This is a genomic window from Vulgatibacter sp., assembly GCF_041687135.1.
Taxonomy (GTDB): domain Bacteria; phylum Myxococcota; class Myxococcia; order Myxococcales; family Vulgatibacteraceae; genus JAWLCN01.
In genome coordinates this window covers 399,999-620,057 of sequence record NZ_JAWLCN010000003.1, presented here as the reverse complement: position 1 = coordinate 620,057, position 220,059 = coordinate 399,999, and the positions used below count along the sequence as shown (strand labels likewise).

Genomic DNA, 220,059 nt, shown 5'->3' with positions numbered 1-220,059 from the left:
CTGCAGCAGCTCGAGCTCGTGGCCCCTGCCCACGAACCGCGTGCGCTCCGGGGGCAGATCAGCTGCGAGGGTGCCGTACGACGGAAACAAGAGAAGGCCTCACCGCGTGCGACCATACCACGGAAGGGGAGGGCGGCTCCGGGTCCCGTGCATCTGCCGCGCAGCCCGCGGCCTTGGGCGGTGCCCGGCGCTGCAGCGAGGGGATGCGAGCAGCAGGCGGAATCAATCCTCGGGCTCGAGGATCCAGGGATGCGCCGCCGAGACGATCCCGCCGCACGGCGGCGGGAACTCCCACGTCCGCATCGCCCCCACGATGCAGCGGCCCACCTCCGGATCCTCGAGCTCCTCCGCCAGCCCCACCCAAACCACCCTGCCGCCGCGGTCGATGACGAAGCGCGCGACGACCCGGCCCCGCAGGTCCGGGCGCTGTTCGAGCTGTCGTTCGTAGCAGAAGCGCACGTCGCTCTCGTAACCGGCGAGCGTCTCCGCCAGCTCCTCCGGCGACAGGCCACCCCGGCCGTCGCAGGTGCCATCGCCCCGGAGCACCTCGGGGGGCCCCTCCGCGCGGAAGCGGAAGGCGAGCCGCGCCGGCCGCTCGCAGCTGGGCCTGGGAAAGCGCAGGCTGCGGACCACGTCGGCCACGCACTTCGCCTCGACCGCCTCGAGCCGCGCGCCCGCAGGTCCCGTCACCCAGTCGACGTAGCCCTCCCGGCTCACGGTGGCGACGACGACAGGCGCTGCCTCCGACGCCTCGAGGCAGCCGTGGAATTGCTGCAGCCTGCCCTCGAGCGCTTCGAGCTGCGCCCGTTCCGAGAGCTCGCCGACGTTCTCGAGGGCGCAGAGCGGTGCCGTCGCATTGCCACGCCCGTCCGGCTCCGCGTGGGTCCACCGCCCCGAGCGGCTGCATCCCGCCGCCACCAACAACGCCCCCACCGCCAGCAGCCGCCGCATCGCCGCCTCCGCACTTCATCCGAACGGTGGGCACGAAGCGCACAGGGGAGCGGGAGCCGACACCCTCGCCGGATAGGCCCGGCGAGGGGCGCCGCCCTGCAGCGCAAGGGCCGAGGCCCCACACCGATGAGTCGGGTGGCGCCGGACCGTCCAAGCCAGGGAACTGCCACACGAGGAGGACAACCATGAAGCTCGAGAATCGGACCGCAGTGATCTACGGCGGCGGCGGCGCGATCGGCGGGGCCGTCGCCAGGGCCTTCGCCCGGGAGGGCGCGCACGTCTTCCTCGCCGGCCGCACGAAGGAGAAGCTCGACAGGGTGGCCGCGGCGATCCGGGCGGAGGGCGGCAGGGCCGATGCGGACACCGTCGATGCCCTCGACGTGCGCGCGGTGGAGCAGCACGCCGACGAGGTGGCGGCGCGAGCGGGCGGCATCGACATCGCCATGAACGCCATCGGCGTCGCCCACGTGCAGGGCGTCCCCCTGGCGGAGCTCTCGCTCGAGGACTACGCCTTCCCGATCACCGTCTATACCTGGGCGAACTTCATCACCGCCCGCGCCGTCGCCCGCCACATGAGCCGGGAGCGTCGGGGCGTGATCCTCGCCCTCACCACGCCGGTCTCGCGCATGCCCGGCCCCGGCTACCTCGGCCACAGCGTCGCCTGCGCCGGCGTCGAGGCCCTCACCCGCCACCTGGCCGGCGAGCTCGGCTCCTTCGGGATCCGCGTGGTCTGCATCCGCTCCCACGCCATCCCCGAGGCGGTCGGCGCCGGATCGCACAGCGCCACGGTCTTCCGCCAGGTCGCGGAGCGCGCCGGCGTGCAGGCGGGCGAGGGGGGCGACATCGTCCAGACATCTCTCGAAGGCGCAGCAGCCGCCACGCTCCTCGGGCGCCTGCCGACCCTGGGGCAGGTTGCCGAGACCGCCGTCTTCCTCGCCTCGGATGGCGCCGGCGCGATGACCGGCGCGATCGCCAACCTCTCCTGCGGCTTCCTGCTCGACTGAGGTGGAAGAAGGCGAAGGCGCCACCGGCGCCGACTCGAGAAGACCGCCGTCACGCTCACCTCGTCCACCGGGCGTTCACCTCTTCCCAGCTCGGTGGCGGCCCGGGCAGCGGCGAACGTTCCCGGGACCGGAGTCCCTCGAGTGCGATGGCGAGGGCCCGCTGCCGCAAGCTGGCGGTGCGCGCCGGGTTGTCGACCCGGATGGCGGCGATCTGCTCGAAGAGGAGCGCGACGTCGGTGGGCTCCACCCCCTCCCGAATCGCGCCGGCCTGCTGCGCCCGCTCGAAGAGCCGAACGCTCAGCTCCCGCGCCCGCTCGGCGTCGGTGAAGAGCGCCGCCGTCGGTTCGAAGGTCCGGCGAGCCGCAGGGTGAGGGAGTGCGTATCCGCCTCGACGATCCGGCGCATGAAGCCCACGTACGCCTGCCACGGGTCACCCTCGTCCGCGTACGCCGCCTCCGCTGCCTCGAGGTAGAGGGCGAGTCCGTTGCCGCAGAGCTTGCGGAGCAGCTCCTCTTTGCTCGCATAGCGCCGGTAGAGGGCGCTGATCCCCACGCAGGCCCGCTCCGCCACCGCGGCGATCGGTGCGGCGGGATCGGCCACGAAGACTGCATGTGCCGCCTCGAGGATCCGGCGGTCGTTCTCGGCGGCCTGGGCGCGCCTTCCGCTATGTGGCGAATTTCCCATCGCTTTCTCTCACTCCTCGCAGGACGGCTTGACACAGCGACAAGCTCGGTCCCAAATATGGAACGGAATCATTCGTTCCGCATCTAGGTCCCCGAGGCGGCGCTCGAGGATCTGCGCGAGCGCCTCGCGAGGACCCGCTGGCCCGACCAGCTCCCCGGGGTGGGGGCGAGCTACGGGGCGCCGCTGCCCTGGGTGCAGGAGCTCGCTGCCTACTGGCGCACCGGCTACGACTGGCGCGCCGCGGAGGCCAGGCTCAACGCCCGCCCGCAATTCACGACCACGATCGACGGCCAGCGCATCCACTTCGTGCACGTGCGCTCGCCGGAGCCGGGGGCGATGCCGCTGCTCCTCACCCACGGCTGGCCCAGCTCCTTCGCCGACTACGAGGGCATGATCGACCGCCTGACCGATCCCCGGCGCCACGGAGGCGATCCCGCCGACGCGTTCCACCTGGTCATCCCCTTGATCCCGGGCTACGGCTTCTCGGGGCCGACCACCGAGCCGGGCTGGGACAGCGCACGCATCGCCAGGGCCTGGCACCAGCTGATGCGCCGGCTCGGCTACGACCGCTACGGCGCCCACGGCCATGACGCCGGCGCGGGGATCACCCGCGAGCTGGGGATCCTCCAGCCCGGGGGCCTCGCCGGTGTCCACATGCTGCAGATCTTCGCCTTCCCGACCGGCGCCCCTGGCGAGATGGAGAAGCTCACGCCCTTCGAGATGGAGGGGATGAAGATCCTCGCCGACTTCGAGAGCCGGGCGGGCTTCCGCGCGATCCAGTCGACCCGGCCCCTGACCCTGGCCTACGCGCTGGTCGATTCGCCTGCGGGCTTGCTCGCCTGGAACAGCGAGCTCTACACCAACTTCGGGACGACGGAGCTCGCGGTGGACCGCGACCTCTTCCTCACCCAGGTGACGCTCTACTGGCTCACCGCGACGAGCGGATCTTCGGCGCGCATCTACTTCGAGGACGCGCGGTCGAACGCCGGCTACCGCGAGGTGCCCAACCCCACGCCGACCGGCGTCGCGGTCTTCCCCCACGACTTCCGCTCCGTGCGCAGCTTCGCCGAGCGGGCGAACAACGTCGTGCATTGGTCCACCTTCGACCGCGGTGGCCACTTCGCCGTGATGGAATGCCCGGACCTGCTGGCGGCGGATCTGCAGACGTTCTTCCGCCGCTTCCGCTGAGCAGGGAGGACGGAAATGTCGAGACGAGACGAAGCGACGCTCTGCCCACGGGCGCTCAACCGCGCCCTGCTCGAGCTCACGATCCGCAACCTCCTGCCGCTGGTGCAGATCCCGCCCCGCGGCCTCTGGCGCACCAGCGGCCAGCCGGTGCTCGCCACCGCGCAGCAATGGCTGGGCAAGCCACTCGCCAGGCGGCCCTCGCTGCAGGCGCTGATCCGCCGCTACCTCGCCGCCTTCGGCCCCGCCACATCCGCACCGGTGCGCCTCGTCGCCCCCTTCGACAACCTGGTGCTCTCCCACGCCGATCGCGGCCGGATCGTGCCCGAGCCCTTGCGCCGCACGATCTTCTCCTCGAAGAACGGCCAGATCCCCGGCACGGTGCTCCTCGACGGCTTCGTCGCCGGTACCTGGCGCCTCGAGCAGCAGCGGCAGCGCGCCGTGCTGCAGCTCGAGCTGCTGCGGCGTCCGTCGCGCCAGGAGCGCACCGCCCTCCGGGACGAGGGCGAGCGGCTCCTCCTCTTCGCCGCGCCGGAGGCCGCCCATCGGGAGCTGCTCTTCTGAAAGGTCAGCTGCGCTCGCGCTCGAGCGCGGGTGCCGGAGGCCGCGGCGTGAGGTTGTAGGCGGTGTTGATCAGGCCGACGTGGGAGAAGGCCTGCGGGAAGTTGCCGAGCTGGTGACCCGCGATCGGATCGTATTGCTCCGCGAGCAGGCCCACGTCGTTGCGCAGGGCGAGCAAGCGCTCGAAGAGGGTCCTCGCCTCGTCGAGCCGACCCTGCATCGCGTAGTTGTCCGCGAGCCAGAAGCTGCAGAGCAGGAAGGTCCCCTCGCCGGGAGGGAGGCCGTCCTGGCACTCGGCGGTCTTGTAGCGGAGCAGCAGCCCCCCGTGCAGCAGCTCCCGCTCGATCGCCGCCACGGTGGAAATCACGCGGGAATCGTGGTGGGGCAGGAAACCCACGAGCGGCATCATCAGCAGCGCGGCGTCGAGCTGGGGGCAATCGTAGGACTGGGTGAACGCCTTCTTCGCGGCGTCCCAGCCCCTGCTGCAGACCTCCCGGTGGATGGTGTCGCGGCTCACCCGCCACCGCTCCACCGGACCCTCGAGGCCGCTGCGCTCCACCGCCTTCACCGCCCGGTCGAAGGCGACCCACGCCATCATCTTCGAGTGGGTGAAGTGCCGGCTCGGACCGCGCACCTCCCAGAGCCCTTCGTCCGGCTCCTTCCACTTCGATTCGAGCAGGTCGAGCAGCTCGCGCTGCAGGCGCCAGGCGTTGGCGCTCGGCGGGATCCCTGCTTTCCGCGCCACGTGGAGCGCGTCCATCACCTCGCCGTAGACGTCGTGCTGCCGCTGCTTGATCGCCGCGTTGCCCACCCGCACCGGCGCCGAGCCGGCGTAGCCGGGGAGCCAGTCGAGGGTGAGCTCCGGCAGCCTTCGCTCGCCGGCGACGCCGTACATCAGGTGGAGCTGTTGGGGTGAGCCGGCCACCGCGCGGAGCAGCCACTCCCGCCACGCACAGGCCTCCTCCCGGTAGCCGCTCGACAGGAGCGCGTAGAGGGTGAAGGTGGCGTCGCGCAGCCAGGTGTAGCGGTAGTCCCAGTTGCGGACGCCGCCGATGTGCTCGGGCAGCGAGGTGGTCGGCGCGGCGACGATTCCACCGGTGGGCGTGTAGGTCAGCGCCTTGAGCGTCAACAGCGAGCGCATCACCGCCTCGCGCCACGGGCCCACGTGCGTGCAGCGCGAGGACCAGCGCTGCCACCAGCTCTCGGAGAGCGCGACGGCCGCCTCCGCGTCGATGGCTGGCGGCGGGGGCTCGTGGGAGGGATGCCAGGTGAGGACGAAGGGGACCCGCTGCCCCTCGTGCACGGTGAAGTCGGCGACGGTGGTGAGGTTCTCGCCGTGGTGCTCGACCGGCGTGCGCAGCTCGAGGGCGTCGGGGCCGCCCACCGCGCTGAGGACACCATCGACCCGCCGCACCCACGGCACGACCCAGCCGTAGTCGAAGCGGATGACCAGCTCCATCCGCATCGGGACCGCGCCCTCGACCCCCTCGACCACGCGGACGAGGTTGGGGATCTCCTCGTCGGGCGGCATGCAGTCGATCACGCGAACGGTACCGTCCGCCGTCTCGAACTCGGTCTCGAGGACGAGGGTCTCGCCGCGGTAGCGGCGCCTGGTGGCGCGCACTTCGCCCGCCGGCCGGAGCAGCCACCGGCCGTTGTGCGGATCGCCGAGGAGCGCGGCGAAGCAGGCGCCGGAATCGAAGCGGGGCAGGCAGAGCCAGTCGATCGATCCGTTCCGGTTCACCAGGGCCGCGGTCCGCGTGTCTCCGATGAGCGCGTAGTCTTCGATGGGCAATGGCGCCTCGCCGGCGATCGTGGACCCACGAGAGCTAAGTCGTCCCGCCGGTTGGTGCAACCGCTGCACCGGCAGCGGGGCGCTGCTGGTCGGCCGCCGCACGCTCCGCCCCGGGGGTGAGAACGAGCAGCTGGACTCTTCCACCTGCCAGAGGGCGGTGGCTCGCGATGCGGAGGCCGGCGCGGGCCGCTTCCTGCCCGAGCGCCCCGTCGAGGATCTGTTGCGTGCCTGCGGGCGCCGGCTCGAGCCGGGCCAGGAGGGCCCTCCAGGCAGCGCCTGCCAACGGTCCGGCGGGCAGGGCCCACTCGAGGACGCCGATGCTGCCACCGGGACCGAGCGCAGCAGCAGCGCGGCGCAGCAGACGGAGCCGTCCTGCGGACTCGGAGCTGTGGAGCACGAAGGAGAGCACCACGCGGTCGAAGTTCGTCCCGATCTCTGCTTCGAACACGTCGCCGCGGACGAAGGTGGCGCCAGGCGCACGTCGACGCGAGGCCGCGAGCATGTCGTCGAGCCTGTCCACGGCGCAAACCTCGGCGCCTGCAGCCAGCAGGCGGGCCGTCACCTGGCCGGTCCCGCAGCCGAGCTCGAGCACACGCTGGCCGGGACGGACGTCGAGCGAATCCACCAGCGCCTGTCGCAGCCTGCCGCTCCCACCCCAGCGGAGGAAGAGGAGCGTATTGATTGCATCGTAGAGCGTGGCGGGGCTCATCTGGCGCCCGCTTCCCGCGTCGCCGCGTAGGACCGATCCCGGCGCTGCAGCAGGCCGGTGAAGAAGGCGGCCCACCAGATGAAGAGGAGCTGGAGCGGGATCCGGAACCAGAGATAGGCGGGACCGTGGCCGCCGTAGCCGACCGAGGCCAGCGCCGAATGGATGTTGGCGGGAAGGACCGCGAGGAAGAAGAGGACGAGGGTCCAGCCCAGGATCGGCGTGGGCCGGGCGACCAGCAGCACGGCGAAGGCGAGCTCCGCGACGCCCGTCGCGTGCACGAGGTGGACCGGCGCCGGGAAGGCCGGCGGGATCATCGCCGCCAGCGCCTCGGTGGAGGTGAAGTGCGCGCTCGCGGTCAGGATCAGCATGGCGGCGAGGGCCAGGCGGCCGGGCAGGGTGCGGTCACGCGGGTGGCGCAGCACGAGGCGCGCCAGGGCATAGGTCAGCAGCAGTGCGATCAGCGGGGCCATCTCTTCCTCCGTGGCAACGACCCCGAATCTGCAGCTCCGAGGGGTCCGTGTGCTTGAACGGACCTGCTGCGATCTGCTGCAGGGCGGCGCAAAGGCGCTAAACTTTGCGGATGGAGCTCCCCGCAGCTGCGCCGCTCACCATCTGGCCCCCGCTCCTCGCCGCTGCGGCGCCGGGTACGGTGAGCGAGCCCCACCGGCACCACAACCTCCACCTCGTGCTCGCCCGGGCAGGCACGCTGCGGGTACAGGTCGGCGGGGAGAGCCGGGCGGCTGCCGGGCTCCTCACCGGTCCGGACGTCGAGCATGCCGTCGATGCGAGCGGCTGCGACGTGCTCCTGCTCTTCGTCGATCCGGAGTCGGTGCCCGGCGCCCGCCTGGCCGCATCGATCGAGGGGGGCGCCTCCTTCCTCGACGATCCAGCCCGCAGCGCGCTCCTCGCCGGCCTGCCGCCTGCGCCGGGGCGGGACGAGCTCTCGGCCTGGGCCGAGCGCGCCATCTCCCGGCTCGCCGGAGGTCCGTGGGAGCTGCCGCGCATGCACCCGCGGGCGCGCGAGGTGGTGCGCGCGATCCGCGACCAGCTCCCCGACCGCGAGGTCTCGCTCGAACGCCTCGCGGAGCGCGTCGGCCTCTCGCCCTCCCGTCTGCTGCACGTCTTCACGGCGTCGGTTGGCATCCCGATCCGCCCCTACGTTCGCTGGGTGCGCTTCCAGCTGGCTGCCACCGCCATCGTCGCGGGGACGCCGCTCTCGGAGGCGGCGGCGGCGGCCGGTTTCGCGGACGCCGCCCACATGACCCGCACCTTCAAGGAGATGTTCGGGCTGACGCCCTCGGCGCTCCAGCGCCGCAGCCGTCGTTAGTCGCGGGCGAGGAGCGGGCTCGCCCTGCCGCTCCAGCCGAGGGCGAGCTGGTGCGTGGCGCGGGTGATCGCAACGTAGAGCGCTCGCCGCGACGCCGGGGTGTCGGGGAAGGAGCGGGCGTCCGTGTCGGCCACGATCACCGTGTCGAATTCGAGGCCCTTGGCTGCGAGCACCGAGACCACGTGGGTCGCGCCGGGACGGAGCTCCTCCGCGCCCACCACGGGCGTCGCCCTGGCGAGCAGCCTGGTGAAGCGCGCGGCGTCGCGCACCACCACGCCGATGGTGATCGCGGGATCCTGCTGCCGCAGGGTGCGGATCTCCTCGACGATCCAGGCGACGACGTGGCTCTCGTGGCCCTGCGGCGCGAAGCGCACCGCCTCCGAGGGGCTGGCTGCGCCGTCGCCTGCGATGGCGTGGGCGAAGTCGGCGATGGGCGGCGGGCAGCGGTAGCCGATCTTCAGCTCCGCCCGCGCCGCCTTCGGCACGCCGAGATCTGCGAGCGTCGCCTCCCAACCGCGGAAGTTGGCGCTGGGATCGACCTGCTGGCCCGCGTCGCCGGCGACGATGAGCGAGCCGCGGTGGGCGCGGCCGATGAGCTCGAGCTCGAAGGGACCGAGCTCCTGCGCCTCGTCGACGAAGAGCAGATCGAAGCGCTTCGGCTCCAGCGCCTTCCTGCCGCCCAGCGCTGCGTGCATCTTGTCGAGGGCGAAGAGAACGGGCGGATCCTCGGGATCCATGGTGCCGGCGTCGGCGAGATCGGTGCCCTCGTCGATCGCCTGGCCGTCCATGGTGGTCAGCGACTCGGCGTCGCTGCCGGCCCACTCCTCCTCGGTGCTGGCGGAGAGCTGCGCGGAGGTGTGGGCGAGGACCTCGTCGATCTGCGCGATCGGCACGACGGGATCGGCGTGGGCCGCCATGAGCTCCAGCAGCGAGCGATCGCTGAAGAGCTCGCCGAGATCGGCGATGCCGATCGAGCCCTTCTTCCCCTTGCGCTCGAGGAGCTTCTTCATCGCCACGCGCAGGGCGGGGTCGCGCTTGATCCGCACCACGCCCGCAGGGGCGTAGCGGCTGTCCCTGGTGGGGAGATCCTGGAAGACCCGGCGGGCCTCGATGGCGGCCCAGCGATCGAAGCTGTAGACCGGCACGCCGCGGACGCCCAGGCGATCGAGCATCGACTCGATCCGGTGGCGCAGCGGCTCGGTGGGCACGATCACGCCCGCCTTCCACTTCGGGTTCTCGGTGAGGAGCTTCTGGATCCGGTGGACGGCGACGGTGGTCTTTCCGGCGCCAGCCTCACCGAGGACGAGGGCCGCGCTGCGGGCGGGCAGGTCGACGATCGCCTGCTGCGCTGCATCGAGCTTCACGGTGCGAGGCCGGCGGTCGCCTTCCCGCGGCCGGAGCACGGGCTCGATCGGCTCGACGACGAGGCCGTCCGCGCCGCGGCGGCAGCGGCCGTTCTCGGTGATCACCTCGACCAGCTCCTCGCCCTCGATCCGGAGCAGGTTGCGCTCGAGGACGCGGCCCTCGAGCAGACGCTCGCCCAGCTCCAGCTCGTACTCGTCTCCCTCGCGGGTCTCGAAGAAGACGTCGGCCAGGGGGGCGCTCGCCCAATCGACGATCGGCGGCCGCGCGGAAGGCGCCCCCGAATCACCGAGCAGGATGTCGCGCGTTCTGCCGTCGTTCTCGATGCGCAGGTGGGCGGCGACGGGACGGGGAGCTGCCTCCGCCAGGGAGCGGAGCGTTTCGAATCGACGATGGAGCTGGGTTGCCACGGCTTCCTCCGGCGGGCGCATAGACCAGAACCCCGCCGAACAAACAAGCTTGCACCCGGATTTCGCCGTGGCGTCGGCGCTGGCGGCCCCAGCGGATCGACGGCAGGCGCGCTATACCTTGCTCGTTCTGGCGGCTCCCTTGCGAACGAAGTAGGCGACGACGGCGAGAGCCGCCGCAAAGAGGAGCAGGTGGATCGCAAACCCCGCCACCTCGGCGAAGAGGACGACCAGGAGCCAGACCACGAAGAGCGCCACAGCAAGCCAGAGCAATGCCATCGGGAATCTCCTTTCACGATCAGGCTAAACACGGCGGGTGCGACGGGGGCAGCCCACGAGCGTGCGTCCCCCGGCGCGGTTCGCGGCCAGGCGTACCAGCCGTTTCAGGCCTCGCGCCGGAAGCGGAGGCGCGAGCGCTCGCGCGCTTTCTCCGCCTCGATTTCGCGGTCGCGCGGCTGGGCGGTCGTCGAGAGCGACGCGAGGAGGACCCGTGCGCTTGCCGCCACCTCCTCGACTGCGCGATCGAAGGCCTGCTGGTTCGCCTGCGAGGGCTTGTTGAAGCCGCTCAGCTTCCGGACGAATTGAAGGGCGGCGGCGCGGATCTCCGCGTCGCTCGCCGGCGGCTCGAAGTTGAAGAGCGTCTTGATGTTGCGGCACATGGCTCACTCCCTGCCGCAACCTATGGAGCGGTCCGCGGCCTCGGCTCCGATGAGAGCAGAGCGAGCGGTTCTCCGGTAGGCGGTGCGTCGGAGCGGCGGGAAAGCCGCTCAGGGGTGGGCGCCTTCGTATGCGCCGGTCGTCGAGCCGCGGCGCAGCTGATCCACCATCGCGTCCTCGATGGCGAGGATGTTGCCCCACGGATCCTTGAACCACGCGCTCTTGAAGCCATCCATCGTGGCGACGCCGTCGACGGTCTTCAGCCCCATCTCCGGCATGTCGTATTCCTCGAAGCGCACGCCCTGCTTGCGAAGCCGAGCCACCGTCTCCTCGACGTTCTCCACGGTGAACGCACACGCCGTGGCGGTGGAGCCGGAGACGCTGGGCCGCTCGTAGACCAGCAGCGGCGATCCGTTGCCGACGCGGAAGAGCGCGGCGTCCTCCTCGCCGGGTGTCTCGATCTCCTCGAAGCCGAGCAGCTGCCCGTAGAAGCGTCGCGCCTCCGCGAGGTCCGTCACCGCGAGCGTCGGTATCGCCATCGTCCTGCCGATCCCCATGGCTCTTCCCCCTTCGGCCGCTCACCCACGAGCGGCAGCCGCGGGACGATGGGGAAGGGGACGCGCCGTCGCAACGCCCCGGCGCGGGCCCATCAGACCGAGGCGAACTCCGGCCGGCGGCGCACCTGGCCTGTCACCTCGCCCAGCCTCACCTCTCCGGGCTCCAGGCGAGGAAGGTGAACTCGAGCAGGAGGATCCCGCCCCAGGGCCGGGAGCGCACCGAGAGGTCGTGCTCGTAGCGCGCGCCGAACCTGCTGCGAATCGGAGGAACGAGCACGGAGACCTCCGGACCCACGCCGAAGGCACGGTCCCGTGCGCCGCGGAGGATGGGCGGGAGATCGGCGCCGCTGTCGTCCTCGACCTGCCAGAGTGCGTAGCCGGCGAGGCCGACGTTCACCGCCGGGTGCACCGGCCCGCCGAAGCCGCCCTGCAACTGGAGGGTGTCGCCCCGGGTGATGTCGACGTCACGCTTCTTCTGGTTGCGCTCGTAGCTCCCGAGGAGCGAGAAGCGCCACGACCTTCGGGTGGCGAGGTAGATGGTTCCGCCGGCGGAGAATTGGTGGGTCCACTGCCCCCTGCCGACGCCACCGGAACCCGGCGCGGACCTGCCGGTGGGCGCGTAGAAGCCGTAGCTCGTGACGAGGTCCGCCCCCGGCAACTGCCAGCCGAGGCCGAGTGGCTGCACGTAGAGGTCCGCGAATCCGAGGTTGTCGACGCTCGCCTCCGGGCGCTCGGTGTTGCTGCGGATCCGGGCCACCGGGACAGCCACCGAGAGGTTCACGAAGGTGTCGATCGGCGCGATCTCGAGGGTGAGCGCGAGCCCGATGGCGTTGGCCACCACGTCGAGATCGAGGCCCACCGGAACCTCCGCTCCTTCCCGGTCGACGAGCTCGTTGGCGTGGTACCAGGCGAAGCGATCGGCGAGGTAGAGGCCCGGCGGACGCTGCGAGCCTGCGTCGATGCCGGCGGTGCCGAGGACCTTGTTGCCGAGCTGCTGCTGCGCGTGGACGAGCCCGGGCAAGGCGAGGGCGGCAGCAGCCGCAAGGGCGAGGCCAACCGAGAGGCACGAGCGGATCGCCTGCTTCATCCGCCGAAGCTAGCGGTGCCGCCCGATCCGAACGCCCGTTGCGGCGGGGGGTGGGCGTTCTGCCTGCGACAGAGGCATCGGGGCGGTGAACGAGGACGGCGAGCGGTAGGCGATCCGTCCCTACCAATTGCTCATCGGCCCCAGGTCGTGGACGTGCTCGTAGCCCGCCGCCTCGAGGATCCCGGCAGCGCGGCTGCTCCGGGCGCCGCTGCGGCAGTAGAGCACCACCGGCTCGTCCTTCTCGATCTCGCCGGCCCGCCGCTCGATCTCGTCCACCGGGATGTTCACGGCGCCGGGCACGTGCCCCTCGGCGAACTCCGCCGGCGTGCGCACGTCGACCAGTTGCGCGCCCTGCTCCACCAGCGCCCGGGCCTCGCTGCCGGTGGTGTCGCCGCTCGCGCGGCCGAAGGCGAACCAGGCCACCAGGGCGATGCCGATGGCGATGACGCCCTTGCGCAGCAGATCGGTCGTTTTGCCGCCCGCGGCTCCGCCGGCAGCCGCCTTCTCCTCCCGGCAGCGGCAGCGATCGTCCTTGGGCACGTTGCCGAGCACCTGCTCCACGTGCGCTCCGCAGCCGGCCCAGGTGGGACGACCGCATTTCGAGCAGGAAACTCTCCGGCACATCGGTCACGCTCCTTCCGGGCGGCAGTGGCCGCCTCGTACCGCGTAGGAGCCACCCGCCTGGCGTAGGATTCACCGGACCACAGGGAGGAAGGGATGGCAACGCGCACCAGCGGCAGGAAGTGGGCCGCCCAGCCGGAGATGAGCGACGAAGCCGTCCGCGCCGCCACCGGAAGGGGCTGGGACGCGTGGTGCGACCTCATCGATGCCTGGCCGGGACGCGGCGCCGGCCACGGCGCCATCGCCGCCTTCCTCCAGGACGAGCAGGGGGTCGAGGGCTGGTGGGCACAGACGGTGACCGTGGGCTACGAGCGGATCACCGGCCTGCGCCTGCCCTGGCAGCGCCCCGACGGCACCTTCGAGGCGAACCTCTCCCGCACCATCACCGTCGATGCCGCCGCCCTGCGCGAGCGGCTCCTCGATCCGACGGCCCGGGCTGCGCTCTTTCCGGACGTGCAGACCGAGCTCCGGTCACGGCCCACGTCGAAGAACGTCCGCCTCGCCATCGGCCCCGGAACCGCCGAGCTTGCGATCCAGCCGGTCGCCGGCGGCAGGGTGAAGGTCACCGTCCAGCACGCGAAGCTGCCGTCAGCGGAGGCGGTGCAGGAGTGGAAGGCGTTCTGGGCTGCGTGGCTCGCCGCACGGGACGAGCGTTCGCCTTCGTAGCGAACGCCCGCCGCGGATCCGATCGTTCGCTGTGCTCAGGAATCCGAGACCACGGCGAAGGCCGCGCCCTGGGGATCGAGACACTGCGCAATCCTGCCGCCACCGGGGATGTCCGCGGGGCCGTGGAGGATCGTGCCGCCCAGCTCGGCGATCCGCTTCGCGCTGGCGTCGGCGCTCTTCACCTGGACGTAGTGGAGCCAGAACGGCGGCAGCTGCGAGACCCGGGCGGCGTCGAACATGCCGCCCAGCCCGTCCTTCGGGTCGGTACCGAAGACGAAGTAGCTCCCCATCGCCGGCCCCATGTCGAAGCAGGAGCTCTCCTGCCAGCCGAAGAGCTCGCCGTAGAAGCCCCGCGCCGCCTTCCAATCGGTGGTCTGGAGCTCGGCCCAGCTGAACTGCCCCGCCTTGGTGCGGTCGGGGACGACCACCTCCTCCGCAGCGGCGGGTGTGTAGATGCCGAAACGCGCGCCCTGCGGGTCCGCGAGGATGGCGAAGCGCCCACCCCCGGGGATCTGCATCGGCGGCTCGATCACCTTGCCGCCCATCTTCTCGGCTCGTCCGATCGCCGCGTCGACGTCCCGGTGGGCGACGAAGCCGATCCAGCGCGGCCCCGTGCCTGCCTGCACGGAGACGCCGCCGAGGGGCACGCCCCCTGCGGTCCACATCTCGTAGTCGGCGCCGGTGAAGGGCGTGGTGCCCCAGCCGGCGATCTCACCGTAGAAGCGCTTCGCCGCTGCGGCGTCGGTGGTAACCAGGTCGAACCAAACGAAACGGCCCTCTGCTGCGCTCATGATTCCCTCACGTGGCTCAGGTCCGTAGCGTTGGACGCCCCGGCGCGCCGGGACTCATCGGTCGGTCTGCGACCTCGGGTCCCGGACGCGCAGGACGAACTTCCCGAGATGGTGGCGCCGCACGGCCTCGTGCGCCCGTGCAGCCTCCTCGAGGGCGAAGGTCCGGCCCACGTGCACCTCGAAGGGGCCGGCCTCGACCAGGCGGTTGAGCCGCCCGAGGATCTCGGAGTCCGGCTCGCCGTTGTAGCGTTGCAGGGAGAGCGCTGGCCTGCCGGCAGGCTCGGGCTGGATGCCATTCGGGTAGGCGACCCGTCCGCCGTCCCGCACGGCGAGCAGCGACCGCTCCGCCCCGTCGCCGCCGGCGGTGAGCAGCGCGGCATCGACGCCGCCGAAGGCCCGCGCCGCTGCGACCACGTCGACCGTGCGCCCGTCCACGGCTGCGTCGGCGCCGAGCCGCCTGGCCAGCGCCACGCCATCCGCGCCGGAGGCGACGGCGAAGACGCGAGCGCCCATCCGCCGGGCGAGCTGCACGGCGACGTGACCCACCCCGCCGGAGGCGCCGAAGACGAGAAGGGTCTCGCCCGCCCGCAGGTGGAGCACGTCGTCGAGTCCGCGCAGCGCGGTCAGGCCGACGCCCGCCAGCGCGGCGGCCTGCTCGCTGGGCATGTCCGCCGGCATCCGTGCGACGAGCTCCGCGTCGACCGCAGCGTATTCCGCGTAGAACCCGCCCTTCGGGTTGAGGAAGCCGGCAGCGTAGACGCGATCGCCCACCTTGCAGGAGCGCACCTCCGCGCCGACGGTGACCACCTCTCCCGCGCCCTCGGAACCGAGCAAGTAGGGAAAGCGCACCGCCATGCCGAGCATCTCGGCATAACCGCCTTCCCGCTCGAAGGGATCCCACTCGCCCACACCTGCCCACTCCACGCGGACGAGCACCTCGCGCGGCCCGACCGCAGGGACGGGTAGGGTGCGCACCGCGAGCACGTCCGGACCGCCGAAGCGATCGAGCGCAATTGCCTTCATCGTCATGCTTCCTGCTCCCCCATCGAGCGCCGAAGGCTGGCATCCCTGCAGCACCCCGACCCCTAAAGGCTTCTAAATCCGGCGGCGCCCCCCACCGCTCTCCTGCCGATCGAGGCTACCCTGCCCGGCGAGAGCCTCGTGCCGCCGGGAGGTGGAGATGAGATCGAAGTCCGAGAAGGCAACGTCCGCGAAGAAGTCGCCGACGGCGACGCAGACCGACCCCGCCGTCGCGGCGCTGCTCGAGTCGCTCGAGCACCCGCTGCGCGCGGAGATCGAGAGCGTCCGCCGGATCCTCCTCGGCGTCGACCCCGCGATCCGGGAGGCAGTCAAGTGGAACGCGCCGAGCTTCCGCACCAGCGACTTCTTCGCCACCTTCAACCTCCGCTCGAAGAATGGCGTGCAGCTCGTCTTCCACACCGGCGCGAAGGTCAAGGCGACGGCGACCACCGGGATCGACGTGGACGATCCCGCGGGCCTGCTCGATTGGCGCGCGAAGGATCGCGCCCTCGTCACGCTCGGCGCAGGCGCGCAGATCGAGGAGAACCGCGCCGCCTTCGAAGCCCTGGTGCGATCGTGGATCCGCTGGCTGTAGCGGAGCGTGGCCTTCACCGGCCCGACCCGACGCACGAGGGTGCGAGCTCCGCGAGCGCGCGCCTGCCGATGGCCACGTAGAGCGGTCGTTCCTCCTGGGCGCCGAAGGCAATGTCGGCCACGGCGCGGCAGGCTGCATAGAACCGGGCCCGCGCCACCGCCGTGTCGTCGACCGGGCCGTAGTGCTCCAGCGCCGCAGCGAGAAGCGCCTCGCCGCCCCAATGCAGCAGGCCCGCGAGATCGCGCGCCGGATCGCCCAGGGCGGCGTCGCTCCAATCGATGACGCCGGTGGGCCTGCCGCTCTCGTCGAGGAGCACGTGCTCGGAGGCGAAGTCGCCATGGATCACCTGCGGCGCCACCTCCGCTGCTGGCGGCGCGGCGAGATAGGCGCCCCAGGCTGCAGCAGCTCCTTCCTCGACGAGTCCCCGCTCCCGCAGCAGCCGCAGCTCCTCGAGCGCCTCCGCCGACCAGGCGGCGAGCGCGGGATCCTCGTCGGGCCGGAGGCCGTGGCGCTGTGCCTCGGCGGTGTCGAGCCCGTGCAGCGCGCGCAGAAGATCGCCGAGGGGAGCGCCAACCTTCGGCGCTCCGTCCCGCTCCAGCCCGGGGGTGCCGGGCAGCTTCTCGTAGCCGCCGAAGGGCAGGGTGTAGGCCGCGCTGGGGGGCGCGAGGTAGCGGTAGCGGGGAAGTGGCAGGGGCAGCCGCGCGGCGAGCCACGTGGAGAAGCGCGCCTCGACGAGCAGCCGGTCCGCAGCCTCGGGCCGCGGGAAGCGGAAGACGAGCCGGCCGCCCACCTCGAACGCCCGGTGGTCGGTGCCCGCGCCGAGCGGTGCGACCTCGAGCCCCGCGAGCTCGGGGAAGAAGGAAGCGATCGCAGCCCGGGCCGCTGTCACATCGGGAAAAGGGCTCATCCTTCACTCCTGCGCGGCACCGCCAACAGCCCCGCGCCGGGCTTCGACCCCACGACGCGCCGCTCGAGCAGGAAGGCGAGGGGGATGCCGGCCAGACCGAAGCCAATCGCGAGGATCCCCACCTGCTCCATGCCCAGCAGCCTGCCGCCGCGCTCGGCGAGCAGGAGCGAGGAGCAGACGGCGCCGAGGGACCCGGCGGCATGCTGCACCGCCGACTGCAGCGACTGGAAGCTCGCCCGCTCCGCAGGGCCCGGCACCTTCGAGGTCAGGGTCTGCTGGCTCACGTTGCGTGCGGCCTGGAAGGCCATGAAGATCACGAAGACCGGCAGGATCGGCAGCAGCGCGCTCTGCCCTACCGCCCACGCCCAGGTGAGGCCGGCGAAGGCGAGCGTGCCCACCGCGGCGACCCGCGCCGAGCCATGCCGGTCGACGAGGCGCCCTGCGTAGCGCATCACGAAGAAGCTGATCGCGCCGCCCACCAGGTAGAGCAGGCCGAGCTCGTCCCGCGGGTAGGCGAAGTTGAGCTGCAGCAGCGCCGAGATGTTGGGGATGAGGAGGAAGGACGAGAACATCGTCGCGAGGACGAGGCCGTAGGCGAGAAGCACCTCCCGCCTGGCGAGGAGCTGCAGGAGGGAGGCGGTGGTCACCCGGGGCCGGGGACCGCCCTGCAGGTGGCCGTCGAGCCGCGGGAGGAGGAGCCGTGCGAGGGCGACGACCACCAGGCCGAGGGCCGTCATCGCGAGGAAGGGCGCGCGCCAATCGACGAGCCGGGCGAGCTCGAGCCCGAGGGGGACGCCGAGCACGCTGGCGGCGGAGAAGGCGCCCATCACCGCGCCCATCGCCCTGCCGCGGCGCTCGGGCGGCACCACGTCGGTGATGATCGAGATCGCCACGCTCGTCGCCGGCCCGCCGAAGAGACCGGCGAGGACGCGGGCTGCCATCAGCGTGGTGAGATCCGTGGCCAGCGCGCAGGCCCCGGTGGAGAGCACCAGCCCCACCATCGCCGTCACGATCACCGTGCGCCGGGGAAAGCGGTCGAGGAAGAACGAGCCCGCGAGGCCGGCGACGCAGGCGGCCGCGGTGTAGCTGCCGCCGATGAGGCCGAGCTGGCTGGTGGGGATGCCGAGGGCCCTGGCGAAGTCCGGGCCCATCGGCATCACGATCATGAACTCCAGGATGTTGACGAATTGGATCGCGCCGACGATCGCGATGATCGCGCGTTCCCCCTTTACACCGCTGCTCATCTTCCCAACTCCATCCGATCCGGAACGCACCGCCGGACGTGACGCTGGTCCGGCTCGTGATGAGACGGCTGGCGGGAGCGAAACTCACCGCACGACCTTCTCGAGATGCGCTTTTCCTACTCCCTCAAGTGAACTTGAGGTCAAGGCGATCTTCGTCGACCACCCTGGAGCTCGGCGTGGGGCGATCGGGGGGCGGGCCCTCTGATGCAATTCGCTCCCGCTCGAGCAGCGCGCGCTTGCGCTCGATGCCCCAGCGATAGCCCGAGAGTCCACCGTCGGTTCGCACCACGCGGTGGCAGGGGATCGCCACCGCGATCGGGTTGGCAGCGCAGGCGCCGGCCACCGCCCGCGTCGCCGAGGGCAGGCCGATCGCGCGGGCGATCGCCGCGTAGCTCGCGGTGCTTCCCGGCGGGATCACCTGCAGCGCCCGCCAGACCCGCTGCTGGAAGGCGGTGCCGCGGATGTCGAGGGGCAGGTCCGCACCGAGCCCCGGGCGTTCCACCAGGCCGACCACCCTGGCCACGAGCGCCTCGAATGCAGCGTCGGCGCCGAGCAGCGCCGCCCGCGGGAAACGCCGCTCCAGGTCGTGGACGAGGGCCTCGGGCTCGTCACCGAGGAGGATCGAGCAGACGCCGCGCGGGGTGGCAGCCACGAGGAGGGAGCCGAGGGAGCATTGGGCCACGGCGAAGCGGATCTCCATGCCCTCCCCTCCGCCGCGGTAGCGCGTCGGCGTCATCCCGAGCAGCTCGTCCGACTTCTCGTAGAAGCGCCCGCTCGAGTTGTAGCCCGCCTCGTAGATCGCTTCCGTCACCGAGGCGGCCCCGTCGAGTGCCGCCCGGACCCGCTTCGCCCGGTGCGCCGACGCGTAGGCTTTGGGCGTCAGCCCGGTAGTCGCCTTGAAGACCCGGTGGAGATGAAAGGCGCTCCAACCCGCGTGGCGCGCCAGCTCCTCGAGGCTCGGCACCTCCTCGCTCGACTCGATCAGGCGGCAGAGCGCCGCGACCTGCGCCGCGTGCCGCTCGGCCAGCGGCGGCTGCTCCGGTCTGCAGCGCCTGCAGGGGCGGAAGCCCGCAGCTTCCGCGTCCTCCCGGCGCTGGTGGAAGGCGACGTTCTCGGCCTTCGCCGGCCGTGATGCGCAGGAGGGGCGGCAGTACACGCCCGTCGTCCGGACCGAGTAGAAGAAGCTTCCGTCCGCAGCGGGATCGCGCGCCTGCACCGCTGCCCAGCGCGGGTCCGCGGTGACGGCTGCTGCACGTGCTTTCGTCTCGTTTCGCGGCTGCATCTTCCCGTCCGTGTGCTTCACCGAAAACACACTAGCCGTGGTCGCAGCCAGAGACACTCCGGCTCTTGCTTTCGTTTCGCCCGCTCCGCGGCAGCCGATTGGAGGGCAAGGAGCGGAGTGAGGACCTGCCGGCGCCGCTCCATCTTCCGCCTCGTTCGGCGCGGCGCCCTCGGGCGGCGCCGGACGTGAACCCAGGGACACGGAGCGGAATCGATGCAGCGGTTGAAAGACAAGGTCGCCATCGTCACGGGCGCCAGCTCGGGGATCGGGCTCGCCACGGCGATGCTCTTTGCACGGGAGGGAGCGAGCGTCGTCGTCGCCGGGCGGCGCCGGCAGGCGCTCGACGGGCTCGTCGACGAGATCGTCGGAAGCGGCGGAAAAGCCGCCGCGCTGGCCGGCGACGTGCGTGACGACGCCTTCGCCAGGGCGCTCGTCGACGAGGCGGTGGGGCGTTTCGGCGGCCTGGACGTCGCCTGCAACAACGCCGGCACCACGGGCATCCTCGCGCCGGTGGCGGAGCTTCCGGTCGAGGGGTGGGAGGAGACCATCGCCACCAATCTCACCGGTGCGTTTTTCGCCGCGCGGCACCAGGTGCCCGCGATGCGCGCCAGGGGCGGCGGCTCGTTGATCTTCACCTCCACCTTCGTCGGCCACTCGGTCGGCATGCCGGCGATGTCCGCCTACGCGGCGAGCAAGGCCGGGCTGATCGGGCTGGCGAAGGCGCTCGCCGCGGAGCTCGGACCGGAAGGGATCCGCGTCAACGCCCTGCTGCCGGGGGCGACGGACACGCCATCCCTCACCGCCAGGACGCCGGAGCAGCGGGCCTGGGTTGCGGGGCTGCACGCGCTGAAGCGGATCGCGACGCCAGACGAGATCGCGCGGGCCGCGCTCTTCCTGGCGTCGGAGGACGCGGCATTCACCACTGGTACCGCCCTCCTCGTCGATGGCGGCGTCTCGATCAACCGCACCTGAGAACGCGAGGAGGTCCGGGCGCAGAAGCCGGGCCCTCCTTCCGTCTCGCGCGCGGATCACGCGGCCGGCGCACGAGAGGCCGTGGGGCGGCTACTCCGGGTCTTTCGTCGCCGATCCCGACGGCCATCCGTGGGAGGTGGCCCACAACCCGGGTTGGACCCTCGCGGCCGACGGCAGCGTCCGGCTCTGAGCCGGAAACGTTCGCGGGGCGCCGGAGGTTGCCCGGACATCCCGTTTCCCGGCGGCGCCCCCGCCCGGAAATCCCTCGCAACCACGGCGTGCCGGCTCGTTTGCGACCGGCTCGTCCTTCCGGTATGAGCGGCCGATGCACGTGGGCTCGCTGACCACCGAGAAATTGGCCGATTGGGCCCGCGCCCGCGGCGGCTCGGCGGCAGGCGCCCGCGAGCTCGCGCGCGCCGTCGCCGGGCGCTTCGCCGGCCGTTCGGTCTGCGCCCAGGCGTCGAGGCGCCTGCTCGATGCGGCGGAGCGCGAGCTCTCCTGGTCCGTCCCCTCGACCACGCCCGTCGAGGATCCCGACGGCACCGTTCGCCACGCGGTCTCCCTCGCCGACGGCACGCTGGTGGAGGCGGTCGCCATCCCGCACCCGCAGCGGAGCACCGTCTGCCTCTCCACCCAGGCCGGCTGTGCCCGTGGCTGCCTCTTCTGCGAGACCGGACGGCTCGGCTTGCAGCGCCAGCTCGCCGCCGAGGAGATCGTCGGCCAGTTCGCCGCCGTGTCGCGGCACCTCGCCTCCCTCGGCCGCCCGGCACCGACCAATGTGGTCTTCATGGGAATGGGCGAGCCCCTCGACAACCTCGAGGCGGTCCTCGCCGCAGCCGACGTGCTCAGCGACAACGCGGGCTTCGCCGTGGCGCCGAAGCGGATCACCGTCTCCACCGTGGGTGTGGTGCCGAGGATGCGCGAGTTCTTCCGCCGCGGGCGCTACCGACTCGCGGTGAGCCTCCACGCAGCGAACGACGAGGAGCGCAAGGCGCTGCTGCCCGTTGCGCGCAGCTGGGACCTCGCCGCGCTGCGCGGGGCCATCGCCGAATCGCCCGATCCGGTCCTCGTCCAGTGGACGCTGATCGCGGGCGTGAACGACTCCGACCGCCACGCCGGCGAGCTCCTCGCCTTCTGCGCAGGGCTCGACGTGCGGGTGAACCTCATCCCGCTCAACCCCGGCCCCGAGGAGAAGCTGCGGGCGCCGTCGATGGAGCGGGTGCGCGCCTTCCAGAAGCTGCTCCGCGACGCGGGGCTCCGGGCGCTGGTGCGCCTGCCCCACGGCCAGGAGGTGGGCGGCGCCTGCGGCCAGCTCGCTGGCGCCCTGCGCGGCAGGGAGAAGCCGCTGCTGCCGGTGATCGGGAAGGCGCCGCAGCGCTGAAGCGGCGCCTCCCGCGCCGAGGCGGGCCCGCTTCGCCTCGGCCACGGGCGAGCACGCGCTCCGCCGCCGAGGCTTGGCACATCACCCCCCTCTCTCCATCGTCGTCGGAGAGGCCGACATGGGAGGGGGAGCGATGACCCGCGAGGAATTGCAGCAGCGTCTCCGTGGCGTGGCGATCGATCCGGGCCACCCCGGCTACGACGCCGCCCGCGCCGTCTACAACGCCGCCATCGACCGCAGGCCGGCGCTCGTCGTCCAGTGCTGCGACGCAGCGGACGTGATGGCGGTGGTTGCCTACGCGCGGGAGGCGGGCCTGCGCCTCGCGGTACGAGGCGGCGGCCACAGCGGGGCAGGGCTCGGCGTCGTCGACGACGGCGTGGTCGCCGATCTCTCGCAGATGCGCAGCGTGCGGATCGATCCGGCTGCGGGGACGGTGCGGGTGGAGGGGGGCTGTCTGTGGCACGACGTGGACCACGCCACCCATCCCTTCGGCCTGGCGGTGCCCGGGGGCGTGGTCTCGACCACCGGGGTCGGCGGGCTCACCCTCGGCGGCGGCCACGGCTACCTCGCGCGCAAATACGGCCTCTCGATCGACCACCTGCTCGAGGCCGACGTCGTCCTCGCCGACGGGCGGCAGGTCGTCGCCAGCGCGAGCCAGAACCCGGATCTCTTCTGGGCGATCCGCGGCGGCGGGGGCAATTTTGGCGTCGCCACCTCCTTCCTCTTCCGCAGCGTGCCGGTCTCGACGGTTCACGGCGGTCCGACGCTCTGGCCGATCGAAGACCTGCGCGACGCGATGCGCTGGTACGACGCGTTCACCGCCGCTGCCTCGGACGACGTCTACGGCTTCTTCGTGATCATGGACGTGCCGCCGGCGCCGGCCTTCCCCACGGCATTGCACGGACGACGGGTCTGCGGCGTGGTCTGGTGCCTCCTCGGATCGCCGGCTGAGGCGGAGGCCGTGCTCGAAGGAGTGCGCGCGTTCCGGACGCCCCTCCTCGAGCACGTCGGCCCCGTACCGCTCCCCGCGCTCAACGCCCTCTTCGACCCGCTCATCCCGCCGGGCCTGCAGTGGTACTGGAAGGGCCACTTCTTCGAGCGGATCACCGACGACGCGATCGACGTCCACGCCTCCTTTGCCGAGCGGTTGCCGACACCGCTCTCGATGATGCACCTCTACCCGGTCGACGGCGCCGCGAGCCGCGTCCCCGCGTCGGAAACGGCCTTCACCTACCGCGATGCCAGATGGTCGATGGTGATCGGCGGCATCGATCCCGACCCTGCCAGGCTGCCGATCCTGCGCACCTGGGCCCGGGACTACTGGCAGGCGCTGCAGCCGCACGCAGCGGGTGGCGGCTACGTCAACTTCATGCAGGAGGAAGGGGAGGACCGGGTCCACGCCACGTACCGCGGCAACTACCCGCGGCTCGCAGCGATCAAGGGCCGCTACGATCCGGCGAACTTCTTCAATGTGAACTGGAACATCAAGGCGGCGACCTGAAGGGCATGCCCACACAAAGGCTTGCCGCGGTACGTGCGCCCGCTTACGAAGAGCCTCCTTCCCGGAGGCTTTTCATGTCGACCAGCAGCCCGCTCTACGAGATCCCCCTGCGCCGCATCGACGGCACGCCGACCACCCTCGCCGACTTCGAGGGCAAGGTGCTGCTCGTCGTGAACGTCGCCTCGGAATGCGGCCTCACGCCGCAGTACGAGGCCCTCGAGAAGCTCTACGAGGCGCATCGCGAGCGCGGCCTCGAGGTGCTCGGCTTTCCCGCCAACGAGTTCGGCGCGCAGGAGCCCGGCAGCAACGAGCAGATCCAGTCGTTCTGCCAGTCGAACTACGGGGTGCAATTCCCCATGTTCGAGAAGATCGTGGTGAAGGGCGCGGGCATCCACCCGCTCTACCAGCAGCTCGTCGCCGCCTGGCCGAGCGCCGAGAACTTCGGCGACGACGGCTTCGCCCGGAAGCTCGCCGGCTACGGCATCCAGCACGAGAGCCCGAGCGACGTGCTCTGGAACTTCGAGAAATTCCTCGTCGACCGCAGCGGCAAGGTGGTCGGCCGCTTCTCGCCGGAGATCAAGCCGGACGATCCGCGCCTGGTGCAGGCGATCGAGGCCGCGCTGGCGGCGCGCTGAAGCCACGGACCGTCTCCGCGCCGCACGGTAGCGGCGCGGAGACGGGTGATCATCGACCGGCAGCACCTGCGGCCAGGGCACCACCGCGCAGCAGCTGCTCGAGCATGTCGTAGCTCGCGGCCGCGCCCTCGCCCATGGGCGCAGCGAGTACCATGTCGCGCGCCTCCCGGGACTCGTAGCGCATCGTGTGGATGGCGGTGGTCACGCCGTTCTCCTCGACCAGCTCGAGCGTGCCCACCGCTTCGCCGGGGTACCAGGTCGGCTCGAATCGCTCCGTCTGGACCAGCAATGCCGGCGCCTGCACCTCGCGGATCACGCCCGTGGTCCCCATCGGGTTGCCGTCGGGGCCGCGCCACTCGTAGCGGTAGCTGCCGCCCGGGCGCAGATCGATCTCGCAGCGGGTGACCTCCCAACCCGGCGGCACGAGCCACTGCTGCAGCAGCTCGGCCTTCGTGAAGCCGTCGAAGACCGCCTCCCGCGGCGCATCGAAACGGCGCGTCATCACCACCTCGCGATCGCCCCGCCCCTCGAAGCGAAGCTTTTCGAACGTCGTCATCCCTTCCTCCCTTCAATCCGTGAGCGCCTGGTAGGCCGAGACCTCGAAGTCCTCGAAGATCTCGGGTGGCAGCATCCGCTGCGTCATCAGCACGCCGGCGAGGCCCTCCTGTGGATCGGAGAACCACGAGGTGCCGTAGCCGCCGTACCAGCCGAAGCGCCCGGGCGTGGCGGCGATGCCGTCCCGCCGCGTGATCACCGAGACACCGAACCCCCACCCGTTCCGATCCCAGAAGCCCGGATCGAAGGGTGAGCGTGCCTTCTGCGCCGGGGTGATCTGGTCGGTGACCATCACCTCCACCGTGCGTCGCGAGAGCAGCTGCCTGCCGTCGTACCGCCCCTTGTCGAGGAGCATCCTGGCGAAGGCGAGGTAGTCGTTCGCGGTGGAGACCAGCCCGTCTCGCCCGGCGGCGAAGGCGGGCGGCCTGCTCCACGGGCTCTCCTCGGCGCCGTCGTGGAGCCGGATCCCGCCGGTACCGTTGGGCTCGTAGGCGGAGGCGAAGCGTCCGAGCTTCTCGTTGGGCACGTGGAATCCGGTGTCGCGCATCCCCAGCGGCTCGAAGATCCGCTCCTGCAGGACGCGCTCGAGCGGTTTGCCGGTCGCCCGCGCCAGCAGCACGCCGAGCACGTCGGAGGCGGTGTTGTACATCCAGCGCGCGCCGGGCTGGTGCATCAGCGGCAGCGTCCCCAGCCGGCGGATCCACTCGTCGGCATCGAGGCGCGTCCGCGGCAGCGGCGGGCCGATGCAGAGCTCGAGCTCCCTGGCGGCCTGCTCGATCGGCCAGTGGCTCGACGGCTCCATGCTCATGCCGAAGCCCATTCGGAAGGTGAGCAGATCCCGCAGCGTGATCGGCCGCACCGCAGGCACCGTCTCGTCGAGCGGCCCGTCGATGCGCCGGAGCACCCGCCGGTCCGCCAGCTCGGGGAGGAAGCGATCCACCGGATCGTCGAGACGCAGGCGGCATTCCTCCACCAGGGCGAGCGCCGCTGCCGCGACGACGGGCTTGGTCATCGAGGTGATCCGGAAGAGCGTGTCGCCGCGCATCGGGACCTTGCTGCCGACGGCCTGCACCCCGACCGCCTCGACCAGGCTCTCGCCCCGCCGGTGCAGCGCCCACACCAGCCCGGGCACCTCGCCGTGCTCGACGTGGCCGGCCATGACCGACCGCACGCGCTCGATCCGCTCGCAGGTAAAGCCTTCTCCTCGCATCCGATCCCTCCGCCGACGTGAAGTCTCCTCCATGGACGGCGTGGCGCGGTGAAAGCCATCGCACCCCCGATGGGCGAAGGCCGGGCATCTTGCGCTCCCGAACGATGTTCGGGTAGATATCCGAACAGTGTTCGGGCCAACGAGACGAGGAGTCACCCGATGGTGCGAAAGAAGAAGGAGCCCGCCAGCCCGCGGGCGAGGATCCTCGAAGCGGCGGAGCGCGAGCTGCTCGAGAAGGGACCGGACGATCTCTCCCTCCGCGGCGTGGCGCGGCGCGCGGGCTACAGCCCCGCCTCGCTCTACGAACATTTCGAGAGCAGGGAGGCGATCCTCCAGGCGCTCGCCGACGCCGCGAACGCGGCGCTGCACGAGCGAATGGCGGCAGCAGCAGCGGCAGCCCCTGCAGGCGAGGAGGCCCTCGTCGCCATCGGCGAGGCCTACGTCCGCTTTGCCCACGAGGAATCGGCGCCCTTCCTCGTGCTCTTCCAGCGGCTGCAGACCCGCCGCATCTCGCCCGAGCAGGCGCCGCTGCCGGGCTCCGCCGCAGGTCTGCTGCGCAGCACGGTGGAGGCCGCCGTCGCTGCGAGGGGGCGGAAGAACCTCGACGTCGACCGCATCGCCTGGGGCCTCTGGGCGCTCTCGCACGGCATCGCGATGCTCACCCTCGGCCACCTCGCCGGCTTCGAGGCGGATCTCCGCGGCACCACCGCCGCGGTCCTCCGCCCTGCGATCCGCGGCTGGCTCGGAGGGGAGCCGTGAGGAAGACCATGTCCATCACCATCCTCTCGCTCCTCTTCGGCTGCGGATCCGCGCGCCTCGAGCGCATCCACGAGGCCCGCGTGCCCGAGCGGCTCGACGCGCTCGCCGCAGCGGGCAGGGCGCCGGGCTTCGCGCTGGCCACCGTCGACACCGGCGGCGCCGTCCACACCTGGGCGAAGGGACGCGCGGACCTCACCCGGGGCACGCCGGCGACCGTGGAGACCACCTGGCTCTGGTTCTCGGCCACCAAGATCGTCACCGCCACCGCGGTGCTCCAGCTCGTCGAGCGGGGCCTCGTCGATCTCGATCAGCCGGTGGTCCGTTACGTCCCGGGCTTCGCCTCGGTGCGCAACCCGCACGGCCGCGCGGTCACCGTCCGCCACCTGCTCTCCCATACCTCGGGCCTGCCCAACCCGATGCCGGTCGCCTGGATCCACGAGGCGCACCTGCCCGGCCCCTCCCTCGACGAGCTCACCGAGCGGCTCCTGCGGGAGAACGATCGGCTCGACTTCGCGCCGGGCGCGCGCTTCGCCTACTCGAACCTCGGCTACCTCGTCCTCGGCCAGCTCATCGAGCGGGTGAGCGGGGAGCGCTACGAGGCATACGTCCAGCACCACATCCTCGACGTGCTCGGCATGCACTCGACCGGCTTCGTCCTCCCCGGCGGCGCCGCCACGGGCTACAGCCGCAAATGGAGCGCGATGGGGATCGCGGGCCGCTTCCTCCTCGACGGGCGCTACTTCGGCGAGACCCGCGACGGCTTCACCGCCCTGAAGGCCTTCGTCGTCGACGGTGCGCCCTACGGCGGGCTCGTCGGCACGCTGCCCGACATGGCCCGCTTCCTCGGCGCCCACCTCGGCGGCGGCGCGTACCAGGGCGCGCGGATCCTGCGGGAAGAGTCGGTGGCGCTGATGCAGCAGCCGGCGCTCGACGCGAAGGGCAAGCCGCTGCCGATGGGGCTCGGCTGGCACCTCGGCACCGTCGACGGCGAGCGCTACGCCGCGCACATCGGCGGAGGCGGCGGCTTCCGCTCGGAGATCCGGCTCTATCCGGCCCTCGGCTACGCCGTCGCGGTGGCAGGCAACGAGACGAGCTTCGATACCGACGCGCCGGTCCGGCTGGTGGTGGAGAGTGAGCGATGAAGGCGGCGATCGTGGAGCGCTTCGGTCCGCCCGAGGTGATCCGCTGGGGCGAGCGGCCCCGTCCAGCGCCGAAGGCCAGCGAGATCCTCGTGGCGGTGGAGGCAGCGGCGCTCAACCCGGTCGACGCCAGGCTCCGCGGCGGCTACCTGTCGTGGCTCACCAGCTGGCGGCTGCCCCGGGGCACCGGCCTCGACTTCGCCGGCGTGGTGGCGGAGGTGGGCGCGAAGGTCGAGGGCTTTCGACCGGGTGACGCCGTCTTCGGATCGCTGCCGCCCCTCGATCCGCAGGGCAGCTGCAGCGAATTCGTCCGCGTCGCGCCGGCGCACCTCGCGCGCAACGAGGCAGGCCTCGCGCCGGAGGTGGCGGCGGCGCTCGGCACCGCGGGCTGCGCCGCCCTCGCCGCGGTGGAGTCCGTCCGCGCGGGCGAGCGATGCCTCGTGATCGGCGCCTCGGGATCGGTCGGTTTTCTGGCAGCGCAGCTCGCCAGGTCGCGGGGGGCCGAGGTCACCGTGGTGACGAGCGGCAGGCACGTCGAGCGCCTCCGGGCTGCGGGCTTCACCCGCCTCATCGACTACGAGCGGGCGCCGCTGCAGAGCCGGCCGGAACGCTTCGACGTGGTGATCGAGGCTGCAGGCGCCTCGGACTTCGCCGCGCTCCGCCACCTGCTCGCGGATCGCGGGACCTTCGTCGCCCTCTCTCCCACGGCCTCGATGGTGCTGCATCACCTCCGCGCCCTCGTCACCCGGGGACCACGGCTGCGCCTCCTCGCCTCCCGGGTGACGCCTGCATGCCTCGCGCACCTCGCCGCGGAGGTGGCGGCGGGGCGCCTGCTCCCGCCGCCGATCGAGACGATGCCGCCGGCGGCGATCGTGGAGGCGCACCGGCGGCTCGAGTCGAAGCACGCCGGCGCGAAGCTGGTGGTGCGCCTCCGATGAGCTACGCCGCGACCGCCGGGTAGTCGATGTAGCCCGACGGTCCCGGCGAGTAGAACGTGGAGCGGTCCGCCTCTGCCAGCGGGGCCCCCAGGCGGAAGCGCGCCGGCAGGTCGGGGTTGGCGATGAAGGCGTTGCCGAAGACGATGCCGTCCGCGCCGCCCGCGGCGAGCAGCGCGGTCGCCCGCTGCTGGTCGAAGCCGCCGCCGGCGAGGTACGCGCCGCCGAACCGCTGCCGGAGGAGCTCGTGCCAGGTCTCCGGCCGGGCCCCTGGCGTCACGTGGAGGTAGGCGAGCCCCAGCGGCGCGATCGACTCCGCCAGCTGCCCGTAGGTCTCGAGCGGCGTCTCGTCCCGCAAGTCGTTGAAGCCGAGCTCCGGAGCGATCTTGATCCCGACCCTGCCGCCGCCGCGTACCGAGACGATCGCCTCGAGCGCCTCGAGGGTGAAGCGCAGCCGGTTCTCGATCGAGCCGCCGTACCGGTCGGTGCGGCGGTTGGTCTCCGAGGAGAGGAATTGCTCGGGTAGGTAGCCCGACGCCGCGTGGAACTCGACGCCGTCGAAGCCCGCCTCGAAGGCCCGCTCCGTCGCCTGCCGGTAGGCGTCGATCACCGCGGGGATCTCCCCCGTCTCGAGGGCCCGTGGCGTGGGTAGCGGCTTCAGGCCCGCGTCGGTATAGGTGCTGCCGTTCGCGGCGATGGCGCTCGGGGCCACCGGCAGCGCGCCACCCGGAAGGAAGGAGGGGTCGGAGATGCGGCCGGTGTGCATCAGCTGGGCGAAAATCCTGCCCCCCGCCTCGTGCACCGCGTCGGTCACCCTTCGCCAGGCCTCCGTCTGTGCCCGGGTCACCAGGCCCGGGGTGCGCACGTAGCCCTTGCCCATGGCGGTGGGGAAGATGCCCTCGCTCAGGATCAGGCCGGCGCCCGCCCGCTGCGCGTAGTAGGTGGCGGTGATCGGACCGACCAGGCCGTCGTCGTCCGCCCGCGACCGGGTCATCGGCGCCATCACGATCCGGTTGGGAATCTGCAGGTCACCGAGATCCAGCGTTTCGAAAAGCTTGCTCATCACGTTCTCCTCTCGTGGGTACGGAGAGTCGGATGAGCCGCCGGTCGTCCGTTTTCATGAACGAGCGGCACATCGCTCGTTCCGCTGGGGAAAGAATCAGCCGGTGGCCGTGGGCAGGGCCCAGCTCGCAGCGGAGAAATGCGCCCGCAGCAGCTGGACGAAATGGCGCACGCGGGGGCTGGTGTGCTTCGAGCGCAGGTAGACCGCGTGGACGTGCACTGGGGGGGCCTCGTGGTCCCGGAGCACCCGCACCAGCCTGCCGTCGGCGAGCTCCTCTGCCACGTAGAACGAAGGCAGCAGGCCGAGACCCGCACTACCGAGCAGCGCGTCACGCAGCAGCAGGCCGCTGTCGACGACGAGCCGGCCCGAGGCACGGACGAGGGCCTCGCCCTCGGGGCCGGTGAATTGCCAGCCGCGCTGGTCGAGGCTGCCGCTGTAGCGAACGCAGTCGTGGTCCGCCACGTCGGCGGCGGTGGAGGGCACGCCGCGCCGGCGCAGGTAGGCGGGGGAGGCGCAGAATACCACCTCCGACGAGGCGAGCCGCTGCGCGACCAGGGAAGCAGAGTCCGGAAGGACCGGGGCGATCCGCACCGCCACGTCGACCCCCTCCGCGACTAGGTCGATGAAGCGATCGGTGAGCGAGATCTCGAGCTCCAGCTGGGGCCAGCGCTCGAGCATCGCCGGCACGAGGGGCGAGAGGTGGAGCGCGCCGAAGGCTGCCGGGCCGTTGACGCGGAGCTTGCCCCGCGGCACCCCCGCGTCTGGCGCCAGCTCCCGCTCCGCCTCCTCCACATCGTCGAGGATCTGTACGCAGCGCGCGTAGTACGCCTCGCCCTCCGGCGTCATGGCGAGGCGCCGGGTGGTGCGGTGGAGCAGCTTGCAGTGGAGCCGCTCCTCCAGCGCCGCGATCTGCTTGCTCACCGCAGCAGGCGTGAGCCGCAGATCGGCGGCTGCCGCGGAGAAACTCTGCAGCTCGACCACCCGGCGGTACGCCAGCATCGCGTGGAAGAGATCCATCCGGCGCGCGGCTAGCCTTCGAGCTCGTACTCGAAGTCGTAGTGGTGCTGGCCCGCCTCGATCCGGATGGCGAGGCTGCCGGAGAGGCCGCGCAGCTCGCCGGTGCCGGAGTCCGGGACCACGGTGACCGAGAGCGAGGAGGCGCCGCGCTCCATCACGCCGTTGTGCTGGAGCACGAAGGTGCCGCGCCTTCCGTCGAGCGTGCCGGTGACCCGCTCGATGGCGACGTATCCCGCCGAACCCGCCACGGGGGTGCGCGCGCTGAGCATGTGCACGACGCTGGTCGCCTCCAGGGGACCGGCGAATTGCTTGTCGAAGCTCGTCCTGGCGAGGGCCACGCCGTCCACCGTGTCGTAGGGCGGCTCGGCCTTCATCTGGATCTCGAACGTTCCCCTGGCGTTCATCGCATCCCCCCTGCTGGTCGAGGGGCCCTCGCGCGAGGGCCCCGCACCAGCGACCTACTGCTCCATCGCCGCCGGGTCCATCCAGAAGATCTCCCAGTGGTGGCCGTCGAGGTCGTAGAAGCTCCTGCCGTACATGAAGCCGTGGTCCACCGGCTCCATCGCCTTCGTCCCGCCCAGCGCGAGCGCCTTCTCGGCGAACTCGTCCACCTCTGCGCGGCTGCCTGCGGAGAGGGCGAAGATCCCCTCGCTCGAGCTGGCCGTGTCGGCGATGCGCTTCTTCGTGAAGTCGCGGAACCGCGGCTCGACGAGGAGCATCACGAAGGCGTCCTCGCCGACGCGCATGCAGGTGGCGGTCGCGTCGGTGAACTGCGGATTGAAGCGGAAGCCGAGCTGGGAGAAGAACTCCACCGTGCGGTCGAGATCGCGGACGGGGAGATTGACGAAGAGCTTGCGGTTGGCGTTGGTGGCCATCTTTTCCTCCGGAAATCGAAACGTCTGCAGGTGAGACGGCCCGGTGCCGCCGGACTCATCGGTCGGCCGACAGTTCCATGGGCAGGCCGAAGCGGGGAAAGAGCGTCTGGGTGTCGAGGAAGTGGTGGAGGGTGCCGATCCGATCGCCGTCCACCTCGAGCACGACGAGGGACCAGGGCTGGTGCGGACCGCCGCCGGGCGCCGGCTTGTACTGCCCGAAGGCGGGCAGGCCGCACGCCGCGGTGGGAACGAGCCGCGAGCCGTTGCAGGCGATGCCCCGGCCCAGCATCCAGTCGCGGATCGACTGCTGGCCCTGGAGCCAGAGGTCGAAGGGCGGCATGCACATGGTGGCGTCCTCGCGGAGCACCGCGGCGAGCGCGTCCATGTCGTAGCGCTCGAAGGCCTCCACGTAGCGCTGGAGCAGCGCCGCCTTGGGCTCGGACAGCGGCGCGTGGAGCCCGTCGAGCTCCTTCGAGCCGATGGTGGCCCGGGCCCGCTGCAGGGCGCTGTTCACCGCGGCGACGCTGGTCTCGAGGCAGGCGGCCACGTCGGCCGCAGGCCAGTCGAGGACCTCGGTGAGGAGCAGCACCGCGCGCTGCTTCGGCGGCAGGTGCTGGAGCGCCGCGATGAACGCCAGCCGGATGCTCTGGCGCATCGCCACCAGCTCGGCGGGGTTGGCGTCGGTGGGGAGCGCCTGCGCGTCGGGAATCGGCTCGATCCACCGATCACCGGGCAGGGCGAGGAGCTCCTCGTCCACGTTGCCCACCGGCCGAAGATCCATCGGCCGGGCGCGCCGCTTGCGCTCGTCGATGGCGTCGAGGCAGACGCGGGTGGCGATGCGGTAGAGCCAGGTGCGCAGCGAGGAGCGTCCCTCGAACTGATCGAGCCGGCGGATCGCGCGCAGCATCGTCTCCTGCACCGCGTCGTCCGCCTCCGTGGCGGAGGCGAGCATGCGGTAGCAGTGGCCGGTGAGGGCGGTGCGGTGCTCCTCGAGCTGCCGCGGGGTGATCGGATTCGAGGTCGGAGGGGCGAGATGTTCCATGCGACGAAGCAAAGCAGCTTCGCGCAGCGTGGCAAAGAGGCTCGCTGTGCGTGAACCCGAAATAGGGATTCGGCTTGCTCGCTCGGTGGGGGGCGCTTCCTGCGGGAGCCGTGGTGCGATCAGCGGTGAGGGCCGGGGTGGTCTGTAAGGGCGGCAGGTGGGGCGCGTCAGCGGTGCCGAGGGTGGTGGACGAACCGGATGCCCGAAATCACTGGAGAAAAACCATGAATGCCAATGCCTGCATCTGCACCGATTGCCACGCCGAGACCTGCGCCTGTTCCGCCCCTGGGAGCGTCGCTGCCACGGATACGCGCTGCTGCTGCAAGAACGACTGCGGCTGCGGAGAGGCCTGCGACTGCCCGCCCGCTTGCGGTTGCTGAGGACGCGGCGGGAGGCGGGAGGCGGGAGGTGGGGCCGGCCCCCGGCGCGGCCCCGCCCCCGGCCCCGGGATCAGTGGCGGCTCTCGGCGCCGCCGCTGGGCATCTGCTGAAGCGCATCCCTGCACGCGCGCTCGCAGCGCTCGCACGACTCCTTGCAGATCCGGCAGTGCTCGTGGCGGTCCTGGTGCTTCGCGCACTCCTCCGCGCAGCTCCGGCACGCCTGCGCACAGGCTTCGAGGGTCGCCCGCCAGAGGGCCGGCTCGGGTCGCGCCTGCCTGGAGATCAGCCGGCCCGTCGCCCCGCAGAGATCCGCGCAGTCGAGGTTGAGCCGGATGCACTCCCGCAGCATGCCGACCTGTTCCTCGGCGAGGCAGGCGTCCGCGCAGGTGACGCAGATCTGCTCGCACTCGAAGCAAGCCTCGATGCACCTGGCGATGGCGTCGAAATGGGTGGTGGGCTTCTGCGGATGGCTCCGCAGCATCTCGGTCAGCGCACTCATGGCATTTCCTCCCGCGCCAAAGGTGGGGGCGGGCAATGCGGTGCGCCAACACAGGCCGGCACACAGCGGCCCGCCCGTGCCGGGAGTCGGCGAGGGGCGGGCCGGGGTGCGGCTTGTATCTTGCCCACTCGGCCCCGCTGGCGCGGGACCAAGCGGGCAAGAGGCGCGCTTCGCGCGCAATTTGCTTTGCGTTGGAGCGCCCCAGTGGGCGCTCAGGCCTTCTTGAGGAAGCAGGTCTTGAGAACGAGGCCCTTCACCTTCTCGGCGTTGCACTCGATCTCCTCCTCGCTGTCGGTGAGGCGGATGTTCTTGATCAGCGTGCCGCGCTTGAGGGTGACCGAGGTGCCCTTCACCTTGAGGTCCTTGGTCACCGTCACCGAGTCGCCGTCCGCGAGGCGGTTTCCGTTGCTGTCCTTGACGACGAGGTCGTTCATGCCTTCTGCCTCCGCTGGAGATCCGGTCGGCTCATAGCCCCTTTGCTCCCGGGAGGAAAGCGACCTCAGCCCCGCGGGCCCGCGGAGTAGACCGCGAAGAAGCCACCCTGCGGATCCATGCACTGCGCGATCCGGTCGCCGCCGGGGACGTCCATCGGCCCGTTGAGCACCTTGCCGCCGAGCTGCTCGACCCGCTTGGCCGCGTCGTCGGCGCTGGGCACGGTGACGTAGTGGAGCCAGTGCGGCGGCGCCTTCATCATCGTGGCCGCGTTGGACATGCCGCCCATCGACTGCTTCGAATCGGTGCCGAACATGTAGTACGCGCCCATCTCCGGGCCCATGTCCATCGAGCTGGTCGGCTGCCAGCCGAAGAGCTGCGAGTAGAAGCGCCACGCCGATTCCCAATCGGTGGTGTTGAGCTCGGCCCAGCTGAACTGGCCCGGCGTCTCGCGGCCGGGCGCCTCGCCCTCGTCCGCCATGGTGCTGGCGTAGAGCGCGAATGCCGCACCCTGGGGATCGGCGAGGACTGCGTAACGACCGACACCGGGGATGTCGTTGGCGGGGTGGAGGACCTTGCCGCCGAGCTGCTGTGCCTTCGCCACCGTGGCGTCGACGTCGGCGACACCCACGTAGCCGATCCAGTGGGGCGGCACGCCGGCGAGCTCCGCCGGGAGTTTCATCAGGCCGCCGATCGGCGCGTCGCCGACCAGCCACATCTCGTAGTCGCCGCCCTCCCACTTCGAGACCTTCCAGCCCGCGATCTCGCCATAGAAACGCTTGGCCCCCTCGACGTCGTTGGTCATGAGGTCGTACCAGACGAAGCGCCCGTTCTGCATGCTCATGCTCTGCTCCTCGGGATCCAGGGTCGCGAAGCTTAGCAGGAGCGCAGCAGCCGAGGACACGGGCCCATCCGGGCAGGGCGGCTGCGGATCCGAAAGTCTCAGGAACTGCAGGAGAGGGCGGAGCAGCCGGGCTTCGAGCGGGCCCACTCCGGCCGCTTGCCCGCGTAGTGCTCGCGCCCCTCCTGCGTCTCGTAGGGGCGCCGCATCACCTCGAGGAGCGCCTCGACCTTCGAGTCGTCGCCGGCATGGGCCGCGTCGATCGCCTCCTGCGCCAACCAGTTGCGCAGCACGTATTTCGGGTTGGCGGCGTCCATCCGTCGGGCGAGCTCCGCTGGAAGCGTCTCCTGCCGCCGCACCCGATGCCACCAGCGCTGCAGCCAGTCGAGGCCGGTCGCTTCGTGGCCCGCGGAGACCGCGCTGTAGAACGCTTCGCGCACCGGCGCCGGCAACGCGGCGGGGGCCTCCGGCTCCAACACCACCTGCGAGAGCGCGCGGAAGAAGATCGTCATGTCGGTCTCCTCCGCCCGCATCCAATCGAAGAGGCGCTGCGCCAGATCGAGATCCGCCTCGCCCTCCAGCACCTCGAGCCCCAGCTTCGCCGCGTAGCGCTCCTGCTGCGCCGCCTCGAAGGTGCGGCGGTAGATCTCCAGCCCCTCCTCGAGGCCCGTCCGCTCCTCGACCAGGGGCAGCAGCGCCGAGCCGAGCCGCGCCAGGTTCCAGAGGCCGATCGAGGGCTGGTTGCCGTAGCGGTAGCGGCGCATCCCCGCGTCGGTGGTGTTGGGTGTCCACTCCGGATCGTAGCCGTCGACCCAGCCGTAGGGTCCGTAGTCGATGGTGAGGCCGAGCACCGACATGTTGTCGGTGTTCATCACCCCGTGCACGAAGCCCACCGCCTGCCACTGCGCGATCAGCTGCGCGGTTCTGCGCGCCACCTCGTGGAAGAGGGCCACGTAGTCGCCGCGCTCGATCGCCGGGAAATACTGCGCGAGGGTGAAATCGGCGAGCTGCCGCAGGAGCTCCAGCTCGCCCCGGCTCGCCGGGAGCTCGAAGTTGCCGAAGCGCAGGAAGCTGGGCGCCACCCTGCAGACGATCGCCCCCGGCTCCACCTCGGGGTTGCCGTCGTAGAACATGTCGCGGACCACGCCGTCGCCGGTCGCCACCAGCGAGAGCGCCCGCGTGGTGGGCACGCCGAGGTGGTGCATCGCCTCGCTGCAGAGGAATTCGCGGATGGACGAGCGGAGCACCGCCCGCCCGTCGCCACGGCGGGAGTAGGCGGTGCGACCCGCCCCCTTGAGCTGCAGCTCGAAGGTCCCTGCGGGCCCCTCCAGCTCGCCCAGGGTGATGGCCCGCCCGTCCCCCAGCTGCCCGGCCCAGTTGCCGAATTGGTGGCCGCCGTAGTTGGCCGCATAGGGGAGCATCCCCTCGAGGAGCCGGTTCCCGCCGAGGGCCTGCACCCACGGCTCCGAGCGCAGCGTCGCCTCGTCGAGGCCGAGGAGCGCCGCTACCTCCGGCGCGAAGGCCACCACCCGCGGGGAGGCGACCGGGGTCGGCGTCACCTTCGACCAGAGCGCGCCGTGGACCTGGCGCGGGCTGGGGGCGGTGAGGGGATCGCCGGGAAGCGAATCGACGAAGAGCGATCGGAAGCGAGCCATGGTGGAACCTATATACGCGACGCCGGCGCGCTGCCTTCGGGAACGAGATCGGCGCTGCGGTCGTCTCCCGTCGCTGGGCCGCACAGTGGACCGGGCCGCATGCACCACCAGGCGCTCACACATCGCCACCTCCCTGCGGCGGCCTGCCGTCGGGGCCAGGCATCCGGGGCACCGCCGGCGCCTTGCCGCGGACCACGTCCCAGCCGTAGGTGGCATAGCCGAGCGCGTCGATGCTGATGCTCCAATCCGCCTGATCGCCGGCGTTGCGCGCGGGAATGGGGAGCGAGATCCCGGGACCCGGGCCGTGCTCCTCCAGCCATGCGAGGAGCGCCGCGCCGGGATCGCCGTCGGAGAGGAGCGGGGGCGCGTTCTCGATCCGTCGTCCGCGCGGGTCGTAGAAGACGAAGCGGCCGTTCTCCGTGGCCATGCTGCAGCCGCCCTCGTGCACGTACCAGTGGTGGCATTTGCAGAGCAGCACCAGGTTCTCGAGGGAGGTCTCGCCACCTGCCGCCCAATGCTTCACGTGGTGGCCGTCGAGCTCGAGGTCCTGGTCGCAGCCGGGAAAAATGCAGTGTTTGTCGCGGTAGCGCAGCGCGTCGCCGATCGCCGTGGTGATCGAGCGGGAGCGGCGCCCGATGTCGAGGACCTTGCCCGTCTCGTCGTGCACCACCTCCACCGCCACGGCGTCGCAGGCGAGGCGACGTGCGGTCTCCGCGCCGATCGGCGTGCCGTCGCGCAACTGCCCCGGCTGCTCGCTTCTGCCGGCGAGGGCCTCGCGCGGTATCTGGACGAAGATCTCGGCGTTCGGCGTGCGCCCGGTGGCGAAGGCGGAGTGCTCGACGAAGGCGCGGAAGATCGCGCAGAGCGCGTCGGCGCGGTTGAAGGTCGAGCGCTGCTGCGCCTCGCTCTCTTCCGGCGGGAGGGGCGCGGGCGCCCGCCATGCGGCCTTCGCAGCACCCGGCGCCGCTGCACCCGCACCGGCTACCGTGGCTCCACTCGCCGCTGCCCCCGCGCCGGCTACCGTGGCACCACTCGCCGCTGCCCCCGCGCCAGCTTCCGGGTCACCACCGCTCGCTGCACCCGCGCCGACCTCCGTGCCACCGCCCGGCGTCGCGTCCCGCGCACCGTCCGCGGCGCCGCCCTCCGCCCCGGGCACCACCGCCCCGAGGGTCCCCCGCCGTGCCCGCAACACTGCGTGATCGAGGCCGAGCGCCAGCAGCCCCGCCTCCTCGGGAAAGAGCACGGCGGTGACCTCGATCATCCCGTCCTCCAGCTTGCGGAACCGGACCCGCCGCTTCTCCATGCGGGCCGCGCGGATCTTCCCCTCGATCTGTTCCAGCGCGACGCCGCGGAACGCCGAGCAGACCCACTCCAGCTCCCGCGCGGTGGCGACCTGCGCGACGTAGAGTAGCTCGATCTCGTTCTCCGGCGTGGCCACCCGGGTCATCGCCCGGGCCTTCGAGAAGCTGATCTTGCCGCTGCGCAGCGCCTCGCTCATCAGCGGCAGCCGCCCGAGTGCCCTCGCCACCCGTACCCGTTCCCTGGCGACGAGCGGATTGAGCCCGATGCGCCAGCTGAGCCAGGCGGCAGGGCTGGCCCTGCCGTAATCGGCCCAGCCCTCGAGCTCATCGAAGGCCCGGATCGCCTCGAGCTGCCGGTGGAGCAGCGCCGCCTCGTACGCAGCGGTGGTGGCGATCTCCGCCTCGAGTCGCTTCAGCTCCGTGTCCCGCTCGGCGATGAGACGCAGCCGCTCCGCTTCGTTCTGCGAGATCGGCGTTTCGCCGGCCTGTGCTGGTGGTCGCGCCTGCGGTGCATCGAGCGTGACAGGCCCCGTGGAAACGCCACCTCCACTTGCGTCCGGTGGTGGCATCGGGGTCCTCCGTCGTGATGCTCCAACCGTAGCAGGGGGGTCTGACATTGGACCGCGGCGGCCCCGGTCCGGCCCGTCGCAGGCGCAGGACGGCGCCGCTGCCGATGAGCAACCAGCCCACGAAGCGGCGCAACGACGCGACCCGACCGGGGGCGTGTTCCCGCAGAAACACGCCGAATTGGGTGCCACAATCGGGCTGCCAGGCTGCGCCCCTACAGCCCGCTCGGGGCTGTTCCCGCGGAAACACCGCCCCCACTGGGGCTGGAAGCGACACCACCCCGCTCTCCCGCCGGACCTGCAATCCGTCCATCCCGCAAAGGCGCTGCTCCCCCATCGCCCTGAAGCAAATGGCTCCCGCCCTAAACGGCCGGCCCGGATGGTCCCCGGCGCCTCGGGCATCCCATTGGTCGGCGGCCCCCTCCGTGCGCAGCTTGGCGACGGTTGGGGGCAGCCCTGCCCCACCTCGCGAGGAGAGGAGCCCGAAGCGTGCGTTCCAGGTTCGGCCTGCGGGGAAGGCCCATCCGGCGCTATCTGCTGGTGTCCGTGGTCCTGCTGGTGGTCGTCGGCGCCCTGATCGCCATCAAGGCCGCGCAGATCGGCTCCCTGATCTCCTTCGGAGAGCAGATGGAGGCGGCAGGGCCACCGCCCGAGGCCGTCGGTACCGCGGTCGCGAAGCAGCAGCCCTGGGAGAGCACCCTCTCCGCCGTGGGAACGGTCACCAGCGTCGAGGCGGTGGCGATCCGCAACGAGGTCGCCGGCAAGGTGACCAAACTCGGCTTCGAGTCCGGTGCCGAGGTGAAGCGCGGCGCGATCCTCGTCGAGCTCGATGCTGGCGTGGAGCGTTCCGAGCTCGCCACCGCCCGCGCCCGCCGCAACATCGCCGCCACCACCCTCGAGCGCACCAGGACCCTGGTGGAGCAGGGCGCCTTCGCCAGGGCCCGACTCGACGACGACGAGGCAGCCCTCCAGGCGGCACAGGGCCAGGTCGACGCCCTCGAGGCCCAGGTCGCCAAGAAGGTGATCCGGGCGCCCTTCGCCGGACGCACCGGCATCCGCTCGGTCAACCTCGGCCAATACCTCGAGCCCGGCACGCGGATCACGGTGCTCAGCGCCAGCGGCGACACCTTCATCGACTTCTCGCTGCCGCAGGAGGAGCTGGCGCAGGTGGAGGAGGGCACGAAGGTCCGGGTGCTCCCGCGGGCGTCGGAGACGGTGCTCGAGGGAACGGTGGCTGCGATCGAACCGACGGTGGATCCCGGGACCCGCAACGCCCAGGTCCGCGCCCTGGTGAAGGACCCCGGGGCGAACCTCGCCCCCGGCATGTTCGTCGACGTGGAGGTGGTACGCCCGGGCGAGGAGCAGGTGGTGGTGGTGCCCGCCACCGCCGTCGTCCACGCCTCCTTCGGCGACTCGGTCTTCGTGATCGAGGCCAAGCAGCCGGACGAGCCGGGGATGCGCGAGGGGCCCGACGGCAGGCCGGTGTGGACCGCCCGCCAGCAATTCGTGCGGCTCGGACAGGAGCGTGGAGATTTCGTGGTGGTGCAGGAGGGGCTGGCGCCCGGGGCGGAGGTGGTCACCGCCGGCGCCTTCAAGCTCCGCAACGGAGCGCCGGTGGTGATCGACAACCGCGATCAGCCCCGGCCCCAGCTCGATCCGAAGCCGGAGAACCGGTGAGATGAGGCGCAGCTTCACCGACGTCTTCATCAAGCGCCCGGTCCTGGCGATCGTGATCAACCTCGTGATCGTGATCGGCGGGCTGCAGGCGATCCGCAGCCTCAACGTGCGCCAATACCCCAGGGTCGAGAGCGCCACGGTGACCGTGCGCACGGTCTACGTCGGCGCGAGCGCCGATCTCGTCCGCGGCTTCATCACCGTTCCGCTGGAGCGCTCCATCGCCGCGGCGGACGGCATCGACTACATCGAGTCGCAGAGCGTCCAGGGCCTCTCGACGATCAACGTGCGCCTCGAGCTCGACTACCCGTCGGAGGCGGCGCTCGCCGACATCTCCGCCCGCGTCAACCAGGTGCGCGCGGACCTGCCGCCCGAGGCCGAGGTCCCCTCGATCGAGATCGAGCCCTCGGACGCTGCTGTGGCGGCGATGTACGTCAGCTTCCGCTCCGACATCCTCGAGAACAACCAGGTCACCGACTACCTGATCCGCGTGGTGCAGCCGCGCCTCTCCGCGATCGAGGGCCTGCAGCGCGCCGAGATCCTCGGCGCCCGCACCTTCGCCCTGCGGGCGTGGCTCAAGCCGGAGCGGATGGCTGCCCTCGGCGTCAGCCCCTCTGAGGTGCGGCAGGCGCTCGCCGCCAACAACGCCCTCACCGCCGTGGGCCAGACCAAGGGCGCGCTGGTGCAGGCGAACATCACCGCGACCACCGACCTGCGCACGCCGGAGGCCTTCAAGCGGCTCATCGTGCGGGAGCAGGACGGGGCGGTGATCCGCCTCGAGGACATCGCCGACGTGGTCCTCGGCGCCGACGACTACGACGCGGACGTGCGCTTCTCCGGCGAGAACGCCGTCTTCATGGGGATCTGGGTGCTGCCGAACGCCAGCACCCTGGACGTGATCGAGCGCGTTCGCGACGAGCTCGGGGCGGTCGAGGAGGAGCTGCCCGCAGGGATGGAGGTGCGGATCGCCTTCGACTCCACCGACTACATCGAGGACGCCATCGACGAGGTGGTGAAGACCCTGCTCGAAACCGTCCTCATCGTGATCTTCGTGATCTTCCTCTTCGTCGGATCGCTGCGCACGGCGCTCGTGCCGGTGATCGCCATCCCGCTCTCGCTCATCGGCGCCGTCTTCCTGATGCAGCTGGTGGGATTCACCCTGAACCTCCTCACCCTGCTGGCGATCGTCCTCTCGGTGGGCCTCGTGGTCGACGACGCCATCGTCGTGGTGGAGAACGTGGAGCGGCACATCCGCGGGGGCGAGCGACCGATCCCCGCGGCGATCCGGGGTGCGCGCGAGCTGGTCCGCCCGATCATCGCGATGACGATCACCCTGGCTGCGGTCTACACGCCCATCGGCCTGCAGGGCGGCCTCACCGGCGCCTTCTTCCGCGAGTTCGCCTTCACCCTGGCAGGTGCGGTGCTGGTCTCCGGTTTCGTGGCCCTCACCCTCTCGCCGATGATGTCGTCGCAGCTGATCAAGCCGGAATCGATGCAGGGCTGGCTGGCGCGCAAGATCGAGAACGGCTTCGATCGGCTTCGCGACAGCTACGGCAGGGCGGTCGACACCACCCTCGGGATGCGGCCGGCGGTCTACGCGGTCTGGCTCACCTTGAGCCTCCTCGTCATCCCGATGTACCTCTTCGCGCCGCAGGAGCTCGCGCCCAACGAGGACCAGGGCGTGGTCTTCACCTCCATCGAGGCGCCGGCGAACGCTTCGCTCGAGCAGGTGAGCAACTACACCGAGCAGATCTACCGGGTCTTCGCCAGCACGCCGGAATTCCAGCACACCTTCCAGGTCACCACGCCGCAGGGCGGTTTCGGCGGCATGCTCCTCGAGCCCTGGACCGAGCGGGACCGGAACGTCTTCGCGATCCAGGCGGAGGTCGGCCCGAAGATGGCGGCGATCACCGGCGTCCGCGCCCCCGCCTTCCTTCCCCCGGCGCTTCCCAGCCCGGGGTTCTTCCCGGTCGAGTTCGTGATCGCCTCCACCGCCGATCACGAGGAGATCGTCCGCTTCGCCGACACCCTGGTCCAGCGCGCGGCGGCGAGCGGGCAATTCGCCTTTCCGCCCATCGTCGACGTGCGCATCGACCAGGCCCGCACCGAGGTGGTGATCGATCGGGACAAGGCGGCAGCCCTGGGCCTCGACATGCAGCAGGTCGGCGCCGATCTCTCCGCGCTGCTCAGCGGCAACTTCGTGGGCCGCTTCAACCTCGAGGGGCGGAGCTACAAGGTGATCCCGCAGATCGAGCGGTCGGAGCGGCTCACCGCCACCCAGCTCGAGAACATCCGGATCACCGGACCGGAGAACCAGCTCCTCCCGCTGCGGGCGATCGCCGAGTTGGAGACGAGCGTCGAGCCCCGCACCCTGAACCGCTTCAACCAGCTCAACGCGGTGAAGCTGTCGGGCGTGGCCACCCGCTCCCTCGACGGCGCGCTGCAGGTCCTCGAAGAGGCGGGGGCGGAGACGCTGCCGCCCGGATACCGGGTGGACTACACGGGCGAGTCACGGCAGCTCCGCGAGGAGTCGGGACGCTTTCTGCCTGCCTTCGTGCTGGCGCTCACGCTGATCTTCCTGGTGCTCGCCGCGCAGTTCAACTCGTTCCGCGATCCCTTCGTCATCCTCGCCGGCTCGGTGCCGCTGGCGATGTTCGGCGCGATGATCTTCGTCTTCCTCCGCTTCGACGGTCCGCCGGGCATGAGCTTTCCCCTCACCGAAGGCTGGACCACCACCCTGAACATCTACTCGCAGGTGGGGCTGGTGACGCTGGTGGGCCTGGTGGCGAAGAACGGCATCCTCATCGTCGAATTCGCCAACGAGCAGCAGGCGGAGGGCAAGAACAAGCTCGAGGCGGTGCGCCAGGCGGCGCGGATCCGCTTCCGCCCGGTGATGATGACCAGCGTGGCCACCGTCGCCGGCCACTTCCCCCTCACCCTCGTCTCCGGCCCGGGTGCGGAGGCGCGCAACTCGATCGGTCTCGTGCTGGTGGGCGGAATGGCGATCGGCACGCTCTTCACCCTCTTCATCGTGCCGTCGCTCTACGTGCTCATCGCCAGGGAGCACCGGACCGATCTCGAGCGCCGGCTCACCGAGGAAGGCGAGCCGGCACCCGTCGGCTGAAGGCCGGCGTGTGTCAGCCCGCCTCTCGCTCGGGCGCCGTGATCGGATCGGCGGGCGCTCGTTCGCGCCGCGCCAGCCAGAGGAAGGGCAGGGCGAGGAGCTGGATCGTCGCGCCAAAGCCGTAGGAGGCCGGGTAGCTCCACACGTCGGCGGCCCTGCCCAGAAGCGGCTGGATCACCACCGCGCCGCTCGATCCCAGGAGCGAGTCGAACGAGAGCACCGTGGCGCGCTGATCCGAGGAAATGAGCCCGTTCAGATAGGCCTGCCGCACCGGCTGGAGGGCGGCGAAGGTGAGCCCCCACGCGACCAGGAGGGCGATCGCGATCCAGAAGCGGGGCAGCAGTCCGATCAGCGCCAGCATCGCCGTGCCGAGGGCGGTGCCGACGAGGAGCACGCTGGTGCGGCGCCGGAAGAGGCGGCGGACGTGCGGCACGAGCAGGCCGCCGACGATCTGCGCGCCGGCGACGATCGCCGCCGCGATCCCCGCCACCGCGTACGCGCTCTCGTCGCCGTAGAGCTCGAGGAGGTAGGGCTGCATCGCGTAGAAGGCGTAGAAGGTCACGCCGTCGGTGAAGGGCGCCGCCAGCATCACCCAGCGGACCGGCGGGTTGGCGAGGCCGTGTTCCCACGACCCGCGCAGGACGCGCTTCACCTCCGCGAGCGGCCGCTTCCCGCGGCTCGGGCTGAAGCCGATGTCGCGCATTGCCACGACGACGACGACCAGCGCGATTCCGAGGACGAAGGCGCGGATCACGTAGGGCACGCCGAGGTTGGTCGCCTGCGCGATCACGCCGCCAGCCACCGAGCCGCAGAGCATCGCCGCACCCTCGACGATCTCCCCCTTCGCCAGGACCGACTCCAGGGCGCCGCCCTGCCGGAAGAAGCCGGTGAAGGTGAGGGCGTCGACGAGCCAGGCCTGCACCGCACCGGAGAAGAAGGTGAAGCCGAGGCCGAGGAAGGCGGAGGCCAGCGCCCACGCCCAGAACGGCGCGGTGAGCCACCACATCAGCAGGTAGACCAGCGTGGAGAGGGCCAGGGTCAGCGTGCCGAGCAGATAGGAGGTGTGCCGGCCCCTGGTGTCTGCGACCACGCCGGTGGGCACCTCGAAGAGCACCAGGCCCGCGGTGAAGAAGGCGTTGGCGCCGAAGGCCTCCACGTTCGAGAGGCCGGCGTCGAGCAGGAAGAGGGTGTTGATCCCCCAGATCAGCGAGGCCGCCAGCGTGTGGAGCAGCACGAGCAGCAGGTAGAGGCGCTGCACCCGTCGCCACTCGTGCCGGGTGCCCCCGGTTCCGGGCGGTGGTCTCATCGGGCGAGCCTATCCGGCCGAGACCCGGTGGGTCAGCCCTGCGACGGCGAGCCGGTCACCGAGGCGACGCGGCCCGGCGCCTGGGTGGTGACCATCCCGCTCTCGCTCTCGACCAGGTAGTCGACCTCGGGGTTCTGGCCGAGCTGGCGGAGCGCGTCCTCGAAGAGGCCGAGGTGCTTGCGCTCCGTCTCGCCTGCATAGGTGAAGGTGCGGGCGGCGTTGGGGAGACCGGCGTTGCGGGCCTGCGCCGCGAAGCTGGGATAGGTCGCCCCCGCCTCCTCCTGCTCGCCCTCGATCGGCACCCGGAGGTTCTCGCGGGTGCTCTTCACCTCGACCTCTTCGAGCTCGATCAGGCCCGGCTTCTCCCCCAGCGAGCGCAGCACCGCCTCGTGGTTCCGGAGGTGGATGCGCTCGGAGAGGGCGGCGGCGCGGAAGAGCCTGGCCACCTGCTGGTACCCCTCGTCTGCGGCGCGCTGGGCGAAGAGATCGTAGCGGTGGGCGGCGTTCGCCTCCCCCTCCGCCGCCTCCCGCAGATTCGAGAGCGTCTCGGTGCGGGCCGCGGGGCCCTGCTGCTGGGAGGTGGTGTCCTGCCCGGCGCCGGGGGGCTGCGCCGCGCCTGCTGCCGGTAGCACGGCAAGTGAGCCCACGAGGAGCGTTCCGACGATGGTTCTGGTCTTCATGGGAATTAGCTGGTGCCGCTGGATTTCGAGGGCAACCGGGACGAGCGCCCGGCACGCGGTGGCGCCGACGGGCCGCCGCCTCGCCACTCGTCCCGGCGCTGGATCCGTGCTTTCTTGGCGGAAATTGCCCCCACCCCAGGACGCATCCGCATGAGCGCACCCTCGAGCCGCCCCCAGCAGACTCCACCCGTGACCGCCCCTGCCGTCGCTCCTGCACCGGCGCTCCCGGAGGATCCCGAGCTCCGCTGGCTGGCGACCACCTACCGCAAGGGCGAGCGGCAGCTCACCGTCCGCGCCGTGGTCACCGGGATGATCCTGGGCGCCGTGATGTGCCTCTCCAACCTCTACGTCGTGCTCAAGACCGGCTGGAGCCTCGGGGTCACCCTCACCGCCTGCATCCTCGCCTTCGCGATCTTCCGCGGCCTCGAGGCGACGAAGGTGGTGAAGAACGAGTTCACCATCCTCGAGAACAACGCGATGGGCTCGGTGGCCTCGGCAGCGGGCTTCATGACCGGCGGCGGCAACATGGCGGCCTTCCCGGCGCTGCTCATGCTCACGGCGGTGCGGCCCAGCGGCATCTCGATGTTCGTCTGGTTCGCGGTGATCGCGCTCCTCGGCGTCTTCGCCGCGATCCCGGTGAAGCGGCAGCTGATCAACCGGGAGCAGCTCGCCTTCCCCACCGGCACCGCCACCGCCGAGACCCTGCGCTCGCTCCACGAGACCGCGCACGCGAAGGCGGGCGCCGGCAACGAGAAGGCCCGCCTCCTCGGCATCGCCGCGGCGATCGGCGCGGCCCTCGCCTGGTTCCGGGACGCGAAGGGCGCCTTCATGCCCTTCAACATCCCCGGCTCGATCCCGCTCCCCTTCGAGATCGCCGGCAGGGCGGCGAAGGATTGGACGCTCACGCTCAAGAGCGAGCTCGTCCTCTTCGGCGCCGGCGCGCTGATGAGCTTCCGCACCGGCTGGTCGCTGCTCCTCGGCGGCCTGCTCACCTACGTCTTCCTCGCGCCCTCGCTGGTTGCGCAGGGGCTCGTCGGCGAGGTGACCTACAAGGCGATCGTCGGCTGGACCCTCTGGCCCGGCGCCGCGCTCCTCGTCGCCTCGGGGCTCACCTCCTTCGCCCTCGACTGGCGCAGCGTGGGCCGCTCCTTTGCCGGCCTCTCGCGGATCTTCCGCAAGAAGAAGCAGGAGGAGCAGAACGATCCGATGGCGGAGGTGGAGTGCCCCGACGCCTGGTTCCCCATCGGTTTCGCGCTCCTCGGTCCCGTCGTCGTGGTGCTGATGTGGTGGCTCTTCGAGATCCCGCTCTGGGCCGGCGCCATCGCCGTGCCGCTGGCGGTGGTCATGGGCTTCGTCGCCGCCCGGGTGACGGGGGAGACCGACGTGACGCCGACCAAGGCCCTGGGCCCGGTGACGCAGCTCGTCTACGGCGTCGCCACCCCGGGCAACCTCGCCGGCAACCTGATGAGCGCCAACGTCACCGGCGGCATCGGCCTCCACGCAGCCGACCTCCTCACCGATCTCAAGAGCGGCTACCTCCTCGGCGCGAATCCCCGGCAGCAGTTCTACGCGCAGCTCTTCGGCTGCATCGCCGGCGCCGCCGTGGTGGTCCCCGCCTTCGCCCTGCTCGTTCCCGACGCCTCGGCGCTGGGCGGCGAGGAGTGGCCCGCTCCCTCGGCGCTGGTCTGGGCCGGCGTCTCCCAGGCCTTCACCAACGGCCTCGACGCGCTGGCCCCGTCGGCACGCAAGGCGGCCTTCGTCGCCGGCCTCCTCGGGATCGCGCTGGCGCTGGCGGAGCGCTTCGCGCCCCGGCGGATCAAGGCCTTCGTGCCCTCCGCGTCGGGTCTCGGCATCGCCATGGTGATCCCGGGCAGCAACGCGATCGCGATGTTCCTCGGCTCCTTCGTGGCGGAGCTGGTGCGGCGCTGGAAGCCGAAGCTCGCCGAGCGGGCGATCGTGCCGGTGAGCTCGGGCTTCATCGCCGGCGAGAGCCTGATGGGCATCGCCATCGCGCTGCTCGTGGTCCTCGGCGTACTCGCCGCGTAGTCCTCGGGATGGCCGCGGCGCCGCCGCCTGTTCGGTCTGGCGGGAGGAACGGAATTGGAAGAGACGAAGAAGGCAGGCGTGCGCGGCTGGCTGGCCACGGTGAACGGCCGCGTGCAGGGGATGGTGAAGGAGTACGGCGCCGTCGCGGTGGTGATGCTGCTCGCTGCCTCTGCCGCCAACATCGCCGGCTTCTACGCCGCCCTCTCGCTGGGCTTCGCCGAGGCGGACGTGGGCGCGGGCACCGGCGGGACCCTCGCCGCAGCCTGGGTCGCCTCGCGGGCCACCAAGCCCCTCGCCAACATCGCCGCCCTGGCGCTCACGCCGCTGGCGGCGCGGGTGTGGCGGCGCGGGCGCTCGTCCTGAAACGCCCGCGCCTCCGGTAGCGCCTACTTCTTCGCGCCGAGGGCCTGCAGCCGCTTCGCCGCCAGGCCGCTGAGGTCGTCGATCGACTTCTCCGCAGGCTCGACGCCGCGGTAGAGCGCCACCGCCGCCTCGCGGAAGCCGAGGGCCTCGGCGATCCGGGCCCGCGCGTAGCGCACCGAACTCCCCGGCCTTGCTTCGTCCTTTCGCATCGTGCCGAGCTGGGTGAGGGCGCGCAGCGCGCGGTCGACCTCGCCCTTTTCCGCGAGGAGCACCGCCAGGGTATCGACTGCCGCGGGCCGATCCGCCCTGGGGCCGATCGCCTGCTCGGCGAGGCGGATCGCCTCGTCGTCCACGCCGAGGTGGAGCGACGCCCACGCGGCGTTGTTGAGCGCCGACTCGCGCTGCACGCCTGCCTCCGCCTGGGCGAGATAGGCGGCGCGCCAACCCTCCACGTCGCCTCGGATCATCGCCGCCTGCGCCTGGAAGACGTAGCCCGCGGTGCTGTTCCGGTCCCGCTCCAGCTCCCTGGCGCCGAGCTCCTCGAGGGGCGCCGCGCGCCTGGCCTTGTAGAGGACCCAGGCGCGGTGGTGCAGCGCCTGCGCCGACTCGTTGTAGACGTTCTGCTCCTCGAGGGCGGCGACCGCAGCGAGGGCGTCGTCGTAGCGCTCGAGCTCGATCAGCGCGTCGACGTAGGCGCTGCCGATGCGGAAGGCCTGCTCGCGGGCCTTGGGCAGCGCGCGGAACGCAGGCGCGAGGGCCTTCTCGACCTCCGCCGCCCGGGCCGTCACGTCGAGGGTCGCCAGGGCCACCGCCGCCGCCACGTCCGCGGGCTCTCCACGAAGCCGCTCCCGGATCACCGCTTCGCGCACCTTCAACGTGGCGTCGTCGCCCATGCGCAGGTGGACGTCGAGCCAGGCAGCGGCACGCCCGGCCTTGCCGTCGGCCAATGCCTTCCACGCAGCAGCGACCCGATCGGCGGGGCTCTGCACCGGGTGGATGCGCAGCCTGCCGCCGCTGCGCTCGAGCAGGTCGTAGGTCTCGCCGGTCATCGGCGTGCGGGAGATGGCGAGGATGCCCACGCCGGGGATCTCCTCCTCCCGCATCTCGGTGATCGAGTGGACCACGTCGACCATCGCCTCCTCGGATCCCGGGAAGCGCTCGAGGACCGAGGCCATCATCCGCGCGAGGCTCTCGCGGGCTTCCTTGCCCAGGCCGATCGCCTCCGGCGTGGTGCGCGCCTGCGCCTCCATCGCGATCGCCGCCGCCTCGACCAGCACGTCGAGGGAGCGATCGAGATCGAGCGGCGACGCCTCGCGCTTACGGGCGCGCTGGAGCAGCGTCTGCATCGCCACGAAGCGGGGGTCGCGGACCTTCGCGGCGAGTTCGCTGGCCACGGGGTATTCGCGGGCCCGGAAGAGCTCCATCGCCGCGCCGGCGAGGAGCTGCTCGCGGGCCCCGCCGCCGCGCGCGTCGAGCCAGGCCAGCGCTGCGGCGGCGCCCTCCTTGCGTGCCTTCGCCGCGAGGAGGAGGTGGTGGGGATCCTTCTTCTCCAGCTCCCGGACGAGCTCCTCGTCGAGCCGCTCGTTCCACAGCAGCGCCCAGTAGAGATCGTCCTCGCTCGCGTCGCCGGTGGTGCGCAGAGCGCGGATCTGCTCGAGCGCCTCCTCGATCTGCGCGCCGGCGCCGGCGATCTTCCCCTGGTCGTTGCGGGCGAGCAGCTCGATGAGCAGCTGCCGTGACCAGGTCCCGTCGGGCTCGAGCTTGCGGGCCTTCTCGATCGCCTCGATGGCGCCCTTGCGATCCATGCCGGCGTGGTAGGGGCGGGCCCACTCGTCGTGGGCGAGGACCAGCGCCAGGGTGCGGAGCACCGGGGCGGAGCCTGGCTGCAGCTTCGCCGCTGCGCGGGCGAGCCGGTGGGCCTCGCTGCCGAGGCCGGAGGCGAGGGCGGTGCGGGCGAGCAGGGCCTGGACCCAGGCGTTCTTCGGCTCGCGCCGCTCGAGCTCCCGCAGCTCCGCAGCTGCCTGGGCAATCTGGCCCTCGCCGAGCATGCGCATCGGGCCGTTGTCGAAGTCGAGCTGGTTGCTCGCCTCGAGGAGCGTCTGCAGCGAGCGCCGCACCTCGGGCAGATCGGCTGCCGCTACCTGGCGCACGTCGATGCGGAGCTGCAGGCGCGCCTCGGCGCCGTCCGCCTTCGGCTCCACCACGTACTTCCAGGTGACGCCGCCGACGCTCGCCTCGCGCTCGATCGGCCCGCCGCGGAGGCGGTAGAGCGGGTGGACGTGGACGCGGTTGACGATCTCCAGCTCCGCCGGCGCGCCGACGAAGACGTCGGTGGCGGGCCCGTCGGTCTCCTCGTGCAGCGCCGCCGGGAGGAGGCCGATGGCCGCCTCGAAGCCGAGCGGCACCACCGCGTCGGCATCCACCGCGATGGCGGCGTTCGAGCCCCGCACCTCGAGGATCTCCTCGAAGGGCGTACGCGCGCTCAAGGGATCGCTGTGCCGGTAGGTGAAGTCGTCGGTGCCGTGTTTGCGCTGCACCTCTGCGCCGACCTCGCGCTGCACCTGATCGGCGGTGCGCCAGGTGGCGCGCTGCCGGGTCCAGGAGAGGGCGGTGCCGGTGAGCGTGCGCACGGTGCGCAGCGTGCCCTTGCCGGTCTCCGGCAGGCTCACGTCGGTGTGGATCACCGCGCGGTTGGCGGCGGCCTCGCCCACCGGCGTGCGGATCGGCCCGGTGGTCGACTCGTCGATGACGAGGGCGAGCCGATTGGTGGCGAGGTCGGCGAGGACGCCGGGGGCCATCCCACGCAGGGTGGGATCGATCCAGAGCTCGAGCCCGGGCACGTAGACGATGGCGTGGTCGAAGCGGGCGAGGCCCGCGTGATCCTCGGGCCCGTCGTACCAGCTCGAGGCGTTGACCAGGGCGATGCGCGCCTCGACACCCGAGGCCTCGAGGAGACTGACGAGGAAGGCCGCGAGGTCCTTGCAGTCGCCGTAGCCGCGCTCGAGGGTCTGCGCCACCGGGTGGGGCACGATGCCGGCGTTGGAGAAGTCGAGGCCGGTGTAGCGCAGGTGGTGGTGCATCCAGTCGAGAGCCGCCGCGACCACGTCCCGCTTGCCGCTCGAAGCGGGCTGCAGCTGCGCGCGCACGGGCTGGAGCGCCGCTGCGTCCATCGCCGGCCTGGCGAGGGCGAGGTAACCGCGGGCCACCTCCTGCCAGGACTTCGCCGTGGAGACGTAGACCTCGGGGTAGCGGCGCGCCTCCGGCGGCTGCGGCGAACCGAAGTCGACCGCAGGCGCGTGGGGCTGGACGAAGGTGAGGCGGACCTTGCCGTCCACCTCCTCGCGGCGGGGCTCGATCGCCGTGCCCGACGCCTGCACCTGCACGTGCAGGCCTGCGGGGTACTCGACCACCACCGTGATCTCCTGGCCGGGGAGGGCGGTGGCGAGGGGCAAGGCGTAGGCCTGGCCGAAGTCGACCACCGGCCGCGTGGTGGTGCGGCTCCAGCTCCGCTGCACGAGGCTGCCGGTGGCGAGGGTCGGCAGCGGCGCCACCAGCCGGCGGCGGTCGCTGTAGTTGACGCCGGTGCTGGTCTCGACCGGCGTCTCGGCGATCGTGGTGGGATCGAGCTCCTTCAGCGTGCCGTCGGGAAGGATGACCCGGGCCTGCAGCACCGGACGCTCGTCCTGGGTGGGATCGAACTCCGCCTCGTGCTGGCTGAACCACTGCGGCGGCGAGGCGCCGAGGACGCGGTACTCCTCCTCGACCGTCTTGCGGACCTTGCCGCCGGGCTCGAGGGAGAGGGTGGTGCGGAGTCGGTAGGCGCCCACCGGCGCCGGCGCCTCGTCTCGGGCCGGGGCCTTCTGCGCGACGGCCGCGGGACCGTAGACGTTGGCGGCGGGCTGCGACGGGGACGGGGACGGGGCGGTGGCGCAGCCCACCAGCAGGATGGCGCAGAGCGCCGAGGTCACGAGGCGATTCACGTTGGGGCTCCTCCCGGGGCCGGGCAGCGTAACGCCCGGGCCGTCGGAGCGGCAAGCGAATGACCTACCTGCGGTGAAGAGGGGCGCCACAACTTGATGGCGTCCCGGGAGGCTTCAGCGCCGGGCTGCGTCGAAGGCGGCGATCACCTCGGGCGGCGCCTGCACCAGCTCGATGAGCACGCCCTCGCCGCAGAGCGGGAACTGGTCGTTGCCCTTCGGGTGGATGAAGCAGACGTCGTAGCCGGCGGCGCCCTTGCGGATGCCGCCGGGGGTGAAGCGCATGCCCTGCTTCTCGAGCTCGGCGACGGCTGCGTGGATGTCGTCCACCCAGAGGCCGACGTGGTTGAGCGGCGGGTCGTCGACCTTCGGCTTCTTCTCGGGATCGATCGGCTGCATCAGATCGACCTCGACGCGGAAGGGGCCGGCGCCGAGGACGGTGATCTCCTCGTCGACGTTCTCGCGCTCGCTCCGGTAGGTCCCGGTCGGCTCGAGTCCGAGCACGTCGACCCACAGGCGCCGGAGCGCGTTCTTGTCCTTGCCACCCACTGCGATCTGCTGGAGCCCCAGCACACGGAACGAACGGTTCATGGCGGCGGAACCTCCCACACGAGCCACGCTGGGGACAAGCGTTAGCGACGGGCGAGCCGGGTCTCGATCGCGGGGAATTCCTGGCCGTCGGGGGTGATGTTCCAGGCCTCGAGGACGAGGCGGCCGTCGTCCATGCGCAGGCCGGTGCGCCAGCCCCAGCGCTCCGGGCCTGCGGCATAGCTGCCGAGGACGGAGACGCTGCCGTCGCCGGAGGCCTTGCCGATCGAGAACATCATCGCCGTGCCGGTGTGGAAGCTGTCGAGCCAGGCGATCTCGTGCTCCTGCGCGTCCTTGTGGAAGCCGACGATCATCTGGCCGGCGTGGAGCTTGCCCAGCACCCGGCCCCGGTAGTCGATGCGGATCCAGCGGCAGCCGAGGAGCGGCTCGACGGTGGCCTCGGTGATCGATTCGTCGGGCGGCGCCGAGGGATCGAGCCAGGTCTTCGTCGGCCCGCGCCACTGGCCCACCATCGCCGCCAGCGCCTCGTGGGCGGCGCTCGGCTGGAAGGGGGCCGTCTCGGACTGCGTCGCGTCGATCCGTTCGCTCATCGGGAGCCTCCTTGGGTTGGTCCGTTCTACGCGCCCCCGAGCATCGCCGTATAGCGGCGCTGCATCTCCTCGGGGGTGACCTCCTCGATCGAATGACCGATGAGCCACTCATGGCCGAAGGGATCGCGGATGGCGCCGGAGCGCTCGCCGTAGAAGTGGTCGGTGGCGGGCCGGAGGAGTGTGGCGCCGAGGTGCACCGCCCGCTCGATCATGGCGTCGGCGTCGTCGACGTGGAGGTGGATCGAGAGGCCGCCGCCCTCGGGGCCCGGGCCGCGGATCCCGAATTCGGGGAATTCGTCGGAGACCAGCAGGGTGGCGCTGCCGAGGAGCAGCTCCACGTGGCCGATGCGGCCGCCGGGCTCGGTGAGGCGGAACTTCTCGGTGGCGCCGAAGGCCTCGGCGTAGAAGCGGATCGCCTCGGCCGCGTTCTTCACGCGCAGGTAGGGGTAGAGCTCGTGGATCGCCATCTTTCGCTCCGTTGCCAAAGGTTCGCGAGCGATCCTGCACCGCCGGCGCTTCAGCCGTCTTGAAAGGAATTGACCCGGGCTGGAAGCGGCACGTGGTTCCGCTGCAGGGGCGCGAGGCGCAGGTAGTCGCCGGGGGTGAGGCCGGCGATGGCGCGGAACTCGCGCTGGAAATGGGGCTGATCGGCGTAGCCACAGGCGAGGGCGGTCTCGATCGCCGGGCGGGTGTGAAGCAGGCCCAGGGCCCGCTGGAAGCGGCGCACCCTGCAGTGGCTCTTCGAGAGGAGGCCCACCGCGTCGCGGAAGAGGTGAAGGAAATGCCGGTGGCTGAGGCCGCTGGCACGGACCACCGAGCCGACGTCGGCGCCGCGCTCGAAGCACGCCAGGGCCATGGCCACCGCAGGGTGGAGGGCGGCACCCTCGCGGAGGCGCGCGGCGAGGAGCATCTCGAAGCGATCGAGACGCTCGGCTGCATCACCCGCCGCTGCGAGCCGTTCCGCGGCGTGGTGTGCCGCCGGACCCCAGAGCCCCTCGAGATCGACGTGCTGCTCGGCGAGCTCGCCGGCGGGCAGGCCGAGGAGGAGCGACGCGGCGCCGGCCTCGAGCAGCGCGCCGACGGAGCGGGTGGCGGCGGCCTCGCGTACGTAGGCCGTGGTCCGCGGGCCGCCGACGACTGCAGGGCCGTAGGCGGTGGGCCGGCCAGACGCATCTGCGAAGACCCGCAGCGGCGGCCCATCGAGCCGGAAGACGAGGTGGATCGCGCCGGTGGGAAGCACGGCCTCGCGGCAGGGCGGCCCATCCGCTGCGGGATCGGCAGCCCAGAGCGTGCGGACGACGCCGCGGAGGCGAGGGTGGCGGGGCGCGCGGGCGAGCATCGGCTACTCGAATTGCCCCGCCCCCTCGTAGATCGTGCCGATCTGCAGCGAGGGCAGGTTGTCCTCTAGGGTCTGGCCGTCGATCGCGGTGAGCCGGATCCGGTAGGGCGGCTCACCCAGGCCCGACTCCGCGACGAAGTAGTTGTACGAGGCGCGCGGGACGTCGACCCACGCCGAGCCGTTCCACCACGCGAGGGTGTCGATGGGGAGCCGGTGATCGAGGACCTGCAGCGCGGTCCACCACTGGCTGCTCCCCTCCTTGAACCGGTAGCGCACGTTCTCCGTCACGGGGCAGGTGACGAAGCGCCAGCGGATGTCGACCCGGCCGTCCACCCGATCGGCGATTCGGTCGAAGGCCTCGGGGTGGAGGTCGAGGTGGCCGGCGAGGCACTCGGGGCATTGGTCGACGATGCGCACGGTGACGTTGCCTTGCGGTCCTTCGATCGCGGCGCAGGCGCCACACCAGCCGGCATCGGCGTATTGGGGCGCGTTGAGGGCGGCCACGTGGATGTCGGGGCCGGCGTCGAAGCTGCAGTTCCCGCTGCCGTCTGCCTCGTAGTAGGTGGCGATGCCGTCCTGGAGGTCGGTGAGCGCCCGGCTCTCGCCGCCGCCGCCCGCGCCACCCGCTCCCCCGGCATCCGCATCCGTGCCACAGGCACCGAGGGTGAGGAGGAACGGCAGCACGAGGCCTGCAAGCAGTCGGTGGGAGCGCATGGACCCCATCCTGCCCAAAGCGGCGGCGGCTGGGCAGCGCCCGGGAGAAAAAAGGCCCGGGAGCGGACCGAAGGTTGCCCGCGCGAGGGCCCGCGGGTAGACGAGAATGGCCGAAGGCGGCAGAAACGTTGTAGAACCGCCCTCCGACCTCGAGCTTTGGGACGATCCGATGGGACGCATTTTCGAGACGCGCAAGGCCACGATGTTCGCCCGCTGGAACAAGATGGCCAAGCTCTTCACCCGGCTGAGCAAGGACATCTCCATCGCCGTCAAGGCGGGCGGTCCGAGCCCCGAATCGAACGCCGCGCTGCGCCGCGTGCTCCAGAACGCCCGCGCCGCCAACATGCCGAAGGACAAGGTCGAGGCAGCGATCAAGCGCGCCAGCGGCCAGGGCGGCGAGAACTACGAAGTGGTGCTCTACGAGGGCTACGGCCCCCACGGCGTGCCCATCCTCGTCGAGACCGCCACCGACAACGTGACCCGCACCGTGGCCAACGTCCGCTCCGCCTTCAACAAGAACGGCGGCAACCTCGGCACCACCGGCAGCGTCGGTTTCATGTTCCGCCGCATGGGCGTCTTCCGCCTCGACCCCGCGGGGCTCGACCTGGACAGCCTCGAGCTCGAGCTCATCGACCACGGCCTCGAGGAGATGGGCGAGGGCACCGGCGAGAAGGGCGAGAAGCAGATCGTCCTGCGCTGCGACTTCAACGACTTCGGCAGGCTGCAGGCAGGCCTCGAGGAGAAGGGGATCCACCCGCTCTCCGCCGAACTCGAGTACATCCCGCAGACGCCGGCGGAGCTCCCCGAGGATCAGGCCAACGAGGTCCTCCAGCTCGTCGACAAGCTCGAGCAGGACGACGACGTGCAGCGCGTCTTCCACAACCTCGCCTGAGCCGCTCGCGAGTCGTGCAGGAAAAGCCCGGTGCACCGAAGCGGTCGCCGGGCTTTTTCGTGCCTGCCTACGAAACGCAGGAGGGCGGATGCACCACCACCGCGTGATCGTCGTCGGCAGCGGCTTCGGCGGGATCTGCACCGGCGCCCGTCTCCGCGAGGCGGGCATCGACGACTTCGTCCTCCTCGAGCGCGCCGACGCGGTCGGCGGCGTCTGGCGGGACAACACCTATCCCGGCTGTGCCTGCGACGTGCAGTCGCACCTCTACTCGCTCTCCTTCGCGCCGAAGCCCGACTGGAGCCGCGCCTACGCGCCGCAGGCGGAGATCCGGCGCTACCTCGAGGGCTGCGTCGATCGCTTCGGCCTGCAGCCCCACCTGCGCCTCGGCCACGAGGTGCACGAGGCCCGCTGGGACGACGAGGCGAAGCGCTGGGAGGTGGAGACGCAGCACGGCCTCTTCACCGGCGACGTGCTCGTCGCTGCGGTGGGCGCCTTGAGCGATCCCGCCATCCCGCAGCTCCCAGGTCTCGAGCGCTTCGCCGGCAAGGCGATGCACTCCGCCCGCTGGGACCACGCCTACGACCTGCGCGGCAAGCGCGTGGCGGTGATCGGCACCGGCGCCTCGGCGAACCAATTCCTCCCGGTGATCCAGCGCGAGGTGCAGCGGCTCCTCCTCTTCCAGCGCACGCCGGCGTGGGTGCTCCCCCGCCACGACCGCACCATCGCGCCTGCGCTGCAGCGGATCTACCGCGCCTTCCCGCCGGCGCAGCGCCTCGTCCGCGGCCTCGTCTACCTCACCCGCGAGGCCCTCGCCGTGGGCTTCCTCCAGCCCTGGATCCTCCGCAGCGCGCAGCGCCTCGCCACGCGGAACATCGCCCGCTCGATCGGCGATCCGGCCCTGCGGGAGAAGCTCACGCCGCGCTACCGCATGGGCTGCAAGCGGATCCTCCTCTCCGACGACTACTACCCGGCGCTGGCGCAGCCGAACGTCGAGGTGGTCACCGATGCGATCCGCGAGATTCACGCCCACTCGATCGTCGACGCCGCCGGCACGGAGCACGAAGTCGACTGCATCGTCTTCGGTACCGGCTTCCACGTGACCGATCTGCCCTTCGCCCGCCAGGTGCGCGGCAGGGAGGGGCGCACGCTCGCGGCGGCCTGGGCCGGCAGCCCGAAGGCCTACCTCGGCACCACCGTCGCCGGCTTCCCCAACCTCTTCCTCCTCCTCGGCCCCAACACCGGCACCGGCCACACCTCGGTGGTGACGATGATCGAGAGCCAGGTCGATCATCTGCTCGGCGCGCTCCGCCACCTCGACACGCAGAACCTCGCAGCGGTGGAGCCACGGGCCGAGGTGCAGGCCGATTTCGTCCGGGAGATGGACCGGCGCAGCGAAGGCACGGTCTGGACCTCCGGCGGGTGCGAGAGCTGGTACCTCGATCGCACCGGCCGCAACTCGACGCTCTGGCCGGGCTTCACCTTCTCCTTCAAGCGGCGGGTGGAGCGCTTCGATCCCGCGGACTACCGCGGGATCCCGGAGCGGCGCCGGTAGACCTGCCTTGCACCGGCCGCCCCTGTCACGAGACAATCGCCTCTCCTACGATCTTACTTCTCGCGCGCTCACCCGAAGGATTCGGCATGCCGGAAGCCTTGCCCGCTGCACCCAACGACCGGCCGGGAAGCTCCCCGCTGGTGGGGCGGCAGGAGGCCCTGGCGAAGCTCACGTCGGCGCTCGCGAACCAGCGTCTGGTGACGCTCCTCGGACCGCCCGGCGTTGGAAAGACGCGCCTCGCCCTCGAAGCGGCGGCGACGGGCCTCTTCTGCGATCTCACCGAGGCCCGGGACGAGGCGGCGCTGCTGCTCCACGTGCTTCACGCCCTCGGCGCCAGCGCGCCGCTCGACGCCTCGGCGGCCGCGCTCTCCGAGCGGATCCGCGCGGCGCTCGGCGAGATGGGGCCGGAAGCCGTCCTCGTCCTCGACAACTTCGAGCAGCTGCCCCCAGCCGCCGACAAGCTCGTCGCCGCCTGGGCCGACGCGGGGCCGCGGATCCTCGTCACCACCCGCCGCCGCCTCGCCACCGACGCGGCCCACGCGCTGGTACTCGCGCCGCTCTCGCTGCAGCGGGCGGAAGCAGGCTGGTCCGACGCCGCGGCGCTCCTCGCAGCCCGCGCCGCCTTCTTCGCCGGCAGGCCCTTCGATACCGCGCCGGAGCGCGAGGCGATCGAGCAGCTCGCCGCAGGCCTCGATGGCCTGCCGCTGGCCCTGGAGCTCGCCGCCGCACGGCTCCGCCTCCTCTCGCCGGCGCAGCTCCTCGACAAGCTCTCCGCCCGCTTCCGCCTCCTCCGGCGCCCCGACGGCAGCCTCGGCCGCAGCGACCTGCACGAGAGCCTCGGCGCCTCCTTCTCCATGCTCGGCGAGGAGGAGCGCGGCGCGCTGGCGGCGCTCTCGGTCTTCCGCGGCGGCTTCACCCTCGAGGCGGCGGAGGCCGTGCTCGGTGACGACGGCGCGGTCTGGCCGCTCGATCACCTCCAGAGCCTGCTCGACCACTCGGTGCTCCTCATCGACGACGATCCCCTGGAGAAGCGCTACCGCCTCCTCGTCTGCGTGCGCGAATACGCCGCGCAGGAGGGCGACGCAGCGCTGCTCGCCGGAGCGGCGCGGCGCCACGCGCAGCACACCGTCGAGGCGGCCGGGAAGCACCTGGCCGCCGATCCCAGGCGCCTGCTGCTCGAGCGCGAGAACCTGGTGGCGGTGGTGGAGCGCGCGGCGGTGGTAGGGGCCGATCACGCCCTGCGCGCCGCGGATCTTCTCACCGCACCGCCGTGCCGGCTCCCCTACGCCACCGTGGAGCGCTACCTCGATCTCGCCCTCGCCGCAGGCGGCGACGAGCGCTTGCGCTGCAGGGCGCTCGTCCGGCGCGGCACGATCCGGCGCTTCCTCGCCCGCCTCGACGAGGCCGACGCCGACCTGCAGGCTGCGGCGGAGATCGCTCGGGCCGTCGGCGACAGGCCGCTCCTCGCCGAGGCACTCGCCGGGCTCGGCCACAACGCCTCGGCCCACGCCGCCTACCCCGAGACCCGGCGCTACCTCGCCGCAGCAGCGGAGGCCGATCCCGATCCGCGCCACGAGGGGCGCGCCCTCGTCATGCTCGCCAACAGCTATTGCAACGAGGACGAGCACGACCACGCCGAGGCGCTCTTCCGGCAGGCGCTCCCCGTCACCCGCCGGGGCGACGAGGATCATTGGCACGCGATGGCGCTGCTCGGGCTCGGTGTGCTCCGCCTCGAGGTCGGCGCGGTGGAGGAGGCCCGCAGCCTCGTCACCGAGGCGCTGCCGATCTTCCGCCGCCTCGCCTCGGAGCATTGGGAGGGGGTGGCGATCGGCTTCCTCGCCCGGTGCAGCCAGGAGCGTGGCGAGCTCGCGCAGGCCCTCGCGCGCTACGCCGAAGGGCTCGTGCCGATCGAGAAGGCCGGCGTGCGCCGGGCGGAAGCGGTGGCGCGGCTGCACTTCGCCTCGGCGCTCCTCGAGGCAGGCATGCCTGCCGACGCCGCGGGCCAGCTCCGCCGGGCGCACGGGCTCACCCGGTCCACCTGCGCCGACCACGAGGGCTTCGTCCTCGCCCTGCTCGCCGCTGCGGCGCGCATGCTGGGGGACGAGGGTGAGGCGGACCGGCTCTTCGCCCGGGCGGGCGAGGCCCTGGGCCGCTACAAGCGCCCGATCTGGCGTGCCGCTCTCGAGGTCCTGCAGGGCGGCACGCCGCCTGCCGATCTCGCTGCGTGCAGCGACGTGCGCCTCGCCTGCCGCATCGCGGCCAAGCTGCCGCAGCACCTCGCCGCGACCACGGCGCCGCCGCTGGTGGTGGCGGCGGACGGCAGCTTCTTCGAGGCGCCGGGCGCTGGAGGACGGGTCCCGCTCCACCGGCGCAAGGCGATCCGCGGCGTGCTCCGGGCGCTGGTTCGGCATCGGCAGGAGAAGCCCGGCGTAGCCGTCGAGCTGCCGCTCCTGATCGAGGCGGGCTGGCCGGGGGAACGGATCGTCGTCCACGCCGCAGCCGACCGGGTCTACGCGGCGATCGCCACCCTGCGTCGCCTCGGGCTGCGCGGCGTGCTGCTCCAGCAGGACGAGGGCTACCTCCTCGACCCCGACCAGCCGATCGAGCTCCGCTGATCTTTCGGCGCCCTTTCAGACCGGATTCAGACCGGTCGGGCGTAGCCTGTCTGCCTGGAGGAGGGACGAAATGCGTGCAATCTCTCTGGCCCTCGCGGCCATGTTGGGACTGGGCCTCGCTGCGTGCGGCGAAGACGAGTCCCCGAAGGACTCCGTGGAAGGCACCGGTGGCATCGGCGGGAGCGGCGCCTCCGGCGGCAGCGGTGGCAGCGGCGGTGACGGCGGCGCTGGTGGTGCCGGTGGCACGGCGGGTTCCGGTGGCACGGGCGGCGCCGGCGGCGGAGCGCCCGCGGGCTGCACGCCCGTCGAGCTCGGCCCCGACCTGGTCGGCATGTCGATGGCCACGTTCTTCCTGCAGGCCCGCGCCACCCCCGCGATCGACGGAGGGGTCCGCACCAACGCCGCCCTCGAGCTCTACGAGTGGAACGCGGTGACCGGCGAGCCGACGCCGGTGGAGCTCGGCACCTTCCCGCTGGGCGAGGGGGACAACGCCGACTACGCCACCTGCCAGCACTGCGTCCTGCTGGTGGCGCTCGACGGGAACGGGATCGCGCAGCGGCTCTTCTTCCAGGAGTCCGGCGAGATCGAGCTCACCAAATACGGCGGCTTCGAGGATTGGGGTGTCGCCGCGGGCACGGTTCGCGACGTGGCCCTGCGCGAGATCGTTCCCCTGGGGGACGGCACCTTCGAGAAGGTCGAGGAGAGCGCCTGCTACTGGATCGAGTCGTGGTCCTTCGACACCACGCCCAACAACGGCGCGCCCTGCGAGCGGGCCGAGGATTGCGCCAACACCGCGCTGCAGGTCTGCAACCCCACCACCGGCCTCTGCACCTATTCGCAATGCTCCTTCACCGGCGACGTCTGGTGTCCGGAGGGGCAGATCTGCGTGAGCCAGATCCCCGACGAGATCAGCTGGGGGGCCTGTTACAACCAGTGCATCCCCTTCACCTCCGGCGAGTGCGGCCACGAGCAGGCCTGCATTCCCCTCGGGCCCGCGCAGACCATCGGCATCTGCAAGGCGCTCGGGCCCGCCGCGCTCGGCGAGAGCTGCGACGAGCCGGACATCTCCACCGGCTGCGAGGCGGGCGCCGTCTGTGCCGGGGATCCCCCGGTCTGCACCAAACTCTGCCCCTCGCTCACCGCTGCCCCCGGCTGCCCCGAGGGCCAGGTCTGCGGCATGGACAACGTCTGCACCTCGCCGGACGACGGTGACCTGGCCGCGCTCGGCGGCCTCTGTGATCCCGCCTCGACGCCGGAGACCGCCTGCGGCGCCGACGACCAGGCCTTCCGCGGCATCTGCCTCTCGCTCTATCCGGACGTCGTCGAGCAGACCTGCCACGAGCTCTGCCGCACCGCCGAGGAGGCGCCCTGCGGCGCCGGCTCGTATTGCGCGCCGCTCTTCTCCAACCCGGACCTCGGCATCTGCTGGGTGGAGCCGGTCTGCGGCGACGGGATCCTCGATCCGTTGAACGAGGCCTGCGACGACGGCAACGCCGTCGGCAGCGACGGCTGCACCTACGACTGCAGCGCGGCGGAGTTCGGTCCGCTCTGCGCCGCGGCGCCGTCGCTTCCCCTGGGCCAGGTGGTGACGGGCACCACCGCGGGCGGCCCCACCGGCTTCGCCGCCAGCTGCCACCTCTACCAGGTGGTCCCGTCGGCGACGTACCAGTTCGTGCCGCCGGGGCCCGGCACCCTCACGGTGCAGGTCGACTCGGCGGAGGCCAACCTCGACGTGGTGGTCTACGGCGACTGCAACGATCCGATGACCGAGGTGGCGTGCGGCTCCCTCGAGGAAGCCGGCACGGCGGAGATCGTCGAGATTCCGTTCATGGAAGGCTCGACCACCCCCGCCTTCGTGGTGGTCAACGGCCGCGGCATCCGGGACGAGGGCGCCTTCGAGCTGCAGGCGCACTTCACGCCGGCGGTCTGCGGCGATGGCGTCGTCGCAGGCCCGGAGCGCTGCGACGACGGCAACACCACGGCGCTCGACGGCTGCAGCGCCGACTGCACGACGGTGGAGTGGGAGCAACTCTGCGCCGCCCTCGACCCGCTGCTGCTCGACACGCCGATCGTGGGGAACACCGAGAACGGCGCCGACAACCTCGAGGGCGCCGGCATCTGCGCCGCCTGGGCAGGTGACGGCTGGGACGAGATGTTCGCCTTCACCGCCCCGTCGGACGGCACGCTCTCGCTCCACCTTACCGAGGAGACGGTGGACCACGTGGTCTACGTGGTGGACGGATGCGGCCCGGTGGCGGAGTGGGAGGACATCGTCTCCTGCTCCAACTTCGGCCGGCCGGGGACCTCCGGCTACGAGGAGCTGCAGGTGATGCTCACCGCTGGGCAGGAGGTCACCGTGGTGGTCGAAGGCTTCCTGCCGCGGGAGCGCGGGCCCTACGTGCTCACCGCCACCTTCGAGTAGCGCGCCATCGAGAAAGCCGGGGAGGGACCGGCCAGGGGGCGCCCGCTGCAGCTGGGCGGGCGTCCCCGCTTTTCCCCGACTCTGTTAGAACGGTCGCTCTGCAGCCGCCCGGCTGCACGAGGAGCGCCCGTGCAGAAGTACAAGCTCGCCGTCTTCGACTTCGACGGCACCCTCGCAGACACCGCCGGCTGGTTCTTCGAGGTGCTGGGCGAGGTGGCGCAGCGCTATCGCTTCCGCCAGCTCGACGCAGCGGCGCTCGAGCGGCTCCGTGGCGCGGACAACCGCACGATCATCCGGGAGATGCGCGTGCCGTTCTGGAAGATGCCCTTCATCGTCCGGCACATGCGGGCCCTCGCCACCAGGGACGTGGAGAAGATCACCCTCTTCCCGGACGTGCACGAGATGCTGGCGCACCTGCGCGAGCACGGCGTGCAGGTGGCCATCGTCAGCTCGAACGCCGAGGTGAACATCCGCCGCACCCTCGGCACACGGAGCGCCCACCTCGTCGCCCGCTACGCCTGCGGCGCCTCGATGTTCGGCAAGCCGGCGAAGCTGCGGCAGGTGCTCCGGGAGACCGGCATCCCCGGGGCCGAGGCGATCTACGTCGGCGACGAGACCCGCGACGTGGACGCAGCCCGGACGGTGGGGATGCAGGCCGGCGTGGTGAGCTGGGGCTTCATCCACGTGGAGCGCCTCCGGGCCCTCGAGCCCGACGAGTGTTTCGCCACGGTTGCGGAGCTTGCCGAGCGCCTCACCGGCACGCCCCTGCGTCGATCCGCCGGGTAGGGCACGACCCGGTCCGGCGGGTGCGGATTCCCGCACTACCCGCGAAGCCGGCCCCCATGTCATCGCTCTACCTTGCCGACGAACGTCCGCTCGCATCGCGGAACGGTAGGAGGAGCCATGAACCGATTGCGTCCGAGAAACACGAACTGGCGAAGCAGCCTGCTCGCCATCGCGCTCCTGGCTGCAGGTGTCGCCGCTTGTGGAGACGAGCCGCCGTTGGCGGTGGTGGACGGCGGCGGCGCTGGCGGGACGGGCGGCACCGGTGGCAGCGGCGGCGCTGGTGGTACCGGCGGCGCCGGTGGAACGGGCGGCACCGGCGGAACCGGCGGCAGCGGCGGCGAAGTCGTCGAGCCGCCGGAAGGCTGTGTGCCCCTCGAGCTCGGCAATGCGGTCACCGGCTCCTCGCAGCTCGCGACCTACTTCGCAGAGGCCCGCGCGACCCCGGGGATCGCGGGCTTCGCTCGCAGCAACGTCGCCATCGAGCTCTACAACTGGAACAACGTCACCGGCGACTCGCTGCCGATCGAGCCGGGGACCTTCTCCCTCGCAGAGGCGCCCAACGACGACTACGCGCAATGCCAGCATTGCGTGCTGCTGGTCGCGCTCGACGCACAGGGCATGGCGCACCGCTTCTTCTTCCAGAAGACGGGTGAGCTGGAGCTGATCGCGTACGACGAGGACGGGACCAACATCGCCGCGGGGACCATCCGGGACGTCGCCCTCCGCGAGATCCTCCCGATCGACTGGAAGACCTGGCAGGACGTTCCCGAGAGCGACTGCTACTGGATCCGGGAATGGTCCTTCGACACCCGGCCGAACAACGGCGCACCCTGCGAGAAGGCCGAGGACTGCGCCAACGCCAGCCTGCAGGTCTGCAATCCGAACACGGGCATGTGCACCTACAACCAGTGCTCCTTCACCGGCGACGTGATGTGCCCGAGCGGGCAGGTCTGCGTGAGCCAGACCGCGGGCAACGAGAGCTGGGGCGCTTGTTACAACGCGTGCACGCCCTTCACCTCGGGGGCCTGCGGCCACAACCAGGCCTGCGTGCCGATCGGTCCCACCCAGGAGGTCGGCGTCTGCAAGGCGATCGGCACCGCCTTGCCGGGCGAAGCCTGCGACTCGCCCGACATCGGCACCGGCTGCGTCGCCGGGGCGACCTGCGTGGGCGAGCCCGGCATCTGCCGGAAGATGTGCCCCTCGCTGGCCGACGATCCCGGTTGCCCCGCGGGCGAGATCTGCGGCTTTCAGAACCACTGCCTGCCGGCGGAAGAGGGGGACGGCGCGCCCGTCGGCGCGATCTGCGATCCGGCGTCGCCGACCGAGACGCCCTGCGGCCCCGGCGAGGAAGCCTTCGGCGGCATGTGCCTCTCGCTCTTCCCGGAGGTCCCCGAGCTGACCTGCCACGAGCTCTGCCGCACCGCGGTGGAGGGCGCCTGCGGCGACGGCAGGCATTGCGCGGCGCTCTTCCTCAACCCCGAGCTCGGCATGTGCTGGCCCGATCCGGTCTGCGGCGACGGCACCCTCGACGTGCTCTACGAGGCCTGCGACGACGGCAACACCGACGCCGGCGATGGCTGCGCCGCCGACTGCCTCGCGGCGGAGTTCGGACCGATCTGCGCGGCGGCCCCCACCCTCACCCTCGACACCACCATCACCGGCACCACCGCCTCCGGCCCCACCGGCTTCATCAGCAGCTGCCACGTCTACCAGGTGATCCCCAGCGCGGTCTTCCAGTTCGTCCCGCCGGGGCCCGGCACCCTCCGGGTGACGGTCGCGTCGGAGGAGGCGAACTTCGATCTCGTCCTCTACGACGATTGCGTCGACCCCGGCAGCGAGAGCCTCTGCCGCTCGCTGGCGGACGACGGCCCCGAGGCCTTCGAGTTCGATTTCCTCGAGGCGAGCACCACGCCCTCCCTCCTCGTGGTGACGGGCATGGGCATGGGCGACGAAGGGGCCTTCGAGCTCGAGGCCCACTTCACCCCGGCGGTCTGCGGTGACGGCGCGATCGCAGGTCCCGAGGCGTGCGACGACGGCAACACCGACGCTGGCGACGGCTGCAACGCCGATTGCAGCGCAGTGGAGTGGACCGAGCTCTGCGCCAGCCTCGATCCGCTCGTGCTCGGCACGCCGATCCAGGGCAATACCGCGGAGAGCTACGACGCCCAGAAGAGCGCGGGCATGTGCGCCACCGTCCACGGCGACGACATGGACGAGATGTACCGATTCACCGCGCCTTCGGACGGCACGCTCCGCGTCCGCCTCACCGAGCCCACGGCGGATCTGTCGCTCTACGCCATCGGCGGCTGCGGGCCGCTGGTGCGGCGGGAGGACATGCTCGACTGCTCCAACGGGAATCCGGCAGGAGATTTCGGCCACGAGGAGCTGGAGATCGAGCTCTCCGCCGGCGATCGGATCACCGTGGTGGTCGAGGGCCACTGGCCGCTGTCGCGCGGCCCCTACGTGCTCGAGGCCTCGTTCGAGGCCGAGCAGTAGCTGCGGCTACGGGAGCAGGCGCCCGGTGCAACGGGCGCCCGCTCCTGCAGGGTGGGCTGGCGCGCAGCGCCGCGCCGCCTATCCTGCCCGGATGGAGAAAGCGCGCCGGCGCCTCGGCGCCACCGACCTGCGGGTCTTCCCCCCTTTGCCTCGGCGGCAACGTCTTCGGCTGGACCGCCGATCGCGGCGCGACCTTCGCCGTCCTCGACGCCTACCGCGAGGCTGGCGGCAGCAACTTCGTCGACACCGCCGCCGTCTACGGCAGGTGGGTGCCGGGCCACCGTGGCGGCGAGTCGGAGGAGCTCCTCGGCGCCCTGCAGATCCACCTCGCGCCGGCGGCGATGCAGGCCCTCGAAGCCTGATCGCAGCCACCTTGCTTCAGTCGGCGTACTTCATGCCGCAGCCGTAGGCCTGCGTCGCCGCGGTGGTGACCTGCCGGCCTTCGGCGAGCTCGGTGAGGGCAGCGTCGACGTAGTTCTTCGCTGCGGCGATGTCGGCCTCGTCGGCGGAGGGCACGCTGTCGATCGCGCCCGTGTAGACGAGCTGCCCCTTCGCATCGATCACGTACATGTGCGGGGTGGCCCTGGCGCCATAGGCCTTGCCCACCTTGCCGTCCGGATCGAGGAGGTAGGCGCTGGGCGTCGCGCCGGCCTCCGTCATGATCGCCTTCGCCCCGGCGGCGTCGACGTGGCCCTGCTTCCCCTTCGCCGACGAATTGACGACGAGCCAGATCACGCCCTTCCCGGTCCAGCGCTTCTGCAGCGCCTGCATGTTGCCGCTCTCGTAGTGCTTCTTCACGAAGGGGCAGCCGTCGTTGGTCCACTCGAGGACCACCGTCTTGCCGGCGAACTCCGCGAGGCTGCGCGCCTTGCCGTCGGTGTCCTGCAGGGTGAAGGCAGGCGCCGGCGCGCCCACCTTCGCTGCGGCGAAGGCGAAAGCGGGCAGCACGAGGAGCGCCAGCGACCCGAGAAGCGAGAGGCGGAGGGACATGCGTTGGCTCCCGATCAGAGGGTCTCGAGGTGCTCGCGCACCGTCGCTTCGGTGAGGATCTGCGGCAGCACCACCGGCTCGCTGCCGTCGCCGCGGTAGAAGAGGTAGAGCGGCACGCCGCTCCTGCCGTATTTCTCGAGGGTGCGGGTGATCGCCGGATCGCGGTTGGTCCAGTCGCCCTTGAGGTAGGTGACGCCCTTCTCCGCGAAGAGATCCTGCACGCCCTCGGTGCTCATCGCGGTCCGCTCGTTGACGAGGCAGGTGACGCACCACGCAGCGGTGAAGTTGACGAAGACCGGCTTGTCGCTGGCGAGCAGCGCGTCGACCTTCTCCTCGCTCCAGGGCTCCGCCGCCACCTTCGCGCCGGCGGGCGTCGCCGCTTCTGCAGGGGCCGCGCCCTCGGGGAGCTCGAAGAGCAAGAGCGAGGCCACCGCCACCGCGCCGATGCAGGAGGTGGCGCCGACCCGGCGCATCAGCGTGCCGGCCAGGCGCGACGAGCCCCAGGCCCACGCGGCGAAGGCGACGAGGACGAGGCCCGCGAGCACGGCGGCGAGGCCCTCGGAGCCGACCTGCAGGTGGAGTACCCAGACCAGCCACGCCACCGTGCCGTAGAGCGGGAAGGCGAGGGCCTGCTTGAGCGTCTCCATCCACGCGCCGGGGCGGGGGAGGAGCCGGTGCATCGCCGGCACGAAGCTCAAGGCGAGGAAGGGCAGGGCGAGGCCGAGGCCCAGGGCGAGGAAGATCGAGAGCGCCACCACCGCAGGCTGGAGGATCGCGTAGCCGATCGCCGCGCCCATGAAGGGCGCGGTGCAGGGCGTCGCCACCACCGTGGCGAGGACGCCGGTGAAGAACGAGCCGGAGAGGCCGGGGCGCGAGGCGAGCGAGTTGCCCACGCCGACGATCGAGCCGCCGAAGTGGAGGACGCCCGAGAGGCTCAAGGCCATGGCGAGGAGCACATAGGTGAGGACGGTGACGAAGGCGGGCGACTGGAGCTGGAAGCCCCAGCCGATCTGCGCCCCGCCTGCGCGCAGCAGGAGCAGGCCACCGGCGAGGGCGCCGAAGCTGGCGAGGATGCCGGCGGTGTAGGCGACGCCGTGGAGGCGGATGCGGCCCGGCGACTCGGAGGCCTGCTGCGCCACGCCGAGCACCTTGAGCGAGAGCACGGGGAAGACGCAGGGCATCAGGTTGAGGACGATGCCGCCCAGGAGCGCGAGGCCCAGGGCCTGGAGGAGGCCGGGGCCACCTTCGTCCGATTCGCCGCCTGCTGCAGCCGTCGGCGCCGCTGCGATTGCCGCGGCCTTGGCCGTGGTGGCGCGGAGGGTGAAGGCCTGCTTCGCGGTGCTGCCGCCGAGATCCTCCTCGAAGACGAGGATGCCCTCGAGGGCGGTGGGGGCTTCCGCTGCGAGCGCGCTCTGCGCGAGCAGGAGCGAGAGGCCCGCCTCGCTGCGCTCGAGCTTCTGCGCCGCGCCGTGTTCGACCTGCTCGGCGGCGCCGGGGAAGAAGAAGGCCGAGGTGACGGTGGCCTTGCCGAGGGCCGGGGCGTCGACCTGGAGGCGGATCCCCTCCTTCTCGGTGCGGAGCGAGGCAGGCCACGGCAGCTCGGTCGGCAGCATCTTCGCCGCGGCGGCGAGGGCGGAAGCGGCCTTCTCGTCGGCGGCGCCGACCTTCACCTTCTGCTGCAGGGTGGCGCGGCCGGGGATGCACTCCTCCTTGCAGACCAGCCAGCGGACCTCCGCCTGCAGATCGAGCTCGGCGCCCTGCTGCAGATCCGCGGGGGCCTTCACGTCGGTGAGGTGCACCACCTCGTCGGCGTAGCCGAAGCTGACCACCGGCCCCTGCTCGAAGCGGATCGGCGTGGGCCACTGGATCGGGCCCGCGTCGAAGCCCGCCGGCAGCGTCCAGTCGATGCGCGTGGGCAGGCCGGCGTCACCGGGGTTCTGCCAGTAGACGTGCCAATCCTCCGCGAGGCGGAGGCGCACGCCGATGGGAAAGCTCTTGCCCGCGGCGATGGCGGCGGGATCGACGACCAGGTCGCCCTGGACGAGATCCTCCATCCGCGGAAGCTCCTCCGTTGCGGCGGCAGGTCGGGCGAGGAGCAGCGCGAGGAGGGGGAGGAGGCAGGCGATTCGAAGCGACTTCATCGTGGACATCCCGGCGATGAGAGGCGGGCCCGCGGATTGCGGGCCTGCCGGCACGTACCCGTTCAAACACCGAACGGGCCGGCGATCCAGTGCGGCTTTTTGCGCGCGTCGCCGGCAGCCTACCGCGAATCGGGAAGGGTGAGACCTGTACCGATGTTCGGGGCGGCGGAAACGCCGGCGCCGCTTGCATCGAATGGGATGCACGGGCATCCCAGTGCGGTTCCCGAAAAACGCCATCCCAGGAGTCTGCATGCGTCGCACGTTCGCGACCTCTCTCACCGCCCTCTCCCTCGCGACCCTCGGCGCCACCGCCTGCGCCAAGGATCCCACCGCCGGCAAGACCGAGGCCGCCGTCGCCGAGGCGAAGCAGGTCGAGGCTGCCCCCGCCGCGGCGCAGCGCCTCGTCATCACCCCCGCGGAGTCGAAGATCGGCTTCGTCGGCGCGAAGGTCACCGCGCAGCACGTCGGCGAGTTCCGTGACTTCGAGGGCAAGATCGCCCTGGTCGACGGCAAGCTCGAGGGCGGCCAGATCGAGTTCGCGGTCAAGCCCGCCTCGGTGCTCGTCGACGGCGGCCTGCCGAAGCTCGAGGGCCACCTCGTCTCCCCGGACTTCTTCGACGCGGCGAAGTACCCGGAGGCGCGCTTCGTCTCGACCGAGATCAAGCCGGGCAGCGAGACCGCCGGCATGACCCACACCGTCACCGGCAACCTCGAGATCCGCGGCACCAGGCGCAGCGTCACCTTCCCGGCCCTGGTCGAGATGGCCAACGACATGGTGCGGGCGAAGACCGAATTCGGGATCAACCGCAAGGACTTCGGCATCCAGTACCCCGGCATGCCGGACGATCTGATCAAGGACAACGTCCTGATCCGCGTCGATCTCAAGGCGCCGCGCGCCAACTGATCACGCGGCGCGCGTCTCTTTGGCGAGGCCCGGCACTGGAGACGGTGGCCGGGCCTCCTTCGTTGCTGTCACCGGTGGCCGTTGCCGGAACTCCGTACCTGCGTGTCCAAGGTGGCAGGGACGGGGGAATGCAATGCGAAACGGTAAGTGTGGTTTGGGGATCTCGGTGGTGGCGGCGCTGCTGGTGGCTGCGTGCGGCGGGGAGCAGCAGCGGCAGGTGGGCGCGATCGGCGACGGGGGCAGCGGCGGGACCGGCGGTGTCGGGGGCGTCGGCGGTGCGGGTGGAAGCGGCGGGGTCGGTGGTGTTGGTGGTGTTGGTGGTGTTGGTGGCGCGGGTGGCGCCGGCGGTGCGGGGGGCACCGCTGGCGCAGGCGGGAGCGGCGGTGTCGGTGGCGCTGGCGGGGAGGCGGGTGCGGGCGGCGCCGGTGGTGAAGGCGGCGGTGGCGGCAGCGCCGGGGAGGAAGGCATCTGCGGCAACGGCGTGCTCGAGGGGGCGGAAGAATGCGACTGGGGCAGCGCCAACGGCCCGATCACGCCGGACGGCTGCAGGTCCGACTGCACCGCTGCCCGCTGCGGCGATGCGGTGATCGATTCGGACGAGAGCTGCGACGACGGCAACACCTGGAGCGGCGACTTCTGCTCGGCGAGCTGCGCCCACGAGACAACGACGGTCGACTCGCGCCTCTCGGTGCAGGGCGTCCTCGACGCCGCCGACGCGATCTACAAGCGGCCGGATGTCGGCTGCAGCGCCCTCACCACCACGCAGCACCTCTTCGAGTCGGTGCGGATCGCGAACTCGTCGGGCTACGTGCAGACGGCGCGGATCACGGCGAACTTCTTCGGTGGCGAGGGGCTGCTCTTCGTCTACGAAGGCCCGTTCTCGCCGGCGCTGCCCCTCGACGGCTGCGGCCTCGCCGCCATCGGGAGCAGGCTGAACGGCCACCGCAGCCAGATCGAGGACGTGGTGCTCCAGCCGGGCGACGAGATCACCGCGGTCCTCACCGCCGTGAAGGAATTCGACACGGAGGGCGTCCTGCCGCTGCACTACGCCCTCGAGGTGGAGGTGGCCTGGTGCGGCGACCAGGCGAAGAACCTCGGCGAGAGCTGCGACGACGGCAACAACGAGGACGGCGACGGCTGCTCTTCGACCTGCACCCGGGAGTCGGTGCTCGAGGCCGAGCCCAACGACAAGCGGATCGACGCTTCACCGCTGCCGCACCACACGCTGATCGAGGCGGACCTCGGCGCAGGTGACGAGGATTGGTTCGTCTTCGGGGGCACCGACGGCGTGCAGCAGCGCCTGCGCTTCGCCACCGGCGCACCGGAGCGTTGCGTGGAGAGCCTGGCGGGCAAGGCCCGGATCCTCGACATGCACGGCCTCGAGCGCGCGCGGGCGGAGCAGACGACGCCCTGCGCCGACCTGGTCTGGACGCCGCCCGCCACCGGGCACTACTTCCTGCAGGTCGTCGCGGAGGGCCCCGGCAACACCGTGCCCTATTTCGTCGAGGTGGAATGAGGAAGCGCGGGCTTCCGTGTCGATGTCGGCACGGAAGCCCGCCGCTCAAGCCTCTTCGAGCGGCCGCGCAGTGCCTCGAGGTCCGCCCGGATGCAGGGGACGCGAGGAGACCACGCCCTTCGTCCAGCGCGCCTCGTGCCGGGGGTCGAACATCAGCGCGGCCACGTCGGCGCGGGGCCGCCGGATCAGCACTGCGGGGTGCACGTCGATTCCCATCCCGTCGCCTCCTTCAGGCCTGCAGCACGCGCTCGAGCTTCTCGAGGCAACCGAGCCAGCCCTGCTCGTGCTGGCTCCGGCTCTCCGCCGAGGCCAGCCGCTCGTGCCGCAGCAGCAGCTCGGTGGAGCCGCCCCGGTCGAAGAGCTCCACGGTCACCAGCGACTCGTGGCGATCCGGCCCCTCCCAGCCCCAGGTGAAGACGAGGCGGCGGTTGGGCACGATCTCGCGCCAGGTGCCGTGGGTCGCGTGCACCGAGCCGTCGGGATCGCGCATCTCGATCCGGTAGCTGCCGCCCACGCGGAGGTCGACCTCCACGGCGGCGCTCATCGCGCCCGGCGCGAACCATTGCTGCATCCGCTCGGGCATCGTCCACGCCGCGAAGACCACTTCCGGCGCAGCGGGTAGGACCCGCCGCATCTCCAGCACCGCTGCCTCGATCTCGAGCTGCCTGCTCATCTCTTCCTCCTCGGGGGCCTGGCCTCGTCCCGGAGCATCCGCTCCAGCGCGTCGAGGCGGTCGGTCCAGAATCGCCGGTAATGGGCGAGCCATTCGTCCGCGGTGCGGAGGGCCTCCGCGTCGAGCCTGCAGCGCGCGGTGCGCCCTTCCCAGCGCCGGTCGATCAGCCCGGCGGCCTCGAGCACCTTGAGGTGCTTGGAGACGGCGGCGAGCGAGATGGCGAAGGGGGCGGCGATCTCGCCGACGCTGCGCTCGCCCTCCGCCAGGCCGGCGAGGATCGCCCGGCGGGTCGGGTCGGCGAGGGCGTGGAAGATCGCGTCGAGGCGGGGCGATGGATCAATCATGCGGTTGAATATCGTGGAGCGCCGCTGCGATTGTCAACCCATCGGTTGAATCACCTGCAGCCGGGGAAGCGCCTGCTATGCTGCGGCACTTCGAAGGAGGCGCCGATGAAGACCGCCGGAAGCAAGGCCGAAGACCTCGTGCGCGAGGCGGCCCTGGCCTTTCCCGAGGCCTACGAGGAGCGGCCGTGGGGTGAGGTCGCCATCAAGGTCCGCAAGAAGGTCTTCGTCTTCATGGGGACCTCCGAGGGCCGCTTCGGCCTCTCGGTGAAGCTGCCCCACTCGCATCCCGAGGCGCTGCTCCTCCCCTTCGTGGAGCCGACGGGCTACGGCCTCGGCAAGAGCGGCTGGGTCTCTGCCCGTTTTCAGCAAGGGGACGCGCCGCCGATGCCGATGATCCGCGCCTGGCTCGAGGAGAGCTACCGGGCGGTGGCGCCGAAGAAGCTGGCGGCGCTGCTCGACGTACCCGCCGAGCCGCCAGCTACGCCGAAGCGCCCCCGGAAGACCGCCTCGAAGTGAGCTCAGCTCGAAGCGATGATGTGGGCCACCTGCTGCCGATCGCTGGAGAAGGGGAACGCCGCGAAGATCTGGTGGCCGTTCTGGCGGTCGAGGACCTTCGGCCAGAGGATCCGCAGCGCCTCCACCTTGTCGCTGGAATGGGGGAACTCGTCGAGGAGCGCGAGCACCTGCGGCACCACGAAGAAGTTCATCCCCACGGCGGAAGCGACCACGGCGAGCTTGTCGCTGCCGAAGGGGATGCGATCGACCGTGCGGTGCAGGGAGGCGAAGGAGGCGTCGTCCATCGGCAGCAGCGCAGGGGGCTGCGGTGCCGCAGGGGGGCCGATCCGACGCAGGCGGCGCACCTGGCGCTCCATGTGCTGGAGCCTGTCGTCCACGTGGTGCAGGCGGCTCTGGACCCTGTCGCGATCGATCCTGCGGCGGGAGACGTCGCGGTCGATGGCGCGGACTTCCTGCTGCAGCGCCCGGAGCTCCCGGAGCAGCTGCTCGATCTCGTCGGGTCCGCGGCCCCGGGCCTGTGCCGGCGCTGCGGTGAAGAGACCGAAGGCCAGCAGGACTGCAGCCACCCAGCGCCATTTCGTCGTGTCGTTGCGCATCGTTGCCTCCTGCAGCAAGGGACGGCGGGCGGCGCGGGTCGATTCATGCGGGCAGGAGCGGCGAGGGGGCGCCGCCGCTCACCAGCCAGAGCTGGTGGGTGGTGCGGGTCACCGCCACGTGGAGCCTGCGGCGCGCGTCGAAGGTCGCCGGGAAGGTGCGCGCCGAGGCGTCGAGGACCACCACGTAATCCCACTCGAGCCCCTTCGCCTCGTCGACGTCGGTGACGTCGATGCCGGGCTCGAAGGAGAAGCCGCCGTCGAGGACGAGGCGCGCGTCGGGCCTGTCGGCGACGAAGGGGAAGAAGCGCCGCGCGGCCTCCGCCTCGTTGGTGATCACCGCCACCGAGGCGCCTGGTTCCCGGTCGAGCAGATCGCGCAGCGCGCCGGCGACGAAGAGCTGCGCCTGCGCCTGGTCGGCGAAGGTGAAGCGGCCCACCGGCGCGCCCTCGCGGGCGGCGCGGGTCTCCTTCGCCGGCGCCATGCTCCCGAGCAGGTGGCGGGCGAGCTCGGTCACCGGCCGCGGGCAGCGGTAGGAGGTGGAGAGCCTGCAGACCGAGGCATCACCGACGCCCAGCACCTCGAGCGATTCCCTCCAGCCGGCGAAGCTCGAGGCGGTCTGCTGCGCCTCGTCGCCAGCCAGGGTGGCGCCGCGGCTCTGCTCGATCGAACGCCCCAGCACGTGGAGCTCGAAGAGGGAGAAATCCTCCGCCTCGTCGAGGACGAGATGGGAGATCGGCGCTGCCTCGAGGCTGCCTGCCCACGCGCGGAGGCAGAGGAGGAGGGGCAGATCCTCGAGATCGACGGTGCCGCCCAGCTCCTCCGGCGTCCCCTCCCAATAGGCGGCGCCGTCGAGGGCGATCTTCCGCGACTCGTCGGTGATCGATTCCGCCTCCCGCTCCGCCGGGGCGGCGAGCTGGAGCAGGGTGTGGCGCACCGTCTCCTCGATCGCGGTGCGGGGCAGATCGCCTCCTGCGGCGTCGACCACCGCAGCGAGGAAGCCCCGGTCGGTGAAGCGGTCGGCGAGGAAGGCGCGCATCCGTTGCAGCGAGGGGCGCTTGCCGAGGGTGCGGCCCTGATCGCGCAGGGCACGGAAGAGGGCGGGGTGGCGCTTGAAGCTGCTGGTGAGCGCCGGCGGATCGAAGCAGAGCTTCAGCTTCCTGCCGAAGAGCGCCTGCCCCCGCTCGACGAAGAAGGCGTCGAGGGTGGAGATCTGCGCCTCGCCGGCGCCGAGCGGCTCGAGGAGCCGGCGCGAGAGCCGGGCCAGACCCTTCTCCGGCACCACCACCTGCATCTCGTCGAGCGCGTGGGCGCCATCTGCAGCGAGGCGGGCGAGCCGGTGCAAGGCCACGGTGGTCTTGCCGCTGCCGGCGCTACCGAGGACGAGGAGGGGCTGCTCGGGCGGCGCCGCGATCGCCGCGTACTGCTCCTGGTCGAGGAGGGCGGTGACGTCGGTGGTCCGCGCCCGCTGCACCGCACCGACCCCGACGCCCAGGGCGCCGGGGCGCGTCGCCGTGCCGGCACCGCCGCCTGCCAGCGCCAGCGCCGCCGCATCGCCGCCGACCCAGCCGCCGGTGAGCCGCCTGCGCAGGGAGATGCCGTCGCCGACGATACCGACGAGCTCGCCGCGTTCGATGGTGACGATGCGGCGCGCGAGGACGACGCCCTCGGCGAGTCTGCCGGGGAGCTGCTCCTCGTATTCCTCGCCCTCACGGTACCGGTAGAAGATCTTCGCCAGCGCTGCCGACCGCCAATCGATCACGTGGATGCCGGCGGCGCGGTCGATGAAGGTGGCGTGGCCGAGGAGGTAGTCCCGGACCCTGCCGTCCTCCTCGAGGCGCAGGTGGGCGAGGTAGGGCGCGAGGGGATCGGGGAGCTGGGACCCCTGCCTGCCGAGGAGGCGGTGGCGGACCGCCATCTCGAGGAGGACGCCGGGCAGGTCCTCGGGTCTGGCGCAGCGGGTCTCGTCGCGGAGGGCCTGCATCGTCTCCACTTCGGCCTCGGGGCCGGGGCGGGTACCGGTGGCCGCAAGCGCGCCGCGCAGGGCCTCGAGGACCCGGGCGAGCAGCGCCTGCTCCTCCTCGATCACGGTGCGTGCCATCTCCGAGAGGGAGGCGAGCTCTTCCATGTTCGTCTTCAAGCGGCGTGACCCCTTGCCAGGCGCAGCAGCGCAGACCGCATGGGTAACGCCTCTAAACCCACGTGACTACACCGTTTTTCCGCACTTGCGGAGGAGGCCGGACCGATGGATGATCATGGTCGACGCTTGGCCGCTCCGCAGTGGATGGGTAAGGCGGGGTGACCCTGACTCCCCGGAGCTGCCGATGCGCCTTTCCGCCTCTCTTCCGCTGATCCTCGCCGCTGCCTGCGCCCACGGCGACAAGGCACCGGCGCCCCCTGCGCCGCAGCAGCAGGTGCCGCCGCCGGATCTGCCGGCGGTTTTCGCCGGCACCCTGCCCTGTGCGGACTGCCCGGGGATCGAGACGCGCCTCGTCTTCCTCGATCCGGCGCGCTACGTGCTGGCGGAGCGCTTCCTCGAGCGGGAGGTGGAGCCGCGCTTCTCGAGCGGGGCCTGGGTGCTGGAGGGCGAGACGCTGCGCCTCGCGGATCGCGCCTTCCGCTGGGACGGCGAGACGCTCCTCGCCCTCGATGCCGGCGGGAAGCCGATCCCGGTGCAGGGGCGGAACACGCTCTCGCCCGGCGAGGCGCCCACGCTTGCCTTCGGCACCATCCGCCGCACGACCGATGGACTGAAGCTCGAGCCCTGTGGCGGCGGCGCGCGCATCGAGGTGGTGGACGGCACCGCGCATCTTTCGCAAGCGATCGAGGAGCTGCCCGGCTCCTTCGTGGAGCTGGTGGCGCTGCCTGCCGGCGAGCAGCTGTGGGCGGTCGATCTCCAGCGCATCGCGATGGAGGGGCCCGGCTGCGAGCAGCTGCCGACGGGCCTGGTGGCGCGGGCCTCGGGGAACGAGCCGTTCTGGGGACTCGAGATCGACCAGCGCTCCTTGCGCCTGGAGCGGCTCGGGCAGGATCCGGTGGGCACGCCGTGGGCACCCTTCCGCTGGGAGCGGGGGGCGTACCGCTATTTCGCCGATGCGGGCGAGACCAGGCTCGGGGTGGTCCTCACCCCGGGTTTCTGCCCGGACACCATGGCGCCCGTCGCCACCGGCTACCGCGCCGAGGTGGAGGTGAACGGCGAGAAGCTGCAGGGCTGCGCGTGGCTCGGCACCGAGTGGAAGCGGCTCGACGGACCATGACCATGTGAGGTGCAGGAACCCGCACTACTCCGCTCTCTGCCGCTGCGGGATAGCAGCGATCGTCCGGCGGGCGAGGCAGCCCGCCAGCTGCCGGCAGGCCCGGCGACCGGGGGATCGATGCGGAACGCGGGATGGCTGGTTGCGGCGCTGCTCTTCGCCGCTGCTTGTGGCTCGAGTGATGGCGGTGGCAGCGGCGCCGGCGGCAGCGGCGGTTCCGGGGCGGTGGGGGGAAGCGGCGGTACGGGTGGCGTGGGCGGAACGGGCGGAATCGGTGGCACCGGCGGCACCGGTGGCAGCGGCGGTACGGGCTCGGGCGGCACGGGGGGCGTCGGCGGCGCCGGTGGTGCAGGCGGCGAGGGTGGCGCCGGGGGCGCCCCCGCCAGCGAATTCCTGCAGGAGCTCGCCGAGAAGCTCGTCGCCCTGCGCGACGGCGAGGCGGTGGACTTCGACGGCGACGGCCACGCGGAGACCACCCTCGTCGACAACGGCGACGGCACCTCCACCTTCGCCGAGGACACCGATGGCGACGGCTGGTTCGAGTACCTCTCCGTGATCGAAGACGCGGGCAACTCGGTGAGCGAGGTGGACGCCAACGCCGACGGCATCCCCGAGCAGCACCTCGAGGTGACGATCACCGAAAACGCCCAGACCCGCGTGATCGTCGACGACCTGGACGAGGACGGCTACGCGGACCGCCGCATCACCTGGACCGTGCACCGCGACACCGCGGACAAGGTGCAATTCACCGAGGAGAGTGCCGCCGCAGGTGGCGGCTGGGTGCTGCTCCGCACCGAGGAGCAGCTGAAGACCCGGCACGCAGGCGGCAGCTGCGAGGGGATGGACAACTTCCCCGACGAGGGGGAGGACGTCTCCCTCATCCCCGACGGCAGCGACAACGTCACCATGGTCACCGGCAGCCCGACCAACGGCAACTGCAACTTCGCCGACGCGCAGGCGATCCGCGACGCGGTGGAGTGCGCCCTCGACCGCGGGATGAAATGCCTCGCTGACACCAACAGCGCCAACAACAACGCGATGAAGAAGGCCCTCGCCGGCAAATCGGTGATGCCGCTGCGCATCGGCTGCGGCAACGTCTGCGCGGGCGCCATCGCCAGCACGCGCTCCTACGACCGGCCGTGGTTCACCGACTCGAAGATGAACGTGAACATGGACGAGTTCTCGAAGCTCGATGCGGACGGGCAGTGCAGCATCATGCTCCACGAGCTGATGCATTGGGCGGGCAACGGCGGCGACGGCGATCACAACGACGCCGGCGGCGACGGCGGGGACGACGTCTACTCCTGCGGCCGCTACTGCGGCGGCTGCTCCAACGCGGGACACGGCGCCCCGGGAAACAGCGCCATCGACTGCGCCCGCTGCGCCGATACGAAGGCGCGCAAGCTCCAATGCGGCGCGAAGATCGAGCACGAGGAGGCCGATTGCGGCGGCGAGCTCGGCGGCGTCTGCCACGCGGGCCTCGGCTGCATCGCCGGCGATTGCCAGACCTGCGGCGGCCCCGTGACCCGCGACTGCGACGGCAACGTCGTCGAGGCGGAGGCCACCTGCTGCGTCGAGTGCCCCTCCAATTGCAACGCCTCCAACGACGTTCCCTGCGGCGCCGGCGGCAGCTCGAGCGACACCTGCCAGCCGAGCACGCCGCCCCATTGCGGCAACTGAACGGGCTTCGACGAGGCGGCGGGGCGTGGGGGCGCTTGCCAAGCGGTCCGGTGGCGCACAGCTTTCCCATCGCAGCTGCGCACGAACGCCCTGGAATCGAGCCGCGTGCAGGACCTTCCGTCGCCCCGTGCAACCGCCCGTTCGGGAGGCGACGGGCACCTGCCACCTCGACCGCCGGGCCCTCGCCACAGGAGCCGCACATGGGTACGAGAGGAAGGCCGACGTTCGCCAAGCGCCAGAAGGAGCAGGCCCGGGCCGAGAGGCAGAAGCGCAAGGAGGAGCGCAAGGAGCAGCGCCAGGCCGAGAGGGCCGACCGCGGCGACCTCACGCCCGGCGCGGATCCGGACATCGCCCACATCGTCCCGGGCCCCCAGCCGATCTACGAGGAAGAGGAGGCGGTTTAGGCTTCTTTCGTTGCGGCGGGCGCAGCGGCAGCGGAGATTCGGTCCCTGGATGCCGATCCTGCGCCCGCTCGTCGATCTCGTTCGCCTCGCCCCTGCGCGTCCCGCCATCGCGGCGGGCCTGCGCGCCGGGGCCGCAGCGGTCCTGCCGCTGGTGGCGAGCCAGCTGCTCTCTGCAGAGCTCCTCTCCTACGCGGGCATGGGCGGCTTCATGACCGCCCTGGTCGACAAGGGCGGCGCCTATCGGACCCGCGGCGCGGTGATGGCCGCGGTGGTCCTCTTCGGGTGCCTCGCCTCCTTCCTCGGCAGCCTCGCCGCCAACTCGCTCGTCGCCACGCTGCCCCTCGCCTTCCTCTGGCTCCTCGGCGCGGGGCTGGCGCAGGCGGGCGGCGCCGGTGCCGCCAGCGCCGGCACCCTCACCGCGATCATCCTCGTGGTCGCGCTGGCCCGTCCGGTCGATTCGGTGGAGGCCGCTCTCGCCAGCGCGGCCGCAGTGGCTGCTGGCGGCCTCGCGGCGATGGCCATGGCGCTGCTGCTCTGGCCGGTGCGCCTCTACCGGCCCGCCCGCTTCGCCATCGCCCGCTGCTGGGACGCCCTCGCCGAGCACGCGCAAAGCCTGGCCGATCGAACGCCCGGCGGAGAGGAGGAGAGGGCCCGCCTCATCCACGGCCAGCGGGCGGTGGTGCGGGGCCACGTCGAGGAGGCCCGCCGCATCCTCACCGCCACCCGCCGCGGCAGGCAGGCGGAGAGCGAGCGGGGCGAGCGGCTCTTTGCGCTGCTCGAGAACGCCGACCAGGTCCTCGGCGCCTGCATCGCCATCGACGGCTGGCTGGAGGCCGCGCGGGAAGACGAGCTCCCCCCGATTGTCACCGCGCTCCGGACGCTGGAGGGGAGCGCCCACGCGATCGCCCTGCTCCTCCGCACCGACGGCGTGCAGGGGCGCCCCGTCCCGCGGATCACCGAGACCGGGCCCGCCGCAGCCCCGCGGCTCCTGGGCCGGCTCGCCCGCCATCTCGAAGGAGCGGCGGAGGCGGCTGAGGGGCTCGCCGACGCGAGACCCCTCCGTGGCCCGGCGCCCACGCTCGCCTTCCCCAGCGAAAGGCGCGGCCTCGGCGCCACGCTGCGTGGGACGATCGACCCGCGCTCGGTGATCCTGCGCCACGCCCTGCGCCTCGCGCTCGCGGGGACCGCCGCCGCCGCTGCGGTCGGCCTGCTGCGGATCGAGTACGGCTATTGGGTGACGATCACGGTGGTGGCGATCCTCCAGCCCTGGACGGCGGCGACGATCCAGCGGGGGCTGCAGCGGATCGGCGGCACCGTGCTCGGCGCGCTGATCGCCATCGCCGCCGTGGCGTGGGTCGACGATCGCCTCACCTTCGCCGCCATCGTCTTCGTGCTCTGCAGCGCGAGCGTGGCGCTCCTGCCGCTCAACTACGGCGTCTTCTCCGTGCTCCTCACCCCGGCCTTCGTGCTCCTCGCCGAGCTCGGCACCGGCGACTACCAGCTCGCCTGGATCCGCATCCTCGACACGCTGGTCGGCGGGGCGATCGCGCTGGTGGCGGCGCGGCTTCTCTGGCCTGCGTGGGAGAAGCACCGCTTCCCCGAGGAGCTCGCCGCGGCGCTGCGCTCCTCCGCCGGCTGGATGCGGCAGCTGGGCGAGGGGGATCCCGACAGCACGGCGACGGAGCGGGCCCGGCGGCAGGTGGGCATCGCCGTCCTCAACGCGGAGGCCTCGCTGCAGCGCCTCCTCGCCGAGGCCTGGCGGGAGGACCTCGAGCCGCTCATCGCCCTCACCCTCTACCTGCGCCGGGTCCACGCCACCGCGCTGGCGCTCTTCTCCGACCGCAGCCTGCCTGCCGCCACGCGGCGCTCGATCGGCGCTGGCGCCGCGGTCTTCCTCGAGCAGATGGCCGATGCGATCGCCGCTGGACTCCCACCCGCCGCCGGCGACGATCTGCCCGGGCTCGAGGCGCTGGCTGGAACGGCGCAGCCGCTCGCGGAGCGGCTGGTGCGCCAGCTCTTCATCGTCCACGGCGCAGCGGTCCGCGGTTTCGCCGGCGGCGCCTTCCGCTGATCAGCGCGTTCCTGCCGGCGCGCCGGTCAGCGCGGCGGGGCGGCGAAGGCGCGCGAAGATCCAGAGGTGCCCCAGCAGGATCCAGGGGAGCACGAGCACGGGGAGGAGGGTGAAGGGAAAGTCCTGCATCGGGGCGAAGAGCGTGCGCTCGCCGTCGATCCAGATCAGCCGCTGCGCGGTGCCGAGGGCGAGGAGGATGTCGAAGAGCGCGAGGGCGTTCCAGGCGAAGACCAGCCGCCGCGATCCCCTGCCGGCGAGCCACGCCGCAGGCAGGGCCAGCGCGCCTGCCACGACGTCCCCGATGCCGGCGTTCCACGCGAAGGTCGGGTGGAGCTCGCCTGCAGCGCCGAGGGCGAGGAAGGCGGCGCCGTAGCCCACCCGCACGAGGTGGAAGAGGATCGCGGGGCGCAGATCCGCGGTGGCGGTGAAATGCCGGAAGGCCTCCGAGCGGCGATGGACGAGGAGGGCGAGGGTGGTGATCCCGATCACCAGCGCCGGGACGATCGCCGGGAGGCGGATGACGTGGCGCCCGATCACCTCGGAGACGGCGACGACGAGGGCGCCGGCGAGCCAGGCGACGAGGGCGAGGCGGACCTTGCGGGACCGGGGATCGATTGCAACGGAAAGGGTCGACATATTCTCTTCTCCCAATGCGGCGCTTCCCGCGCCGACCGAGCGCCCGGTGGGGCGCTCCAACACACAGCGATTTGCGCGCGCAGCGCGCCTCCCGTCCGACGGGTCCCGCACCAGCGGGGCCGCGTGGACAAGATCGAAGCGCGGCGCACTTCATCTCCCGTGCCACGGGCAAAAGCGCGGCGGGAGCGCCGCTTTCCCCGGATCCGGCCCGACGGGATCGCTCGGCGCGTCGACAGGGGTGTCGGAAAAGCTGACAGCCCCTTCCGCTGCTCCCGGGGGCCTGCGGTATGAGTTCCCCATGCCCGCGGCGACCGACGGCCTTCCCTCGATCCATGCAGCCCGCCTCCGTGAGGTGGGGGCCGCCTTCCTGCGCCTGCGCCCCTGGGTCACCGGGCCGGCGATGGCGGTGGCGCTGGCGGTGCTCTGGTTCACCGAGCTGCCGGCGGTGCAGCGGACCGTGATCCACGCCGGCTTCGCCGCGATGTTCTCCTTCTTCGCGGTGGAGGCCTTCCGCCTCCGCGGCGAGCCGATCGAGGCTGGCGCGCTCTTCCGATCGCTGCTCGCCACCCAGCTCGGCCTCTCCCTCGCCTGCCTGGCCAGCGGCGCCCTGCGCAGCCCCTTCCTGCCCCTCCTCTTTGCCCCCTCGGTCACCGCCTTCGCCGCCTTCGGCCGCAGGCGGGAGAGCACCGTGGCCCTCGTCCTCTTCTTCGCAGCGGTGGCGCTCCTTGCCGCCGATCCGCTGGCGGCGCGCTTCCCGCCGATCCCCTGGCCGCAGCGCGGCTGGCTGCTCGCGCTCTTCACCTGTGTCTCCCTCGTGCTGCTCCGGCTCTCGGTGGCCCGCCTCTCGGACGCCCTCGCCCGCACGGCGGAGCGCCTCGCCCAGGCCCACGAGACCGTGGTCGCCGCGACGGAGGGGCGCGCCCAGGCCCTCGAGGCGGTGGGGGCGAGGGTGGCCCACGAGATCAAGAACCCCCTCGCAGCGGTGAAGGGCCTGGTGGAGCTCCTCGCCAGGGATCCGCGGGACGAGAAGGAGGCGAGGCGCTTCGCGGTGGTGCGCGAGGAGGTGGAGCGGATCGAGGGGCTGGTCCGGGATTACCTCTCCTTCTCCCGCCCGCTCGCTGCGCCGCAGCCTGCGCCCTTCGACCTGGCGGAGCTGGTCCACGGCTGCTGCGCCATCCTCGAGGCCCGTGCCCACCGCGCTTCGGTGGCGCTCGCCGTCGACGGCGCGCCCCTCGTGCTCCGCGCGGATGCGCGGCGGCTGAAGGAGGCGTTGCTCAACCTCGTGGGCAACGCCATCGAGGCTTCGCCCGCAGGCGGCACGGTTCGGATCCGCTTCCGTCGGGACGAGGGGCTGGTGGAGCTCGAGGTCCGCGACGACGGCGCAGGGATGGATGCGCGCACCCTCGCCGCCGCAGGCACGCCCTTCTTCACCACGAGGCCCGAAGGCACCGGCCTCGGCGTCGCCCTCGCCCGCGCGGTGATCGCGCAGCACGGCGGCACCCTGCGCTTCGACTCTTCGCCGGGCGGCGGCACCGCCGCCCTCGTCCAACTGCCCCTGGAGTGCTGATGGCCCGGATCCTTCTGGTCGACGACGAAGCAGGCGTCCGCTTCATGATCGAGCAGGTCCTCGAGGACGCGGGCCACGAGGTCCGCGCCTGTGCCGCAGCGGCGGAGGCGCTGCCCTTCCTCGAGGAGACGGACGTGGTGGTGAGCGATCTGGTGATGCCGGGGATGGACGGCATGGCCCTGCTCCGCACCGTGCGCGAGCGTGCGCCCGAGCTGCCCCTGCTCCTCCTCACCGCCCGCGGCGACGAGCGCATCGCGGTGGCGGCGATGCAGGCCGGCGCCTTCCACTACCTGCCCAAGCCCTTCGCCAACGAGGAGCTCCTGCTGCTGGTGCAGCGTGCAGCGGAGCTGCGGCGGCTGCGCAGCTCGGTGCGGGAGCACGAGGTCGAGGCGATCCTCGGTCGGCCCCTCGTCGGCAGGAGCGCTGCGTTCCGGCAGCTGCTGGCGCAGGCGCGCCTCCTCGCCGCCCGCGACGTCCCGACCCTGGTCCGGGGCGAGACGGGGACCGGCAAGGAGCTCGTCGCCTCGCTCCTCCACGCAGCGGGACCCAGGACGAAGGGGCCGCTCGTCCGCTTCAACTGCGCGGCGATCCCGGCGGAGCTGGCGGAGGCGGAGCTCTTCGGCCACGCGAAGGGCGCCTTCACCGGCGCCGACGGCGCCAGGCCGGGCTTCTTTCGACAGGCCCACGGGGGAACGCTGGTCCTCGACGAGATCGGCGAGTTGCCGCTCGCCCTGCAGGCGAAGCTGCTCCGCGCCGCGCAGGACGGCGAGGTGCAGCCGGTGGGCGCCGGGCGGACCGAACGCGTCGACGTGCGCATCGTCGCCTGCACCCACCGCGATCTCCGGGTCGAGGTCGCCGCCGGCCGCTTCCGGGAGGATCTCTTCTACCGGCTCTCGGTGGTGGAGCTGCACGTGCCGCCCCTGCGCGAGCGCCGCGAGGACGTGCCCCTGCTCGTCGAAGCCTTCCGTCGCAGCTGGAGCCGGCGCTTCGGCCTCGACGACGTCCACTTCACCCCCGAGGTGATCGAGGCGCTCGAGTGCCGCGACTGGCCGGGGAACGTGCGCGAGCTCGAGAACGCGGTGGCGCGCCTCCTCGCCCTCTCCACCGGCGGCGCGGTAGGTCCCGAGGCCCTCGACCGGATGGCGGGCAGCACCGGCGGTGGAAGCCTGCGGGAACGGGTCGCCGCCTTCGAGCGGGCGCGGATCGAGGAGATGCTGGCACAGACCGGCGGCAACCAGAGCGAGGCGGCGCGGCGGCTGGGCCTCACCCGCGTCACGCTCATCGACAAGATGAAGCGCCACGGGCTGCGGCGCTGAAGGATCTGGACGACGCAGCGCCCCCCTGCCCCCGTCACCCTTCGAGCACCTCGAGGTGCGCCATCATCCCCCGGTCCTCGTGCTCGACGATGTGGCAGTGGAACATCGTCAGCCCTGGGTGCTCGCGGAAGGGGACGAGGATCCGCACCACCTCGCCGGGCCGGACGTTGACTACGTCGCGCCAGGCCCGAAAGGGCTCGGGCACGCCGTCCCGGTCGAGGATCTGGAAGGCGTGGGTGTGGAGGTGGAAGGGATGATCCAGATGCATCGGATTGCGGATCTCCCAGATCTCGGTGGTGCCGAGCCGCGCGTGCACGTCGACGCGGTGGGGGTCGAAGGCCCGCCCGTTCACGAAGAAGCGCAAGGGGCGCATCGCGCCGCCCCAGGTGATCCGCCGCGTTCGGTGGGCGGTCGACGCCTCGAGGAGCTCCACTTCGCGCAGCCGGGCCGGCAGGGGCAGGCCCTGCAGGTTGCCGACCTCGATTCGTGCGAGCGGCAGCGCTTCTGCCGCCGCCTTCTTCCCGCCGCGGGCGTAGGGCAGGCCGCGCAGCACGAGGGCGGCGCCGGCGTCGGCGCGGACGAGCACGTCGGCCCGCTCGCCGGGGGCGAGGAGGAGGCGCTCCACCGCCACCGGCGCCTCGAGGATCCCGCCGTCCTGTCCGACCAGGAAGAGCTCGGCCCCCGGCAGATCGAGGTGGAAGTAGCGGGCGGTGGCGGCGTTGACCAACCGGATCCGCGAGAGCGTCGCCGGCAGGTGGAGGGCCGGCTCGACCGCGCCGTTCACGAGCACGAGATCCCCCTCCTGCCCGTGGAGCCAGTCGATGCCGCCGGGCGGCAGGGGCGTGCCGTCCGCCCCGAGGGCGAGGTCGTGGAGGAGCAGCGTCTGCTCGGGGATGCCGGCCAGTACCGTCTCGTCCACCGGCCCCCGCACCACCAGCGCGCCGGCGAGGCCGGCGCCAAGCTGCCGTGCAACCTGGCCGTGGAGATGCGGGTGGTACCAATAGGTGCCGGCGCTCCCCGGCTGCAGGCGGAAGGCGTAGTCGGCGCTCTCGCCCGGCTGCAGCACGCGGTGGGGTGCATCGACCTCCGGCGGCAGGGGGATGCCGTGGAGGTGGAGGTTGGTCGGTTCGTCGAGGCCGTTGCGGAAGCGGATGCGCACCCGCTCGCCCTCGCGCAGCGCGAGGAGCGGGCCGGGAAAGCTGCCGCCGTAGGTGAGGAGGCGCACCTGCCGCCCGCCCACCTCGACTGCCTCCTCCCGTGCTTCGAGCTCGAAGATCCGCTCCGGGTCCATCGCTGCCTCCCTCGCTTTCCCCGGTGGCAGACGCTGGTGGCCCGGGCGGCTTACACCGGCGCCGGGCTCTCCGCCTCCGTGTCGAGGGGCAGCACGACGCGGAAGGTCGTTCCCGATTCCGCGCCGGACTCGACCTCGATCCTGCCGCCGTGGTTCCGGACGATCTCGGAGGCGATGTAGAGCCCCAGCCCGACGTTCCCCGCGCTGCTCGGCGCGCCGGCGCCGCTGCTGAAGGGCTGAAAGAGCCGAGCCCGGAGCTCCTCGGGGATCGGCTCGCCCACGTTGTGGACCGAGACCCGGCCCTCGTCCTCCACCCGCTCCACGGTGAGCGTCACCGTCGTGTCGGCGCGGGAATGCTCGATGGCGTTGCGGGTGAGGTTGGTGAGGACCTGGACGATCCGTCCCGGGTCGTAGCGGCCGCGCAGCCCCCGCTCCCCGATGACCAGCCGGACCGCACGCTCGGGAAAGGCGAGGCAGACCTCTTCGACGGTCTGCGCGGCGAGATCGTCGAGGTCGGACGGCGCCGGCGATCGCCTGATCGATGCCGCCGTGCAGGAGCCCGAGTGCATCTCGCTCGGCCGCGCCGTGCTCCTCGGCGATCTCGACGAGCACCCGCCGCAGCAGGGCGAATTCCTGGACGAGGTCGGCGAGCCGGAAGGCACGGCTGCGGCGGTGGAGCGCGTGGCCCGTGGTGTGGACCAGCGGCTGCAGCCGGACGAGATGGGGCACCCCCTCGTCGATGCGCCCGGCGAGCTCGTCGAGGATCAGCGGCAGCTCGTTCACCACCTCCTCGTCGGGGAGCCGGGCAGCCGCTTCGCTCGCAGCCCTCGCGAGCCGTTTCCAGCGCGCGAGGATCTCCTCGTGCTGGCTGCGGAGCAGATCCGCGAGGGCTTCGCTCACGTATCACTCCTCGCGAGTTGCTCGCGGACCGCGCCGAGCAGGGCGTCGAGGTGCAGCGGCTTCTGCAGCAGCTTCGCGCCGGGGTGCGTGCCGACCGCGCCGGGATGGGCCGAGGTGACGATGAGCACCGGCACCTCGTAGCCCTCCTCGGAGAGGAGCTCGTAGAGCGTGCCGGCGAGGGTCTCCTCGTCCTCCACCACGAGGATGCGGCTCATCTCCTGCCACCGCCCTTTGCGGATGCACGGGGCGGCTGTCCGGTCGCCACCGCCGCCACGGAGCGGAAGCTGTCGCCCACCGCGAGCCCCTCGTCGCTGATCTCGAGGATGCGGAGGTTCGGATCGTTGTCGCTGTCGCCATCTTCAGGACCGTGAGGACGCGAAGCAGCCTGCCCTCCAGCTCGGAATAGCGGAGGAGGAGGTTGTCGGTGATGGCCTCCACGCCCTGCACCGGCGCGTGGAGCTCGGGCCCGATCATCGCGTTGACCTGCAGGCTCGCCACCACGGTGACGTGGTGATCCCGTAGCACGTTGGCGATCGCAGCCCTCCTTCTCGACGATCTCGAGGAGCTCCTGGGCCACGCCGTCGGGCAGGGTCTCCACCGGCGCCCGCGACTCCATCCGCAGCAGGCCCGCGTCGACGGGCGGCTGGAGATCGAGACCCACGCCGCGGGACTTCCGGACCAGCTGCTCCCGTCCCTCGGCGAAGCCGAAGTAGAGCGCCTTTTCGCCCCGCCGCGCGCCGTCCGCCAGGAAGTTGAGGCCGATGAGGGTCTTGCCGCTGCCCGGGCTGCCGAGGAGCATCGTCGACGCATTCCGGATCAGGCCGCCGCCGCACATCTGGTCGAGGCTGGGGATGCCCGAGCTCACCCGATCGTCCGGGTCGGCGACCACCGCGGAGTTGGTGGCGTGCTGCGCCTCCCAGCGCGGGTAGATCTGCAGGCCGGCGTGGTTGATCCGGAAGGTGTGCTTGCCCTGCAGGTGCTCGCTGCCGCGAAATTTGAGCAGCTCGAGGCTGCGGATCGCCTTGAGGCCCCGCAGCTCGGCGCTCAGCACGAGGATGCCGTCCGCCATCGCCAGGGCCACGTCGTTCCCGGCGCCGGACCTGGATCCGAGGAGAAGGGCCGTGCAGTCGTGCATCGTCATCCGGACCGCGAGGCCCTGCAGGAAGGAGCGGAGGATGATCCCGGAGGGGGCCGCCTCCTCGAGCACCGGCAGCCCGTCGACGATCAGCACCCGGGCATCGTGCTCGCGGACCAGCTTGCCGAGGAAGCTGAGGAGGGCGTCGAGGCCGCCGTCCCGCAGCAAGGGATGCGCCGCTGTAGAAGAAGAGCCCCTTGCCGACCTGCGCCGGGTCGAAGAAGTCGAGCGAGCGCAGATGCAGCAGCATGCGGTCGTGGGACTCCGCCAGCATGGTGACGAAGACCGCCTTCTCGCCCCGTTTCGCTGCCGCGAAGGCGAACTCGTTGCCGAGGGTGGTCTTGCCGGTGCCCGGCGCGCCGACCACGGCGTAGATGCCGCCGCGGATCCAGCCGCCGGCGAGGATCTTGTCGAGGTGGGGAGTGCCGCTGGAGATCCGGGGGATCTCCCGCGAGGTATCGTCCATCGAGTGCTCCCGGCGCCTACGCGCTGCCGCGGCACTCGAATTTGCTGCTGCGCCGCGTTGCGCGCAGCCCCCGCCTCAGGGCTTGCAGGTGCAGTCGAGGCAGCCGTGGCTGGCGCAGCTGCCGCAGGAGGTGACCACCCGCTTGCGCAGCGCCTCCCGGGCCCGGTGCACCCGCACCGCCGCGTTGTTGGCGGTGATCCCCGCCGTCTCGGCGAATTCCTTGACCGCCAGTCCCTCCACCTCGACCCGCTTGATCGCCTCCGCGTACTCCGGCTTCAGCGTGTCGGCGAGGCGCGCGATGCAGCCGCAGACGGCGCTGGCCAGCTCCGCGTCCGGCTCCACCGCCTCGTCCATCTCCGCGGCCACGCGCTCGAGGGCCTTCTCGGAGGTGCCGCGCCGCCGGTAGTGGTCGACCACCGCGTTGCGGAGCGTCCGGTAGAACCAGGCGCGGACCGACTCCTCGCTGCGCAGATCCTCGGCCTTGCCGATGCTGCGGACGAAGGCCTCCTGGAGGATGTCCTCGGCCAGGGCGCGGTCGCCGACCCGCCGCTCGAGGAAGGAGAGGAACTCGCGGTGCCCCGCGACGAGGGTGTCGATGACCGGGCGGCTGGTGGGGAGTTCGATGTCGTGCTCGTTCATGGGGGAATCCTATCTGGCGGTCCGGACCCGTGACAGCGGCTGACGCAGGACCGGCACCGGCATTACAGGAACAATCGCTGCATCAGCCGGAGGTCACCTTCAGCCCCACGATGGAGACGAGGAGCAGGCCGAGGAAGAAGAGCCTGCCGGCGGAGGCGGGCTCGCCGAAGATGACGATCCCGCCGATGGCGGCGCCGAGGGCGCCGATCCCCACCCAGACGCCGTAGGCGGTGCCGATGGGCAGCTGCTTCGCCGCGAGGCCGAGCAGGCCCATGCTCGCCACCAGGGCGACGATGGTGAAGAGGGTGGGGAGGGGCCTGCTGAAGCCGTCGCTCCACTTCAGGCCGAGGGACCAGCCGACCTCGAGCAGGCCGGCGACGACGAGAAGCAACCAGGACAGGGGAGACCTCGCTGCGTCGTCTTCGCTTTCCGGGTACGGCGCGTCTCGTCCGGGCCGGCTCCGTTGCCGGCAATGGGGCCAACTACCGGACCGCCGCCTCGATTTCCACCCCGGCGCGCGAGAGGAAGAAACTGCGGAGCTCGGGCCAGAGCGTCTCGCGGAAGGTGGGGCGGAACGGGCCGAAATGGCCGATCCGCGGGACGCCCAGCGCTGCCGGCTCGACCACGCGGAGCTCGCCTGCTGCATGGGGGAAGAAGCCGTGGAGCCGCTCCACCGTGCGCGGCGGGGCATAGGGGTCGTCCGCGATTGCATAGAAGCGCATCGGGCCCCGGTAGTCGAAGTGCTCGAGCCCGCGGGTGCGGCGGGCGTGGCCGAGGACGTAGTCGGGGTCGCGGCCCCAGGCCGCCCATTGGCGCGCCACCCCTGCGGGAAGATCCTCGCCCTGCCCGAGCAGGCGCATCGGCAGCTTGCCCAGCAGCAGGGTGAGAGCGGGGACGAGGCCCCAGAAGAAGGCGAAGATGGCGAGCCTGCCCCGGGGCGTCTCCCAATTGCGCCAATAGCCGCTCTGGCTGGCGACGAAGAGCGCGCCCCGTACGTCGAGGCCCTCGGTGAGCCCGAAGAGCTGGCCGCCGACGCTGTGCCCCAGCCAGAAGAGCGGCGCGTCGCCGTGGCGGCGCAGCTCCGCCGCTGCTGCGGGGAGGTCGAGGGTGGCCCAGTCCTCGAGGCGTGCGGGAAAGCCCCGGAGCCGGGGTGGGGCGGAGCCGCCGATGCCGCGGTAGTCGAAGGCGAGGGTCTGCAGCCCCGCCTCCGCGAGGAAGGTGGCGAAGGGGCCGTAGTAGCGCCGGGGGACGCCCATCGCCGCAGCCACCAGCACCTGCCCCACCGGGCGCCCCGGCGGGAGGAAGAGCTCGCCTGCCAGCTCGTAGCCGTCGGCGGCGGAGAAACGGATCGGGCGGGTGGAGACGCTCATCCCCCATCGGTAGCGCATCGGCCACCCGCGCGGGAGCGCAGGATCCCGCCCTACCCGGGAGGGGCGGAGGGACTCACCGCTCCGTGCACGGGGTGCCCACCCTCAGGGAGGAGCATCGGGGGCGGAGGTGGTGGAGGCCTGGTGAGCAGCGGAGCCGAGTGCGTGAACGGTGCAGGCGAGCGGCGGCGGGACACCGATGCCAGGAAAGGCGGCTCGCTCTTCTGGCGCGTCTTCTTCGGCGTGGTGGTGCTCCTCGGCCTCGCCTGGCTGGTGGCGAACCGCAGCGAGGGGGCCGAGTTCCTCGCCATCCTGCAGAACGCCCAGCCCTGGTGGCTGCTGGTGGCGGCGGCGCTGCAGGTCTTCACCTACCCGGTGGACGGCATCGTCTGGCAGCGGGTGCTGGCGCGCCTCCCCAGCGAGCGGAACCTCCGCATCGGGACCGTCACCCGACTCGCCCTGGCGAAGTTCTTCGTCGATCAATTCGTTCCCGGCGGCGGCGTCGGCGGCACCGTGCTGGTGATGCGCTCGATGGAGAAGCGGGGCGTGAGCCGCGACGGGTCGATGGTCGGCCTCCTCGCTCGCCTCGTCTCCTATTACTTCGCCTACGCCGTGGCCCTGGCAGCTGCGGTGGGCATCGCCTGGTGGGTCGCCGACAAGGTGCCCCGCGTGATCCTCGGCGCCGCCAGCGGCCTCGCCCTGATCTTCCTCCTCGTGCCGGGCCTTTTGCTCTGGGGGCTGCGCCACCGGGAGCGGCGGCTGCCCCAATACCTCCTCCGCACGCGCCTGCTGAAGAAGGCCCGCCCCACCATCGACTCGATGACCCGCGTCGCCCCGGCGGTGGGCCGGGATCGCGGCATGCTGCTCGAGAGCACCGCCTGGCAATTCGTGATCTTCGTCCTCGACGGCGCCACGCTCTGGGCGATGCTCCACGCGGTGGGCATCGAGGCCTCGCTGCCGGTGGCCTACGCGAGTTTCCTCCTCGGCTTCCTCGCGGGCTCGCTGGGCTTCGTCCCTGCAGGCGTCGGCATCTTCGAGGCGGGCACGGTGGCGTCGCTCACCCTCCTCGGCGTCCCCGGCCCTGCGGCGCTCACCGCCACGCTCCTCTTCCGCGGCTTCAGCCTCTGGCTCCCGCTGGCCCCCGGCGCCTTCTACGCCCGCCGGGAGAGCTGGCGGTAGGGGACCGATCCGCCGTAGAAGCGGCGGCATGATGCCCGAGACGGAAGCACGGCGGCTCCTGCAGGAGCTCCTCGACGCGGAGAGCACGCTCGTCCTCTCCACTGCGGGGGAGGAGGCGGGCGTCCTCTCCGCGCCGCTCTTCTACGTGCCCGGGGCGGACGGGACGCTCTACTGGCTCTCCGCGCCGACGAGCCGGCACAGCGTGGCCCTCGCAGCCACGCCGCAGGTGGCGGTCTCGATCTTCGCGCGGACCTTCGATTGGGAGGCGATCCGCGGGGCGCAGCTCGAGGGCGAAGCGGCGGTCGTCGGGGACGAGGCCGAGCGCGCCGGCGTGCTCGCGCGCTACCGCGAGCGCTTCGCGCTGCCCGCCTCCTTCGAGGGAGCGATCGCCCGCAGCGCGCTCTACGTCTTCCGGCCGCGGTGGGCCCGCTATCTCGACAACGCCAGGGGCTTCGGCTTCCGGGCGGAGGTCGATTTCGGCGCGGCGCGCTCGGGGCGTCGTGTCTCGTGATGGGACGATCCGTTCCGCGGTGGTGACGAAAAGCGTTGGCAGGGGGGATGCAATCGATCCGCGGCAAGGAGGCATACCCGCCATGATCGACCGTACCGCCACCATCGCCCGGATCGTCCTCGACCACCCGGCCAGCGCCCGGGTCTTCCAGGCCAACCGCATCGACTTCTGCTGCGGCGGCAACGTCACCGTCGACGAGATCTGCGCGAAGAAGGCGCTCGACCCAGCGGCGATCTGGGCTGCTCTCGAGGAGGCGCTCGCCGAGCGGAGCGGCGACGGAACGGACGGGGACGTCCGCGAGCTCGGCACCGACGCGCTGATCGCGCGGATCGTCGATCGCCACCACGGCTACCTGCGCAAGGCGCTGCCCTGGCTCGTGCCGCTGGCCACCAAGGTGGCGCGGGTCCACGGGGTGAAGGAGCCGCGCCTCGTCGAGATCCGGGACCTGGTGGTGGAGCTCCACGATCTGCTCCTCGTCCATCTAGAGGAGGAGGAGCAGGAGCTCTTCCCGGCCCTCGTCCGCGAGGCGCGGGACCCGGCCTTCGTCGCGGCGGAGCTGGAGCAGATGCAGGCCGAACATCTGGAGGTGGGCAGCCGCCTCGAGCGGCTTCGCCAGCTCACCGACGACTACGAGGCGCCGGCCTGGGGCTGCAGCAGCTACCGCACGCTCTTCGCGGAGTTGGGGGATCTCGAGGGCGACGTGCTCCGCCACGTGCACCTCGAGAACCACGTGCTCCTGCCGCGCTTCATCTGATCAGGCGGCGGGTTTGCCGAGGATCACCCGGGCGCGACCGTCCATCGGCAGCACGGCCTCCGCCACCTCGAGGCCCTGCTCCCGCCCGAGCTCGGCGAGGTGGCGCATCCACGGCTTGTAGGGCATCCCGTTGTCGGAGCAGCAGGGCACCACCGCGAAGGGGATGCGGTGGCGCCCGGCGTATTCGACGATGACGCGGGTGGCGCCGTCGGGGTGCATGCCCACCACCAGATCCGCCTCGCAGGGCTCGTCGAGGGTGAAGATCCGCTCGGCGAAGCGCACCGGCAGGTGCTTGTGGCGCACGTCGAAGGTGGTCGCCTCGCGGCCGAGCTTCACGAGCGCCTCGTTGAGGCGGCCCATCCCACCGGCGATGTCGTAGACCCGCCGGGCGTCGGGGAAGCGCTCCACGAGGAGCTGGGCGAAGAGATCGAAGCGGCGCTTGTCAGCCATGGCGTGGCTTCTACCACGGCGCCGCCCCGATCCCGTTTCAGAGCGCGCTGCAGCCGAGCTGCGCGCCGTCCGCCCAGGACCCGAGCCGCAGCTTCAGCGAGGTGACCACCTCGCCGGAGGCGGCGCAGAGGTCGTACCAGGGGGCGATCCAGACGTTGAAGTCGGGGTGGTGGAGCGCCCACGAGGCGCCGCCGGCCCGGGGCGCGCAGATCACGCCGAAGTCCACCAGGTAGCCCTGCTCCCTGGCGAACTGCCCCACGACCACGCCGTCCACCCCGCCCTCGTCGCAGCGGTAGACGTGGACCGGCGCGCTCGGCCCCACCTCGCCGCCGAACTGGCCCGGCCGCTCGGCGAGTTCGTTGCCGCTCGCGTCCGCGCAGATCAGCTTCACGCCACCGACGTAGCCCCAGAGGCGCGCCACCTCGACGCCCACCGCGGAGCTGCCGGCGGGGCAGGCGAAGGGGCCCGCGGCGCCGCCGCCCATGCCGCCGCGGTAGCGCAGGTAGTTGCAGCCCGGGTCGAGATCGTCGAAGTCGGCGCAGGCGTCGCTCGTGTCGCAGACGCCGTCGGCGTCGGCGTCGCCGCTGCCGTCGTCGCCGAGGCAGGCGTCGCAGGCGTCGCCGTAGCCGTCGAAGTCGAAGTCGATCCGGTCGTCGGTCCCGGGGCAGAGGTCGCAGCCGTCGGCGAAGCCGTCGCCGTCCGCGTCCGCCGCGTCGTCGAAGCCCGGGCAGGCGTCCACGTCGCCGCAGACCCCGTCGCCGTCCTCGTCGTTCTGCGCGTCGGCGGGGCAGGCGTCGAGGCAGTCGGGGATCCCGTCGTCGTCGGCGTCCGCGCCGTCGTCCTCGCCGGGGCAGAGGTCGGCCTCGTCGCAGGCGCCGTCGCCATCCGCGTCGGCGCAGCGGTTGGCGCAGGCGTCGCCGATGCCGTCGAAGGCGCCGCCGGTGGTGTAGCGGGCGGCGCTCTCCACCAGCGCCACCGCCTCGAAGTTCTCGCCGGGGAGGGTGAGGCCCAGCAGGCCGTCGGACCGCTCGACGCCGCGGGTGATCTCCCAATCCGCCGGATCCACACCCGCCGGCATCGGCGCGTCGGTGTGGATCTCGATGGCGCCGTCCTCGTGGAGGACGACCTGGGCGAAGAGGGGCGCGGTCTCCGCCACGCCGGTGGCGCCGAAGTGCCTGTCGTAGAAGGCCTCACGCTCGAAGTTCTGGAAGGTGATCACCTGCCGGCGATCGGGCGCCTCGCCGACGAGCTCGCTGGTGACGAGGCTGGTCTCCGTCTCGGTGATCCCGGTCCACGCAGCGGCGACGAGGCCGTTGGCTGCGAGGCTGTCGAGAGCATAGGGGATCGGCTGGGGCCGCCAGCTGGCCCAGGCGCTCTCGAGGTCGAAGGTGACCACGGCGCCGCGGAACCAGAAGCGCTCCTTCTCCTCGCCGAAGAAGACGAAGGGGAAGCCGATCTCGAAGCCGGGGTCCTCGGCGCCGAGCGCTGGAACCTGGGCGGCGGCATCGTAGAGCACGACGGCGTCGTCGCCCACGGGAAGCGGGGCGTAGTCGATCGCCACCGCCGCAGCGCCGTCGCTGTCGGCCTGGTCGAGGTTCGGGATCGCGGGGCAATTGTCGCAGGCGTCCGCGATGCCGTCGTCGTCGTGATCGATGCGGTCGTCGCCAGCGGGGCAGGTGTCCTCGTCGTCGCAGACGGTGTCGCCGTCGGCGTCGTCGCAGGCAGCGCCGCCGCTTCCGCCGGTGCCACCCGAGCCGCCGGTGCCGCCGGTTCCACCAGCGCCACCCGTGCCGCCCGCGCCACCGGTCCCGCCGCTGCCGCCGCTCGCGCCGGTGCCGCCGCCGTCGTCACCACCACAGGCCACCAGCCCCGCGGCGAGCACCGCCACCAGAATCGCTGCACGCATCCCTGTTCCCCCTCGCGGCGATCAGGCCGCGGTGCCAGCCCCCCCGGGGCGGCAGTCGGCGTGCTTCTTCCACACCGGGCGGGCGGGAGAACAGTGATCGAACTTCCCTCTTGACAGCGGTGCGATCAGGGAGCGCCGCAGGCGAGCCACTCGCCGAGGAGGCGCCGCTCCTCGGCGCCGGGGCCGCCCGCCGGCGGCATCGTCTCGTTGCCGTCCGCCGCCCGCGCCCAGATCCGCGCTGCGTGGTGGCGGGCGGAGGCGGGGGTCTCGAGATCGATCCCTGGCGGCGCGCCGTAACGGGCGGGGCCCGCGACGTCGGCGCTGTGGCAGCCGGTGCACCAATTCTGGAGGAAGGGCGCGCCGAAATTCTCCCAGTCGAGCACGCTGCCCTCGGGACAGGGCCGCTCCTGGAGCGAGCTCCATTCGCTCGCCGGGCCCTCCTCCTCCCCGCCGCAGGCGGCGAGGGCAACCGCCACCACCAGAAGCCACCTACGCATGGAGGGCTCGCAGCGGCTGCACGCCGTGCAGCCAGATGGAAGGTTCGACGCCGACGAGCTCGAGCACGCCTGCCACCAGGTTCTCGGCGAGGAGCGAGACCCCGCCAGGCTCGACGGCGCCGGTGGCCAGATCGATCTGCTGCCCCTCGAGCCTGTCGTCGGTGCCGCCGTAGGTCCTGCCGCCGGCGACGCCGCCGCCGATCACCATCGCCGAGGTGAAAGGCCAGTGGTCCTTGCCGGCGGTGACGTTGAAGCGCGGCGTCCGGCTCATCTCCGAGACCACCAGCACCACCGTCTCGTCGATCATCCGTGCCCCGCTCGCCCGACCCGGGCGCGCCACCAGCTCGTCGACCAGGGTGCCGAGGCCGGCGAAGAGCAGCTCGTGGAGCACGCCCTGCACCGCGTTGTTCGCGTGGCTGTCCCAGGGGAAGCGCGTGTCGAGGAGCACGCTGTGGGCCACGTCGCCGGCGATGGCGTCGAGGGCCACGCCGATCTGCTGCTCGAGCCCCAGGGTGATCCCCCGCTCACCGAAGGCGCCGGCGTGGGCCTTGAGCGCCTCGCCCCGCTCCAGCGACTCGAGGTAGTCGATCACCCGATCCCGGTTGGCGCCGCGCTGCGCCCTGGTGGCCAGCGCCCGCTCGCTCCGGGCCTCGAGCCATCTGCGCACCAGGTCCTCGTCGGCAGCGTCCGGGACGAAGCGCGATCCCGTCGAACCGTCGGAGAAGTCGGCCTGCGGATCGAGGAGCGCCTGGAGCTGGTTGGTGGTGCCGACCCTGCCGCTGCTCGCGGCGAGGGGGCCCGGGAAGGCGGTGTCGCCGAGGACGAGGTAGGGCAGCGGGAGCTCGCGCCCCAGCGCGTGGGCCACCGCGGCGCCGACGTCGGGGGCCTCGGTGGAGGCGCTTCCGGTGAGGATGCGGCGGCGGCAGGTGGGGTGGGCCACGCTGCGCACCTGCACCCCGGAGACGACCGCGGTGAGTGGGCCGTGCCGCTCGAAGAAGGCCTCGATCGCCGGGCGGCTCGGGTCGATCAGGATCGGTGATTCACCGAAGCGCCGCACCTCGCCGCCCGGCGCGTCGACCGTCGGCACGCCGGGCTTCGGATCGAGGGCCCAGGTCACGTCCCAGCCACCGGCGGCGAGGACGATGAGGAGGTTGCGCCCGCCTGCGGGCGCGATCGCCCTGGCCAGGCGATCGCCCAGGGGAAGGGTGGCGCCCGCCAGGAGGGCGGCGCCGCCGAGGAGGAAATCTCTGCGTTTCATCGTCGATCTCCCGCGGGTCAGTAGTAGGCGATCTTCAGGTCCTGGAGCATCGCGGTGAGGAGCGTCTTCCAGGCGTGGCGCACGTCGCCCGTGCGCTGGAGCACGCCGCGGAAGATCGACCAGCTCTCGGTGATCGGCACGTCGCCCGGCTCGAGCACCTCGCCGTAGAGCCGCAGGTGCAGGTCCACCAGCTGCGCCCGCACCGAAGCCTCGTCGCTGGTCTCCGCCTCCACCCTGCGGAGCAGCTTGCGCGCATCGGCTGCAGCGGCGAAGTCCGCCTCCACCACGTGGCCCGCTGCCCGCGCGGCGTAGCGGCGGAGGAAGAGACTCGCCGAGGTGCTCATCGTCCGGGTCGGCGTGGTGACGTAGTAGCTGTCGATGCCGCCTGCCAGCGAGCGGAAGCCGAATAGATCGCTGCTGGCGAGATCGACCTTGCCGAAGGGAGCGCCGTCCAGCTCGAAGGGGATCGTCGCCTCCCAGCGAAAACCCGTGAGATCGGCGAAGAGCCTGGCGAGCTGCTCGGGCCTGGCCTTCTTGTAGCCGGGCAGCGCCGCTGCGCTCGCCTCGTCCGTTGCGTGCGAGGCGCGGAAGGCCTCGGAGAGCACCACCGCCCGGGCCAGCGCTTTGGCCGAGAAGCCGCTCTCCACGAAGCGCTGCTGGAGCGGCGCGAGGATCTCGATCGAGACGGAGGCGGGATCGACGCCGGCGAGGTAGCCGTAGAAGCGCCTGGCGGCGCAGAGGCTGAAGCGCGGATCGGCGGCGATCTTGCGCCCGAGCGCCGCCACGTCGCCGCCCTGGTCGCCGAAATAGCCGGGAGGCCTGCCGGTGGTCTCGATCCACTCGTCGGCGTTCTCGGGCTGGTACATCGCGACCGGGTAGCTCGTGATCAGCTGCTCGAGGAGGAAGGGGCGGAAGCTGGAGAAATAGCCCGCCAGCGGATCGAGGGTGACGTGGCAGGAGGCGCAGTCCTCGTTGATCACCACCGCGTGGGCCACCGCCTTCGGATCGGAGAGGTCGATGCTCCCGTCGATGGGCAGCTCCCTGGCGAGGAAGTCCCAGCAGAGGAGCGCCTTGGAGACGAGGTTGGCCCGCTCCCGGTGGAGGTTGAAACCAGCGGAGCGGTGGCGGTACCAGAGCGCCGAGGTGGAGAGGATCCCCGCTGCGGGCCTGCCGTCCTCCCAGGGGAGCTCCTGCCAGCCGCCGGCGCCCTCGTCGTAGTCGAGGCCCCAGACATCTGCCACCACCTGGTCGGCCATGGTGGTGCCGGTGGTGACGATCTCGGTGTAGGGCCGGTCCTCGACCACCACCTGCTCGATCAGCCGGAGCGGCTCCTCCATCACCGAGCGGTTCACCTCCGCCCGCGTGTAGCCGCGCTCGGCGAGGTCGTCGACGTGGGGCAGGAGCTGCAGATCGAAGCGCATCAGCAGCGCGTCGTTGTGCAGATCTCGGATCGTCTCGCCGAATTGCTGCATCTCGAGGAGGCGATCGATCGAAGGCTCCAGCGCGGCGGGATCCGCGGCGACAACCTGCAGCGCGGCGAGCGGCGGCCTCGTGCCGGTGAGGGCCATCGCGGCGCGGACCAGGTGCTCGGTGGGCGTGAGCGGGATCACCTGCGCCGCGGGTGCGGCCGGTGCCGCCTCCTCCGCGCAGGCGGTGAAGAGGAGCGGGAGCGCCAGCAGGCCGAGGCGTCGCATCACGCGCCCTCCGCTTCGCCGACGCAGATGCCGAGCCGCGGGCTCTCGCCCACCTGGGTGCAGCTCCCCGCGGCGCAGGCGCCGGCAGCACCGGCGGCGGCCTCCACGTCGCAGAGCGGCTCGCAGATCGACGCGGCGCCTGCAGCGCCGTCCTCCGGCACGCAGAGGCTCTCCTCCACACAGGCGAGCTGCGCGCCCACCTGGTTGCAGCGCTCGCCCGGCGCAGCCGGGCTGGCGACGGTGGGGATACAGGCGCCGCCCATGCCCCAGATCGGATAACAGGCGGTGGCGATCGTGCCGAGGGTGGGGCAGCTCTCGCCGTCGAAGAGCGTGCACCAGGGCAGGCAATTGCCGATGCCGTCGTCCTCGGCGCCTGCGCAGAGGCCGCCATCGCAGGCGGCCGGCTCGCCGTGGGTCGCGTCGCTCCTGCACGAGGCGCCGGCCTGCGCAGCGCCGCGCCCCATGCAGATGCCGCTCGGCTCGTCGCCACCTGCGGTGGGGCCGACGCAGATCCCGTCGCCGGCGCCGGCGGCGTCGCAGGGGCCCATGAATTGCGCGTCCTGGTAGAAGCCGTAGAGGTCGCCGCCGGGCCTGCAGAGGTTCGGCAGGCAGTGGCCGGCGAAGGCGCCGGCGCTCTCGTCGGCGCAGCGATCGCTGATCTGGCAATCGGCTGCAGCGGCGCAGGCCTCGGTGCAGAGCGCGATCATGCCGTTGCCCACGCACGAGAGCCCTGCGGCGCAGGCCTGCCCGCCCTCGCAGCGCGCGAAACGGGCGCCGACGCAGATCCCGCTCTCGCAGAGCTTGCCGCCGGTGCAATCGGCGGTGCTGCCGCAGGTGCTGCCGCCGACGCAGTTGCCGGTGCCGGGCTCGCACACCTGGCCCGCGTCGAAGTCGCAGACCACGTCGCGGCACTTCGACACGCAGACCCCGTCGGCGCAGCGCATCGTCTCGTCGTCGCAATCGGGGTCTGCAGCGCAGGCGCGATCGGGATCGGCGACGCAGTCGCCGGTCGCCGGATCGCACACCTGGCCGGTGGCGCAGATCACGCCGAAGCAGCGGGAGAGCACAGGTTCCTGCTCGTCCGCCCCCTCCTCGCCACCGCAGGCGGCGCAGAGGAGCAGCAGGGGCACGAGCAGCCGCAGGGTTCTGGGCATCGGATCTCCCGGGACATGAAGCGAAGCGTCGGTCTCGCCGGGAGATCGACACGGCCGGCGGGGCAAAGGGGAAAAGCCACCCTACCAAGCTTTGCTCGTTCCTCGCCGCCGCCGCCGTGGGCGCACCATGTGTGCAAAGAGCGCCAGGCGCCCGCTTTCTTGCCTGCCCCCCGAGAGGTCGTGTTAGCTTCCAAATTCTCCCAAGGCTGCTCGAGAGAAGAAGGAGCCACCCATGCGCTGGCGTTTGCCGCTGCTCGCCGCACTCGTCGCCTCCGCGACCGCCTGCGGTTCCTCCGAGGAGGCGTCGAAGGCCGAGGACGCCTCGAGCTGCGTCCCCACCGACAAATTCTTCTCGCAGCAGGTCTGGCAGCCCTTCATGGGCCAGCAGTGCTACGCCTGCCACAACGCGCAGGGCACCGCCCGCGACAGCGATCTGGTCCTCCAGCCCTCGACGGTGCCGGACTACCTGCGCATCAACCTGGAGACGGTGAAGAACATCGCCCGGGTCGAGGTGGGCGGCACCTCCGTCCTGCTCCTCAAGCCCTCCGCGCAGATCGAGCACGGCGGCGGGGTGCAGATCCAGACGGGCGACGAGAAGTACGAGGCCCTCGAGGAGCTCGTCTCCCGCTTCCGCACGCCGGTCGATTGCGGCGACCAGGGCAACGGCGACGGTCTCGCCGGGCTCACCACCAAAGGCGCCGCCGAGACGCTGCGCAAGGCGAGCCTCTCGCTGGTGGGGCGGCTCCCGACGCCGGAGGAGGAGGCCCGGGTCGAGGACGGCGGGGAGGAGGCGCTCTCCACCATCCTCGACGAGATGATGGTGGAGGAGGCCTTCTACGAGCGGGTGGAGGAGGCGTGGAACGATCTCTTCCTCACCGATCGCTACCTGCCCGGCAGCCGCGCCATCGATCTCCTCGACACCGCCGACTACCCCACCCGCACCTGGTACCAGCCGCCGGAGGGGACGGTCGTCGACGAGGCCGAGGTGCGCCGCCTCCGCGACCTGTCCAACCGCGCGGTGGCCCGGGAGGCGGTGCGGCTCGTCTCCCACGTGATCCGCAACGACCGGCCCTTCACCGAGATCCTCACCGCCGACTACCGGCTGGTGAACCCCTTCTCGGCGAAGACCTACGGCCTCGACCTCTCCTTCGCCGACGAGACCGACGCGAGCGAGTGGAAGGAGGCGAAGGTGCAGGGGATGGAGCACGCCGGCGTGCTCACCTCCCACATGTTCCTGAACCGCTTCCCCACCACGGCAACCAACCGCAACCGGCACCGGGCGCGGATGGTCTTCCGCTTCTTTCTCGCCACCGACATCCTCAAGCTCGCCGAGCGGCCGGTGGATTCCACCACCATCGAGGGGCACAACCCCACGATGAACAACCCCGAGTGCACCGTCTGCCACGGGCCGATGGATCCGGTGGCGGGCGCCTTCATGAATTGGGACGCCCGGGGACGCTACCGGGCGCCCGAGGAGGGGTGGCACAGCGACATGCGGCCGCCGGGCTACGGCGAGGCCACCGTCCCCAACGATCGCCGCGGGGAGAGCCTGCGCTGGCTCGCCGAGGCGATCGTCGCCGACCCGCTCTTCGTCACCGCCACGGTGCAGAACACCTGGACGATGCTCACCGGCAGGGCGCCGCTGGCGCCGCCGCAGGATCCCGGCGCGCCGGACGCAGCGGCGCGGCAGGAGGCCTACGAGACCCAGAACGATTTCTTCACCAGGGTCGGCGAGGATTTCGTCGCGGACGGCTACGACTTCAAGACCGTGGTGAAGCGCCTCGTCCTCGGCCCCTACTACCGGGCCGAGAACGTGGAGGAGGGGACGAAGAATGCGGAGCGTTTCGCCGATCTCGGCCCCGCGCGCTTCCTCACCCCCGAGATGCTCGACCGGAAGATCGAGGCGGTCACCGGCTATCCGTGGAATTCCGGCGGCGACGGCGTCGGCTTCCTGGCGGACGTGAACCAGTACCGGATCTTCTACGGCGGCATCGACTCCGACTCGATCGTCGATCGGATCACCGCGCCCAACGGCGTGATGGCCAACGTCGGCGCCCGCATGGCCAACGAGATGGCCTGCAGGGCCGTGCCGCGGGACTTCGTCCTCGACGCGGCGGACCGGCGCCTCTTCCCGGCGGTCGAACTCTCCTACGAGCCCGAGGACGAGAACGGCTTCGAGGTCCCCGGCGCGGAGGAGGCGATCCGCGCCAACATCGCCCACCTGCACCGGCACGTGCTCGGCGAGATCCTCTACCCCGGCGACCCGGAGCTGGAGCGGACCTGGCAGCTCTTCTACGAGACGTGGAAGGAGGGCAAGGCGGGCATCGCCGCTGGCACCCTCGACCAGTACCTCCAGTGGAGCTGCCGCGCCCGCACCGATTTCTACTCGGGCGAGGAGCTCCCCGAGGCGCTGCGCGTGGAGCGCGACGCCAACTACACCGCCCGGGCGTGGATGGCCGTGATGACCTACCTGCTGCTCGACTACCGCTTCCTGTACGAGTGAGGCCCGCCATGGATCGTCGCGATTTCCTCAAGCTCGCATCGTACGCAGGCCTCTCCCTGGGCTTTCCGGCGGTGCTTCCCCGCAGCGCTTCCGCGCAGGCCCCCTACGACGGGCCGCTCTGGGTCATGGTCCACGCAGGCGGCGGCTGGGATCCCACCAGCCTCTGCGATCCGAAGGGCATGCTCTTCGCCGACGATCCGGAGGCGATGAACCGGTCGTACCTGGCAGCGGACATCGGCACCGCCGGCAACCTTCGCTACGCGCCGGTTGGCGGCAACCAGCTCTTCTTCGAGAAGTACGCGAGCCGGCTCCTCGTGCTGAACGGCGTCGACACCGAGACCAACAGCCACGATAGCGGCACCCGCAACGTCTGGAGCGGCAAGCTCGCCGAGGGGCACCCGTGCTTCGCGGCCCTGGTCGCTGCGGCGGTGGGCCCCGAGAAGCCGATGTCCTTCCTCACCTCGGGGGGCTACGACTTCACGTCGGGGCTGGTGGCGCCGACCCGCACCGGCAACATGGGGGCGCTCACCCGGATCGCCTTCCCGGACCTCATGGATCCCGCCAACGCCGAGAGCCGCTTCCACACCGCGGCCACCGCGGAGCGGATCGCTGCAGCGCAGCGGGCCCGCCTCGAGGCCCTGATGGCGAAGCAGCAGCTGCCGCTGGTGCGCAACGAGATGAACATGCTCTTCAACGCCCGCGCCGGCGAGAACGAGCTGCGGATGCTCACCGAGTTCCTCCCGGCGACCCTCGACACCAGCAACAACCCGCTCAAGCGCCAGGCGCAGGTGGCGATCGCCGGCTACCGGGCCGGGATCACCGTGGCGGCGAACCTCACCCTGGGCGGCTTCGACACCCACGGCAACCACGACGCCGCCCACATCCCGCGGCTGCAGCTGCTGCTCGAGGGCGTGGATTTCCTCATGACCGAGGCGGAAGCGGCTGGCGTCGGCGACCGGGTGGTGGTCGTGGTCGGCTCCGACTTCGGCCGCACCCCCGGCTACAACGAGGGCAACGGCAAGGACCATTGGTCGGTGACGAGCCTGATGCTCATGGGCCCCGGGATCCGCGGCAACCGCGTGATCGGCTCCACCGACGAGCGGCACCGCCCGCTGGCCGTGAACCCCGAGACCCTGCAGACCGATCCGGACGGCGTGCGGATCAAGCCGGCCCACGTGCACCGCGCGCTGCGGCGGCTGGCGGGGATCGAGGGGGCCGACGGCAGCTACGGCTTCCCGCTGCCTGGCGAGGATCTGCCGCTCTTCTCCTGAGGCAAGCCGGGCCACAGTGGCCCGGCTTCCCGAAGCGCCTACTGCTCGATCTTCGGAAGCTCGGGCACCAGCGCCTTCGCCTCCTCGGGACGGCCGAGTTGGAGGAGGATCGAGGCGCGCAGCGCCTTCGCCACCTCGGCTACCTGTTCGTCCGCCTCCGCCGGCTGCACCACCGCCATCGCCTCCTCGAGCCTGCCCTGGCTCGCAAGGGCCCTGGCGTGGAGCACCTTCGGCAGGCCGAGCGTCGGAGCGAGCTCCGCCGCTGCCTTCGCGTGCTCGAGGGCGTCGTCGTGGTGGGCCAGCGCCGTCGCCCCCTGGGCGAGGAGCAGGCGGGCGTCGAGCCTGTCGCCGTCCCGCAGCGCCGCGTGGGCGAGGGTGAGCGCCGCCTCGTGGGCACCGATGCGCAGCGCCCGGCCCGCAGCGGCGACGAGGTGCACGGGGTCGCCGTCCGCCAACTCGATCGCGTCGGCGATCGGCACCACGAAGCGGGCGGGGACCTCCGCCTTCGTCGCCTGCGCGGTGAAGAGATGGCGCAGCGCCAGGGCGCGATCCGGCGCCAGCTTCAGGCTCTCCCGGGCCTGGACGATCACGTCGTCCCAGCGGCCGCCTTCGCCGTAGGCGGCGGCGAGGTTGAGGCGCGCGTCGACCAGCGAGGGATCCCGCGCCACGTCCGCCTCCCAGAGAGCGATCGAGTCCCGCCACTGCGCCTGCCGCGCGATGCTGGCGGCGCCCAGGGCCACCACCGCCACCGAGGCGACGACCGCTGCTGCCACGCGGGCAGCGGGCTTCTTCGCCAGCGCCGCAGCGCCGAGGATCACCAGCGCCGAGACCGCCAGGGAGGAGAGGAGCGCGTAGCGATCCGCCACCGGGAAGAGGAGCGGCACCAGCCCGGTCACCGCGGCGAAGGGCAGCGCCCAGGCGGCGAGGGCCGTGAGGCCCCCGCGCCACCTGCGCGCGAGAACGAGGGCAGCGCCCCAGAGCAGCAGCGCAGCGGCGAAGCGCCAGTCGACGAGGCCCACCGGATCGAAGGTGTAGATCGCCTGCGAGGGCTGCGGGAGGAGGATGCGGCCGAGGTACCACCAGGGGAGCCAGAGCGCCGAGGGGATCGCTGCGAGCAGGCCGCCGCCCGGCTGGCTGCGCCCGGGGGCCGCAGGCTCGAGGACGTGGAGCCAGGCGGCGATGGCCAGGACGATCGCGGCGGGCGCGAGCCAGGGCAGGGCCCGGCGCAGCGCCGCCGGGAGCCGGACCTCCCGCGCCTCGAGGAGGACGAAGATCGGTGCGAGCGGCGCCACCGTCGACTTGGCGAGGAGCGCCGCGGCGAAGGCCAGCGCCGAGCCCTTGCGCCGGCCGGCGCCGTGGAGGGCGACGGCAGCGATCACGCCCAGGGCGGAGAGCGCGTCCTTGAGGTTCGCCGCCCAGCTCACCGACTCGACCCGGAGCGGATGGGCCGCCCAGAGGAGCGCCGCCCAGAAGCCGAGCGCGGTGGGCACGCCGAAGGCGGCAAGCGCCGCCGGGACCAGCGCCACCGAGGCGGCGAAGACCAGCGCCTGCACCAGGTGGTGGGCGAGGGCGGAGGGGCCCGCCACCGCCTGCACCACGGCGTAGAGCGCGTGGGTGAGCGGGTACCAGGCGTCGTCCCAGGTCTGGGTGAAGGCGGCGGCGATCCCGGCGAACCCCTGGGTGGCGATGGGGTTGGCGGTGACGTAGCGCGGATCGTCCCAGTTGGTGAGCCCGTTGCCGAGCGAGGGCAGGTAGAGGGCGAAGGCGAGGGCGGCCAGAAGCCAGGGCGCGACCTTGCGCGGCGGGGCGGGAAGCGTGGTGTTCTCCATGGGGAGAACGAGTGTACCGGAGAGTGGCTCCCGGATCAGTGGACGAGCGGGCCCTCGTCGTGCAGCTCGGTGCGCAGCATCCCGCCTGCCTCCAGCCAGCCGAGCCGCCGCTCGAGGAGGAGGCGGTCGACCGGGCGCATCTTCTCGCCCCCGCCGAGGAGGAAGAGGCGCCTGCCCTCCGCCTGCAGCGCGTGTCGGAGCTCCTGCCGCGGCGCCTGCTCCGCCACCTCGCCGAGGAGCTCGAGGATCCGGGCGGTGATCCGGGGGTGCTCGCCTGCAGCCTCGACGATCTCGGTGAAGGAATGCGCGAGGTAGTCTTCGAGCCCGAGCGCCGGCACGAGGACGCGGGTCTCGCCCGACGCGACGCAGCGGTAGCCGCTTCGAACCGGCGGGGCCTGCCGCACCACGTCGCGCAGGAGGCTCCCCAGCTCGTTGACCGCCATCACCGCCGTGGTGGGATCGTTGATGCCGGGCGAGAGCCCCTTCAGCGCGACGTCGACGAGCTGCCGCACCGAGAAGAGGAGATCCTGCCGGGTCGACCGCTCGCGCCCCAGGGCGAAGGCTGCCCGGACGTGGCGGCGGGTCGCCGGCTCCAGCGCCGAGAGCGGCCAGATCGACGCGAGCGGCATCCCCTCGAGGACGAAGTCGCCGGTATGCGCCTCGATCCGGATCACGCAGCCCTCCGGCGCGACCTCGCAGAGCTGCTCCTCGTCCACGAGCATGAGGTAGCCCGAGCTGCGGGCCCGGACCAGCGCCGGGGGGCCCTTCGGCAGCTCCACCGGCGGATCCGCCCGGAGCTCGATGGAGCGCAGATCCGCCCGGGCGCCTTCGCCGATCGCGGAGCAGAGCTTGCTCGCCTGGATCGATTCGCTCAGGTGGTGGACGAAATAGGCCACGAGCGCGAGGTTGGCGATGGCCAGCACGATCCCGAAGGAGAGGGAGAAGGCGGGCACGAAGCCGGGGTCGTCGTCGGTCGAGGTCTCCACCGCGCGGAGCACGAGGAGGAGGTAGGCCACGCTGCCGACGAAGATGCCGAGGATCAGCTGCGTGGTCCGGTCGGCCATGAAGCGCCGCAGCACCCGGGGCGTGTATTGCCGCGAGGCGAGCTGCAGCGTCACCACGGTGAGCGAGAAGACGACGCCGAGGATGGTGGAGAGCGCACCTGCCGCCGTGCCGAGGATCTCGTGGGCACCTTCGGGGGTCGAGGCGACGAGGGCCTCCACGAAGGGTTGCTCCGCTGCCCGCAGCACCGCAGGCTGCCGGTCGAGCCAGGGCAGCAGGAGCCCCAGGGCGATGCCGAGGCAGGCGAGCACCACCGGGAGCAGCCAGAGGCTGCCCGACATCCGTTCGAAGAACCTGGTGGTGCGCACGCCCACGCCACCAAGGTAGGGGCGCCTCCGGCCCATCCGCCTGCTCGCCCGCTCGTGGGTTGAAGGCCGAGGGCGGCGCCCCCAGATCCACCGGGTGAGGGTTCGGATGGATCGCAGGCGTTTCCTCGGTGCAGCTTGCCTCGCGGTGGCGGGCGCCGCCCTTCCCGCCAGGGCGGGCGAGGGCCTGCAGGTCCGCCTCGGCGACGGCTGGGACGAGGTGCGGGCGCTCTTCGATCTCGACCCGGCCCTCGTCCACCTGGGCGGGCTCTTGATCGCCTCCCATCCCTTGCCGGTGCGGGAAGCGATCGAGCGCCACCGCAAGGGGCTCGATCGGGATCCGGTGGGCTACGTCTTCGCCTGGGACACGAAGGAGCGGGTCCGGGCGGTGGAGGCAGCCGCCGCCTACTTCGGCACCAGCTCCCGGAGCGTCGCCCTCACCGACAGCACCACCATGGGCCTCTCGCTCCTCTACCACGGCATGCGCCTGCAGCCCGGCGACGAGGTGGTGCGCACCGAGCACGACCACTACGCCACCTGGTACTCCCTCGACCTCGTGGCCGCGGCCACCGGCGCCGCCGTGCGCGCGGTGCGCCTCTACGACGAGAGCGCCGCCGCCGTGCGGGAGGAGGAGCTGGTCGAGCGGATCGTGGGCGCGGTGGGGCAGAAGACGCGGGTCCTCGCGCTCACCTGGGTCCACTCGAGCAGCGGCCTCGTGCTCCCCATCGGCGCCATCGACGCGGAGCTCCGGCGCCGCGGCCTGCGGGAGGGGCTCCGCCTCTGTGTCGACGGCGTCCACGGCTTCGGCGCGCTGAACGCCGCGATGGGCGATCTCGGCTGCGACTTCTTCGTCGCCGGCTGCCACAAATGGCTGCACGGCCCCAGGGGAACCGGCGTGGTCTACGCCGCGCGGCCGGAGCTCTTCGAGGAGATCGCGCCGGTGATCCCGCCCTTCGGCGTGAAGCACACCGAGGGGCTCTTCCGCTCGCCCGGTGGTTTCCACGCCTTCGAGCATCGATGGGCGCTGGCCGAGGCCTTCGAGCTCCACCGGTCGATCGGCAAGCCGCGGATCGCCGCCCGGATCACGCAGCTGGCGAGCGAGCTCAAGGCGGGCCTCGCGGAGATCCGCCGCGTCCGCCTCCACACGCCGATCGATCCGGCGCTCTCCGCCGGGATCGTCAGCTTCGACGTCGACGGCGTCCATCCGGCGCAGGTGGTCGCGAGGCTGCGGGAGGAGCACGGCATCGTGGTCACCCGCTCGCCCTACGGCAGCAGAAGCGTGCGGGTGAGCCCCGGCATCATGAATGGCAGCGCGGAGATCGAGCGGCTGCTGCAGGCGCTGCACGCGCTGGCGTGACTCCCCCGCCGGGTCCGCCCGTGATCACCTTCTCCGAAAGGAGGCGCTCCATGAAGCTGCCGGGCAAGGGCATGTCCTGGAAGGATTTCGGGAAGAAGCTGAAGAACGAGTACAAGCGGGACAACATCAACGACTCCGCTGCGGCGCTCACCTATTTCTTCGTGCTGGCGCTCTTCCCCTTCCTGCTCTTCCTCGTGGCGCTCACCGGCGTGGTGATGCGGCCGGAACAGGTGACGGGGCTGGTGACCGAGCTCGCCACGGTGGCGCCGGAGGATGCGGTCGGCCTGATCGAGGGGCAGCTGCAGAGCGTGGTGCAGAGCTCGAGCGGTGGCCTGCTCACCTTCGGTATCGTCGCCGCCCTCTGGGCTGCGTCCGGCGGGATCAACGCGCTGATCCGCGCGCTCAACACCGTCTACGACGTGGAGGAGACCCGGCCCTTCTGGAAGGTCCGTCCCCTCGCCATCGGCATGACCATCGTCACCGCGGTGATCGCGGTCGCCGCGGCGCTCATCGCCGTGGCGGCGCCGGCTGCGGCTGCAGCGGTGGGCGGTCCCCTCGGCACCGCGATCACCTGGCTGCGCCTGCCGGTCGCCGGCCTGCTCATGATGTTCGTCTGGGCGCTGCTCTACTGGGCGCTCCCCGACGTGGAGCAGAAGTTCAAGTTCCTCTCCCCCGGCGCGATCGTCGGCGTGGTGATCTGGGTGATCGCCTCGTGGGCCTTCTCCCTCTACGTGAAGAACTTCGGCTCCTACGACGCGACCTACGGCGCCCTCGGCGGCGTGATCGTGATGCTGCTCTGGATGTGGATCAGCTCGCAGGTGCTCCTGCTCGGCGCGGAGATCAACGCGATCCTCGAGCACGAGTCGGAGGAGGGAAAGCGCGCCGGCGCGAAGAAGCAGTCGGATACCGGCGCCTCGCGCAAGGGCGAGGAGGGCCGGATGCCGAGGCAGCCGCCGCCTGCACGGCCGCCGTCCGAGGAGCCCCGGCACCTGCACTGACCGGGGGGCGTGCCCACCTTTTCCCGTGATGCGAGCCATCGACGAAAGCACGCAGGCCCCCCTCGCACCCGCGGCGCTGCAGCTGCGGCTGACCCGGTTCAACCGCGGCCGGCTGCTGCCGGCCCGTCCCGACGAGGTGGATCCCCTCGCGCGGATCGAGGACGAGCTGGTGATGCGGCAGCTCGAAGCGATCTGGCTGGAGCAGGAGCGGGCGGCGGTGGCCAGGCGGGCCGCTGCCGCCCCGACCGACGCGCGGGCCTTCCTCGCCTGGTTCGAGCAGTTGAAGGAGCAGGGACCGGGACAGGGGGATCCGCTCTTCCCGTGGCTCGCCGCGCGGGCGGGCGCGGAAGCGATGACGTGGTTCCTCACCCAGGAGGTCGCCGGCGAGGCGGGCTTCGACGACCTCGTGGCCCTCACCCAGCTGCGCATGCCGAAGCGGGCGAAGCTCGAGCTGGCGCGCAACTACTGGGACGAGATGGGCAACGGCAAGGCGGTGGGCATGCACGGGCCGATGCTCGAGGCGCTCGTGCAGGAGCTCGACCTCGATCCGGATCCGGAGCGGGTCTGCTGGGAGGCGCTCGCGGTCGGCAACCTGCTCGCCGGCCTCGCCTTCGACCGGCGCTTCGCCTACCACGCCGTCGGCGCGCTGGGGGCGGTGGAGCTCACCGCGCCGGGCCGCACCGCGCAGGTGGAGCGGGGCCTGCGGCGGCTCGGGATCTCGCCGGCGGGGCGGCGCTATTTCCAGGTGCACGCGGTCCTCGACGTGAAACACGCCGAGGCCTGGAACCGCGAGGTGATCGAGCCGCTGGTCCGGTCCGATCCACGCAACGCCAGGCCCATTGCGGAAGGGGCGCTGATGCGGCTGCGCGCCGGCGCCCGTTGCTTCGAACGGTACCGCGAGGTCCTCGGGGTGTAGCCATGCGCGAGCTGGGGGGAGAGCGGGTCCTGATCACCGGCGCCGCACGGGGCATCGGGGAGCGGCTCGCCTGGCGCTTTGCCAGGGAGGGTGCGGTGCCTCTCGTCGTCGATGTGCGCGCCGTGGCGGCGGAGGAGGTCGCAGGCGCGCTCCGCAGCGCGGGGCACGAGGCCCATGCCTTCGCCTGCGACGTCTCCGATCCCGACGCGGTGGCGGCGCTGCGCGACGAGGTCCACGCGCAGGGCGGGCCGGTCCAGATCCTCGTGAACAACGCGGGCGTGGTGATCGGGGGGGCCTACGAGGCGATCCCCCGCAGCGGCGACGAGCGGATGCTCGCCGTGAACGTCGCCGGCTGCCATTGGGTGGCCAAGACCTTCCTGCCCGATCTGGTGCGGAGCGGGCGCGCCCATCTCGTCTGGATGGCCAGCGCCGCGGGTCTCGTCGGCGTTCCCGACCAGGTGGTCTACGCAGCGAGCAAATGGTTCGTCGTCGGCATGGCGGAATCGCTGCGCGCCGAGCTGATCGCCGGCGGCCACCGCCACGTGGGAACCACCATCGTCTGCCCGAGCTTCGTCAGCACCGGGATGTTCGAGGGGGTGGCACCGCCGCGCCTCACCCGCTGGCTCCACCCCGACGAGATCGCGGCGAAGGTCGTGCGCGCGGTGCAGCACGACCGGCTCTGGGTCCGCGAGCCCTGGCTGGTGAAGGCCACCCCGCCGCTGCGGGCGCTCCTGCCCCGGCCGCTCTTCGACCGGCTCACCTCGCTGCTCGGCGTGACCACCGCCATGCGCTCGTGGCGCGGCCACGGCGCCTGATCAATCGCGATCCGGATCGATGGGCCGGCTCTCGATCACCCGATCCGACGCCCGCCGCTGATCCTGCGCGCCGCGGTAGGAGACCACCCGGATCGCGCCCGAGCGGATCCGGCGCTCCAGCTCCCTGCGGACCAGGCCCGCAGCGATCCGCCGGGTCGCGGGTACGAGGAGCAGGAGGCCGACCACGTCGGTGAGCACCCCGGGGGCGACGAGCAGCACGCCGCCCACCAGCACGAGCAGGCTGCCGAGGAGCCCCTCCTCGGGAAGCCTGCCCGCAGCCAGGGCGCCGCGCCAACGCTGGAAGGTCTTGAGCCCCTCGCGCTGGGCCAGGTGCGCGCCCAGCGCCGCGGTGACGATCACCCCGAGGACCGTGGGCCAGAAGCCCACGAGCCTGCCGATCTGCAGGAGCAGGAAGAGCTCGAGGAGCGGCACGATGGTGAAGAGCAGGAAGAGACGAGGCATACACCTCTCCAACACGCGGCACGTCCCCGGTCAACCACACCCGGATCCGATCCGCGCGGCGCCGATCAATCCATCGGGTAGGGCTCGCGCTCGCGGGCGCGCTCCCCCCGGCGGTGGTCCTCCAGCTCGTCGATCACCGTCTGCAGCGCCATCGGCTCCCGCCGCCGGTGGGCTGCACGGGCGGAGGCAAAGGTGGCCACCGGCGTGGTGAGGAAGAGGAAGAGGGTGATGGCGATGGCCCGCAGGCCGATGGGGAGGGGGGCGAGGAAGGCGACCGCGACCAGGATCATCGAGGCGCCCAGGGTCACCGCCTTCGAGCCGGCGTGCATGCGGGTGTAGACGTCCGGCATCCGGAAGAGCCCGAAGACGCCGAGGGCGGTGAAGCAGAGCCCGCCTGCGAGGAGGGCGAGCCCGATCGCGTCGCGGAGCCACGCCAGGTTCATCGGAACACCCGTCCCGTCTCGAGCTGCCGCGCCACCACCACCGTCACCAGGAACGAGATGATCGCGATGATCAGCGCCGCGTCCATGTAGTTGGGCGTCTGCTCCTCCGCAGAGAAGAGCGCCAGATCGACGGCGATCAGCACCAGGCCGAGGTCGGTGGCGACCAGGCGGTCGATGTTCCCGGGGCCGAGGATCACCACCACCATGCACGCGGCGACGAGCACGAGGCAGGACCAGAAGCCGATCTCGAGGGCGAGGGTGACGGTCTGTGGATTCATCGGTAGAGCCTCAGGAGCGCCTTGCGGTGGACCGCCTGCACGTCGCGCCGGATCCGGTCGGGGTCGTGGGCATCGATGGCGTGCACGTAGAGGATCCCCCGCTCCTCGTCGATGTCGATGACCAGCTGCCCCGGGGTGAGGGTGACGTCGTTGGTGAGGAAGAGGGCGTCGGCGTTCCCGCGGAAGCGCAGGGGGACCGCGATGACGCCGGGCCGCATCGGCACCACCGGCTGCACCACCCGGCGGGACATGTCGAGGGTGGAGCGGATCGCGTCGGGGACGAAATCGACCACGAAGAAGCGGAAGCCCCCGAAGATGCCGTGGGCCAGCGCGCCCGCGTCGTAGGCACGGTGGAGGTCGAAGATCCGCCAGGAGAGCGGCAGGGTGACGAGGCCGACGACGAGCCCCCAGCCCAATTGCACCGGATGGAAGCTCCCCGCCGCCACCACCCAGAGGGGAAGGAGGGCGAGGAGGTAGATCAGCCATCCCGGGATCCGGATCAAGGCAGCACCTCCGTGCTCGTGGGCAGGCCCAGCACCGCGGAGCGGTAGGCCTCGCCGAGGAAGAGATCGGCTGCGGCGGCCCGTGCCACCAGCAGGAGCGGGCCCGTCGCGAGCCCGGCGATCACGACGAAGAGCGCCATCACGCCCACCACCGCGACTTTGGCAGCCGGCGGCCTGGTCGGCGGAAACGCCGGCTTGCCGCCGAAGAGCGCGAGCCAGATCCGGACCGCGAGGTAGATCATCAGCGCCGAGGCGAAGAGCAGGCAGAGCAGCGTCACCCACGCCCGCGCCTCGATCAACGCGGCGAAGATCGCGAGCTTGCCGGAGAAGCCGGCGAGCGGCGGGATGCCGGCGAGGGAGAGGAAGGCGACGAGCAGCGCCGCCGCCAGGAGCGGGGAGCACGCGAGCAGGCCGCCCATCCGATCCCAGCGCCGCTCGCCGCTGGCGCCGATAGCTGCGCCGGCCCCGAGAAAGAGCGTGCTCTTCATCAGCGCGTGGGCAACGGCGTGGGTGAGCGCTGCAGCGACGCCGGCGCTGCTGCCCAGCGCTGCCGCGGCTACGATGTAGCCCATCTGCGATGCCGTCGACCAGGCGAGCAGGCGCTTGAGATCCCGCTGCGAGACGGCGGCGAGGGCCGCGATCACCGCCGTGAGGGCGCCGATGGGCAGGAGCACCGTTCCCACCGCGGTCCAGACCCACGGGGCGTTGCTGCCCAGCAGCCGCACGATGCCGTAGAGGCCGAGCTTCACCACGGTGCCGGAGAGGAGGACCGAGACCGCGGTGGGGGCGATCGAGTGGGCGTCGGGGAGCCAGAAATGGAGCGGCACCAGCGCGCATTTGAGGCAGAGCGAGACCAGGACCAGCGCGACCGCGAAGAGGAAGAGCGGGCGGGAGCGCACCACCTCCGAGGCCTCCTGGAGTCCGGCGAAGGCGAGGGTGCCGGTCTGCGCGTAGATCGCGCCGACGCCGAGGAGCATCAGGGTGGATCCCGCCAGCGAGAGGGCGGCGTATTTGATCGCCGCCTCCACGTGGGCCGGGCTCCGCCGGTAGCCGACGAGGCCGTAGGAGGCGAGCCCCATCAGCTCGAAGAAGACGTAGAAGTCGAAGAGGTCGCCGGTGAGGAGCCCGCCGACGATGCCCATCTCGAGGAGGAAGATCAGCGCCAGCGCGCTGGCACGGCTGCGGGGCTCGCGGTCGAGGAAGAAGTAGACCGTCGCCGCGGAGAAGACGACGAGCACGAGGAGCAGCAGCAGCGCCGCGAGCCTGTCGGCGACGAAGACGATGCCGACAGGCGCCTGCCAGCCACCGAGGGGGTGGACGAGGAGCGTGTCCTCCTGCGCGTGGGCGAAGAGCACGAAGCCGATGCCGAGGAGCGCGAGCTGCGCCACCATCCCCACCAGCGCGAGGGCACGTGTGCGGTCGCCGGCCACCAGGCAGGCGAGCACCGCTGCGAGGCAGAGCGAAGGCGGCAAGATCGGCAGGATCGAAATCAACTCATCTCCGGAGCCGCGAGACGTTGTCGAGATCGAGGCTGCGCAGCTTCCAGGCCACGGCGAGGACCAGGGCGGCGAGCAGGCTCAAGACACCGAATCCGATCACGATCGCGGTGAGCACCAGCGCCTGCGGCAGCGGGTCGACGGCGTTGGCGGCGGTCTCCACGTAGGGCGCCTCGCCGCCGCGGAAGGTGCTGCAGCCGAGGAGGAAGAGGTTGGCGGCGCCGAGAACCAGCGAGAAGCCGAGGATCAGCTTGATCGCGTCACGCTGGAGCAGCAGGTAGACGCCGACGCCGAAGATCGCGCCGGTGGTCAGTGCGAGGAGCCAGGTCACGGTACCTCCCCCCGGGCGCCCAGGGCCCGGAAGATGTTGAGGGCGCCGCTGGAGACGGTGAAGAAGATCGCAAGATCGAAGAGCCCGTGGGTGGTCAGGTAGATCGTCTCGCCGAGGAGCTTGGGGTGGGGCCCGCCGCTCGCGAGGAAGGCGCCGCGATCGGTGAAGAGGCCGAGGAGCGCCGTGCCCAGGGCGAGGGCGATGCCGGCGACGAGGCCCCAGCGTCCGAAGAGCGGGAGGAGCTGCTCGGTGCGCCGGTAACCGAGCCCGACGTAGAGCAGGAGGATCGACATCGCGGTGAGCAGGCCACCGGAGAATCCCTCGCCAGGCGCCGTGGCGGCGTTGATGATGTGCTCGGCGGCGAAGACCAGCACCACCGGGAAGGTGAGACGGGTGGTGATGGTCACGATGCCGCAGTGGTGGGACCTCTCAGCCATCGCGCTCCTCCTCTTCGCGGGTGCTTCCCTCGAGGAGCAGCACCGCGCCGATCGCGGCAGCGGCGAAGACGGTGATCTCGCCCAGGGTGTCGAGGCCGCGGAAGTCGACGAGGATGGCGGTCACCACCGCGTCGACCTCCAGCTCCGCGGCGAGGGGGAAGAAGCCCCTGCCGAGGGCCTCCGGCCCGAGGTTGGGCTGCAGGGCGAGGACGGTGGCGCTCACCAGGACGCCGAGGGCGGTTGCCGTGACGACGGTGGCGGTGCGCGCCGCCCTGCCGCGCTGGTGCGCGGGCCCCATCGCCTTCTCCCGCACCGTCATCTTGATCCGGCTCAAGGCGATGAGGAGGAGCAGCGCCGTCACCGTCTCCACCGCCACCTGCACCAGCGCCACGTCGGGGGCCCGGAGCAGCGAGAAGATCAGGGCGAGGAGGAAGCCGACCCCGCCGACCATCAGGATCGCGGCGATGTGGCTGTGCACCAGCGCCGCCGCGATCGCGAGGCCCACGGCGGCGATCGCGAGGGCGGCGAAGGCGAGGCTCGCCTGGTTGAGCGACTCGGGCTGCGCGAGCTCCGGCCAGTCCTCCACCTGCGGCAGGAGCGCCAGGGCGAGGCCCACCGGCACCGCGGAGAGCCAGAGCAGGTAGTGCACCAGCTTGCCGCTCTGCAGCCTGGCGACGAAGCCGCCGAGGGCGTCGAGGGAGGGCAGCAGCCACCCCCAGAAGCTGCTCGGCCCGATGTGGCGCAGCACCGAGCCGGCAAGGTGCGCCGGCGAGAGGACCCGGGCTGCGAGGGGCGGCGCCGCCGCCGGCTGCGCGAGACGCCCGCGTTCGCGGCTCTCCAGCCAGCCGAAGAGGCCGCCGCCGATGGCGAAGGTCGCCGCCGTGAGCTCGAGCACCGTGTCCGGCGGCCAGTGGATGGTGAAATCCGTCGCCACCGCCGCGCCGGCGGAGACCGCCGCCGCGGGATCGGAGAGCGCGGCGCCCAGGGAGGGGAAGATGCCGACCAGCAACACCACCCCTGCGAGCAGCGCCGCCGGCAGGAGCATCGGCAGCATCCCTGCCTCGGGCTCGTGGCGCGCCGGGAGCGGCCCCGCGACGAAGGTGCGCCAGAAGAAGCGGAGCATGTAGACGAGGGTGAGGATCCCCGCAGCGAGTGCGAAGCCGTCGAGCCAGGGCAGGCCCTCCGCCACCACCTTCTTGTAGAGCAGCTCCTTCATCCAGAAGCCGCTGGTGAGGGGCAGGCCCGCGAGGCCCAGGGCGAGGATCCCCGCGACGGCGGTGGTGATCGGGTGGGTGCGCCAGAGGCCGCCGAGCCGGCGCACGTCGTTCTCGCCGGTGGCGTAGTTGACGATCCCCGCACAGAGGAAGAGCCCGGCCTTGATCACGGCGTGGTTGGCGATGAGGAAGAGCGCCGCGCCCCACGCCTCGAGGCCGAGGAGCAGGGTGATGTAGCCGTATTGGGAGATCGTCGACCAGGCGAGGATCTCCTTGAGGCCGTGCCGCAGGGTCGCCACCATTCCCGCGGCGATCATCGTCACCGTGCCCAGGGTGACGAGAGCGCCCTCGAAGCCGGGGACCGGCGCCAGGAAGGGCGCGAGGCGGGCGACGAGGAAGACGCCGGCGGCGACCATGGTGGCGGAGTGGAGGTAGGCGCTCACCGGCGTTGGCGCCGCCATCGCGTTGGGAAGCCAGACGTGCAGCGGCACCTGCGCGCTCTTCGCCGCTGCGCCGATCACCACGCCACCGACGATCATCGGCGCGTACCGGCTCGCAGTGATCCGCTCCCCAGCGCCGGCGAGGTCGGCGATCGAGGTGGTCTCCAGCTCGGCGGCGACGAGCAGGATGGCGACGAAGAGGAGGAGGCCCGCTGCGGCGGTGATGGTGAAGGCCTGGATCGCCGCTGCGCGGGATCGCTCCTCGGCCAGGTAGATGCCGATGAGCAGGAAGGAGCTGACGCTCGTCGCCTCCCAGAAGACGTAGAGCGTGAGGAGCTCGTCGGCGCAGACGAGCCCGAGCATCGAGCCCATGAAGAAGAGCACGTAAGCGTAGAAGGTGGAGAGCTTCCGGTCGGTGTGGTGGTCGTGGAAATCGTGCGGCACGTAGCGCGCCGAGAAGACGAGGATGAGCAGGCCGATGCCGGTGACCAGCAGGGTGAAGAGGAAGGCGAGCGGGTCGAGGCGCAGGGAGAAGTCGGCGCCGAAGGTGCCGATCCACGGGAGGGAGAAGGCGACCTCGTCGTGGAGCAGACCGAGCCAGAGGAAGCCCGCGGCGCAGGCGAGCGCCGTCGCGACAGCAGGCAGCCAGGGCAGGCGCCGGAGCGCGGGCCACCGCGCGAGGATCGGCGTCACCGCCGCCACGAGGAGCGGCAGGGCGACCAGCGCAACGAGGAGCCAGCCGGCGCCTGGATGGAAGGAATCGACCACGGCAGGCGAAGTTGGTGCCGCCTGCCCGTTCAGGCAACGATGGGTCGGTCGTGCACGCCCCGATCGCAGCGTTCCGCCAGCAGGCCTCGCCATCGAGGTGGAGCGGGACCCGTCTCGCCCCACGGGGGCCGAAGCGCTTTTGCTGCAGCCGGTTGCCGGGGCGGCAGCCGCAGTTAGGTTCCCCCGAAGCCGACGGAAAGGGGGGGAGCATGCGCGAGCCGCTGGGGCGCAGGCGGTGGGCCATCGCCGAGGGCTACATCCCGGCGTGGAGCCACGGCCCGGAGCCGGACTTCACCAGCCACGAGACCGCCTGCATCCTCAACGCCGGGGAGCGGGAGGCGAACGTCGAGCTCACCATCTTCTTCTCGGATCGCGAGCCCGCAGGTCCCTACCGGGTGCGGGTGCCGGCACGGCGCACCCTCCACCTGCGCTTCAACGACCTCTCCGATCCCGAGCCGATCCCGAGGGGTCGCGACTTCGCCAGCGTCATCGAATCGGACGTGCCCATCGTGGTGCAGCACACGCGGCTCGATTCCCGGCAGGCAGAGAACGCGCTCCTCTCGACCATCGCCTTCGCCGGCGCGGAGTGATCCATGCGGCCCCTCGGCTTCGACGTCTACCAGCCCGACCTCGAGGGGATCGACGATCTCGGCCCCGAGGACGGCTACCAGCTCCGCCGGATCCGCACCCTCCGCGGGCCGGTGGAGACGCGGCTCTACCAGGCCCCCGGCGCGACGGCGGGGGTGATCCTGGTCGGCGGCGTCGGCGGCGGCTTCGACAGCCCCGCGCGGAATCTCTACGCCCGTCTCGGCGAGGAGCTCGCCGCAGCGGGGATCAAGGTGCTCCGGGTGCGCTTCCGGGAACCGACCCACCTCGCCGAGTCGATCCACGACGTGCTCGCCGGCGTGGCGCTGCTCCGGGCCCATGGCGTGGAGCGGGTGGGGCTCGTGGGCCATTCCTTCGGCGGCGCGGCGGTGATCGCCGCGGGGGTGGCCTCGCCGGTGGTCGCCACCGTGGTCTGCCTCGCCACCCAGAGCTACGGCGCCGAATGCGTGGGGCAGCTCGGCCCGCGGCCGCTCCTCCTCGTCCACGGCACCGCCGACGAGGTGCTGCCCCCGGTGAGCACCACGACCGTCGCCGCCAACGCCGGCGAGCCGAAGGAGGTGGTCTACCTCGACGGCGCGGGCCACGTCCTCGACGAGGCGGCGGAGGAGGTCCACCGGCGCACGAAGCGCTGGCTCGAGCAGCACCTGGCGGCGCCTGCAGGGGGATAAGGGTTTGTGAAACAAACTCTCCAGCGAAGCCGAAGGCGAAGCGAACGCAGGAAGGAGCGCCTCTCGCGCGGAGCGCGAGCGAAGAAAGCGGGCCGGCGTTTGCCGGACCGATTTCTTCAAACGCTCGAAGGCGGGGCGGGAGCACCATGCGCCGGATCCTCGTCCTCCTGCTCGTCTTCTCCCCGGCGGTGGGCGCTGCCGTCGAGGCTTCTGCCGATGCCGGTGGCCACGCCGATCCCGTCGCCCACGAGGTGGCGGTCCTCGCCATCGTCCTCGCCGCTGCGGTCCTCGGCGGCGACCTCGCCACCCGCTTCAAGCAGCCGGCGGTCCTCGGCGAGCTCCTCGCCGGCGTCGTCCTCGGCAACCTCGACCTGCTCGGCATCGGCCTCTTCGAGCCGATCGCCTCCGACGCCTTCGTCGACATGCTGGCGCGGCTCGGCGTGCTCTTCCTCCTCTTCGAGGTGGGCCTCGAGTCGACGGTGGGGGAGATGAGGCAGGTGGGCGGGACGGCGCTCCTCGTCGCCGTCGCCGGCGTGGCAGCGCCCTTCGCCCTGGGCTGGGGCGTGAGCGCCTGGCTCCTCCCCGACGCGGGTCTCTACGTCCACCTCTTCCTCGGCGCGACGCTCTGCGCCACCTCCGTGGGCATCACCGCCCGCGTGCTCCAGGACATCGGCAAGTCGCAGACCGCCGAAGCGAAGGTGATCCTCGGCGCGGCGGTGATCGACGACGTGCTGGGCCTCGTCCTCCTCGCGGTGGTCACCGGGATCATCAGCGCCGCCGACCGGGGCGGCGCGGTCTCGCTCTTCGACGTGGGCTGGACGCTGCTCAAGGCGGTGCTCTTCCTCCTCGGCGCGCTGCTCCTCGGGGTGAAGATCGCGCCGCGGCTCTTCTCCTTCGCCTCGCGGCTGCGCAGCCGCGGCGTGCTCCTCGTCACCGGCCTGCTCGTGCTCTTCGTGATGTCCTGGGCGGCGAACCTCATCGGCCTCGCGCCCATCGTCGGCGCCTTCGCCGCGGGTCTCATCCTCGAGGACGTGCACTACCGGGACTTCCTCGATCGCGGCGAGCACACGCTGGAGGAGCTGATCCACCCGATCGCCGGCTTCCTCGTGCCGGTCTTCTTCGTGCTGATGGGCATGCGCACCGACCTCGCCGCCTTCGGGCAGTCGGCGGTCCTCGGCCTGGCTGCGGCCCTCACGGTGGTGGGCATCGCCGGCAAGCTCGCTTGCGGGCTGGGCGTAATCGGCAAGCCCCTCGACAAGCTCACCATCGGCGTCGGCATGGTGCCGCGCGGCGAGGTGGGGCTCATCTTCGCCAACATCGGCCTCGCCCTCACCGTCGGTGGCCAGCGGATCGTCAGCCCCCCGGTTTTCTCGGCGATCGTGGTGGTGGTGATGGTCACCACGATGGTCACGCCGCCGGCGCTGAAGTGGAGCATCGGCAGGGCCGAAGCGCGTACTCCCTGACACCACGGGCAGAAAGGTCGAAAAGCCCCCGGTTTCCGTGCTCTGCTTGCGGCTGCAACCAGCGCCTTGGAGGGCACGATGATCCGGAAGGCAGCAGCGTCCGACGCAGGTACGGTGCTCGAGCTCGTGCGGGCCTACTACCAGTACGACGGCATCGATTTCGACGAGCAGAAGGTGCGGCCCGCGCTGGAGCGCCTCCTCGCCGCGCCCGACCTCGGCTTCGTCCACCTCGTGGAGACCGACGGGAGAATCGTGGGCTACGCCATGGCCACCTGGGGCTACGACGTGGAGTTCGGCGGGCGCTTCGCGCTCCTCACCGACCTCTACGTGATGCGCGACTTCTGGGGCGCCGGCTTCGGCAGGTCGCTGGTCGCCGCGGTGGAGCAGGCGGCGAAGGAGGGCGGCGCCTCCGCCCTCGAGGGCCAGGTGATGCGCGGCAACGAGCGGGCCCGCAGCTTCTACCACGAGTGGGGGTTCCGCTTCCCCGACCGCCTGCTGATGTCGCGGCGGCTCTGATCGCGGGTCAATGGGAGCGGCGGGTCGCCGCCGCTTCCGCGCCGAGGAAGGCCCGCGCCGCAGCGAGGAATTCGTCGGAGAGCGCCGTCGAGCGCGTCGCCCTCGCCAGCGCCATCGCCCCGAAGATGAGCGAGAGCGTGGCCAGCGCCCGCTGCCTGGGGCTGATGCTGGGCTGCGGGGGCAGCCGCGCCTCGAGGGCGGCGAAGAGCGGCTCCACCTCCTCCTCCAGCACCGCCTGCACCTCCGGTGCGCTCCGTCCCAGCTCCGAGAGGATCGAGGGCATGGCGCAGCCGCTCTCGTCGTCCCGGTTGTGGACGGTGAGGTAGCGCCGCGCGAAATGGTCGAGGAAGGCAGCGCCCTCGAGCTCCTCGAGACCGCCGAGCCAGGCGGCCCGGTAGCGCTGCAGCAGGCTCCGGAGCGTCTCCGCCACCAGCGCCTCCTTCGAGGCGAAGTGGCCGTAGAAGCCGCCGATGGTGAGCCCGGCACCCCGCATCACCCGATCCACCGAGGCGCCCGCGAGCCCGTCGCTGCGGAAGAGCTTCCCCGCTGCGGCGAGGATCCTCGCCCGGGTGGCCTGCTTGTGCTCCGGCTTGTACCTCACCGCGCCCCCCTCTGCCGGAGGACGAGGCAGCTGCCCGTGCCGTGGGCGTAGAGCCTGCCGGCCTCGTCCTCGAGGCGGCCCTGGGTGGTGGCGACGGTGGCGCCGCCGTGGACGAGGCCGATGGGGTTGTAGAGGTGCTCGCCGCTCTCCAGGGCGAAGACCACCCGGCCCGGCTCGATCGTGGCGAGGGTGAAGCCGAGGAGCTGTGCGATCGGCGGCGCGGGGAAGCTGCCGTCGGCGATGGCCCGGAGCCAATCGATGCCGGCGAGCTGCCGGGCCTCCGGCAGGTGGGCGGTGGGGTGTTCCCAGTGCACCGTGCGGACGCGTTCCATCGGCCCTCCCTGGAATGGCCTTCGTAATCCTACCGGCTCACCGATCGTCTGGCACCTGTCGAATCATTTGCACAGATGAAAGTATAATCGTAATCCTACCGTTTCGTCTGCGGCCCGGGGGCCGGCGGAGGCGTCATGCGAACGGAAGAGAAGCGGCGGGTGGTGGTCACGGGGCTCGGGCTCCTCACCCCCTGTGGAAGCGGCGTGGAGAAGAGCTGGGCCAACCTGGTGGAGGGGCGGAGCGGCGTGGGGCCGATCACCCTCTTCGATGCGAGCGGGCTCTCGGTCCGGATTGCAGGTGAGGTCTCGGATTTCGACCCCGGCCGCTGGGTGGAGAAGCGGGAGCAGCGGCGGATGGACCGCTTCGAGCAGCTGGCGATCGCCGCTGCGGACGAGGCGGTGGCCGACGCGGGGCTGGTGGTCACCGAGGCGAACGCCGAGCGGATCGCCACCATCATCGGCTCCGGCATCGGCGGGATCGCCAGCCTCGAGGAGACGGCGAAGAAGGCCTTCGAGAAGGGGCCGGACCGGGTGAGCCCCTTCTTCATCCTCCAGATGATCGCCAACCTCGCAGCCGGCTACGTCTCGGCGCGCCACGGCTTCAAGGGGCCGAGCTGGTGCCCGGTCTCCGCCTGCTCCACCTCGGCCCACGCCCTGGGGGAGGCGGCCCGCGGCATCGCCCGGGGCGACTACGACGTGGCGGTGGCTGGCGGCGCCGAGGCGCCGATCTGCATGCTCGCCGTCTCGGGCTTCTCGGCGATGCGGGCGCTCTCCACCCGCAACGACGAGCCGACCAGGGCCAGCCGCCCCTTCGATCTCGACCGGGACGGCTTCGTCATCGCCGAGGGCGCCGGGATGATGGTGCTGGAGTCGTACGAGCACGCGGTGGCCCGCGGCGCCAGGATCCACGCGGAGCTGGTGGGCTACGGCGCCTCCTCCGACGCAGGCCATCCCACCGCGCCTTCGCCCCACCACGAGGGCGGGCAGCGGGCGATGCGGGCGGCGCTGCGGGATGCGGGGCTGCCGCCGGAGGCGATCGGCTACCTGAACGCCCACGGCACCTCCACCGACATCGGCGACACCCTCGAGGCGGCGGCGATCGAGGCGGTCTTCGGGGAACACGCGGCAAAGCTGCTCGTCTCCTCGACCAAGTCGATGACCGGCCACATGAACGGCGCCGCTGGCGCGGCGGAGGCGGTGATCTCGGTGCTGGCGCTCACCCGCGGCATCGTGCCCCCGACGATCAACGTGGAGCGACAGGATCCGGCGGTGCGCCTCGACGTGGTTCCGAACCACGCCAGGAAGGCCGAGTTGCAGGCGGTGATGAGCAACTCCTTCGGCTTCGGCGGGACCAACGTGGCGCTGGTCTTCGGGCGGAGCTGAAGGCCCAGCGGCCCGCGGGCAAAGGAAAGCGGCGGCTCCCTCCCGGGGGAAGCCGCCGCTTCTTTTCTGCAGGCTGCGCTCGTTCAGACCCGCTCGACGATGGTGGCGATCCCCTGGCCGCCGCCGATGCACATCGTCACCAGCCCGGTGGAGAGGTCCCGCCGCTCCAGCTCGTCGATCAGGGTGCCGAGGAGCATCGCCCCGGTGGCGCCGAGCGGGTGGCCCAGGGCGATGGCGCCGCCGTTGACGTTCACCCGGTCCTCCTCGATTCCGAGGGAGCGGATCGTCTGGAGCACCACCGCGGCGAAGGCCTCGTTGATCTCCCAGAGGTCGATGTCCGAGGCCTCCATGCCAGTGGCGCGCAGGGCCTTCCGCGAGGCGGGCGCCGGGCCGGTGAGCATGATCACCGGCTCGCTGCCCACCGTGGCCATGGCGCGGATCCTGGCGCGGGGCTTGAGCCCGTGGGCCCGGACGAAATCGGTGGAGGCGACCGCCACCGCAGCGGCGCCGTCGGCGAGGCCGCTCGAGTTGCCGGCGCTGTGGATGTGCCGGATCCCGGTGGTATCGGGGTAGGGCCGGAGGGCGATCCCGTCGAGGGTGGCGCCGTCCACCTCGCTGGCGCCGAGGCCGACGAAGGAAGCCGGCAGCGCTGCGAGGGCCTCGGCGGTGGTGGCGGGGCGGGGATTCTCCTCCCGGTCGAGCACCACCTTCCCAGTTGCCGGATCGACCACGGGAACGAGGCTGCGCGCGAAGCGGCCCGCCTCGATCGCCGCCGCGGCGTTGCGCTGGGAGCGGAGCGCCACCTCGTCGATCATGGCGCGGGTATAACCCTCGCGCGTGGCGATGAGGTCCGCGCCGATCCCCTGCGGCACCTGGAAGATCCGCTCGCGCAGGGTCTGGTTGCCGCCGTCCTGGCCGCCGCCGTCGGCGCCGATCGGGAAGAGCGACATGCTCTCCACGCCGCCGGCGAAGACGAGCTCCTGCGCCCCCGACATCACGCCCATCGCCGCGAAGTGGACCGACTGCAGCCCCGAGGCGCAGAAGCGGTTCAGGGTGGTGCCGGTCACCGAGAGGGGCCAGCCCGCAGCGAGGACGGCGTTGCGGGCGATGTTCGCCCCCTGCTCGTTCACCTGCGCGACGCAGCCCACCACCACGTCGTCCACCGCGGCCCTGTCGACGCCGGTCCGGTCCGCCAGCGCGTTCAGGGTCTGGCCGAGCAGCTCCTGCGGGTGGATCCCTGAGAGCGAGCCCTTGCCCATCTTGCCCCTGCCGCGGGGCGTCCTCATCGCATCGATCACCCAGGCTTCGTTCTTCACGTGCCTCTCCTCTCGTCTTCGGCTGCGAGGCCGTCCCGCGCGAACGCACGGCAGGCCTTCAGGATCTCGTCGGACAACGCGGTGCCTCTGGTGGCGCGGGCCAGGGTGAGGCCGCCGAAGAGCAGCGCGAGCAGGCCCAGCGCCCGCTCGCGGCGGTTGCCTCCCGCGGGCAGCAGCTCCGCCAGCGCCCTGGCGTGGGCGGCGAGCTCTTCGGCGAGCACGGTGCCGTGGGGCGCGCCGCTGGCGATCTCGCCGGCGATGGCGGGGAGCGGGCAGACCTCTGCCTCGTCCCGATGCCGCCGGGAGAGGTAGCGGCGGATCACACCCTCGATCGCGCTCTCCTCGTGCACCCGAAGGAGCATGCCGCGGGCCCTGCCGATGGTGCCGCGGATCGTCTCGTCCACCAGCGCCTCCTTCGAGGCGAAGTGGGCGTAGAAGCCGCCCACGGTCAGGCCGGCCCCCTTCATCACCTCCTGCACGCTGGCGGCGGCGATGCCGCGCTCGCGCAGGAGCTTCCCCGCCGAAGCGAGGATGCGCTCCCTGGTCTCCGCCTTCTGCTCCGCCCGTCCCATGCCCCGTCCTCCATATTTTGCTCATCATATGACGACCGTCATACGGAAGCGCAAGGGAAAGGGGCGGGCTGGCCAGGGCGCGGGCTTCGGTGGCAGGGTGGGATCCGGCTTCGAGGAGGCAGCGTATGGAGCAGACGATTCGCTGGGCGACCCTGGTCCGCTTCCCCACGGTCCTCGAGGCGGAGATGGCCCGGGGGGCGCTCGAGGCCCACGAGATCCCGGTGCAGCTCCTCGACACCCAGCTCGTCGGCGCCGCAGGCGACTACCTCTCGGGTGCGGTGGGCGGGGTCCGGCTCCAGGTGCCAGCAGGCGAGGAGGCGCGGGCGCTGGAGATCCTCTCCAACCTCGGGGCGCCGGAGGGCTGGGAGGACGAAATCGAAGGGCTGGAGGAAGACGCCTGGGAGCGGGAGGAGCGGTGGCTCGATCGGGAGGTCCTCGAGGACTTGCGGGACGAGGCGACCCTGGCCACCGACGCGATCGCGCGGCGGGCGCTGGTGGCGGCGCTTGCCGGCTGCTTCCTCCCCTTCGTCCTCCACCTCTACTCGGCGGCGCTCCTCGTCCGCTTCGCCCGGGCGCGGCTTCCCGCGTCATCGAAGGGCCGCCGCCAGGCGGCGGTGGCGGCGGCGCTCGATCTGCTCTTTCTCGGCCCGGTGCTCTTCCTCGTGCTGCGGCGCATCGGGGGATAGATCGAAAAAAGCCCCGCCGCCTTTGGGGCGACGGGGCCAGGTCGAACGGCGCGCCGGTCAGAGCACGCCGCGGCGCTTCTGGTCCCGCTCGATCGAGCGGAAGAGGGCGCCGAAATTCCCCTCGCCGAAGGCCTGGTGGTTCCGGCGCTGGATGAATTCGAAGAAGATCGGCCCGATCACGTTCTGGCTGAAGATCTGGAGCAGGTAGCCCGCGTCGTCGCCGTCGACGAGGACCTGGTGCTGCCGGATCCGCTCCGGATCCTCGGTGACGCCGTGCACCCGGTCGAAGACCGTGGCGTAATACTCGTCGTCGATGTCCAGGGTCACCACCTTGCCGCCGATGCGGTCGAGGGTGCCGAGGATGTCCTCGGTGGTCAGCGCGATGTGCTGCACGCCGGGCCCCTTGTACTCGCGCAGGTATTCGTCGATCTGCGACTTCTCCTCCTTGCCCTCGTTGATCGGGATGCAGAAGGAGCCGTCCGGCGATCGCAGCGCGTAGGAGAAGAGGCCGGTCTCCTCGCCGCGGATGTCGAAGTGGCGCACCTCGGTGAAGCCGAAGATCTCCTGGTAGAAGCGCTGCCATTCCCCCAGCGTGCCGCGGTGCACGTTGTTGGTCAGGTGGTCGATGGCGAGGAAACCCACCCCGCGCACGTCGGCGTTCCAGTCCGACTCGAAATGGGCCTGGAAGCTGCGGGGGCCGCTCGCCTCGACGAAGTAGAGCACCGCGTCGCCGATGCCGTGGATCGCCGGCACGTCGAAGGTGCCCTTGCCCTGGAAGGGCTTGGCGCCCCGCCGTACCGCCTCGTCGAAGGCCGCCTGCGCGTCCTCGAAGAGCAGGCCCAGGCTGCAGACGCAGGGGCCGTGCGCCGCGGTGAACGCCGCGGCGTGGGTGCCCGGCTCGTGGTTCACGAAGAAGTGGATGCCGTTCTGCCGGTAGTGGTCCACCGCGAGGGAGCGGTGCCTGCCGATGCGAACGAAGCCCATGTCGGCGAAGAGCGCGCCGAGTTTCTCGGGGGCGGCGCTCGCGTATTCGACGAAGGCGAGGCCGCGCATGCCCAGGGGATTGCCGTTCATCTCCGTTTCTCTCCTCGCGTTCACTTCGCTGCCATCCAGGACTTCCAGTAGTCCGGGAACGAAATCGACTGCGCTGCTGGGGTGAGCTCCAGGGGGCGGCGGCTGTCGATCATCACCGCCTCCTCGTCCGTCCGCTCCTTCGTCTTCGAGGCGGCGACGGCGCCGGGCTGCGGACCGTGGTGGATCCCCTGCGGGTGGAAGGTGACCATCCCGGGGCCGACCCCGGCGCGGCTGAAGAAGTCGCCGGCGTGGTAGAAGATCACCTCGTCGAAATCGATGTTGTTGTGGAAGAAGGGCACCCGGAGCGCCCCCGGATCGCCGGTCTCGAGGCCGCGGGGCAGGAAGGTGCAGACCACCACGCTCTTCATCAGGAAGGTGACGTGGGCGGTGGGGGGCAGGTGGTAGCGCTCGCTCATCACCGGCCGGATGTCGCGGACGTTGAGCCGCCACACGGCGAGGTCGCCCTTCCATCCCACGGTGTCGAGCGGGTGGAAGGGGTAGGTGATCGTCGAGATCCGCCCCTGCCGCTGCACCTTCACCTGCCACTCGGTGCGCCCTGCTTCCTCCTCGGGCGGCTGCGGCTCGGGGACCTCGATCACGTCGGTGTCGAAGAGGGCGTGGTTGCCGAGGACGCCGCGGGGCGGGATCTCCACCTCGTCGGCGGATTCGATCACCAGCATCGCCGTCTCGGCCGAGGGCGCCAGCCGGTAGGTGGTGCCCCGCGGGATCACCAGGTAGTCGCCGCGCTCGTAGGCCATCGGCCCGAAGTCGGTCTCGATCCGGCCCTCGCCCCGGTGGACGAAGAGGATCTCGTCCGCGTCGGCGTTGCGGAAGAAGTACGGCATCGGCGTGTGGAGCTTCGCCAGGTGGAGCGTCACGTCGGCGTTGCCGAGGAAGGCCACCCGGCCCTCGAGCCAATCGCCCGAGAGGCCCGGGAGCTCCAGGGTCTGGAAGGCGTGGGGGCGCAAGTCGCCCTCGAGCTTCGTCCAGCCCACCGGTGCGTGGGTCCGGTAGAGGTGGCTCACCCTGCCGAAGAAACCGCGGCGGCCGAACTCCTCCTCGACGGTGCCTTCGGGAATGTCGACGTGCGCCTGGCGGGTGACGCGGCCCTTGATCCAATGCATGGCTGCCTCCTTGGCCACCAGCATCGATCCGGTCATCGTTCGAAGGATAACGGGAAGATTTGCTCGATTCGTTCGAATCGGCTGATGATATCGCCGTGAAGATCACGCTCGACGGCATCGAGACCCTGGAGGCGATCCAGCGGACCGGCTCCTTCGCTGCTGCGGCGGCGGAGCTGCACAAGGTCCAGTCGGCGGTGAGCTACACCATCCGCCAGCTGGAGGATGGACTCGGCCTCGCCCTCTTCGATCGCAGCGGCCACAGAGCCCGGCTCACCGACGCGGGCCGGGTGGTCCTCGAGGAGGGGCGCCTCCTCCTCGCCAGGGCCCGCAGGCTCGAGCACGTCGCCGGCCAGTTCGGCGCGGGCTGGGAGCCGCGACTCCAGGTGGTGATCGACGGGATCCTGCCGCAGGAGCCGCTCCTCGCCGCCCTGCAGGCCCTGGCGGACGAGGAGGTGCCCACGCAGATCCAGCTCCGGGTCGAGTTCCGGAGCGGGGTCCAGCGGCGCTTCGAGAGCGAGGGCGCGGACCTGATGCTGGTCAAGGACTGGCACCGCAGCGAGAGCCTCGTGGCCCACGCGCTGCCGGAGCTCGAGGTGGTGCTGGTGGCTGCGGCGGCCCATCCCCTCGCGCAGGAGCGCAAGCTCTCCCTGGCCGAGTTGCAGCGCCACGTGGAGCTGACGGTGCGGGGCGGGGAAGGAGCCGAGAGCGGGCAGCTGCAGCTCTTCGGCGGCGCCCGGGTCTTCTACCTGGGCGACTTCTTCACCAAGAGGCAGGCGCTCTCGATGGGATTGGGATTCGGCTGGATGCCGCTCCACCTGGTGGAGGCGGCGCTCGCTGCGGGCAGCCTGCGGGAGCTCGCCTGGGATGGCGGCTCCCGCTACCGCTTCGCGCCGATGCTGGTCCACCGGGCGCAGCGCCCGCTGGGCCGCGCCGGGCAGCGCCTCCTCGAGGCGCTCCGGGCCGGCTGAGGGGCAATCACTCGGTGCGCGGCCGCTGGTGGGCGAACTGCTGGCAGACGTCGGAGGCGAAGTCGGCGTCCTCCACGTGCTTGCCGCCCTCGAGGATCTCGCAGCGCAGGTCGTAGCCGCCTTCGATCGTCGCCGCCATCTCCGGCTCGGGCGAGGTGACGGTGCCGCTGAAGAAGCCCTCGGAGAACTCGATGTCGAGGCGATCGGTGAGGCCGTCGCTGATGATCCAGCCGTCCGGCCCGTCCACCTCGATCTTGCCCATGCCGATCTGCGTCGGCGCCCGGCCCGAGAGGTTGGGGTTGGCGACGCCGGTCTCGAGCTGCTCGCGGGAGAGCCGGAACTGCACGTCGTAGTCCGTGCCGGTCTCCATCTCGGTGGCCTGGAAGAAGCCGCTGATCTCCGGGATCGCGCCACCCGCCATCTCGCGGACGGTGATGCGGACCCGCTCCGACTCGAAGGTGCGGCCCGCCTCGCTCTGCACCATCACCGTCTCGGGCGGCAGCTCCACCGGCGCGCCGCCACCGCTTCCGCCGGTACCACCGACGCCCTTGGGATCGTCGCCACAGGCTGCGAGCAGGCCGAGAGCCACCACGCTGCAGAACGTCTTGCGCATACCTACCTCCGGGGGCTGATCGATGGACCCAGTATGCCACGGGGGCGGCCAGGCGCCGCCCCCGTCGGGCTCATGTCGGCGGCGACCGCCGCGGATCACCAGACCTCGCAGCGCTCCGTCGGCGCCATCTTCGCGCCGGCCTCGCAGGCGAAGGCCTCGGCGAAGCCCGGCACGTTGGAGACGCTGCCGTTCACCCGGTACTCCGGCGGCGAGTGGGGATCGACCGTGACCAGCATCCGCGCGTACGCGGGCCGGCGCTTGGCACACCAGGACTGGGCGAAGGAGAGGAAGAACTGCTGGTCCTCGGTGAAGCCCGCCACCTCCGGGCCTTCGCCGCGCTCCGTCTGCCTCGCCTGGAGCGCCTCCCAGGCGAGCTTCAGGCCGCCGATGTCGGCGATGTTCTCGCCGAGGGTGAGGCGTCCGTTGAGGTTCTGCCCCTGCACCGTGTAGGCGGCGTACTGATCGACCACGCACTGCGCCCGCTGCTTGTAGCGCTCCGAGACCTCGGGGCTCCACCACTCGCTCAGATTGCCCTTCGCGTCGAAGAGCCGCCCCTTGTCGTCGAAGCCGTGGGTGAGCTCGTGGCCCATCACCATGCCGATGCCGCCGGCGTTGGCGGCGTGGGTCGCCTCGGTGGCGAAGAAGGGCGACTGGAGGATCCCCGCAGGGAAGACCATCTCGTTGCGCAGCGGGCTGTAGTAGGCGTTGACGGTGGGCGGCGACATGAACCACTCGCCGCGGTCCACCGGCTCGCCGATCTTGTCGAGGTCGCGGCGGGTCTCGAAGCGTGCTGCGGCGAGGCGGTTCTCCAGGTAGGAGTCCTCACCCACCTCGAGGGCGTCGTAGTTCCGCCAGCGATCGGGGTAGCCGATCTTGTTGTAGACCGCTTCGAGCTTCTCGCGGGCTCGGGCCTTCGTCGCCTCGTCCATCCAGTCGATGCGGCTGAGGTTCGCGTCGAAGGCGTGCTCGATCCCGCGCACCAGCTCCTGCGCCTCCTTCTTCCCCTCGGCGCCGAAGGTGATCGCCACGAAGGGCCTGGCCAGCGCCTCGCCCATCGCCTTGTCCACCGCGTCGACGCAGCGCTTCCACCGGGGCAGGATCTGCTCCTCGCCGGTGAGGTTCTTCGAGCGGAAGGCGAAATCCTCCTGCACGAAGGGCTCGGGTAGCGCCGCCGCCGAGGCGTCGAGGAGGCGCCAGCGCAGGTAGGTGCGGATCGCCTCCATCTCCCTTTCGGCGAGGACCTGCTCGAAGCCCCGGAAGAAGTCGGGGGTGGCCACGTTGATCTGCTGCAGGTCGGCGGCGCCGATCGCCGGGAAATAGGCGTCCCACGCGAAGGTGGGCGCGAGCTTCTCGAGCCCCTCGCGCTCGAGCCGGTTGTAGATCTTGTAGGGGTCGCGGCGATCGACCCGCGCCATCGAGGCCTGCGCCAGCGCGGTCTCGATCTCCATCACCGTCCGGGCCTGCTCCCGCGCCGTCTCCTCGGCGGTGCCGGCGAGGGCGAACATCTTCGCCACGTGCTCCACGTAGGCCGCGCGGATCTGGGCGCTCTTTTCGTCTTCCTTCAGGTAGTAGTCCCGGTCGGGGAGGCCGAGGCCGCCCTGATCGACGCCGCTGATCACCTGGGTGGTGTCGCGGAAATCCTGCTCCGAGCCCATCTGGAAGAAGGCGTTCACGCCCCGCTGCTGCAGCGCCGCCACCGTGGCGGCGAGGGCTTCCGGCTTCTCGACGGCGGCGATCCGCGCGAGCTCCTGCTCGAGGGTCTGCAGCGAGGCCTGCTGCCCCTCGTCCATGCAGGAGGTGTAGTAGGCGCCGAGCTTCTTCGCGTAGGGCGCATCGAGATCGCCCGCGGCGGCCTCCTCGAGGATCCGGCGGAGGAGGAGCTGGTTGCGCTCCTGGATCTCCGAGAAGCCTCGGAACCAGCCCGGCCGATCGGGCGGGATCGCGGTGGCCTCGATCCAGCCGTCGCAGGCGAAGCGGTAGAAGTCCTCGCAGGGCGGGACGGTGCGGTCGAGGGCCGCCACGTCGACGGTGGCAGGCGGCTCCGCCGGGATCCCCCGGGTGCTCACCTCCGGCTCGGGAAGGGTGTCGCTGGACTTGGGGCAGGCGGTGCCGGCGAGCAGCACCGCTCCGATCAGGATCTTCGTGCGCATGGGGCGCATGGTACGCCACGAAAGCAGGGCGCCAACCGCAATTCAGCCCGCCCGGGTGGAGGCGCGGCGCGCCGTGCGGCGGCGCCCCTGCGGCTCCAGCGCCGCCCGCTCGAGCAGATCGGGCGCAGGCAGGAGCGCGGCCTCCGCGAGGTGCCGCACCTGTCGCAGCACCAGATCGAGGGGCGCCGCCACGTCGTCCACCTCGCGGCGCAGCGCCGCATCGTCCTCGGCGGGCTGCGGCTCGCGGAGCTGCTGGAGCCGCTCGCTCGCAGCGACCAGCGCGTCGCGGTGGGCGTGGACCCGCTCCTCCTCGGCGAGGGTCCGCTCCACGTAGGCGGTGGCGAGGAAGCGCAGCACCGCGTCGTGGTAGTCGTCGAAGCCCTTGCGCCGCAGGATCTCGAAGTCGGCGTGGGGGAAGAGCGCCTCCACCACCGGCGCCCGCGGGCCGAAGGTCCGCGTCACCGTGGCGTGGAAGGTCTGCGCCGCGTCGATCCAGCGCAGCTTCGCCTCCGCCAGCAGCTCGGTGCGAAGTTCCTCGCCTTCCGGCAGCGCCGCCGCCCGGGCGAGCAGCTCGTCGGCGCCGTTGGTGCGCTCGTCGAGGAGGGTGCGCGCCTCGTCGAGCCAGCGCTGCTCCCTGGCCAGGCGCTCGCGGACGGCGAGCTCGGCGGCGACGGTGGAGAGGCGCCGCTGCAGGGCCAGCGCATCGCGGATCTTCGGAAAGGCCTCGGTCACGGCTCGGTCTCTTCCTGGGCGAGGGCCCTCGTGCCGGCGGCGTGAAGCTGAAGCCAGGCCTCGAGCTCTCGCCATTCGGCGCGGGTGGGCATCGGGGCGGTGCGCATGATCCGCGAGTGGATCCGGCGCTCCATGTCGGCGAGGACACCGGGCCAGGCCGCTGCAGCGTGCTGCGCCGGATCGGGCAGGGCGTGGCAGGCGACGCAGTAGCGCTGCAGCAGCTCGGCCCCACCGCCTGGCGGCAGGGCGCTGGCGGCGATGGGACGGGGCAGCCGCGGCGGGATCGGCGGCGCCGCCTCCTGCACCGCCTTCGTGGCCCAGAAGAGCAGGCCGCAGGCCAGGCCCACCGCCACGACGAGGAAGAGCACGATCACCTTGCCTGTGGTCCTGCCGCCTTCGGCGCCCATGGGCCGCTTGCCTACCGCAATGCGGCCCGTAGCGGAAGTCGGGTTGCGCCGGGGCAGGGGCCGGGGCTACCTCTGCTGCCTTCCACGCCCACAGGAGACCAGCCCCCATGCCCCGTGCCCTCGTCACCGGCGCCAACCGCGGAATCGGACTCGAGATGACCCGGCAGCTCGTCGCTGCAGGTTGGGAGGTGATCGCCGCCTGCCGCACCAGGAGCATCGATCTCGATGCGCTGGAGGTCCAGGTCGAGGAGCTCGACGTGGCGGACGACGAGTCGGTGCGCCGCCTCGGCGAGCGGCTGCAGGGCGTGCACCTCGACCTGCTCGTCAACAACGCCGGGATCCTCGACCGGGACGGCCTCGATCCCCTGGACCTCGAGAGCATCCGCCGGCAATTCGAGGTGAACGCCCTCGGGCCCCTCAAGGTGACGGCGGCGCTGCTGGGGAACCTCGGCGAGGGGAGCCGGATCGTGCTCGTCACCAGCCGCATGGGCTCGATCGCGGACAACACCTCCGGCGGCTACTACGGCTACCGGATGTCCAAGGCGGCGCTCAATGCAGCGGGCGTCTCCCTCGCCCGGGATCTCGAGGCGAAGGGGATCGCGGTGCTCCTCGTGCACCCGGGCTTCGTGAAGACCGAGATGACCGGGGGCCGCGGCACGGTGGAGCCCGGCGATGCGGCCCGGGGGATCCTCACGCGGATTGGCGAGCTCGACCCGAAGGAGTCGGGGAGCTTCCGCCACGCCGACGGGAGCCCGCTGCCCTGGTGATCAGGCGAGCTGGGCCTGCACCGCGATCTCGAGGTTGCCGAGGAGGGCCCGGGAGACCGGGCAGGCCTCTTTGGTGATCGCCGCCTGGCGCTCGAGGGTGCCGACGTCGAGCCCAGGGGCGCGGACCCGGACCTGCAACTCGACCCGGGTGATCCGGTAGCCCTCGCCCTGCAGCTCGATCGTGCAGGCGGCGTCGGTGTCGATCCGCTCCGGCACCACGCCCTCCTGCTCGAGGGCGGCAGCCAGCGCCATCGAGAAGCAGGCGCCGTGCGCTGCTGCGAGCAGCTCCTCGGGATTGGTGCCGGGCTCCTCCGCAAAGCGGGTGCCCGCGCTGTAGGGCGCGGCGAAGGCGCCACTGCTGCCTTCGAAACGACCCTTTCCGGCCTTGAGGCCACCTTCCCAGTGGATCTGCGCCCGGCGCGTCGGCATCTCTTCCCTCCGGTGGTCGCAACGGTGTCCACGACCGTTTCGCTGGTACAGCGCCCCGGGAGGACTATGATTCCCGCCATGATTCGCACCCGACTCCAGACGCTCCTCGCTCTTTCCCTCGCCCTCCTCGCCACGGGCTGCGGCGTGCAGTCGATCCCGCAGGCAGAGAACGCGGTCGACGCCGCCTGGGCCGAGGTGCAGAACCAGTACCAGCGCCGCGCCGATCTCGTGCCCAACCTGGTCAACACGGTGAAGGGCTTCGCGCAGCAGGAGCGCGAGGTCCTCGAGGCGGTGACCTCCGCCAGGGCCCGGGCCACCGGCGTCACGCTGCAGGCGGATCAGCTCACCCCCGAGAACCTGCGGCAGTTCGAGCAGGCGCAGGCGCAGCTCTCCGGCGCGCTGGGCAGGCTCCTCGCGGTCTCCGAGCGCTACCCGGACCTGCGCTCCAACGAGAATTTCCGGGATCTGCAGGCGCAGCTCGAGGGGACCGAGAACCGGATTTCCATCGCGCGCCGCCGCTACATCGAGGCGGTGCAGGGCTTCAACAACCTGATCACCGTGCCGCCGACCTCGTTCACCAACTCGCTCTTCTACCAGAAGGATCCGAAGCCCCAGTTCACGGCGACGACCCCCGACGCAGAGCGTCCGCCCGAGGTGAAGTTTTGATCGCGCTCGGCGCCGCGCTGCTCCTGGCGGTGCTGCCGGTGCCCCGGCTCACCGGGCCGGTGGTCGACCAGGCGGGGATCCTCTCGCCAGCCGAGGAGGCGCGGCTCGAGGCGATCGCGCGCCGGGCGCTGGCGGCGGAAGGGGGCACCGGGCCGCAGATGGCCTTCCTCACCGTGCCGTCGCTCGAGGGTGAGCCGATCGAGGATTTCTCGATCCGCGTGGCGGAGGCCTGGCAGCTCGGCACCGCCGAGAAGGACAACGGCCTCCTCTTCGTCGTCGCCCCCCAGGACCGCAAGATGCGGATCGAGGTCGGCGGCGGCCTCGAGGGCGAGATCACCGACGCGCAGGCCTCGCGGATCATCCGGGAGACGCTGGCTCCTGCGTTCCGCGCCAACCAATACGGCGCGGGGCTCGTCGCCGCTGCGGAGCGGGCGCTCACCTATACCGGCGTCGACATCGGCCAGGCCCGGCGGAGCCCGCAGCAGAACGAGCGCCGCGGCATCCCGTTGGTGGCGCTGCTCTTCTTCGGCTCCTTCTTCCTGCTCCGGATGCTCGGTGGCAGGCGGCGACGGGGCTTCTTCTACGGCGGTCCCTTCATCGGCGGCGGCTTCGGCGGCGGCGGTGGTTTCGGTGGGGGCGGCGGCTTCGGCGGCGGGGGCGGCGGCTTCTCCGGCGGCGGTTCCTCCGGGAGTTGGTGATGGCGAAAAAACACCCCTTCTTCGACGAGGCGGCCCTCGAGCGGATCCAGGCAGCGGTGCGGCAGGCCGAGGCGTCCACCCTCGGCGAGATCGTGCCGGTGGTGGTCGACTCGAGCGACGCCTATCCCGAGGCGCAGGACCGGGCGGGCATCGCGGCGCTGATGCTGGCGACGCTGGTCGTCCTGATCCTCCCGGTGGAGATCCCGCTCTGGGAGATGGCGCTGATCCAGGCGCTGGCCTTCGTGATCGGCTGGTTCGCCGGCAATTGGCCGCCGCTGGCGCGGCTCCTCGTCGGGCGCAGCGCCATGGACGCGATGGTCCGCTGGCGGGCGGAGGTCGCCTTCCGCGAGCACGGCCTCGGCCGCACCACCCACGGCACCGGCGTGCTCGTCTTCGCCTCGCTCTTCGAGCACGAGGTGGTGGTCCTCGGCGACAAGCCGGTCCACGAGAAGGTGGGCGAGGGGACCTGGAACGAGGCGGTCGAGGTGCTGGTCCGGCGCATCCGCGAGAAGCGCCCGGCGGACGGCTTCGTCGAGGCGATCGAGCGGGTGGGCGTGCACCTGCGGGAACATTTCCCCCGTGCAGCGGGGGAGAAGAATCCCAACGAGCTGCCCGACCACCTCACGGTGCGCTAGGCCCGGTTCCTTTTGGCAAGTGGCGCTGCCGCTTGACGGCAGCGCCCGGTGCGGGCGGAATGCGCCGCCGAAAACTGCCGAAAGGATCCTGGATGAAGCGCTTTCTCGCCCTGGGGCTCGCGCTCTACGCGGCCCCCGCCCTCGCCGACGAGGGCATGTGGACCTTCGACAACTTCCCCGCGCAGCAGGTGAAGGAGCGGTACGGCTTCGCGCCGAGCCAGGAATGGCTCGACGACGTGCGCCTCTCCTCCGCGCGCCTCGCCAACGGCTGCTCCGCCTCCTTCGTCTCGGCGCAGGGCCTGGTGATGACCAACCACCACTGCGCCCACAGCTGCATCGAGCAGCTCTCCACCGCGAAGCAGGACTACGTGGAGAACGGCTTCTTCGCGAAGAGCCTCGCCGAGGAGAAGCAGTGCCCGGCGATGGAGGTCAACCAGCTCGTCGAGATCCGCGACGTCACCGCGCGGATCGCCAAGGCGACGAAGGGCAAGACCGGCGCCGGATATTCCGAGGCGCTCAAGGCGGAGAAGTCGAAGATCGAGAAGGCCTGCGCTACCAGCGCCGAGCTGCGCTGCGACGTGGTCACGCTCTACAACGGCGGCCAGTACTCGCTCTACAAATACCGCCGCTTCCAGGACGTGCGCCTGGTCTGGGCGCCGGAGCTGGACATCGCCTTCTTCGGCGGCGACCCCGACAACTTCATGTTCCCCCGCTACAACCTCGACGCCACCTTCCTGCGCGTCTACCGGGACGGCAAGCCGGCGCAGATGGAGAACTTCTTCGCCTGGTCGGACGGCGGCGTGAAGGCGGGCGACCTCACCTTCACCTCCGGCCACCCGGGCCGCACCTCCCGCCTGCTCACCATCTCCGAGCTGGAGTTCGAGCGGGACATGGTGCTGCCGCAGCGGCTGCTCTACCTCGCCGAGCTCCGCGGCGTGCTCACCGAGTTCGGTCGCCGCGGGCCCGAGCAGAAGCGCATCGCCAAGACCGATCTCTTCGGGGTCGAGAACGCGGTGAAGGCGCTGCGCGGCAGGCACGAGGCGCTCCTCGATCCGACGCTGATGGAGAGCAAGCGCGAGCAGGAACGCAAGCTCCGCGCCTGGGCGGATGCGAGCCCGGAGCGGAAGAAGCAGTACGCGCAGGCCTGGACCGACATGGCCGAGGCGCAGGCGAAGCTCCGGCCGATCTACGAGGAGCTCCTCTACATCGAGAGCCCGGGCCGCTCGACCACCTGGGGCTTCCAGTCCGATCTCTTCGGCTTCGCCAGGCAGCTGGTGCGTGCGACGGAGGAGCTGCCCAGGCCCAACGACCAGCGGCTCCCCGAGTACACCGACGCGCGGATCCCCGCGCTGCAGGCGCAGCTCTTCAGCGAGGCGCCGGTCTACCCCGAGCTCGAGGAGCTCAAGCTGACCTACTCGCTCACCAAGCTCCGCGAGGCCCTCGGCACCGACCACCCCTTCGTCAAGAGCGTGCTCGGCAAGGAGTCGCCGGAGTCGCTGGCGCAGAAGCTGGTGCAGGGATCGAAGCTTGGCGATCCGAAGCTCCGCAAGCAGCTCTTCGAGGGCGGGAAGAAGGCGGTCGCCGCCTCGAACGATCCGATGATCGAGCTCGCCCGGCGCATCGATCCGCAGGCCCGGGCGCTCCGCAAGCAGTACGAGGAGCAGATCGAGTCGATCGACATCCGCGCCGGCGAGACCATCGCGAAGGCCCGCTTCGAGGCCTACGGCACCAGCACCTATCCCGATGCCACCTTCACCCTGCGCCTCTCCTTCGGCCAGGTGAAGGGCTGGGAGGAGAACGGCAGGCAGGTCGAGCCGATCACCACCTTCGCCGGCCTCTACGAGCGGGCCACCGGCGCGGATCCCTACGAGCTGCCCCCCTCGTGGCTGCGGGCGAAGCCGAAGCTGGATCTCGCCACGCCCTACAACTTCGCCTCGACCAACGACATCATCGGCGGCAATTCCGGCTCGCCGGTGATCAACCGGGAGGGCGAGATCGTCGGCCTGATCTTCGACGGCAATATCCAGTCCCTCGGCGGTGAGTACGGCTTCGACGAGTCGGTGAACCGCGCGGTCTCCGTCCACAGCGAGGGGATCCTCGAGGCGCTCCGGACCGTCTACGGCGCGCAGCGGCTCCTCGAGGAACTGCAGCCCGGCGGCAAGGCCGCAGCGAAGCAGTAGCGGCACACCCCCTGCGCCGGGGCACCCCCGGTGCAGGGCCCCCCGCCCCTTCGACCGGCTGCGTCATTCGCGTTGCGCCTGGCCTCGGCCGTCGTTAGGAAGGCCGCCGAGGCCGCCCCGGGCAGGGCGCAAGCGGTCGCGCCTGCCATGGGTCTGCCACCAATGTGCAGTATCTCCCCGCCTTGCGCGGGGGCGTCTGCTTCTGGAGGAAGACGCATGTACCGACCCTGGGCCGGTCCCGATTCGCCGCGGATGTTCGAGAGCGATCTCCTCGACGCCGTGTCGCGGACCCATTTTGCCTTCGTCCCGATCGTCTTCGTGCCGGCGGTGGCCTGGCTGCTCTGGGAGAGCCTGCAGCACGGCAACGGGATCGGGACAACCGCGGCCCTGGCCTTCGCCGGCCTGTTGGCGTGGACCCTGGCGGAATACTGGCTCCACCGGACCCTCTTCCACTGGATCCCCGGTGGCACCTGGGGCGAGCGCTTCCACTTCCTCGTCCACGGCGTGCACCACCACTGGCCCCACGACAAATACCGGCTGGTGCTCCCGCCCGGCGCGAGCGTGCCGCTCTTCGTGCTCTTCACCCTGCTCTGGACGGCGCTGCTCGGCGATGGCGGCTGGGCGTTCCACGGCGGCTTCACGCTGGGCTACATGATCTACGACCTGACCCACTACTACGTGCACCACGGCAGGCCGAAGAACCGCTGGCTCCGCAAGCTGCAGGGGCACCACGCCAGCCACCACTTCAACAAGAAGTTCCAGGAGAAGCGCTTCGGCGTCTCGAGCCCGCTCTGGGACTACGTCTTCCGAACCCACGCGTGAGCCGCAAGCGCACGCCGAAATGGCTGCAGGCGGCGCGGGCCTCCGACGCCGGCTTCGCCCCCGGGGAGAAGCCGGACTGGCTCACCCGCGCCCTCGCCCGCTCCGGCCACATGCCCCAGGCGGAAGCGCAGGTAGCAATTCGGGCCGGCCGCGTCAGCAAGAACGGCGAGGTGGTCCGGGAGCCGATGGCGGTGGTGCGCGCCGGCGACGAGATCCGGCTCGACGGCAGGCGGCTCGCGCTGCAGGCGGCGACCCGCGTGCTCCTCTTCCACAAGCCGGCGGGGGTGGTCACCTCCACCGTCGATCCGGAAGGGGGCGGCACCGTCTTCGAGCGCCTCGCCGCGGTGCTGCCGCCGGGGCTCGAGCGCTACGGCTGGCACGCGGTGGGGCGCCTCGATCGCAACACCACCGGGCTCCTCCTCTTCACCAACGACGAGCGCTTCGTGGCCCACGCGACGAGGCCCGAGAGCCACCTGCCCAAGCGCTACCTGGCGCTGGTGCAGGGGCGGGTGGACGACGAGCGGCTCGAGCCGCTGCGCCGCGGGATCACCCTCGACGACGGGCCCACCCGGCCTGCGGTGGCGGTGGCCCGGGGGCCAGGCGAGGTGGAGCTCACCATCACCGAGGGGCGCAACCACCAGGTGAAGCGTATGCTCGCGGCGGTGGGTCTGCCGGTGCGCGCGCTGCACCGCGAGGCGGTGGGCGAGCTCGTCCTCGACGTGCCCGAGGGGCAGGTGCGGGAGCTCGCGCCGGACGAGATCGCGTCGCGGCTCGGCTGGCGGCAGGAATCGTAGGAAGGCGCGCTTGCGCAGCAGCGGGCTGCGCCTACTCGATGGGTGGAGGCGGCAGCAAGACAGGAGCTGCCGGTCCTCCGAGGCTGTCGGTTGGATGGGCAGCCCCATCGTTTCCCGCCCCCAGCGGGAAGGACGACGCCCGGCGAGGCCCACCGGAAGTTGCTCGGTGGCCGCCGGGCGTGTCCGCATTCCGCCCGGCTGCCGTGGCTTCCGCACCGGCGGGAAGGGTGTAGATTGCGGCGCAATGAAGCGCTTCGTCGACGTCATCTCCCGCGAGCTCGGCCTGCGTCCCGCGCAGGTGGAGCGCACCCTCGATTTGCACGAAGAGGGTGCCACCGTTCCCTTCCTCGCCCGCTACCGCAAGGAGGCAACCGGCGGCCTCGACGAGGTGCAGATCCAGGCGGTCCTCGACAGGGCCGGCTCCCTCGGTGAGCTGGAGGACAGGCGGGAGGCGATCCTCCGCAGCGTCGACGAGCAGGGCAAGCTCACCCCGGAGCTACGGGCCCGGATCGAGCGGGCCTCGTCGCGCACCGAGCTCGAGGATCTCTACCTGCCCTACCGGCCGAAGCGCCGCACCCGCGCCACCATGGCGCGCGAGAAGGGGCTGGAGCCCCTCGCCGACCGGATCTGGTCGCAGGACCCGCGGCTCGATCCCGCGGCCGAGGCGGCGGCCTTCGTCGACGAGGGGAAGGGCGTCGCCGACCTGGAGGCGGCGCTCGCGGGCGCGCGGGACATCCTTGCCGAGCGGATCGCGGAAGATGCATCGATTCGCGCAGCCGCCCGCTCGATCGCCAGGGAGCGGGGCGGGCTGCGCTCCGACGTGGCGCCGAAGAAGCGTGACGAGCGCACCCGCTTCGAGAGCTGGTACGACCACGAGGAGCCGCTGGCGAAGGCGCCGTCCCACCGCGTCCTCGCCATCTTCCGCGGCGAGGCGGAGGGCGTGCTGAAAGTGAAGCTCGCCTTCCCCGACGAGGAGATCCTCGGGCGCGTCCACGGCAGCGTGGTGAAGAACCGGGGCACCAAGGCCGCCGCGCAGCTCGCCGCAGCGGCGCAGGACGGCTGGGAGCGCCTGCTCGCGCCTTCGCTCGAGAGCGAGCTGCGGAACGAGCTCAAGGACCGCGCCGATCGCGAGGCGATCGAGGTCTTCGGATCCAACCTGAAGAACCTGCTCCTCGCGCCGCCTGCTGCGGGCAAGCGGGTGGTGGCCCTCGACCCGGGCCTGCGCACCGGCGTGAAGCTCGCGATGCTCGACGAGACCGGCAGGCTGCTGGAGACGGCGACGCTCTACACCGAGCGCGGCGCCGGCGAGCGGGCCGCAGCGGCGCGGGCGTTCGCGGCGATCGTGCAGAAGCATCGGCCCGATCTGGTGGCGGTGGGCAACGGCACCGGCAGCCGCGAGGCCGAGGGCTTCGTGCGGGAGGTGCTGAAGGAGATCGGTGCGGGCTCGCCGGTGGTCTCGGTGAGCGAGCAGGGGGCGTCGATCTACTCCGCCTCCGAGGTGGCGCGGGAGGAGTTCCCCTCGCTCGACGTGAGCCTGCGCGGCGCGGTCTCGATCGGCAGGCGCCTGCAGGATCCGATGGCGGAGCTGGTGAAGATCGATCCGAAGAGCATCGGCGTCGGCCAGTACCAGCACGACGTCGATCAGGCGCTGCTCAAGAAGAAGCTCGGCGAGACGGTGGACACCACCGTGAACGCGGTGGGGGTCGACGCCAACAGCGCCTCGCCGCAACTCCTCGAGCACGTCTCCGGCGTGGGGCCGAAGCTCGCCCGCTCGATCGTCGCGTGGCGCGACGAGAACGGCCCCTTCGGCAAACGCACGGAGCTGAAGAAGGTGAAGGGGCTGGGGCCGAAGGCCTTCGAGCAGGCGGCGGGCTTCCTGCGCATCCGCGGCAAACACCCCCTCGACGACAGCGCCGTCCACCCGGAGCGCTACGCGGTGGTGGAGCAGATGGCGAAGGATCTCGGCGTGCCCCTCGCCGAGCTGGTGGGAAATCCGGCGCTGGTGCGGCGGATCGACTGGCGCCGCTACGTCTCGGGGGATCTCGGCGAGCCCACGCTCAAGGACATCCTCGCCGAGCTGGAGAAGCCGGGGCGCGATCCCCGCGGCGACTTCGAGCCGCCTGCGTTCCGCTCCGATCTGCAGAAGCTCGAGGACGTGCGCGAGGGCATGGTGCTGCAGGGGGTGGTGACCAACGTCACCGCCTTCGGCGCCTTCGTCGACGTCGGCGTGCACCAGGACGGCCTCGTCCACGTCTCCCAGCTCTCCACCCGCTTCGTGAAGGATCCGGCGGAGGTGGTGAAGGTCGGCGACAAGCTCACCGTGAAGGTGGTGGACGTGGACCTCGTGCGGAAGCGGCTCGCCTTGAGCGTCAAGGCGCTCTCGGAGGGCGGGCAGGGAGCCGGTGGCGGGGCGCCTGCGCGTGAGCGGGAAAGGGGCGGGAGGCCGCCGGCGCAGCAGCAGCAGCAGCAGCAGCAGCAGCAGCAGCAGCAGGTGAAGCCCGCGGCGCCCTTCAACAACCCCTTCGCGAAACTGAAGCGCTGAACCGCGATGCGCTCGTATCTTGCCCACTCGGCCCCGCTGGCGCGGGACCAAGCGGACAAAAGGCGCGCTCCGCGCGCAAGTTCCTTTGCGTTGGAGCGCCCCACAGGGCGCTACGTCGTCCTCCAGGCGCCGACGCATCTCGGCCTCCGTTCCAGCGGCGTCGCGCTGGCAGGCGACGTGCTGCTCGAGGGGGGGCTCGCCACCAGGCTGGGCGCGGCGGTGGTGGGGCGGGTGGAGGCGGCGCCCTCGTGGACGCGCGACCCGGCGACCGGCCTCTGCAACGGGCCCGAGGTCGCGGCGCACGCGCGGCGGCTCGCGGATGCGCTGGTGCCGCTGCTGGAGGGTGGCGCCGTGCCGCTGGTGCTCGGCGGCGACGACAGCGTGCTCGTCGGTGCGGCGCTGGCGCTGCGCCGGCTGGGGCGCCACGGGCTGCTCTTCCTCGACGCCCACGTGGACTTCACCCCGCCAACCGCTTCACCGACCGGCGAGCTCTCCGACACGGACCTCGCCATCGTCACCGGCCACGGCCCGCCGGTGGTGGGCGACATCGAGGGGCTCGCTCCCTACTTCGTGCCCGACGACGTCGTCGCGCTGGGGCGCAGGGATTTCGACGCCGAGGCCGAGGATCGCGCCTTCGCGGCGAGCGGGATCCGCGCGTTCGATCTGCCGGCGATCCGGCGGGGCGGCCTCGACACCGCCGTCGACAGGGCGCTGGACGGCGTGGCCGGTACCGCCGGCGTCTGGATCCACCTCGACTGCGACGTCTTCGCGGACGACGTCGTGCCGGCGGTCGACTACCGCACGCCGGGCGGGTTGCTGCCGGGTGAGGTAGCCACGGTGCTGCGCCGGACCCGCGAGCGGGCGCACCTGCTGGGGATCACGGTGACCATCTACAACCCCACCCTCGATCCGGATCGCAGCGCCGCGCGGGCGATCGTCGACGCCCTGGTGGGCGGTCTCCTCGGGCGGGACGGCGCATAGATCCGTCGACATCGCCGCGGTGGCGCGACAGGATGCGGTCGTCTGCCGCGCAAGGGAGGCCGTCGTGCGGGCCATCTTCTCGCTGCTCTTCTGGATCTTCTTCGCGATCAGCTCCGCGCTCCTCTTCTGCGTGGCGCTCGTGATCTTCCTGGTGACGCTGCCCTTCGATCCGAAGGGCAGGGTGCAGCACCTCTTCTCCTGTGCGTGGGCGCAGCTCTACTTCTGGGTCAACCCGACCTGGCGGCTCCACGTGCAGGGGCGGGAGAAGCTGCCGTGGCGCAGCGCCGCGGTGATCGTCGCCAACCACCAGAGCCTCGGCGACATCCTCGTGCTCTTCGGCCTCTACCGCCCCTTCAAGTGGGTCTCGAAGGCGAGCGTCTTCCGGGCGCCCTTCCTCGGCTGGAACATGCGCCTCAACCGCTACGTGCCGCTGCAGCGCGGCGACAAGGGGAGCATCGCGAAGATGATGGCGGCCTGCGAGACGTGGCTCGAGCGCGGCGTGCCGGTGCTGCTCTTCCCCGAGGGGACGCGCTCGCCGGATGGCAACCTGCTGCCGTTCAAGGACGGCGCCTTCCGCCTCGCGGCGGCGAAGGGCTGCCCGGTGATCCCGATCGCGATCACCGGCACCGCCGACACCCTGCCCAAGCATGGCCTCGTGATCCGCCGCAGCGCCGCTTGCCGGGTGCACGTGCTCGACGCCGTCGACCCGGCGCCCTTCGGCGGCGACGTGGCGGCGCTGCGCGAGCACGTGCGGGCGCTCATCGCCGCGGAGAAGGCGCGGATGGAGTCCGGGGAGGAAGTGCGGCGGGCCGCCTAGAGCTCGGCGGCGAAGCGCGCGGCGAGCCGGCGCAGCGGGCCCGCAGCCCGCTGCCACGTGGGGCTCGGCGCCAGGGCCGCCACCAGGTAGTAGCCGCCGGGGAGCGCCTCGATCAGCAGCACGCGCTGCTCCGCCACGCAGGAGAGGGAGAGCCGCTCGCTCTGGCCGCTCTGCCTGGCGACGCGCTGCAGCTGCAGCACCAGCGGCGCCTGCTGCGCGCCGAGGACGCGGGCCTCGAAGGGATCGCATCCGGGCGCCACGACCGCGATCGATTCACCTTCGTAGTCGCAGAAGAGGGCGAGCTCCGCCCCCGTCTCCGCCACCAGCTCCTGCAGCGCCGCTTCGAACACGGCGCGCAGGCTACCACCGATGTCGGAGGCCCGTGGTAGGGTTCGCGTCCTTCGGAGGTTCCCATGGAAGTCGCCAGCACCCGTCGCACCCTCTACCCGCCGGTCGAGCCCTTCAACACCGGCAGGCTGCGCGTCTCGGACGTGCACGAGATCTACTTCGAGGAGTCCGGCAACCCGCAGGGCAAGCCGGTGGTCTTCGTCCACGGCGGCCCCGGTGGCGGCACCGACCCGAAGGTCCGGCGCTTCTTCGATCCGTCCGCCTACCGGATCGTCCTCTTCGATCAGCGCGGCTGCGGCAAGAGCACGCCCCACGCCTCCCTCGAGGCCAACACCACCTGGGATCTCGTTGCCGACATGGAGCGGATCCGCGAGCACCTCGGCATCGAGAAGTGGCAGGTCTTCGGCGGCTCCTGGGGCAGCACCCTGGCGCTCGCCTACGCGGAGACGCATCCGGCGCGGGTGAGCGAGCTGGTGCTCCGCGGGACCTTCCTGCTCCGCAAGCAGGAGATCGACTGGTTCTACCAGCGCGGCGCCAGCGCGATCTTCCCCGACGCCTGGGAGGGCTACGTCGCCCCGATCCCGGAGGCGGAGCGCGGCGATCTGCTCCACGCCTACCACCGCCGCCTCACCGCCGAGGATCCCGCCGTGCGGCAGGAGGCCGCGAAGGCCTGGAGCGTCTGGGAGGGGAGCACGAGCAGGCTGCTGCCGGATCCCGAGCTCATCGCCAAGACCGGCGGCGACGAATTCGCCATCGCGTTTGCCCGGATCGAGTGCCACTACTTCGTGAACAAGGGCTTCTTCGAGACCGAGGACCAGCTGCTCCGCGGCGTCGAGCGGATCCGCCAGGTGCCCGCGGTGATCGTGCAGGGGCGCTACGACGTGGTCTGCCCGATGGAGACCGCCTGGGCGCTGCACAAGGCCTGGCCCGAGGCGGACCTGCGGGTGGTGCCGGACGCGGGCCACTCGGCGATGGAGGCGGGGATCGTCCACGAGCTCGTCTCCGCCACCGACCGGTTCCGCCGGTAGACCTTCTTCGACGAGGAGCCAGTGATGGAGCCCACCAACGAAAACGTCCTCGCCGCCCTGCAGCCGATTTGCCGCACGGTGGCTTCGCTCGACTTGAGCCGTCCTGCGGAAGCGGAGGCGGCCCTCGCGCAGAGCGTCTCGCCCGGGGCGCTGCAGGAGATCGGCGCGCTGCTCTCGTCGGCCTTCGAGGCAGGCTGGCTCTGCCCGAAGAGCGGCGGTCCCGGCGTCTTCTTCGGCAGGGTGGCGAAGCCCTCCGACCAGACGGCAGGCGTGAGCATCGACGCAGTGGAGATGGAGGGGCCGGCGCTCGAGCACCTCCACCCGAAGGGTGAGGTGAGCCTCTGCTTCGCGAGGAGCGGCGACCCGCGCTTCGAGGGCAGGCCCGCGGGCTTCGTGGTGATGCCGCCTGGCAGCAGGCACGTGCCCACCGTCACCGGGGGCCGGATGCTCATCGTCTACTTCCTGCCCGACGGGGCGATGGAGTGGACGCCGGCTTGAAATGCGGCGGGGCGGCCAGCAGCCGCCCCACCTGCTGCTCGGCTATTTGGGCAGCACCTCCGCCACCGCGTGGACGATCTCGTCGTCGGTGGGAAAGCCGCCGACGTGTTTGGCCGCCACGACCATGCCGTCCACGTCCACGGTGAAGATGCCGCCGGCGCCCTTCTGCAACCGGGCCACGACGCCGAGCTCTTCCTTCAGATAGGCCGCCGCACGGACGGCTCGCACCTCGTAGCCTCAAGCGGTGCAGTAGGTGATCGTCACCATCGGGCGTCTCCTCGTTTGCGTGCACAAGCTGTGTGCCGCATGCACCTCTACGATTCCATCCCGTCGTTCGAAGGCGCAAGCAGCTGGAGCGCTGGCGGGCCCCTGGAGCCCGAGGCGCTGCGCGGGCGGCCGACGCTGATCCACATCTGGTCGCAGGCCTGCACCGCGTGCAGGGAGCAGGCCCCCTCGCTCCTCCGCTGGGCGGCGGAGTTCGGGCCGCAGGGGCTGCAGATCGTCGGGCTCCACGCCCGCTCGAGCCCCGAGCAGCGGGACGAGGAGGCCAGGCGCGTGGCCGAGGAAGAGGGGCTCCGCCACCCGATCGCCTACGACGGCGTGGGTGCGCCGATCACCCGGCGCTTCGGCGCGACCTTCGTCCCCAGCTACTTCCTCTTCGACGCGGACGGCAGGCTGCGCCACAGGCAGGCGGGCCTCCGTGCGGACGTCGCCACCGAGGCGGCGATCCGCCGCGTGCTCGAAGAAGAGCGCGAGCGGGCTCCGACGGCCTGATCGCTGCGCCGGGGACGAGCGTCCGCCGGTGGACAGAACTTCTCCCCCTCCCCACCTTTCCGGGGTGGACGAACCCGCAGCGGAAGGCGTAGCGAGCGCCCCGGCGGAAGGAGGATTGCGCCATGGAGTTGAAGGAGATCATGACCCGCAACGTGCAGGTCATCGCACCGGACGCCACGGCCCGCGACGCGGCGCGGATGATGAAGAACCTCGACGTGGGCGGCATCCCGGTCTGCGACGGCGATCGCCTCCGGGGCTTCGTCACCGATCGCGACATCGTGGTGCGCGCGGTGGCGGAGGGTCAGGACCCGTCGAGCTGCACCGTGGCCGACGTGATGACCGACAAGATCATCTGGTGCTACGAGGACAGCGACGTCGAGGAAGCCGGCCGCATCATGCAGGAGAACAAAGTGCGCCGCCTCGCGGTCGTGGACCGCAACAAGCGGCTGGTCGGCATCCTTTCGCTCGGCGACCTGGCGGTCGAGGGCGAGGACGAGGATTTCGCCGGCGAGGTGCTCGAGACGGTGAGCGAGCCGGCGCAGCCGTCGACCTGACGCGGGCGCGAACGTATCGAATCGAAGAGCAGGGGCGGCCATGGGCCGCCCTTTGCGTTTAGGGGCGTAGGGCCCCGGCCATCGGGCAACTGGTCGATGGCGCGGGGCGCTCGAACGTGCGTGGCCAGCACCGAACCCCCCTCCGGGGCTGGGGGGCCCACGCCTTTCCGTTGCGGTGCCGGGGGCCGATCCCCAGAGGATGGGAACGCACCCGCTCGAACGGAGACCTTCGTGCCGCACCCCGGGATCCTCACCGTAGGGCAGGCCCTGCCGCCCCATTACGCGGATCAGGAGCAGCTGATCGCCGCCTTCCGCAAGCTTTGGGCGCGGCAGCACTTCAACCTCGACCGCCTCGAGCAGCTGCATCGATCGGTCCGCGTCTCCGGCAGGCACCTGGCGCTGCCCATCGACGCCTACGAGGGGATCCGGAGCTTCGCCGAGGCGAATCGCGCCTGGACCGAGTGCGCCGTCTCCCTCGGCGCCGACGCGATCGAGCGGGCGCTGGCCGCTGCGGGCCTCCGCGCCGCGGACGTCGACCAGATCTTCTTCACCACCGTCACCGGCATCGCCGCGCCCAGCATCGACGCCAGGCTGGTGAACCGGCTGGGCCTGCGCCCCGACGTGAAGCGCACGCCGATGTTCGGCCTCGGCTGCGTGGCAGGCGCTGCAGGTGTGGCCCGGGCCAGCGACACGCTCCGCGGCGCCCCCGGCGAGATCGCCCTGCTCCTTTCGGTGGAACTCTGCTCGCTCACCCTGCAGCGGGAGGATCTCTCCATCCCCAACATCATCGCCTCGGGCCTCTTCGGCGACGGCGCCGCCGCCGTGGTCCTCGGCGGCGCGGACCGAGTGCAGCATGGACCGCAGGTGGTGGCGACGCGCTCGGTCTTCTACCCGGACACCGAGTGGGTGATGGGCTGGAACGTGGTCGAATCCGGCTTCCAGGTGGTGCTCTCGGCGCAGGTGCCGAATCTCGTGCGCGAGCGGATCCGCGGGGACGTCGACGCCTTCCTCGCAGGCCACGGCCTGCAGCGCGGGGACATCGCCCACTGGATCTGCCACCCCGGCGGCCCGAAGGTCCTCGAGGCCTTCGCCGAGAGCCTCGAGCAGCCCCGCGAGGCCTTCGCCCGCACCTGGCGCTCCCTCGAAGCGGTCGGGAACCTCTCCTCCGCCTCGGTGCTCTTCGTCTTGGGCGACACCCTCGCGGAAGCGGGCGCTGCACCAGGCGACTTCGGGCTCCTCCTCGCCATGGGGCCGGGCTTCTGCTCGGAGCTGGTGCTGCTGCGATGGTGAACCTCTACCTCGGCTTCCTCCTCCTCCTCGGCGTGGAGCGGATCGGCGAGCTCGTGCTTTCGCGGCGCAACGCCGCGCGCTCGCTCGCCGACGGCGGCGTCGAGGTGGGGCAGCGCCACTTCCGCGCGATGGCTCTCCTCCACACGGCATTCCTCTTCGCTTGCGCGGCGGAGGTCGTGCTCTTCGAGCGGCGCTTTCCCGGCGCACTCGGCACCTTCGCCTTCGGCGTCGCGATCCTCGCCCAGGCGCTGCGCTACTGGGCGATAGGCACCCTGGGTCCGCGCTGGAACGTACGGGTGATCGTGGTGCCGGGCGAGGCGCCGGTGACCTCCGGCCCCTACCGCTTCGTGCGCCACCCGAACTACGTGGCGGTGGTGCTGGAGATCCTCTTCGTGCCGCTGATCCACGGTGCCTGGATCACGGCGCTCCTCTTCTCGGCAGCCAATGCGGTGCTGCTCTACGTGCGGATCCGCACCGAGGAGGCGGCGCTCGGCGCTGCATACCGAGCGGCCTTTGCGGAGCGGCCGCGCTTCCTTCCCGGAGGGAAATCTTGAGACGGACGGCTGCGGTGGACGGGGAGGCGGAGGTCCTCGCCGAGGTGCGGCGGATCTTCGCCGACGAGCTGGGACGCAAGGAGACGGTCGGTATGGATGACGAGCTCGCGCGGGATCTGCAACTCGATTCGGTGCAGCTCCTCACCCTGGTGGTGGGGCTCGAGAACCGCTTCCGGATCGCGCTCGCCGAGGAGGACGCCGGTGAGATCCGCACCGTCGCCGACCTGGTGCGGCTCGTCTGCCGGCGCAGGGACGGAGGTGCCTCGTGATCCCCGCCCGCCTCGAGGGAAGGGCGCTGCCGCCGCAGCGCCATCGCACCGTCCAGGAGGCGCTGCGCGCAGCGGCCGGAAGCGATACGGGCCTCACCTTCTGGGACGCCGCCGAGCGGGAGACGGTGATCCCCTGGCGGGAGGTCCACCGCAGGGCCTGCCACGTCGCCGGCGCCCTCGCACGGCTGGGGGTGCGGCCCGGCGATCGGGTGGCGATGATCCTGCCCACCTCGCCGGCCTTCCCCGACGCCTTCTTCGGCACGCTCCTCGCCGGGGCGGTGCCCGTGCCCCTCTACCCGCCGCTGCGCCTCGGCCGCCTCGGCGAATACCACGAGCGGACCGCGCGCATGCTCCGCGCCTGCGGGGCGGTGCTCCTCCTCAGCGATCGGCGGATCCGCCGGCTCCTCGGCGAAGCCACCGCCCTCGCGCGGCCGCCGCTCGGCTGCGTGGCGGTGGAGGATCTCGAGCTTGGTGGGGCCCTCGACCTGCCCGGCCGCGAAGCCGAGCTGGCGGTGATCCAATTCTCCTCCGGGACCACGGTCGATCCGAAGCCGGTGGCGCTCCGCCACGAGAACGTGCTCGCCAACGTGGCGGCGATCGACTCCTACCTGCCGGAGGAGGGCCCGGTGCGCCAGGCCGGCGTCTCGTGGCTGCCGCTCTACCACGACATGGGTTTGATCGGCTGCCTGCTCCTGGCGGTGGCCCATCCGGGACCGCTCACCCTGATCCCGCCGGAGCTCTTCCTCGCCAGGCCCGCGCTCTGGCTGCGGGCGGTGGCGAAGAAGCGGGCCACCGTCTCTCCCGCACCCAACTTCGCCTTCGGCCTCTGCCTGCGGCGGGTGCGCGATGAGGATCTCCGGGGACTCGATCTCTCCTCCTGGCGCCTCGCCCTGAATGGCGCCGAGCCGATCGCCGCCGGGGTGCTGCGCCGCTTCGCCGAGCGCTTCGCTCCCTTCGGCTTCGATCCCTCCGCGCTCCTGCCGGTCTACGGGCTCTCCGAGGCATCGCTGGCGGTGACCTTCTCGCGGCCCGGCGGCGGGTTCGCCACGGCGGAACGGGACGGCAGGGAGGTGGTCTCGGTGGGCGTGCCCGTTCCCGGCACCGCGGTGGAGGTCCGGGGTGAGGACGGCGCCGTGCTGCCGCTGGGCGAGGTGGGGCGGATCCACGTGCGCAGCCCCTCGGTGATGGCGGGATATTTCGAGCGCCCGGACGCGACCGCAGAGGCGCTGCAGGGCGGCTGGCTCGACACCGGCGACCTCGGCTTCGTGCAGGGCGGGGAGCTCTTCGTCAGCGGCAGGGCCAAGGACGTGATCGTTCTCCGCGGCGCCAACCACGCGCCGCAGGCCTTCGAGGAATGCCTCGACGCCGTGGAGGGCGTGCGGACGGGCTGCGCGGTGGCGGTCGGTTTCGTTCCCGACGGCGGGGAGGGCGAGGAGTTGGCGCTGCTCGTCGAGGTGAGCGGCCCATCGAGCGGCCTCGGGGAGCGGGTGCGGGCAGCGGTGCTGGAGGCCACCGGCATCCGGGCGCATGCGGTGGTGGAGCTTTCGCCGGGAACGTTGCCCAGGACCTCGAGCGGCAAGCTCCGCCGCGGCGAGGCACGGCGGCAGTGGCTGGCTGGAGAGCTGCTCCCGCCCGCGCCGGTGACGCCCCTGCGCCTCGCCTCTGCGGTGGTGCGCTCGCAGCTCGCCTTCGTCCGCAGCAGGTTCCGGGCGTGATGGTCGACGTGGCGATCGTGGGCGGAGGACCTGCGGGTCTCGCGGTGGCGATCGAGGCAGCGGGCAAGGGGCTCTCGACGCTGGTGCTCGAGCGGCGGAGCGGCCCACCCGACAAGGCGTGCGGCGAGGGGCTGATGCCTGCCGGCGTGCGCGCCCTCGAGGCCCTCGGCGCAGCGGTGCTCGTTCCGCCCGACGGCTGCGCGCCCTTCGTGGGCATCCGCTACCTGCAGGAGGACGGCACCGGGGCCGCTGCCCGTTTTCCCCGGGGCTGGGGGCTCGGCGTGCGACGTCTCGCCCTGGCGCAGGCGCTCACCCTGCGGGCCCGGGCAGCGGGCGCCTCGCTCCAGCATGGCAACGGGGTCCACGGCGTCCATCTCGGGCCGGACGGGGTGATGTTGGATACCGACGGTGGCCCGGTCCACGCGCGCTTCCTCGTCGCTGCCGATGGGCTCACCTCTCCGATCCGGCGTGCCGCCGGGCTCGAGGGAGCGCCGGTGCGCCGCCGGCGCTTCGGCGTGCGTCGCCACTACGTGGTGCAGCCCTGGAGCGACCACGTCGAAGTGCACTGGGCCGACGGCGTGGAGGCCTACGTCACGCCGGCGGGACCGCGGCGGGTGGGGATCGCCTTCCTCTGGGACGAGGGGCGGATCGGGCCGCAGCGCTTCGACCGCCTCCTCGAGCGATTTCCCGCGCTGCGGGCCGCCCTCGCCGGCGCCGTGCAGGAGAGTGAGGATCGCGGGGCAGGGCCGCTCCACCGCCGCGTGCTGGGGCGGGTCGCAGGCAGGGTGGCGCTGGTGGGTGATGCGGCGGGCTACGTCGACGCCTTGAGCGGCGAGGGGCTGACGCTCGCCTTCGGGCAGGCGGCAGGGCTCGGTGCCGTGCTGCCCGCTGCGGTGGTGCACGGCGGTGCCGCCCTCACCGGATGGGAGGCGGAGAGCGCCGCCGCCTTCCGGCGCTACGCCTGGATCACCGGCGCGCTCCTCCAGCTCTCCCGTCATCCGGCGCTACGGCGCCGCGTGATCCGGCAGCTCGCGCGCCACCCGCGGATCTTCGCCCGCCTGCTTGCCGCGGTGGTGGAGGGGCCGGGGAGCGAGCTGCGCGCAGGCCCGGCGCCGGCGCTGCTGCGCGGTTAGGTCTGGGGCGAGGCTGCGTCCTCGAGGATCTGCAGCGAGTGCTCGTAGAGCTCGCGCACGCGGTCCAGGGTGTCGATCGATTCCGGGGTCTTGTCCTGGCGCCAGCGGAGGATCCGGGGGAAACGCAGGGCGAAGCCGCTCTTGTGGCGCGCGCTCTTCTGCACGCCGTCGAAGGCGACCTCGAGCACCACCTGCGGCTCCACCACCAGCACGCGGCCGAAGCGCTGCAGCTGGATCCGGCGGAAGACGCGGGTGAGCGCGCGGATCTCTTCGTCGGTGAGGCCGGAGTAGGCCTTGCCCACGTTGACGAAGCGAGCGCCGTCGCGCACGGCGAAGGTGTAGTCGGAGAGGACCACCGCGCGCCGCCCGTGGCCCTGCTCCGCTGCGGTGACCACCACGTCCAGCGTGCCGAAGGGGCGCTTCAGCTTGCGCCAGAGGCCGCTGCGCCTCCCGGGCTCGTATAGGCTGCCGCGGTGCTTGAGCACGAGCCCCTCGTTCGCGCGGCTCCGGGCCTCGTGGAAGATCGCGTCGATGGCGTCGAGGTCCGCCGCGGTTCGCTGCTCGGCGAGGAGGAGCGGCGGGCGCTCGGAGGCGAAGCGCGTGGCGAGGCGCTGCCTCCGTTCCTCCAGCGGGCGATCGAGGAGGAGCGTGCCGTCGTCGTAGAGCAGGTCGTAGGCGACGAAGGCCACCGGGATCTCGCGGACCATCTGCTCGCTCACCTTCTTGCGGGCGAGGCGCTGCTGGAAGAAGACGAAAGGAAGCGCGCGCTCGTCCTTCCAGCCGAGGATCTCACCGTCGATCACCGCGCTGCCGGGGAGGCGCGCGAAGGCCACAGCCAGCTCGGGGAAGGCGTGGGTCACCTCCTCGAGGCCGCGGGAGAAGATCTGCACGCGCCCGCCTTCGACGTGGGCCTGTGCGCGGATGCCGTCGAATTTGTCCTCGAGGAACCAGGCGTCCGGATCGGTGATCTCGTCGAGGGAGTCCAGCGGCTTGGCGAGCATGAAGTCCATCGGGTGGAAGAGCGTCGCCTCGATCCGATCGAGCGTGCCGTGCCGCGCGGCGAGGGCGACCCGGGCGATGTCTCCGGCGCGGTTGTTGGCGTCGCGCACCGCCTGCTTCGACGCGCCGGTGGCAGCGGCGATCGCCTCCTCCACCTGCTTCTCCTGCAGGCCGATGCGCAGCTCGCCGGTGATCACCTTGAGGAAATATTTGATCGCCTGCGGGCTCGCGCTCCGCATCCGCTCCTCGAGGAGGGCGCGCTTCTCCGCGGTCTTGCGGGCCTGTTCGAGGCGCTCGAAGGCCGCCTCCGCGTCGGCAAGTGGGAAGGGAAGGCCGGCACCGTGCCCGACGAGGAGGAGCGCGATCCCCTCGGCGGTGTCGCCGACCTCGCGCAGGGAGAGGCGCACGGTCTCGAGATCCCAACCGGTCACCGCCATCACCGCGTCGCGCAGGGTGGCGTGGCCTGCGGAGAGGCGGCGGGGATCGTGGCGGGGGAAGGCGCTGCCGGTGAGGAAGAGCGCCGCCCTGGCGAGATCGTCGTCGGTGAGGGAGCGGAGGTAATCGGCGACGAGGGCGACCTTCCTCGTTCGCGCGTTGGTGGCCGCCACCTGCTCGCAGACCGCGGCGAAGCCGTCGAGATCGGCGCCGCTCACGGGACCTCCTCGGTCTCGACCGTGCGCGCCGCAGCCTCCCGGGGCGCGTGCGCGTCGTGGCCGCGCTGGCGGAGGATCCGGGCGAAGGCCTCGGCGTAGCCGTGGACCACGTCGACGCGGGTGGCGCCGCTTCCCTCGACGATGCCGAGGAGCTCCTCGAAGTCGCCGTGATCGGACCACGGGACGAGCTCCTCTGCGCCGGTCCGGGCCCTGGCGTTGGCCATCGCCGCCCACCCCGAGACGTAGGCGAAGCGGAAGCCCTTGCCGCTCGCAGCGAGCACGTTCCGGAAGCTGGGGACCACGACCAGGGCGCGACCGGCGGTCGCGTCGCGGTCGTAGGGCTCGAGGCCGGGGAAGGTGTAGCCCGCCGCCTCGTAGAAGGGGACCAGCCGGGCGATCGCGCCGTGGACCGCGGTGGGGATCCCCGCCGTGCAGAGGACGTGCGCGATCTCCTGGCCGCGTCCCAGCGCGTAGCCGAGGAAGACCGGCGTCTCGCCCTCGTCGAGGCAGCGCCGCGCGAAGCCGACGATCCGCTCCCGGGCCTCCTCGGCGCCGAGGAGGTGGAAGATCGGCAGGCCGAAGGTCGACTCGACGATCAGGTGGTCGCAGGGCGTGAGCCTGGTCTCGGCGCCGCAGAGGGGCGGGCGGAGCTTGATGTCTCCGGTGTAGATCAGGCGCTCGCCGTCCAGCTCCACGAGGAGCTGCGCCGCGCCGAGGATGTGGCTGGCGGGGATGGAGCTGATCGTCGCCCTGCCGACCTGGCGGCTGGCGCCATGGGGCAGGGGCTGGAGCGACCCTGGGGCGAGCGGCGCGCCGCGGTGGCGGAGCCCGTAGATGCCGAGGGTCTCCGGTGTGCCCAGCACCGTGCCGTGGGTGCCGCGGGCGTGGTCCGCGTGGGCGTGGGAGAGCCAGGCCGTGGCGCAATCCTCCGCGGGATCGAGCCAGAGATCGATCGCCGGCAGGTGGATCCCCTGATCCGTGTAGCGGACCTCCATCCTGCCGAACTTAAGGCTGCGGTGCGGAAGGAGCCGTGCAGCGGATCGCGCCGCCTGCGGCCTCGGCGAGCCAGGAACCGTCGTCCACCGAAAGGCCCCGGAGCCGCTCCACCTCGGCCCTGCAGCGCAGCCACCCCGCCTCGTAGCGTACGGGGAGCGGGCAGGCTTCCTCCCGTGCCGCTGCTTGCGCAGCGAGCGCCTCGCCGACGAGGGCGCGCGCCGCTGCCGTGGTGGCTGCAGCGAGCTCCGCCGCGCCGAGATCGTGGGGCGGCAGCTCGAGGGGATCCGCCGCGAGGGCAGCGGGGCGAAAGGCCGGATGCTCCACGTCCTCGTGCACGGCGATGCCGCCGAGGGAGCGCTGCCTCGCGCCGAGGGCGAGGCGCACCGTCCACCGGGCGTTCCAGCGGTGGTGGAGCTGCTCGACGCTGCCGTGCAGCCGGACCTCCTCCTCGAGGTGGGGCGGGGTGGCGTGGAGCGCCGATCGCGCGTTCGAGAGCTCGAAGCTCCGGTCGCGGGAGATCGACTCGTAGTCGTGCTTCAGGTCGCAGGCGGTCTCGCGCCAATTCCACGCAGGGCAGGAGAGGCAGCTGCCCGCGTCGCGCCACGCCCGCTCGGCGCCCTCGCATTCGCTGCGGGCCACCACCAGCTCCTCCTCCGCGTGGCGCAGGGCGTCCTCGAGGAGGAGGACGCGGTTGGCAGCTGCGTCGTACGCCGGGTTGGGCACGTGCCGTGTGCCGGCGATCCACTCCACCGGAACGACGGCGCTCGCGCGCTGGTGCTCGGGCTCGTCGAGGCGCCCCTCGACCTGCAGCACGAGGCCGCCCATCGCGCAGCGCACCGGGAGGTTCACGACCAGCGACTCGCAGCGGAGCTGCGGCGGCACGGCCTCCACCCGCCACGTGACCGCCAGTTTCCGGGCGATCGTCCGGTCGAAGGCCGACGCTGCGGCGGCTGCCGCCTCGTGGTCGCTCCCATCGCCGGCGAGGCAGGCGGCTGCGCCGAGGAGGAGCGCGTCCGCTGCGGGCCCGTCGAGACCAGCCGCCCGCTGCCGGAAGTCGGCGGCGAGGGTGGTGCGCCACGCCGCGAGGGCGCGGTCGTTGGCGGGGGCGGCGAGTGCCCCCTGCCAGCGCTCGGCACAGGCCAGCGCTTGCAGGGAGGCACCGCCGCCGCAGCGCGCCCGGAGCAGCTGCGCCGCCTCCTCGGCGAGCCCGACGAGGACGGGCTCGTCCGGGGCCAGGGCGCGGGCCGGGCGCAGCGCCTCGACGCAGGCGCCCGTCTCGCCGGCGCTGCAGTGCGGGGCCGCCAGCGCCGCTGCTGCAGCCACCGCCTCCCGCCGGGCCGCTGCGGCGCGGGGGCAATCCGCCGGCTCGAGGTGGCAGGCCTCCTTCCACGCCAGCGCCGCCGCGACGAGATCGCCGCTGGCAGCTGCGGCGGTGGCGCGCTCCACCGCCCGACCGTGGGCGGTGGCGCAGGCGGGAAGGACGACGGCGGCGAGGAGCACGGCGAGCAGCGATCGCATGATCGCTGGGGACGTCCGGCTCCGGCGTCGCATTCACCGCAGCGAGCGTGCGAGCCAGCCGGTGATCGCCTCCGCCACCGCCCTGGCGTGATGCGCCTCGGTAACGAGGCTGAAGTGGGTGGCGCCGGGGATCACCCGGTGGGTGGCGCCCCGCACCGCTGCCGTCGCTTCCCGATCGAGCGCCTGCTGCACCCGGGTGAACTCGTCGTCCGGCGCGCCGCGGCTGATCCGGAGGACCGGCGCTGCCGGCGGCGCCACGTCGCGCAGGGCGCGGAACGAGGCGCTCGCCGCATCGATCTCCGCCAGCTCCGCAGCCGCCGCGAGCTGGTGGCCTGCGTCCACGGAGAAGGCCCGCAGCGCCGCAGCCGCGGCGGAAGGGAGGGGCGCGGCGACCGCCTCGAGCGGATCGAGCAGGCGCAGGATTCCGAGGCGAGAAAGCGCAGGAAGCCACTGCGCCCGGGCGCGGAAGGAGCGCTGGCTCTCCCGGGCCGCTGGCGAGAGCCGCTCGAAGAACGCCGGCGCCGGCGCATCGAGGAGGACGAGGCCCGCCACCTCGCCCGGGTGGCGCGCTTCGAGCAGCCTGGCGTGGAGGCCGCCGAGGGAGTGGCCGACGAGGAGCCACGGCGGGGCGATGCCGGCGCGGCGCAGGGCCGTGCGCAGCTCCTCCACCGCGACCTCTGCCGCGGCGCTCTCGCCAGGCTCGCTGAAACCGAGGCCCGCCCGATCCACCGCGACCACGTGGTGCCGCTCGGCGAGCATCGCGCCGAGCCAGCCCCATTGCGCGCTGCTGCTGCCGGCGCCGTGGAGCAGGACGAGGGAGGGAGCGCCGCTGCGCTTGCCCTGCTCGAGGAGGTGGAGCCGGTGGCCACCGCCCTCCACCAGCCTGCCGGGCTGCTGGAGGGCGGCACGGTCCCGGGCGGAGGCGACGGCCTGCGTGGTCGTGGCGAGCAGGAGCGCTGCTGCGGCGAGGAGCACCAGCGCACCCAGGGTGCGAAGGAGCCGGCGCATCAGTGGGCCGCCTTCCAGGCCTGGCCGGCGATGTGCGTGCCAACCACCGGCAGGTGGAGGCGGAGTTCCTCGAGATCCACGCGATCGAAGCCCGCGGCGCGGATCGCCGCGGCGGTATCCCGATCGGGATGGCAGCCGTCGCCCAGCACCTCCCAGACCGGCCGGATCCCGCGCTGGATCCGGCGCAGCGCCGTCCCCTTCGGTGCGCCCACGTGCTCGACGAAGGCGAAGCGGCCACCGGGCTTGAGCACCCGCCGGATCTCCGCCAGCCCCGACTCCACGTCGTGCACGGTGCAGAAGACGAGGGAGCAGAAGACCGCGTCGAACGAGCGATCGTCGAAGGGCAGCTGCTCCGCCGCGCCGAGCACCGCGTCCGCGTGGGCGAGGCCCCGGGCCTGCGCCCGCTTGCGCAACTCCAGGAGGGAGTATTCGTTCGGCTCGAGGCCGACGTACTCGACGCCGGGATCGAGGTGGCGGAGGTTGATGCCGCCGCCGGCGCCGACCTCGAGGATCCTGCCGCGCAGCGATCCGAAGAGGCGCTCCTTGTACACGTGGACCTTGCGCTCGTAGCTCTCGCTGCCGTGACCGACGAGGCGGGCCTGCAGCTTCTTGTACCAGCGCACGTTGGCGAGGGGCTCGTAGCCCACCCGGGCCTGGACGCAGCTCACGCCTCACCTCCGTTCCGCACCACGGCGAGCAGCTCGCCGATCGCCGCCGCCACCGCTGCCGCATGATCCTTCCGCATCACCACCGAGAGGTGGTCGGCTTCGGGGATCACGCGATAGTGGGCACGTGAAGAGAGGCTGGCCATCTCGCGGTGCAGCTGCAGCCAGGCGTCGTCGCCCTTCTCGGCGCTGATCACGCTGAGCGGCAGGTCGCCGAAGGGGCCGGCCCCACGCACCTGCGCCATCGACTCGTCCCAATGCGCGAGCTCCGCCGCGGAGGTGCGCAGGTGGCCGGGCTGCGTGACGAAGTGGGCCGCCGCTGCGAGGGCCGCAGGCGGAAGGCCTTCCGCCTGTGCGGCGAAGAGATCGGTGGCCCGCATCAGGCCGACGTGGGCGAGCCAGGGGCTGGCCTGGAGGATCGAGGTGAAGGCCGACTGCAGCTCGCGGGCCTCGTCGCCGAGGCGATCGAGCTGGTCGGGGTGGGAGGAGTCGAGGAGCACGAGACCCGCGACGTCTTCGGGATGGTCGGCGACGAATCTGCGCGCGTAGATGCCGCCGAGCGAATGGCCCACGAGGACGAAGGGCCCCTCTTCCCCGGCGTTGGCGAGGAGCGTGCGCAACTCGGCGGAGACGTTGGCCGCGGTGCGGGGCAGCGGCGACGCCTCGCTCCACTGCATGCCCGAACGGTCGTAGCTGCAGACGCGGGTCTGCTGCGCGAGCTCTGCCTGCACCCAGGCCCACGGGCTGCTGCCACCGGTGGCGCCGGACTCGAGCACCACGGTGGGCGATCCCCTCCCGGTGCAGTGGAGGTGCATCCGGTGGGTCCCCACCTCGACCATCCGTCCCGACCGCTCGAGCTGCGCCGCTTCGTGCGCGGACGCGAGCGCCTGCCACCCGGCCCCGAGGGCGAGGGCGCCTGCGAGGACGGCCGCGCCGCCCTTGCCCCATCGCTTCCACCTGCTCTGTTCCCTCGTGTTCATGCTCTATGCCTCTTGGTCTTGATGTGACCAATGGTCACGGTTGCTCCTGAAAAAGGCGCACCGCTGCTTCCGGTACGCCGGCTCGATCGAAATCGGCGCGAGTCGACCAGCGCCCGGCGGGGCGAGGCGACTCGGTTGCTACGGGTCAGCTCTCCGCGCGGTCCTGGTAGCGCAGGCCGGCGAGGACGAAGCGGGTCAGGCTCTCGAGGAGCGGCTCGGGATCCGTGCCCTCGGTGCAGCCGCCCCAGACCATCTGGATCGCACCGTTGATCGCAGCCTGTGCCCCGAAGAGGAGCCGGGGATCGGCAGGGAAATAGCCCGCCTTCCGGCCGTCCCCCATCGTGCGGTCGATGGTCTCGAACATCTCGTCGTTGAGCGCGAGCCACTCCCGCCGGGTCTCGAGCGGCAGGGTGCGGAGGAAGTCGTCGCGCTGCGTGTACTGGAGCACCCGCCGCATCTCTTTGCTCGCCAGCGCGGCGTTGCGGAAGTAGGTGCGCACGATGAGCCGCACCCGCTGGAGCGGATCGAGGCGGGGATCGATCGACTGGAGCTCGGCGGCGTTGCGGCGGTGGTAGCCGAGGGCGAGCCTCGCGTAGATCTGATCTTTGCTCTCGAAGTGCTTGTAGACCGTTCCCTTGCCGATCTCCGCCGCCTGGGCGATCTGCTCGATGGTCACCGACTGCCAGTCGTCCCTGCCGAAGAGATCGAGCGCCGCCTCGAGGATCTCCTGCTCCCGGCGCTTGAACTCCCGCTCCTTCCGCTCCGCGACGCCCAAGGCGCACCTCCGTGCGAGTTGATAGTCATTTAGTGACCGTCGGTCACGATGTCAAACTCGGGGTCGCGAAAGATCCTTCCCCCAAGAGTGGCCCAAGGGGGAAAGGGGGCCTGGGCTGCTGCAAAAACCTGAAAGACGCCCGCCTGCTTCTCGACCCGACCGACGCAGGTGGAGTACACGCCGCCGGTGGATCTCTCCCTGCTCCAGATCGCCGCCCTCATGGTCGCCGCGCTCCTCGCCGGCGTCGTCGACGCCATCGCCGGCGGCGGCGGCCTCCTCACCCTGCCGGCCCTCCTCGCCACCGGCATGCCGCCGCACCTCGCCCTGGCGACCAACAAGGGCCAGTCGGTCTTCGGCTCCGGGGCGGCGCTCGCCAACTTCGTCCGCAACGGCCTCGTCGATCGCAAGCTCGCGCCGCTCACCTTCCCGGCGGGCCTGGTCGGCTCCTTCGCCGGCGCGGCGCTGGTGCTGCTGGTCCGGCCCGACGTCCTCAAGCCGGTGGTGCTGATCCTCCTCGTCGCCGTGGCCTTCTTCCTCGCCTTCCGGCCGCCGGTCACCGCCCGGCAGGCGCCGCCGCTCGAGAAGGCCCGCCTCGCAGCCCTGGCCCTCGCCCTCGGCATCGGCGCCTACGACGGCTTCTTCGGCCCGGGAACCGGCACCTTCCTCATCGTCGGCTTCGTCGCGCTCCTCGGCCTGCCCATGGCCCGCGCCTCGGCCAACGCCAAGGTGATCAACTTCGCTTCCAACCTCGCCGCGGTGATCCTCTTCGCCAGCAAGGGCGTGGTGGTCTGGCAGGTGGCGCTGCCGATGGCAGCGGCCCAATTCGCCGGCGGATTCCTCGGCTCGCAGCTCGCGGTGAAGGGCGGCGACGTGCTCGTGCGCCGGGTCGTCCTCCTCGTGGTACTCGCACTGGTGGCGAAGCTCGGCTTCGACCTGCTGGCGTGATGCGCCGGCCCGGCGCCACAGGTAGACTCCGCGGCCTTCACGACCCGAGGTCAACGTGAACGTCGACACCCTGCTCGAACGCCTGCGTGACGAGAGCCCCGACGGCCCGCTCGCCCGCCTCGCGGACCTGGCCGCGGACGAGCTCCTCGACACGCCGCTGGGCGATCTCGTCGAGCCCGGCACCACCGCCGGCGCCTGGGCGGCGATCGTGCGCGCGCACCTGGAGAGCCCCGACGCCCACCGGGCGATCGAGGAGAGGATCGAGGCCCACCTCGCCGATCTCGAGGCGCGCGCCACCACCCTCGGCGCCTTCCTGCCCGAGGAGCTCTGCCGCGCCCTGGGCGAGCTCGCCGATCGCCCCTTCGCCCCGGACCGCGATCTGGTGGTGGCCTGGCTCGATCGCGAGCCGGTGCGCCACCTCCTCCGCAAGCTGCTCCAGGAGGCGCTGGTCGCCTTCGGCAAGCGGATGAGCACGCCGGTCGCTGACAGCCGCCTCACCCGCGGCCTCGGCGATCTCGGCCGCCTCGCCCGCGAGACCGCCCTGGGCCGCACCGGCGCCTTCGGCGCCCTCGCCACCGATCTCGCTTCCGCCGTCTCCGGCGAGGTGGAGCGGCAGATCGAGCGCCGCGCCGCGGAGTTCGCAGACGCGGCGATCTCCGGCCTGCTCCACCGCATCGCCCACCTCCTCGCCGACCCCGATCTCGCCGACGAGCAGGCGGATCTCCGCCAGGCGCTCCTCGAAGGCTTCTTCGAGCTCTCGACGCCGCAGCTCGCCAGCGAGGCCCGCCGCTACGATCCCGCCGCGATCGGCGCGCTGGCGCGCACCTGGCTCGGCCGCTGGCTGGAGCGGGAGAGCGCCGAGATGGAGCTCGCCGACCTCATCGCCACCTTCCTCGGCGCCGACGCCGAGAAGCCCCTCGGCGATCTGCTCGCCGAGCTCGGCGTGGAGGAGATCGGCCGCGACGCGATCGCCGAATTCTTCGAGGCGCGGCTCCGCCCCTTCGTGCGGAGCGAGGGCTTCGCCGGATGGCTCGCGGATCTCGTGAAGTAGGCGCTTGTACCTGGACCACTCGGCCCCGCTGGCGCGGGACCAAGCGGTCCAGAGGCGCGCTTCGCGCGCAAATTGCTTTGCGTTGGAGCGCCCCACTGGGCGCTCAGAAGCGGTGGGTCTGCTCCGCCCAGGCCACCGCGTCGCGGTAGAGGCCGGGCAGGGCGAGCTCGTCCAGGCCGAGCTGCCGGGCGATCGCAGCCGCCTCCTCCCACCGCCCCGACTCGTAGGCGATGGCGAGGCGGAAGATCGCCGCGCCCTGGCCAGCGCCGCCGGCGATCGCCGCCTGCAGCGCTGGCGCCACCCCGAGCTCCCGGAGCAGATCCGGCAGCGGCCTGCCCAGCAGCGAATCGAGGGCCGAGAGCAGCCCCGCCACGAAGAGATCGGGCGCCTCGCCCTCGAGCCCCGCCTGCTGCGCCAGCTCCTCGCAGAAGCGCGCGCGGAAGAGCGCCGTCACCACCAGCTCCTCGGGCCGGTCGGTGCCGAGGCCGGTGACCGCCACCATCGTCACCCACTTGCGCAGCGGCAGCTCGCCGAGGAGCCCCAGCGCCTGCTTGATCGAGGTGACCTGGCTGCGCCAGCCGAAGAAGGCGGAGTTGAGGAAGCGCAGCAGCCGCACCGAGAGCGAGACGTCGTGCTTGACGATCTCCTCGACCCGGTCGAAGTCGATCGGCTCCTGGCTCACCGCCTGGAGGAGACGCAGGTAGCTCGTCTCCGCCGAGGGGATCTCCCGGGCCGCGAGGATCTCGGGGCGCCGGAAGAAGAAGCCCTGGAAGAGGTCGTAGCCCAGCTCGAGGGCCTCGTGGAAATCCTCGGCGGTCTCCACCTTCTCCGCGAGGAAGAGCAGACCCTTGCGGCGGAAACGACGGGGCACCTCCTCCCGCGCCTCCCGCGGCGAAGCGAGGAAGTCGACCTTCACGATGTCGGCGAGCTCGAGGAGCGGCTCGCAGCCCGGGTAGATGACGAAGTCGTCGAGGGCGAGGGTGTAGCCCGCTGCCTTGAGGGCACGGCAGGCCTCGATCACCTCGGGATCGGGCTCCACCGTCTCGAGGAGCTCCACCACGGTGCGCTCCACCGGCAGGATCCGGACGAGGTTCTCCACCAGCACCGAGCGGGTGACGTTGAAGAAGATCCGCCGATCCTGCGCCAGCACGTCGAGGCCGAAGACGTGGAGGCTGTCGTGGATGACGCGGGTCGCCGCTTCGTCGGGATCGTGGTGGGAGAAGAAGTTCTCGAAGGACGAGTGCCGGAAGAGGATCTCGTAGCCGAAGACCCGGAGCGAACGATCGAAGATCGGCTGCCGGGCGACGAAGACCTCTTCCATGAAAACGCTTCCCCTTCAAGGTGCAGGCCGGCTCATACACCAGTGCTACGCGGCTACCAAGGGCTCGATGTGCGCGGCGAGGATGAAGTCGTTCTCGGTGAGGCCACCGACCGCGTGGGTCCAGATCTGCATCTCGACCCGCCGGTAGTGGACCGAGAAGTCCGGGTGGTGCCCCTCCCGCTCGGCGAGCTCCGCCACCCGGTTCAAGAAGGCCATCGCCTCCACGAAGTTGGCGAAGAAGAAGGTCCGCTGCAGCTTGCCCTCTGCCACGGCCCAACCGGGAACCTGGCACAGCAGCCGCTCGATCGCCGCGGCGTCGAGGGCGGGAACGCCTCCCTCGCAGGGCAGGCAACGCTTGTGCACGAGATCCACCGCTTCCTCCCGACCGCCAAGGTGCGTCGCTGGGGCCGCCGCTGCCAGCGCCCGGCGCATTCCTGCACAAAAAAGGAGACCGGCCCCTGCGGAACCGGTCTCCCATGAAAACACCGTCCGTACGCGGAGACGAATCAGATCGCTTCGGGTTTCGGGGTCTTGTCCGTCGAAGCGGGCAGCTCGGGCTTGACGATGTACTCGGCGGGGATGGAGCCGGTCAGCGTCTGCAGCCAGGTGGCGATCGACTTCACGTCCTCCACCGGGAGCTGCCTGCCGACCTGGTACTCGGCCATCATCGAGATCGCCTGCTCGAGGCTCTCCGCCGAAGCGTCGTGGAAGTAGGGGCCGGTCTTGGCGACGTTCCGGAGCGAGGGCACCGAGAACATCATCTTGTCCGCCTCGTTCTTCGTCACCTCGAAGCGGCCCTGATCGGCCTGGTTCGGCCAGGGCTTCACGAGGCCGAGCTTCTGGAACATGGTGCCGCCCACATAGGCGCCCATGTGGCAGGTGACGCACCCACCATCGACGAATTTGTCGAAGCCCGCCTTCTCCGCGTCGGTGATGGCGTCCTTCTCGCCGCCGAGGAAGCGATCCCAGCGCGAAGGGGTGACGAGCTTGCGCTCGAAGGCGCCGATCGCCACGCCCACATTCTGCAGCGAGATCGGATCCTTCTCCTCGGGGAAGGCCTTCTGGAACGCCTCGACGTAGGTGGGGATCGAGCGCAGGGTCGCGACCACGCGCTTCTCGTCGGGCATCGCCATCTCCACCGGGTTCATGATCGGACCGGTGGCCTGCTCCTCGACGTGGGCGGCGCGGCCGTCCCAGAACTGCACGTGGCGGCCGGCGGCGTTGTAGACCGTCGGCGAGTTGCGCCCGCCGAGCTGGCCCTTGTGGCCCTCGGAGAACTTCTTGCCGTCGACGCCGAAGTTGGCGAGGTCGTGGCAGCTGTTGCAGGAGAGGTCGTGGTTCTTCGAGAGGCGGGTCTCGTAATAGAGCATCCGGCCCAGGCTGATCCGCTCCTCGGTGAGCTTCGTCTCGGCGGTGGTGATCACCTCCGGCAGCGGCGCGAAGAGCTGCAGCCGGGCTGCGTCGATCTCGACGGCGGGTGCCGCGACGGGGGCCTTGGCCTCGGCGGGCGCCGGCTTCTCCGCCGCCGGCTCGCTCTTACAGCCCGCGACGAGGGCGAGGGCCGCCGTCGCGACGAGAAGGGTCTTCTGCATGGGCTCGTTCTCCAGTCGTGCCACCGGGGGGACGGAGGCGATTGCGATACATAAACTCGCGCCGGTCGGATCGCTCCGGCTGCTGCGCGTCGTAAACCCAAAGCAAGCCCGAGGCAAGAACCGGGCAGCCGCCTGGTTTCCTGCTTCGCCGCAGCGGTGGGGTGGCTTCGTCGGCAGCTCGGATGCACGGCGCGCGCGCCGGTTGCGCGGCGCGCGAACCCGATTCAATCGACCGTGATATCCGAAACGCCAGCCAGGTCAGCGGCGTGCAGGCGGCACCCGGCGGAAGGTGCCGAAGCGGCGCATCGCCTCGTCGCCGATCCGCTGGATGTCGCGGCCGTTGACGAAGGCGGTGATCGGCGCGGCGAGCACCGGCACCGCGCGGCCCACGGTGCGCCAGCCGAGCCGCCGGAAGAAGGCGGCGGAGACCCGCCCGGTGACGAGCGGAACCGCGCGGAGCACCGAGGCGAGATCGGTCTCCCGGAAGCCGAGCACGTCGAGGAGCTCGGCCCTGCCGGTCCGCGCCTTGAGGTTCACGCCGTGGAGCACCGCCAATTCGATGGCGAGCTGCACCTGCAGCCACGCCACCAGCGCGAGATCGGCGGGGATGGCGGCGAGGCCGAACATCCCCACCACCGCGCCGCCGCCGGTGGCGACCTGCTTCTTCTCGTCGATGAGCCGCTGCGCAAGCTGCGGCCTGTCGAGGCCCGGGTGGGCGCGCTCGAGCTCGGCGATGCGCAGCCGCGAGCGGGCCACCTGCTGCAGCAGCCACTCGTCCAGATCCGGGAGGAAGGGCAGGCGCATGCGGCGCTCCTCTAATCTCCGAGCGTCATCTTCCGCGCCACGTCGAGGGGCCCGGAGATCCCGCCGAAGTCGAACTTCCCGTCGAGCTCCACCTCGGTGGCCTTGCCTGCGAGCAGGTTCTGCAGGCTCCTGCCCGCGCCGGAGAGGCTCACCCGCACCGGCAACTCGAGCCGCTTCGTCTTGCCCGCCGCCACGTCGGCGCCGCGCACGCTGCCGCCGCCCACCTTCGAGCCGGCGAGGGCGAGGCCGTACTGCACCGACTCGAGCGGCATCGGGAACGGGTTGGTGTTGGTGACGTCGAGGGCCACCCGCAGCTCGGCGCCGCTCGCCGTGATCCGCGGCGCGCGGATGTCGGCGATGCGCACCTTCGGAAGATCGGGCCTGTCGAAGGTGCCGCTCTTCGAGAGCGGAAAGGCGAGCATCCCCACCGGCGTGTCGATGCCGACCTTGCCGCTGGCGCGGTAGTCGAGGCGGTCCTGCGTGAAGATCGACTTCGCCGCTGGGAAGATCTCGGCGAAGCGGATCTGCGCCGGGAAGGTGATCTCCTTGCTGCGCCTGGCCGGGATCTTCACCCCCTCGTTCGGCGAGCCGCTGAAGACGCGGTTCCCCTCCACCGCGAGCTGGTAGCTCACCTGCGCCAGCTCGATCGGGATCTCGTAGGGATTGTCGATCTCGTAGACGAGGCCGAGGGTCACCGAGTCGAAGCTCATCCCCTGCAGCTTCACCCGCTTGAAGGTGAAATCCGGCTTGGTGATGTCGCCGCTCAAGGCGCGCAGGGTGGTGCAGCCCGAGCCCAGGGAGACGAGCGCGAGGGGAACGAGGAGCAGGGCGAGGCTTCTGAGCAGGGACATGGCACCTCCGGGCGGGCGGAAGGTGCGCATGCACCGGCCGCCCCGACAAGACGGGGCGGATTCGCCCCGCGCCCGCGGAAGGAAGACGGGCGCGGGCGGCACGTTGTTCAAGCGTTCGCGCAGACCTGGCGCAGGATGTCGAGCTCCTCCAGCGCCTTGCCGGCCCCGATCACCACCGACGAGAGCGGATCCTCGGCGAGGAAGACCGGCAGGCCGGTCTCCTCCCGGAGGAGCGTGTCGAGGTTCTTGAGGAGCGCGCCACCGCCGGCGAGCACGATGCCGCGATCGGCGATGTCGCCGGCGAGCTCGGGGGGCGTGCGCTCCAGGGTGACCTTCACCGCCTCGACGATGGCGTTGATCGGCTCGCTCAAGGCGTCGCGGATCTCGTCGCTCGACACGGTGAGCGTGCGCGGGACACCGGCCACGAGATCGCGGCCCTTGATGTCCATGGTGAGCACCTCGTCGGTCGGGTACGCGGTGCCGATGCCCATCTTGATCAGCTCGGCGGTGCGCTCGCCGATGAGCAGATTGTACTTGCGCTTGATGTGCTGGATGATCCCCTCGTCCATCTTGTCGCCGCCGACGCGGACCGACTTCGAATAGACGATCCCGGCGAGGGAGATCACCGCGACATCCGAGGTGCCGCCACCGATGTCGACGATCATGTTGCCCGACGGCTCGGTGATGGGCAGGCCCGCACCGATCGCCGCCGCCATCGGCTGTTCGATCAGGTAGACCTCGCGGGCGCCCGCGCTCTCCGCCGCCTCGCGCACCGCGCGCCGCTCGACCTCGGTGATCCCCGACGGGATGCCGATGACGATCCGCGGACGCACGAGCGCCTTGCGGTTGTGCGCGGTCTGGATGAAGTAGCGGAGCATCGCCGCGGTGATCTCGAAGTCGGCGATCACGCCGTCCTTCATCGGCCGGATGGCGACGATGTTGCCGGGGGTGCGCCCCAGCATCTCCTTCGCCTCCTTGCCAACCGCGAGCACCTTCTTGCCGCCCCGCGCGTCCTGCTGGACGGCGACGACGGAGGGCTCGTTCGAGACGATGCCCATGCCACGGATGTAGATGAGGGTGTTGGCGGTGCCGAGGTCGATCGCGAGATCGCGCGAAAACAGACGGTAGAGCCAGTCGAACATGCCGGTCCAAGCCCTCGAGGCGTAATGATTCTTCGGGGTTCTAACGCAGGCTCTCCAACAGATCCAAAGAAATCCCCGAGCGGGCCGGTAGCCGGGCGGTGCCTACACCGGCCCCCCTTGGGCCCTGCCGGGCTGGCGGCGGAAGCTTTTCTACCCCCTGCGTGATCGGCGTACACTCCGACCTCCGAGGGGAGGTATCGATGCGCCACCTGCACCTGCTCGCCTGTTCGGCCCTGCTGCTCGCGGGCTGCCAGCCCGCAGACGACGTCCCGGCGGATGGGGGCTTCTACGGCCCGCCGATCCAGGCCACCTACATCATCGAATTCGGCGAGGTGGCGGTCGGCGAGGAGGCGATCCGGCAGGCGGCGATCCGCGCGGGAAAGCAGGCGGTGCTCCTCTCTCCCCCCGAGGTCGAGCCCCCCTTCTTCAGCGACGTGGAGCAGGTGGTGCGGATCGAGCCGCGGGAGGAACTGCAGGTCCATTTCGCCTTCCGCCCCACGGCCCCCGGCCGCTTCGAGCAGGAGATCGAGCTCCGCACCAACGGCGCGAGCCAGGCCTACCGGCTCCAGGGGGTGGCGGTGGCGCAGGAGCCGGTCTGCGAGCCGGCGCCGCGGACCGACCACTTCCCCGACGTGCGGCCTCGCGTCGACGTCCTCCTCCTGGTCGACGACCACGCCTCGATGGAGCCCTTCCGCGAGCAGCTGGTGGCGGAGGCCCGGGCGCTTCCGCCCTGGCTCGACGAGGCAGGCATCGATTGGCAGCTCGCCGTGACCACGAGCAGCTCGGATGCGGGCTGCGCCGGCGGCAGCCTCCTGGGCGATCCGCCGATCCTCGCCGGGGGCGCCGATGCCTCCGATCGCCTCGAGGCGGTGGTCGGCGCCCCTGGCTGCGACGGGAACGGCAACGGGCTCGCCTCCGCCGCTGCTGCTGTTGCAGCAGCGGGTGACGCCTTCCGGCGGCCCGAAGCGGGGCTCGCCCTCCTCGTCGTCGCCTCCCGGGACGACAATTCGCCGGGTGAGGTCGTCGCCTACGCACGCTCCCTCGAGATGGGAAGGCAGGTCGGAACCACGAGCCTGGTGCGGGCCCTCGCCGTGGTGGGCGGGGAGGGCGGACATTGCGAGGGAACGGAGCCTGGCAGCCGCTATGGGGAAGCGGTCTCGTTCCTCGGTGGCTCCCGTCGCTCGCTCTGCGACGAGGCGTGGGGCCTCGCGGACTTCTTTGCCCCGGGCGCGACCTTCGGCATGCCGCTCACCTATCCCCTCGAGCGCCTCCCCATCGACCTCGACGAGGACGGCGTGCTCGACGACGCCGACGGGGAGATCGAGGTGCGCATCGACGGTGCGGTCGTCGCCTCCCGCAACGAGGAAGCGTGGCGGGTCTGGGACTACGACGCCGATCGCAACGCCGTGGTCTTCTACCCTCACTTCGTGCCCGCTCCCGGCCAGGGGATCGAGATCGCCTACGAGGCGCACTGCGACTGAAGGCCGCTTCCCGAGCGCCGGGGCGCTGCGGATGGCGCCGACCGGCCTTATGTCTCCCCCGTGCGCGGGGGCGGCCAGAACGAGGAGAAGGCATCCGGCGCCGCGGCGAGGCGGCGCGGGCCCCCGCTCGTCCTCGCCTCGCTCCTCGGTCTGGTCGGCTTCCTCATCAATCTCTTCCCGGTCGAGATCCTCTCCGGCGTCCACGCGATCTTCGGCTCCCTGCCGGTGATCGCCGCCGGGGTCCTCTTCGGACCCGCCGGCGGTGCCCTCGCCGGCACGATCGCAGGTCCCTACACCCAGCTCCTCTGGGGGCATCCCTGGGGCTGGCTGCTGCTCATCGGACTCGGCGCCCTCACCGGCAGCCTCTCCCGCAGCCACCTGCCGGTCCCCGCCACCGCCCTCGGCTGGATCGTCGCCGGCCCGGCGATGTTCGCGGGGATGGTCCTCCTCGCGCCCGGCTACCCCACGGGCACCGCTGCCACCGTGGTCGCCAAGAGCGTGCTCGAATGGATGCTCGGGGCGCTGATCGTCCAGGTCGCGCTGCTGGGCCCGTTCGTCCGCCGCCTCGTGCTGTCGTGGCTGCCGCCGCCCCTCGCCGAGGTCCGGACCAAGGCCGCGCTCCTCTCGATCTTCGCGCTGGGCGGGGCGCTGCCGCTGCTCGTCCTCGGCTATCTCGGCTCCCGGCTGCTCTACCAGAGCCAGGTCGAGGGGCTCGATCGCCAGCTCTTTGCCGAGGTCACCCAGCTCCGCGTCGGCATCCGCGCTTCGTTTGCGGAGACGATGGGCAAGGTCGCCGGGGCGGCCACCGCGGTGGACGCCGGAAGCGGGAGCCGCGACCCGCTCGACCGGGTGGTTGCGGGACTCGACGCGGCCACCGTGGCCACCCTCGAGGACGGCAGCGGGCGGATGGTCGGCGTCTCGGCCACCGGTGACGAGGAAGCGGCGTTGCGCCTGATCCGGGCGGGACGCGCGCTCTTCCCCGGGCGCCTCGCCGGCCCTGCGCTCGGACAGCTGGAAGGAGCGGTCGGAGCCCTCGTCGTGGCGGCACCCGTGCCCCGCGGCGGCAGGCTGCTGGTGGAGATGGATCCGCGCCGCTTCCTCCGACCCGTGGAGCGCTTCGTGCCGGCGCCCCTCGAGGTCTTGGTGCTCGATCGGCACGGCATGCCGATCGTGGGAACCCTGCCTGCCCGGGATGCGGTGGCAGCGGCGCGCGATGCGACGCCGGGCGAGGTGACGACCTTCCTGCCCACGCCGGGATCGGTCCGCACGCTGCGCCCCCAATCGACGGTGCGCCTCGTGGTGGCGGAGTTCGAGCCGCTGCGCTGGCGGATCGTGGTCCTCGCCAGGCAGGCCGTTCTCCAGACCGAGATCGAGAAGGGTGGTCTCGCGCTCCTCCTGGGGGCGCTGGTCGCCCTCGGCGTCGGCGCCCTCGCAGCGGTGGCCCTGAGCCGCACCGTGATCCGGCCGGTGGAGGCGGTCTCCGAAGCCGCGACGCGGATCGCCGCAGGCGAGCGCTCCGCCCGCGCCGGGCCCGCGGCAGGGACGGCAACCAGGGAGGTGCGGCAGCTCGGCGCGCGCTTCGACGAGATGGCGGCGGCCCTGGCGCAGCAGCTCGAGGAGACGGAGCGCGCGAGCCGGGTCAAGGACGAGTTCCTCACCATCGCCTCCCACGAGCTGAAGACGCCGATCACCACGCTCAAGGCGCAGCTCCAGCTCCTCCAGCGGCAAATGGCCGCAAGCGGCGCGGACACCGAGCGGTTCCGGGTGCTGGTGCGCCAGGTGGATCGCTTGAGCCGCCTCGTCGCACAGGTCCTCGACGCCTCGCGCCTCTCCAGCGGCAGGCTCGATCTGGAGCTCTCCCGCTTCGACCTCGCCGAGCTCGTCGGGCGGGTGGGCGCGGAGGTGGTCGCCGCCTCCCCGCTCCACGAACTCCTCCTCGAGGCCGAGCCCGCCGTCGGCTGCTGGGACGAGGTCCGCGTCGAGCAGGTCTTCCAGAACCTCATCGGCAACGCATGCAAATACAGCCCGCACGGCGGGCCGGTGGAGATTCGTGTTTCCGCCGTGGACGGCTGGGCGGTGGTGGAGGTGGCGGACCGGGGGATCGGCATCTCCGCCGACGAGGCGAACGCGCTCTTCGGCCGCTTCGTCCGCGGCTCAGCCGGCAGCGCCAACGAGATCGCGGGGCTGGGGGTGGGGCTCTTCGTCTCCGCCGAGATCGTGCGGTGCCATGGCGGCTCCATCACCCTCCGGCCACGGGAGGGCGGGGGCGCCGTGGCCATCGCCAGTCTGCCGCTCGAGCCACCTGCCTGATCGCCTCGAGCGCCGCGTCGACGTCCGCCTCGTCGTTGCAGGCGTGGAGCGCGACCCGCACCGCGCCGCGGCGCGGGCTGGCGATCACCTGTCGCTCGGCCAGGGCCGCGACGAAGTCCTCCGGATCGGCGACAGGGAAGGACGTGATCCCGGAGCGGATCGCCGGATCGTCCGGGGTGAGCGGGGTGATCCCCAGGGACGCGAGCCCCGCGCGGAGACGATCGGTGAGCTCTACGATGCGCCGGTGGATCGCGTCGAAGCCGACGCTCTCGAGGAGGCGCAGCGCGGCGCCGAGGCGCAGCGGCACGTCGAACGCGAAGATGCCCACCTCCGCCGCCTGCGCGGTGTGGCGCAGCTCGAGGCGCCGGTTCTCCATCCGCTCCGGGTGCTCGACGCTGAGCCAGCCGGCGAAGGGGAAGCGGTGGCGCTCGACGAGCGCGCGGCGGACCCAGAGCATCCCGGCGCCGTAGCCGGCGCAGGCCCATTTGTGCACCCCTGCACCGGCTCCACGAAGTGGAGGCGCAGGCCGTGGTGGATCAGGGGCAGGGTGGTGGCGGGACATTCCGCCCCCAGCGTCACCACCTCCTCGATCTTCTCGGCCCGCAGCAGCGAGGCGACGAGGTTCATCGAGTGGCTGGTGCTCTCGGCGTGAACGCCACCTCCTCGGGCGCGCCGCCGAGGATCCGGGCGAGGAGCAGCCGCGTCTGCTGCACGCCGGCGAGCCAGGCGCCGACGTTGCGATCGCCATGGAGGAGCAGATCGTCGAGGTGGCTGTGCGCCACCTCGTGGACGGGCAGCGGCAGCGGCGAGCTCGCTGCCGCATTCACCCAGACCTGCCGCTGGAGCGCCGGGAAGCGGGCGCGGAACTGCTTCCAGTCGGTCACCATGCACCCCCTTCGTCGCCGGCGATCGGAGACGGCGCCGCCGCCGCTTCCTCCGCCGAGAGGCGGCCGGTGCGGAACTCGTAGGCGCGGACCCGGAAGTCGGGGCCGATCTCCATCCAGAGCTGGAAGGGCACCTCCTCGCGGAAGGGGCCGCTGAAGCGGAGATCGGCCAGGGTCACCTCGTAGGAACCGTCCGCCGCCAGCTCCGTCGCGGAGGCGCGGTAGAGCGCCGCGGCGAACCAGCGGTAGGTCGAGCCGAGCTCGGTCTCGAGGGCGACCTGCACCCGCGGATCGTCGAGGCCGGTGGCCACCTGCCCGGCGTGCGTGACACCGCCGGTGAGAACCGAGGCGAAGCCCCGGTGCCAGACCTGGTTCGCATCCCGGACCGCGGTGGTCCAGAGCAAAGGCCCTGGCGGAACGGGGAAGGCGAGGACCTCCTCCGGCTCGGCCCCGTCGGGCAGCTGCGCCAGCGCCACCCGCCGGGCCCGCTCGTGTCCGAGGGCGCAGAGCGCGATGTAGAGCGAGAGGACGGAGAGCGTGGCGACGCTGCTGCGGCGGACGATCGAATCGGGGATGCCGCCGCGGCGCCTCCGCCAGGCGGTGCGCAGCAGGGGGATGCCGAGGATCGCCCAGACCACCACGTCGAGGACGAAGACCCAGGGGAGGGCGAGGCGGGCGTGGGAGAAGGGCAGGAGCAGCATCGTGCCCCAGCTGGTGATCAGGTCGAAGAAGAGGTGGACGGCCACCCCTGCCAGCGAGAGCCCGAGGAGCGGCAGGAAGTCCCGGTGGAGGGGCCGCCTGGCGACGAGGCCCGCGATCGCCGCCACCAGCGGGGCGATGAGCAGCGCCGCCAGGAGCGAGTGGGTGATCCCGCGGTGCTCGAAGATGTAGGCCCGCTCGCTCCAGAAGCGCAGGACGCCGTCGACGTCCGGGGCGTTGGAGGCAGCCACGCCGGTCCAGAAGGCGAGACGCGGCCCGATCGACCGGAAGGCGGGCAGGCGGGCGAGGTGGATGCCGACGAGGGTGTGGGAGAGGTTGTCCAAGGGAACCGAACGTAGTGCATGGCCTCCGGGACGTCGACCGGTTGGTTTGCGCGGCCGATGGCCGCCCGTTACTATTCCCGGATTCGCGGCACGGGGTGGATCCTCCACCGGCGCCGCCGAAGGAGCGTCCCGTGGAAAATCGCGCCGTGCCTGCATTCGTCGCGATGGTCCTGGCGCTGGCAGCAGCTCTCTTCCCGGCGCAGTCGCCTGCACCCGCGCAGGCCCAGCCCGCAGGCCCCGAGGAGAAGCTCTTCTTCTCGATGCAGATCGCCGACGAGCAGGGCGACGTGATCGCCGAGCCGAAGCTCCTCGGGATGTGCGGCGTGCCGGTGGAGATGACCCTGGCCGATCCCGGCAACCTCGAGATGCCGAAGATGAGCCTGCGGCTCGAGTCGGCCCTGGAGAGCGATGGCAGCTACGCCATCGCCTACGAGCTCGCGGTTCCGGGCCTCGCTGCCCACGGCAAGGGCACGGTGCGGGTGCGTCCCGGCGAGGAGAAGTCGACCCGCCTGCAGTACCCCGGCGGCCACCTCGACGTGCAGCTGGCGGCCTTCGCGGTCCCCTCGGCGGAGTTCCAGCTCTTTCTCCGGCACGGCATCGGCACCCGGGGCCCCAGCCACACCTGATTCAGAACCGCCAGGTCAGCGCCGTGGCCAGCACGTGCCGCTCGTAGGTGAGATCCGCCTTCACGAAGGTGGCGAGGTGCAGCTGGTAGCGCGCCTCGATCGAGAGGCCGCTGCCGAGCGGCCGCGCCAATTTGAGCGAGAGCGAGGAGAGGCTCTCCTCGTCGTCGGCGACGGTGAACTGGTCGAGGCGGAAGCCCTCCGGGAACTCCACCAGCTGCAGCACCGCCTGGGCGTTGAGGAGGAACCCCGCCGGCAGCCTCGATCCGAAGAGGAGCTGGAAGCGGTGGCGCACGCTGGCGTAGCCCGGCACGTCGCTGCCGGCGACGCCGAGGAGGTAGCTGCCGGAGAGGACCACGCCGCTGCGCCAGGTCCAGCCGAGGTGGCCCTGGTGGAGCACCTCCCTGCGATCGGGAAATTCGCGGAGGTGGGCCTCGTAGCCTGCGCTGGCCAGGTGCCGCGCGAAGGGGCGCGCCTGGAGCGAGAGGCCGCCCCAGGGGCCGGTGGCGCTCCAGGTCTCGTCGGGCCACCAGTCGAAGCGGCGCCAGCCGGCGCGGAGGCGTGGCACGAGGCGCGGCATCCCCTGCCACTCGAGGAAGAGGCTGCCGGCGCTGTCGGCGCTGCTCCGCGCCCCGGAGCGGAGCAGCTGGTCGCGCCGCCGCAGCTCCGCGCCGGCGACGAAGGCCTCGCCGACCTGCAGCGCATGGCCCGCGGTGAGGAGGTGGACCAGCTGGTCTTCGCTGCCCACCTCGTCGAAGACGCGGCTGCCACCGTCCCAGGAGAGCGAGGTCCGGTGGCCGTCCGCCGGGCGCCAGACCAGATCACCTGCAGCGAGGAGGAAGAGCCCCTCGTCGGAGACCACGCCGGCGCCGGCGCTGCGGCGGCGCACGTTGGTATCCCAGGAGGGCCCGAGGGTCAGCCTGCCATCGAATTCCAACGCCGGCGGCGCAGCCTGTGCGGCTGCACTGCAGGTGAGAACGACAACGATGGCGAGGCGGCGCAACATCCGTGTCGCAGCGTAGCGCACCGTTGGCCGGAGCCGACAGCGTTGCTACGCTGCCTCCATTTGACCTTTGGGAGGAACACGATGCGCGCGCCCCTGCTGGCCCTTGGAATCGCACTTGCCCTGCCCGCCTGTGACAGCCTGGACACCTTCGAGGTGCCGGTGGAGGGGACGGCGCAGATCCCGGGCAGCCCGCTCGGCAGCGTCCCCATCGACAACCTTCCCCTCGAGATCCCGGGGCTCAACAACTTCTCCTTCGAGAAGAGCTTCAAGGACAACGGGATCTCCGCGGACGACGTCGAGTCGGTGAAGCTCACCTCGCTCGTCTTCGGCGTCACCGAGCCCGAGGGCGGCACCATCGACTTCCTGCAGAAGATCGAGGTCTTCGCCGAGGCCGACGGGGTGGAGAAGCGGAAGATCGCGGAGAAGTCGTCGATCCCCGACGGCGCCACCAGCGTCTCCCTCGACGTGATGGACGTGGAGTTCAAGCCCTACGCCGTGGCGAAGAACCTGGCGATCACGACCATCGTCTCCGGGCGCCCGCCCACCCACGACACCGCGGTGCGGGCCCGGGCGGTCTTCGAGGTGAACGCGGCGGTCTTCTAACGGCCCTGCGGATCCGCCAGGCGGCGGGCGCGGCCATCGAGCTCGTCGGCCCGCCGCTCCAGCTCCCGCGCCAGCTCCTGCAGGGCCTGCTGCTGCTCCAGCAGCTCGTCCACCGACTCGTCGCCGTCGAGGACGGGGAGACGCCGCGATCCGAGCTCGCCGGCGCCGAGGGGCCGCGTCCCCACGATCCGCAGGGTGGTGGCACTGCCGCCGACGACCGGCTCTGCCACCGGGCCGCCGCTGCCGAGACCCCCGCCGCCGTGCTGTCCGTAGGTGGGGCCGAGCCCGTCGCTCTCCCCCTGCGCCGGCGGCGCGCCCGCGTCGCTGTCTTCGCCGCCCCGGGCCGGCGCGTTGCGGGTCACGGTGCGGCCCGCCCGCATCACCCGCTCGCCGTCGTCGAAGAGGTCGCCTTCCCGGGCGAAGTCGCGGAGCTCCCTGGCGAGGAGCTCCTCCTCCCGGGCTTCGTCGATGCGCGCCTCCACCCTGGCGAGCTGCGCGACCACCCGGTCCCGCTGATCGCGAAGGAGGTCGGCCTGCTCGCGGATCTCGTCGGGATCGTCGTGGGTGCGATCGGGCAGCCCCACCACCTCCGGTTGCACCGGCGAGAGCGCCTCGAGCTCCCGGCGCAGGCGGTTGCGCTCCGCCTCCGCCAGGGCGATGGAGTTGGAGCCACCGGTCTCGCGGAGCCCGTCGAGTGCGCGCTCCTGCAGGGAGAGGCGAATCTCCAGGGCCTGCCGGTGCCGGGCCCTGGCTGCGTCCTCCTCGCGCTGCAGGGAGACGAGCTGATCGGCGAGGCGCTGGGACTGCCGGAGCAGGCCGAGCAATTCGCCGTCTGGGAGCATCGTCTCCCGCGCCGCTGCCTTGCGGGCCTCGATGCGGCGGGCGAGCTGGTCCAGCTCCGCGGCCAGCGCCCCCCGGCGCGTCTCCACCTCGCGGAGCTGCGCCTGGGTCCGTGCCGGGTCGGCGGGAGGCAATTCGCTCGCGTCGGAGCGCCCGGGCAGGGCGAGGGCGAGCAGGCAGGCGAGGAGGAGGGCAGCGGACTTCATCGCGCTCCTGCGCAGCAAGCCCCATGCCGCCAGGGCTTCCCCGTCTTTCCGGTGGCTTGGGCCGGCGGTGGCTTCCGCCGTCCTTGGTTTTCTGAGGGGCTGGAGCCGGTTTTTCGCGATCAGGCGTCCGGCTGCTCACCCTTCTGGATGAAGCCGTATTTCTCCAGCTTGTAGTAGAGCGCCGAGGTCTTGATCCCGAGGAGCCTGGCGGTCTCGGTCTTCACCCCGCGGGCCTTCTCGTAGGCCCTGGCGATGAGCTGCCGCTCCAGATCCTCGAGGACCTCGGTGAGGGAGAGCTCGCCGGTGGGCAGGCTGAGGACCGCGTCGTTGCGCGGCGTCCCCAGCACCTGGGGCAGGTCGGTGACGCCGATCTCCTCCGCCTCGCAGAAGACCAGCGCCTGCTCCACCGCGTTCTCCAGCTCGCGGACGTTGCCGGGCCAGCGGTAGCGGACCATCGCCTTGCGGGCCTCGACGCCGATCGCCTTCACCCTGCGGTTGATCCGCGGCGCGTGCTTGCGGACGAAATGCTCGGCGAGGAGCGGGATGTCCTCGGGGCGCTCGCGCAGCGGCGGCAGCGTGATCGGCACGATGTGGAGCCGGTAGTAGAGGTCCTCGCGGAAGCGGCCCTCCTTCACCAGCTGGGCGAGATCCTTGTTGGTCGCCGAGATCACCCGCACGTCGACCCGCACCGTGTCGTCGCCACCGACCCGCTGGATCTCGCGCTCCTGGAGGACGCGCAGCAGCTTGGTCTGCACGTTCATCGAGATCTCGCCGATCTCGTCGAGGAAGATGGTGCCGTCGTCGGCCAGCTCGAAGCGGCCGAGCTTGCGTCGGATCGCGCCGGTGAAGGCGCCCTTCTCGTGGCCGAAGAGCTCGCTCTCGAGCACGCCCTCCGCGAGCGCCGCGCAGTTGACGGTGACGAAGGGGCCGTCGCGTCTGGGCGAGAGATCGTGCAGCGCCCTGGCGATCAGCTCCTTGCCGGTGCCGCTCTCGCCGAGGACGAGCACGGTGGTGTCGGTGGCTGCGACCTTGCGCACCGCCGAGAAGATCGTCTGCATCGCCTGCGACTGGCCCACCATCGCCTGCAGGTCGAAGCGCGGGGTGGCGTCCTCTGCCATCGCCCGGTTGTGCTCGCGCAGCCGCGCCACCTCGCGGCGGGAGGCCGCCACCTCCAGCGCCTTGTCGACCTTGGCCCGGAGGACGTCGGGGGGAAAGGGCTTCTGGATGAAGTCGAAGGCGCCCTGCTTCATCGCCTCGACGGCGGTCTCCACCGTGCCGAAGGCGGTGACCACCAGCACCACCGCGTCCGGATCCTCGGCGCGGAGCTGCCGCACCACCTCGAGGCCGTCGGTGCCGTCCATCTTCAGGTCGGTGACCACGAAGTCGAAGCGCTTGCGCCGCGCCACCGCGAGGCCTTCGGCGCCGCCTGCTGCGGCGGTCACGTCGTGACCCATCCGCGCCACGGTGATCGCCATCCCCTCGCGCATCGCTTCGTTGTCGTCGATGATCAGCACGGTCGCCACGGCAACCTCCCCTCGCGCCGTCCGCGCGTCGCTCGTTTCTACCAAGAGAGCGGGGCGGCCCGCCAATCATCCATGGGCGCGCACCGCAGTGGAAGCCGCCGCCGGCAACTCGAGCACGAAGGTGGCGCCGCCACCGGGCGTCGGCTCGTGGCGCACGGCGCCGCCGTGCTCCTCGGCGATCCGCCGCACGAAGGCGAGCCCCAGCCCCGTGCCCTTCTCCCGGGTGGTGAAGAAGGGCTCGAAGATCCGCGCCTCGCTGCCGGCGGGGACGCCGGCGCCGCGGTCGACCACCTCGAGTCGGACCCGATCCCCTGCAGGCAGGGCGCGGAGCTCCACCTTGCTGCCCGGGGGCGAGGCCTGCACCGCGTTGCGGGCCAGGTTGAGGAGCGCCCGCTTCACCTGTGCCGGGTCGCAGTGGACCGAGGCCCCGGCAGCTTGCACCTCGAGTGTCACACCCCTGGTGCTCGCCTCCGGCGCGGAGAGCGCCGCCGCCTCCTCGAGGAGCGCCGCTGCGGCGACCTCCTCGGTGGCGAGGGGGCGCTCCCTCGCATAGTCGAGGAATTCGTTGACCAACCGCCCCAGGTGCTCGATCTCCCGGCGGATCCGCTGCACCTGCCGGGCCTTCTCGGCGTCGCCTGCGAGCTCCTCGAGGAGGAGCCCGCTGTAGAGCTCCATGCCGCCCAGGGGATTGCGGACCTCGTGGGCGATCCCCGCGAGCATCATCTGCAGCTGCCGATCGCGGGCGAGGAGCTCCTCGCGCATCTCCTCCAGCGTCGCCGCGAGGCTCCCCAGCTCCTCGGTGGCCGCGTGCGGCACCGGGGTGGCGAGGTCGCCGCCGCCGATGCGGCGGGCCGCTGCAGCGAGCCTGCGGATCGGCGAAACCAGCGTGCGCGAGAAGAGGAAGGCCACCGCCACCACGCCGATGGCGGCGACGAGGCCGAGGCCGAGGAGCGAGGCGCGGAACTCCCGGAGCACGGCGAAGGAGGCAGCCGAGCCTTCCGCGAGCACCGCCGCCACCACCCGGTCACCCTCGCGCACCGGCGCGTAGCCCGCCTTGAAGAGCGCGCCGCCCTCCTCGAAGAGGAGCTGCGAGGCCTGCGCCTCGCCGGCGAGGACGCCGGTGAGCTCGAAGCGATCCCGGGCGAGCTCCGGCAGCGGGGCGCCGATCGGCGCGTCGCCCCCGGCGTCCACGAGGGCCCGCTCGTCCGGCGCGAAGAGGAGCAGGCGCCGCACGCCGGTCGCAGCGCGGAGCTCCTCGAGGCGCTCGTGCACGTTGCGGTAGGTGCGGGTCTGCTCGTCACCGGGCCGGAGGAAGGCGATCCTGTCGGCGGGCATCGTCGCCGCGGCCGCTGCAGCCACCGCGGTCACCTTGCGGCCGAGCTCCTCCTCGAGGGCCCGCCTGGCGAGGGCGTCCACGTAATAGCCCAGCGCGGCGAGGCCGAGGAGGGAGGGGAGGAGGTAGGCGGCGGCGAGGCGGGCGCCGATGGTGCGCAGCATCGCGCACATCCTACCGCCACGAAGCCCCTTGCGCTCGTCCGCCGGGGAGGGAAGGTAGGCCACCGCCCGGCGGTTTCCCGGGCTCGCGGCCTTCGAGCGCGGCAAAGTGAGGAAGATGCCGACCCACCACCTCTATCTCGTCCCGGGCTTCTTCGGCTTCGCCAACCTCGGCGACCTCGCCTACTTCCACCACGTGCGCGACGTGCTCCTCGCCACCCTGGGCGAGCGCGGCCTCGACGTGAAGATCTGGCCGGTGGAGACCTCGCCCACCGCCTCGATCCGGCGCCGGGCTGCCATCCTCCTCGAGACCATCGCCGCCACCGCTGGCGAGGGGGACGATCCGATCCACGTCGTCGGCCACTCCAGCGGCGGCCTCGATGCGCGCCTGCTCGTCACCCCTGGCGCGGCGCTCCCCACCAACCACGAGGTGGAGCCCTGGGCCGCGCGGGTCCGCTCGGTGGTCACCGTCTCCACGCCCCACCACGGCACGCCCGCCGCCGGCTTCTTCGCCAGCGTCCTCGGGCAGAAGCTCCTCGAGGTTCTCTCGCTCGGGACCATCTACGCGCTGCGTTTCGGCCACGTGCCCATCGCCGCGCTGCTCAAGCTCGGCGCCCTCACCGCCCGCCTCGACGAGCACGTCGGCTTCGACCACAACGTCCTCGACCAGATCTACGGCCAGCTCCTCGCCGACTTCACCCCCGAGCGGCGGGAGACGATCCTCGGCTTCCTCCACGAGGTGCGCGGCGATCAGGCCCTCCTGCCGCAGATCACGCCGGAGGCGATGGACGTCTTCAACGCCTCGACCGGAGACCGGCCCGGCGTCGCCTGCGGCTCGGTGATCACCTGGGCCCGGGCGCCCGGCGTGGGCAGCACCCTCGCCGCGGGGCTCGACCCCTACGCCCAGGGAACCCACGCGCTCTACAGCGTGATGCACCGGCTCTCCTCGCGGATGAAGGCGGTGGATCTCGCGCCGGCGCAGGCAGCGGCGCTGGTGGGCGCGTACGGCGCGGTGCCGCCTGCAGCGTCGAGCGACGGCATGGTCCCCACGCACTCGCAGCCCTGGGGCGAGGTGATCCACGCCACGCGGGCGGACCACCTCGACGTCATCGGCCACTACCACGATCCGCAGGCGTTGCCGCCGCACTTCGACTGGCTCTCCAGCGGCAGCGGCTTCGACCGCACCCGCTTCCTCGCCTTGTGGAGCGACGTGGCCGGCTTCATCGCCGCCGCCGCCGCTGCCGCGCCCGCGGCAGCGAGCGCTTGAAAGGGCAGCTGCCGGCAAGTAGCCTCCGGCGCATTCCGGTCCGCAGCGGACCCCTTCGAAGAGCAGCCGCGCCATGAAGAAGATCGAGGCCATCGTCAAGCCCTTCAAACTGGACGAGGTGAAGGAAGCCCTCGCCGAGGTGGGCGTGGCCGGCCTCACCGTGATCGAGGCGAAGGGCTTCGGCAGGCAGAAGGGCCACACCGAGCTCTACCGGGGCGCGGAGTACGTGGTCGACTTCCTCCCCAAGGTGAAGATCGAGGTGGTCGTCGCCGATCACCAGGTCCACGCGGTGGTGGAGGCGATCCAGAACGCTGCCCGCACCGGACGCATCGGCGACGGCAAGATCTTCGTGCTCCCGGTGGACGAGGTGATCCGCATCCGCACCGGCGAGCGGGGCGAAGAGGCGCTGTAGCCCGTTGGCGCCTCCTCGCAGGAAAAGCCGCGGCGGGCGCCTCTTTCGCGAAGCCCTCGACGCCCATCCCGGGCCGACGCTCCTCGTCTCCCGCGCCGGCACCGTGCTCCACGTCAACGCCGCTGCGGAGGAGCTGCTCGGCCTCTCGGGCAGCCGCTTCGGCCTGCGCCCGGTGGCGGCGCTGCCGCGAACCGGCGTGGCGCTGGCGGAGCTCGTCGCCCGCTCCGTCGCCGAGCGGGTGAGCACCCAGGGTGAGATCGATCTCGGGCCGCCGAAGGGCAAGGTGGTCGCCACCGCGGCGCCGCTGCTCAAGCGCAGCGGCGTGCGGGCGGTGGTGGTGCGGCTGCGCGAGGCGCAGGGGCGGATCGATCTCGAGGCGCTGGCTGCGGGCCTCGCCCACGAGATCAAGAACCCGCTGGCGGGACTCAAGGGCGCCGCGGAGCTGATGGGCGACGAGCTCGCGGCGGGCTCGCCGCTGCGGGTCTATACCGAGCTCATCGCCCGGGAGGCGAAGCGGGTGGACGGGCTGGTGCAGTCGCTCCTCGATCTCACCAGGCCGCTGCCGCTGGAGCTCCGGCCCGAGAACGTGCACGCCGTGATCGACGACGTGCTCCTCCTCGCGAAGGGCCTGCTGCCACGGGGCGTGGCCTTCGAGCGCCGCTTCGATCCCTCGCTGCCCGAGGTGGAGCTGGACCGCGATTCGGTGCAGCAGGTGCTGCTCAACCTGGTGAAGAACGCGGCGGAGGCGATGGCGGGGCGGCAGGGGGCGGTGGTGATCGAGACCGGGATCGCGCCTGGGATGCGGGTGCGGGTGCGGGGCAGGACGCGGCAGCTCCTGCGGATCGCGGTGATCGATCAGGGGCCGGGGCTTCCCGAGGGGGTGGAACTCTTCACGCCCTTCGCCACCGACAAGCCGCGGGGGACGGGGCTGGGCCTCGTGATCTCGCGGCGGATCGCCGAGGCCCACGGCGGCAGGCTCGAGCTCCGCGACCGCAGGGACGGCGGCGGAGCGGAGGCGGAGCTGCTGCTGCCGCTGTGAGTGGCGAGCGCAGCGTATTCCGGGCGGAACACGGAAAGGCCCGCTTGCCCCCTCGGCATTGCGCCGGGCGCCGTTATCCTGCGATCACACACGAGCGAGGAGGGTGCGATGCGGCGGATGCTTCTGGTGGCGCTGGGTGCGGCGGCGATTGCTGGCTGCGGCATGAGCGAGGCCGACGCGGGCATTGGCGGCTCGCCCCACTGGTCGGGCGAGCCCGGCGGCGCCCCCTGGCACGGCGGCGAGCAGTACCAGCAGGTCGGCGAGAACCCCTTCGTCGAGACCGCGCAGGACGCCCGCGCCACCTTCGGCGTCGACGTCGACACCGCCTCCTACGCGCTGATGCGCCGGGACCTCCACGGCGGCTACCTCCCCCACGTCGACGGCGTCCGGGTGGAGGAGTACCTGAACTATTTCTCCTACGGCTACGAGCCCCCGGTGGACGAGGCCTTCGCCGCGCACCTCGAGGCGGCGCCCTCGCCCTTCGGCGAGGGGCTCCACCTCCTCCGCGTCGGCCTCCAGGCCCGCAGCGTGGCGGAGCGGGGCAGGGCCAACCTCGTCTTCCTGGTCGACGTCTCCGGCTCGATGGACGAACCCGACAAGCTCCCGCTGGTGAAGCGCACGCTCTCGATCCTCCTCGACGAGCTCCGCCCCGACGACACGGTGGCGCTGGTGGTCTACTCCGGCGCGGTGGGCACCGTGCTCGAGCCCACCCCCGCCTCCATGCGCAGCGTGATCCAGCAGGCGATCGATCGCCTCGGCGCGAGCGGCTCCACCAACGGCGAGGGCGGGATCCGCGCCGCCTACGAGCTGGCGCAGCGCCACTTCGAGGACCAGGGGATCAACCGCGTCATCCTCGCCACCGACGGCGATTTCAACGTGGGGCTCTACGGCGATCCGCTCATCGATCTGATCCAGGAGAAGCGGGCGAGCGGCGTCTACCTCACCACCCTGGGCTTCGGCAGCGGCAACTACAACGGCGCGCAGATGGAGCGGCTCGCCGCCCACGGTAACGGTAACTACGCCTATGTGGATGGGATCGGCGAGGCGGAGCGCGTGGTGCGCCGCGATCTGCTCTCCACCATGGTGGTGGTGGCGGAGGACACGAAGGTGCAGCTCACGTTCGATCCGCAGGTGGTGAAGCGCCACCGTCTCCTCGGCTACGAGAACCGCGCCATCGACGACGACGACTTCGTGAAGGACGACGTGGACACCGGCGACGTGGGAGCGGGCCATGACGTCACCGCGCTCCTCGAGATCGAGCTGCAGCCCGGCGCCCTGGAGAGCGACGCGGCCCTCGCCACCCTGGCGATCCGCTACCAGCCCCCCGGCGCCGCCACCGACACCGAGATGACCGCGGAGCTGCGCACCGGCGACGTGCTCGCCTCCTTCGACGAGGCTTCGGCCTCCACCCGCTTCGCCGCAGCGGTCGCGGAGTACGCCGAGATCCTCCGCCGCAGCAGCCACAGCATCGGCGCCGACTTCGCGCAGGTCCGCGCGATCGCAGCGCCCCTCGTCGGCGGCGACGCCGACCGGGCGGAGTTCGTCGAGCTCGTCGACACCGCGGCGGGGATCTGGCGGTAGGAACGATGGTGCCCTCGGTCTACGACTTCCTCGACTACCGGCAGTACCTGCGCGCCTGGTACGACGCGGAGAAGGCCCGCCTTCCCGCGTTCAGCTACCGCTATTTCGCGCGGAAGGCGGGCTTCGCCTCGCCCAATTTCCTCAAGCTGGTGATCGAGGGCGACCGCAACCTCAGCCTCGACTCGGTGGATCGCTTCCTCGAGGTGCTCAAGCTCCCCGAGCACGAGGCGGTCTTCTTCCGGGACCTCGTCTCCTGGAACCAGGCCCGCAACCTCGCCGAGAAGAACCTGCTCTTCGAGCGGGTGATCGCCTCCAAGCGCTTCCAGGAGTGGCGCAAGCTCGACGCCTCGCGGCTCGAATACCTGCGCCACTGGTACTACCCGGCGATCCGCGAGCTCGCCGCCCACCCGGACTTCGAGGCGGATCCCGACTGGATCGGTCCGCGGCTCCTCACCCGGATCTCCCGCGAGGAGATCCTGCGGGCCCTGCGGGTCCTCGAGGATCTCGGCCTGCTCGAGCGCGACGCCGGCGGCAAGCTCGGCCGCGGCGAGCGCACGCTCTCCACCGGCGTGCGGGTGCAGGGCGACGAGCTCAAGGTCACCGCCAAGACCTTCCTCCGGCAGATGATGGAGCAGGCCTCCGAGGCCCTCGACGCAGTCCCGGCGGCGCTCCGCGACGTCGGCGCGATCACCGTGGCGGTGAAGCCCGAGACGGTGGCGGAGCTCAAAGAGCGCATCCAGCGCTTCCGTCGTGAGATGCTCGAGCGCTGCGACCAGGACGACGGGGCGAGCGAGGTCTACCAGGTCAACATCCAGCTCTTCCCGCTCACCCGGAAGCCGAAGGATTAGAGGAACGCACCGATGGCTCGGCGACTGATCCCGCTTCTCCTGACGACGATCCTTTCCGGCTGCCTCGGCACCGAGGTGGGCAATCCCGACGAGGACTCCGGCGGCCCGAAGCCCGAGCCGATCCCGAGCGATCTGCGCGCCCTGCCCGCCGCCCTCACCCTCGAATCCTCGTGCCCCGGCGGCACCCGCCGCGCCTCGCACCTGCTCTCCAACCAGACCCCCTTCGACGTCGACGCGGTCGCCGGCGGAACCCGGGGCGAAGAGGCCCATCCCTCCTCCTTCGAGGTGGACGGCTACGGCACGCAGGAGCTGGTGGCGGTGATCCACCTGCCCGAGAACGGCGTCCTCTCCGCCGAGGGCAAGCTCGTGGTCGACCACCGCCGCGAGGGCGTCCAGCCCGGCGGCGAGAACGACCGTCGCCTCGAGATCCCCTGGTCGGCGCCCCTCGGCCCGCGGCGCCCGGAGGCGACGGTGCTCTGCGGCGAGGCGATGCCCTGCGCGCTTCTCTCCTTCGGCAACGTCTTCACCGGCGCCGTCTGGCAGATGCCCCTCGAGGTCGCCAACGACGGCTGCGCGCCCCTGCGCCTCGAGCGGATCGTGGCCGAGGGCGACGAGGTGGAGATCGCCGGGCCCGCGCTCCCCCTCACCCTGCAGGCAGGCGAACGCTGGCAGGGCAGGCTGCTCCTCCGCCCGGCGGCGACGGGCTTCCGCAGCGGCAAGGTGGTGGTGGAGACCGACGACGACGCCAGGCCGCAGCAGTCGATCGGCTGGAGCGCAGCCGTCTCGGGCTGAAGACGGCCGTCAGCCGGGCAGCGCCACCCGGGTCGGGCCCCGGCCCGACTCGGCCTCGATCAGCCGGGGCAGGAAGAACTCCAGGTTGCCCACCTCCTCGACGTTGTGCAGCAGCCAGGCGTGGCCCTTCGCGTCAGGGAAGAAGCGCCGGCGCAGGCGCTCGTTGAGCGGCCGCGCGGCGCGGTGGGCAAACCCGAGCACGAGCGAATTCTCGTAGAGGGTGCCGCCGGGCACGCGGGTGAAGCGGTAGTCCATCACGAGCGGCGAGAGCCCAGCGACACGCGGGCGGTGGCGAAAGCCTCCTTCGTCCAGGCGTTCGACGCGGGTGTGCACGTCGACCAGGTGATCGGGATTGCGCCCGAGGTACTCGGTGATGTGGAAGACCGAGCCGGGGCCGATCCCTGCGCCCGAGCGCTTCGCATAGCGGAGCGAGACGTGATCGTGGGGATGCCAGATCCGGTAGCGCTCGTGGTGCGCGCCCTCGAGCTCCATCACGCCTTCGAGATGGGTGAACCACCAGACCAGCATCGACGGGGTCACACCGTGGAGCACGTCGTGGACGATGGAGAGACGGAGACGCCCATCGTCGAGGTGTTCGAGGCGGGTCTGCGCGGAAGCGAGGGGCTTCATCGTCCACGGGATCGCGATGGGCGTGGGAAGGGGCGGTCTCATTGCGGCTTTTTCCCTTCTGCGAAGTGATGCCTCCGGTCGGGTGGCGAGCCTCGGCTCCATCCTCCTACCGTCCTGGCCGCGGCAGGAAGCGGCGGTTCCTTGCACCCCCTTGGTGATAAGACTGCGCCAATGACCACCCGGCGCCTCCTCGTCGTCGACGACGAGCCCTCGATCCGCTTCGTCCTGGAGAAGGCCCTCGGCAAGGCCGGCTTCGAGGTCGACACCGCCGCCTCCGCCGAGGAGGCGCGGGAGCGCCTCGCCGCCGAGCGCTACGCGGTGGCGCTCCTCGACGTGCGGCTCCCCGGCGACAGCGGCTTCACCCTCCTCGAAGAGCTGCAGCGCGAGAAGCGCCGCCCGCTGGTGGTGGTGATGACCGCGCAGGACACGCTCCGCGCCGCGGTCACGGCGATGCGCCTCGGCGCCGAGGACTACCTGGTCAAGCCCTTCGACCTCGACCGCGTCGTCGCCGTGGTGCGCGAGCTCGCCGCGCGGGCGCCGCAGGGCGCAACGCCGGCCCCAGCGCCGGAGGCGGTCTCGCCGGCGCTGGTCGGCGCATCGCCCGCGATGGTCGAGGTCTCCAAGCAGGTGGGCCGCGCCGCCGCCACCGACCTCACCGTTCTCGTGGTCGGCGAGAGTGGCACGGGCAAGGAGCTGGTCGCCCGCGCGATCCACGAACATTCGGCCCGGGCCCGGCGCCCCTTCGTCACCGTCAACGCCGCGGCGATCCCCCGCGAGCTCCTCGAGAGCGAGCTCTACGGCCACGAGAAGGGCGCGTTCACCGGCGCCGAGGCCCGGCGGAAGGGCAAATTCGAGCAGGCCGACCAGGGCACGCTCTTCCTCGACGAGATCGGCGAGATGCCGGTGGAGCTGCAGGCCAAGCTCCTCCGCGCCATCCAGGAGCGCAGCGTCGATCGCATCGGCGCCGAGCATCCGGTGCCGGTCGACGTGCGCCTCGTCGCCGCGACCAACGCGGACCTGGGGCGGATGGTGGCCGACGGTCGCTTCCGCGGCGACCTCTTCTACCGGCTCTCGGTGCTGGTGATCCGGTTGCCCCCGCTCCGCGAGCGACCCGACGACCTCCTCCCGCTCGCCCGCCATTTCGTCGCCCGCCACGCCGGGGCCCTGGTGGGCGCCGAGGTGCAGGTCGAGGAGGGTGCCGCAGCGGCGCTGCAGGAGCACCGCTGGCCCGGCAACGTGCGCGAGCTCGAGAACGTGGTGCAGCGGGCGCTGCTCGCAGCGCGGGGCGGGACGATCACCGCTGCGGACTTGCGTCGGGCCATCGGCGCCGCAGGCGAGATCCCCGGTGCTGCTGCCGCGCCGGGTGAGGAGAGCTTCGAGGCGGCCATCGCCCGCACCCTGCCGCAGGTGATCGAGCACCTGCCGGAGGGGAGCGTGCACGCCACGGTCTTCGAGCGGGTCGAGCGGCAGCTCCTCGAGCTGGCGATGAGCCGCTTCGCCGGCAACCAGCTCCAGGCTGCCCGGTGGCTGGGGATCAACCGGAACACCCTCCGGGCCCGCCTCACCACTCTGGGGATCGGGACCGGCAGGATCTGACGACCCTGCCGGTGTCGGTCCTCAGGCGCCGTAGACGCCCTCTTCGCTGCCGTAGCGCTGGTTGCGCAGGGAGCGGAGGTTCTCCACCGCCTCCCGGAGCTCGGTCTGGCAGGCGTACGAATCGTCGGCGCTGGTGCGCACCAGGAGTGCACGCACGCGGTCTTCCGCTTCCCGGATCTTCCGCTCGAGCTGGATGCCATCCATTGAGGTCCTCCTCGGCCCGGGAAAGGGGCAACCCTCGGGCCGGGATCCACGATGGGTACGACGCGCCGCGGTAAAAAGGGCAGGGGGCACACGAACCCCCGCTTTACACGCCCTTAAACGAAGAAAAGCGGAAGGAAGACGAGCGTTTGGGCGCCCAGTGCCGGGGGCCGGCATCCGGCCGGCCTCCCAGCCGGGGCGCGGCACGCCACCCTGGGGCCAAATGCATCCCCGAACGGGATCCCAGCCGGATTGACCCTCGGTAGGCACGAGTGTAAGGCTTGCCCGGCAAAGCCATTTCCCAAGACCTTTTGAGGGAGGCCTCTCATGCGGCTTACTGTCCGCGTCGTCGCGGCACTGCTCTGCGTTTCCTTCGCAGGCGCCTGCTCCAAGGGGGATCCGAACGATCCCCAGACCTGGGTGAAGCAGCTCTCGGCGGAGGAGAAGGCCGCCAAGCTGGCAGCCCTCGAGAAGCTCGCCGATCTCGGTGACAAGAGCGTATCGTCCGCCATCGTCCCGCTGCTCCAGGAGGGTGGCGAGGTCAAGGTGCAGGCGGTCAAGACCCTGGCGAAGCTGGGCGATCCCGCCTCGGTGCCCGCCCTGATCGACGCCATCGATCTCGGCGTGGGCGCCGGCTCCGACCCCGCGATCAAGCGCGCCAACGAGGCCAACAAGGAGATCGCCGAGGCCCTCGCCGAGCTGGGCGACAAGTCCGCGGTGGAGCCCCTCTCGAAGCTGGCGGAGCGCTCCAAGGACTCCTACGCCAAGATCGCCGCGATCAACGCGCTGGGCGAGCTGGGCGACTCCAAGGCGGTGCCCAAGCTGGTCGAGATCGCCACCGACGAGGGCCTCGAGCCCTATGTCAACAAGAAGGCCGTCCAGGCCCTCGGCAACATCGGCGACCCGGGCGCGGTGCCTGCGATCAAGAAGATGCTCTTCCACGAGCGGAAGGGGATCTCCTTCTACTCGGAGAGCTCCTTCGCCGCCTACCAGATCGGCATCAAGGCAGCAGAGCCCCTCCTGGTCGTCCTCGAGGGCAAGGACGAATCGCTCAACAAGTGGGCGGACGAGCACGACATCTACCGCGAGGCGCTCTACGCCAAGGCGGCGCAGGTGCTCGGCGACCTCAACGAGGAGCGCGCGGTCCCGACCCTGATCAAATACCTGAACTACAGCCGCCCGGGCTCCGATCCGGACGCCATCGACCCCACCACCCTGATCGTTCGCCGCCAGGCCGCCGACGCCCTCTCCCGCATGCGGGTCAAGGGCGCCGTCGACACGCTGGTGAAGAACCTCAAGGAGGAGGAGGGCAACCTCCGCGCCGTCTACGCCGACGCCCTCGTGGCCATCGGCGACCGCAAGGCGCTCTCCGGCCTCGAGAGCTGCGCCCTCAAGGGCAACGTCCTCGACAAGTCGAACCACGCGCGCAAGGGCTGCTACGTCGCCCTTTCCCGCCTCGGTGACGAGAAGACCCTCGCCACCTGGGAGAAGTGGGAGAAGGCGGAGCCCGCAGCGTCGGTGAAGGGCTGCATGCGGGAGGTCGAGTACGACGACGCCAAGGGCAAGGAGGCGGCGCAGCAGCACTGCGACGAGCTCGGCGCCAACGTCGTGAAGATCCTCGCCGACAACAAGGCCCGCCTCGTCGCCTACAACGAGTGCAAGGCCGACGTCGCCTGCTGGAGCGGCAAGCTCAAGGACGAGAACCCGCTGGTTCGCGAGCGCGCCGCCATCGAGCTCGGCCACATCGCCGATCCCGCCTCGATGCCCGCGCTCCTGGCGGCCCTCGCCGACAAGAACCTCGAGGCACGCTTCGCCGCGATCATGGCGGTGGACTGGGTCGCCAGCCAGACGAAGCCCGCCCTCGAAGAGGCGAAGAAGGGGCTCGCCGCCCTCGACAAGCAGATCAACACGGAGAAGGACAAGATCCAGTTCGTGAAGATCAACGAGGATCTGAAGCGCCTCGCCGTGAAGATCCGCCGCCTCGATCGCATCGGCAGCTGATCGGACGAGCTGCAGCGCTGCTGCAGCGCTCGAGCCGCGGCCCCACTCCGGGCGCCGCGGCTCTTCGTTTAAGGCCGTCTGGAGGCTTCTCCGGGCCTTCTCGAGGCAGCGGCGGCGTAGCGCAGCCCCGGCCGGCACGTCCAGCTTCCGGTGATCGAAAGCAGCGGGTTTTTGACGTTGACCACCCCCGGACCCCGTGCTATTACGCGCCTCCTTTTCGGACGGTTCCTACTGAAAATCCTTGATTTTCCGAAGGAACGACGCGGAGCGGGCTGTGGCAGACCACGACGACCGCGATCCGGACAGGAGGCTTGCTGGGCTGTCCGGTTTCGCTCGTGCGATGCGAGCGGCCGAACCGTACCTGCAGGCTTCTTGGAGTCTTGCGGGCGGCGTCGCCCTCGGCGTGATTGCCGGGTACTTCGCCGACAAGAAGCTGGGCACGACCCCCTGGTTGCTGGTTGCAGGGGCGTGTCTCGGGATGGCGCTGGGAATCTACGCCTTCATCAAGGCGATCCTGGAAGCCGAGAAGCGGCAGAAACCGCGGAGGTAGAGGACAGGATGGGCGCCCTCGTTCGCACGACGACGATCGCACTCGCAGCCATGGCGCTGATCCTCGGTATTTCTCCTGTTGCCTTGGCACAGGAGGGTGCTCCCGCCGAGGCTCGTCCGCTGGCGCAGATCGACTCGAACGTCGGTCTCCCCACCGAGACCCCCGAGGTCGGTGCCACCTCCTCGGTGCCCGACGTCGTCTTCCACCACGTGACCGACGGCCGCGAGATCGCGTTCGAGAACCCGATCAACGGCGCCACCGCGACCTTCCACCTCCCGACCTGGGTGGTGAACGTCGGCGGCACCGCGATCGACCTCTCGCCGACGCGCCACTTGATCTTCATGTGGCTGGCGGCAGCGATCCTCGTGCTCGTCCTCTCGCTGGCTGCGCGCAAGCGGAGCATCGTGCCGCGCGGCTTCTACTCGGTGGTCGAGACCCTCGTCCGCTTCGTCCGCGAGGAGCTCGCGGTGAAGAACATCGGCGAGCACCACGCCGACCATTACGTCGGCTATCTCTGCACCGCGTTCTTCTTCATCTTCACGATGAACCTGCTCGGCCTGGTGCCCTACAGCGCCACCGCCACCGGCAACCTCGCGGTCACCGCGGGCCTCGCGCTGCTGACCTTCGCCGTCACGCTCTACGCCGGTATGCGGGAGCAGGGCGTCGCGGGCTTCTGGCTGCACATCGTACCCTCGGGCGTCCCGGTGTGGCTCTACCCGATCATGATTCCGGTGGAGCTCCTCGGCCTGCTCACCAAGCCCTTCGCACTGGCGGTTCGTCTCTTCGCCAATATGGCCGCAGGGCACATCGTCCTCTTCTTCCTGCTCGCGCTGATCTTCCTGCTTCCCGCAGTGGGCGCCTTCATCGCGCCGGTCTCCGTGGCTTTTGCCGCGGGCATCTATCTGCTCGAGCTCTTCGTCGCCCTGCTGCAGGCGTACATCTTCACGATGTTGTCTGCGCTCTTCATCGGTATGGCTTCGCACCCGCACTAAAGGCGGGGCGTCTCTCTCACGCAGCAACGTTCGGAGGATCCCGTGATTCAGCTCGCACTCGCCTTCCTCGGCGCCGGCCTCGGCGCTGGCCTCGCCGTCATCGGCGCCGCCTACGGTATCGGCCGCCTCGCTGCGGCAGCAATGGAGGGCACCGCCCGCCAGCCCGCTTCGGCCGGTGACATCCGCACCTCGATGATCATCGCCGCGGCGCTCGTCGAAGGCGCGACCCTCTTCGCGCTCGTGGTCTGCATTCTCCTCGCGACCAAGGCTGCCTGAGCCAAGTCTCGCGTAGGGCTGCACCCCGGGGCCGCGCGTTCGTCCGCGCGGCCCCTGTGACACCTGGTTTCACCTCGGAGGGGTGGAAGGCATGATGACCACGTTCCTGCTCGCAGCAGCCGGCGCCGGCCACAAGGCGTCGATCATGGACATCCACCCGGGCCTGACCTTCTGGACGATCGTCACGTTCATCGTGGTGGCGATCATCCTGCGGTTCACCGCCTGGAAGCCCATCCTCGCCATGCTCGACGAGCGCGAGCGGACCATCCGCGAAGCGATCGAGGGCGCCAAGCGCGAGCGCATGGAGGCGGAGCGGCTGCTCGCCGAGCAGAAGACCGCCATCGCCGACGCACGCCGCGAGGCCGCCGAGCTGGTTCGCAAGAACCAGGCGGAGGTCGAGGCGGCACGCCAGACGGCGCTCGCACAGGCGAAGAAGGATGCGGAGGCGCTGCTCTCCAACGCCCGGCGTACCATCGACGAGGAGCGGGCCAAGGCCATCGCCGAGATCAGGGCGAGCGCCGTGGACCTGGCCATCGTTGCAGCCGGCCGGCTCCTCGAGGCCAACCTCGACGAGCAGAAGCAGCGGCAGCTGGCAGAGGACTTCCTCCGGAAGCTCCCCGCACAGCCGCGCGCTTGATCGGCCCCTCGGGGCCCGAGCGGCACGGCGGCTGACGCCGCGCCGTTCCCATCGCGATCGACCGGCACCCGCGAGGGAGAGCCGGTCGACGTGTTCCTGCCCGGGACGGGTCCGGAGAAGAATCCGGTCAGCCCGGCGGTTCGGCGGAAATCTATGGGACTCTCGATCGGCATCGTCGGCCTTCCCAACGTGGGGAAGTCCACCCTCTTCAATGCGCTGTCCGAGGCGTGCAACGCCGAAGCGGCCAACTACCCCTTCTGCACCATCGAGCCCAACGTCGGCGTGGTGCCCGTTCCCGACGACCGGCTGGAGAAGCTGTCGAAGGTCTACGGGAGCAAGCGGATCATCCCCACCACCCTCGAGTTCGTCGACATCGCCGGGCTCGTCCGCGGCGCCTCGAAGGGCGAGGGTCTGGGCAACCAGTTCCTCAGCCACATCCGGCAGGTCGACGCCGTCGCCCACGTGCTGCGCTGCTTCGAGGATCCGAACGTGATCCACGTCGAGGGCTCGGTCGATCCGGCCCGGGACGCGGAGGTGATCGACACCGAGCTCGCCCTCAAGGATCTCGAGTCGGTGGAGAAGCGCCTGCAGCGGGTGCAGAAGGACGCGAAGGCCGGTGGCAAGGTCGGCGAGCAGGCGAAGGCCGAGCTCGTGGTGCTGGAGAAGGTCCGCGCCGGGATCAACGAGGGGCAGACCGTCCGCCGCATCCCGCTCACCGACGACGAGCGCGCCGTCATCTCCGAGCTCTTCCTGCTGACGGCCAAGCCCGTGCTCTACGTGGCCAACGTCGCCGAGTCGCAGCTCGCCGGCGCCGAGACCGATCCCCTGGTGGAGAAGGCCCGGGCCGTCGCCGCGCTGGACAAGGCGCCGCTCGTGATCATCTGCGCCGACGTCGAGTCGCAGATCCAGCAGCTCCCCGTGGAGGAGCGGGCCGACTTCCTCGAGTCGGCAGGCCTCGCCGAGCCCGGTCTGCACAAGCTCGTGCGCGCAGGCTACAAGCTGCTGCAGCTCCGCACCTACATCACCGCCGGTGAGCAGGAGACGCGGGCCTGGACGATCCACGAGGGCTGGAAGGCGCCGCAGGCCGCCGGTGTGATCCACACCGACTTCGAGCGCGGCTTCATCAAGGCCGAGGTCTGCCGCTGGGAGGACCTGCTCAAATTCGGGTCCGAGTCGGCGCTCCGCGAGAAGGGCCTGCTCCGCGTCGAGGGCAAGGAGTACGTGGTGCAGGACGGCGACGTGATGCACTTCCGTTTCAACGTCTGATCGGGCCGCACGCGTCGACGAGAGGGCCGGCGATCCCCCCGGGATCCGCCGGCCTTCTCGCGTCCGCAGGCTGCCATCGCCGGTCCATGGCGGCGACGCTCGGCAGGATGTTAGGCTCGCCTCCAAGCTGACATTCGGAGGGAAGCATGTCCCGTTGGAGCGCGAGCCTCGTCGCGTGTGCATGGATCGCTGCAGCCTGCGGCAGCGACAACGATTCCACCCAGGCGACCTGCGAACCCGCCTGCCTCGCCGGACAGGACTGCGTGGACGGCGCCTGCGTCGGCGAGCCGCTGCCGGATGCGGACGGCGACGGTGTGCCGGACGAGAGCGATCGCTGCGGCAGCACCGCCACCGGCAGCGCGGTGGACGAGAGCGGCTGCAGCTGGGCGGAGGCGCCGGTGCCGCTGCCCGAGGGCCCCTACGGCACCGGGATCCGCGACGCCGCCGGCGACTTCACCGTGCAGACGCTGGGCGGCAGCTTCGCCTTCCACGCGAGCTGGACCGGCAACGACAGCCACCTCTTCCTCGTGCGTGCGGCGGGCAACGCGTACAGCGATGCGATCGCCGGCTCCGACGTCGGCGCCTTCCTCGCCGAGTCGCCCGCGAACGTGCATTACCTCTTCCTCGACGTGGAGGACGACGAGGCGGCGCGCCGTGCGGCGCAGGAGGCGATGCTGTCGCGCTTCGAGGAGGCGCTCGCGCTCCTCGATCCCGCCGTCGCCGCGCAGTGGCGCACGCGCCTCCACTTCGTCACCGACGCCGTAGACGCACTCGACGGGAGCCTCGGCGCCTTCTTCGCCGCGCATCCCAACTTCGCCTTCGGCATCGACCGCTTCGGCCGCTGGCGGGAGGCGGGTAGCCTCTACGACTTCAACGACGGTGCGCCCCACCTGCGCTTCCTCGCCAGGGAGGCGGTCGGCTTCGACTACGAGCGCCGCCTCGAGCGCGAGATGGGCGCCATCGCCGCCACCGAGGTGGTGGTCTTCGACGGCGATCGCCACCAGGGCGGCTGGGAGGCGGGCCACACCACCAGCGTGGAGATCACGCTGCCGAGCGCAGCGGAGATGGCCCGCTTCGACTCGATGGCGGTCTACCTCTACACCGCCTGCCCCGGCCACCTGCAGGGGCTCGAGGCGGGCTGCAACGAGTGGGACTACGCCCACCACCTCTTCGTCTGCGACGAGGAAGATCCCGCGTCCTGCGACACGGAGCTGGTGCGCTACGTGACGCCCTACGGCCGCGAGGGCGAGTGGCTCACCGACGTCTCGCCCCTGCTGCCCCTCTTCGCCAATGGCGGCTCCCGCACGCTGAAGTACACCGGCGCCAACGGCTACGACATGCACCTGCGCATCCTGCTCTGGGATGCGGGCAAGCAGGAGCGGCCGGTCGAGGTGCGCTTCCTCTACGGCGCCAGCGGCGCGATCCCCTGGAACGAGGAGTACAACGGCCGCTTCGAGCCGGTGAAGTTCACCGTCGACGATCCGACCACCACCCGCGTCGGCATCTACAACGTCGTCACCGGCCACGGCTTCGGCTCCACCTGGGAGAATTGCGCCGAGTTCTGCGACAGCGAGCACGAGTTCGCGGTGAACGGCACCGCCTTCAGCGAGAGCCACCCCGAGGCGAAGGATCGCTACGGCTGCTTCGCCCGCGTGGACCAGGGCGTGGTGCCCAACCAATTCGGCAGCTGGCCCTTCGGCCGCGCCGGCTGGTGCCCGGGGCAGGACGTGAAGCCCTGGGTGCAGGACGTGAGCGACGTGCTCGTCTCCGGCGAGAACGAGATCGCCTACCGGGCGCTCTTCCGCGGCGAGCCCTACGTCCCGCGGCTCGGCGGCGGCGGCGACTACCTGCCCGAGCTGCGGCTGCAGTCGTGGCTGGTCCGTTACGAGAGGAAGTAGCGGAGAGGAGATTCGGGCCGGCACGCGCCGGCCCGACCTCCGTCAGCGGCCCGCGGCGACCATGCGGGCCGCCATGAGCAGCGCCTCCGCCATCGAGGTGGGATCCGCCCTGCCCTTGCCGGCGATGTCGTAGGCCACGCCGTGATCCGGCGAGGTGCGCACGATCGGGAGGCCCAGGGTCACGTTCACCGCGGTCTCGAGGTGGACCGTCTTGAGCGGGACGAGCCCCTGGTCGTGGTACATGGCCAGCACCGCGTCCCAGCCGCCCCGGGCCGCCCGCGGAAAGAGCCCGTCGGCGGGGAAGGGCCCCTCGGCCCGCACCCCGGAAGCCCGGGCCAACTCGATCCCCGGCGCGATGATCCGCGCCTCCTCGTCGCCGAAGAGGCCGCCCTCGCCTGCGTGGGGATTGAGCGCGCAGACCGCGATTTTCGGCAGCCGGATCCCGAGCCGCTCCCGCAGCGAGCGATCGGTGATCCGCAGCACCTCGGCGATCCCCTCGGGCGTGATCCGCTTCGGCACCTCGGAGAGGGCCACGTGGGTGGTGGCGAGCACCACCCGGAGCACCGGGCCCGCCAGCATCATCACCACCCTGCCGACGCCGAAGCGCTCCGCCAGCAGCTCGGTGTGTCCGGGAAAGTTCCAGCCGGCGCCGTGGATCGCCGCCTTGCTGATCGGCGCGGTGCAGATCGCCGCGGCGGCGCCGCTGCGTACCGCCTCGATCGCCGCCTCCAGGTAGTTGCCCTGCGCCTCGCCGCCGGCGGGGGAGGGCTTGCCCGCCTTGCGATCCGCCGCACGGAGCCGCGAGATCCGCACCAGCGCTCCGGCGGCAGGAACGACGTCGCCCGGATCGATCCGGGCGAGACGGTCGGGGAGATCGAGTGCCTTGCAGGCCCGGGCGTAAGCGCCGTCGTCGCCGAAGACCAGCGGCCGCACTGCGCGCCGCACCGCCGGACGCGCGAGGGCGCCGGCGATCACCTCGGGGCCGATCCCGCTCGGATCACCCATCGAGATCGCCACCAGCGGCTTCGCCAAAGCCCCCCGGGCCCTCGTCGCCATCAGGTCCGGGTGGGCGCGAACTCGCGCACCGGGTAGGTGATCACCGCGGCCTTCTTCAGCTCCTCGAGGTAGCGCAGCGTCTGCCGCTCCATCTCCTCGCGGTAGAGCCGCTCGCGGATCGGATCGGCCAGCTGCTCGAAGGGCCTGGCGGCGACGGTCCGGCGCTCCTGCACCTTGACCACGTGCCAGCCGAAGCGGGTCCGCACCGGCTCGCTCACCTCGCCGGCCTGCAGGCCGAAGGCGGCCTTCTCCAGCTCGGGCACCATCTCGCCCCGCTTGAACCAGCCGAGGTCGCCGCCATCGGTCTTCGACGGACCGTCGGAGGAGGAGCGGGCGAGCGCGTCGAAGTCGGCGTCGGCCTCGCGTGCCTTCGTCGCCAGGGCAGCGGCCTTCTCCCGGGCCGCCTGCACCTGCGCCTCGCCGGCCTCGGCGGGGACGGTCACGAGGATGTGGCTCGCGTGGACCTCCTGCTCGCCCTTCTCGGTGGCAGCCACCTCGGCGTAGCGACGCTTCACCTCGTCCTCGCTCACCTTCACCTGCGAGCGCACCCGCAGGTTGATCAGCTTCGACTGGGCGAGCTGGCGCTTCATCGTGTCGAGGTACTCGTCCCATTCGAGCCCCTGCCCCTCGACGGCGGCCTTGAGCTGCTCCTGGCTCGAGAGCCCGTTCTGCTGGAGCACGCCCTGCAACGCCGCCTGCAGCTCCGCCGGCTGCACCTCGATCGCCAGCTCCTTCATCGCCTTGGCGAAGAGGCGCTCGGCGACGAGGTCGTTCATCGCCTCGCGGAGCAGGGTGGCGCGGCTGGCGCGGGGCGCCTGCACCTGGAGCAGGGTGGCGCGCTCCTCCACCTCAGAGAGCGTGATCACCTCGTTGTCGACGGTGCAGGCGATCCTGTCGACGGTCGCTGCGGAGGCGGATGCAGGCCCGAGGGCCAGCAGGGCGAGCAGGGCGAGGGCGATGTGCTTGCGGTTCTTCACGGATTCCCCAACTGCCGCAGAAGCGCGGCCTCGTCGACATCGATCTGCGCAGCCTCGCGCAGGCGGCGCAAGAACGCCGTTTGCGCAGCGGCTTCCTTCTCCCGGCGGAGGCGGCGCTCGGCTTCCCGCCGGAGCGTCTCGGGCTCCGGCGTCACCGCCTCGTGCCGCTCCAGCACCTTGAACACGTGGAAGCCGTAGGAACTGCTCACCACGTCGGAAAGCTTGCCGGGCTGCAGGGAGAAGCAGACCTCGTCGAAGGGGGGCGGCATCTCCCCCCGTGCAAAGAACCCCAGATCGCCGCCATTCTTTCCATCCGGAGAGAGCGAGTGGGCAGCCGCCAGCTCCTCGAAGGAGGCGCCCTTCTGCAGCTCCGCGTGGAGGCGGCGGGCCTCCTCCTCGCTCTTCACCACGATCTGCGCGGCGCGCACCCGCTCCGGCTTCGCCAGCTCGGCCCCGTGGGCCTCGATCCAGGCGGCGATCTCGTCGTCGGTGACGGCGACCCGCGCCACCACCTCCTCGACGAAGAGGCGCTGGACGAGGAGCGCCTTGCGGGCCCTGGTCCGGAGCGAGGCCGGCTCGATCCCCTCTGCTGCGAGCATCTCGCCGAAGGTCTCGCCCGGGTAGTCGGCCTGCAGGCGGGTCACCGCCCGGTCGACCTCCTCGTCGGCGACGCGAAGTCCCTTCTCCCTGGCGGCCCGGAGCAGGAGGCGCTGGTCGACGATCTCCTCGAGCACCGTGTTGGCCAGCTCCGCCGGCACCGCGCCCAGGCCCACCTGCGCCAGGGCGGCGCGGAGCTCCGCCGCGCGGATCGGCTCCCCGTTCACCCGCGCTACCACCGGATCGCGGGCGTCCTCCCCCGCCTCGGTGCAGCCGGCGAGGACGAGGAGGGTGGCGAGAGCGGCGGCGCGACGGATGGACATGGCTTTTCCGGAAATGAAGCGGCCCCCCGCTGCCTGGAGGCGCGGGGGGCCGGGGTGCGAAGAGGGGCTGCGAAGGAGCGCGCTTACTTCTCCGCCTTGTTGGGCGGGTTGAGCAGCTGCGGCTTCGGCGCCTGCAGCGCGCCGGCGGGGAGGGTGACCGTGCGGCCGTTGGGGCCCTTCAGGGTCTTCGGCTCCGCCTTGGTGTCGGCCTTCACCGGCACCGGCATCGGGGCGGCAGGCGCAGCGGGGGGCTGCATGCCGGCGCCGAGCGCCTGCTCCGCAGCGGGGACCACCTCGACGCTGGCGAGGACGTCGTCCTTCACCTGCACGTTCGCCTTCTCCTTGAGCTGCGCGACGAAGTCCTCGAAGGACTTGGTGCGCTTCTCGCGGAAGAGGCGGTTCTGGATCTGGCTCTTCACCGACTCGAAGGGCCGGTCGAGGGCGTTCTGCCTGCCCGTGAGCTTCACCAGGTGGATGCCCTTGTCGGTCTCCACGATGCCGCCCACCTCGCCGATGGTCTTCATGCCGAAGACCGCGTCGGCGAAGCTCTCGCCCCAGGCCTGCGCCAGCTCTTCCTTCGTCTTGAAGAGCAGGTCGCCGCCTGCGGCCTTGGAGGCCGTGTCCTCGGAGCGGGTCTTGGCGGTCTCGGCGAAGGCGGTCTTGATCGGACCGGCCTCCTTGCCCTTCACGTCGGCGAGGAGCCGGGCTGCCTCGCTCTTGGCCTTGGCGCGGGTCGCATCGCCCTTCGCTGCAGCGAGGAAGATGTGGCTGACGCGGACCCGCTCGGGCTTCACGTAGTCGTTGACGTTGGCGTCGTAGAACGCCTTGAGCTCCGCCTCGGGGATCTCCTGCGCAGCGGCGTTCTCGTCGAACTCCGCACGCATCAGCTTCTGGACCATGACCTTCTTCATGGTCGCGACCACGTCCGGGTCGTTGGCGAAGCCGCGGCGCTCGGCTTCCTGCGCGAGCACCTCGAAGCGAACCATGTTGTCGAGGAATTCCTTCTTCCGCTCCAACGTGGTGTAGCGGGCGCGGATGAAGGGCGACTGCTCCTCCATCTTGGCCTGGAAATCGTCGACGGTGATGGCGTCGCCGCCGACGGTGGCGATCACCTCGCCCTGCTTCTTCGCCGCAGCGGGCTGCGCCGCGCCGCCGGCGGTCTGGCCCTGGCCGCCGCAGGCGAGCAGGGTGGAGGCGGCAAGCACCATCGCCGCAATCGAGCTGGCAGTCTTCATCGCTTCAAGGCTCCTTGGCTGTCGAAGGACAGGGCCATTCGGCCGAGGGGCCGCCGGGCGACCCCTCGATGCGCGCTCGAACCCCCCGCCGGGGCACATGATTCCCACGACGCGCATTGCGGTCGAAGTTGGTAGCACACGGGCTGCGGTCTTTCAACGGAGCCAATAAGATCAACGGGTTGCAAATTGGAACTGCAAGGAACGAGGGGCGAGATCGGAGACCGTGGCGCCATCGTCTGGATTCTTTCCGCGCTGATCGCCTCGCTGGCGGCGGGGGTCTCGTTCGCCCTCGCCCCGCTGCTGCAGGGCGCCGTCTTCCCCTTCTTCCTGCTCGCCGTCGCCTTCGCCGCCTGGCTCGGGGGGCGCGGCCCCGCCCTCTTCTCCCTGCTGTGCTCCATGCTCTTCGCCGCGCAGCTCGTGCGGGCGGCGCCCGACCGCACGCCCGGCCAGCTGGTAGGCCCCCTCCTCGCCTTCGGCCTCGCCGGATTGGGAACCACCGAGCTGATCGTGCAGCAGCGGCGGCGGCGCCTCGCCGAGTCCGAGGCGGCTGCATCCGGCGCGGAGGCGGATCGGCTCCGCCAGATGGTGGAGAAGGCCGCGGCCCTCGAGATTCGGCAGCAGCGCGCGGCCATGGAGACGATCCGGCGGAACGAGGAACGCTTCCGCATGGTGCTCGATGCAGCCGATGCAGGGCTGTGGGACGTCGATCTCCACGCGGGCACCGCCTACCTCAACGAGCGCTTCCTCGAGAGCCTGGGCTACCGGCGGGAGCAGGCCCCGCGAACGCCTGCTGACCTCCTCGAATTCGTCCATCCGGACGACAGGCAGCTGGCGCTCCAGCACCTGCAGGCCCACCTGCGGGACGGGACGGCGAGCGATCTCGACGTGCGCCTGCGCCACGCCGCAGGCCACCACCTCGATTTCCACGTCCGCGGCAAGGCGGTGGTGGCGGACGGCCTGCCGGTGCGTGCCGCCGGAACCGCCACCGACGTAACCGTGCAGCGCCGCGCTGCGGCAAGCCTCGAGCTGGTGGCGGAGGTGAGTCGGCGCCTGGCGGCGAGCCTCGAGCTCGACAGCCAGCTGGGGGAGGTGGCGGCGCTCTGCGTCCCGCTCCTCGGGGATGCGGCGCTCGTCGAGATCGAGGGGATCCCGGAGCAGGGGGCGGCGGGGGATCCCGCTCTCGTCGACGCGCTGCGGGCCTGTGGGCGCAGCGAGAGCTGGGCGCGGGCGGAGCGGCGCACCTTTCTCGCCCGCGGCGACGCGCTACCGCCGCAGCTCCGGGCTGCCGGCGTGGCGAGCGTCCTCTGCGCCCCCATCGCGCCGCTCCACCTCGTCGCCGATCCGAGCGCGCCCGCCATGGGCTGGCTGGGCTTCGCCTTCGGAGGGCAGGGTCGCCACCACGACGCGACCGATCGGATGCGGGCCGGGGATCTGGCCGACCGGATCGCGCTGGTCGCCGCACGCGGCAGGGCCTGGTCGGAGGCGCAGGCGGCGATCCGACTCCGCGACGACTTCCTCTCCATCGCCTCCCACGAGTTGCTCACGCCGCTCACCCCGCTGCAGACGCGGATGCAGCTCCTCCGCAGGCAGCTGCGGGAGGTGGAACGTGGGGCGCCGCTCGACGCGGCGCGGCTCGGCGCGCTCATCGACGGTAGCGAGCTCCACCTCAAGCGCTTCGCGACGCTGGTGCGCACGCTCCTCGACGCGTCGCGCCTCACCGAGAGCCGCGTCGAGCTCGCTGCCGAGCGGCTCGACCTCGCCGCGCTCGTGCGCGAGGTGGTGGAGCGGATGCAGCCGGAGTCGCAGCGCTCCGGCAGCACGATCGCGCTGCATACCGTGCCGGTCCCGGGGCGGTGGGATCGGGTTCGCCTCGAGCAGGTGGTGACCAACCTCCTCTCCAACGCGTTCAAATACGGCGAGGGCCGGCCCGTCGACGTGGAGCTCTTCACCGAGGATCACAAGGCCGTGCTCCTCGTGCGCGACCGCGGGATCGGCGTTGCGCCCGAGGATCGGCAACGGATCTTCGGCCGCTTCGAGCGGGCCGTCTCCGCCCGGCATTTCGGCGGCCTCGGGCTCGGCCTCTACCTCGTGCAGCAGATCGTCGCCGCGCACGACGGCGTCGTCCTGTTGGAGAGCGGGGGCGGCAGCGGCACCACCTTCCGGGTGGAGCTGCCGGTCACGGCCTGAAGGGGAAGAAGATCGGCAGGACCAGCGTGGTCACCATGGCGAGGACGAGGTTCAGGGGGCCGCCCACCCGCAGGAAGTCGATGAAGCGGTAGCCGCCCGGGCCGTAGATGAACGTGTTGGTCTGGTAGCCGATCGGCGTCATGAAGCTGGTCGAGGCAGCGAACATCACCGCGATCACGAAGGGCATCGGCGACAGGCCCAGCGCCGTGGCCGCGGCAACGGCGATGGGCGTGAGCACGAGCGCCGCCGCGTTGTTGCTGATCACCTCGGTGAGGATGGCGGTGAGCACGTAGACCGTGGCGAGCAGGCCGTAGACGCCCAGCGGCGTGGTCAGCCAGAGCAGCGAGTTGGCCAGAAGTTCCGCGGTGCCGGTGCGCTGGATCGCGAGGCCGAGGGGCAGGATCGCGCCGAGGAGCACCACCACGCTCCAATCGATCCCCTGGTAGGCCTCCTCCGGCGTGAGGCAGCCGGTGAGCACCATCGCCAGGGCGCCGAGGAGCGAGGAGACGGTGATCGGCACCACGCCGAACGCCGGCAGGAGCACGACGAACGCGAGGATCCCCAGGGCGAGGTGGCGCTTGCCGGTGCGGCGGGCGGGGAGGTGGATCGGGCCGAGGAGCGCGAGGTCGCCCTGGCGGTGGAGGATGTAGAGCGACTCGGTGGTGCCCTGCACGAGGAGGACGTCGCCAGGCAGCAGCGGCACGTTGCCGATCCGCTCGTGGAGGGAGACGCCGTGGCGCTGCACCGCCAGCGCGGTGACCCGGTAGCGGCTGCGGAAGTCGAGCTCCTGGAGCGTGCGCCCCACCACGCGGGAGCGGGGCGGCACGATCACCTCGGCGAGGCGCCCCTCGCCTGCCTGCAGCGGCAGCTCGGGGCGGGTGCCGGAGATGCGCAGGCCGTGCGATTGCTCGATCCGCGCGATGTCGGCGACCTTGCCGGTGACGAGGAGGAGATCGCCGGCGTGGAGGACGGTGCGGCCGGAGGGAAAGCGGATGTGCTCCCGGTCGTCGGCGCGCTGGATCGCGATCACCTGCAGGCCGTATTGCTGGCCGAAGCGCGTGGTTCCGAGGGAGCGGCCCACGAGCCGGGACGCGGGCTCGACGATGAGGCCGGTGAGGTATTCGCGGAGCTCGTAGCTGGAGAGTAGGTCCCGAGGGGGTGCCGCCCGCTCCGGCGTGAGCCAGCGGCCCACCGTCACCAGGTAGAGGATGCCGACGCCGGTGATCACCAGCGCCGCCGGGGTGATGGTGAAGAGGCCGATCCGATCGAGGCCCAGATCGAGGACGAGGCCGGCGACGAGCAGGTTGGTGGAGGTGCCGATCAGCGTGAGGATCCCGCCGAGCTGGCTGCCGAAGGAGAGCGGCATGAGGAGCTCGGAGGGGGCCGCGTCGAATTCGCGGGCGAGGCCGAGCACCACCGGCAGGAGGATCGCCACCGCGGCGGTGTTGTTGAGGAAGGCGCTGACCGGGATCACCACGGCGAGCATCACGAGGAGCAGGCGCACCTTGCTGCCACGGGCGGTGCGGCCCATCCACGATGCCACCGACTCGAGCAGGCCCGTGCGCATCAGGCCTGCCGAGAGGACCAGCATCGCCGCCACGGTGAAGACCGCCTCGTTGGCGAAGCCGCTGGGCACCTCGTCCGGCTGCACCAGCCCGGCGAGCACGAGGGCCGCCAGCACGATCAGGCCGACGATGTCGACCCGCAGGCGGTTCCAGAGGAAGAGCGCAAGGGCGCCGGCGGTGATCCCGAGGGTGAGGAGTACGTCCTTGTCGAGGGCTTCGGGCATGGGGCGCTCTGCCCGGCCGGGGGCCGAGCCGGGGATGTATGCGAACGGAATACGGGATCTGCACGTTTCCCCGACAGGGCATTGCCTCTCCGGCCGGGGCGCATTAACCCCTTGGGTCTTTCCCTTTTCCTCATCCAGCGGGAGCACCGATGCCTGGCGAAAACCCCCTGCTCCGGATCCAGTTCGACGTGCCCTTCGACCGGATCCGCCCCGAGCACGTCGAACCTGCGGTCCGGCAGCTCCTCGATCTGTCCCGCGCGGCGATCGAGGCGATCGCCGGCACACCCGGTGAACGGACCTGGGAAAACACCATGGGCGCCCTCGAGAAGGCCACCGAAACCCTCGAATTCGCCATGACCGTGGTAGGCCATCTCGAGTCGGTGATGAGCAGCGATGCGCTGCGCGCCGCCTACAACGCGGTGCAGCCCGACGTCAGCGCCTTCTTCGCCGGCATCCCGCTCCACGAGGGGCTGTGGCGCGCGCTGCAGCGCTACGCCGCCACCGACGAGGCGAAGGGCATGCAGGGCGCGCACCGGCGCCTCCTCGACAAGACCCTCGACGAGTTCCGCCGCCACGGCGCGGACCTCGACGCAGCGGGCAAGCAGCGCCTCGAGGCGATCACCCGGGAGCTGGCGCAGCTCACCAGCCGCTTCGGCCAGAACGTGCTCGACGCCACCGCCGCCTGGGAGCGCTACGTCGACGACGAGGCGAAGCTCGCCGGCCTGCCGGACTCGGCGAAGGCTGCCGCCCGCGCCGATGCGGAGAGCCGGGGCAGGATCGGCTGGCGCTTCACCCTGCACGCGCCCAGCTACGTGCCGGTGATGACCTACCTCGACGACGCAGGCCTGCGCGAGGAGGTCTGGCGGGCCTACGACCAGCGGGCCGCCACCGGCGAGAAGGACAACCGGCCGCTGATCCGGCGCATCCTCGAATTGCGCCGGGAGAAGGCGAACCTCCTCGGCTTCCGGGATTTCGCCGACTTCGTCCTCGCCGACCGGATGGCGAAGACCGGGAAGGCAGCCCTCGACTTCGTCCACGATCTCCGGGAGCGGACCGAGCCCTGGTTCCAGGCCGAGAACGATCGACTCCTCGCCTTCCGCCGGGAGATCGAGGGGGACGGCGCGCCGCAGCTGCAGCCCTGGGACATCGCCTACTACGCGGAGAAGCAGCGCCACGCCCGCTTCGACTTCGACGAGGAGGAGCTGCGCCCCTACTTCCCCGCGGACCGCGTCGTCGCCGGCCTCTTCGAGATCGTGCAGCGGCTCTACGGCATCCGGATCGTGGAGCGGAAGGACGTGCCGGTCTGGCATCCGTCGGTCCACGCCTTCGAGATCCACGACAAGGGCGGCAACCGGGTCGCCGCCTTCTACGCCGACCTCTACCCCCGCGACGTGAAGCGTGGCGGGGCGTGGATGAACGGGCTGATCAGCGGCGTCCCGGGCGAGGACGGCCCGCAGCCGCACCTCGGCCTGATCTGCGCCAACTTCAACCCGGCGGTGGGCCACAAGCCGGCGCTCCTCACCCACCGCGAGGTGGAGACGCTCTTCCACGAGTTCGGCCACCTGCTCCACCACGTCCTGAGCGAGGTGGAGCTGCGCAGCCTCGCCGGCACCAACGTCGCCTGGGACTTCGTCGAGCTGCCCTCGCAGATCATGGAAAATTGGTGCTGGGAGCGGGAGGCCCTCGACCTCTTCGCCGGCCACTTCGAGACCGGCGAGAAGATTCCGCAGGACCTCTTCGAGAAGCTGTTGCGGACGCGCACCTACCGTGCAGCCAACGCGATGATGCGGCAGCTCGGCTTCGCCGGCCTCGACCTCGCGCTCCACGTGCACTGGGATCCCGCTGGCGGCGCGGACCCGGTGGCGATGGCGCAGGAGATCCTCCAGGAGCACACGCCGGCGCAGCTGCCGGCGGGGAGCGCCTTCGTCACCAGCTTCACCCACCTCTTCTCGTCGGCGACCGGCTACGCGGCGGGCTACTACTCGTACAAATGGGCGGAGGTCCTCGACGCCGACGCCTTCAGCCGCTTCCGGGAGGAGGGGATCTTCAACCCCGACGTGGGCCTCGCCTTCCGGGAGGCGATCCTCTCGCGGGGCGACTCGCGGGATCCGGCGGAGCTCTTCCGCGACTTCATGGGGCGCGAGCCTTCGCTCGACGCGCTCCTGCAGCGGGCGGGGCTGGTGGGCGCGCCTGCTTGAAAAGCGGCATTTCCGGGGCGAGGGCGGGGTAGCATCCGCCCCATGATCGATCTCGTTCCCGCGATCTCGTTCTCCCTGCCGCAGCTCGCCGCCATCTTCGCGCGATCGTTCGAGGGCTATTTCGTGCCCTTCCCCGAAGATCCCGTGCGGGTGGAGGCGCTGATCCGCTGCGAGGGCGTGCACCTGGCCGACAGCCGCGTCGCCCTCTCCGCCGGGGAGCCGGTGGGCCTGGTGCTCGTCTCACGCCGCGATCGCGAGAGCCGGATCGCCGCGATGGGCATCGTGCCGGCGTTCCGCGGCAAGCGGGTGGGGGAGGAGATGCTCCGCCCCCTCCTCGAGGAGGCGCGCAGCCGCGCGGACGAGCAGGTCCGCCTCGAGGTGATCGACGTCAACCACCGGGCGGTCCGGCTCTACGAGCGAGTGGGCTTCCAGCGGTCCCGCCATCTGGTGGGGTTCGAGGGCGTGATCGATCCGGAGGCGGCGCCGCTCGATCGCGCGTCGATCGAGGAGGTGGCGGCGCTGCTGCCCGTGGGGCTGCCGTGGTCGTGTGCCGCCAATACCCTGCGCAATCTCGCCTCGCCCACCTACGCCGTCCGGCTCGGGAGCGCCGTGGCGATCGTGCGGGTCGGGGAAGCGATCGGTCTGCGGGCGATCGCGGTGGAGCCGGAAGGCCGCCGGCAGGGCGCGGCGCTGCGCCTGCTCCGCGCGATCGCCGCTGCACATCCGGGCAAGCGTTGGCAGATCCCCGGCATCGTACCGGAGGGGCCTGCCGCCGAGCTGCTCCGCCGCGTGGGGCTGCAGCCCGGCGCGTTCTCGCAGTGGGAGATGTCGTGGACGCCGTGAAGCGGATCGAGCGGGAGACGGTGCTGGCGGCGGGTGATCCCGCGGCGGTCTACGGTGAGCGCCTGCGGGCCAGGCGGGAGGCGGTCGAGCGGCTGGAGCGACAGGACGGCCAGGTCGCCAACGCCCGCCTCGCCCTCTTCGTCCTCGCGGCGATCCTCGCCTGGTTCTCCTGGGGCAGGGGCGCCTTCTCCGCGTGGTGGCTCCTCCTCCCTGCAGCCGCCTTCGTCGCGCTGCTGGTGGTCCACGATCGCCTCCTCACCCGCAAGGCCCGCGCCCAGCGCGCCGTGGTCTTCTACGAGCAGGGCCTCGCGCGCCTCGACGGAAGCTGGCCCGGCAAGGGGATCGACGGCGCCCGCTTCGACGATCCCGAGCATCCCTACGCCAGGGATCTCGACCTCTTCGGCAGCGGCTCACTCTTCGAGCGGATCTGCGTGGCCCGCACCGCAGCAGGCGAGGAGACCCTGGCCCGCTGGCTCGCAGGTCCCGCTTCACCAAAGGAGATCGCAGCGCGGCAGGGCGCCGTCGCCGAGCTCCGCGAGCGGCTCGATCTCCGCGAGGATCTCGCCGTGCTCGGCGCCGACGTCCGCGCCCAGGTGGATCCGGTGCGGCTCGCAGGCTGGGGCGCCGCAGGCTCGGCGTTGCCGGGGCGGGGCTGGTGGGTGGCTGCTGCGGTGCTCACCGCCGCAGGCATCGCCGCTGTCCTCGCCTGGCCCCTGGCTGGCGCGGGTCCGCTGCCGCTGGTGGTGGTGGGCGTCGCCGACTTCCTCCTCCTCCGCCGCCTGAAGGAGCCCCTCGGCACCGCAGCCGCTGCGCTGGAGAAGCCCGGCAGGGATCTCTCCGTGCTGGCGGAGGTTCTCGCCCGCCTCGAGCGGGAGCCGGTGGAGGCGGAGCGGCTCCGCGCCCTGCAGGCGCTGCTGGTGCAGGACGGCGAGCCCGCCTCGGAGCGGATCGCCAGGCTCGCCCGGCGCATCGAGATGCTCCAGGCGCAGGCCAACCAATTCTTCGCGCCGATCGCCTTCCTCCTCCTCTGGCCGGTGCACCTCGGCTACGCGATCGAATCCTGGCGCGGGCGCCACGGCGCCCAGGTCGCCCGCTGGCTGGAGGCGGTGGGTGAGCTCGAGGCCCTCTCCTCGCTGGCGTCCTACGCCTTCGAGAGCCCCGGCGATCCCTTCCCCACGGTGGAGGAGGGGCCGGCCCACTTCGTCGGCGAACGGCTCGCCCATCCGCTCCTCCAGGGCGCGGTGGCCAACGACATCTCCCTGGGCGGCGCGCTCCAGGCGCTGGTGATCAGCGGCTCCAACATGTCGGGCAAGAGCACCATGCTCCGCACCGTGGGGATCAACGCGGTCCTCGCCCAGGCCGGGGCGCCGGTGCGGGCCCGCGCCTTGCGCCTCTCGCCGCTGGCGGTGGGCGGCACCCTGCGGGTGCAGGACTCGCTGCAGCAGGGCACCTCGCGCTTCTACGCGGAGCTCACGCGCCTCAAGCAGCTGGTGGAGATCTCCACCGGCGCGCCGTCGCTCCTCTTCCTGATCGACGAGATCTTCCACGGCACCAATTCGCACGACCGCCGCATCGGCGCCGAGGCGATCCTGCGGGGGCTGATCGAGCGCGGGGCGATCGGGATGCTCACCACCCACGACCTCGCCCTCGCACAGGCGGCGGAGGCGTTGGCGCCGAAGGCGGAGAACGTCCACTTCGAGGATCACCTCGAGGAGGGAAGGCTCGCCTTCGACTACACGATGCGGCCGGGCGTGGTGCGCAAGAGCAACGCGCTGGAGCTGATGCGGGCGGTTGGGCTCGAGGTCTGATCAAGAGTCCTTCGGCGCGCGCCTGCTGCTGCTCTGCCAGGGCCAGCGCCCCTCGAGCTCCACCTCGAGGGTGAAGCTGAGGAAGGTGCGGATCAGCACGATCATAGCGAGGGTGAGCACGTTCTCGATCGAGGGGATGTGGCTCACGGTACGGATGATGTCCGCCGCCACGAGGAATTCGAGGCCGAGCAGAATCGCGTGGCCGAGGAAGCGCCGGTAGAGCAGGTACCAGAGGCGCAGGTCCCACCCCGCTCGCATGGAGACGAGGATCAGCGAGACGATCGTGCCGGCGAGGATGGTGATCACCCCCACCGCCTCGACCGCCCGCGCTGCCAGCTCGACCCATTCCTGCATCGTCATCCGGGCGAAGGTGGGGCGGGGCGCCCCCGGTGCAAACCCCCCGCGCCCTCGCTCGCCGCTGGCGGGAGCGGCCGGGCAGGCGGGGGCGCGTCGCTTGAGCCGCAGGTGGCCATGGGATAGGGGACTCCGATCGTCCCGAGGTCCGATTTGTCCGCACGCTCCTACCTACGCCCCGCGCTCTTCTGGGCCCTGCTCCACGGCCTGCTCGTGGTCCTCTTCTTCGCGGGCCCGCTCGCGCGCGCGGTGGAGCCACTCCCGGGCGCGACCGCCGCGGCGCTCCGGTTCGGCTTCGTCCTCCAGGGGCTCTTCGTCGGCCTCGTCGCGTTCCTCGCCACGCTGCCGCTCCTGGTGCTCGGCCGCCGCTACGCCGTCGCGGCGCCCCTCCTCCTCGGCCTCGTCGGCCTCTTCTTCCTCTTCGACAGCCTGGTCTACGCCTCGCTCGGCTTCCACGTGAACGGCCTGGTGCTGCAGGTGGCGATGCAGCCCGGCGCCCTCGAGGAGACGGGCCTGCCCGCAGGCGAGGTGGCGCTCTTCGGCGTCGCCGTGGTGGCGGTGCTGGCGCTCGACACCTGGCTCGGCAGCCGCTTCCTCCGCCGCTTCGCCGGGGGCCGGCGCACCTGGCCGTGGGCCCTCGCGGTGCTGCTGCTCTGGGTGGGCGATCGCCTCGCGGTGGCGGGTCTCACCTTCGACGGCGGCCAGGCGGTGATGGCAGCGGGAACGACGATGCCGCTCCAGCCGCCGATCCGGATGAACAAGCTCCTGGGCAAGCTCACCGGCAGGAAGGCGGTGGCGGACCTCCGCCTCGATACGCTGCCGCAGGCGGGGACGCCGCCTGGCAAACTCGATCCCGCCTCGGTCCACTTCCGCCGCAAGCCCGACGTGGTGGTGCTCCTGATCGAGAGCCTGCGGGCCGACTTCCTCACCCCCGAGGTGATGCCCAGCCTCGTCCGCCGGGCCGAAGCCGGCACGGTCTTCACCCGCCACCACGCCTCGGCGAGCTCCACCCACTTCGCGCTCTTCAGCCTCTTCTACGGCCTCGACGCACAGCGCCGCGACGCGGTGATCGGCGCCGGCAGGTCGCCGCTCCTCTTCCCGGCGCTCAAGGCCAACGGCTACCAGACCTCGCTGCTCGCAGCCTCCTCCGTCGACTGGATGGATCTCAAGGAGACGGTCTTCCGCGACGTGCTCGACGGCCTGCAGACCGACTTCAAGGGCGTCGGCCACACCCGCGACGTGCAGATGATGGAGCGGGCGGAGGCGATCGTCGCCGGGGCGCGGCAGGAGGCGCCGCTCTTCCTCTTCCTCTTCTTCGACGGCACCCACTTCAACTACACCTACCCCGAGCGCTCGGCGGTCTTCGCGCCGGCCTGGGACGGCAAGGGGAGCATGGCCGCCGCCCGGGTCGATCCGGCGCTGCTGGTGGCCCGGGCGAAGAACGCCGCCCGCGAGGTGGACACCAAGATCGAGGCGTTCCTCCAGCATTGGCAGGCGACCCGCGGAACGCGGCCGACGCTGATCGTCACCGGCGACCACGGCGAGGAGTTCCGCGAACACGGCCGCGTCGGCCACTCCTCGGACGTCACCCGCGAGCAGATCCACGTGCCGATGGTGGTGATCGACGAGATCCTCGAGCCGGGGCGGATCGATCGGGTCACCGGCCACGTGGACGTGGTGCCCACGCTCTTCTCCCTCCTCGGCGACGAGCACGATCCCTCGCTCTTCGCCGACGGCCTGCCGATGCACACCGCGCCGGCGGATCGCTACATCCTCGCGACGGTGGGCTGGGAGCCGCGTTTCGCCCTGGTCGGCGCGGAGCTGAAGGTGCGCTTCCTCGGCCAGGACGGCGGCTTCGGCTCGGTGCAGGTGACCGATCTCTTCGACCGGCCGCTGCCCGACGGCGAGGCCCGTTTCCGCGCCGAGGCGCCGCGGCTGATCCGCACGCTGCGGGGCCAGATGGGCTCCCAGACCCTCTCCGCCGCGCCTTGAGGGAACCGTCCATGGGACGCAGGCCCATGGGATTTTCGGGACGGGGCAGGCAGGGGTAACCTCCGACCTCTTCAACCGAGAGGTCGGCGGGGGCAATGGGCGGAGCTGCGTCACTGGGCAGATTGCGAGAGGTCGTCGCCGGCGCCGTGGCGCGGGGCACGCAGCTGTCGCCCCGTGACGCGGTGGCGCTGGCGCTCAAGGCCGCAGAGGCCGCAGCAGGTGGCGCGCCGGGCGATCTGTTCGTCTGTGGGGATGGCAGCCTCCGTGGCGGCAGCGGCGACGCCGTTGCGCCTGCTGCAGCTGCAGCCGAGCTCGCCGCTCTCATCACCGATCTCCTCGCGGGCCGCAGCGGGAGCAACTCCAGGCTCCAGGGGATGCCGCTGGCGCTGGGCGGGATCCTGGCGCGGGCCCTCGGCGACGATCCGAAGGGACGCTTCCCCGACATGGCGAGCCTGGTCGCTGCCTTCCGCAGCGCGGTGGGCGCGGAACTCGCCGGCGAGCGGGAGCTCGCGGAGCTGCTCGTCCGCCTCGGCGAACCAGGCGGGCGGGTCACCCTCGGGCAGATCGGTGTGGCCCGGGTGCCGGCGTCCGCGCTGCAGCCCGCGCCGCAGCAGGACGTGAAGGTCCCGGAGCGGCGGGCGATGCGCGGCCGCCTGCTCGGCGAGATCCTCGTGGCCCGGGGCAGGCTCGAGACGGAGACCCTCGACCGGACGTTGCACCAGCAGACTCGGGGCGGCGGCCTCCTCGGCGAGATCCTCGTGGCGGAGGGATTCGTCGGCGAGGGCGACGTGGTCCGTGCCCTGAGTGAGCAGACCGGGATCCCCTTCGTCTCCGAGGCGAAGGTCGCCGAGATGGCGGTGCCGCGGGACGTGGTGGCGCTGCTCCCGCTGGAGAGGGCGGAGCGGCTCGGGGTGCTGCCCCTTTCGCTGCGGGGCAAGGAGCTCACCTGCGCGATGGTCGAGCCGCGGGACCTGGCGGTGCTCGACGAGCTCAAATTCCTGGTCGGCGTGCCGTCGGTGCGTGGCGCGTTCGCCACCGAGGGGACGATCCGGCGGGGCCTCGGGCGCTTCTACCGCGGGGAGATCGCCGAGCAGGCGGGGAGCTGGGAAAGCACCGCCGCGCAGGACGAGGCCGAAGCGCCATCGCCTGCGCCGCTGGCTGCGGGGACTCCGTGGCCGCCTGCGCCCCCGATGCTTCCCTGGGTCGCCAGGCCCGTCGCGCCTCCGGTCGCGCCGGTGGCGGTCGCCGCACCGGCGGAGGGCTCCGACGCCTGGGAGATCCCGAGCGCGCTCCTCGTGCCGGACGAAGAGCTTCCGACGGCGCTCCTCCTCGAGGAGGAGACCCCTGCTGCGGTGACGCGGATGCGCGCGCATCTCCTCGGCGCCCTGCTGGCGGAGCGCACCGGGATCGGCGCACTGCCGGCGCTGGTGCGGCGGATGGCGATGCGCCTCGGCGCTTCCTCCGCCGAGGTCGAGCGTGTCGCAGCTGCTGCGGAGGCGGCGGTCCTCCTCGCGGGGCCGGGACCTTTTCGCTGCCCGGATCGCGCCCGCTTCGAGGCGGCGCTGCCCGACGACGCCGCGGAGCTGGCGGACCTCTTCGACCTGCTCGAGGGAGGCGCGCCTGCCGGGGCTGCTGCTGCGGCCTTCGGCGCCGGCATCACCTTCGTCGAGGCGGTGGGCACCGCGATCCCCGACGCGGAGGCTGCGGCGACGCTCCTCGGCCTGCAGCGGGATCCGCGGCTGCAGCAGGAGGCGTTCCTCGCCCTCGCCGCCGAGGTGGCGGCGACCTTTCCCCAGGAGGCGGGGCGGGTGTTGGTGGCGATCGCCGATCCCGCCGCAGCGGCGCCGGTGGTCGCCGAGCTCCTCGCTGCCCGGATCCCCACCCTCGAGGTGCAGCAGGCGGTGGAGCTGCGTCTCGCCCTGGGCGAGCGGCTCGTCGCGGCGGTGGTGGGCGATCTCCCCGACAGCCCCGCAGCGGCGCTGGTCGAGCAGCTCCGGGCGCAGCCCGGGCTGGAGCGGCTGCCGGTGATCGAGATCGGCAAGGTGCCCGCGCTGGAGGCTGGCGCAGCGGTGATCGCCGCCCTCGCGGCCCTCGCCGAGGAGAGCGACGAGGCGGCGGTTCGCTGAGTGGCCTGGTGGAAGCGGCGCGGGTATCCTCCGCCGCCATGACCATCCGCAAGATCGCCACCATCGGCCATCCCGTCCTCCGCCAGCAGGCCCGCGCCGTCACCCGCGCCGAGCTCGAGACGCCTGCGATGCAGGCCTTCATCGACGACCTGATCGAGACGATGCGCGAGGCGAACGGCGCCGGCCTCGCCGCCAACCAGGTCCACGAGCCGGTGCAGATCACGGTGATCGAGGTGGGCGACAACCCCCGCTATCCGTACAAGCCGAAGATCCCGCTCACCGTGCTGGTGAACCCGGTGATCGAGCCGCTGGACGACGAGCTCTTCGAGAACTTCGAGGGCTGCCTCTCCGTGCCCGACTTGCGCGGCGTGGTGCCGCGCCACGTGCGGATCCGGGTGAAGGCCTGGGATCGCCACGGCAACGAGATCGACGAGGTGGTGCAGGGGCTCTCCGCCGGCACCTACCAGCACGAGTGTGATCACCTGCTGGGCAAGCTCTTCGTCGATCGGGTGAAGGACACCACCACGCTCTGCACGTGGAAGGAGTTCGAGCGGCACCACAAGGATGCCTTCGTCGAGCGGGTGCGGGCGCTGGTGGCGCGCTTCGGGAGCTGAGGCCCACGGTCCCGCCCCCTTCGCCCGAGGCGGGACCTGCCGATCAGATGGCGTAGTCGATCGCTTCCTTCACCGGCTCGCTGCCCTTCGCCCGGTAGATCAGGTACGGCGGCTCGATCTGCACCTTGGTGCCCGGCGGCACTGAGCGCGTCAGCCAGACGTTGCCGCCGATCACGCTCCCCTCGCCGATCACCGTGCGTCCGCCGAGGATCGTCGCGCCGGCGTAGACGGTGACGTGATCCTCGAGGGTGGGGTGGCGCTGCTGCGGCTTCCACCCCGGTTCGCCGTGCCGCTCCACGCTCAAGGCGCCCAGAGTGACGCCCTGGTAGATCTTGCAGCGTTTGCCGATCTTCGCCGTCTCGCCGATCACCACGCCGGTGCCGTGGTCGATGAAGAGGCCGGCGCCGATGGTGGCGCCCGGGTGGATGTCGATGCCGGTCCGCGCGTGCACGTACTCGGTCATCATGCGCGGGATGAGCGGCACCTGCTTCCCGTGGAGGAAGTGGGCCACCCGGAAGATGCCGATGGCCCGCACCGACGGATAGGAGAGCAGCACCTCGACGATCGAGCGCGCCGCGGGATCGCCGTCCACCGCTGCCTGTGCGTCCTCGTGGAGGAGCTCGCGGATCGCAGGCAGCGCCTCGAGCAGCTCCATCGCGATCTGCTCGCCGCGCATCTCCGCCCGGGGCCCGCTCACCTCGTCGCCTGCGGTCTCGCAGCGCTCCGTGTGCTCGAGGCTCTTGGCCACCTCCTGCGCGAGCTGGTGGAAGATCCGGGCGCAGCGCTCGCCGATCACGTAGCGGGCGTTGCGCCGCCCGAGCCGCTCGGCCTCGTAGTAGCCGGGGAAGAGCACCGCCTCCAGCTCGCGGATGATGGCGTGCACCGTCTCCTGCGTGGGGAGGTTGTGCCCCTCGATGTGGTTGATCCCGCCCTGGGAGACGTAGGAGCCGAGGAGCTCCTCCACCGCCTGGCTGAAGCGCGGATCGGTCAGCCGGTCAGGGCTGTGCGGCACTGGCCAGCTCCTCTGCGAAGGCGGCGAACGAGCTCCAATAGCGCTCACCGGTGTCGGGCAGGAGGGTGAGCACCGTCTTGCCGGGGCCGAGGCGCCGGGCCACTTCGCGGGCGGCGACGAGGGCGCCGCCGCAGGAGACGCCGACGAGGAGCCCCTCCTGCCTGGCGAGGTCGCGGGCGGCGAGGTAGGCGTCCTGGTCGGTGACGTCGATCACCTCGTCGTAGACCGAGCGGTCGAGGATCGCCGGGATGAAGTTGGCGCCCCAGCCCTGGATCCGGTGGGGACCCGCCTTGCCCTCGGTGAGGAGCGGCGAGCGCTTCGGCTCCGCGGCGACGATGCGCAGGTCGGGGTTCTTCTCCTTGAGGGCCTTGCCCGCACCGGAGATGGTGCCGCCGGTGCCGATGCCGAGGACCACCGCGTCGACCTTCGTGATGTCGAGGTCCGCGAGGATCTCCGCGGCGGTGGTGCGGCGGTGGACCGCGGGGTTCGACGGGTTCTCGAACTGCTGGGGCATGAAGCCCTTCTCGCCGAGGTCGCGGACGATCTCCTGCGCTGCCTCGACGGCGCCGTTCATGCCCTTGGCCGCCGGGGTGAGGACGAGCTCGGCGCCGTAGGCCTCGAGGATGCGGCGGCGCTCGACGCTCATGCTCTCGGGCATGGTGAGGACGCAGCGGTAGCCCTTCACCGCGCAGACCATCGCCAGGGCGACGCCGGTGTTGCCGGAGGTGGGCTCGATCACGGTCATCCCGGGCTTCAGGCGGCCGTCCTTCTCGGCGTCCTCGATCATCGCGAGGCCGATCCGGTCCTTCACCGAGCCACCGGGGTTGAAGAACTCGACCTTGGCGAGGATGGTCGCCTCCCCGGGGCCGGTGGTGCGCGAGAGCCGCACGATGGGCGTGCGGCCGATGAGCTGGGTGACGTCGTCGTAGACCCGTCCGTGCATGGGGTTCTCCTTCCGGCCCTCTCGGCGCGCGAGCGGCATGTGGGAGGGAAGCCTAGCGGAGAGCGCCGCTGCTTGCCGCTCCAATCTCCGCCGCTATCGGGCACCTGACCGATGCACCTGCATCGCGTCTTCTGATGCGAGCGGCGGGGTCTGCCTTTCTTTCGCGATCCAGGGGACATGGCGGTCTTGTGCAGCGGAAGTGCGCCCTTATGGGCGGCGCGAGGACGCCCATGGCCCCATCGATCAAGAGCCGCTCCGCCTTCGCCATCGCCACCCTCGCCCTCGCTGTCGCCATCGGCGCCGCGGTGGGCACGGGCGGCTACACCTTCGTCTATGCGAAGGGCTACTCGTACCTGCAGGACGATCCCACGGCGTGCGCCAACTGCCACGTCATGGAGAACCACTACGCCGGCTGGACGAAGTCGAGCCACCGCTCCGTGGCGACCTGCAACGACTGCCACGCGCCGACGGGCCTCGTCGCCAAATACGTGAACAAGGCCGACAACGGCTTCTGGCACGGCCTCAAATTCACCACCGGCGAGTTCAAGGACCCGATCCAGATCCGCGCCCACAACCGCGAGATCACCGAGGCGGCCTGCCGCAACTGCCACGGGGCGCTGGTCGACCAGATGGACACCGCCCACGCGGACGCGGAAGGGGTGAGCTGCATCCGGTGCCACGGCTCGGTGGGCCACCCCGACGATCGCTAGCGATTTCCGAGAGATCTTCTACCCGCAGCGGCCCTCGCCGCACTTCGAGCAAGACGACATGAACACCCCTGAGAACAAGACTTCTCGCCGCCTGGGCACCCTCGTCCTCGCGGCGGTGGTGGCTGCCGCCGCAGCAGCGGGGGCCGCCGCACTCCTCGTCAACATCACCGAGAAGAAGCAGGAGGCCAGGCAGCCATTCTTCAGCGTCGTCGAGCTGACCGACGAGACCGACGATCCGGCGATCTGGGGGAAGAACTTCCCGATCCAATACGACCAGTACACCAAGACCGTCGACATGGAGCGCACCAAGCACGGTGGCTCCGAGGCCCTGCCCCACGAGCCCACCGCCCAGGATCCGCGCACCGTGGTCTCGCAGTCGAAGATCGAGCTCGATCCGCGGCTGAAGAAGCTCTGGGCCGGCTACGCCTTCGCCAAGGACTTCCGCGAGGAGCGCGGCCACGCCTACATGTTCGAGGACCAGAAGCTCACCCAGCGCGTCCACGTGGTGAACCAGCCGGGCACCTGCATGCACTGCCACGCGTCGGTCTACAACGTCTACAAGAAGGCCGGCGACGGCGACCTGATGGCGGGCTTCGAGAAGGTCAACCAGATGCCCTACCACGACGCCGCCAAGCTCGCGGAGCATCCGGTCGCCTGCATCGACTGCCACGACCCGAAGACGATGCAGCTGCGCGTGACCCGCCCCGGCTTCATCGAAGGGATCGCCGCCCTCAAGAAGCACGAGGGAATCGCCAACTACGACGTGAACCGCGACGCCACGAGGCAGGAGATGCGCTCCTACGTCTGCGGCCAGTGCCACGTCGAGTACCACTTCAAGGGCGACAAGAAGCGCCTCACCTATCCCTGGGAGAACGGTCTCACCGTCGACGGCGCCTACGAGTACTACCAGGAGATCGGCTTCAAGGACTGGACCCACGCCGAGACCGGTGCGCCCTCCCTGAAGGCCCAGCACCCCGAGTTCGAGCTCTACAGCCAGGGCACCCACGCCAAGGCCGGCGTCGCCTGCGCCGACTGCCACATGCCCTATACCCGCGTCGGCGCGCAGAAGGTCTCCGACCACCACGTGCGCAGCCCGCTGCTCAACGTGAACAAGGCCTGCCAGACCTGCCACAAGGCGAGCGAGGCCGAGCTCCAGGCCCGCGTCGAAGGGATCCAGGACAAGACCATCCACATGCGCGACAAGGCCATGGACGCCCACATGGCGCTGATCGAGGACATCAAGGAGGCGAAGGCCGCGGGCTTCACCGCCGAGCAGCTCGCCAAGGCCCTCGAGCTCCAGCGCAAGTCCGGCTTCTACACCGACTACGTCGAGGCCGAGAACTCGGTGGGCTTCCACGCGCCGCAGGAGGCGATGCGCATCCTCGGCGAGGCGGCGGAGTACGCCCGCCTCGGCCAGCTCGCGGTGCGGGAGGCAGGCTTCGTCCCCACGAAGAAGACCGAGGAGCCGAGCCCGGTGATGACCGCCGTGCCCGCACCGGCCCCCGCTGCAGCGCCCGCCGCTCCCGCAGCCCCCGCCCCGGCACAGCAGCCCACCCCGACCGCCACCGCCCACTGACGGACGGACGTGAGGGTGTGAAAGACGAGCGCCGCGCCCCACATCGGGACGCGGCGCTCGCATTTTCGGTCAGTAGCAGCGCTCGCGACGTTCGCCGTTGCGGAGCAGCTGGCGGCTGCAATCGGCCTCGTCGAGCACCGTGTCCGGCAGCTGCCGAAGCTCGGCCCGTCGCCTCCGCAATAGGTGCCGACGTAGCAGACGCCTGGCAATCGTCGCGGCCGTTGCACGCACAGCCGCCGTCCGTCGTCGGGCAGCTGCAGAAGGCCGTCTCGTCGGGGTGCCGCAACGGCTCGTTCGCAGGTGCTGCCCGGGGTCGTAGCTGCGTCGTCGGGGCCGCCATCCATCCACCCGCCGCATGGCCAACGAGCCCATCCGGTCTCCCATTCAGAGCGTAGAAAGCAGGCCGAAACGCACATACGCTATTCAAGTTGGTGCTCGTTCTTCGGGGGGCGAAGATGGCACGCAGGGCAGCAAGCAAGCCGAAGCTTTGGCAGCAGGCCGAGCTCGATCTGCCGGCGCGCAACTGGGGTGGCGCGCGGGCCGGCGCCGGGCGCAAGCCGAAGGAGCCGCGGCAATTTGAAGAGCCCGGCGTCCCCCACCTCGAGCGCCCGGTGCTCGAGCGCCGCCACCCGGTGCACGTGACCCTGCGGATGCGTCCCGAGGTCTGGAGCCTGCGCTCGAAGCGCTCGTTCCGCGTCGTTTCCCGCGCGCTCCTCGGCGTCCGGGAAACGGGGATGCGGATCACCCACTTCTCGGTGCAGGGCAACCACCTCCACCTCATCGCCGAGGTGGAGAGCCGCGGGATGCTCTCCCGCGCGATGCGCTCGATCGGGATCCGGCTGGGGAAGGGGCTCAACCGGATGATGGGCCGCAAAGGGCCTGTCGTCGCCGACCGCTACCACCTCGCCGTGCTCCGCACGCCGCGGCAGGTGGCGAACGCGATCCGCTACGTCCTCTCCAACCTCCGCAAGCACCTGGTCGAGCGGGGCGAGCGCGTGGGCCTCGTGCTCGCCGACGACTACGCGTCGGGCCCCGCGGAGCACGTCCCGCCAACGATGTTGCTGCGGACGAGTCCATTGGTGCTCGAGCCGCGAACGTGGCTGCTCCAGGACGGCTGGCGACGAGCGACGCCGCGCTCGTGAATCGAGCGGACGAGCTGCCGCCATGCGGAAGGCTGCTGGGCTCCCGCCCGGCAGTGCTACTTGCCGGGCCTGGTGCGGCGCCGGGCTGGCGCGTTCGGCTTGGTGGCGGCGGAGGAAGTGCCGGCGCCGTACGGCGGCTCGGCTTCCCGGAACGCGGCAAGTGCCCGCCCCTCGCCCGCCGCGGCTGCGCGGTACCCGATCCCCTCTGCCAGCAGCGCGACCATGAGCTGGTTGAGCGAGACGCCTTCGGCGTGGGCCAGCGCATCCAACCGGCCGTGCAGCGAGCGTGGCAGGCGGAGCCGGATGTTTCCCGAGTGCGGCGGCTCCGAATCCTCGGTGGGAGGCGGCTCGCCGTGTTCTGCCATCACCTCGAGCAGCAGCGCGGCCGCGTCCTCGGCGTTCGCCGTCGCCTCCGCCGCGCTCGCCCCGTGTGCCGCACATCCTGGTAGCGCCGGCACGCGGGCGACGAAGCAATCGTCCTCTTCGCTCCAGGTCACGTGGATGCTGTAGTGCGACGGCTTCATCCGCTACTTCCCCGCTTCCATTTCGTCGAGCATCGAGAGCACCTGCTCGACCTGGTACGCCTTCGCTCGCCCGTCCGAGGTTGCCTGCAGGTTGACCAGCGGCAGCCCCGCCCTCCGGAACACGTGGTGGGAGCCTCTCGTTCGTTCGAGACGGAAACCCGCATGCTCGAGCAGCCTGCACAGGTCGGCGAACCGCACGTTGCGGGGATTGTTCCGAATCGCCGCCTCGAGCTTCGCCCGCCGAGTCATTGGGAGATTGGTACCGCATGCGGTACCAGTCAACCATGCCCCGGGCGGAGGAGGCGTCGGAGCATGCGTACGCTACCCGCTCTGTGGGCTGGCGCGTCGCGGTGGCCACCGTCGATCCACCCTTTCCGCTTGGATAACGAGCCCATCCGGTCTCCCGTTCGGAGCGTAGAAAGCAGGTTGGAAGTCACATACGCTAATCAAGTCGGTGCTCGTTCGTCGGGGGGCGAAGATGGCACGCAGGGCAGCAAGCAAGTCGAAGCTTTGGCAGCAGGCCGAGCTCGATCTGCCGGCGCGCAACTGGGGTGGCGCGCGGGCCGGCGCCGGGCGTAAGCCGAAGGAGCCGCGGCAATCTGAAGGGCCCGGCGTCCCCCACCTCGAGCGCCCGGTGCTCGAGCGCCGCCACCCGGTGCACGTCACCCTGCGGATGCGGCCCGATGTCTGGAGCCTGCGTTCGAAGCGATCGTTCCGCGTCGTCTCCCGCGCGCTCCTCGGCGTCCGGGAAACGGGGATGCGGATCACCCACTTCTCGGTGCAGGGCAACCACCTCCACCTCATCGCCGAGGTGGAGAGCCGCGGGATGCTCTCCCGCGCGATGCGCTCGATCGGGATCCGGCTGGGGAAGGGGCTCAACCGGATGATGGGCCGCAAAGGGCCTGTCGTCGCCGACCGCTACCACCTCGCCGTGCTCCGCACGCCGCGGCAGGTGGCGAACGCGATCCGCTACGTCCTCTCCAACCTCCGCAAGCACCTGGTCGAGCGGGGCGAGCGCGTGGGCCTCGTGCTCGCCGACGACTACGCGTCGGGCCCCGCGGAGCACGTCCCGCCGACGATGTTGCTGCGGACGAGTCCATTGGTGCTCGAGCCGCGAACGTGGCTGCTCCAGGCCGGCTGGCGACGAGCGCAACCGGCCCCGCAGCGGACGGCGTGACGCACGCTCCGGCGTTCCGGGCCCGTCTCAGCGCACGAAGGAGAGAAGGTTCCCGAGGCCGTGCAGGGCGATGCCGGGGACGATGCTGCCCGTCCGCCAGCGGAGCAGGCCCATCGCTGCGCCGAAGAGGGCGTGCACGTGGATGGGCGCGTGGTCGGCGAAGGGAAGGTGCCAGAGACCGAAGGCGATCGAGGTGGCGAGCAGGGCGGCGGCAACGGCGCGGGGCGGTGCACCTGCCGGCGCGAGCTGCCGCCAGAGCACGCCGCGGAAGATCCACTCCTCGACGAGCGGCGCGAAGAGCGCACCGCTGATCACGGCGGGGGTGAGCGAGGGGAAGATCGCC

General features: G+C 71.6%; 211 protein-coding genes, 3 pseudogenes and 1 riboswitch (1 of these 215 cut by a window edge). Of the genes and pseudogenes, 98 read left to right on the top strand and 116 right to left on the bottom strand.

Features of this window, described 5'->3' with window-relative positions; translation table 11 throughout:
* Positions 1–222: 222 nt before the first annotated feature.
* Positions 223–951: an AgmX/PglI C-terminal domain-containing protein gene (locus ACESMR_RS10155; RefSeq protein WP_373046943.1), complete on the bottom strand. Its 729-nt coding sequence runs from the start codon at positions 949–951 to the stop codon at positions 223–225.
* 185 nt (positions 952–1,136) lie between these two features.
* Between ACESMR_RS10155 and ACESMR_RS10150 the strand changes: the two genes are divergently transcribed.
* The gene (locus ACESMR_RS10150) at positions 1,137–1,955 is read left to right on the top strand and encodes an SDR family NAD(P)-dependent oxidoreductase (protein ID WP_373046942.1); all 819 of its coding nucleotides are present in this window, start codon (positions 1,137–1,139) and stop codon (positions 1,953–1,955) included.
* 55 nt (positions 1,956–2,010) lie between these two features.
* On the opposite strand, the gene ACESMR_RS10145 is transcribed toward ACESMR_RS10150, so the two are convergent.
* Entirely contained in the window at positions 2,011–2,256 is a 246-nt protein-coding gene (locus ACESMR_RS10145; RefSeq protein ID WP_373047114.1) for a hypothetical protein, read from the bottom strand.
* On the bottom strand, positions 2,253–2,639 hold the full coding sequence (locus tag ACESMR_RS10140) for a TetR/AcrR family transcriptional regulator (RefSeq protein ID WP_373046941.1): 387 nt from the start codon (positions 2,637–2,639) through the stop codon (positions 2,253–2,255). The genes ACESMR_RS10145 and ACESMR_RS10140 overlap by 4 nt, the downstream gene beginning before the upstream one ends.
* Before the next feature lie 99 nt (positions 2,640–2,738).
* On the opposite strand from ACESMR_RS10140, the pseudogene ACESMR_RS10135 reads away from it, so the two are divergent.
* Positions 2,739–3,827, top strand: a pseudogene (locus ACESMR_RS10135) (epoxide hydrolase family protein); the annotation flags it as partial.
* A gap of 15 nt (positions 3,828–3,842) precedes the next feature.
* The gene (locus ACESMR_RS10130) at positions 3,843–4,388 is read left to right on the top strand and encodes a DNA glycosylase AlkZ-like family protein (RefSeq protein ID WP_373046940.1); all 546 of its coding nucleotides are present in this window, start codon (positions 3,843–3,845) and stop codon (positions 4,386–4,388) included.
* A gap of 4 nt (positions 4,389–4,392) precedes the next feature.
* On the opposite strand, the gene ACESMR_RS10125 is transcribed toward ACESMR_RS10130, so the two are convergent.
* Genes ACESMR_RS10125 through ACESMR_RS10115 form a run of 3 tightly spaced genes read right to left on the bottom strand, consistent with a single transcriptional unit; the run spans position 4,393 to position 7,359 of the window.
* A complete protein-coding gene (locus ACESMR_RS10125) occupies positions 4,393–6,198 on the bottom strand; it encodes a glycoside hydrolase family 15 protein (protein WP_373047113.1) in 1,806 nt (601 codons plus the stop codon).
* A 16-nt stretch (positions 6,199–6,214) separates the two neighbouring features.
* Positions 6,215–6,889 (bottom strand): class I SAM-dependent methyltransferase, encoded by a 675-nt coding sequence (locus ACESMR_RS10120; RefSeq protein WP_373046939.1) that lies wholly within the window; start codon positions 6,887–6,889, stop codon positions 6,215–6,217.
* A complete protein-coding gene (locus tag ACESMR_RS10115; protein ID WP_373046938.1) occupies positions 6,886–7,359 on the bottom strand; it encodes a hypothetical protein in 474 nt (157 codons plus the stop codon). Before ACESMR_RS10115 ends, ACESMR_RS10120 begins: the two co-directional genes overlap by 4 nt.
* A gap of 110 nt (positions 7,360–7,469) precedes the next feature.
* Between ACESMR_RS10115 and ACESMR_RS10110 the strand changes: the two genes are divergently transcribed.
* The gene (locus ACESMR_RS10110) at positions 7,470–8,216 is read left to right on the top strand and encodes a helix-turn-helix domain-containing protein (RefSeq protein ID WP_373046937.1); all 747 of its coding nucleotides are present in this window, start codon (positions 7,470–7,472) and stop codon (positions 8,214–8,216) included.
* Here ACESMR_RS10110 and ACESMR_RS10105 read toward each other — a convergent pair.
* The 6 genes from ACESMR_RS10105 to ACESMR_RS10080 form a co-directional block, all read right to left on the bottom strand.
* Complete coding sequence (locus ACESMR_RS10105) at positions 8,213–9,988, bottom strand: ATP-binding domain-containing protein (protein ID WP_373046936.1); 1,776 nt, start codon at positions 9,986–9,988, stop codon at positions 8,213–8,215. The genes ACESMR_RS10110 and ACESMR_RS10105 overlap by 4 nt on opposite strands.
* Positions 9,989–10,099: 111 nt before the next feature.
* On the bottom strand, positions 10,100–10,264 hold the full coding sequence (locus ACESMR_RS10100; protein WP_373046935.1) for a hypothetical protein: 165 nt from the start codon (positions 10,262–10,264) through the stop codon (positions 10,100–10,102).
* 104 nt (positions 10,265–10,368) lie between these two features.
* A complete protein-coding gene (locus ACESMR_RS10095) occupies positions 10,369–10,644 on the bottom strand; it encodes a DUF2277 domain-containing protein (RefSeq protein WP_373046934.1) in 276 nt (91 codons plus the stop codon).
* Positions 10,645–10,752: 108 nt separating this feature from the next.
* Positions 10,753–11,199, bottom strand: a complete 447-nt coding sequence (locus ACESMR_RS10090) for a VOC family protein (RefSeq protein WP_373046933.1) — start codon at positions 11,197–11,199, stop codon at positions 10,753–10,755.
* A gap of 148 nt (positions 11,200–11,347) precedes the next feature.
* On the bottom strand, positions 11,348–12,286 hold the full coding sequence (locus ACESMR_RS10085; protein ID WP_373046932.1) for a transporter: 939 nt from the start codon (positions 12,284–12,286) through the stop codon (positions 11,348–11,350).
* 120 nt (positions 12,287–12,406) lie between these two features.
* Positions 12,407–12,847, bottom strand: a complete 441-nt coding sequence (locus ACESMR_RS10080) for a rhodanese-like domain-containing protein (RefSeq protein WP_373046931.1) — start codon at positions 12,845–12,847, stop codon at positions 12,407–12,409.
* A gap of 156 nt (positions 12,848–13,003) precedes the next feature.
* On the opposite strand from ACESMR_RS10080, the gene ACESMR_RS10075 reads away from it, so the two are divergent.
* A complete protein-coding gene (locus tag ACESMR_RS10075) occupies positions 13,004–13,573 on the top strand; it encodes a hypothetical protein (RefSeq protein ID WP_373046930.1) in 570 nt (189 codons plus the stop codon).
* A gap of 35 nt (positions 13,574–13,608) precedes the next feature.
* On the opposite strand, the gene ACESMR_RS10070 is transcribed toward ACESMR_RS10075, so the two are convergent.
* Together ACESMR_RS10070 and ACESMR_RS10065 are read right to left on the bottom strand one after the other, a co-directional pair.
* A complete protein-coding gene (locus ACESMR_RS10070) occupies positions 13,609–14,364 on the bottom strand; it encodes a VOC family protein (protein ID WP_373046929.1) in 756 nt (251 codons plus the stop codon).
* A gap of 54 nt (positions 14,365–14,418) precedes the next feature.
* Positions 14,419–15,387 carry a zinc-binding alcohol dehydrogenase family protein gene (locus ACESMR_RS10065; RefSeq protein WP_373046928.1) on the bottom strand — a complete coding sequence of 323 codons (969 nt, stop codon included), beginning with the start codon at positions 15,385–15,387 and terminating at the stop codon, positions 14,419–14,421.
* 157 nt (positions 15,388–15,544) lie between these two features.
* On the opposite strand from ACESMR_RS10065, the gene ACESMR_RS10060 reads away from it, so the two are divergent.
* A complete protein-coding gene (locus ACESMR_RS10060) occupies positions 15,545–15,979 on the top strand; it encodes a DUF1801 domain-containing protein (protein ID WP_373046927.1) in 435 nt (144 codons plus the stop codon).
* Positions 15,980–15,992: 13 nt separating this feature from the next.
* Here the strand turns inward: ACESMR_RS10060 and ACESMR_RS10055 are convergent, their stop codons facing one another.
* The 3 genes from ACESMR_RS10055 to ada form a co-directional block, all read right to left on the bottom strand.
* Positions 15,993–16,886, bottom strand: a complete 894-nt coding sequence (locus ACESMR_RS10055; RefSeq protein ID WP_373046926.1) for a phosphotransferase family protein — start codon at positions 16,884–16,886, stop codon at positions 15,993–15,995.
* Positions 16,883–18,130, bottom strand: coding sequence for an MFS transporter (locus ACESMR_RS10050; RefSeq protein WP_373046925.1), 1,248 nt, complete (start codon positions 18,128–18,130; stop codon positions 16,883–16,885). Before ACESMR_RS10050 ends, ACESMR_RS10055 begins: the two co-directional genes overlap by 4 nt.
* Before the next feature lie 124 nt (positions 18,131–18,254).
* Positions 18,255–19,412: a bifunctional DNA-binding transcriptional regulator/O6-methylguanine-DNA methyltransferase Ada gene (gene ada, locus ACESMR_RS10045; protein ID WP_373046924.1), complete on the bottom strand. Its 1,158-nt coding sequence runs from the start codon at positions 19,410–19,412 to the stop codon at positions 18,255–18,257.
* A gap of 213 nt (positions 19,413–19,625) precedes the next feature.
* Between ada and ACESMR_RS10040 the strand changes: the two genes are divergently transcribed.
* From ACESMR_RS10040 to ACESMR_RS10025, 4 genes are all read left to right on the top strand, one after another.
* Positions 19,626–20,384: an SDR family oxidoreductase gene (locus tag ACESMR_RS10040; RefSeq protein ID WP_373046923.1), complete on the top strand. Its 759-nt coding sequence runs from the start codon at positions 19,626–19,628 to the stop codon at positions 20,382–20,384.
* A 325-nt stretch (positions 20,385–20,709) separates the two neighbouring features.
* Positions 20,710–21,765: a 23S rRNA (adenine(2503)-C(2))-methyltransferase RlmN gene (gene rlmN / locus ACESMR_RS10035; RefSeq protein ID WP_373046922.1), complete on the top strand. Its 1,056-nt coding sequence runs from the start codon at positions 20,710–20,712 to the stop codon at positions 21,763–21,765.
* A 133-nt stretch (positions 21,766–21,898) separates the two neighbouring features.
* Positions 21,899–23,266 carry an FAD-binding oxidoreductase gene (locus tag ACESMR_RS10030; RefSeq protein WP_373046921.1) on the top strand — a complete coding sequence of 456 codons (1,368 nt, stop codon included), beginning with the start codon at positions 21,899–21,901 and terminating at the stop codon, positions 23,264–23,266.
* 74 nt (positions 23,267–23,340) lie between these two features.
* Positions 23,341–23,901 (top strand): glutathione peroxidase, encoded by a 561-nt coding sequence (locus tag ACESMR_RS10025; RefSeq protein ID WP_373046920.1) that lies wholly within the window; start codon positions 23,341–23,343, stop codon positions 23,899–23,901.
* 49 nt (positions 23,902–23,950) lie between these two features.
* Here ACESMR_RS10025 and ACESMR_RS10020 read toward each other — a convergent pair whose 3' ends face one another.
* On the bottom strand, positions 23,951–24,457 hold the full coding sequence (locus tag ACESMR_RS10020; RefSeq protein WP_373046919.1) for an SRPBCC family protein: 507 nt from the start codon (positions 24,455–24,457) through the stop codon (positions 23,951–23,953).
* A 12-nt stretch (positions 24,458–24,469) separates the two neighbouring features.
* Positions 24,470–25,666 (bottom strand): serine hydrolase domain-containing protein, encoded by a 1,197-nt coding sequence (locus ACESMR_RS10015; protein WP_373046918.1) that lies wholly within the window; start codon positions 25,664–25,666, stop codon positions 24,470–24,472.
* 159 nt (positions 25,667–25,825) lie between these two features.
* On the opposite strand from ACESMR_RS10015, the gene ACESMR_RS10010 reads away from it, so the two are divergent.
* From ACESMR_RS10010 to ACESMR_RS10000, 3 genes are read left to right on the top strand one after another with little or no spacing between them, the layout of a single operon-like run.
* A complete protein-coding gene (locus ACESMR_RS10010; protein WP_373046917.1) occupies positions 25,826–26,425 on the top strand; it encodes a TetR/AcrR family transcriptional regulator in 600 nt (199 codons plus the stop codon).
* The gene (locus ACESMR_RS10005) at positions 26,422–27,567 is read left to right on the top strand and encodes a serine hydrolase domain-containing protein (protein WP_373046916.1); all 1,146 of its coding nucleotides are present in this window, start codon (positions 26,422–26,424) and stop codon (positions 27,565–27,567) included. Before ACESMR_RS10010 ends, ACESMR_RS10005 begins: the two co-directional genes overlap by 4 nt.
* Entirely contained in the window at positions 27,564–28,502 is a 939-nt protein-coding gene (locus ACESMR_RS10000; protein WP_373046915.1) for an NAD(P)-dependent alcohol dehydrogenase, read from the top strand. Before ACESMR_RS10005 ends, ACESMR_RS10000 begins: the two co-directional genes overlap by 4 nt.
* Position 28,503: 1 nt before the next feature.
* Here ACESMR_RS10000 and ACESMR_RS09995 read toward each other — a convergent pair whose 3' ends face one another.
* The 10 genes from ACESMR_RS09995 to ACESMR_RS09950 form a co-directional block, all read right to left on the bottom strand.
* Positions 28,504–29,562, bottom strand: a complete 1,059-nt coding sequence (locus ACESMR_RS09995; RefSeq protein ID WP_373046914.1) for an alkene reductase — start codon at positions 29,560–29,562, stop codon at positions 28,504–28,506.
* Positions 29,563–29,658: 96 nt separating this feature from the next.
* Complete coding sequence (locus tag ACESMR_RS09990; protein ID WP_373046913.1) at positions 29,659–30,579, bottom strand: LysR family transcriptional regulator; 921 nt, start codon at positions 30,577–30,579, stop codon at positions 29,659–29,661.
* Between the two features lie 11 nt (positions 30,580–30,590).
* A complete protein-coding gene (locus ACESMR_RS09985) occupies positions 30,591–30,983 on the bottom strand; it encodes a DUF3224 domain-containing protein (RefSeq protein WP_373046912.1) in 393 nt (130 codons plus the stop codon).
* 54 nt (positions 30,984–31,037) lie between these two features.
* Entirely contained in the window at positions 31,038–31,454 is a 417-nt protein-coding gene (locus tag ACESMR_RS09980) for a VOC family protein (protein WP_373046911.1), read from the bottom strand.
* A 55-nt stretch (positions 31,455–31,509) separates the two neighbouring features.
* A complete protein-coding gene (locus ACESMR_RS09975; RefSeq protein WP_373046910.1) occupies positions 31,510–32,496 on the bottom strand; it encodes a sigma-70 family RNA polymerase sigma factor in 987 nt (328 codons plus the stop codon).
* Between the two features lie 450 nt (positions 32,497–32,946).
* Positions 32,947–33,375 (bottom strand): four-helix bundle copper-binding protein, encoded by a 429-nt coding sequence (locus ACESMR_RS09970; protein ID WP_373046909.1) that lies wholly within the window; start codon positions 33,373–33,375, stop codon positions 32,947–32,949.
* Between the two features lie 212 nt (positions 33,376–33,587).
* Positions 33,588–33,809, bottom strand: coding sequence for an alkylphosphonate utilization protein (locus tag ACESMR_RS09965; RefSeq protein ID WP_373046908.1), 222 nt, complete (start codon positions 33,807–33,809; stop codon positions 33,588–33,590).
* A gap of 65 nt (positions 33,810–33,874) precedes the next feature.
* Positions 33,875–34,651, bottom strand: coding sequence for a VOC family protein (locus tag ACESMR_RS09960; RefSeq protein ID WP_373046907.1), 777 nt, complete (start codon positions 34,649–34,651; stop codon positions 33,875–33,877).
* 98 nt (positions 34,652–34,749) lie between these two features.
* A complete protein-coding gene (locus ACESMR_RS09955) occupies positions 34,750–36,303 on the bottom strand; it encodes a protein adenylyltransferase SelO (protein WP_373046906.1) in 1,554 nt (517 codons plus the stop codon).
* A 115-nt stretch (positions 36,304–36,418) separates the two neighbouring features.
* Positions 36,419–38,173 (bottom strand): HNH endonuclease signature motif containing protein, encoded by a 1,755-nt coding sequence (locus tag ACESMR_RS09950; protein ID WP_373046905.1) that lies wholly within the window; start codon positions 38,171–38,173, stop codon positions 36,419–36,421.
* A 486-nt stretch (positions 38,174–38,659) separates the two neighbouring features.
* Between ACESMR_RS09950 and ACESMR_RS09945 the strand changes: the two genes are divergently transcribed.
* Both ACESMR_RS09945 and ACESMR_RS09940 read left to right on the top strand, forming a co-directional pair.
* On the top strand, positions 38,660–39,847 hold the full coding sequence (locus ACESMR_RS09945; protein ID WP_373046904.1) for an efflux RND transporter periplasmic adaptor subunit: 1,188 nt from the start codon (positions 38,660–38,662) through the stop codon (positions 39,845–39,847).
* Position 39,848: 1 nt separating this feature from the next.
* Positions 39,849–42,968 (top strand): efflux RND transporter permease subunit, encoded by a 3,120-nt coding sequence (locus tag ACESMR_RS09940; RefSeq protein ID WP_373046903.1) that lies wholly within the window; start codon positions 39,849–39,851, stop codon positions 42,966–42,968.
* Positions 42,969–42,981: 13 nt separating this feature from the next.
* On the opposite strand, the gene ACESMR_RS09935 is transcribed toward ACESMR_RS09940, so the two are convergent.
* Entirely contained in the window at positions 42,982–44,226 is a 1,245-nt protein-coding gene (locus tag ACESMR_RS09935) for an MFS transporter (protein ID WP_373046902.1), read from the bottom strand.
* 80 nt (positions 44,227–44,306) lie between these two features.
* Positions 44,307–44,954 (bottom strand): rubrerythrin family protein, encoded by a 648-nt coding sequence (locus tag ACESMR_RS09930; RefSeq protein WP_373046901.1) that lies wholly within the window; start codon positions 44,952–44,954, stop codon positions 44,307–44,309.
* 150 nt (positions 44,955–45,104) lie between these two features.
* On the opposite strand from ACESMR_RS09930, the gene ACESMR_RS09925 reads away from it, so the two are divergent.
* Together ACESMR_RS09925 and ACESMR_RS09920 are read left to right on the top strand one after the other, a co-directional pair.
* On the top strand, positions 45,105–47,000 hold the full coding sequence (locus tag ACESMR_RS09925; RefSeq protein ID WP_373046900.1) for an OPT family oligopeptide transporter: 1,896 nt from the start codon (positions 45,105–45,107) through the stop codon (positions 46,998–47,000).
* Between the two features lie 54 nt (positions 47,001–47,054).
* Positions 47,055–47,363, top strand: a complete 309-nt coding sequence (locus ACESMR_RS09920; protein WP_373046899.1) for a hypothetical protein — start codon at positions 47,055–47,057, stop codon at positions 47,361–47,363.
* 23 nt (positions 47,364–47,386) lie between these two features.
* On the opposite strand, the gene ACESMR_RS09915 is transcribed toward ACESMR_RS09920, so the two are convergent.
* The 6 genes from ACESMR_RS09915 to ACESMR_RS09890 form a co-directional block, all read right to left on the bottom strand.
* Entirely contained in the window at positions 47,387–51,343 is a 3,957-nt protein-coding gene (locus ACESMR_RS09915) for a DUF3857 domain-containing protein (protein WP_373046898.1), read from the bottom strand.
* 114 nt (positions 51,344–51,457) lie between these two features.
* Positions 51,458–51,931 (bottom strand): VOC family protein, encoded by a 474-nt coding sequence (locus ACESMR_RS09910; RefSeq protein ID WP_373046897.1) that lies wholly within the window; start codon positions 51,929–51,931, stop codon positions 51,458–51,460.
* 41 nt (positions 51,932–51,972) lie between these two features.
* The gene (locus ACESMR_RS09905) at positions 51,973–52,479 is read right to left on the bottom strand and encodes a DUF1579 family protein (protein WP_373046896.1); all 507 of its coding nucleotides are present in this window, start codon (positions 52,477–52,479) and stop codon (positions 51,973–51,975) included.
* Positions 52,480–52,505: 26 nt separating this feature from the next.
* Positions 52,506–52,946: a VOC family protein gene (locus ACESMR_RS09900; RefSeq protein WP_373046895.1), complete on the bottom strand. Its 441-nt coding sequence runs from the start codon at positions 52,944–52,946 to the stop codon at positions 52,506–52,508.
* Between the two features lie 50 nt (positions 52,947–52,996).
* Positions 52,997–53,818 (bottom strand): helix-turn-helix transcriptional regulator, encoded by an 822-nt coding sequence (locus ACESMR_RS09895; protein ID WP_373046894.1) that lies wholly within the window; start codon positions 53,816–53,818, stop codon positions 52,997–52,999.
* Between the two features lie 3 nt (positions 53,819–53,821).
* Positions 53,822–54,532 (bottom strand): expansin EXLX1 family cellulose-binding protein, encoded by a 711-nt coding sequence (locus ACESMR_RS09890; RefSeq protein ID WP_373046893.1) that lies wholly within the window; start codon positions 54,530–54,532, stop codon positions 53,822–53,824.
* Positions 54,533–54,701: 169 nt separating this feature from the next.
* Between ACESMR_RS09890 and ACESMR_RS09885 the strand changes: the two genes are divergently transcribed.
* The 6 genes from ACESMR_RS09885 (at position 54,702) to ACESMR_RS09860 (ending at position 65,295) form a co-directional block, all read left to right on the top strand.
* Positions 54,702–55,424, top strand: a complete 723-nt coding sequence (locus tag ACESMR_RS09885; protein ID WP_373046892.1) for a YebC/PmpR family DNA-binding transcriptional regulator — start codon at positions 54,702–54,704, stop codon at positions 55,422–55,424.
* Positions 55,425–55,512: 88 nt separating this feature from the next.
* A complete protein-coding gene (locus ACESMR_RS09880; RefSeq protein WP_373046891.1) occupies positions 55,513–56,976 on the top strand; it encodes a flavin-containing monooxygenase in 1,464 nt (487 codons plus the stop codon).
* Positions 56,977–57,062: 86 nt separating this feature from the next.
* Positions 57,063–59,591 carry an ATP-binding protein gene (locus ACESMR_RS09875; RefSeq protein ID WP_373046890.1) on the top strand — a complete coding sequence of 843 codons (2,529 nt, stop codon included), beginning with the start codon at positions 57,063–57,065 and terminating at the stop codon, positions 59,589–59,591.
* A 70-nt stretch (positions 59,592–59,661) separates the two neighbouring features.
* Positions 59,662–62,013: a DUF4215 domain-containing protein gene (locus tag ACESMR_RS09870; protein ID WP_373046889.1), complete on the top strand. Its 2,352-nt coding sequence runs from the start codon at positions 59,662–59,664 to the stop codon at positions 62,011–62,013.
* A gap of 129 nt (positions 62,014–62,142) precedes the next feature.
* Positions 62,143–62,799 carry an HAD hydrolase-like protein gene (locus ACESMR_RS09865; protein ID WP_373046888.1) on the top strand — a complete coding sequence of 219 codons (657 nt, stop codon included), beginning with the start codon at positions 62,143–62,145 and terminating at the stop codon, positions 62,797–62,799.
* 117 nt (positions 62,800–62,916) lie between these two features.
* Positions 62,917–65,295, top strand: a complete 2,379-nt coding sequence (locus tag ACESMR_RS09860) for a DUF4215 domain-containing protein (protein ID WP_373046887.1) — start codon at positions 62,917–62,919, stop codon at positions 65,293–65,295.
* 378 nt (positions 65,296–65,673) lie between these two features.
* On the opposite strand, the gene ACESMR_RS09855 is transcribed toward ACESMR_RS09860, so the two are convergent.
* Both ACESMR_RS09855 and ACESMR_RS09850 read right to left on the bottom strand, forming a co-directional pair.
* A complete protein-coding gene (locus ACESMR_RS09855; protein WP_373046886.1) occupies positions 65,674–66,285 on the bottom strand; it encodes a thioredoxin family protein in 612 nt (203 codons plus the stop codon).
* A gap of 14 nt (positions 66,286–66,299) precedes the next feature.
* A complete protein-coding gene (locus ACESMR_RS09850; protein ID WP_373046885.1) occupies positions 66,300–68,426 on the bottom strand; it encodes a protein-disulfide reductase DsbD family protein in 2,127 nt (708 codons plus the stop codon).
* A gap of 250 nt (positions 68,427–68,676) precedes the next feature.
* On the opposite strand from ACESMR_RS09850, the gene ACESMR_RS09845 reads away from it, so the two are divergent.
* Together ACESMR_RS09845 and ACESMR_RS09840 are read left to right on the top strand one after the other, a co-directional pair.
* Positions 68,677–69,330 carry a YceI family protein gene (locus tag ACESMR_RS09845; RefSeq protein ID WP_373046884.1) on the top strand — a complete coding sequence of 218 codons (654 nt, stop codon included), beginning with the start codon at positions 68,677–68,679 and terminating at the stop codon, positions 69,328–69,330.
* 133 nt (positions 69,331–69,463) lie between these two features.
* Positions 69,464–70,846 (top strand): hypothetical protein, encoded by a 1,383-nt coding sequence (locus ACESMR_RS09840; RefSeq protein WP_373046883.1) that lies wholly within the window; start codon positions 69,464–69,466, stop codon positions 70,844–70,846.
* A 45-nt stretch (positions 70,847–70,891) separates the two neighbouring features.
* Here the strand turns inward: ACESMR_RS09840 and ACESMR_RS09835 are convergent, their stop codons facing one another.
* Genes ACESMR_RS09835 through ACESMR_RS09825 form a run of 3 tightly spaced genes read right to left on the bottom strand, consistent with a single transcriptional unit; the run spans position 70,892 to position 71,863 of the window.
* Positions 70,892–71,062, bottom strand: coding sequence for a hypothetical protein (locus ACESMR_RS09835; RefSeq protein WP_373046882.1), 171 nt, complete (start codon positions 71,060–71,062; stop codon positions 70,892–70,894).
* Positions 71,063–71,075: 13 nt separating this feature from the next.
* Entirely contained in the window at positions 71,076–71,519 is a 444-nt protein-coding gene (locus tag ACESMR_RS09830; protein ID WP_373046881.1) for an SRPBCC domain-containing protein, read from the bottom strand.
* On the bottom strand, positions 71,516–71,863 hold the full coding sequence (locus ACESMR_RS09825) for an ArsR/SmtB family transcription factor (RefSeq protein WP_373046880.1): 348 nt from the start codon (positions 71,861–71,863) through the stop codon (positions 71,516–71,518). The genes ACESMR_RS09830 and ACESMR_RS09825 overlap by 4 nt, the downstream gene beginning before the upstream one ends.
* Before the next feature lie 105 nt (positions 71,864–71,968).
* Between ACESMR_RS09825 and ACESMR_RS09820 the strand changes: the two genes are divergently transcribed.
* Positions 71,969–72,379 (top strand): MmcQ/YjbR family DNA-binding protein, encoded by a 411-nt coding sequence (locus tag ACESMR_RS09820; RefSeq protein WP_373046879.1) that lies wholly within the window; start codon positions 71,969–71,971, stop codon positions 72,377–72,379.
* 2 nt (positions 72,380–72,381) lie between these two features.
* On the opposite strand, the gene ACESMR_RS09815 is transcribed toward ACESMR_RS09820, so the two are convergent.
* Positions 72,382–72,975 (bottom strand): DUF4476 domain-containing protein, encoded by a 594-nt coding sequence (locus tag ACESMR_RS09815; protein ID WP_373046878.1) that lies wholly within the window; start codon positions 72,973–72,975, stop codon positions 72,382–72,384.
* 43 nt (positions 72,976–73,018) lie between these two features.
* Positions 73,019–75,100, bottom strand: a complete 2,082-nt coding sequence (locus ACESMR_RS09810) for an ATP-binding domain-containing protein (RefSeq protein WP_373046877.1) — start codon at positions 75,098–75,100, stop codon at positions 73,019–73,021.
* Positions 75,101–75,296: 196 nt separating this feature from the next.
* Between ACESMR_RS09810 and ACESMR_RS09805 the strand changes: the two genes are divergently transcribed.
* From ACESMR_RS09805 to ACESMR_RS09790, 4 genes are all read left to right on the top strand, one after another.
* Positions 75,297–76,229, top strand: a complete 933-nt coding sequence (locus ACESMR_RS09805) for a copper resistance protein NlpE N-terminal domain-containing protein (RefSeq protein ID WP_373046876.1) — start codon at positions 75,297–75,299, stop codon at positions 76,227–76,229.
* 117 nt (positions 76,230–76,346) lie between these two features.
* Complete coding sequence (locus ACESMR_RS09800; protein ID WP_373046875.1) at positions 76,347–77,906, top strand: hypothetical protein; 1,560 nt, start codon at positions 76,347–76,349, stop codon at positions 77,904–77,906.
* Positions 77,907–78,106: 200 nt separating this feature from the next.
* Positions 78,107–78,310, top strand: coding sequence for a hypothetical protein (locus ACESMR_RS09795; RefSeq protein ID WP_373046874.1), 204 nt, complete (start codon positions 78,107–78,109; stop codon positions 78,308–78,310).
* A 49-nt stretch (positions 78,311–78,359) separates the two neighbouring features.
* Complete coding sequence (locus tag ACESMR_RS09790) at positions 78,360–80,381, top strand: FUSC family protein (RefSeq protein WP_373046873.1); 2,022 nt, start codon at positions 78,360–78,362, stop codon at positions 80,379–80,381.
* Here ACESMR_RS09790 and ACESMR_RS09785 read toward each other — a convergent pair whose 3' ends face one another.
* Entirely contained in the window at positions 80,382–81,017 is a 636-nt protein-coding gene (locus tag ACESMR_RS09785) for a hypothetical protein (RefSeq protein WP_373046872.1), read from the bottom strand.
* Between the two features lie 298 nt (positions 81,018–81,315).
* Here ACESMR_RS09785 and ACESMR_RS09780 point away from each other — a divergent pair, with 298 nt between their 5' ends.
* Together ACESMR_RS09780 and ACESMR_RS09775 are read left to right on the top strand one after the other, a co-directional pair.
* Positions 81,316–82,584: a sensor histidine kinase gene (locus ACESMR_RS09780; RefSeq protein WP_373046871.1), complete on the top strand. Its 1,269-nt coding sequence runs from the start codon at positions 81,316–81,318 to the stop codon at positions 82,582–82,584.
* Entirely contained in the window at positions 82,584–83,900 is a 1,317-nt protein-coding gene (locus ACESMR_RS09775; protein WP_373046870.1) for a sigma-54-dependent transcriptional regulator, read from the top strand. Before ACESMR_RS09780 ends, ACESMR_RS09775 begins: the two co-directional genes overlap by 1 nt.
* 34 nt (positions 83,901–83,934) lie before the next feature.
* Here ACESMR_RS09775 and ACESMR_RS09770 read toward each other — a convergent pair whose 3' ends face one another.
* From ACESMR_RS09770 to ACESMR_RS09730, 9 genes and pseudogenes are all read right to left on the bottom strand, one after another.
* Positions 83,935–85,191: a multicopper oxidase family protein gene (locus ACESMR_RS09770; RefSeq protein ID WP_373047112.1), complete on the bottom strand. Its 1,257-nt coding sequence runs from the start codon at positions 85,189–85,191 to the stop codon at positions 83,935–83,937.
* Positions 85,192–85,241: 50 nt separating this feature from the next.
* A complete protein-coding gene (locus ACESMR_RS09765) occupies positions 85,242–85,760 on the bottom strand; it encodes a sensor histidine kinase (protein ID WP_373047111.1) in 519 nt (172 codons plus the stop codon).
* A gap of 40 nt (positions 85,761–85,800) precedes the next feature.
* A pseudogene (locus tag ACESMR_RS09760) lies at positions 85,801–86,091 on the bottom strand (RsbRD N-terminal domain-containing protein); the annotation flags it as partial.
* Positions 86,088–86,306: a hypothetical protein gene (locus tag ACESMR_RS09755; RefSeq protein ID WP_373046869.1), complete on the bottom strand. Its 219-nt coding sequence runs from the start codon at positions 86,304–86,306 to the stop codon at positions 86,088–86,090. The gene ACESMR_RS09755 and the pseudogene ACESMR_RS09760, both read right to left, overlap by 4 nt.
* Positions 86,303–87,394, bottom strand: a complete 1,092-nt coding sequence (locus ACESMR_RS09750; protein WP_373046868.1) for an ATPase domain-containing protein — start codon at positions 87,392–87,394, stop codon at positions 86,303–86,305. Before ACESMR_RS09750 ends, ACESMR_RS09755 begins: the two co-directional genes overlap by 4 nt.
* A 76-nt stretch (positions 87,395–87,470) precedes the next feature.
* Positions 87,471–87,692 (bottom strand): annotated as a pseudogene (locus ACESMR_RS09745) (RAD55 family ATPase); the annotation flags it as partial.
* 75 nt (positions 87,693–87,767) lie between these two features.
* Positions 87,768–88,331, bottom strand: coding sequence for a sigma-70 family RNA polymerase sigma factor (locus tag ACESMR_RS09740; protein ID WP_373046867.1), 564 nt, complete (start codon positions 88,329–88,331; stop codon positions 87,768–87,770).
* 82 nt (positions 88,332–88,413) lie between these two features.
* On the bottom strand, positions 88,414–88,731 hold the full coding sequence (locus ACESMR_RS09735) for a DMT family transporter (RefSeq protein ID WP_373047110.1): 318 nt from the start codon (positions 88,729–88,731) through the stop codon (positions 88,414–88,416).
* A 10-nt stretch (positions 88,732–88,741) separates the two neighbouring features.
* Positions 88,742–88,806: riboswitch (guanidine-III (ykkC-III) riboswitch) on the bottom strand.
* Between the two features lie 7 nt (positions 88,807–88,813).
* Entirely contained in the window at positions 88,814–89,701 is an 888-nt protein-coding gene (locus tag ACESMR_RS09730; RefSeq protein ID WP_373046866.1) for a serine aminopeptidase domain-containing protein, read from the bottom strand.
* 141 nt (positions 89,702–89,842) lie between these two features.
* On the opposite strand from ACESMR_RS09730, the gene ACESMR_RS09725 reads away from it, so the two are divergent.
* The 3 genes from ACESMR_RS09725 (at position 89,843) to ric (ending at position 92,142) form a co-directional block, all read left to right on the top strand.
* The gene (locus ACESMR_RS09725) at positions 89,843–90,877 is read left to right on the top strand and encodes a YbhN family protein (protein ID WP_373046865.1); all 1,035 of its coding nucleotides are present in this window, start codon (positions 89,843–89,845) and stop codon (positions 90,875–90,877) included.
* Positions 90,878–90,905: 28 nt separating this feature from the next.
* Positions 90,906–91,388, top strand: a complete 483-nt coding sequence (locus tag ACESMR_RS09720) for a pyridoxamine 5'-phosphate oxidase family protein (RefSeq protein WP_373046864.1) — start codon at positions 90,906–90,908, stop codon at positions 91,386–91,388.
* 82 nt (positions 91,389–91,470) lie between these two features.
* Positions 91,471–92,142 carry an iron-sulfur cluster repair di-iron protein gene (ric, locus tag ACESMR_RS09715; RefSeq protein WP_373046863.1) on the top strand — a complete coding sequence of 224 codons (672 nt, stop codon included), beginning with the start codon at positions 91,471–91,473 and terminating at the stop codon, positions 92,140–92,142.
* Here ric and ACESMR_RS09710 read toward each other — a convergent pair whose 3' ends face one another.
* The 6 genes from ACESMR_RS09710 to ACESMR_RS09685 form a co-directional block, all read right to left on the bottom strand.
* On the bottom strand, positions 92,143–92,592 hold the full coding sequence (locus ACESMR_RS09710) for a hypothetical protein (RefSeq protein ID WP_373046862.1): 450 nt from the start codon (positions 92,590–92,592) through the stop codon (positions 92,143–92,145). It abuts the gene before it with no gap.
* Between the two features lie 37 nt (positions 92,593–92,629).
* A complete protein-coding gene (locus tag ACESMR_RS09705; RefSeq protein WP_373046861.1) occupies positions 92,630–94,498 on the bottom strand; it encodes a thrombospondin type 3 repeat-containing protein in 1,869 nt (622 codons plus the stop codon).
* 125 nt (positions 94,499–94,623) lie between these two features.
* Entirely contained in the window at positions 94,624–94,995 is a 372-nt protein-coding gene (locus ACESMR_RS09700; RefSeq protein WP_373046860.1) for a hypothetical protein, read from the bottom strand.
* Entirely contained in the window at positions 94,988–96,253 is a 1,266-nt protein-coding gene (locus ACESMR_RS09695) for a DUF1501 domain-containing protein (protein WP_373046859.1), read from the bottom strand. The genes ACESMR_RS09700 and ACESMR_RS09695 overlap by 8 nt, the downstream gene beginning before the upstream one ends.
* 17 nt (positions 96,254–96,270) lie before the next feature.
* Positions 96,271–97,947, bottom strand: coding sequence for a hypothetical protein (locus ACESMR_RS09690; RefSeq protein WP_373046858.1), 1,677 nt, complete (start codon positions 97,945–97,947; stop codon positions 96,271–96,273).
* Positions 97,947–99,101: a hypothetical protein gene (locus ACESMR_RS09685; RefSeq protein ID WP_373046857.1), complete on the bottom strand. Its 1,155-nt coding sequence runs from the start codon at positions 99,099–99,101 to the stop codon at positions 97,947–97,949. The genes ACESMR_RS09690 and ACESMR_RS09685 overlap by 1 nt, the downstream gene beginning before the upstream one ends.
* 232 nt (positions 99,102–99,333) lie before the next feature.
* Between ACESMR_RS09685 and ACESMR_RS09680 the strand changes: the two genes are divergently transcribed.
* Positions 99,334–101,604, top strand: coding sequence for a DUF1588 domain-containing protein (locus ACESMR_RS09680; protein ID WP_373046856.1), 2,271 nt, complete (start codon positions 99,334–99,336; stop codon positions 101,602–101,604).
* 8 nt (positions 101,605–101,612) lie between these two features.
* Entirely contained in the window at positions 101,613–102,875 is a 1,263-nt protein-coding gene (locus ACESMR_RS09675) for a DUF1501 domain-containing protein (protein ID WP_373046855.1), read from the top strand.
* A gap of 38 nt (positions 102,876–102,913) precedes the next feature.
* Here ACESMR_RS09675 and ACESMR_RS09670 read toward each other — a convergent pair whose 3' ends face one another.
* Together ACESMR_RS09670 and ACESMR_RS09665 are read right to left on the bottom strand one after the other, a co-directional pair.
* Positions 102,914–104,704, bottom strand: a complete 1,791-nt coding sequence (locus ACESMR_RS09670) for a tetratricopeptide repeat protein (protein ID WP_373046854.1) — start codon at positions 104,702–104,704, stop codon at positions 102,914–102,916.
* Positions 104,705–104,739: 35 nt separating this feature from the next.
* Positions 104,740–106,074 carry a DUF2254 domain-containing protein gene (locus tag ACESMR_RS09665; protein WP_373046853.1) on the bottom strand — a complete coding sequence of 445 codons (1,335 nt, stop codon included), beginning with the start codon at positions 106,072–106,074 and terminating at the stop codon, positions 104,740–104,742.
* Positions 106,075–106,180: 106 nt separating this feature from the next.
* Between ACESMR_RS09665 and ACESMR_RS09660 the strand changes: the two genes are divergently transcribed.
* Genes ACESMR_RS09660 through ACESMR_RS09645 form a run of 4 tightly spaced genes read left to right on the top strand, consistent with a single transcriptional unit; the run spans position 106,181 to position 110,157 of the window.
* A complete protein-coding gene (locus ACESMR_RS09660; RefSeq protein ID WP_373046852.1) occupies positions 106,181–107,428 on the top strand; it encodes an aminotransferase class V-fold PLP-dependent enzyme in 1,248 nt (415 codons plus the stop codon).
* A 50-nt stretch (positions 107,429–107,478) separates the two neighbouring features.
* Positions 107,479–108,426 carry a YihY/virulence factor BrkB family protein gene (locus tag ACESMR_RS09655; protein ID WP_373046851.1) on the top strand — a complete coding sequence of 316 codons (948 nt, stop codon included), beginning with the start codon at positions 107,479–107,481 and terminating at the stop codon, positions 108,424–108,426.
* Between the two features lie 28 nt (positions 108,427–108,454).
* A complete protein-coding gene (locus ACESMR_RS09650; protein WP_373046850.1) occupies positions 108,455–109,342 on the top strand; it encodes an iron-containing redox enzyme family protein in 888 nt (295 codons plus the stop codon).
* A gap of 2 nt (positions 109,343–109,344) precedes the next feature.
* The gene (locus ACESMR_RS09645; RefSeq protein WP_373046849.1) at positions 109,345–110,157 is read left to right on the top strand and encodes an SDR family NAD(P)-dependent oxidoreductase; all 813 of its coding nucleotides are present in this window, start codon (positions 109,345–109,347) and stop codon (positions 110,155–110,157) included.
* Here ACESMR_RS09645 and ACESMR_RS09640 read toward each other — a convergent pair whose 3' ends face one another.
* The 8 genes from ACESMR_RS09640 to mbhE all read right to left on the bottom strand — a co-directional run bounded on the left by ACESMR_RS09640 (position 110,158) and on the right by mbhE (position 116,529).
* Positions 110,158–110,619, bottom strand: coding sequence for an FxsA family protein (locus ACESMR_RS09640; RefSeq protein WP_373046848.1), 462 nt, complete (start codon positions 110,617–110,619; stop codon positions 110,158–110,160). It abuts the gene before it with no gap.
* Positions 110,620–110,684: 65 nt separating this feature from the next.
* Entirely contained in the window at positions 110,685–111,062 is a 378-nt protein-coding gene (mnhG, locus tag ACESMR_RS09635; RefSeq protein WP_373046847.1) for a monovalent cation/H(+) antiporter subunit G, read from the bottom strand.
* The gene (locus tag ACESMR_RS09630; RefSeq protein ID WP_373046846.1) at positions 111,059–111,340 is read right to left on the bottom strand and encodes a monovalent cation/H+ antiporter complex subunit F; all 282 of its coding nucleotides are present in this window, start codon (positions 111,338–111,340) and stop codon (positions 111,059–111,061) included. The genes mnhG and ACESMR_RS09630 overlap by 4 nt, the downstream gene beginning before the upstream one ends.
* Positions 111,337–111,843: a Na+/H+ antiporter subunit E gene (locus ACESMR_RS09625; protein WP_373046845.1), complete on the bottom strand. Its 507-nt coding sequence runs from the start codon at positions 111,841–111,843 to the stop codon at positions 111,337–111,339. Before ACESMR_RS09625 ends, ACESMR_RS09630 begins: the two co-directional genes overlap by 4 nt.
* Positions 111,840–113,336, bottom strand: a complete 1,497-nt coding sequence (locus ACESMR_RS09620; RefSeq protein ID WP_373046844.1) for a complex I subunit 5 family protein — start codon at positions 113,334–113,336, stop codon at positions 111,840–111,842. The genes ACESMR_RS09625 and ACESMR_RS09620 overlap by 4 nt, the downstream gene beginning before the upstream one ends.
* 1 nt (position 113,337) lies before the next feature.
* Positions 113,338–113,670: a sodium:proton antiporter gene (locus ACESMR_RS09615; protein ID WP_373046843.1), complete on the bottom strand. Its 333-nt coding sequence runs from the start codon at positions 113,668–113,670 to the stop codon at positions 113,338–113,340.
* Positions 113,667–114,107, bottom strand: coding sequence for an MnhB domain-containing protein (locus ACESMR_RS09610; RefSeq protein ID WP_373046842.1), 441 nt, complete (start codon positions 114,105–114,107; stop codon positions 113,667–113,669). The genes ACESMR_RS09615 and ACESMR_RS09610 overlap by 4 nt, the downstream gene beginning before the upstream one ends.
* A complete protein-coding gene (mbhE, locus tag ACESMR_RS09605) occupies positions 114,100–116,529 on the bottom strand; it encodes a hydrogen gas-evolving membrane-bound hydrogenase subunit E (RefSeq protein ID WP_373046841.1) in 2,430 nt (809 codons plus the stop codon). Before mbhE ends, ACESMR_RS09610 begins: the two co-directional genes overlap by 8 nt.
* Before the next feature lie 209 nt (positions 116,530–116,738).
* Here mbhE and ACESMR_RS09600 point away from each other — a divergent pair, with 209 nt between their 5' ends.
* From ACESMR_RS09600 to ACESMR_RS09585, 4 genes are all read left to right on the top strand, one after another.
* Positions 116,739–117,119, top strand: coding sequence for a sensory rhodopsin transducer (locus ACESMR_RS09600; protein WP_373046840.1), 381 nt, complete (start codon positions 116,739–116,741; stop codon positions 117,117–117,119).
* A gap of 3 nt (positions 117,120–117,122) precedes the next feature.
* On the top strand, positions 117,123–117,803 hold the full coding sequence (locus tag ACESMR_RS09595; RefSeq protein WP_373046839.1) for an alpha/beta hydrolase family protein: 681 nt from the start codon (positions 117,123–117,125) through the stop codon (positions 117,801–117,803).
* A gap of 146 nt (positions 117,804–117,949) precedes the next feature.
* Positions 117,950–119,266, top strand: a complete 1,317-nt coding sequence (locus tag ACESMR_RS09590; protein WP_373046838.1) for a cation:proton antiporter — start codon at positions 117,950–117,952, stop codon at positions 119,264–119,266.
* Between the two features lie 78 nt (positions 119,267–119,344).
* Positions 119,345–119,782: a GNAT family N-acetyltransferase gene (locus ACESMR_RS09585; protein WP_373046837.1), complete on the top strand. Its 438-nt coding sequence runs from the start codon at positions 119,345–119,347 to the stop codon at positions 119,780–119,782.
* Between the two features lie 7 nt (positions 119,783–119,789).
* Here ACESMR_RS09585 and ACESMR_RS09580 read toward each other — a convergent pair whose 3' ends face one another.
* Positions 119,790–120,383 (bottom strand): TetR/AcrR family transcriptional regulator, encoded by a 594-nt coding sequence (locus tag ACESMR_RS09580; RefSeq protein WP_373046836.1) that lies wholly within the window; start codon positions 120,381–120,383, stop codon positions 119,790–119,792.
* A complete protein-coding gene (locus ACESMR_RS09575) occupies positions 120,380–120,715 on the bottom strand; it encodes a PaaI family thioesterase (protein WP_373046835.1) in 336 nt (111 codons plus the stop codon). The genes ACESMR_RS09580 and ACESMR_RS09575 overlap by 4 nt, the downstream gene beginning before the upstream one ends.
* A 135-nt stretch (positions 120,716–120,850) precedes the next feature.
* Between ACESMR_RS09575 and fabF the strand changes: the two genes are divergently transcribed.
* Positions 120,851–122,098, top strand: coding sequence for a beta-ketoacyl-ACP synthase II (fabF, locus tag ACESMR_RS09570; protein WP_373046834.1), 1,248 nt, complete (start codon positions 120,851–120,853; stop codon positions 122,096–122,098).
* 83 nt (positions 122,099–122,181) lie between these two features.
* Here the strand turns inward: fabF and ACESMR_RS09565 are convergent, their stop codons facing one another.
* Positions 122,182–123,414 carry an acetyl-CoA C-acetyltransferase gene (locus ACESMR_RS09565; RefSeq protein ID WP_373046833.1) on the bottom strand — a complete coding sequence of 411 codons (1,233 nt, stop codon included), beginning with the start codon at positions 123,412–123,414 and terminating at the stop codon, positions 122,182–122,184.
* Positions 123,411–123,986: a TetR/AcrR family transcriptional regulator gene (locus tag ACESMR_RS09560; protein WP_373046832.1), complete on the bottom strand. Its 576-nt coding sequence runs from the start codon at positions 123,984–123,986 to the stop codon at positions 123,411–123,413. The genes ACESMR_RS09565 and ACESMR_RS09560 overlap by 4 nt, the downstream gene beginning before the upstream one ends.
* Before the next feature lie 125 nt (positions 123,987–124,111).
* On the opposite strand from ACESMR_RS09560, the gene ACESMR_RS09555 reads away from it, so the two are divergent.
* A complete protein-coding gene (locus ACESMR_RS09555) occupies positions 124,112–124,672 on the top strand; it encodes a DUF2007 domain-containing protein (RefSeq protein ID WP_373046831.1) in 561 nt (186 codons plus the stop codon).
* A 57-nt stretch (positions 124,673–124,729) separates the two neighbouring features.
* Here ACESMR_RS09555 and hppD read toward each other — a convergent pair whose 3' ends face one another.
* A complete protein-coding gene (gene hppD, locus ACESMR_RS09550) occupies positions 124,730–125,746 on the bottom strand; it encodes a 4-hydroxyphenylpyruvate dioxygenase (RefSeq protein WP_373046830.1) in 1,017 nt (338 codons plus the stop codon).
* 20 nt (positions 125,747–125,766) lie between these two features.
* The gene (locus ACESMR_RS09545; RefSeq protein WP_373046829.1) at positions 125,767–126,870 is read right to left on the bottom strand and encodes a homogentisate 1,2-dioxygenase; all 1,104 of its coding nucleotides are present in this window, start codon (positions 126,868–126,870) and stop codon (positions 125,767–125,769) included.
* Positions 126,871–126,965: 95 nt separating this feature from the next.
* On the opposite strand from ACESMR_RS09545, the gene ACESMR_RS09540 reads away from it, so the two are divergent.
* The gene (locus tag ACESMR_RS09540; protein WP_373046828.1) at positions 126,966–127,838 is read left to right on the top strand and encodes a LysR family transcriptional regulator; all 873 of its coding nucleotides are present in this window, start codon (positions 126,966–126,968) and stop codon (positions 127,836–127,838) included.
* A gap of 7 nt (positions 127,839–127,845) precedes the next feature.
* Here ACESMR_RS09540 and ACESMR_RS09535 read toward each other — a convergent pair whose 3' ends face one another.
* The 4 genes from ACESMR_RS09535 to ACESMR_RS09520 all read right to left on the bottom strand — a co-directional run bounded on the left by ACESMR_RS09535 (position 127,846) and on the right by ACESMR_RS09520 (position 131,740).
* Entirely contained in the window at positions 127,846–128,451 is a 606-nt protein-coding gene (locus ACESMR_RS09535) for a hypothetical protein (protein ID WP_373046827.1), read from the bottom strand.
* A 95-nt stretch (positions 128,452–128,546) separates the two neighbouring features.
* A complete protein-coding gene (locus ACESMR_RS09530; RefSeq protein WP_373046826.1) occupies positions 128,547–130,601 on the bottom strand; it encodes a M13 family metallopeptidase in 2,055 nt (684 codons plus the stop codon).
* Positions 130,602–130,643: 42 nt separating this feature from the next.
* On the bottom strand, positions 130,644–131,333 hold the full coding sequence (locus ACESMR_RS09525) for a hypothetical protein (protein ID WP_373046825.1): 690 nt from the start codon (positions 131,331–131,333) through the stop codon (positions 130,644–130,646).
* Complete coding sequence (locus ACESMR_RS09520; protein WP_373046824.1) at positions 131,330–131,740, bottom strand: hypothetical protein; 411 nt, start codon at positions 131,738–131,740, stop codon at positions 131,330–131,332. Before ACESMR_RS09520 ends, ACESMR_RS09525 begins: the two co-directional genes overlap by 4 nt.
* 107 nt (positions 131,741–131,847) lie before the next feature.
* On the opposite strand from ACESMR_RS09520, the gene ACESMR_RS09515 reads away from it, so the two are divergent.
* On the top strand, positions 131,848–132,507 hold the full coding sequence (locus tag ACESMR_RS09515) for an SDR family oxidoreductase (protein WP_373046823.1): 660 nt from the start codon (positions 131,848–131,850) through the stop codon (positions 132,505–132,507).
* On the opposite strand, the gene ACESMR_RS09510 is transcribed toward ACESMR_RS09515, so the two are convergent.
* Positions 132,508–132,936 carry an OsmC family peroxiredoxin gene (locus ACESMR_RS09510; protein ID WP_373046822.1) on the bottom strand — a complete coding sequence of 143 codons (429 nt, stop codon included), beginning with the start codon at positions 132,934–132,936 and terminating at the stop codon, positions 132,508–132,510.
* A gap of 78 nt (positions 132,937–133,014) precedes the next feature.
* Between ACESMR_RS09510 and ACESMR_RS09505 the strand changes: the two genes are divergently transcribed.
* The 9 genes from ACESMR_RS09505 (at position 133,015) to ACESMR_RS09465 (ending at position 143,071) form a co-directional block, all read left to right on the top strand.
* Entirely contained in the window at positions 133,015–133,602 is a 588-nt protein-coding gene (locus ACESMR_RS09505; RefSeq protein WP_373046821.1) for a LemA family protein, read from the top strand.
* Complete coding sequence (locus tag ACESMR_RS09500; RefSeq protein WP_373046820.1) at positions 133,599–134,300, top strand: TPM domain-containing protein; 702 nt, start codon at positions 133,599–133,601, stop codon at positions 134,298–134,300. The genes ACESMR_RS09505 and ACESMR_RS09500 overlap by 4 nt, the downstream gene beginning before the upstream one ends.
* Positions 134,300–134,935, top strand: coding sequence for a TPM domain-containing protein (locus ACESMR_RS09495; RefSeq protein WP_373046819.1), 636 nt, complete (start codon positions 134,300–134,302; stop codon positions 134,933–134,935). Before ACESMR_RS09500 ends, ACESMR_RS09495 begins: the two co-directional genes overlap by 1 nt.
* 92 nt (positions 134,936–135,027) lie before the next feature.
* Positions 135,028–137,115, top strand: coding sequence for a S46 family peptidase (locus ACESMR_RS09490; protein WP_373046818.1), 2,088 nt, complete (start codon positions 135,028–135,030; stop codon positions 137,113–137,115).
* A gap of 216 nt (positions 137,116–137,331) precedes the next feature.
* Positions 137,332–137,937 carry a sterol desaturase family protein gene (locus ACESMR_RS09485; protein WP_373046817.1) on the top strand — a complete coding sequence of 202 codons (606 nt, stop codon included), beginning with the start codon at positions 137,332–137,334 and terminating at the stop codon, positions 137,935–137,937.
* Positions 137,934–138,731: a pseudouridine synthase gene (locus ACESMR_RS09480; RefSeq protein WP_373046816.1), complete on the top strand. Its 798-nt coding sequence runs from the start codon at positions 137,934–137,936 to the stop codon at positions 138,729–138,731. The genes ACESMR_RS09485 and ACESMR_RS09480 overlap by 4 nt, the downstream gene beginning before the upstream one ends.
* Positions 138,732–138,975: 244 nt before the next feature.
* Positions 138,976–141,273 (top strand): Tex family protein, encoded by a 2,298-nt coding sequence (locus ACESMR_RS09475; protein WP_373046815.1) that lies wholly within the window; start codon positions 138,976–138,978, stop codon positions 141,271–141,273.
* Positions 141,274–141,363: 90 nt separating this feature from the next.
* The gene (locus tag ACESMR_RS09470) at positions 141,364–142,254 is read left to right on the top strand and encodes an arginase family protein (protein ID WP_373046814.1); all 891 of its coding nucleotides are present in this window, start codon (positions 141,364–141,366) and stop codon (positions 142,252–142,254) included.
* A gap of 64 nt (positions 142,255–142,318) precedes the next feature.
* Positions 142,319–143,071 carry a lysophospholipid acyltransferase family protein gene (locus tag ACESMR_RS09465; protein ID WP_373046813.1) on the top strand — a complete coding sequence of 251 codons (753 nt, stop codon included), beginning with the start codon at positions 142,319–142,321 and terminating at the stop codon, positions 143,069–143,071.
* Here ACESMR_RS09465 and ACESMR_RS09460 read toward each other — a convergent pair.
* Positions 143,068–143,421 (bottom strand): hypothetical protein, encoded by a 354-nt coding sequence (locus ACESMR_RS09460; RefSeq protein ID WP_373046812.1) that lies wholly within the window; start codon positions 143,419–143,421, stop codon positions 143,068–143,070. The two genes, ACESMR_RS09465 and ACESMR_RS09460, sit on opposite strands and share 4 nt — an antisense overlap.
* Positions 143,422–143,484: 63 nt before the next feature.
* On the opposite strand from ACESMR_RS09460, the gene pip reads away from it, so the two are divergent.
* Both pip and ACESMR_RS09450 read left to right on the top strand, forming a co-directional pair.
* A complete protein-coding gene (pip, locus tag ACESMR_RS09455) occupies positions 143,485–144,447 on the top strand; it encodes a prolyl aminopeptidase (protein WP_373046811.1) in 963 nt (320 codons plus the stop codon).
* Positions 144,448–144,471: 24 nt separating this feature from the next.
* Entirely contained in the window at positions 144,472–144,945 is a 474-nt protein-coding gene (locus ACESMR_RS09450) for a DUF4863 family protein (RefSeq protein ID WP_373046810.1), read from the top strand.
* Positions 144,946–144,987: 42 nt separating this feature from the next.
* On the opposite strand, the gene ACESMR_RS09445 is transcribed toward ACESMR_RS09450, so the two are convergent.
* Positions 144,988–145,173, bottom strand: a complete 186-nt coding sequence (locus ACESMR_RS09445) for a hypothetical protein (RefSeq protein WP_373046809.1) — start codon at positions 145,171–145,173, stop codon at positions 144,988–144,990.
* Positions 145,174–145,251: 78 nt separating this feature from the next.
* On the opposite strand from ACESMR_RS09445, the gene ACESMR_RS09440 reads away from it, so the two are divergent.
* The 7 genes from ACESMR_RS09440 (at position 145,252) to ACESMR_RS09410 (ending at position 151,234) form a co-directional block, all read left to right on the top strand.
* Positions 145,252–145,719, top strand: coding sequence for a TlpA family protein disulfide reductase (locus ACESMR_RS09440; RefSeq protein ID WP_373046808.1), 468 nt, complete (start codon positions 145,252–145,254; stop codon positions 145,717–145,719).
* A gap of 122 nt (positions 145,720–145,841) precedes the next feature.
* Positions 145,842–146,273, top strand: a complete 432-nt coding sequence (locus tag ACESMR_RS09435) for a CBS domain-containing protein (RefSeq protein WP_373046807.1) — start codon at positions 145,842–145,844, stop codon at positions 146,271–146,273.
* Positions 146,274–146,504: 231 nt separating this feature from the next.
* Entirely contained in the window at positions 146,505–147,563 is a 1,059-nt protein-coding gene (locus tag ACESMR_RS09430) for a type III polyketide synthase (RefSeq protein ID WP_373046806.1), read from the top strand.
* A complete protein-coding gene (locus ACESMR_RS09425; protein WP_373046805.1) occupies positions 147,557–148,117 on the top strand; it encodes an isoprenylcysteine carboxyl methyltransferase family protein in 561 nt (186 codons plus the stop codon). Before ACESMR_RS09430 ends, ACESMR_RS09425 begins: the two co-directional genes overlap by 7 nt.
* Entirely contained in the window at positions 148,114–148,386 is a 273-nt protein-coding gene (locus ACESMR_RS09420; RefSeq protein ID WP_373046804.1) for an acyl carrier protein, read from the top strand. The genes ACESMR_RS09425 and ACESMR_RS09420 overlap by 4 nt, the downstream gene beginning before the upstream one ends.
* Positions 148,383–150,101 (top strand): AMP-binding protein, encoded by a 1,719-nt coding sequence (locus tag ACESMR_RS09415; RefSeq protein WP_373046803.1) that lies wholly within the window; start codon positions 148,383–148,385, stop codon positions 150,099–150,101. Before ACESMR_RS09420 ends, ACESMR_RS09415 begins: the two co-directional genes overlap by 4 nt.
* Positions 150,101–151,234 carry an NAD(P)/FAD-dependent oxidoreductase gene (locus ACESMR_RS09410; RefSeq protein ID WP_373047109.1) on the top strand — a complete coding sequence of 378 codons (1,134 nt, stop codon included), beginning with the start codon at positions 150,101–150,103 and terminating at the stop codon, positions 151,232–151,234. Before ACESMR_RS09415 ends, ACESMR_RS09410 begins: the two co-directional genes overlap by 1 nt.
* On the opposite strand, the gene ACESMR_RS09405 is transcribed toward ACESMR_RS09410, so the two are convergent.
* From ACESMR_RS09405 to ACESMR_RS09375, 7 genes are all read right to left on the bottom strand, one after another.
* Positions 151,231–152,886, bottom strand: coding sequence for an ATP-dependent DNA ligase (locus ACESMR_RS09405; protein WP_373046802.1), 1,656 nt, complete (start codon positions 152,884–152,886; stop codon positions 151,231–151,233). The genes ACESMR_RS09410 and ACESMR_RS09405 overlap by 4 nt on opposite strands.
* Positions 152,883–153,881, bottom strand: coding sequence for a hypothetical protein (locus tag ACESMR_RS09400; RefSeq protein ID WP_373046801.1), 999 nt, complete (start codon positions 153,879–153,881; stop codon positions 152,883–152,885). Before ACESMR_RS09400 ends, ACESMR_RS09405 begins: the two co-directional genes overlap by 4 nt.
* A 10-nt stretch (positions 153,882–153,891) precedes the next feature.
* Positions 153,892–155,400: a hypothetical protein gene (locus ACESMR_RS09395; protein ID WP_373046800.1), complete on the bottom strand. Its 1,509-nt coding sequence runs from the start codon at positions 155,398–155,400 to the stop codon at positions 153,892–153,894.
* Between the two features lie 33 nt (positions 155,401–155,433).
* Positions 155,434–156,408: an alpha/beta fold hydrolase gene (locus tag ACESMR_RS09390; protein ID WP_373046799.1), complete on the bottom strand. Its 975-nt coding sequence runs from the start codon at positions 156,406–156,408 to the stop codon at positions 155,434–155,436.
* A complete protein-coding gene (locus tag ACESMR_RS09385) occupies positions 156,408–157,076 on the bottom strand; it encodes a class I SAM-dependent methyltransferase (RefSeq protein ID WP_373046798.1) in 669 nt (222 codons plus the stop codon). Before ACESMR_RS09385 ends, ACESMR_RS09390 begins: the two co-directional genes overlap by 1 nt.
* Entirely contained in the window at positions 157,073–158,053 is a 981-nt protein-coding gene (locus ACESMR_RS09380; RefSeq protein WP_373046797.1) for an alpha/beta fold hydrolase, read from the bottom strand. Before ACESMR_RS09380 ends, ACESMR_RS09385 begins: the two co-directional genes overlap by 4 nt.
* Before the next feature lie 145 nt (positions 158,054–158,198).
* A complete protein-coding gene (locus ACESMR_RS09375) occupies positions 158,199–158,828 on the bottom strand; it encodes a TetR/AcrR family transcriptional regulator (RefSeq protein WP_373046796.1) in 630 nt (209 codons plus the stop codon).
* A 219-nt stretch (positions 158,829–159,047) separates the two neighbouring features.
* Between ACESMR_RS09375 and ACESMR_RS09370 the strand changes: the two genes are divergently transcribed.
* Entirely contained in the window at positions 159,048–159,773 is a 726-nt protein-coding gene (locus ACESMR_RS09370; RefSeq protein ID WP_373047108.1) for a TSUP family transporter, read from the top strand.
* Positions 159,774–159,828: 55 nt separating this feature from the next.
* Positions 159,829–160,824, top strand: a complete 996-nt coding sequence (locus ACESMR_RS09365; RefSeq protein ID WP_373046795.1) for a hypothetical protein — start codon at positions 159,829–159,831, stop codon at positions 160,822–160,824.
* A 103-nt stretch (positions 160,825–160,927) separates the two neighbouring features.
* Here ACESMR_RS09365 and ACESMR_RS09360 read toward each other — a convergent pair whose 3' ends face one another.
* The 6 genes from ACESMR_RS09360 to ACESMR_RS09335 all read right to left on the bottom strand — a co-directional run bounded on the left by ACESMR_RS09360 (position 160,928) and on the right by ACESMR_RS09335 (position 166,534).
* A complete protein-coding gene (locus tag ACESMR_RS09360; protein WP_373046794.1) occupies positions 160,928–162,145 on the bottom strand; it encodes an EAL and HDOD domain-containing protein in 1,218 nt (405 codons plus the stop codon).
* Positions 162,146–162,190: 45 nt separating this feature from the next.
* Positions 162,191–162,517, bottom strand: coding sequence for a 4a-hydroxytetrahydrobiopterin dehydratase (locus ACESMR_RS09355; RefSeq protein ID WP_373046793.1), 327 nt, complete (start codon positions 162,515–162,517; stop codon positions 162,191–162,193).
* A gap of 134 nt (positions 162,518–162,651) precedes the next feature.
* Positions 162,652–163,737 (bottom strand): cytochrome-c peroxidase, encoded by a 1,086-nt coding sequence (locus ACESMR_RS09350; RefSeq protein ID WP_373046792.1) that lies wholly within the window; start codon positions 163,735–163,737, stop codon positions 162,652–162,654.
* Positions 163,738–163,995: 258 nt separating this feature from the next.
* Positions 163,996–164,541: an EcsC family protein gene (locus ACESMR_RS09345; protein ID WP_373046791.1), complete on the bottom strand. Its 546-nt coding sequence runs from the start codon at positions 164,539–164,541 to the stop codon at positions 163,996–163,998.
* A gap of 11 nt (positions 164,542–164,552) precedes the next feature.
* Entirely contained in the window at positions 164,553–165,392 is an 840-nt protein-coding gene (locus ACESMR_RS09340) for an LEA type 2 family protein (RefSeq protein WP_373046790.1), read from the bottom strand.
* 107 nt (positions 165,393–165,499) lie between these two features.
* The gene (locus ACESMR_RS09335) at positions 165,500–166,534 is read right to left on the bottom strand and encodes a rod shape-determining protein (protein WP_373046789.1); all 1,035 of its coding nucleotides are present in this window, start codon (positions 166,532–166,534) and stop codon (positions 165,500–165,502) included.
* 200 nt (positions 166,535–166,734) lie between these two features.
* Here ACESMR_RS09335 and ACESMR_RS09330 point away from each other — a divergent pair, with 200 nt between their 5' ends.
* Positions 166,735–168,015: a hypothetical protein gene (locus tag ACESMR_RS09330; protein ID WP_373046788.1), complete on the top strand. Its 1,281-nt coding sequence runs from the start codon at positions 166,735–166,737 to the stop codon at positions 168,013–168,015.
* A gap of 60 nt (positions 168,016–168,075) precedes the next feature.
* On the top strand, positions 168,076–170,325 hold the full coding sequence (locus ACESMR_RS09325; RefSeq protein WP_373046787.1) for an ATP-binding protein: 2,250 nt from the start codon (positions 168,076–168,078) through the stop codon (positions 170,323–170,325).
* On the opposite strand, the gene ACESMR_RS09320 is transcribed toward ACESMR_RS09325, so the two are convergent.
* The 3 genes from ACESMR_RS09320 to ACESMR_RS09310 form a co-directional block, all read right to left on the bottom strand.
* Entirely contained in the window at positions 170,255–170,818 is a 564-nt protein-coding gene (locus ACESMR_RS09320; protein ID WP_373046786.1) for an aminotransferase class V-fold PLP-dependent enzyme, read from the bottom strand. The two genes, ACESMR_RS09325 and ACESMR_RS09320, sit on opposite strands and share 71 nt — an antisense overlap.
* A gap of 130 nt (positions 170,819–170,948) precedes the next feature.
* The gene (locus ACESMR_RS09315) at positions 170,949–171,212 is read right to left on the bottom strand and encodes a hypothetical protein (RefSeq protein ID WP_373046785.1); all 264 of its coding nucleotides are present in this window, start codon (positions 171,210–171,212) and stop codon (positions 170,949–170,951) included.
* Entirely contained in the window at positions 171,206–172,252 is a 1,047-nt protein-coding gene (locus ACESMR_RS09310) for a metal-dependent hydrolase (protein ID WP_373046784.1), read from the bottom strand. The genes ACESMR_RS09315 and ACESMR_RS09310 overlap by 7 nt, the downstream gene beginning before the upstream one ends.
* 131 nt (positions 172,253–172,383) lie before the next feature.
* On the opposite strand from ACESMR_RS09310, the gene ACESMR_RS09305 reads away from it, so the two are divergent.
* Positions 172,384–172,878, top strand: coding sequence for a hypothetical protein (locus ACESMR_RS09305; RefSeq protein ID WP_373046783.1), 495 nt, complete (start codon positions 172,384–172,386; stop codon positions 172,876–172,878).
* 1 nt (position 172,879) lies between these two features.
* On the opposite strand, the gene ACESMR_RS09300 is transcribed toward ACESMR_RS09305, so the two are convergent.
* Positions 172,880–173,881, bottom strand: coding sequence for a hypothetical protein (locus ACESMR_RS09300; protein WP_373046782.1), 1,002 nt, complete (start codon positions 173,879–173,881; stop codon positions 172,880–172,882).
* Between the two features lie 81 nt (positions 173,882–173,962).
* On the opposite strand from ACESMR_RS09300, the gene ACESMR_RS09295 reads away from it, so the two are divergent.
* Positions 173,963–174,484 carry a hypothetical protein gene (locus ACESMR_RS09295; RefSeq protein WP_373046781.1) on the top strand — a complete coding sequence of 174 codons (522 nt, stop codon included), beginning with the start codon at positions 173,963–173,965 and terminating at the stop codon, positions 174,482–174,484.
* Here ACESMR_RS09295 and ACESMR_RS09290 read toward each other — a convergent pair.
* The 3 genes from ACESMR_RS09290 to ACESMR_RS09280 form a co-directional block, all read right to left on the bottom strand.
* On the bottom strand, positions 174,481–175,530 hold the full coding sequence (locus tag ACESMR_RS09290) for a hypothetical protein (RefSeq protein ID WP_373046780.1): 1,050 nt from the start codon (positions 175,528–175,530) through the stop codon (positions 174,481–174,483). The genes ACESMR_RS09295 and ACESMR_RS09290 overlap by 4 nt on opposite strands.
* 119 nt (positions 175,531–175,649) lie before the next feature.
* A complete protein-coding gene (locus ACESMR_RS09285; RefSeq protein ID WP_373046779.1) occupies positions 175,650–177,053 on the bottom strand; it encodes a sigma-54-dependent transcriptional regulator in 1,404 nt (467 codons plus the stop codon).
* 66 nt (positions 177,054–177,119) lie between these two features.
* Positions 177,120–178,550: a sensor histidine kinase gene (locus ACESMR_RS09280; RefSeq protein ID WP_373046778.1), complete on the bottom strand. Its 1,431-nt coding sequence runs from the start codon at positions 178,548–178,550 to the stop codon at positions 177,120–177,122.
* 115 nt (positions 178,551–178,665) lie between these two features.
* On the opposite strand from ACESMR_RS09280, the gene ACESMR_RS09275 reads away from it, so the two are divergent.
* The 6 genes from ACESMR_RS09275 (at position 178,666) to ACESMR_RS09250 (ending at position 184,486) form a co-directional block, all read left to right on the top strand.
* Complete coding sequence (locus tag ACESMR_RS09275; protein ID WP_373046777.1) at positions 178,666–179,814, top strand: esterase/lipase family protein; 1,149 nt, start codon at positions 178,666–178,668, stop codon at positions 179,812–179,814.
* A 73-nt stretch (positions 179,815–179,887) separates the two neighbouring features.
* On the top strand, positions 179,888–180,226 hold the full coding sequence (locus tag ACESMR_RS09270) for a P-II family nitrogen regulator (RefSeq protein ID WP_373046776.1): 339 nt from the start codon (positions 179,888–179,890) through the stop codon (positions 180,224–180,226).
* Between the two features lie 4 nt (positions 180,227–180,230).
* Positions 180,231–181,265: a two-component system sensor histidine kinase NtrB gene (locus tag ACESMR_RS09265; RefSeq protein WP_373046775.1), complete on the top strand. Its 1,035-nt coding sequence runs from the start codon at positions 180,231–180,233 to the stop codon at positions 181,263–181,265.
* A 108-nt stretch (positions 181,266–181,373) separates the two neighbouring features.
* A complete protein-coding gene (locus tag ACESMR_RS09260) occupies positions 181,374–182,846 on the top strand; it encodes a vWA domain-containing protein (protein ID WP_373046774.1) in 1,473 nt (490 codons plus the stop codon).
* A gap of 5 nt (positions 182,847–182,851) precedes the next feature.
* Positions 182,852–183,694: a TIGR02147 family protein gene (locus tag ACESMR_RS09255; RefSeq protein ID WP_373046773.1), complete on the top strand. Its 843-nt coding sequence runs from the start codon at positions 182,852–182,854 to the stop codon at positions 183,692–183,694.
* 12 nt (positions 183,695–183,706) lie between these two features.
* Entirely contained in the window at positions 183,707–184,486 is a 780-nt protein-coding gene (locus tag ACESMR_RS09250; protein ID WP_373046772.1) for a hypothetical protein, read from the top strand.
* A 9-nt stretch (positions 184,487–184,495) separates the two neighbouring features.
* Here the strand turns inward: ACESMR_RS09250 and ACESMR_RS09245 are convergent, their stop codons facing one another.
* Complete coding sequence (locus ACESMR_RS09245; RefSeq protein WP_373046771.1) at positions 184,496–185,158, bottom strand: DAPG hydrolase family protein; 663 nt, start codon at positions 185,156–185,158, stop codon at positions 184,496–184,498.
* A gap of 129 nt (positions 185,159–185,287) precedes the next feature.
* Here ACESMR_RS09245 and ACESMR_RS09240 point away from each other — a divergent pair, with 129 nt between their 5' ends.
* Complete coding sequence (locus ACESMR_RS09240; RefSeq protein ID WP_373046770.1) at positions 185,288–186,712, top strand: sigma-54-dependent transcriptional regulator; 1,425 nt, start codon at positions 185,288–185,290, stop codon at positions 186,710–186,712.
* A gap of 21 nt (positions 186,713–186,733) precedes the next feature.
* Here ACESMR_RS09240 and ACESMR_RS09235 read toward each other — a convergent pair whose 3' ends face one another.
* On the bottom strand, positions 186,734–186,916 hold the full coding sequence (locus ACESMR_RS09235; RefSeq protein WP_373046769.1) for a hypothetical protein: 183 nt from the start codon (positions 186,914–186,916) through the stop codon (positions 186,734–186,736).
* A 324-nt stretch (positions 186,917–187,240) separates the two neighbouring features.
* Between ACESMR_RS09235 and ACESMR_RS09230 the strand changes: the two genes are divergently transcribed.
* The 7 genes from ACESMR_RS09230 (at position 187,241) to ACESMR_RS09200 (ending at position 194,533) form a co-directional block, all read left to right on the top strand.
* Positions 187,241–188,914, top strand: coding sequence for a HEAT repeat domain-containing protein (locus ACESMR_RS09230; RefSeq protein WP_373046768.1), 1,674 nt, complete (start codon positions 187,241–187,243; stop codon positions 188,912–188,914).
* A gap of 274 nt (positions 188,915–189,188) precedes the next feature.
* Entirely contained in the window at positions 189,189–189,464 is a 276-nt protein-coding gene (locus ACESMR_RS09225; RefSeq protein ID WP_373046767.1) for an AtpZ/AtpI family protein, read from the top strand.
* Between the two features lie 8 nt (positions 189,465–189,472).
* Positions 189,473–190,456 (top strand): F0F1 ATP synthase subunit A, encoded by a 984-nt coding sequence (gene atpB, locus ACESMR_RS09220; RefSeq protein ID WP_373046766.1) that lies wholly within the window; start codon positions 189,473–189,475, stop codon positions 190,454–190,456.
* Between the two features lie 42 nt (positions 190,457–190,498).
* The gene (gene atpE / locus ACESMR_RS09215; RefSeq protein ID WP_373046765.1) at positions 190,499–190,732 is read left to right on the top strand and encodes an ATP synthase F0 subunit C; all 234 of its coding nucleotides are present in this window, start codon (positions 190,499–190,501) and stop codon (positions 190,730–190,732) included.
* Positions 190,733–190,826: 94 nt separating this feature from the next.
* The gene (gene atpF / locus ACESMR_RS09210) at positions 190,827–191,369 is read left to right on the top strand and encodes a F0F1 ATP synthase subunit B (protein WP_373046764.1); all 543 of its coding nucleotides are present in this window, start codon (positions 190,827–190,829) and stop codon (positions 191,367–191,369) included.
* A gap of 153 nt (positions 191,370–191,522) precedes the next feature.
* The gene (gene ychF, locus ACESMR_RS09205; RefSeq protein WP_373046763.1) at positions 191,523–192,635 is read left to right on the top strand and encodes a redox-regulated ATPase YchF; all 1,113 of its coding nucleotides are present in this window, start codon (positions 191,523–191,525) and stop codon (positions 192,633–192,635) included.
* A gap of 146 nt (positions 192,636–192,781) precedes the next feature.
* Entirely contained in the window at positions 192,782–194,533 is a 1,752-nt protein-coding gene (locus ACESMR_RS09200) for a peptide-N-glycosidase F-related protein (RefSeq protein ID WP_373046762.1), read from the top strand.
* Positions 194,534–194,575: 42 nt separating this feature from the next.
* On the opposite strand, the gene pdxA is transcribed toward ACESMR_RS09200, so the two are convergent.
* From pdxA to ACESMR_RS09180, 4 genes are all read right to left on the bottom strand, one after another.
* Positions 194,576–195,565 carry a 4-hydroxythreonine-4-phosphate dehydrogenase PdxA gene (pdxA, locus tag ACESMR_RS09195; RefSeq protein ID WP_373046761.1) on the bottom strand — a complete coding sequence of 330 codons (990 nt, stop codon included), beginning with the start codon at positions 195,563–195,565 and terminating at the stop codon, positions 194,576–194,578.
* A gap of 23 nt (positions 195,566–195,588) precedes the next feature.
* Positions 195,589–196,566 carry a peptidylprolyl isomerase gene (locus ACESMR_RS09190; protein ID WP_373046760.1) on the bottom strand — a complete coding sequence of 326 codons (978 nt, stop codon included), beginning with the start codon at positions 196,564–196,566 and terminating at the stop codon, positions 195,589–195,591.
* Positions 196,563–197,486, bottom strand: a complete 924-nt coding sequence (locus tag ACESMR_RS09185; RefSeq protein WP_373046759.1) for a peptidylprolyl isomerase — start codon at positions 197,484–197,486, stop codon at positions 196,563–196,565. The genes ACESMR_RS09190 and ACESMR_RS09185 overlap by 4 nt, the downstream gene beginning before the upstream one ends.
* 83 nt (positions 197,487–197,569) lie before the next feature.
* Positions 197,570–198,721: a peptidyl-prolyl cis-trans isomerase gene (locus ACESMR_RS09180; protein WP_373046758.1), complete on the bottom strand. Its 1,152-nt coding sequence runs from the start codon at positions 198,719–198,721 to the stop codon at positions 197,570–197,572.
* A gap of 186 nt (positions 198,722–198,907) precedes the next feature.
* On the opposite strand from ACESMR_RS09180, the gene ACESMR_RS09175 reads away from it, so the two are divergent.
* Entirely contained in the window at positions 198,908–200,908 is a 2,001-nt protein-coding gene (locus ACESMR_RS09175) for an ATP-binding protein (RefSeq protein WP_373046757.1), read from the top strand.
* Here ACESMR_RS09175 and ACESMR_RS09170 read toward each other — a convergent pair.
* On the bottom strand, positions 200,898–202,697 hold the full coding sequence (locus ACESMR_RS09170; protein WP_373046756.1) for an SLC13 family permease: 1,800 nt from the start codon (positions 202,695–202,697) through the stop codon (positions 200,898–200,900). The genes ACESMR_RS09175 and ACESMR_RS09170 overlap by 11 nt on opposite strands.
* A 149-nt stretch (positions 202,698–202,846) precedes the next feature.
* Between ACESMR_RS09170 and ACESMR_RS09165 the strand changes: the two genes are divergently transcribed.
* From ACESMR_RS09165 to ACESMR_RS09155, 3 genes are read left to right on the top strand one after another with little or no spacing between them, the layout of a single operon-like run.
* Positions 202,847–204,895, top strand: coding sequence for a M3 family metallopeptidase (locus ACESMR_RS09165; RefSeq protein ID WP_373046755.1), 2,049 nt, complete (start codon positions 202,847–202,849; stop codon positions 204,893–204,895).
* Between the two features lie 42 nt (positions 204,896–204,937).
* Complete coding sequence (locus ACESMR_RS09160) at positions 204,938–205,738, top strand: GNAT family N-acetyltransferase (protein ID WP_373046754.1); 801 nt, start codon at positions 204,938–204,940, stop codon at positions 205,736–205,738.
* Positions 205,726–207,546, top strand: coding sequence for a MutS-related protein (locus ACESMR_RS09155; RefSeq protein ID WP_373046753.1), 1,821 nt, complete (start codon positions 205,726–205,728; stop codon positions 207,544–207,546). Before ACESMR_RS09160 ends, ACESMR_RS09155 begins: the two co-directional genes overlap by 13 nt.
* Here ACESMR_RS09155 and ACESMR_RS09150 read toward each other — a convergent pair whose 3' ends face one another.
* Positions 207,547–207,900: a DUF1622 domain-containing protein gene (locus ACESMR_RS09150; protein ID WP_373046752.1), complete on the bottom strand. Its 354-nt coding sequence runs from the start codon at positions 207,898–207,900 to the stop codon at positions 207,547–207,549.
* 153 nt (positions 207,901–208,053) lie between these two features.
* On the opposite strand from ACESMR_RS09150, the gene ACESMR_RS09145 reads away from it, so the two are divergent.
* From ACESMR_RS09145 to def, 3 genes are all read left to right on the top strand, one after another.
* Positions 208,054–209,892 carry a sulfatase-like hydrolase/transferase gene (locus ACESMR_RS09145; RefSeq protein WP_373046751.1) on the top strand — a complete coding sequence of 613 codons (1,839 nt, stop codon included), beginning with the start codon at positions 208,054–208,056 and terminating at the stop codon, positions 209,890–209,892.
* 122 nt (positions 209,893–210,014) lie between these two features.
* Positions 210,015–212,018, top strand: coding sequence for a hypothetical protein (locus ACESMR_RS09140; protein WP_373046750.1), 2,004 nt, complete (start codon positions 210,015–210,017; stop codon positions 212,016–212,018).
* Positions 212,019–212,056: 38 nt separating this feature from the next.
* On the top strand, positions 212,057–212,632 hold the full coding sequence (def, locus tag ACESMR_RS09135; RefSeq protein ID WP_373046749.1) for a peptide deformylase: 576 nt from the start codon (positions 212,057–212,059) through the stop codon (positions 212,630–212,632).
* 43 nt (positions 212,633–212,675) lie between these two features.
* Here def and epsC read toward each other — a convergent pair whose 3' ends face one another.
* Positions 212,676–213,644 carry a serine O-acetyltransferase EpsC gene (gene epsC / locus ACESMR_RS09130; RefSeq protein WP_373046748.1) on the bottom strand — a complete coding sequence of 323 codons (969 nt, stop codon included), beginning with the start codon at positions 213,642–213,644 and terminating at the stop codon, positions 212,676–212,678.
* Entirely contained in the window at positions 213,628–214,587 is a 960-nt protein-coding gene (cysK, locus tag ACESMR_RS09125; RefSeq protein WP_373046747.1) for a cysteine synthase A, read from the bottom strand. Before cysK ends, epsC begins: the two co-directional genes overlap by 17 nt.
* Before the next feature lie 230 nt (positions 214,588–214,817).
* Between cysK and nrfH the strand changes: the two genes are divergently transcribed.
* The 3 genes from nrfH (at position 214,818) to ACESMR_RS09110 (ending at position 218,015) form a co-directional block, all read left to right on the top strand.
* Positions 214,818–215,297 carry a cytochrome c nitrite reductase small subunit gene (gene nrfH, locus ACESMR_RS09120; protein WP_373046746.1) on the top strand — a complete coding sequence of 160 codons (480 nt, stop codon included), beginning with the start codon at positions 214,818–214,820 and terminating at the stop codon, positions 215,295–215,297.
* Positions 215,298–215,355: 58 nt separating this feature from the next.
* Positions 215,356–216,873: an ammonia-forming cytochrome c nitrite reductase subunit c552 gene (locus ACESMR_RS09115; RefSeq protein WP_373046745.1), complete on the top strand. Its 1,518-nt coding sequence runs from the start codon at positions 215,356–215,358 to the stop codon at positions 216,871–216,873.
* Between the two features lie 455 nt (positions 216,874–217,328).
* On the top strand, positions 217,329–218,015 hold the full coding sequence (locus tag ACESMR_RS09110; protein WP_373046744.1) for a hypothetical protein: 687 nt from the start codon (positions 217,329–217,331) through the stop codon (positions 218,013–218,015).
* 56 nt (positions 218,016–218,071) lie between these two features.
* Here ACESMR_RS09110 and ACESMR_RS09105 read toward each other — a convergent pair whose 3' ends face one another.
* Both ACESMR_RS09105 and ACESMR_RS09100 read right to left on the bottom strand, forming a co-directional pair.
* Entirely contained in the window at positions 218,072–218,539 is a 468-nt protein-coding gene (locus ACESMR_RS09105) for a type II toxin-antitoxin system HicB family antitoxin (protein ID WP_373046743.1), read from the bottom strand.
* A 3-nt stretch (positions 218,540–218,542) separates the two neighbouring features.
* Positions 218,543–218,788 carry a type II toxin-antitoxin system HicA family toxin gene (locus tag ACESMR_RS09100; protein WP_373047107.1) on the bottom strand — a complete coding sequence of 82 codons (246 nt, stop codon included), beginning with the start codon at positions 218,786–218,788 and terminating at the stop codon, positions 218,543–218,545.
* Between the two features lie 229 nt (positions 218,789–219,017).
* Between ACESMR_RS09100 and ACESMR_RS09095 the strand changes: the two genes are divergently transcribed.
* On the top strand, positions 219,018–219,716 hold the full coding sequence (locus ACESMR_RS09095; RefSeq protein WP_373046742.1) for a hypothetical protein: 699 nt from the start codon (positions 219,018–219,020) through the stop codon (positions 219,714–219,716).
* 27 nt (positions 219,717–219,743) lie between these two features.
* Here ACESMR_RS09095 and ACESMR_RS09090 read toward each other — a convergent pair whose 3' ends face one another.
* A protein-coding gene (locus ACESMR_RS09090; RefSeq protein ID WP_373046741.1) for a CPBP family intramembrane glutamic endopeptidase crosses the window boundary here: on the bottom strand, positions 219,744–220,059 show its 3' portion. 161 nt of this gene lie beyond the right edge of the window; 316 of the gene's 477 nt are visible here — the last part of the coding sequence; the start codon falls outside the window, past its right edge; the stop codon is at positions 219,744–219,746.

Excerpts from the sequence above, each read along its gene's own strand:
- atpF (WP_373046764.1), top strand. The coding sequence starts at position 190,827 with ATGACCACGTTCCTGCTCGCAGCAGCCGGCGCCGGCCACAAGGCGTCG.
- atpB (WP_373046766.1), top strand. The coding sequence starts at position 189,473 with ATGGGCGCCCTCGTTCGCACGACGACGATCGCACTCGCAGCCATGGCG.
- ACESMR_RS09630 (WP_373046846.1), bottom strand. The coding sequence starts at position 111,340 with ATGAATCCACAGACCGTCACCCTCGCCCTCGAGATCGGCTTCTGGTCC.
- ACESMR_RS09360 (WP_373046794.1), bottom strand. The coding sequence starts at position 162,145 with ATGGAAGAGGTCTTCGTCGCCCGGCAGCCGATCTTCGATCGTTCGCTC.
- ACESMR_RS09950 (WP_373046905.1), bottom strand. The coding sequence starts at position 38,173 with ATGCCACCACCGGACGCAAGTGGAGGTGGCGTTTCCACGGGGCCTGTC.
- ACESMR_RS09545 (WP_373046829.1), bottom strand. The coding sequence starts at position 126,870 with ATGCATTGGATCAAGGGCCGCGTCACCCGCCAGGCGCACGTCGACATT.
- ACESMR_RS09495 (WP_373046819.1), top strand. The coding sequence starts at position 134,300 with ATGGCGAAAAAACACCCCTTCTTCGACGAGGCGGCCCTCGAGCGGATC.
- ACESMR_RS10085 (WP_373046932.1), bottom strand. The coding sequence starts at position 12,286 with ATGAAGCAGGCGATCCGCTCGTGCCTCTCGGTTGGCCTCGCCCTTGCG.
- ACESMR_RS09885 (WP_373046892.1), top strand. The coding sequence starts at position 54,702 with ATGGGACGCATTTTCGAGACGCGCAAGGCCACGATGTTCGCCCGCTGG.
- ACESMR_RS09370 (WP_373047108.1), top strand. The coding sequence starts at position 159,048 with ATGGTCGCCGCGCTCCTCGCCGGCGTCGTCGACGCCATCGCCGGCGGC.
- ACESMR_RS09150 (WP_373046752.1), bottom strand. The coding sequence starts at position 207,900 with ATGCAGGAATGGGTCGAGCTGGCAGCGCGGGCGGTCGAGGCGGTGGGG.
- ACESMR_RS10095 (WP_373046934.1), bottom strand. The coding sequence starts at position 10,644 with ATGTGCCGCAACATCAAGACGCTCTTCAACTTCGAGCCGCCGGCGAGC.
- nrfH (WP_373046746.1), top strand. The coding sequence starts at position 214,818 with ATGGCCCCATCGATCAAGAGCCGCTCCGCCTTCGCCATCGCCACCCTC.
- ACESMR_RS09980 (WP_373046911.1), bottom strand. The coding sequence starts at position 31,454 with ATGGCCACCAACGCCAACCGCAAGCTCTTCGTCAATCTCCCCGTCCGC.
- ACESMR_RS09230 (WP_373046768.1), top strand. The coding sequence starts at position 187,241 with ATGCGGCTTACTGTCCGCGTCGTCGCGGCACTGCTCTGCGTTTCCTTC.
- ACESMR_RS09595 (WP_373046839.1), top strand. The coding sequence starts at position 117,123 with ATGCGGCCCCTCGGCTTCGACGTCTACCAGCCCGACCTCGAGGGGATC.
- ACESMR_RS10020 (WP_373046919.1), bottom strand. The coding sequence starts at position 24,457 with ATGACGACGTTCGAAAAGCTTCGCTTCGAGGGGCGGGGCGATCGCGAG.
- ACESMR_RS10150 (WP_373046942.1), top strand. The coding sequence starts at position 1,137 with ATGAAGCTCGAGAATCGGACCGCAGTGATCTACGGCGGCGGCGGCGCG.
- ACESMR_RS09585 (WP_373046837.1), top strand. The coding sequence starts at position 119,345 with ATGATCCGGAAGGCAGCAGCGTCCGACGCAGGTACGGTGCTCGAGCTC.
- ACESMR_RS10090 (WP_373046933.1), bottom strand. The coding sequence starts at position 11,199 with ATGGGGATCGGCAGGACGATGGCGATACCGACGCTCGCGGTGACGGAC.
- ACESMR_RS09555 (WP_373046831.1), top strand. The coding sequence starts at position 124,112 with ATGGAGCAGACGATTCGCTGGGCGACCCTGGTCCGCTTCCCCACGGTC.
- ACESMR_RS09815 (WP_373046878.1), bottom strand. The coding sequence starts at position 72,975 with ATGCGCAACGACACGACGAAATGGCGCTGGGTGGCTGCAGTCCTGCTG.
- ACESMR_RS09660 (WP_373046852.1), top strand. The coding sequence starts at position 106,181 with ATGGATCGCAGGCGTTTCCTCGGTGCAGCTTGCCTCGCGGTGGCGGGC.
- ACESMR_RS09675 (WP_373046855.1), top strand. The coding sequence starts at position 101,613 with ATGGATCGTCGCGATTTCCTCAAGCTCGCATCGTACGCAGGCCTCTCC.
- ACESMR_RS10140 (WP_373046941.1), bottom strand. The coding sequence starts at position 2,639 with ATGGGAAATTCGCCACATAGCGGAAGGCGCGCCCAGGCCGCCGAGAAC.
- ACESMR_RS09505 (WP_373046821.1), top strand. The coding sequence starts at position 133,015 with ATGATTCGCACCCGACTCCAGACGCTCCTCGCTCTTTCCCTCGCCCTC.
- ric (WP_373046863.1), top strand. The coding sequence starts at position 91,471 with ATGATCGACCGTACCGCCACCATCGCCCGGATCGTCCTCGACCACCCG.
- ACESMR_RS09775 (WP_373046870.1), top strand. The coding sequence starts at position 82,584 with ATGGCCCGGATCCTTCTGGTCGACGACGAAGCAGGCGTCCGCTTCATG.
- ACESMR_RS09845 (WP_373046884.1), top strand. The coding sequence starts at position 68,677 with ATGCGTCGCACGTTCGCGACCTCTCTCACCGCCCTCTCCCTCGCGACC.
- ACESMR_RS09795 (WP_373046874.1), top strand. The coding sequence starts at position 78,107 with ATGGGTACGAGAGGAAGGCCGACGTTCGCCAAGCGCCAGAAGGAGCAG.
- ACESMR_RS10040 (WP_373046923.1), top strand. The coding sequence starts at position 19,626 with ATGCAGCGGTTGAAAGACAAGGTCGCCATCGTCACGGGCGCCAGCTCG.
- ACESMR_RS09270 (WP_373046776.1), top strand. The coding sequence starts at position 179,888 with ATGAAGAAGATCGAGGCCATCGTCAAGCCCTTCAAACTGGACGAGGTG.
- ACESMR_RS10030 (WP_373046921.1), top strand. The coding sequence starts at position 21,899 with ATGACCCGCGAGGAATTGCAGCAGCGTCTCCGTGGCGTGGCGATCGAT.
- rlmN (WP_373046922.1), top strand. The coding sequence starts at position 20,710 with ATGCACGTGGGCTCGCTGACCACCGAGAAATTGGCCGATTGGGCCCGC.
- ACESMR_RS09645 (WP_373046849.1), top strand. The coding sequence starts at position 109,345 with ATGCGCGAGCTGGGGGGAGAGCGGGTCCTGATCACCGGCGCCGCACGG.
- ACESMR_RS10015 (WP_373046918.1), bottom strand. The coding sequence starts at position 25,666 with ATGCGAGGAGAAGGCTTTACCTGCGAGCGGATCGAGCGCGTGCGGTCG.
- ACESMR_RS10050 (WP_373046925.1), bottom strand. The coding sequence starts at position 18,130 with ATGAGCAGCGGTGTAAAGGGGGAACGCGCGATCATCGCGATCGTCGGC.
- ACESMR_RS09800 (WP_373046875.1), top strand. The coding sequence starts at position 76,347 with ATGCGGAACGCGGGATGGCTGGTTGCGGCGCTGCTCTTCGCCGCTGCT.
- pip (WP_373046811.1), top strand. The coding sequence starts at position 143,485 with ATGGAAGTCGCCAGCACCCGTCGCACCCTCTACCCGCCGGTCGAGCCC.
- ACESMR_RS09700 (WP_373046860.1), bottom strand. The coding sequence starts at position 94,995 with ATGCGTAGGTGGCTTCTGGTGGTGGCGGTTGCCCTCGCCGCCTGCGGC.
- ACESMR_RS09530 (WP_373046826.1), bottom strand. The coding sequence starts at position 130,601 with ATGCGCACGAAGATCCTGATCGGAGCGGTGCTGCTCGCCGGCACCGCC.
- ACESMR_RS09395 (WP_373046800.1), bottom strand. The coding sequence starts at position 155,400 with ATGCGATCGCTGCTCGCCGTGCTCCTCGCCGCCGTCGTCCTTCCCGCC.
- ACESMR_RS09850 (WP_373046885.1), bottom strand. The coding sequence starts at position 68,426 with ATGAAGTCGCTTCGAATCGCCTGCCTCCTCCCCCTCCTCGCGCTGCTC.
- ACESMR_RS09170 (WP_373046756.1), bottom strand. The coding sequence starts at position 202,697 with ATGCCCGAAGCCCTCGACAAGGACGTACTCCTCACCCTCGGGATCACC.
- ACESMR_RS10070 (WP_373046929.1), bottom strand. The coding sequence starts at position 14,364 with ATGAGCGCAGCAGAGGGCCGTTTCGTTTGGTTCGACCTGGTTACCACC.
- ACESMR_RS09880 (WP_373046891.1), top strand. The coding sequence starts at position 55,513 with ATGCACCACCACCGCGTGATCGTCGTCGGCAGCGGCTTCGGCGGGATC.
- ACESMR_RS09260 (WP_373046774.1), top strand. The coding sequence starts at position 181,374 with ATGCGGCGGATGCTTCTGGTGGCGCTGGGTGCGGCGGCGATTGCTGGC.
- ACESMR_RS09295 (WP_373046781.1), top strand. The coding sequence starts at position 173,963 with ATGCGCGCGCCCCTGCTGGCCCTTGGAATCGCACTTGCCCTGCCCGCC.
- ACESMR_RS09335 (WP_373046789.1), bottom strand. The coding sequence starts at position 166,534 with ATGTTCGACTGGCTCTACCGTCTGTTTTCGCGCGATCTCGCGATCGAC.
- ACESMR_RS09300 (WP_373046782.1), bottom strand. The coding sequence starts at position 173,881 with ATGTTGCGCCGCCTCGCCATCGTTGTCGTTCTCACCTGCAGTGCAGCC.
- ACESMR_RS09575 (WP_373046835.1), bottom strand. The coding sequence starts at position 120,715 with ATGGAACGCGTCCGCACGGTGCACTGGGAACACCCCACCGCCCACCTG.
- ACESMR_RS09235 (WP_373046769.1), bottom strand. The coding sequence starts at position 186,916 with ATGGATGGCATCCAGCTCGAGCGGAAGATCCGGGAAGCGGAAGACCGC.
- ACESMR_RS09685 (WP_373046857.1), bottom strand. The coding sequence starts at position 99,101 with ATGCCCAGAACCCTGCGGCTGCTCGTGCCCCTGCTGCTCCTCTGCGCC.
- ACESMR_RS09245 (WP_373046771.1), bottom strand. The coding sequence starts at position 185,158 with ATGAGACCGCCCCTTCCCACGCCCATCGCGATCCCGTGGACGATGAAG.
- ACESMR_RS09450 (WP_373046810.1), top strand. The coding sequence starts at position 144,472 with ATGGAGCCCACCAACGAAAACGTCCTCGCCGCCCTGCAGCCGATTTGC.
- ACESMR_RS09960 (WP_373046907.1), bottom strand. The coding sequence starts at position 34,651 with ATGAGCATGCAGAACGGGCGCTTCGTCTGGTACGACCTCATGACCAAC.
- ACESMR_RS09680 (WP_373046856.1), top strand. The coding sequence starts at position 99,334 with ATGCGCTGGCGTTTGCCGCTGCTCGCCGCACTCGTCGCCTCCGCGACC.
- ACESMR_RS09975 (WP_373046910.1), bottom strand. The coding sequence starts at position 32,496 with ATGGAACATCTCGCCCCTCCGACCTCGAATCCGATCACCCCGCGGCAG.
- ACESMR_RS09185 (WP_373046759.1), bottom strand. The coding sequence starts at position 197,486 with ATGTCCATCCGTCGCGCCGCCGCTCTCGCCACCCTCCTCGTCCTCGCC.
- ACESMR_RS10060 (WP_373046927.1), top strand. The coding sequence starts at position 15,545 with ATGAGATCGAAGTCCGAGAAGGCAACGTCCGCGAAGAAGTCGCCGACG.
- ACESMR_RS09340 (WP_373046790.1), bottom strand. The coding sequence starts at position 165,392 with ATGTCCCTGCTCAGAAGCCTCGCCCTGCTCCTCGTTCCCCTCGCGCTC.
- ACESMR_RS09955 (WP_373046906.1), bottom strand. The coding sequence starts at position 36,303 with ATGGCTCGCTTCCGATCGCTCTTCGTCGATTCGCTTCCCGGCGATCCC.
- ACESMR_RS09655 (WP_373046851.1), top strand. The coding sequence starts at position 107,479 with ATGAAGCTGCCGGGCAAGGGCATGTCCTGGAAGGATTTCGGGAAGAAG.
- fabF (WP_373046834.1), top strand. The coding sequence starts at position 120,851 with ATGCGAACGGAAGAGAAGCGGCGGGTGGTGGTCACGGGGCTCGGGCTC.
- ACESMR_RS09345 (WP_373046791.1), bottom strand. The coding sequence starts at position 164,541 with ATGCGCCTGCCCTTCCTCCCGGATCTGGACGAGTGGCTGCTGCAGCAG.
- ACESMR_RS09765 (WP_373047111.1), bottom strand. The coding sequence starts at position 85,760 with ATGCACTCGGGCTCCTGCACGGCGGCATCGATCAGGCGATCGCCGGCG.
- ACESMR_RS09315 (WP_373046785.1), bottom strand. The coding sequence starts at position 171,212 with ATGGTGACCGACTGGAAGCAGTTCCGCGCCCGCTTCCCGGCGCTCCAG.
- ACESMR_RS09275 (WP_373046777.1), top strand. The coding sequence starts at position 178,666 with ATGCCGACCCACCACCTCTATCTCGTCCCGGGCTTCTTCGGCTTCGCC.
- ACESMR_RS09770 (WP_373047112.1), bottom strand. The coding sequence starts at position 85,191 with ATGGACCCGGAGCGGATCTTCGAGCTCGAAGCACGGGAGGAGGCAGTC.
- ACESMR_RS09805 (WP_373046876.1), top strand. The coding sequence starts at position 75,297 with ATGCGCCTTTCCGCCTCTCTTCCGCTGATCCTCGCCGCTGCCTGCGCC.
- ACESMR_RS10065 (WP_373046928.1), bottom strand. The coding sequence starts at position 15,387 with ATGAAGGCAATTGCGCTCGATCGCTTCGGCGGTCCGGACGTGCTCGCG.
- ACESMR_RS09160 (WP_373046754.1), top strand. The coding sequence starts at position 204,938 with ATGATCGATCTCGTTCCCGCGATCTCGTTCTCCCTGCCGCAGCTCGCC.
- ACESMR_RS09200 (WP_373046762.1), top strand. The coding sequence starts at position 192,782 with ATGTCCCGTTGGAGCGCGAGCCTCGTCGCGTGTGCATGGATCGCTGCA.
- ACESMR_RS09400 (WP_373046801.1), bottom strand. The coding sequence starts at position 153,881 with ATGGAGGTCCGCTACACGGATCAGGGGATCCACCTGCCGGCGATCGAT.
- def (WP_373046749.1), top strand. The coding sequence starts at position 212,057 with ATGACCATCCGCAAGATCGCCACCATCGGCCATCCCGTCCTCCGCCAG.
- ACESMR_RS10115 (WP_373046938.1), bottom strand. The coding sequence starts at position 7,359 with ATGGCCCCGCTGATCGCACTGCTGCTGACCTATGCCCTGGCGCGCCTC.
- ACESMR_RS09255 (WP_373046773.1), top strand. The coding sequence starts at position 182,852 with ATGGTGCCCTCGGTCTACGACTTCCTCGACTACCGGCAGTACCTGCGC.
- ACESMR_RS09860 (WP_373046887.1), top strand. The coding sequence starts at position 62,917 with ATGAACCGATTGCGTCCGAGAAACACGAACTGGCGAAGCAGCCTGCTC.
- ACESMR_RS09840 (WP_373046883.1), top strand. The coding sequence starts at position 69,464 with ATGCGAAACGGTAAGTGTGGTTTGGGGATCTCGGTGGTGGCGGCGCTG.
- ACESMR_RS10130 (WP_373046940.1), top strand. The coding sequence starts at position 3,843 with ATGTCGAGACGAGACGAAGCGACGCTCTGCCCACGGGCGCTCAACCGC.
- ACESMR_RS09280 (WP_373046778.1), bottom strand. The coding sequence starts at position 178,550 with ATGCTGCGCACCATCGGCGCCCGCCTCGCCGCCGCCTACCTCCTCCCC.
- ACESMR_RS09165 (WP_373046755.1), top strand. The coding sequence starts at position 202,847 with ATGCCTGGCGAAAACCCCCTGCTCCGGATCCAGTTCGACGTGCCCTTC.
- ACESMR_RS09820 (WP_373046879.1), top strand. The coding sequence starts at position 71,969 with ATGAAGACCGCCGGAAGCAAGGCCGAAGACCTCGTGCGCGAGGCGGCC.
- ACESMR_RS10010 (WP_373046917.1), top strand. The coding sequence starts at position 25,826 with ATGGTGCGAAAGAAGAAGGAGCCCGCCAGCCCGCGGGCGAGGATCCTC.
- ACESMR_RS09560 (WP_373046832.1), bottom strand. The coding sequence starts at position 123,986 with ATGGGACGGGCGGAGCAGAAGGCGGAGACCAGGGAGCGCATCCTCGCT.
- ACESMR_RS09640 (WP_373046848.1), bottom strand. The coding sequence starts at position 110,619 with ATGCCTCGTCTCTTCCTGCTCTTCACCATCGTGCCGCTCCTCGAGCTC.
- ACESMR_RS09490 (WP_373046818.1), top strand. The coding sequence starts at position 135,028 with ATGAAGCGCTTTCTCGCCCTGGGGCTCGCGCTCTACGCGGCCCCCGCC.
- ACESMR_RS09940 (WP_373046903.1), top strand. The coding sequence starts at position 39,849 with ATGAGGCGCAGCTTCACCGACGTCTTCATCAAGCGCCCGGTCCTGGCG.
- ACESMR_RS09290 (WP_373046780.1), bottom strand. The coding sequence starts at position 175,530 with ATGAAGTCCGCTGCCCTCCTCCTCGCCTGCCTGCTCGCCCTCGCCCTG.
- ACESMR_RS10120 (WP_373046939.1), bottom strand. The coding sequence starts at position 6,889 with ATGAGCCCCGCCACGCTCTACGATGCAATCAATACGCTCCTCTTCCTC.
- ACESMR_RS09710 (WP_373046862.1), bottom strand. The coding sequence starts at position 92,592 with ATGGCTGACAAGCGCCGCTTCGATCTCTTCGCCCAGCTCCTCGTGGAG.
- ACESMR_RS09925 (WP_373046900.1), top strand. The coding sequence starts at position 45,105 with ATGAGCGCACCCTCGAGCCGCCCCCAGCAGACTCCACCCGTGACCGCC.
- ACESMR_RS09515 (WP_373046823.1), top strand. The coding sequence starts at position 131,848 with ATGCCCCGTGCCCTCGTCACCGGCGCCAACCGCGGAATCGGACTCGAG.
- ACESMR_RS09705 (WP_373046861.1), bottom strand. The coding sequence starts at position 94,498 with ATGCGTGCAGCGATTCTGGTGGCGGTGCTCGCCGCGGGGCTGGTGGCC.
- ACESMR_RS09670 (WP_373046854.1), bottom strand. The coding sequence starts at position 104,704 with ATGGAGAACACCACGCTTCCCGCCCCGCCGCGCAAGGTCGCGCCCTGG.
- ACESMR_RS09985 (WP_373046912.1), bottom strand. The coding sequence starts at position 30,983 with ATGAACGCCAGGGGAACGTTCGAGATCCAGATGAAGGCCGAGCCGCCC.
- ACESMR_RS09780 (WP_373046871.1), top strand. The coding sequence starts at position 81,316 with ATGCCCGCGGCGACCGACGGCCTTCCCTCGATCCATGCAGCCCGCCTC.
- ACESMR_RS10100 (WP_373046935.1), bottom strand. The coding sequence starts at position 10,264 with ATGGCATTGCTCTGGCTTGCTGTGGCGCTCTTCGTGGTCTGGCTCCTG.
- ACESMR_RS09425 (WP_373046805.1), top strand. The coding sequence starts at position 147,557 with ATGGTGAACCTCTACCTCGGCTTCCTCCTCCTCCTCGGCGTGGAGCGG.
- ACESMR_RS09965 (WP_373046908.1), bottom strand. The coding sequence starts at position 33,809 with ATGAACGACCTCGTCGTCAAGGACAGCAACGGAAACCGCCTCGCGGAC.
- ACESMR_RS09600 (WP_373046840.1), top strand. The coding sequence starts at position 116,739 with ATGCGCGAGCCGCTGGGGCGCAGGCGGTGGGCCATCGCCGAGGGCTAC.
- ACESMR_RS09875 (WP_373046890.1), top strand. The coding sequence starts at position 57,063 with ATGCCGGAAGCCTTGCCCGCTGCACCCAACGACCGGCCGGGAAGCTCC.
- ACESMR_RS09610 (WP_373046842.1), bottom strand. The coding sequence starts at position 114,107 with ATGGCTGAGAGGTCCCACCACTGCGGCATCGTGACCATCACCACCCGT.
- ACESMR_RS09740 (WP_373046867.1), bottom strand. The coding sequence starts at position 88,331 with ATGAACGAGCACGACATCGAACTCCCCACCAGCCGCCCGGTCATCGAC.
- ACESMR_RS09105 (WP_373046743.1), bottom strand. The coding sequence starts at position 218,539 with ATGAAGCCGTCGCACTACAGCATCCACGTGACCTGGAGCGAAGAGGAC.
- ACESMR_RS09390 (WP_373046799.1), bottom strand. The coding sequence starts at position 156,408 with ATGCGCCGGCTCCTTCGCACCCTGGGTGCGCTGGTGCTCCTCGCCGCA.
- ACESMR_RS10075 (WP_373046930.1), top strand. The coding sequence starts at position 13,004 with ATGGCAACGCGCACCAGCGGCAGGAAGTGGGCCGCCCAGCCGGAGATG.
- ACESMR_RS09900 (WP_373046895.1), bottom strand. The coding sequence starts at position 52,946 with ATGGCGATCCACGAGCTCTACCCCTACCTGCGCGTGAAGAACGCGGCC.
- ACESMR_RS09590 (WP_373046838.1), top strand. The coding sequence starts at position 117,950 with ATGCGCCGGATCCTCGTCCTCCTGCTCGTCTTCTCCCCGGCGGTGGGC.
- ACESMR_RS09910 (WP_373046897.1), bottom strand. The coding sequence starts at position 51,931 with ATGAACCGTTCGTTCCGTGTGCTGGGGCTCCAGCAGATCGCAGTGGGT.
- ACESMR_RS09695 (WP_373046859.1), bottom strand. The coding sequence starts at position 96,253 with ATGAAACGCAGAGATTTCCTCCTCGGCGGCGCCGCCCTCCTGGCGGGC.
- ACESMR_RS09535 (WP_373046827.1), bottom strand. The coding sequence starts at position 128,451 with ATGCGCAAGACGTTCTGCAGCGTGGTGGCTCTCGGCCTGCTCGCAGCC.
- ACESMR_RS10155 (WP_373046943.1), bottom strand. The coding sequence starts at position 951 with ATGCGGCGGCTGCTGGCGGTGGGGGCGTTGTTGGTGGCGGCGGGATGC.
- mnhG (WP_373046847.1), bottom strand. The coding sequence starts at position 111,062 with ATGAACCTGGCGTGGCTCCGCGACGCGATCGGGCTCGCCCTCCTCGCA.
- ACESMR_RS09835 (WP_373046882.1), bottom strand. The coding sequence starts at position 71,062 with ATGGGAATCGACGTGCACCCCGCAGTGCTGATCCGGCGGCCCCGCGCC.
- ACESMR_RS09350 (WP_373046792.1), bottom strand. The coding sequence starts at position 163,737 with ATGCAGAAGACCCTTCTCGTCGCGACGGCGGCCCTCGCCCTCGTCGCG.
- ACESMR_RS09720 (WP_373046864.1), top strand. The coding sequence starts at position 90,906 with ATGATGCCCGAGACGGAAGCACGGCGGCTCCTGCAGGAGCTCCTCGAC.
- ACESMR_RS09250 (WP_373046772.1), top strand. The coding sequence starts at position 183,707 with ATGGCTCGGCGACTGATCCCGCTTCTCCTGACGACGATCCTTTCCGGC.
- ACESMR_RS10055 (WP_373046926.1), bottom strand. The coding sequence starts at position 16,886 with ATGAGCCCTTTTCCCGATGTGACAGCGGCCCGGGCTGCGATCGCTTCC.
- ACESMR_RS09830 (WP_373046881.1), bottom strand. The coding sequence starts at position 71,519 with ATGAGCAGGCAGCTCGAGATCGAGGCAGCGGTGCTGGAGATGCGGCGG.
- ACESMR_RS09825 (WP_373046880.1), bottom strand. The coding sequence starts at position 71,863 with ATGATTGATCCATCGCCCCGCCTCGACGCGATCTTCCACGCCCTCGCC.
- ACESMR_RS09475 (WP_373046815.1), top strand. The coding sequence starts at position 138,976 with ATGAAGCGCTTCGTCGACGTCATCTCCCGCGAGCTCGGCCTGCGTCCC.
- ACESMR_RS09990 (WP_373046913.1), bottom strand. The coding sequence starts at position 30,579 with ATGGATCTCTTCCACGCGATGCTGGCGTACCGCCGGGTGGTCGAGCTG.
- ACESMR_RS09330 (WP_373046788.1), top strand. The coding sequence starts at position 166,735 with ATGCGCCACCTGCACCTGCTCGCCTGTTCGGCCCTGCTGCTCGCGGGC.
- ACESMR_RS09435 (WP_373046807.1), top strand. The coding sequence starts at position 145,842 with ATGGAGTTGAAGGAGATCATGACCCGCAACGTGCAGGTCATCGCACCG.
- ACESMR_RS09100 (WP_373047107.1), bottom strand. The coding sequence starts at position 218,788 with ATGACTCGGCGGGCGAAGCTCGAGGCGGCGATTCGGAACAATCCCCGC.
- ACESMR_RS09380 (WP_373046797.1), bottom strand. The coding sequence starts at position 158,053 with ATGAACACGAGGGAACAGAGCAGGTGGAAGCGATGGGGCAAGGGCGGC.
- ACESMR_RS09905 (WP_373046896.1), bottom strand. The coding sequence starts at position 52,479 with ATGAGCGAACGGATCGACGCGACGCAGTCCGAGACGGCCCCCTTCCAG.
- ACESMR_RS09180 (WP_373046758.1), bottom strand. The coding sequence starts at position 198,721 with ATGAAGACTGCCAGCTCGATTGCGGCGATGGTGCTTGCCGCCTCCACC.
- ACESMR_RS09410 (WP_373047109.1), top strand. The coding sequence starts at position 150,101 with ATGGTCGACGTGGCGATCGTGGGCGGAGGACCTGCGGGTCTCGCGGTG.
- ACESMR_RS09855 (WP_373046886.1), bottom strand. The coding sequence starts at position 66,285 with ATGTCCCTCCGCCTCTCGCTTCTCGGGTCGCTGGCGCTCCTCGTGCTG.
- ACESMR_RS09485 (WP_373046817.1), top strand. The coding sequence starts at position 137,332 with ATGTACCGACCCTGGGCCGGTCCCGATTCGCCGCGGATGTTCGAGAGC.
- ACESMR_RS09440 (WP_373046808.1), top strand. The coding sequence starts at position 145,252 with ATGCACCTCTACGATTCCATCCCGTCGTTCGAAGGCGCAAGCAGCTGG.
- ACESMR_RS09970 (WP_373046909.1), bottom strand. The coding sequence starts at position 33,375 with ATGAGTGCGCTGACCGAGATGCTGCGGAGCCATCCGCAGAAGCCCACC.
- ACESMR_RS10000 (WP_373046915.1), top strand. The coding sequence starts at position 27,564 with ATGAAGGCGGCGATCGTGGAGCGCTTCGGTCCGCCCGAGGTGATCCGC.
- ACESMR_RS09690 (WP_373046858.1), bottom strand. The coding sequence starts at position 97,947 with ATGCGACGCCTCGGCCTGCTGGCGCTCCCGCTCCTCTTCACCGCCTGC.
- ACESMR_RS09755 (WP_373046869.1), bottom strand. The coding sequence starts at position 86,306 with ATGAGCCGCATCCTCGTGGTGGAGGACGAGGAGACCCTCGCCGGCACG.
- ACESMR_RS09650 (WP_373046850.1), top strand. The coding sequence starts at position 108,455 with ATGCGAGCCATCGACGAAAGCACGCAGGCCCCCCTCGCACCCGCGGCG.
- ACESMR_RS09510 (WP_373046822.1), bottom strand. The coding sequence starts at position 132,936 with ATGCCGACGCGCCGGGCGCAGATCCACTGGGAAGGTGGCCTCAAGGCC.
- ACESMR_RS09730 (WP_373046866.1), bottom strand. The coding sequence starts at position 89,701 with ATGAGCGTCTCCACCCGCCCGATCCGTTTCTCCGCCGCCGACGGCTAC.
- ACESMR_RS09870 (WP_373046889.1), top strand. The coding sequence starts at position 59,662 with ATGCGTGCAATCTCTCTGGCCCTCGCGGCCATGTTGGGACTGGGCCTC.
- hppD (WP_373046830.1), bottom strand. The coding sequence starts at position 125,746 with ATGAACGGCAATCCCCTGGGCATGCGCGGCCTCGCCTTCGTCGAATAC.
- ACESMR_RS09785 (WP_373046872.1), bottom strand. The coding sequence starts at position 81,017 with ATGTCGACCCTTTCCGTTGCAATCGATCCCCGGTCCCGCAAGGTCCGC.
- ada (WP_373046924.1), bottom strand. The coding sequence starts at position 19,412 with ATGCAGCCGCGAAACGAGACGAAAGCACGTGCAGCAGCCGTCACCGCG.
- ACESMR_RS09790 (WP_373046873.1), top strand. The coding sequence starts at position 78,360 with ATGCCGATCCTGCGCCCGCTCGTCGATCTCGTTCGCCTCGCCCCTGCG.
- ACESMR_RS09930 (WP_373046901.1), bottom strand. The coding sequence starts at position 44,954 with ATGAAGACCAGAACCATCGTCGGAACGCTCCTCGTGGGCTCACTTGCC.
- ACESMR_RS10025 (WP_373046920.1), top strand. The coding sequence starts at position 23,341 with ATGTCGACCAGCAGCCCGCTCTACGAGATCCCCCTGCGCCGCATCGAC.
- ychF (WP_373046763.1), top strand. The coding sequence starts at position 191,523 with ATGGGACTCTCGATCGGCATCGTCGGCCTTCCCAACGTGGGGAAGTCC.
- cysK (WP_373046747.1), bottom strand. The coding sequence starts at position 214,587 with ATGCACGGACGGGTCTACGACGACGTCACCCAGCTCATCGGCCGCACG.
- ACESMR_RS09810 (WP_373046877.1), bottom strand. The coding sequence starts at position 75,100 with ATGGAAGAGCTCGCCTCCCTCTCGGAGATGGCACGCACCGTGATCGAG.
- ACESMR_RS09890 (WP_373046893.1), bottom strand. The coding sequence starts at position 54,532 with ATGCGCTCCCACCGACTGCTTGCAGGCCTCGTGCTGCCGTTCCTCCTC.
- ACESMR_RS09115 (WP_373046745.1), top strand. The coding sequence starts at position 215,356 with ATGAACACCCCTGAGAACAAGACTTCTCGCCGCCTGGGCACCCTCGTC.
- ACESMR_RS09095 (WP_373046742.1), top strand. The coding sequence starts at position 219,018 with ATGGCACGCAGGGCAGCAAGCAAGTCGAAGCTTTGGCAGCAGGCCGAG.
- ACESMR_RS09520 (WP_373046824.1), bottom strand. The coding sequence starts at position 131,740 with ATGGGCGCCGAAGGCGGCAGGACCACAGGCAAGGTGATCGTGCTCTTC.
- ACESMR_RS09110 (WP_373046744.1), top strand. The coding sequence starts at position 217,329 with ATGGCACGCAGGGCAGCAAGCAAGCCGAAGCTTTGGCAGCAGGCCGAG.
- ACESMR_RS09995 (WP_373046914.1), bottom strand. The coding sequence starts at position 29,562 with ATGAGCAAGCTTTTCGAAACGCTGGATCTCGGTGACCTGCAGATTCCC.
- ACESMR_RS09240 (WP_373046770.1), top strand. The coding sequence starts at position 185,288 with ATGACCACCCGGCGCCTCCTCGTCGTCGACGACGAGCCCTCGATCCGC.
- ACESMR_RS10110 (WP_373046937.1), top strand. The coding sequence starts at position 7,470 with ATGGAGCTCCCCGCAGCTGCGCCGCTCACCATCTGGCCCCCGCTCCTC.
- ACESMR_RS09895 (WP_373046894.1), bottom strand. The coding sequence starts at position 53,818 with ATGCTCGCCCGCGCGCCCCGCCACCCTCGCCTCCGCGGCGTCGTCCGC.